The 230686-nt window shown below is 58.2% G+C and carries 150 protein-coding genes, 2 tRNA genes, 1 other RNA gene and 1 pseudogene (2 of these 154 running past the window's edge); 90 read left to right on the top strand and 64 right to left on the bottom strand.

Going from position 1 to position 230686, the window contains the following annotated elements:
* Together Mal15_RS13740 and Mal15_RS13735 are read left to right on the top strand one after the other, a co-directional pair.
* A protein-coding gene (locus Mal15_RS13740; RefSeq protein ID WP_147868293.1) for an efflux RND transporter permease subunit crosses the window boundary here: on the top strand, window positions 1-1969 show its 3' portion. It extends 1349 nt beyond the left edge of the window; only the last 1969 of its 3318 coding nucleotides appear in the window; its start codon lies beyond the left edge, outside the window; the stop codon is at window positions 1967-1969.
* A gap of 494 nt (window positions 1970-2463) precedes the next feature.
* Window positions 2464-2535, top strand: a tRNA-Gln gene (locus Mal15_RS13735).
* On the opposite strand, the gene Mal15_RS13730 is transcribed toward Mal15_RS13735, so the two are convergent.
* The 9 genes from Mal15_RS13730 to Mal15_RS13690 all read right to left on the bottom strand — a co-directional run bounded on the left by Mal15_RS13730 (window position 2517) and on the right by Mal15_RS13690 (window position 13000).
* The gene (locus Mal15_RS13730) at window positions 2517-3848 is read right to left on the bottom strand and encodes a tyrosine-type recombinase/integrase (RefSeq protein ID WP_147871992.1); all 1332 of its coding nucleotides are present in this window, start codon (window positions 3846-3848) and stop codon (window positions 2517-2519) included. The genes Mal15_RS13735 and Mal15_RS13730 overlap by 19 nt on opposite strands.
* A gap of 209 nt (window positions 3849-4057) precedes the next feature.
* Complete coding sequence (locus Mal15_RS13725; RefSeq protein WP_147868292.1) at window positions 4058-4699, bottom strand: hypothetical protein; 642 nt, start codon at window positions 4697-4699, stop codon at window positions 4058-4060.
* Window positions 4700-4710: 11 nt separating this feature from the next.
* Window positions 4711-6963, bottom strand: a complete 2253-nt coding sequence (locus Mal15_RS13720) for a DNA polymerase (RefSeq protein WP_147868291.1) — start codon at window positions 6961-6963, stop codon at window positions 4711-4713.
* A 150-nt stretch (window positions 6964-7113) separates the two neighbouring features.
* Entirely contained in the window at window positions 7114-9483 is a 2370-nt protein-coding gene (locus Mal15_RS13715) for a DUF3987 domain-containing protein (protein ID WP_147868290.1), read from the bottom strand.
* A 74-nt stretch (window positions 9484-9557) separates the two neighbouring features.
* A complete protein-coding gene (locus Mal15_RS13710; protein WP_147868289.1) occupies window positions 9558-10175 on the bottom strand; it encodes a hypothetical protein in 618 nt (205 codons plus the stop codon).
* A 6-nt stretch (window positions 10176-10181) separates the two neighbouring features.
* A complete protein-coding gene (locus Mal15_RS13705) occupies window positions 10182-10427 on the bottom strand; it encodes a hypothetical protein (RefSeq protein WP_147868288.1) in 246 nt (81 codons plus the stop codon).
* Entirely contained in the window at window positions 10417-10638 is a 222-nt protein-coding gene (locus tag Mal15_RS13700; protein WP_147868287.1) for a helix-turn-helix transcriptional regulator, read from the bottom strand. The genes Mal15_RS13705 and Mal15_RS13700 overlap by 11 nt, the downstream gene beginning before the upstream one ends.
* 215 nt (window positions 10639-10853) lie before the next feature.
* A complete protein-coding gene (locus Mal15_RS13695) occupies window positions 10854-12260 on the bottom strand; it encodes a hypothetical protein (protein WP_147868286.1) in 1407 nt (468 codons plus the stop codon).
* Between the two features lie 290 nt (window positions 12261-12550).
* Window positions 12551-13000 (bottom strand): GIY-YIG nuclease family protein, encoded by a 450-nt coding sequence (locus tag Mal15_RS13690; RefSeq protein WP_167546801.1) that lies wholly within the window; start codon window positions 12998-13000, stop codon window positions 12551-12553.
* A 437-nt stretch (window positions 13001-13437) separates the two neighbouring features.
* On the opposite strand from Mal15_RS13690, the gene Mal15_RS13685 reads away from it, so the two are divergent.
* The 9 genes from Mal15_RS13685 to Mal15_RS13645 all read left to right on the top strand — a co-directional run bounded on the left by Mal15_RS13685 (window position 13438) and on the right by Mal15_RS13645 (window position 27771).
* Window positions 13438-15078, top strand: a complete 1641-nt coding sequence (locus tag Mal15_RS13685) for a class I SAM-dependent DNA methyltransferase (protein ID WP_147871990.1) — start codon at window positions 13438-13440, stop codon at window positions 15076-15078.
* Complete coding sequence (locus Mal15_RS13680; RefSeq protein ID WP_147868284.1) at window positions 15068-16450, top strand: restriction endonuclease subunit S; 1383 nt, start codon at window positions 15068-15070, stop codon at window positions 16448-16450. The genes Mal15_RS13685 and Mal15_RS13680 overlap by 11 nt, the downstream gene beginning before the upstream one ends.
* Window positions 16451-16474: 24 nt before the next feature.
* Window positions 16475-17296 (top strand): hypothetical protein, encoded by an 822-nt coding sequence (locus Mal15_RS13675; RefSeq protein WP_147868283.1) that lies wholly within the window; start codon window positions 16475-16477, stop codon window positions 17294-17296.
* Window positions 17277-18038, top strand: coding sequence for a hypothetical protein (locus Mal15_RS13670; protein ID WP_147868282.1), 762 nt, complete (start codon window positions 17277-17279; stop codon window positions 18036-18038). The genes Mal15_RS13675 and Mal15_RS13670 overlap by 20 nt, the downstream gene beginning before the upstream one ends.
* 11 nt (window positions 18039-18049) lie before the next feature.
* Window positions 18050-19030 carry a DUF4268 domain-containing protein gene (locus Mal15_RS13665; RefSeq protein ID WP_147868281.1) on the top strand — a complete coding sequence of 327 codons (981 nt, stop codon included), beginning with the start codon at window positions 18050-18052 and terminating at the stop codon, window positions 19028-19030.
* 5 nt (window positions 19031-19035) lie between these two features.
* Window positions 19036-22260: a type I restriction endonuclease subunit R gene (locus Mal15_RS13660; RefSeq protein WP_147868280.1), complete on the top strand. Its 3225-nt coding sequence runs from the start codon at window positions 19036-19038 to the stop codon at window positions 22258-22260.
* Window positions 22261-22320: 60 nt separating this feature from the next.
* Window positions 22321-22563 (top strand): SMP domain-containing protein, encoded by a 243-nt coding sequence (locus Mal15_RS13655; RefSeq protein WP_147868279.1) that lies wholly within the window; start codon window positions 22321-22323, stop codon window positions 22561-22563.
* A gap of 288 nt (window positions 22564-22851) precedes the next feature.
* The gene (locus tag Mal15_RS13650) at window positions 22852-24669 is read left to right on the top strand and encodes an autotransporter family protein (RefSeq protein WP_167546800.1); all 1818 of its coding nucleotides are present in this window, start codon (window positions 22852-22854) and stop codon (window positions 24667-24669) included.
* A gap of 2205 nt (window positions 24670-26874) precedes the next feature.
* Window positions 26875-27771 (top strand): hypothetical protein, encoded by an 897-nt coding sequence (locus tag Mal15_RS13645; protein WP_147868277.1) that lies wholly within the window; start codon window positions 26875-26877, stop codon window positions 27769-27771.
* A 704-nt stretch (window positions 27772-28475) separates the two neighbouring features.
* Here Mal15_RS13645 and Mal15_RS13640 read toward each other — a convergent pair.
* Complete coding sequence (locus Mal15_RS13640; protein WP_147868276.1) at window positions 28476-28880, bottom strand: hypothetical protein; 405 nt, start codon at window positions 28878-28880, stop codon at window positions 28476-28478.
* Between the two features lie 40 nt (window positions 28881-28920).
* Here Mal15_RS13640 and Mal15_RS13635 point away from each other — a divergent pair, with 40 nt between their 5' ends.
* Complete coding sequence (locus Mal15_RS13635; protein ID WP_147868275.1) at window positions 28921-29307, top strand: group II truncated hemoglobin; 387 nt, start codon at window positions 28921-28923, stop codon at window positions 29305-29307.
* Between the two features lie 13 nt (window positions 29308-29320).
* Here the strand turns inward: Mal15_RS13635 and Mal15_RS13630 are convergent, their stop codons facing one another.
* Entirely contained in the window at window positions 29321-29800 is a 480-nt protein-coding gene (locus tag Mal15_RS13630) for an SRPBCC domain-containing protein (protein WP_167546799.1), read from the bottom strand.
* Between the two features lie 469 nt (window positions 29801-30269).
* On the opposite strand from Mal15_RS13630, the gene katG reads away from it, so the two are divergent.
* Entirely contained in the window at window positions 30270-32654 is a 2385-nt protein-coding gene (katG, locus tag Mal15_RS13625) for a catalase/peroxidase HPI (protein WP_199773865.1), read from the top strand.
* A 13-nt stretch (window positions 32655-32667) separates the two neighbouring features.
* Here the strand turns inward: katG and Mal15_RS13620 are convergent, their stop codons facing one another.
* The 4 genes from Mal15_RS13620 to Mal15_RS13605 all read right to left on the bottom strand — a co-directional run bounded on the left by Mal15_RS13620 (window position 32668) and on the right by Mal15_RS13605 (window position 38108).
* Window positions 32668-33534, bottom strand: a complete 867-nt coding sequence (locus tag Mal15_RS13620) for an alpha/beta hydrolase (protein ID WP_147868273.1) — start codon at window positions 33532-33534, stop codon at window positions 32668-32670.
* A gap of 520 nt (window positions 33535-34054) precedes the next feature.
* Complete coding sequence (locus Mal15_RS13615) at window positions 34055-34933, bottom strand: MFS transporter (protein ID WP_147868272.1); 879 nt, start codon at window positions 34931-34933, stop codon at window positions 34055-34057.
* A gap of 361 nt (window positions 34934-35294) precedes the next feature.
* Entirely contained in the window at window positions 35295-36200 is a 906-nt protein-coding gene (locus tag Mal15_RS13610) for a hypothetical protein (RefSeq protein WP_147868271.1), read from the bottom strand.
* A 489-nt stretch (window positions 36201-36689) separates the two neighbouring features.
* Window positions 36690-38108, bottom strand: a complete 1419-nt coding sequence (locus Mal15_RS13605) for an L-serine ammonia-lyase (protein ID WP_199773864.1) — start codon at window positions 38106-38108, stop codon at window positions 36690-36692.
* A 245-nt stretch (window positions 38109-38353) separates the two neighbouring features.
* On the opposite strand from Mal15_RS13605, the gene Mal15_RS13600 reads away from it, so the two are divergent.
* The 4 genes from Mal15_RS13600 (at window position 38354) to Mal15_RS13585 (ending at window position 43775) form a co-directional block, all read left to right on the top strand.
* A complete protein-coding gene (locus Mal15_RS13600; protein WP_147868270.1) occupies window positions 38354-39082 on the top strand; it encodes a hypothetical protein in 729 nt (242 codons plus the stop codon).
* Between the two features lie 475 nt (window positions 39083-39557).
* Window positions 39558-40937 (top strand): sugar-transfer associated ATP-grasp domain-containing protein, encoded by a 1380-nt coding sequence (locus Mal15_RS13595; RefSeq protein ID WP_147868269.1) that lies wholly within the window; start codon window positions 39558-39560, stop codon window positions 40935-40937.
* Between the two features lie 4 nt (window positions 40938-40941).
* On the top strand, window positions 40942-42462 hold the full coding sequence (locus tag Mal15_RS13590; RefSeq protein WP_147868268.1) for a PLP-dependent aminotransferase family protein: 1521 nt from the start codon (window positions 40942-40944) through the stop codon (window positions 42460-42462).
* A 2-nt stretch (window positions 42463-42464) separates the two neighbouring features.
* A complete protein-coding gene (locus tag Mal15_RS13585; RefSeq protein WP_147868267.1) occupies window positions 42465-43775 on the top strand; it encodes a type III PLP-dependent enzyme domain-containing protein in 1311 nt (436 codons plus the stop codon).
* Window positions 43776-43899: 124 nt separating this feature from the next.
* Here the strand turns inward: Mal15_RS13585 and Mal15_RS13580 are convergent, their stop codons facing one another.
* Window positions 43900-45825 (bottom strand): redoxin domain-containing protein, encoded by a 1926-nt coding sequence (locus tag Mal15_RS13580; RefSeq protein ID WP_147868266.1) that lies wholly within the window; start codon window positions 45823-45825, stop codon window positions 43900-43902.
* A gap of 1222 nt (window positions 45826-47047) precedes the next feature.
* Between Mal15_RS13580 and Mal15_RS13575 the strand changes: the two genes are divergently transcribed.
* The 9 genes from Mal15_RS13575 (at window position 47048) to Mal15_RS13535 (ending at window position 58929) form a co-directional block, all read left to right on the top strand.
* Window positions 47048-47632 (top strand): hypothetical protein, encoded by a 585-nt coding sequence (locus Mal15_RS13575; protein WP_147868265.1) that lies wholly within the window; start codon window positions 47048-47050, stop codon window positions 47630-47632.
* A gap of 273 nt (window positions 47633-47905) precedes the next feature.
* Window positions 47906-48361, top strand: a complete 456-nt coding sequence (locus Mal15_RS13570; protein WP_167546798.1) for a FixH family protein — start codon at window positions 47906-47908, stop codon at window positions 48359-48361.
* 8 nt (window positions 48362-48369) lie between these two features.
* Entirely contained in the window at window positions 48370-49929 is a 1560-nt protein-coding gene (locus tag Mal15_RS13565) for a 4Fe-4S binding protein (RefSeq protein ID WP_199773863.1), read from the top strand.
* A gap of 1 nt (window position 49930) precedes the next feature.
* Window positions 49931-50563: a hypothetical protein gene (locus Mal15_RS13560; protein ID WP_147868263.1), complete on the top strand. Its 633-nt coding sequence runs from the start codon at window positions 49931-49933 to the stop codon at window positions 50561-50563.
* Window positions 50560-54231: a CRTAC1 family protein gene (locus tag Mal15_RS13555; RefSeq protein ID WP_147868262.1), complete on the top strand. Its 3672-nt coding sequence runs from the start codon at window positions 50560-50562 to the stop codon at window positions 54229-54231. Before Mal15_RS13560 ends, Mal15_RS13555 begins: the two co-directional genes overlap by 4 nt.
* Before the next feature lie 6 nt (window positions 54232-54237).
* Complete coding sequence (locus Mal15_RS13550; RefSeq protein ID WP_147868261.1) at window positions 54238-56019, top strand: CRTAC1 family protein; 1782 nt, start codon at window positions 54238-54240, stop codon at window positions 56017-56019.
* The gene (locus Mal15_RS13545; RefSeq protein WP_147868260.1) at window positions 56016-56996 is read left to right on the top strand and encodes an RnfABCDGE type electron transport complex subunit D; all 981 of its coding nucleotides are present in this window, start codon (window positions 56016-56018) and stop codon (window positions 56994-56996) included. Before Mal15_RS13550 ends, Mal15_RS13545 begins: the two co-directional genes overlap by 4 nt.
* 132 nt (window positions 56997-57128) lie before the next feature.
* Window positions 57129-58784, top strand: coding sequence for an alginate export family protein (locus tag Mal15_RS13540; RefSeq protein ID WP_167546797.1), 1656 nt, complete (start codon window positions 57129-57131; stop codon window positions 58782-58784).
* Between the two features lie 72 nt (window positions 58785-58856).
* A tRNA-Gly gene (locus Mal15_RS13535) sits at window positions 58857-58929 on the top strand.
* A gap of 80 nt (window positions 58930-59009) precedes the next feature.
* Here the strand turns inward: Mal15_RS13535 and Mal15_RS13530 are convergent.
* The 5 genes from Mal15_RS13530 to Mal15_RS13510 all read right to left on the bottom strand — a co-directional run bounded on the left by Mal15_RS13530 (window position 59010) and on the right by Mal15_RS13510 (window position 65989).
* Window positions 59010-59354 carry a hypothetical protein gene (locus Mal15_RS13530; protein WP_147868258.1) on the bottom strand — a complete coding sequence of 115 codons (345 nt, stop codon included), beginning with the start codon at window positions 59352-59354 and terminating at the stop codon, window positions 59010-59012.
* A gap of 257 nt (window positions 59355-59611) precedes the next feature.
* Complete coding sequence (locus Mal15_RS13525) at window positions 59612-61294, bottom strand: FAD-dependent oxidoreductase (protein ID WP_147868257.1); 1683 nt, start codon at window positions 61292-61294, stop codon at window positions 59612-59614.
* Complete coding sequence (locus Mal15_RS13520; protein WP_147868256.1) at window positions 61291-62502, bottom strand: acetate/propionate family kinase; 1212 nt, start codon at window positions 62500-62502, stop codon at window positions 61291-61293. The genes Mal15_RS13525 and Mal15_RS13520 overlap by 4 nt, the downstream gene beginning before the upstream one ends.
* Entirely contained in the window at window positions 62499-64604 is a 2106-nt protein-coding gene (gene pta / locus Mal15_RS13515) for a phosphate acetyltransferase (protein WP_147868255.1), read from the bottom strand. Before pta ends, Mal15_RS13520 begins: the two co-directional genes overlap by 4 nt.
* Window positions 64605-64813: 209 nt before the next feature.
* Window positions 64814-65989 (bottom strand): Gfo/Idh/MocA family protein, encoded by a 1176-nt coding sequence (locus Mal15_RS13510; protein ID WP_147868254.1) that lies wholly within the window; start codon window positions 65987-65989, stop codon window positions 64814-64816.
* Window positions 65990-66293: 304 nt separating this feature from the next.
* Here Mal15_RS13510 and Mal15_RS13505 point away from each other — a divergent pair, with 304 nt between their 5' ends.
* A complete protein-coding gene (locus Mal15_RS13505; protein WP_147868253.1) occupies window positions 66294-66689 on the top strand; it encodes a DUF5684 domain-containing protein in 396 nt (131 codons plus the stop codon).
* Between the two features lie 3 nt (window positions 66690-66692).
* Here the strand turns inward: Mal15_RS13505 and Mal15_RS13500 are convergent, their stop codons facing one another.
* Window positions 66693-68777 (bottom strand): Na/Pi cotransporter family protein, encoded by a 2085-nt coding sequence (locus tag Mal15_RS13500; protein WP_167546796.1) that lies wholly within the window; start codon window positions 68775-68777, stop codon window positions 66693-66695.
* Between the two features lie 373 nt (window positions 68778-69150).
* Between Mal15_RS13500 and Mal15_RS13490 the strand changes: the two genes are divergently transcribed.
* Window positions 69151-70893, top strand: coding sequence for a Na/Pi cotransporter family protein (locus tag Mal15_RS13490; protein ID WP_199773862.1), 1743 nt, complete (start codon window positions 69151-69153; stop codon window positions 70891-70893).
* Between the two features lie 539 nt (window positions 70894-71432).
* Here the strand turns inward: Mal15_RS13490 and Mal15_RS13485 are convergent.
* The 12 genes from Mal15_RS13485 to Mal15_RS34065 form a co-directional block, all read right to left on the bottom strand.
* Window positions 71433-73328, bottom strand: a complete 1896-nt coding sequence (locus Mal15_RS13485) for a type II secretion system protein GspD (RefSeq protein ID WP_147868250.1) — start codon at window positions 73326-73328, stop codon at window positions 71433-71435.
* Between the two features lie 78 nt (window positions 73329-73406).
* Window positions 73407-74018, bottom strand: a complete 612-nt coding sequence (locus tag Mal15_RS13480) for a hypothetical protein (RefSeq protein WP_147868249.1) — start codon at window positions 74016-74018, stop codon at window positions 73407-73409.
* On the bottom strand, window positions 74011-75633 hold the full coding sequence (locus tag Mal15_RS13475) for a PilN domain-containing protein (RefSeq protein WP_147868248.1): 1623 nt from the start codon (window positions 75631-75633) through the stop codon (window positions 74011-74013). Before Mal15_RS13475 ends, Mal15_RS13480 begins: the two co-directional genes overlap by 8 nt.
* A gap of 10 nt (window positions 75634-75643) precedes the next feature.
* Window positions 75644-76048 (bottom strand): hypothetical protein, encoded by a 405-nt coding sequence (locus Mal15_RS13470; protein ID WP_147868247.1) that lies wholly within the window; start codon window positions 76046-76048, stop codon window positions 75644-75646.
* Window positions 76049-76067: 19 nt separating this feature from the next.
* Complete coding sequence (locus Mal15_RS13465; protein WP_147868246.1) at window positions 76068-76700, bottom strand: hypothetical protein; 633 nt, start codon at window positions 76698-76700, stop codon at window positions 76068-76070.
* Window positions 76690-77133 carry a hypothetical protein gene (locus tag Mal15_RS13460; protein WP_147868245.1) on the bottom strand — a complete coding sequence of 148 codons (444 nt, stop codon included), beginning with the start codon at window positions 77131-77133 and terminating at the stop codon, window positions 76690-76692. The genes Mal15_RS13465 and Mal15_RS13460 overlap by 11 nt, the downstream gene beginning before the upstream one ends.
* The gene (locus Mal15_RS13455; RefSeq protein ID WP_147868244.1) at window positions 77130-77603 is read right to left on the bottom strand and encodes a prepilin-type N-terminal cleavage/methylation domain-containing protein; all 474 of its coding nucleotides are present in this window, start codon (window positions 77601-77603) and stop codon (window positions 77130-77132) included. Before Mal15_RS13455 ends, Mal15_RS13460 begins: the two co-directional genes overlap by 4 nt.
* A 24-nt stretch (window positions 77604-77627) precedes the next feature.
* Window positions 77628-77954 carry a type II secretion system protein gene (locus Mal15_RS13450; protein WP_147868243.1) on the bottom strand — a complete coding sequence of 109 codons (327 nt, stop codon included), beginning with the start codon at window positions 77952-77954 and terminating at the stop codon, window positions 77628-77630.
* A gap of 149 nt (window positions 77955-78103) precedes the next feature.
* Window positions 78104-78448 carry a prepilin-type N-terminal cleavage/methylation domain-containing protein gene (locus Mal15_RS13445; RefSeq protein ID WP_167546794.1) on the bottom strand — a complete coding sequence of 115 codons (345 nt, stop codon included), beginning with the start codon at window positions 78446-78448 and terminating at the stop codon, window positions 78104-78106.
* Window positions 78445-79602, bottom strand: coding sequence for a type II secretion system F family protein (locus Mal15_RS13440; protein ID WP_147868241.1), 1158 nt, complete (start codon window positions 79600-79602; stop codon window positions 78445-78447). Before Mal15_RS13440 ends, Mal15_RS13445 begins: the two co-directional genes overlap by 4 nt.
* A 5-nt stretch (window positions 79603-79607) precedes the next feature.
* The gene (locus Mal15_RS13435) at window positions 79608-81314 is read right to left on the bottom strand and encodes a GspE/PulE family protein (RefSeq protein WP_167546793.1); all 1707 of its coding nucleotides are present in this window, start codon (window positions 81312-81314) and stop codon (window positions 79608-79610) included.
* A gap of 10 nt (window positions 81315-81324) precedes the next feature.
* Complete coding sequence (locus Mal15_RS34065) at window positions 81325-81735, bottom strand: response regulator (protein WP_167546792.1); 411 nt, start codon at window positions 81733-81735, stop codon at window positions 81325-81327.
* Window positions 81736-82120: 385 nt separating this feature from the next.
* On the opposite strand from Mal15_RS34065, the gene Mal15_RS13425 reads away from it, so the two are divergent.
* Together Mal15_RS13425 and Mal15_RS13420 are read left to right on the top strand one after the other, a co-directional pair.
* Complete coding sequence (locus tag Mal15_RS13425; RefSeq protein ID WP_167546791.1) at window positions 82121-82864, top strand: hypothetical protein; 744 nt, start codon at window positions 82121-82123, stop codon at window positions 82862-82864.
* A 129-nt stretch (window positions 82865-82993) separates the two neighbouring features.
* Window positions 82994-86056, top strand: coding sequence for a right-handed parallel beta-helix repeat-containing protein (locus tag Mal15_RS13420; protein WP_167546790.1), 3063 nt, complete (start codon window positions 82994-82996; stop codon window positions 86054-86056).
* Between the two features lie 285 nt (window positions 86057-86341).
* Here the strand turns inward: Mal15_RS13420 and Mal15_RS13415 are convergent, their stop codons facing one another.
* Together Mal15_RS13415 and Mal15_RS13410 are read right to left on the bottom strand one after the other, a co-directional pair.
* Window positions 86342-87781 carry a polysaccharide biosynthesis/export family protein gene (locus Mal15_RS13415; RefSeq protein ID WP_147868236.1) on the bottom strand — a complete coding sequence of 480 codons (1440 nt, stop codon included), beginning with the start codon at window positions 87779-87781 and terminating at the stop codon, window positions 86342-86344.
* A gap of 56 nt (window positions 87782-87837) precedes the next feature.
* A complete protein-coding gene (locus tag Mal15_RS13410; RefSeq protein ID WP_147868235.1) occupies window positions 87838-88971 on the bottom strand; it encodes a hypothetical protein in 1134 nt (377 codons plus the stop codon).
* Window positions 88972-89396: 425 nt separating this feature from the next.
* On the opposite strand from Mal15_RS13410, the gene Mal15_RS13405 reads away from it, so the two are divergent.
* The 17 genes from Mal15_RS13405 (at window position 89397) to Mal15_RS13325 (ending at window position 111188) form a co-directional block, all read left to right on the top strand.
* The gene (locus Mal15_RS13405; RefSeq protein WP_167546789.1) at window positions 89397-90983 is read left to right on the top strand and encodes an MraY family glycosyltransferase; all 1587 of its coding nucleotides are present in this window, start codon (window positions 89397-89399) and stop codon (window positions 90981-90983) included.
* 495 nt (window positions 90984-91478) lie between these two features.
* On the top strand, window positions 91479-92063 hold the full coding sequence (gene nusG / locus Mal15_RS13400; protein WP_147868233.1) for a transcription termination/antitermination protein NusG: 585 nt from the start codon (window positions 91479-91481) through the stop codon (window positions 92061-92063).
* Window positions 92064-92115: 52 nt separating this feature from the next.
* A complete protein-coding gene (locus Mal15_RS13395) occupies window positions 92116-93525 on the top strand; it encodes a UDP-glucose 6-dehydrogenase (RefSeq protein ID WP_147868232.1) in 1410 nt (469 codons plus the stop codon).
* Window positions 93525-94493: a GDP-L-fucose synthase family protein gene (locus Mal15_RS13390; protein WP_147868231.1), complete on the top strand. Its 969-nt coding sequence runs from the start codon at window positions 93525-93527 to the stop codon at window positions 94491-94493. The genes Mal15_RS13395 and Mal15_RS13390 overlap by 1 nt, the downstream gene beginning before the upstream one ends.
* 84 nt (window positions 94494-94577) lie before the next feature.
* The gene (gene gmd, locus Mal15_RS13385; protein WP_147868230.1) at window positions 94578-95621 is read left to right on the top strand and encodes a GDP-mannose 4,6-dehydratase; all 1044 of its coding nucleotides are present in this window, start codon (window positions 94578-94580) and stop codon (window positions 95619-95621) included.
* 136 nt (window positions 95622-95757) lie between these two features.
* Window positions 95758-98364 carry an O-antigen ligase family protein gene (locus tag Mal15_RS13380; protein ID WP_147868229.1) on the top strand — a complete coding sequence of 869 codons (2607 nt, stop codon included), beginning with the start codon at window positions 95758-95760 and terminating at the stop codon, window positions 98362-98364.
* A gap of 79 nt (window positions 98365-98443) precedes the next feature.
* Complete coding sequence (locus tag Mal15_RS13375) at window positions 98444-99160, top strand: class I SAM-dependent methyltransferase (RefSeq protein WP_147868228.1); 717 nt, start codon at window positions 98444-98446, stop codon at window positions 99158-99160.
* 17 nt (window positions 99161-99177) lie between these two features.
* A complete protein-coding gene (locus tag Mal15_RS13370; RefSeq protein WP_167546788.1) occupies window positions 99178-100482 on the top strand; it encodes a lipopolysaccharide biosynthesis protein in 1305 nt (434 codons plus the stop codon).
* A 68-nt stretch (window positions 100483-100550) separates the two neighbouring features.
* The gene (locus Mal15_RS13365; protein ID WP_147868226.1) at window positions 100551-101273 is read left to right on the top strand and encodes a class I SAM-dependent methyltransferase; all 723 of its coding nucleotides are present in this window, start codon (window positions 100551-100553) and stop codon (window positions 101271-101273) included.
* A complete protein-coding gene (locus Mal15_RS13360; RefSeq protein WP_167546787.1) occupies window positions 101270-102415 on the top strand; it encodes a glycosyltransferase family 4 protein in 1146 nt (381 codons plus the stop codon). The genes Mal15_RS13365 and Mal15_RS13360 overlap by 4 nt, the downstream gene beginning before the upstream one ends.
* 41 nt (window positions 102416-102456) lie before the next feature.
* Window positions 102457-103932: an oligosaccharide repeat unit polymerase gene (locus tag Mal15_RS13355; protein WP_147868224.1), complete on the top strand. Its 1476-nt coding sequence runs from the start codon at window positions 102457-102459 to the stop codon at window positions 103930-103932.
* Window positions 103933-104079: 147 nt separating this feature from the next.
* Window positions 104080-105162 carry a glycosyltransferase gene (locus Mal15_RS13350; RefSeq protein WP_167546786.1) on the top strand — a complete coding sequence of 361 codons (1083 nt, stop codon included), beginning with the start codon at window positions 104080-104082 and terminating at the stop codon, window positions 105160-105162.
* 280 nt (window positions 105163-105442) lie between these two features.
* Window positions 105443-106606 carry a glycosyltransferase gene (locus Mal15_RS13345; protein WP_147868222.1) on the top strand — a complete coding sequence of 388 codons (1164 nt, stop codon included), beginning with the start codon at window positions 105443-105445 and terminating at the stop codon, window positions 106604-106606.
* An 8-nt stretch (window positions 106607-106614) separates the two neighbouring features.
* The gene (locus tag Mal15_RS13340; protein WP_147868221.1) at window positions 106615-107799 is read left to right on the top strand and encodes a glycosyltransferase; all 1185 of its coding nucleotides are present in this window, start codon (window positions 106615-106617) and stop codon (window positions 107797-107799) included.
* Window positions 107796-108974 (top strand): glycosyltransferase family 4 protein, encoded by a 1179-nt coding sequence (locus Mal15_RS13335; RefSeq protein ID WP_147868220.1) that lies wholly within the window; start codon window positions 107796-107798, stop codon window positions 108972-108974. Before Mal15_RS13340 ends, Mal15_RS13335 begins: the two co-directional genes overlap by 4 nt.
* 206 nt (window positions 108975-109180) lie before the next feature.
* Complete coding sequence (locus Mal15_RS13330; RefSeq protein WP_167546784.1) at window positions 109181-110254, top strand: glycosyltransferase family 4 protein; 1074 nt, start codon at window positions 109181-109183, stop codon at window positions 110252-110254.
* 112 nt (window positions 110255-110366) lie between these two features.
* On the top strand, window positions 110367-111188 hold the full coding sequence (locus tag Mal15_RS13325) for a class I SAM-dependent methyltransferase (protein ID WP_147868218.1): 822 nt from the start codon (window positions 110367-110369) through the stop codon (window positions 111186-111188).
* Between the two features lie 41 nt (window positions 111189-111229).
* On the opposite strand, the gene mog is transcribed toward Mal15_RS13325, so the two are convergent.
* Window positions 111230-111787 (bottom strand): molybdopterin adenylyltransferase, encoded by a 558-nt coding sequence (mog, locus tag Mal15_RS13320; protein ID WP_147868217.1) that lies wholly within the window; start codon window positions 111785-111787, stop codon window positions 111230-111232.
* Complete coding sequence (locus Mal15_RS13315; RefSeq protein WP_147868216.1) at window positions 111784-112926, bottom strand: M24 family metallopeptidase; 1143 nt, start codon at window positions 112924-112926, stop codon at window positions 111784-111786. The genes mog and Mal15_RS13315 overlap by 4 nt, the downstream gene beginning before the upstream one ends.
* Before the next feature lie 489 nt (window positions 112927-113415).
* Here Mal15_RS13315 and Mal15_RS13310 point away from each other — a divergent pair, with 489 nt between their 5' ends.
* Window positions 113416-114543: an SGNH/GDSL hydrolase family protein gene (locus Mal15_RS13310; RefSeq protein ID WP_147868215.1), complete on the top strand. Its 1128-nt coding sequence runs from the start codon at window positions 113416-113418 to the stop codon at window positions 114541-114543.
* Between the two features lie 210 nt (window positions 114544-114753).
* Window positions 114754-116025 (top strand): PQQ-like beta-propeller repeat protein, encoded by a 1272-nt coding sequence (locus Mal15_RS13305; protein ID WP_147868214.1) that lies wholly within the window; start codon window positions 114754-114756, stop codon window positions 116023-116025.
* A gap of 309 nt (window positions 116026-116334) precedes the next feature.
* On the opposite strand, the gene rsmA is transcribed toward Mal15_RS13305, so the two are convergent.
* Together rsmA and Mal15_RS13295 are read right to left on the bottom strand one after the other, a co-directional pair.
* Window positions 116335-117246, bottom strand: a complete 912-nt coding sequence (gene rsmA / locus Mal15_RS13300) for a 16S rRNA (adenine(1518)-N(6)/adenine(1519)-N(6))-dimethyltransferase RsmA (RefSeq protein ID WP_147868213.1) — start codon at window positions 117244-117246, stop codon at window positions 116335-116337.
* On the bottom strand, window positions 117243-117875 hold the full coding sequence (locus tag Mal15_RS13295; protein ID WP_147868212.1) for a riboflavin synthase: 633 nt from the start codon (window positions 117873-117875) through the stop codon (window positions 117243-117245). The genes rsmA and Mal15_RS13295 overlap by 4 nt, the downstream gene beginning before the upstream one ends.
* 162 nt (window positions 117876-118037) lie before the next feature.
* Between Mal15_RS13295 and eno the strand changes: the two genes are divergently transcribed.
* Entirely contained in the window at window positions 118038-119321 is a 1284-nt protein-coding gene (eno, locus tag Mal15_RS13290; protein WP_147868211.1) for a phosphopyruvate hydratase, read from the top strand.
* A 228-nt stretch (window positions 119322-119549) separates the two neighbouring features.
* Here the strand turns inward: eno and Mal15_RS13285 are convergent, their stop codons facing one another.
* The 5 genes from Mal15_RS13285 to uvrB all read right to left on the bottom strand — a co-directional run bounded on the left by Mal15_RS13285 (window position 119550) and on the right by uvrB (window position 129205).
* On the bottom strand, window positions 119550-122351 hold the full coding sequence (locus Mal15_RS13285; protein ID WP_167546783.1) for a DUF11 domain-containing protein: 2802 nt from the start codon (window positions 122349-122351) through the stop codon (window positions 119550-119552).
* Window positions 122352-122748: 397 nt separating this feature from the next.
* Entirely contained in the window at window positions 122749-123630 is an 882-nt protein-coding gene (locus Mal15_RS34400) for a hypothetical protein (protein WP_199773861.1), read from the bottom strand.
* Between the two features lie 143 nt (window positions 123631-123773).
* Window positions 123774-123917, bottom strand: coding sequence for a hypothetical protein (locus Mal15_RS34055; protein WP_167546782.1), 144 nt, complete (start codon window positions 123915-123917; stop codon window positions 123774-123776).
* Window positions 123918-123968: 51 nt separating this feature from the next.
* Window positions 123969-126608, bottom strand: coding sequence for a DNA mismatch repair protein MutS (gene mutS, locus Mal15_RS13275; RefSeq protein WP_147868209.1), 2640 nt, complete (start codon window positions 126606-126608; stop codon window positions 123969-123971).
* Between the two features lie 455 nt (window positions 126609-127063).
* Window positions 127064-129205, bottom strand: coding sequence for an excinuclease ABC subunit UvrB (uvrB, locus tag Mal15_RS13270; protein ID WP_199773860.1), 2142 nt, complete (start codon window positions 129203-129205; stop codon window positions 127064-127066).
* 710 nt (window positions 129206-129915) lie between these two features.
* On the opposite strand from uvrB, the gene Mal15_RS13265 reads away from it, so the two are divergent.
* Window positions 129916-132252 carry a GMC family oxidoreductase N-terminal domain-containing protein gene (locus Mal15_RS13265; protein WP_147868208.1) on the top strand — a complete coding sequence of 779 codons (2337 nt, stop codon included), beginning with the start codon at window positions 129916-129918 and terminating at the stop codon, window positions 132250-132252.
* Window positions 132253-132530: 278 nt separating this feature from the next.
* Entirely contained in the window at window positions 132531-133853 is a 1323-nt protein-coding gene (locus Mal15_RS13260; RefSeq protein WP_147868207.1) for an MFS transporter, read from the top strand.
* Between the two features lie 114 nt (window positions 133854-133967).
* Here Mal15_RS13260 and Mal15_RS13255 read toward each other — a convergent pair whose 3' ends face one another.
* A complete protein-coding gene (locus Mal15_RS13255) occupies window positions 133968-135227 on the bottom strand; it encodes a HEAT repeat domain-containing protein (RefSeq protein ID WP_147868206.1) in 1260 nt (419 codons plus the stop codon).
* Window positions 135228-135794: 567 nt separating this feature from the next.
* Here Mal15_RS13255 and Mal15_RS13250 point away from each other — a divergent pair.
* The 3 genes from Mal15_RS13250 (at window position 135795) to Mal15_RS13240 (ending at window position 137943) form a co-directional block, all read left to right on the top strand.
* The gene (locus Mal15_RS13250) at window positions 135795-136541 is read left to right on the top strand and encodes a phosphoadenylyl-sulfate reductase (RefSeq protein ID WP_147871979.1); all 747 of its coding nucleotides are present in this window, start codon (window positions 135795-135797) and stop codon (window positions 136539-136541) included.
* Window positions 136542-136560: 19 nt separating this feature from the next.
* The gene (locus Mal15_RS13245; RefSeq protein WP_147868205.1) at window positions 136561-136986 is read left to right on the top strand and encodes an Rrf2 family transcriptional regulator; all 426 of its coding nucleotides are present in this window, start codon (window positions 136561-136563) and stop codon (window positions 136984-136986) included.
* A 522-nt stretch (window positions 136987-137508) separates the two neighbouring features.
* The gene (locus Mal15_RS13240; protein ID WP_147868204.1) at window positions 137509-137943 is read left to right on the top strand and encodes a hypothetical protein; all 435 of its coding nucleotides are present in this window, start codon (window positions 137509-137511) and stop codon (window positions 137941-137943) included.
* Window positions 137944-138069: 126 nt separating this feature from the next.
* On the opposite strand, the gene ffs is transcribed toward Mal15_RS13240, so the two are convergent.
* An RNA gene (ffs, locus tag Mal15_RS13235) (signal recognition particle sRNA small type) lies at window positions 138070-138164 on the bottom strand.
* A 381-nt stretch (window positions 138165-138545) separates the two neighbouring features.
* On the opposite strand from ffs, the gene Mal15_RS13230 reads away from it, so the two are divergent.
* From Mal15_RS13230 to Mal15_RS13210, 5 genes are all read left to right on the top strand, one after another.
* Window positions 138546-139412, top strand: a complete 867-nt coding sequence (locus Mal15_RS13230) for a DoxX family protein (protein ID WP_233903435.1) — start codon at window positions 138546-138548, stop codon at window positions 139410-139412.
* Between the two features lie 124 nt (window positions 139413-139536).
* Entirely contained in the window at window positions 139537-141360 is a 1824-nt protein-coding gene (locus Mal15_RS13225) for a Gfo/Idh/MocA family protein (protein ID WP_147868202.1), read from the top strand.
* Window positions 141361-141518: 158 nt separating this feature from the next.
* Window positions 141519-142379, top strand: a complete 861-nt coding sequence (ygfZ, locus tag Mal15_RS13220) for a CAF17-like 4Fe-4S cluster assembly/insertion protein YgfZ (protein WP_147868201.1) — start codon at window positions 141519-141521, stop codon at window positions 142377-142379.
* 267 nt (window positions 142380-142646) lie between these two features.
* Complete coding sequence (locus Mal15_RS13215; RefSeq protein WP_147868200.1) at window positions 142647-143540, top strand: DUF58 domain-containing protein; 894 nt, start codon at window positions 142647-142649, stop codon at window positions 143538-143540.
* Window positions 143537-145540, top strand: coding sequence for a vWA domain-containing protein (locus Mal15_RS13210; RefSeq protein WP_147868199.1), 2004 nt, complete (start codon window positions 143537-143539; stop codon window positions 145538-145540). Before Mal15_RS13215 ends, Mal15_RS13210 begins: the two co-directional genes overlap by 4 nt.
* Window positions 145541-145681: 141 nt before the next feature.
* On the opposite strand, the gene Mal15_RS13205 is transcribed toward Mal15_RS13210, so the two are convergent.
* Window positions 145682-147445, bottom strand: coding sequence for a SulP family inorganic anion transporter (locus Mal15_RS13205; RefSeq protein WP_147868198.1), 1764 nt, complete (start codon window positions 147443-147445; stop codon window positions 145682-145684).
* A 477-nt stretch (window positions 147446-147922) separates the two neighbouring features.
* Between Mal15_RS13205 and Mal15_RS13200 the strand changes: the two genes are divergently transcribed.
* Complete coding sequence (locus tag Mal15_RS13200; RefSeq protein WP_147868197.1) at window positions 147923-150283, top strand: hypothetical protein; 2361 nt, start codon at window positions 147923-147925, stop codon at window positions 150281-150283.
* Between the two features lie 376 nt (window positions 150284-150659).
* Here Mal15_RS13200 and Mal15_RS13195 read toward each other — a convergent pair whose 3' ends face one another.
* Complete coding sequence (locus tag Mal15_RS13195) at window positions 150660-151241, bottom strand: sigma-70 family RNA polymerase sigma factor (RefSeq protein ID WP_147868196.1); 582 nt, start codon at window positions 151239-151241, stop codon at window positions 150660-150662.
* Between the two features lie 166 nt (window positions 151242-151407).
* Here Mal15_RS13195 and ruvB point away from each other — a divergent pair, with 166 nt between their 5' ends.
* The 3 genes from ruvB to Mal15_RS13180 all read left to right on the top strand — a co-directional run bounded on the left by ruvB (window position 151408) and on the right by Mal15_RS13180 (window position 154691).
* Entirely contained in the window at window positions 151408-152466 is a 1059-nt protein-coding gene (gene ruvB / locus Mal15_RS13190) for a Holliday junction branch migration DNA helicase RuvB (protein WP_147868195.1), read from the top strand.
* Between the two features lie 97 nt (window positions 152467-152563).
* The gene (gene nth, locus Mal15_RS13185) at window positions 152564-153217 is read left to right on the top strand and encodes an endonuclease III (RefSeq protein WP_147868194.1); all 654 of its coding nucleotides are present in this window, start codon (window positions 152564-152566) and stop codon (window positions 153215-153217) included.
* A 100-nt stretch (window positions 153218-153317) separates the two neighbouring features.
* A complete protein-coding gene (locus tag Mal15_RS13180; RefSeq protein ID WP_147868193.1) occupies window positions 153318-154691 on the top strand; it encodes a UTP--glucose-1-phosphate uridylyltransferase in 1374 nt (457 codons plus the stop codon).
* A 521-nt stretch (window positions 154692-155212) separates the two neighbouring features.
* On the opposite strand, the gene Mal15_RS34050 is transcribed toward Mal15_RS13180, so the two are convergent.
* Window positions 155213-156013, bottom strand: coding sequence for a GNAT family acetyltransferase (locus Mal15_RS34050; RefSeq protein ID WP_167546781.1), 801 nt, complete (start codon window positions 156011-156013; stop codon window positions 155213-155215).
* 134 nt (window positions 156014-156147) lie between these two features.
* On the opposite strand from Mal15_RS34050, the gene Mal15_RS13170 reads away from it, so the two are divergent.
* The 8 genes from Mal15_RS13170 (at window position 156148) to Mal15_RS13135 (ending at window position 165643) form a co-directional block, all read left to right on the top strand.
* Window positions 156148-156351, top strand: coding sequence for a hypothetical protein (locus Mal15_RS13170; protein ID WP_147868192.1), 204 nt, complete (start codon window positions 156148-156150; stop codon window positions 156349-156351).
* A gap of 1497 nt (window positions 156352-157848) precedes the next feature.
* A complete protein-coding gene (locus Mal15_RS13165) occupies window positions 157849-158577 on the top strand; it encodes a WbqC family protein (protein ID WP_147868191.1) in 729 nt (242 codons plus the stop codon).
* Window positions 158574-159548: a glycoside hydrolase family protein gene (locus tag Mal15_RS13160; protein ID WP_147868190.1), complete on the top strand. Its 975-nt coding sequence runs from the start codon at window positions 158574-158576 to the stop codon at window positions 159546-159548. Before Mal15_RS13165 ends, Mal15_RS13160 begins: the two co-directional genes overlap by 4 nt.
* On the top strand, window positions 159545-160525 hold the full coding sequence (locus Mal15_RS13155) for a glycoside hydrolase family protein (protein ID WP_233903434.1): 981 nt from the start codon (window positions 159545-159547) through the stop codon (window positions 160523-160525). Before Mal15_RS13160 ends, Mal15_RS13155 begins: the two co-directional genes overlap by 4 nt.
* On the top strand, window positions 160526-161017 hold the full coding sequence (locus Mal15_RS13150) for a GNAT family N-acetyltransferase (protein WP_147868188.1): 492 nt from the start codon (window positions 160526-160528) through the stop codon (window positions 161015-161017).
* A gap of 98 nt (window positions 161018-161115) precedes the next feature.
* Window positions 161116-161883: a class I SAM-dependent methyltransferase gene (locus Mal15_RS13145; RefSeq protein WP_147868187.1), complete on the top strand. Its 768-nt coding sequence runs from the start codon at window positions 161116-161118 to the stop codon at window positions 161881-161883.
* A 252-nt stretch (window positions 161884-162135) separates the two neighbouring features.
* Window positions 162136-163290 (top strand): DegT/DnrJ/EryC1/StrS family aminotransferase, encoded by a 1155-nt coding sequence (locus tag Mal15_RS13140; RefSeq protein WP_147868186.1) that lies wholly within the window; start codon window positions 162136-162138, stop codon window positions 163288-163290.
* 133 nt (window positions 163291-163423) lie between these two features.
* Window positions 163424-165643 carry an O-linked N-acetylglucosamine transferase, SPINDLY family protein gene (locus Mal15_RS13135; protein ID WP_167546780.1) on the top strand — a complete coding sequence of 740 codons (2220 nt, stop codon included), beginning with the start codon at window positions 163424-163426 and terminating at the stop codon, window positions 165641-165643.
* 547 nt (window positions 165644-166190) lie between these two features.
* Here the strand turns inward: Mal15_RS13135 and Mal15_RS13130 are convergent.
* On the bottom strand, window positions 166191-167249 hold the full coding sequence (locus tag Mal15_RS13130) for a hypothetical protein (RefSeq protein ID WP_233903433.1): 1059 nt from the start codon (window positions 167247-167249) through the stop codon (window positions 166191-166193).
* A gap of 351 nt (window positions 167250-167600) precedes the next feature.
* A complete protein-coding gene (locus tag Mal15_RS13125; RefSeq protein WP_147868183.1) occupies window positions 167601-169004 on the bottom strand; it encodes a hypothetical protein in 1404 nt (467 codons plus the stop codon).
* A 205-nt stretch (window positions 169005-169209) separates the two neighbouring features.
* On the opposite strand from Mal15_RS13125, the gene Mal15_RS13120 reads away from it, so the two are divergent.
* Entirely contained in the window at window positions 169210-169755 is a 546-nt protein-coding gene (locus tag Mal15_RS13120; protein WP_147868182.1) for an RNA polymerase sigma factor, read from the top strand.
* Window positions 169752-171038 carry a zf-HC2 domain-containing protein gene (locus Mal15_RS13115; RefSeq protein WP_147868181.1) on the top strand — a complete coding sequence of 429 codons (1287 nt, stop codon included), beginning with the start codon at window positions 169752-169754 and terminating at the stop codon, window positions 171036-171038. The genes Mal15_RS13120 and Mal15_RS13115 overlap by 4 nt, the downstream gene beginning before the upstream one ends.
* A 37-nt stretch (window positions 171039-171075) precedes the next feature.
* Here Mal15_RS13115 and Mal15_RS13110 read toward each other — a convergent pair whose 3' ends face one another.
* On the bottom strand, window positions 171076-171690 hold the full coding sequence (locus tag Mal15_RS13110) for a response regulator transcription factor (RefSeq protein ID WP_199773858.1): 615 nt from the start codon (window positions 171688-171690) through the stop codon (window positions 171076-171078).
* Between the two features lie 529 nt (window positions 171691-172219).
* Here Mal15_RS13110 and Mal15_RS34045 point away from each other — a divergent pair.
* Window positions 172220-172471 (top strand): DUF2513 domain-containing protein, encoded by a 252-nt coding sequence (locus Mal15_RS34045; RefSeq protein ID WP_167546779.1) that lies wholly within the window; start codon window positions 172220-172222, stop codon window positions 172469-172471.
* A gap of 45 nt (window positions 172472-172516) precedes the next feature.
* On the opposite strand, the gene Mal15_RS13100 is transcribed toward Mal15_RS34045, so the two are convergent.
* Entirely contained in the window at window positions 172517-176722 is a 4206-nt protein-coding gene (locus tag Mal15_RS13100) for a neutral/alkaline non-lysosomal ceramidase N-terminal domain-containing protein (protein WP_167546778.1), read from the bottom strand.
* 146 nt (window positions 176723-176868) lie between these two features.
* Here Mal15_RS13100 and Mal15_RS13095 point away from each other — a divergent pair, with 146 nt between their 5' ends.
* The 10 genes from Mal15_RS13095 to Mal15_RS13050 all read left to right on the top strand — a co-directional run bounded on the left by Mal15_RS13095 (window position 176869) and on the right by Mal15_RS13050 (window position 189665).
* The gene (locus Mal15_RS13095) at window positions 176869-177438 is read left to right on the top strand and encodes an RDD family protein (protein WP_167546777.1); all 570 of its coding nucleotides are present in this window, start codon (window positions 176869-176871) and stop codon (window positions 177436-177438) included.
* Between the two features lie 75 nt (window positions 177439-177513).
* The gene (locus Mal15_RS13090; protein ID WP_233903432.1) at window positions 177514-178575 is read left to right on the top strand and encodes an ABC transporter ATP-binding protein; all 1062 of its coding nucleotides are present in this window, start codon (window positions 177514-177516) and stop codon (window positions 178573-178575) included.
* Window positions 178562-179557, top strand: a complete 996-nt coding sequence (locus tag Mal15_RS13085; RefSeq protein ID WP_233903431.1) for an ABC transporter permease subunit — start codon at window positions 178562-178564, stop codon at window positions 179555-179557. The genes Mal15_RS13090 and Mal15_RS13085 overlap by 14 nt, the downstream gene beginning before the upstream one ends.
* A gap of 3 nt (window positions 179558-179560) precedes the next feature.
* Window positions 179561-180496 carry an ABC transporter ATP-binding protein gene (locus tag Mal15_RS13080; RefSeq protein ID WP_147868177.1) on the top strand — a complete coding sequence of 312 codons (936 nt, stop codon included), beginning with the start codon at window positions 179561-179563 and terminating at the stop codon, window positions 180494-180496.
* Window positions 180493-181287 carry a hypothetical protein gene (locus Mal15_RS13075; protein WP_147868176.1) on the top strand — a complete coding sequence of 265 codons (795 nt, stop codon included), beginning with the start codon at window positions 180493-180495 and terminating at the stop codon, window positions 181285-181287. The genes Mal15_RS13080 and Mal15_RS13075 overlap by 4 nt, the downstream gene beginning before the upstream one ends.
* Before the next feature lie 95 nt (window positions 181288-181382).
* A complete protein-coding gene (locus Mal15_RS13070) occupies window positions 181383-183281 on the top strand; it encodes a hypothetical protein (protein WP_147868175.1) in 1899 nt (632 codons plus the stop codon).
* A gap of 252 nt (window positions 183282-183533) precedes the next feature.
* Window positions 183534-185336, top strand: coding sequence for a serine/threonine protein kinase (locus Mal15_RS13065; RefSeq protein WP_233903430.1), 1803 nt, complete (start codon window positions 183534-183536; stop codon window positions 185334-185336).
* 154 nt (window positions 185337-185490) lie between these two features.
* Window positions 185491-187122, top strand: coding sequence for an acyltransferase family protein (locus Mal15_RS13060; RefSeq protein WP_147868174.1), 1632 nt, complete (start codon window positions 185491-185493; stop codon window positions 187120-187122).
* Between the two features lie 265 nt (window positions 187123-187387).
* Window positions 187388-188170, top strand: coding sequence for an enoyl-CoA hydratase-related protein (locus Mal15_RS13055; protein ID WP_147868173.1), 783 nt, complete (start codon window positions 187388-187390; stop codon window positions 188168-188170).
* A 226-nt stretch (window positions 188171-188396) separates the two neighbouring features.
* On the top strand, window positions 188397-189665 hold the full coding sequence (locus tag Mal15_RS13050) for a SpoIIE family protein phosphatase (RefSeq protein WP_167546775.1): 1269 nt from the start codon (window positions 188397-188399) through the stop codon (window positions 189663-189665).
* Window positions 189666-192929: 3264 nt separating this feature from the next.
* On the opposite strand, the pseudogene Mal15_RS35135 reads toward Mal15_RS13050, so the two are convergent.
* The 3 genes and pseudogenes from Mal15_RS35135 to Mal15_RS13035 all read right to left on the bottom strand — a co-directional run.
* Window positions 192930-196082: pseudogene (locus tag Mal15_RS35135) on the bottom strand (lipase family protein); the annotation flags it as partial.
* 931 nt (window positions 196083-197013) lie between these two features.
* Window positions 197014-198240 (bottom strand): pyrophosphate--fructose-6-phosphate 1-phosphotransferase, encoded by a 1227-nt coding sequence (locus tag Mal15_RS13040; RefSeq protein WP_147868170.1) that lies wholly within the window; start codon window positions 198238-198240, stop codon window positions 197014-197016.
* A 288-nt stretch (window positions 198241-198528) separates the two neighbouring features.
* On the bottom strand, window positions 198529-200019 hold the full coding sequence (locus Mal15_RS13035; RefSeq protein ID WP_233903429.1) for an NTP/NDP exchange transporter: 1491 nt from the start codon (window positions 200017-200019) through the stop codon (window positions 198529-198531).
* A gap of 150 nt (window positions 200020-200169) precedes the next feature.
* Between Mal15_RS13035 and Mal15_RS13030 the strand changes: the two genes are divergently transcribed.
* Window positions 200170-200667, top strand: coding sequence for a methyltransferase domain-containing protein (locus tag Mal15_RS13030; protein WP_147868169.1), 498 nt, complete (start codon window positions 200170-200172; stop codon window positions 200665-200667).
* Between the two features lie 83 nt (window positions 200668-200750).
* Entirely contained in the window at window positions 200751-205799 is a 5049-nt protein-coding gene (locus Mal15_RS13025) for a caspase family protein (RefSeq protein ID WP_147868168.1), read from the top strand.
* Here Mal15_RS13025 and Mal15_RS13020 read toward each other — a convergent pair.
* Together Mal15_RS13020 and Mal15_RS13015 are read right to left on the bottom strand one after the other, a co-directional pair.
* Window positions 205796-208414, bottom strand: a complete 2619-nt coding sequence (locus Mal15_RS13020) for a TonB-dependent receptor plug domain-containing protein (RefSeq protein ID WP_167546773.1) — start codon at window positions 208412-208414, stop codon at window positions 205796-205798. The genes Mal15_RS13025 and Mal15_RS13020 overlap by 4 nt on opposite strands.
* A gap of 190 nt (window positions 208415-208604) precedes the next feature.
* Window positions 208605-213914 (bottom strand): protein kinase domain-containing protein, encoded by a 5310-nt coding sequence (locus tag Mal15_RS13015; protein ID WP_147868166.1) that lies wholly within the window; start codon window positions 213912-213914, stop codon window positions 208605-208607.
* Window positions 213915-214276: 362 nt separating this feature from the next.
* Between Mal15_RS13015 and Mal15_RS13010 the strand changes: the two genes are divergently transcribed.
* Window positions 214277-220192 (top strand): dockerin type I domain-containing protein, encoded by a 5916-nt coding sequence (locus tag Mal15_RS13010; RefSeq protein WP_147868165.1) that lies wholly within the window; start codon window positions 214277-214279, stop codon window positions 220190-220192.
* A 156-nt stretch (window positions 220193-220348) separates the two neighbouring features.
* Window positions 220349-221188, top strand: coding sequence for a hypothetical protein (locus tag Mal15_RS13005; RefSeq protein ID WP_167546772.1), 840 nt, complete (start codon window positions 220349-220351; stop codon window positions 221186-221188).
* Window positions 221189-221356: 168 nt separating this feature from the next.
* Here Mal15_RS13005 and Mal15_RS13000 read toward each other — a convergent pair whose 3' ends face one another.
* The 4 genes from Mal15_RS13000 to Mal15_RS12985 form a co-directional block, all read right to left on the bottom strand.
* Entirely contained in the window at window positions 221357-222955 is a 1599-nt protein-coding gene (locus Mal15_RS13000; protein ID WP_147868163.1) for a Ppx/GppA phosphatase family protein, read from the bottom strand.
* Complete coding sequence (locus Mal15_RS12995) at window positions 222948-223961, bottom strand: AAA family ATPase (protein WP_147868162.1); 1014 nt, start codon at window positions 223959-223961, stop codon at window positions 222948-222950. Before Mal15_RS12995 ends, Mal15_RS13000 begins: the two co-directional genes overlap by 8 nt.
* Window positions 223962-224046: 85 nt before the next feature.
* The gene (locus Mal15_RS12990; RefSeq protein WP_147868161.1) at window positions 224047-225021 is read right to left on the bottom strand and encodes a lipase family protein; all 975 of its coding nucleotides are present in this window, start codon (window positions 225019-225021) and stop codon (window positions 224047-224049) included.
* A 290-nt stretch (window positions 225022-225311) separates the two neighbouring features.
* Window positions 225312-226322: an AAA family ATPase gene (locus tag Mal15_RS12985; RefSeq protein ID WP_147868160.1), complete on the bottom strand. Its 1011-nt coding sequence runs from the start codon at window positions 226320-226322 to the stop codon at window positions 225312-225314.
* Window positions 226323-226612: 290 nt separating this feature from the next.
* Here Mal15_RS12985 and Mal15_RS12980 point away from each other — a divergent pair, with 290 nt between their 5' ends.
* Window positions 226613-228466: an ABC1 kinase family protein gene (locus Mal15_RS12980; RefSeq protein ID WP_147868159.1), complete on the top strand. Its 1854-nt coding sequence runs from the start codon at window positions 226613-226615 to the stop codon at window positions 228464-228466.
* Between the two features lie 93 nt (window positions 228467-228559).
* Here the strand turns inward: Mal15_RS12980 and Mal15_RS12975 are convergent, their stop codons facing one another.
* On the bottom strand, window positions 228560-230686 hold the 3' portion of the coding sequence (locus Mal15_RS12975) for a sialate O-acetylesterase (protein WP_147868158.1). Its footprint extends 63 nt past the window's final position; only the last 2127 of its 2190 coding nucleotides appear in the window; its start codon lies beyond the right edge, outside the window; it ends in the stop codon at window positions 228560-228562.

The raw sequence follows: 230686 nt of genomic DNA, 5'->3' as shown, positions 1-230686 counted from the left end.
TTTTGTTTCGGGTGTGATGGGCAAATTCATGGCCGTGATCCCGTTCGCCGTGATCGCGATGCTGGTGATCTCCCTGTGGGAAAGCATCTTCGTCTTGCCGAGTCACCTGGCACATTCGCACACCGGGTTCTTTCGTGTGCTGGAGATCCTCTCCTATCCACTGCGGCCGCTCGGATTGCTGCTGGCGTGGTTGGGAGAACGATTCGCCAGCGGATTGAACTTCGTGTGCAACCGACTTTATACGCCGGCACTGAAGTTCAGCCTGCATTACCCGATGATCCCGATCGCCGTCTCGATCATGATGGCGCTGGGCACTTGGGGGATGATCCGCGGCGGCATCGTGCCTTCGATCTTGTTCCCCAAATCGGACAACAACTTCTTGCAAGCGGTGATCGTGTTTCCCGATGGCACGCCGGCGATCGAAACCGATCGGGCGACACGGGAGATGGAACGTGCACTCCGTCGGGTCAGCCGGCGCATCGCCCAGGCCCGGGCCGAGGAAGAAAACACCGACATCAAATCGATCTATCCCGGCAGCAACGATGTCATCTCCGGCCCCGTGCGGTTGACCTATCGCGAAGTCGGCAACACGACCAACACGCAAAACCCGGCCGGCGGCGGCGGTTCGGGAAGCAGCGTCGGACAGATTTTTGCCGAGCTGCATGACACCAACATTCGCAACATCCACAGCAAGGATCTGCTGGCGATGTGGCGTGCCGAATCCGGAGAGTTCGCCGGGGTGGAAAGCGTCACGTACGGCAGCGTCGGAGTCGGCCCGGGCGGCAAACCGATCGAGTTTAAATTGCTGGCCGACAGTGACGACGAAGAACAGTTGCTGCAGGCCACCGATGCGGTCAAAGCTCAACTGGCCACCTATGATGGCGTGTTCGACATCGCCGATGACAACACGCCGGGAAAATGGGAATTCCAGTTTCGCGTCAAAGATAGCGCGCTGGCCACAGGGATCACGCCCATGGATCTCGGCAATACCGTTCGCAACACCTATTTCGGTGCCGAAGCGATGCGGTTGCAACGCGGGCGACACGAAGTCAAGTTGATGGTCCGCTACCCGCAGGAAGAACGGCGCTCGCTGGTGAATTTTCGCGAAATCCGCGTCCGCGATCCCGCCGGCAACGAACACCCGATCGAAGAGCTCGCCGAAGTCACGCTGAAACGCGGCTTTTCGGAAATCAACCGTGTCGACCAACAACGATCGATCACGATCAGCGCGGATCTGGATTGGAAAACCGCCAACTCGTCGCTGATCATCGCGGACTTGCAAGCCAACTACCTGCCGCAGATGGCGAAAAAGTACCCCGGCGTGCAGGTGCGTTGGGAAGGCCAAGCCGAACAGAGTCGCGAGTCGGTGGGCAGCTTGATGACGGGATTCGGGATCGCGATCATTGCGATGTACGTGTTGCTGGTGATCCAGTTCCGTTCCTACGTCCAGCCGCTCTTGATCCTGATGATCGTGCCGTTCGGGATGATCGGTGCGGTCTGGGGGCACGCGATTCTGGGGTTGCCGTTGACGCTGTTCAGCATGTTCGGACTGGTCGCGCTTTCGGGAGTGGTGATCAACGATTCGATCGTGCTGATCGACTTCATCAACGTGCGTGTCCGCGAAGGCTATCCGCCGACCGAAGCGCTCGCCGATGCCGGCCAGCGACGTTTCCGGCCGATCCTGCTGACCAGTCTGACGACGATCGCCGGACTGATCCCCTTGATGCTGGAGCGTTCTTTCCAGGCCCAGTTGCTGATCCCGATGGCGGCCTCGCTGGCGTTCGGATTGTGCTTGGCGACCGGTTTGGTCCTGTTCCTTGTTCCGGTGTTCTACACGCTGTACTTGCGAGCATACAACTCGGCCGCAGCACTCCTGCACGATCTGCACATCACCCGCGAAAAAATGCCCGACCCCCTCGATTTCGCCGCCGAGTCCAATGGCGAAACCGAGCAAGGCCTGGCGTCGTGACGAACGGAATCCCTCGATTTCCAAGAAGGCCGAGTGCGTCGAGATGCATCGGTAGAACGTGAAAAAAACCCTCCCTGGAAGAGGTGATGCGTTCGGAGTAGAAGTCTTGGGAAAACTAAGAATCCCACGGATAGCAGCGCGAACCCACGGATCCCCGACCACACACCATCCGTGAGCAAAGACCTCCTTGTGGTTCAGGCGGCTGGGGAGAGTAGTGAAACCCGGTGACGTTCAACGTCTTAATCACCGCCTAACCTCGGAAGGGAGGGTCGACCGCGGATGCTCCCGCGCCCACCCACGTATTCTGCCGCAAAACCAGTCTCGGCGTCGTCCGCCAGCCCAATTCGCCGATGCCGAGAAAAAATTCCATGCCATTTGCGGCCGCCGATCCCCCCCTGCGACAAATTTTCCCTCGCGAACCTGAAAAGTTCTTGCCGACTCCTATTCAGCAGATGGAAATCAGTTGCTAAACTTCCGCCTCAGACGCAAGTCACTACCCCGTGGTGTAATTGGCAACACTACTGATTTTGGTTCAGTCATTCTAGGTTCAAGTCCTAGCGGGGTAGCTTAAGGGCAAGTCAGCCAAAGCCGATACGAGACATTCCCAGTTATTTACGGGATTTTTCGCATCGGCTTTTTTTGTGTCTTCATTTAACGGCGGCTTGTCCTGCAATGTCTGGGGTACTTTCGGGGGTACTTTTTCAGGTACCCCACACGTTACCCCCGCGATGCTGGCACCTTCGGCCACAGCGCGGTCAAACGACGCCTGCATCGTCATGGCGTAGTGCTTGTTCGCGACTTCGGGAGAGTTCCCCAACCAGCTGGTCACGTCCTTGGCTGGATAGCGGGCCAGCAATTCGGTTTCGCGAGTTGCGCGCAGGTTCTGCATCAGCTTCGGCCACGGCACCAGCCCGGCCTTCGTGATGATTCGTCCCAGGGCGGTCAGGATGTTGTCATCTTGTCCGTAGCGGTTCTGCACGTACTCGGCACCCTCGGGGGCCATTTCCTTTGCCCGCAGCAGGTGCGGCCGCAACTCGGGGAAAATGGGGCAGCTCCGAATCGGAGGGGTTTTGTTGCTGCGAACAATCATCCGGTTGTTGGGTAGGTCGATGTCCTCCCATCGCTGGATCCGAGTTTCGTGGCTGCGCAGACCGCCGTAGCGGGCCAGGGCCAGCATGACTCGCCAATCCTCACAGCCAGCTTTTCGGATGCAGGTTTCAATCCAGTCGGCAGGAACAAGGAACAGGCGGTCAGCATTTCCGGTGACGGCTGACGCTTCGTCTGCGAACGGGTTGCGATCGATAATCTGATGCTTGATGGCAGCATTGAAAAACTGCTTCGTCCGGCCAATCCGGCGGCGCACGGTTCCCTCTGCTAACCCAGTCTTGTACTTCTTCCGTTCGTTGCCTTTCGTCTGCAGCCATTTCCGATAATCCTCGGCATCCCCCGCGTTGATGTCGTCAATGCGGCGGTCATCGCCAAACCGTTTGCACAGACTGCGTGCAGTGATTTCCAGCTGCTCGATAGTTCCGGGCTTGCCGGGGTGGTTCTCGATGTAGTTGTCGGTCCACTGCTTCAACGTCGGTGCCAGGTCCGGTTCGGGCTTCGGCTCCGGTTCGGGTTGCACCCTCGGAGCGGCCAGTCCTGCTTTCACCAGCTTGTTGTGCAGTTTCTCGGGAAGGTCAGCTAGCCACTGGGCCACGTTCGGTTCTGGATCACTGCCGGCAATTTGTCGGCTGACGATGTGTTCCACTTTGCCGCAGATGGTTTCTGCGTCTCGTTTGGAAACCTTGCCGGGGTACAGGCTGCGGCGTTCGCCGTCTGCATCCACGTAGCGAATTTCTAGAATGCCGTTGGGGCGTTTGCGTACGGTCGCCACGTGAATCACCTTTTCACTTTCACCAAGAAAGAATCACAACGGCGGGCCGGTGGTGATGCCGGTTTTCGTCCCGTCGGACTAGCCGTTGCACTTTACAACGTACTGGAAGCTGTGCTTGTACACACCGATTCAGTCGCAAGAACTCCCATTCCGCGCGCGTGCGCCCGCGAGGGACGCGTTCAAATGATTTTCTTGTGGATCCCGGGCCGCTATGAAATAGCAAAGTCACTCCGAACAACATCGAATACGTTCTGCGTGGTCATGCGTTCTAGCGATCGAAGGATTGAATGGACCCATTTGGCGTCGATGTCGCTAAGATCTCTGTCGACTCCATCGGATAGCCGACCGGCCACGGCACGTAGCTTCACGAGCGCTGGCCCGACCAGAAAACCTGCAGGGTTCGCAAGTGCAAGTGCAATCAATTGACGCAGCTCATTTTCTGCTTTACTTGCAATCAGGTGTCCCGTCGCGATTTCGGTGGTCTGAATCCGTGCAGACATTGAGCGATTCGAATCGGCGTGTAGCATCGCAATCGCAATCTTGATCCCAAAGTCAATGTGGGCGAGCTTGGGCTCACCATCTGCATCGAGTTGTGGCAATTGGATTGGAAACAGCCCCAGCGTCGCCCAGACGACAGATGGGTAGGCGGCAATTTGAGCGTCTGTTAGCGGCGGGAATTCGTGAGCCATTTCTTTCCAAGCCCGATCATTGGCTGCTTTCCGGGTAAATCCTTCGGCTTTCGCCTTTTTGCGAACGGCGCCACGAAATTCGCAGGCTTCATGCCACCTCGCCGGACTCTCGCGCCGGAGACGATGCGTAAGTTCAATTCGACTTTCAAACACGTCGCTCATGTTTTTCACTCTCAATTGGGCTGCCACACTTGAAGGCGGTCAGCGGTGTCAAAAACAGCTTCGGCACTCTTGTGCCATCGTTCGGTCAGTGCGTATTCGCAGGGAACGGGGATGCCCGGTACAAACGGTTGCATCGATTCGCTGCAGATTCGGGCGATGTCTTTTGCGGCTCGGTCGATGTCGTCGTGTTTCGACAGTTCGATGATGAATTCGTCGTGAATGAAAGCCACGACACGGTAGCCCGTCTTGGTCAGATCCCACATCGCCTGCTTGCACCCGTCGGCAGCCAATCCTTGAAACGGAGTGTTTTTCGCCGCGGTGAATGGCACGCCACCTCGCATGCGACCGGTGGTTGTGGTGACGCTGCTGTGCAGTAGTTTTCGCAACGGTGAGTCGGGGGCCGTGTTCCGCTGCTCGATGTGCGGCGTTATCGCTAAATTCCCGCACAATCCTGCCAGTTGCCGCCAAACCCGTTCGATGGTTCGCTGCTGATACGGAGTGCCATCTGATTTGCGTGGGTTATCGGCAAGGATCTTCCGCAACATCCCTAGGTGGAATGGCTGCGGCCAAGTGGCGCGCACCTGCACTACATCTGCCTGCAACGCTTTCGCGATGATTGCAGCAGTATCCTCGGCGAGATACAGGCCTAACTCGGGGTAGACTTTTCGGGTCAGTAGCTTGATGAACCGTTCAGCATCAGACGGCGTCAGATCCACCCCGTAGCTGAATTTCGCGTGCTCGACCAAAGCGGCGGCGCCGAACCCAGCCGGCAGTCCAAAATTGAAAACCTTTGCACGTTGCCGCAATTGCTTTTTGTCGGGTAACGCGTTGAATTCCTCCAGCGTCACCCCGGCAAACATTGCCGCGGCGTAGCTATGCGGGTCGATGCCCTCAATCAACACGTCCCTCAGTCTGCTAAATCCGATCTGTTGGTGGCAAACCGTAGCCAGCGTCCGCAGTTCCAGGCTGTTGTAGTCGATGATGAACAACAAATGTCCGGGGCGAGCGGCGATCGCTTCGCGTACGGGGCTGTTGCTAGGCAGTTGCTGAATGTTGGGGCCGCTACAGCTTGTTCTTCCACTTCGAACCATCACTCGGTACTTGGGGTGAATCTGTGGCTGCTGCAGGCCGTCGAAAAACGCCCTTAATTTGGTCAGTTCGGTGTAGCGGCAGTACGCATCGATCAAAGGGTGCCGGTCACGGAACTGGCACCAGCAATGGTTCACCGAAGTCGATAGCTTTCCCGTTCGCGTCGTCGGAATGCTCAGCTGACATTCAGCTGCGATCGTCGCGAAATGTTCCAAGAGTTTCGTCTGGTTCAGTCGCGGTAGCCCGGAATTGCGGTTGATTTTCAGTTCTCTCGTTTTCTTGTAGCGGTGCCACAGTTCCGCATCGATCCTGTCCATCGTTTCAATAGCTTGCTGAATGTCGGCATCGATTCGCTGTTTCAGCTCGGTTGCTCGGTCCAGGTCAACGTGCAGCCCATTGCGATGGATGCAGTCCAAACTGACAGCGGCTTTCACCTGCACAGCCTCGGTTAGAAAACCAAACTGCCGGGGCAGGTTGAATTGTCTGCAGATGCGGTTTGCCGCGTGCGTCAGCTTCGCAAACAGCTGAAACGTCGCGATGGCATCGGCCGCCGCGTACCGCAAGAACCCCGAGTTAATGGAATGCCAGTCCTCGCCGATGGTTTCTTCGAATCGCAGGCGGAAGGCGTCTTTTTCCAATTCGTAGCCGCACCAATCCTTGACCGCATCGTGTAGACTCGGCATACGGTCGTCGTCGTGCTGGGCGAGCGTCACCAGGGCAGCTAGTAGCATTGTGTCGTGCATTCGGTGTTGATCCACTGCCGCCCACATCCAGTTGCGTGCGATGGACGCGTCCGTCTCGGTTAGGTGTCGGTCGATAACTGCAAAATCGAATGCCACATGATGGAAAACCAGATGATGATCGTTCGGCAGGTGTTGCAGCAGCAATTCGGGCAGCTGTTCCGGTTTCAGCAGGTAATGCTGTGAACCGTCGCTGACACTGACCATTGCCAATTGCGGTACTTCATGCTTGTCGGCTAGCGTCGTTTCGGTGTCCATCGCGATGTATTTTCCCAACGGCTGTCCATCCCAAACTGACCAGCGATATTCGTTGGTGCCCAGCATCAGCGTGCCCTCGATGCCATACCGGGCTGGGTCGAACGATTGCGACGGCAGGTTGGGTTCCACCTGAATCGCCTCGCGTTCAGTCATCATTTCTAAAGCTGCGTTTTCCATCGCTCGGTTTCTCTGGGAACTTGTTTTCAAAGACGCATGCGGTGTCAGCACGTCAGCACGTCAGTAGGATTTGCGACAATCGCGGACATTCTTGCCCGGTATCCCGGCAGGTCCGAATAATTGCTGACCTGCTGACACACAGATGGCGTTTTAAGTGGTCATTGGCAACGCGATGAATTGGCTGCCCTCGATGCGCCCGTATCCAGATTCAGCGAGTTTCTGCATCACGATTCGGGCATCATCGGCCTTCTTGATGGATCGGCGACCGGCGACCAACATGCGGGCATCCAGTCCTCGCGGATGCTTGTTCCGGATCCACTGCAGGTGCTCTTTCAATTCTGCCTGCTCATCACCCTCGTAGTTGCGTTCGAATTCGCGGCCAAACCACCATGCCAGCTCAATGCCAGACCGCATGCTTTCCTGATCAATCGCCTGCATCGCCTGCCCGTCGGGGCGGTGTAGCAACTGTTTGACGATGGACAGAATCAGTGCGAAACGTCCCGCCAGCGGGCGCAGTTTCAGCCAATTGTCCCGCAGCGATTTTGACAGCGGTTCGGCGTGGTCGGCTGCGTCGTCGGTCCACCGGATAAATGCCCGTTTTGCCGCATCGCTGCAGGGCAGCAAAAGTGGCCGCAGCGTTTCACCGCAGGATTCCATCGGCAGGGCGTAAAGCTGCTCGGCAAGGCGGTGCATCGCGTCGTCGGTTTCCTGTGGCACTTCCCGGTCGGACCATCGAACGATCTCGCTGGGCGGGCTGGCCGATAGCACACGGGCTGCAAACCCGTTCTCGATGAATCGATCAGTGAACAGTGTTTCTGCGGCTACACCGGGCTGGATGGTGCCGCAGACGCTGATGCTGGTTCGCCTCAGGTAGGCTCGGTACCCGTCGGTCTTTCGGTTCACCTGAATGCCGCCCCCGTTGTAGATGCTCAGCCAGTTTTCAACGTCTCGTCCTTTCCCCTGTCGGTACTGGTCCATGCTTCGAAGCCAAGCGGCCAGTTCATCGCAGGCCAAAAGCAACTTCGGGTTGTTGCTGTGGATGTCGATCAAGGTTTCCATCGTCGCATCGTTGATGGTCAGCTGCTCGGTATCTTTTTCTCTGGTTGGCTTCGTTGCTGAAGTGTCCCCGCCTGCTTTGGCCGTTTCGTAGGCGTCCAACTGTTCTTGGTAGTCTGCGTCTCGCTGCTGCATCATGGCATGCAGGGCAGATTCAATTCGCTCGGCTGGCGCCGTTGCGGCTTCCCATCCCGGCGTCTTTCCGCAGGCCACATCGCCGATCGTGACAGCCCAAACAATGCTGGGCTGCTCGAAACCCCGCTTCACCTGCAGGCGGCGAGACTGTCCGATCAGGCCGGCCAACACAGAAAGCATCGGCAGCCCGACATAGGCGGGGTCAATGTTGATCGCCGCGGCATGTTCGGTGACGTAGGACTGCACGACATCGGGAAACAGCTTCGTGGGGAACGGCTGGTAGGCTCCCGGTTCTGGGAGTTGTTTCGCGACGGTCGCGTGGTACTGCTGCTGTGCATTCTGCACCTGCTCGGCATAGCGAACGCGAACTGAAGCGGCAGCCGCACCAAAATCTGCTCGATGGTGGAGCAGGGCATAGCATGCGAATGCGTCATAGCAGGTTTGTGGCTGGAACGGCGTGGCATTGCTGCTGAAAACGTACAGTAGCGGTTTGTTGTCATCGCTTCGGATGCGGCCCAGACTTGCTGAAAACCCGTCTCTGATCTCCTTGCCCGGTCGGGTCAAGTACTCCGTCCCTTCGTCATCCCGGTGATGTGGCTTCCATCCCGCGTCAAGCAGCAGTTGCCGCAGTTCGGTCTGCTGATTGTAAACGTCCCCCGGTCGAGGCTCCCCTTGGTATTTCGATCCCGGTTTGGCCTGTACCTGTTGGGGTGTAAATCGGGAATAGCTGCGGCAGATGGCGAGGATGGTTTCAGCTTCGTCGTCACTCAATGTCGGTAGATTGTCGACGCAGCCGTGTACCAACTGATAAGGCCGCCCGGACTTGTGTGTTGCAGATGGGGTTCCCGGAGCACAAGCGTAGCCTCCAGTGCCGCGTGTTTCGATCGTCACCTGCGGTTGGAGAATCGGCTGTCGTTCCGAGTCGGTGTCCCCGGCCGGCAACGGCTCGCTGTAAGCCAGAATCTGAGAGGCAGGCGGCGGGGATGACTGGCGAAACCAAACCTGCCTTCCTGGTCGCGGCGTAGCGATGGCGAGTAACTTTTCGGTGATTCCAGGTAGTTGGTTCTGAACGTCAGCCCAGAATTGTGCAAAGTGCTTTTCTGCGTCGTGGTCGAAATCAATCACGTGGAGATTCCCACTGATCGCGCCCGCGACGACGCCAATTCCGCACTGTTCTGTTCCGAACCAATGGTCGATTTCATGTTCGGATGCGAACCGGGCTTGGTACGGTTTCCAGGCTCCGATGGGTGCTTTGGACCCGTCGAGCTGTAACGGCAGAACGTTGAATCCGGCGTCAATGAATTGTTTTGCAGTCGTGATAGAATCCATCGCAGTGTTTCCAATCAAAAGCAGCCCCGGTTCGGATCGCCGTCCAGCCGGGGCTGCTTGGGTTTCGGGGCGAATCAGGCGTCGACGGGATAGTCAGCAGCAGGGGCCTGAATCGGCGGCTGCTGCATCGGCTGCGGTTGGACTGCGGTCGGCGTCGGTTGCGGCACTGGCAAGGGTGCCCCCTGGGGCGCTGCGGGCGACGGCGGCGGAACAACCGAAGACGCGGCAGCAGCTTGCTGGGGTGCCCTCACGCGAATGCACGGCACCATTCGTCCGGAAAAGTTGGTGGTGGTGGCGTACAGTTCGATCGGTTGGCCGTGCCATGCCGTCGTCTCATCGCCGAACAGCTCGACGCAGGTAAATGCGTTGGTTTTGTTCAAAACCAGCTGCTGCTGTTCACCAACAAACCGCATCACTGGTTTGTTGTCGCCCTCCGGCATGGTGGTCTGCGTGACGGATTGAATCGTCAGCACTCGCGGATGGGGTAGATCGGCGGCTTTAAGGTAGGCGCCGGCAAACTGCTCTGACATTTTCATCGTTATGGTTTCCAATTTCACAAGGACAGGCATCGTTTCCGGCCAGGATGTAACCGCACATCCATTAGCATCCCGGTCGATGCTGGTTTCGGGTCTGATAAACAGCAAGCGTTTTGCGTTGCTGTTTTGCTTTTCTCGTGGCAAACGTTTCGCCAATCCGCATCAGCTGGTGGATGCTGTGAGCATCTCAAGGACGGCGTGGACGGTGGCCACGGGGATCTGAACAGCGGCGGCAATACGCTGAACGGCTGCCTCGGTAGCGTCATCTGCTCGGCAATCGCCGCAGCTGCAATCGTGGCCAAATTCCATCCAGTGGCCGCATCCGGGGCAGCAGACTTCCTGTTCGCAGATGAAGCCGAATTCGATACCGCATTCGTCGCAGCGGATGTAATTCGTCTCAGCTGGCATCGGATGCACATCCCTGTGCGTTGATGTGGTCCATCAGCACAGCAGTGCGGTACCGGGTGCTACCGCCCACGCTGATGCGAGCATCAGCGGGCAGCGTGCCGTCGGCCATCCAACGGTCGATGGTGCGGCGGGTCACTGCGTACAGCTCCGCGGCTTGGTCAGGGGTCAGCAGCGGGGGGTATTCACGCTGCTTCGGAGTAGATGCGGCCATCTTGATTGGCCCTCCCATCTGTCAAGTGAAGAACTTGTCAGCAGTGGCACAATGCCAGCCGCTGTATGCAGATGGGAAACTGTCCCATGAAATTTTGTGGGACAGCGGTGCAGTACGCTCACGGGACGGGAAAAGACGGGACGGGAAAAGTTGGGAAATCTGCCTACTGTCCCAATGAAGCCATGGGACAGTGGGACAGTGGGACAGTGAGCCGATTACTCGCTTTGAGGCTTCGCTTCTATTAGGTCCACGAACAATTCGTTTAGCTGTTCACTTGAAATGTCGCCCATTTTTAGCTTGAGTTGGACTTCAATGGTGTTGAGATCGCAGAGTTTCTTGTATGGCTTGTACCCGCCAAAAACACTCTTGAAGAATCGTCCTATCGTGCTTTTGCTATGAGACGTTTCTCCAATCTGTTGCTCGGGTTCCTCCAGCCATTGGTGGAACTCACGTAGTCCGACGGGGCCTGGCCGGAATTCATTGGTGTTATACCGGTGCCACGTGCAAAGGTAGGAAAGTAGAATCGCCTCATTTCCTTTTACCTGCTCTTTCCGAGCCTGCTTTTTTTTTCCGGTGCCGCCTCCACTTGTATTAATCGGTGTTACCGAGTCGTCTTGAACAGCGTCTGGATTCCACGAATTCAATTGTTCGGCAGGGAGACCCTTTCGCATTTCACGAATTACTTTTATTGAATCAAGTACCGGCTTGTAAACCGTCACGTCCTTGTGAAAGTGGCGTTTGCCGTCACGTTCGTAACAGATTGGATCGGCAAATCGGCAAAACAGACCGGCAAGCCATAGAAAAGCTGGCCGGTTCTCAAACTCACCAACGATTGAATTTAGCCCTTCCCAAGTAACATCAGGAAGCGAATGGACGGCTTGTCCAGCGAGTTCGAGAAACCGATCCACCCCCTGGCATCCCGCAGGAACGGTGACGAAATCAAAGCCCAGTGAGTATCCAAATTCCGGAAACTCAAAATTCAACGGAAGTCGAAGCCTTCCAATCACGCGTCTCTGGCTTGTGGAAAACGGTTGTTCATCTGACAGCCATTCAACTAAGCCGTCAGGCCGGACGCGATGGGGAACGCCGTTTAAAGAGTGCCAAGTCAGATTGATTGAACCTTGTTGGTTCAAGCTAAGCTCTTCGAAACCACTTAGGACTGATTCAAGTGTCGCGTGGCTTACCGTTGGCACTTGTTCGTTTTTCTGAGGGACATTGAGAGTTGTTTTTGTTTCAATCAAGTTCGCGGAGTCAGCATCGAGATCTCGTTGTACGGATACTGATGACGCTATGTCCCATCGGTCCAACCATTTGACGATCCTAGCTCGATTCGCTTCGGTAAGAACTGAATCGCGGTGGCTTAATTCGACAGAGGCGGCCAATTGCTTGATCCGGCCCAGGTGTAGGGGATCTTCCGCCAATTCAAAGCACTGGCCAATTTCCCCCACCAACACGCACGCCCAGACCGCCGCGTCTCCTTCGGTGCGGACAATTGCGTCGGCTCGAAAATCACCTCTTAATCGTTCTCTTGCCTTTAAAAGAAGCTGTTTCCGTTGCTCCTGCCGCAGAAACAAACGAACGCACCGGTCATGGAGCGTTTTTGTTTGCAGTTCACTGATCACGTCACTCCACCCATAGTTTCAAGAAGGGCGGGCCAGCTCCGCTGCAGCTATGGGACTGCGTCGAAGTCTGGCCGCGACGGTGTACGGCCGTCTCGCCGAGCGGATTATCGCGGTCTGCACGTTCTGTCCTACCCTGGCATAGAGCACAAAACGAAAAAACGGCGGATTCGAAGCCGCGATGCCCCTTCGGACGCAATCACGGCCCCAGCACGCGATTCGCTCGGCCCGTTTCACCTCCGATCCGGCTAGACCCGGAAGATTCGCGGGGGGCGTACTCATTCGGCGACGGCTTACCGTTGATGCGTGCCCATCAGCGGCGCCAGAAGTAGAAGTATCAGCACGAACAATATCAGCGACATCACGACGACTCTTCTCCCGACGGCATCCAGTGAACCCGTGAACCACGTCAGGCACCCGATGGGCGCGTTGTGCATTCCCAACTTGGATTTCAGTGCTTCGAATTGGTGGCTCACCAAGTAAACACGAACGATGTCGCCCTGAAACCACTCGCCCTCCAGTCGATGACGCCGAAACTTCTGGTGGAAATAGGATTCGTGGTCACCAGGTAGCACCGCCAAAATCACCAATCGCTCCGAATTGCCGGTTTGGAGTTGGCGGCGCCGCCCTTCCGGATCGTTGCTGATTCCGATCTTGATGTCTCCACAGAGCCCTGCCTGTATGAAGTAGGTGTACGTCGCCGAAAGTCTGGCGGACTCCGCCACGTCTAGGGTGACTGACAACGTTTCATGAACGGTTGCGTCCTTGAGATTCGACGCGTCGACTTCCGTCCGAGGAATTGGTGGAGGCTCCGCAAGCTTAGACGCTGGGGCCTTACTTTGGGTGGCAGTCCGCCGCTGAAGTGGCTGTCCGGGGAGCCGCAACGTCGCCCCACACTGCGGGCACTTCGCCCGGAGCCCCATCCTTTCGATCGGCGAAAGCAGTCGGCGCCCGCACTGCGGACACGGGATCTGAAACGTTGTCGGTGGCTGCTGGGGCAATGGACTTTTTGACGTGGAAAAACGGGCGATGTGATCGGATCGGGATGACACCGCGTCACTGCGCAACTCATCCGTTCGGCATCATACTTGATTCGGCCCCTGCTACCGGACGCATTTGCCGTCCCTTACACTGGGGCGTTTGCGAGATTTGCGAACTTGGTGACGTGGTGTCAGTGGGCATGGGTAAGAAGAAGGCGAAGGACGCCAAGCAGGCGGCGAATTTGGGGTTTGAAGCCAAGTTGTGGCTGGCGGCGGATAAGCTGCGGAACAACATGGACGCCGCCGAATACAAGCACGTCGTGCTGGGGCTGATCTTCCTGAAGTACATCAGCGACGCGTTCGAGGAACTGCACCAAAAGCTGATCGCCGGCGAGAGGGAGTACGAAGGCGCCGATCCGGAGGACGCGGACGAGTATCGGGCCGAGAACGTGTTTTGGGTGCCCCCGGAAGCTCGCTGGCAACACGTCCAGGACAACGCCAAACAGCCCACGATCGGCAAGCTGATCGACGAGGCGATGGATGCGATCGAGCGGGACAATCCCAAGCTGAAGGGGATGCTGACGAAGAACTACGCCCGGCCGGCGCTCGACAAACAGCGTCTGGGCGAGTTGATCGACCTGATCGGCACGATCGGTCTGGGCGACGCCGAAAACCGCTCCAAGGACATCCTGGGCCGCGTCTACGAGTATTTTTTGAGCCAGTTCGCATCGGCCGAGGGCAAGAAGGGCGGCCAGTTTTACACGCCCAGCTGCGTGGTGCGAACGTTGGTCGAGATGCTGGCTCCCTTCCAAGGCCGCGTGTACGACCCGGCTTGTGGGTCCGGTGGGATGTTCGTCCAGAGCGAGAAGTTCGTGGAGCACCACGGCGGCCGGATCGGTGACATCGCGATCTACGGCCAGGAGTCGAATCCGACGACGCGACGGCTGGCGATGATGAATCTGGCGATCCGCGGGATCGACGGCGACATCGGCAAGGAGCACGCCGACACGTTCCGCCGGGACTTGCACCCAGACTTGAAGGCCGATTTCGTGATCGCCAATCCGCCGTTTAACGATTCGGACTGGTACCGCAAAGACGATGACGTGCGTTGGAAGTTCGGCACACCGCCCAAGGGCAACGCCAACTTCGCGTGGGTCCAGCACTTCATCCACCACTTGGCGCCCGGTGCGGACGCTGGGAAGCAGAACGGACGAAAGCGAGGTGACACCGCGTCACCTCCGCCGGGCGGTTTTGCCGGGTTCGTGCTGGCCAACGGCAGCATGTCATCGAATCAATCGGGCGAAGGTGACATCCGCAAGGCGATCGTGGAAGCGGATTTGGTGGACTGCATGGTCGCATTGCCGGGGCAGTTGTTCTACAGCACTCAGATACCCGTATGCCTGTGGTTCCTGTCGCGGAACAAGAACGACGGCCGCCGCCGGGACCGCCGCGGTGAGACGTTGTTCATCGACGCCCGGAAGCTCGGCAAGATGATCGACCGGGTCCACCGGGAGCTGACCGACGAAGAAGTCCAGCGGCTCGCCGACACCTATCACGCTTGGCGGGGCGACCTGGAGTTTTGCAATCTGGAATCGAAGCTCGAAGGGTACGAGGACATCCCTGGCTTCTGCAAATCAGCGACGAAGGACGAGATCGCCGAGCACGGGTACGTGCTGACACCGGGTCGCTACGTCGACGCCGAAGCGGTTGAAGAAGACGACGAGCCGTTCGATGACAAGATGTCACGACTGGTCGGCGAACTAAACGAGCAGTTTGCAGAGTCGGCAAAGCTGGAAGCCGCGATCCGGTCCAATTTGGAGGGACTGGGCTATGGCGGCTGAGATCATTGAGAAATCACTCCATCTCCCAGTCGGCAACGAACTCATTCCGCCACACTGGAAGTGGTATCGGCTAGACGATACCTGCGAGAACGTATTTGATTGCCCTCACTCGACACCGAAGAAGGCGAACGTCGGCCCACTGATGGCACGCACACAAGACATCATGACTGGCGTATTTCGAGTGGAACAGGCACAAACTGTTTCCGAAGCAACATATGCGGAACGAATCAAACGAGCTGAGCCAAGTCGGGGCGATTTAATGTACAGTCGAGAGGGCACTTACTTCGGAATCGCTGCCGAGGTCCCACCGGCCACGCGAGTCTGCCTCGGACAGCGGATGGTCCTGATCCGTCCAAATCCGGAACTGGTTGATTTTCGCTTTTTGCGTCACTGGCTAAATTCGCCAGTGATGGCAGCACACATTCACGGCTATCGAGATGGTTCCGTTGCTGAGCGTCTCAATCTTCCGACGATCCGCGCTTTGCCAACGCTTATTCCTCCGCTGCAAGAGCAACGCGCCATCGCGTCAATCCTCGGCACTCTCGACGACAAGATCGAGTTGAACCGTCGGATGAACGAAACGTTGGAGTCGATGGCTCGGGCGATCTTCAAGAGTTGGTTCGTCGATTTCGACCCGGTCCGGGCGAAGATGGACGGTCGCCAGCCCACCGGCATGGACGCTGACACCGCGTCACTCTTCCCCGATTCGTTGGAGCATGTGGATGGGATTGCGTTTCCTGCCAAATGGAAACTGTGCCCGGTTTCGGAAGCGATCGAGGTAAACCCGAAACGTCGGCTTGCGAAGGGGCAGATGGCACCTTACTTGGACATGAAAAGTATGCCCACTGGCGGCCATCACCCGACTGAATGGATTAGCCGAGAATTTAACTCTGGAACTCGGTTCATCAATGGGGACACCCTCCTCGCAAGAATTACACCTTGTTTGGAAAACGGAAAAACCGCGTTCGTCGATTTCCTGGCAGAAGACGAAATCGGCTGGGGGTCGACGGAATACATTGTGCTTCGATCTCGTCCGCCGCTGCCACTGGGGTTTTCCTACTACCTGGCGCGATCGGACGAATTTCGTACACACGCGATTAACAACATGACTGGGAGCAGTGGACGTCAACGAGTTCCAACTGATTGCTTCCATCAATTTTTGTTGTCGGTGCCTGATCAAGCAGTCTCGGATGCATTTGGAAAAACCATTGCTCCGTCGATGGAGCGAATCAAAGCTAATTGCGAAGAATCTCGAACACTTGCCGCCCTCCGCGACACACTGCTTCCCAAACTGCTGTCAGGCGAGATCCGGGTTGGTGAAGCAGAGCAGAGCTTCGCTGACAGCCTGTCAGTTGCATCTGCACCAAGTTGAATGGCTTGAAAAGGGTGAGCGACGGTGAATTTTGAAATTTGCGTGATCCCGGGACGTAGCTTCCAACATAAGGAGACTATCCAGACGCGATCGATCGGGCGGAGTTCATTCGGCCCAAGCGCGACTTCATTCGCGGGCTCCTACCAGATCCGGGATATGGGCAGGCATTTTGAGGACTACATCGTTCGACCACAGCAGGTAGGTCTCATAGGGGGACAGTTCCACGGTTCGTTTCCACCTAACTTCGCGTATCAGCCGTTACTGGATAAGCAACGATCTCCGGGTGTGATAGGAAATATCGGTGAGACTGTTTGCGGGATCGTTGGACTGCGAGCACTAGGCCTTCGAGCAATCGACATCGTTCACATACGAGCGACCACACCGAAACGCGCACCCGACTTCGTCTTCAACATCGCAAGTCTACCAACTGCGTTCCATCAAATAGCCGATCGAATGGAGATTCCGGCGTCTGCAATGGAGTTTTCACCAAACTGGTGGCCAGCCGAGGCAAAAACCACCAAGAGAGCCAACCACGTCACTCCGTTTGATGACGCATTTATCCAGCTAGTCTGCTATTGGAGGGAGTGTTCGCGTAGTGACGTTTTTCAGCATTCCATGGGATATGGACTGATTATCATTACGGGCTATGAATCAGGGCATCGAAACATCAACGTGTTCATGCTGATACCGCGCAATCAATGTGTGCTTGCTCGTTATCTCCAAATGACAGGCGTTTCAAAGAAGACTGCCGCCGATTCCAAGCTGGCATCGCACCTATTGGCTGATTCGAAAGTTCGGTTGCGAAAACTCCAAGAAACTATGTTCTATGGAATTCCAAAGGTTTGATATTCCGCAATTGGCAACTCTGTTCTCGTATGCTCGTTGGGCAGGTGATGTCATCATGTCATCGCGCCTCGAAATGAGGATGAGAGAACTCATCCGATTGCAGAACGAAAAGAATTTGGAGATTCGGAAAGCAATGAACGGGCAGGGTGAATCCGCCGACGTGAGTCTCAAGTCGATGCCCCGAAATCGAAACCTTTTCCCGGTATTTGTTGCTGAGCAAATCCTGAGCGTCAAAGATGACCGCGCGATTAAACTCGAAGGCAAAGACTCAGAAGCCGCGGAAAATCTTTTTGCCGGCAGCAGAGCGAGCCCGAGAAGCGTGCCAGGGACGCCTATCCTTCGCACGAAGAAACTTCGTGGTGTCGTTAGCGAAACCGGACCGTATGAATACGCGATGAAGGCGTATTTGACCAGCTTGGAATGGGAGGGCGGCTTAAGGAGGCAAGCGACGATCGCAGCTGAAAGGTTTGGATCTGTTTCCTACGGGGTTAAAGATACCGAACAAGGCCAGCAGCCAATTGATAACAAGAAACGCCCAGACAAGGATGACGGTGCCGTTTCTTGGATCATTGACGCGAGTCTTAGGCAGACAATTACAGTTGACGAGTTTGGGCTGATTCACTCAATCGGGACTTGGGCTCGTTCTGTCGATGAGTTTGAACTAGCGATGGTGTTCGTGCAGTTTCAGAAAGTACTGGACTTTCTTGCTGGTGAGAAAAAACTACGGTCATTGGAACAGTAAATGGTGACGACATGACAGCGAAGAACCTCAGCCGCCTTGAAAGCGTTGATCTGCGGACCATTTGGGCATCCGAACCGGGGGATTTCACACCATGGCTAGCGGGGACAGAGAATATCAAGCTCTTGGGCGAAACAATTGGAATGGATTTAGAAGTGGAGGCCCAAGAAAGAAATGTCGGGCCATTTCGAGCCGACATCTTGTGTCAGGACACAGCGAGCCAAGCGTGGGTGCTAATCGAAAACCAGCTTGAGCGAACGGATCACATTCACCTTGGGCAATTAATCACTTATGCAGCTGGGCTAGATGCGGCGACAATTGTCTGGGTCGCTGCGAAGTTCACCGAGGAGCACCGCGCTGCACTCGATTGGTTGAATGATATTACTTCGGATAAGTTCAGCTTCTTCGGGTTAGAAGTGGAATTGTGGAGAATTGGAAGTTCCCCCGCCGCGCCTAAGTTCAACTTGGTCAGCAAACCGAACGATTGGACTAGATCGGTAACATCCGCTGCAAGAAACACAGGGTCGCTGTCAGACAATCAGCAATTGCAATTGGACTACTGGTCTGATTTCCGCGAATTGATGCTTGAGAAGGGCGGAGCTGTTAAGCCCACGAAAGCACATCCTTGGGGCTTTATGGATCTCTCACTCGGAAAGTCGGGAATCTTTCTCAATGCACACATTCGGCTGAACCCGCCTGTCGCTTCTGTGCGGGTTGTGGTGGGAACCGATGAGTCGCTCGCATACTTCAAGTTGCTCGAAAGAGACAAGGAGCAGTACGAGGCACAATTTGGGGAAACACTTGAATGGCTGGAGAACCCAGGTGCGAAACAGAAACTCATCAAGATCGAGTTGTCGGATGCTGATCCAGCCAATCGCGATGACTGGCCTCGCCAACACTCGTGGATGCACGAGAAACTCAATGCTCTGCACTCAACGTTTTCATCGGTGGTGAAGACACTCGATCCTAATGACTACGTGCCTGAGGAGAAATAAACCCAATGGGCACGATCAACGAAGACACTGTCGAACAGGCCGCGTTGGACTGGCTTTCCGAGATCGGTTTCGACACCGCGCACGGTTCGACGATCGCTCCGGATGGTGACGCCCCCGAGCGTGAATCGTTTCAAGACGTGATCCTCATTGACCGGCTGCGGGCGGCGATTGCGAGACTGAACCCCAAACTTCCCGAAGAAGCCCGTGAGGACGCCCTGCGCAAGGTCCTGCGGCCCGATCTGCCGACGGTCATCCAGAACAACCGGGCGTTCCACCAGCGGCTCAGGGACGGCGTGGAGGTCGAGTATCGGCGTGATGACGGTTCGATCGCCGGCGACCACGCCAAGCTGCTGGGTGACATCACGTCATCAAACGATTTTCTGGCCGTCAACCAGTTCATCGTCACCGAGCACGGTCACAACCGCCGGCTGGACATCGTCCTGTTCGTCAACGGATTGCCGCTGGTCGTCATCGAACTGAAAAACATCGCCGACGAACAGACGACCGTCGACAAAGCCTACAGCCAACTGCAGACGTACAAGGCCGAGTTCCCGACTCTGTTCGGCTACAACGAACTGCTGGTCGCCAGCGACGGCGTGGGGGCTCGTATGGGCTCGCTGACGGCCGGACGCGAGTGGTTCAAGCCGTGGAGGGCGATCGACTCTGAGAAGCCCGTGAAGGGACTGAGTGAGCTGGAAGCGCTGATCCGCGGTGCATTCGACCCGGAGAGGCTGATTCGGCTGGTCCAAAACTTCATTGTGTTCGAAGAAGACCAGGATAGCGGCAAGGTCCACAAGATCCTGGCCGGGTACCACCAGTTCCACGCCGCCGCCACCGCGATCGAGGCAACGATCAAAGCGACTCGGTCCAATGGAAGCCGGCAGTGCGGTGTCGTTTGGCACACCCAGGGCAGCGGCAAGAGCCTGACGATGCTGTTCTATTCGGGGCTGGTGATCTCGCGTCCCGAAATGAACAACCCGACGCTGATCGTGCTGACCGACCGCAACGACTTGGACGACCAACTGTTCGGCCAATTCCAGCGATGTCACGATGTCTTGCGTCAAACGCCGGTCCAGGCCGAGAGCGTCGAGCACCTGCGTGAGTTGCTACAGGTGGGGTCCGGGGGCGTGATCTTCACCACGGTCCACAAGTTTGCGGAGAAAGTGGGCCAGTTCCCGCAGCTGTCGGATCGGTCCAACGTGGTGGTCATGGCCGACGAGGCCCACCGGAGCCAGTACGGCTTCAAAGCGAAGGTCAACAAGGAATCCGGCGACGTGTCCTACGGATTCGCCCGGAACATCCGTGACGCGCTGCCCAACGCATCCTTCATCGGGTTCACCGGGACACCGGTCGAACTGGACGACAAGAACACCCGGGCGGTCTTCGGCGATTACATCAGCGTCTACGACATCCAGCGAGCGGTCGAGGACAAGGCGACCGTCCCGATTTTCTATGAAAGCCGGGTGATCAAGCTGTCGCTGGCCGATTCGTCGATGCAAACGATCGACGAGGACTTTGACGAGGTCACCGAGTCAGAGGAAACCACGACGCGGGAGAAGCTGAAGACCAAGTGGGCGGCGCTCGAGTCGATGGTGGGCGACGCGGACCGTTTGCGCGTGCTGGCCGAGGACTTGGTCAAACACTTCGACACCCGCTGCGACGCGATGCCGGGCAAGGGGATGGTGGTCTGCATGAGCCGGCGGATTTGTGTGGACCTGTACAACGAGATCATCAAGCTGCGACCGGAGTGGGCGGGATCGTCCCAAAAGGCCAAGCCGAACAATGCCAAGGCGTGGAATGCGTCGCCGGGCAGCGAATCGCCGCAATTTGTAGCCGAGCCCGAGCGCGGGCCGCTGTCGAAAACGAAGGATGACATCACGTCAGACGACGACGTCACCGGCGCGGTGAAAACCATCATGACGGGATCCGCGTCGGATCCACCGGAGTGGCAGCCGCACGTCCGAACGAAGCAACGGCGAAGGGAACTGGCCAACCGATTCAAGGATCCGTGCAGCGATTTCAAACTGGTGATCGTCCGCGACATGTGGCTGACCGGGTTCGACGCCCCGTGCTTGCACACGATGTACCTGGACAAACCGATGCAGGGTCACGGGCTGATGCAGGCGATCGCGCGGGTCAACCGCGTCTTCCGCGACAAACCCGGCGGTCTGGTGGTCGATTACCTGGGGATCGGTGATTCGCTGCGTGCGGCCTTGCGGACGTACACGGAGTCTGGAGGGCAGGGGGAAACCACGATCGACACGGCCCAAGCGGTCGCCGCGTTGCAAAAACAGTACGACATCTGCTGCGACATGCTTCACGGGTTCGATTGGTCGGCGTGGCACGGCGGAAAGCCCACTGACATGGTGTCAGTTCCCGTTGCCGCCCAAGACTACGTTCTCGATCAGGAGGACGGCAAACAGCGTTGGCTGGCCAGCGTGGGCTCACTTTCGAAGGCGTTCGCACTTTGCCCCACCGAGTCCTACGCCCACGAGATTCGCGACGACGTCGCCTTCTTCCAGACAGTTGCCGCGATGATGCGGAAGTACCAGGAGAACGGCAAGTCGCAAAGCGAACTTGACTACGCCGTGCGTCAACTGGTCGGCAAGGCGGTCGTCACGACGGGTGACCGGCCGATCGACGTGTTCAGCGCCGCCAGCATGGAGAAGCCGGACATCTCGATCCTGTCGGACGACTTTTTGGAGGAAGTCCGCCGCTTGCCGCACAAGAACGTGGCCGTCGAATTGCTCAAGAAGCTGCTGAGCGACGAGATCAAAACTCGGTCGCCACGCAACGTCGTCCAGGCGCGAGCGTTTTCGGACATGCTCAAGCGGACGCTGAACGCCTACCACAACCGGGCGATCACGACGCAAGAGATCATCGAGGAAATGATCAAGCTGGGCAAGGAACTCCGCGCCGCGGCGGCCCGTGGAGCGGATCTGGGGCTCAATGACGACGAACTGGCCTTCTACGACGCCCTGGCCGAGAACGAGTCCGCATTCGAACTCTTGGGGAACGACAAGCTGAAAGTGATTGCGACGGAGCTGATCGTGGCGGTTCGGAAGAATGTCACCATCGACTGGGCACTACGAGAATCGGCCCGGGCCCGAATCCGCGTCATCATCCGCCGGATTTTGCGGAAGCACGGCTACCCGCCGGATCTGCAGGCAGCGGCGACGAAACTGGTGCTGGAACAGGCGGAAGCAATCTGCAACGACTCTTTGAGGTGACGTCGCGTCACCTGTCAGACGCGATCCTACGGAGCACAGGCACCAAGCCACAATGAGTCGATGACCAATCCCTATCGCCCGCCCGAATCGCGTAGTTCGCATTCCGATGAGCGAAAACCAATTCAATGGCGAGGCTACCTCATTTCAGGGGGAGCGATTGTCGCCGGAATCGTGATCGTATTGGTGATCGAACTGTTGGGCATCAAGGGCGAATTGCGAAACTACGTGTTGATTGGGTTGCTGCTGATCGGTTCCCTCGTCGGTTCCCACTTGGTTGAAAAAACCAAGCGGAACAATAAGTAGATGGTGTTTCCGAAACCGGAGATGATTAAGAACGCGGTGGGCAGGTCTGGCAAGCCTTGACGGTACTGCCGGATGCCTCGCTTGTATTCGAAACGTCTGTTGTGTCAGTGTCATTTCTTGGCAGTGTTCTGACGGTGGGAGGACGATACCCCATTCGTTACTTCCGCGTCAGGGCTCAAAATCATGCTGAAAGAACCTCATTCGTTGGTGTTGAGGAACCTCCGTCGATGTGCATTACTCGCAATTCTTGGGTCAGCGGTTTCAGTGCAATCGGCGTCGTCAGCTGATTTGATTGTCGATAGTGCCGCGGATTCGGGCACCGGGTCATTGCGAGAGGCGCTGACAAATGCAGCGGCGGGCGATCGGATCGTTTTCGACTTTCCGGTCGATACAACGATCACGCTTTCGAGTGACTTGCCGTCGATCACAGGTAATCTGTCTTTTACAACAAGGGACCCGATCAACGTTACCATCGACCGCGCCGGCGTCGCCGGTGCATTGAACCTGGCTGGTGGCACGATTGATCCCACAAACTTGAATGTGGCCAACCCAGTTGACGACCCGGATTTTGTCGTCGCTTCCGGCGTGACGGTCGTTGGAAATGGTACCGTCACGGGCGACATCGGGCCGAGCGGCACGGCATTTGGAACCTTGTCGCCCGGTGCGAATGCGAACGCTGGTACGATCGGCATCTTCGATGTGGACGGTGATCTAGATCTGACCGGGGGCACCGTCCAGTTGGATCTCAGCACTTCCGGTGGCACGACGACATCCGACCGTGTGACCGTCTCTGGAACTGCGACCGTTGATTCGGCTGATCTGTCGATTCGATTCAACGGTGATCAGTTCGCCGCCGGCCAAACTTTCCTTGTGTTGGATGCAGGGACGATCTCAGGAACACTTTCAAGCCCGACACCACCAATTGACGTGCCGGACCGCCCCTTTCTGGAATTGGTCTTTGATTCTTCGTTGCCTGCCAATCAGATCGGGTTCGCCATTCAAGACAACGGGGCGCCGTTTTCAACCGTTGTGACCGGGTGCAACCAACTGTCCGCTGTCGAGGTGTTTGAGGACTTGCGAGGCAGCTCCCACACAGGAGTGGACGCGCTCGTGAACTCCGCCGGCGAGACAATGGTCGCCGCGGCGAACGCGATTTCGGGATCAATCTACCCGTCACTGATCGGTGCCGAAATCGTCCACATTCAGAACAACATAGAATCGATTCGCGATCGCGTGCTGCTGCAACGCTACGACGGAGTCCGCCCGCCGGCGATCATGTCATGGGCGAGGGCCTACGGTGTGTCCGCCAGCACGGAAGAAGATCATTGCGAGACACCCGGCTACTACCAAGAGTTTGGGGGAATGGAGTTGGGGTTGGGGCTCAGCAACAAGAACGGGCTGTCGTCACACCTTTTCGCTCACTTGGGTGGTGGGAAGCTCGAAATGTCTGGCGTCGAACAACATGCTGACATCGAGTCATACCGCGGCGGCGGATCCATCGAGTACGTGGGCGATTCTCTGTACTTACTTGCCGCTGGTGGCGGGGGCGTACAAACCTACGACGTGAATCGGTCGTTCTCGGTGATCGAAGGTTCAACGGCCGCCCAAAGCTCGTTCGATGGTACAGCAGGATTTGCCTACTTTGAGACTGGAACGGTTTTTGTGTGGCAAGCCATCAGTTGGGTTCCCTACCTCGGGCTTCACGGTTCGCGGGTGGAATTGGACGCAATCAATGAAACGGGAGATGTTGATTTCGCACTGACCAACCCAGGCGGCAGCGGTGACTCAATGCGAGGCGTGTTGGGGCTTGGAATGGAGCAATCCGGAGGGTTGGGGAACGTTGTGGCGACCACCCGCGTTCGTTTCGGGTGGATGCACGAGTATCTCGATCCCAATGAGATTTTCGTTTCGAGTGTCGCAAACACATCGGTGATGTCCCAACTGACCGACCGCGGCGTCGACGCCGGGCGTGACTGGGGATTCGTGAGGGCACAACTCGATCTGTTCCGATTCTTGGGCGGTCAGGCTTCGATCGCCTACCAAGGGCAAGCCAACTCCAGGTCGTCCTTCAACTCGCTTGCGGGCGGCGTTCAATGGGTTCGGTAAGGGCGTACATTGCCCAAGGTTGATTTCCGTTTCATCAAGGGGCTGCCATATTGGCAGTTCTTGCGAGTTTTCACGCTCAATCAACGCGAAAGTATGGCCTGGACTGGCCCCCTTATGCACCGAAAGCCCCGCCTTCCACTGAGAGTGCGGTCGTTTACTGCAATTTTGCCGTCGTTTTGCTGCACCACGCCGGATGAGCACTGTGGTGTACGTGCTGCTGTCTTCTCCCCACGCCCTGGCCAACCGTTCGGGGGGCGGGAGCAAGAAAACCTTTTCTTTTGGTCCCCCAGGTACCTGACCGTGTCGATGGGGGGATCCGGGTAAAGAAACCCGGCAGGTGTAGGATTCCTAGACGTTGACGCAATGCACTGTTGCAAACTTTGGAACAGCATTGCAGAGATCGAATGTCTGTTGGGGCCAGCCGCTGATCCAACTGAAAGACATTTCATTTGTTGACGGAATACCGATCAATCAGCGCGTCGGCCCCAATGCCCGTTCTAGCCCTCACCTTCGAACGCCCCATTTCTGCTGACGAGCAGACGTGCTGACCGTGGAAAGGGGAGACTGGAGACCTGAGCACGTCATGAGGTCATGCACCAATCAGACGCCCGACACACCACCTTCGCATTGCGTCCGATGGCTCTCGCCGTATCGTCTGCGGCGACCAACGCAAATGATCTGACTGGCTTGCCGCAAAGCGACGCTGTGTCCAATCAGATTTTGATTCTCCACGGTGCAGTTTCGACGGAGGCGGGAGGTAACCAAGTACCGGGAAATCGCCAGCTTCGATTAGCGGGTCAAATTCCTTCGCGATCGGGGCCCCCTTTCGCACTTCAAAGCGGTTCCAGAGTGTTTGGCGGCCGGCTGCCCGATGTCTCACCGAACTGCTATTTGTGGCGGTTCACTACGCCGCGATGATGAACCAATCCCCGAGTCGCTTACGTGGTTCCCCAGGAGAATAAATCGACACCGTCACCGCTGTGACGCATCGCGCCCATTTGCCCTCGGCAATCTTCCGCTCACTTCGATTAATGCGTTTGAACCCGCTGGACGATCCCTCGTTGTCTACCGCAGCTTCGTTTTCGATTGGGCTGGACAGCCGCCGTACTCTACGAGGTCGGCGCGGGGCAAAGCTTCGCTTTCTCGATCCGCCGAGTTCGGAGAACACGGCGACACTCCCATCGCATCGTCAAGTACGCAAATTGCGTTGCGGGAGACTCCTAGGTTCTACGTCCATCACTGGTGAAGTGATTCGTACGAGGGGTTTCGTTTCAGTGCCGTCTGCTGCGACGTTCATCACCCGTGAGCGTCGCTTTCCGAGCCTACAATCGCAGAGCCGCTGGCCGACCCTAACGATGTCAGCAAGTCAGCCATCTCGGCATCGGAAAGATGGTCGCGGATGCACTCAGCAAACAACTCCGCAGGCTGTGGGGTACTTTCGGGGGTACTTTTGCCGGACGATTTGTTTCGCCCCGTGTTTTCCGCGGTGGGGGAAACCCTAGCGGGGTAGCTCTCAGAAAGAGGCCTCCTGCAGTCAGCAGGGGGCCTCTTTTCGTTGGGTCTGGAGTGCACGGGATGATTCGTCCGCAGGGGCTGAAAAAAGGGCATGGCGTTGAGCCCGGACGTCGGGACGCACCGGCAGCATGCCCTCATCATTCTGCCCCGGATCATTCTGCCTTCTCTGCTGCAATAGCGTCCGTCCAGGAGCCGGTGGGATCGGGAGGTAGGAAGATTTTGGGGGTAAGAAGATTCTGCGGATTGCCGCCCGTGCGTTTGTGGCCATCCGACTTCTTGTGCCAAGCTCGCGGTTGGTATCAGAGAAGGGTCAAAAAATGGGTTGGTCAAAAAATGTGGACGGCGAAGGAACTGCTGTTGCACCGTGCCTTCATTTTTTGACCACTCCATTTTTTGACCACCCTTCCGCATGGCATGTTGAGCGGACAGCTGACAGGTGCCGCCACAGAGACAACACCCACCTGTCGAGTTAAGAGAGGACATGCTCCTTCCATTGACGGAGCGATCACGGGTGGCACCAAATGATGCCCTCCCTGAAGACCGTCCAACCGATGAGAGCGTGCAAGGTGGGTGGCGCCTTTAAGCCGACCAGACGTTGATTCGCTTCTCCTTTTCGGTATGCTAGTCCAAACCAGACAAACTGTCTGAAAGGTACGGACGGCATCTCAACTTGATTGAAGGGGAAATACCATGGTTCGGGCGATGGTCATGATCTGCTTGTGTCACCTGACCATCGTGTCCACGACGTGGGCTCAGGAGCCGACGCAAGAGTATGAAACCCTAAAGCAATTTTATCGCCACCAGGCGAAGCAGATTCGTTTCCGACTGGATGACGACGGCTTGCAACGGCTGAAACTCGAAGATCCCGTCTTCACGTGGACGGGACTGGACTATCAGAAGTATCGCGATACCGTCGCGCCGAATTCCGGAGACGTTTACGTTTGGACCTACCAAGGCCGAGCGGTGGTCGCCGGTGGCGTCTTATCGCTTCCGATCCAATCGGGACGGGAAGTCTACCAGGAGTTTCAAGCACTGATCGAGACGCCACCGAAGCCCATCCGAAGCCCGATGAAGTGGGGGCAAATGTGGTCTCCTGTTGGTGTCAAGTTGCGATCATTGCCAACAGCGCCAACGCCTCCGCCCGGCGATGACGACCTGTCACGACGCCGAAGGGATCTACAAATGCGGGGGATCGCGAAGCAGTTCTCCGCGGAAACACGATCGGTCCAGACGGGTGAAGTTGATGCACTACGACTCATTCCCAAGGCCGTTTTTCGCCTCAACGCAGTGGAGTTGCAAAAGGCGGATTCGCCTGTCGTCGACGGATCACTCTTCATCTTTACGAATCAGCTTGGCACCGATCCCGAACTTACCTTGTTGATTGAATGCCACGAGACCGACGAGGGTCTCGTCTGGAAGTACGCGCCCGGTTCATTGGCGTTCCAGGAGATTTGGCTCAAGCACAACGGGAGGGAGGTTTGGCATCTTCCCAACTACTTGGATCATCCAGGAGAAGGGAATTTTAATTCGTCGCGACTGTACGACAGCGTCAGCATCGACGACATCAAATCGATGATTCAGCAATGACGAACACTTGCGTCTCCCGGACATCGCACTGATCCGCGTCGGTGTTTCAATACGAGGTAGGTAGGTCAACCTGACGTTTCGATCGGAAGGAGCTCCCCCACATCACAGGAGAAGTCGGTTTGACAGGAGTTGGCCAAGTCAACCGAGATCAGGAAATTGCCTCGGTTCTCCGTGATAGGTACATTCATCAAATGGATGGGTGCGTTGGTTCATGAAGATTCTGCCCGACCACCAACCCAGATTCGGCATCTGAAGCGGCAATGAATAGTCAGGAGAGGGGCATGTGCCAAGAGTTGAGATTTTCGCTTGTCGTTTGCTTTTCGCTATTCATGACTGGCCAGGCAGATCTGAGCGCCCAAACGGATCCCTCTCAGAATGATCGACTCGTTTTTCACCGCGCAGGGCGTATTACGTCCGTTAAGCCCGACGGAACGGATCTGACCTGGCATACCGATGAATTCATACCTTCCGAGACTATGGATTTGGTCTACCCGTATCCGTCTTCTTGTGCCGAGTCCGCGGTTGGTTTCGGAGAAGGGTCAAAAAATGGGTTGGTCAAAAAATGCGGACAACGAAGGAACCGCTGCTGCACGGTGCCTGCATTTTTTGACCACTTCATTTTTTGACCAGTTTTCCTTTGGGCACGGTGCCGCCCACAGATCGAGAGCCGATCTTGCGGTTGGCGTTCGAACTGAAAATCGGCGCTAGCCCTGCGGGGAACGCGCGACCTTCGGGAATCCCCAGGAATCGGCCAGAGCGTCGGCCGCTTGCTCGGGATCGGTGTGTTCGCCCCAGCCGCCGTTGTGGAGATGCGCGTGCGCAAATTCATGTGCGATGATGTACAGGGCGAAGTCTTCGTTGCAGTCGTTGAGCCGCTGACGAAGTACGACGACGCGGCTGCCGCTACGATTCGCCCCCGGCATCGCCATCCACAGTGACCAGCCTTGGCCGGGAACGAAATTCTCGAGCGTGACGCGAAAGCGTTCGTCCTGCAAGAAATCCTCCACAACCGATGTCGGCAACCGCTCTAACACGGCCCGCACGCGCTCGCGCAGCACACTGTGTCGCTTAAATGGATCGAGGAACTCGGAAAAAACATCAGCAGTCATCAGGTAGCCCGTCGTAGAACATTCGAGTATTTTTGTTCCGATGAATCCCCCAACATTGTACGAGCAGCTCGGTGGCGAAGAGAAATTGCGCCGCATCGTCGATCGGTTTTACGATCTGATGTCGGAACTGCCCGAGACGAAGACCATTCGCGCACTCCATCCCAGCGACTTAACCGAATCGAGAAACAAGCTGTTCAAGTTTTTGTCGGGGTTTTTCGGCGGGCCGTCGCTGTATATCGAAGAATATGGTCATCCGAGGTTGCGAGCGCGGCACTTGCCGTTTCCGATCGGTGAAGACGAACGAGACCAATGGTTATTGTGCATGAATAGAGCACTCGACGAACTGGTCGACAACCCGCTGCTCGTTTCACAACTGAAGATGACATTCTTTCGGACGGCGGACCACATGCGCAACCGCGCCAATTGATGGCGTGAAGAAATCAGGATGACTCAGTGAGCAAGTCATCGATGCGGCAATAGCCCATTTCCATCGACGCGGCCATGCCGGCCGCCAGAGCGGCATCGCGCGCCCCTTTGGAGGCATATTCAATCCGGGTGGCGACGGTGGTCACCCCGCCCGTCTCTTCAAACGTGATGGTGATGACGGCTGCCTCGTCCGTGTCTCCGAGTTCAAAGCTTTCTTCTTGAACGATTTTTGTCGGCGGTTCGATTTCACGAAACTCACCGGTCCAGCCGAATTCGGTGCCCTCGGCTTCGTTGCGGAATCGGTTTTCGTACTTTCCTCCGATTCGAAAGTCCATCTCACAGACGGGCATCGACCAGCCCGGCGGTCCCAGCATCCAACGTGCGCCCCGTTCGGGCACGGTGAAGGATTTCCAAACCGATTCGACGGGCGCGTGGAAGCTTCTGACGACCTGGACCTGTGTGTCCGAGGGGGTTTTGAAGGCGGCTGGCTTCATTTTTTTCTCATCTCTCATGAAGGAGGTCTGACTTGTACGACCGGGTGGCCGTCCAGCTCTTTCGGAGCGTGGATCGGCGTCGACTACGTGCTCAGCCGGGACGATCTGGTCAAACCGCTCATGTTTGACGTCGAGGAATTGGATGCCTTGTCGCTCGGGGCCCAGATGGTCGAAAGTTGGGGTGACGCAGCCCTCGCCCGTTCGGCTCAAATAGCCGGAAAGGTGCCATCGAATCGTTGCCGGTCGTTCTGTTTGCGCGGTCGGGGGCACGCTCCCAACCATCAATCGCATCCGGCAGAGGCAGGCTAGCCACCACGCTACCCTTCTGCGAGCCGTCGGGACGATTCCCGTGTTGTTCCCCCAGCGACCGTCGACCACTGCGAGCCGCGCCCACCCGTCAGCTCTTGCTGGGGTGCAATGCCTTACAATGGCAGCTCCCCGATTCCAAACTTAAAACAGCGACAAACCCATGTCCTCCGAATCTGGATCGCAATGCCCCTTTCCACACGCTCACTCCTCAAAACCCGTCGACATGGACAACGGCGGTCATGATACGACGACCAAGGTGACAACGCGTGCCGCCACGATGGGAGCGTGTCCGTTTCGCGGAACACGCGTCGGCGGGGCGATCGGTTCGGAACCGCAATTGGATCACTGGTGGCCGAACCGGCTGAAGGTGGAACTGTTGCACCAAGATCCGGTGCAAGCCAATCCGCTGAGCGATCTGGATTACTGCCAGGCTTTTGCCGAAATCAACTACGATGAACTGAAGTCCGACATTCGGGAACTGCTCCATGATTCGGTTGACTGGTGGCCTTGCGACTACGGCAACTACGGACCTCAAATGATTCGCATGGCCTGGCACTCCGCGGGGACCTACCGCATCGCCGATGGGCGTGGAGGAGCAGGAGGAGGCATGCAACGTTTCGCGCCCATCAACTCGTGGTGGGACAACGGCAATACCGACAAGTCGCGACGTCTGCTGTGGCCGATCAAACGAAAGTACGGCGCCAAACTCAGTTGGGCCGACCTGATGATTCTGGCCGGCAATGTCGCCCTGGAAGACATGGGGTTTCAGACGTTTGGATTTGCCGGCGGTCGCATCGACCAGTGGGAGGCTGATTCGGCGACGTATTGGGGACCGGAAGGATGGACCGGCGACGAGCATGTCGGTCACCCCAATGAAATGGTCACGTTGGACGAACGTTGGGAAGGTGATCCCAAACAGGAGCACTGGGATCTGGAAAACCCGGTCGCGGCCACGCACCAGGCGCTGATCTACGTCAACCCGGAAGGCCCCGGCGGAAACGGCGATCCGATGGACAGTGCGCGAGAGATTCGTGAGAGTTTCGCGCGGATGGCGATGAACGACGAAGAAACCGTCGCGTTGATCGCCGGTGGTCACGCGTTTGGGAAGTCTCACGGCATGGTCGACCCCGAAAAAATCGGTCCGGCACCGGAAGCGGCGTCCATGCAAGAAATGGGGCTCGGTTGGCACAATCCGGTCGGTACCGGCAACGCAGAGTACACGATGACCAACGGGATCGAAGGCTCGTGGACCTCCCATCCAACTCGATGGGACAACGAGTACCTGCAGAACCTGTTCACCTACGAATGGAAAAAGACAAAGAGTCCGACCGGTGCCCTCCAGTGGACTCCGGTCGACGCCGACGCGCGTAAGACTCCTGATGCACACATCGAAGGCAAAGAAAACGCTTTGATGATGATGACGTCCGATATCGCGTTAAAAGAAGATCCCATCTATCGCAAGATTTGCGAACGTTTTCTGGAAGACTTCGACTACTTTGCCGATGCATTTTCGCGAGCCTGGTACAAGTTGACGCATCGCGATATGGGACCGATCGAGCGCTACGTCGGCCCGGAAGTTCCCGACCAGTTGTTGCCGTGGCAAGATCCCGTGCCGCCGCTGGATCATGAACTTGTCAACGATTCCGATATCGATGGATTGAAGCAAAAGATTCTCAGCAGCGGGCTGACGGTATCACAATTGGTCGCCGCGGCCTGGGCTTCCGCGTCGACCTACCGCGACAGCGACAAACGTGGCGGCGCGAACGGCGCCCGCGTTCGGCTGGAACCTCAACGGAGCTGGGATATGAACAATCCGGCTGAGCTGCAGAACACGCTGTCGACGCTTGAAGCAATCCAGGGTGCTTTCAATGATGCCCAATCAGGCGACAAAAGAATTTCGATGGCGGACTTAATCGTTTTGGCCGGATGCGCCGGCGTGGAAAAGGCTGCTCGGGATTCGGGGGTTGATGTCAACGTTCCATTCGTGGCCGGTCGGCGGGACACGACGCAAGAATTGACGGACGAACCGAGCTTTGAGTGGCTGCAACCCGTTGTCGATGGCTTTCGGAATTACCGCAACGACGAAGTCACGTACAAGATTCCGCCTGAGCACCTGTTCTTGGACAAAGCTCATTTGCTGAAATTAACAGCTCCCCAGTGGACGGCGTTGGCAGGGGGACTGAAGGTATTGGCCATCAACTATGACGGGTCGCATCATGGTGTCTTCACCGGACGTCCAGGTCAATTGACGAACGACTTTTTTTGCGTCGTGACGTCCATGGATTTCCAGTGGCAGCCGCAGAGTGACGACGAGCTGTTATTCAACATCAACGATCGACAGACGGGCGAAACCAAATACACCGCAACACGTTGCGACTTGGTATTCGGGGCGAACGCTCAACTCCGTCAAATCGCAGAAGTCTACGCTGCGGATGACGGCCATGCGCGTTTGGTAAACGATTTTGTCAAAGCGTGGCACAAGGTGATGATGCTCGACCGCTTTGATGTGCCCCAGGAGCGTGCCGACGCGATGTCGAATTGTTAATCAGCCGATATGTTCAGCCGGCATTTTGCGCCTGATGCGTCCCTGAAAGCCACGCGGTGATCGTGTCCAAGACTTCATCGCGGCGGGTTTCCAGAAGCAATGAATGGCGGAGACCGTGGAATCTCTTTGTCGTGCAACACTCGCCCGACCGCGTGCAAAACTCTTTGCTCGTTTCAGCGTCACAAATCTCGTCGTCCTCACCAATTAAGAACAACAATGGGGTGCGGAGCTGGTCAGCCTGCTCCAGTATTTCGTGCCCGCTGGACATCAATTCGCCACCGATGCCGATCGACAACTTTTCGTGCAGAAGTGGGTCGGCGGCAAGTCTCGCCAGCATCTCGGTGTCCTGCGTCAGCTGACTCGGATCGATGTCCGCCGACAAACGAACCCGCGGGATGACCTTAGCCGTCAACCAGGCCGCAAATGACTGTGCCTTCGTCGGTGGGTTTTTGGGAAGAATCATCGGATTGGTCACGATCGCCCGGTCGACAGGCGGACGGTCACTGTCCAGCAAATACCGCAAGGCAATGTGACCGCCCATGCTGTGGCCCAAGAGGATGATCTCTGCATTTGGCTGCCGCTCGGCGACGGATTCACAAACGCACTGCAAGTCGTCGATAAACCGGTCCAGCGACGGCGCGTGGCCGCGTACGCCTGGGCTTTTGCCGTGTCCGTGCTGATCGTAGGCGTAGGTTGTCACGGCGGACGATGCCATCGCATCACCCAATTCGCCGTACCAGCCACTGTGCTCCCCCAAACCATGAACGACCACAAGCGCCTTTTCATTTGTCGTGTCGCCCCAGCGCCGGAGGTGCAATCCGCGGCCATCGGGGGTGCTGAGCGTGCTCTGTTGCGGAGCAGATGGAATCGTTGCGGACATCAATTTTGCGTCGCTGGTATGGGGAGGCGTCTGAACCGCAGCACGGAAAAGCAAACGACGTACCGGTCGACGAAAAGATGACTCAGAAGGTCGTCATCGCGCAAGTCAGCATGCCGAGTCCGCTGGCGCGACGACGATCGAGAACCGACGCCAACGGCAACCGGTCAAGAATCGTTCGAGCTGCGCGATCCGCGACCAGCGATCCACGTTACTGCCTTTGTACCTCTTCATCACCGTCCGATCAGACGTTTGCTCTCGCTTGGTCCAGCACGTGCTGGTAAAGCAGGTACAAAGTCCCACGGACGAGCAACGAACACTCTAACGTTGAAAATGCCTTCCGACAACGATCACAGGAACCCCATCGATACGTTTGCAAGCATCGGCCATTGTTTGCGTATTTCCGCTTCGTGCAGGAGACCGGTCAAAAAATGAGTTGGTCAAAAGATGTGAATCCCGAGAGGGACGCTACATGGAGCGAGCATTTTTTGACCACTCGATTTTTTGACCATCCGCCGGCCGGTCACGCAATGACGCCTACCGGAAATCGGAACCGACCGTACGACATTGGGCCGACTTTGTCGCGGGATAATCCACGATTGACCTGCAGGTCGTGCTTTGCGCGGTTGCAGTATCGCAGCACGTCCACCACGTCCGTCTCGGCCAGTTCCGTGATCGGCGAGTCTGTTGCTTCAGTCGTTTCGATTGACTTTTGACGATGAAAGGCAACCATGTCGTCGAAGGGTCTTTCGGGAACGGTTGTCATGACGATCGACGGTGTGCTTTCCGTGGCGTTATCGGCTTCGTTATCGGCTTCACTGTCAGCCTGCGAACTTGTCACGATGACGCGTCCGCTGTCGGTCATTGACACCAATTCGGTCCACTTGGTTCCCATCCGCAGATGGAAAACGGCAACCACTCTCTGCCGGGAACTGAGATAGACCTCTATAAACGTGGGGGAAGTTTCGCCATCGACACGAAAAGTCCCGATTCGAATAAAGCCAAATTCATCGAGGATTTTTTCAGCCTTCTCACGATAAAGAAATAGAAACCACGGAGTCTCGGGGACCGCTTCGAATCGCTTTTCGCGAAATCGCGTAGAGAGGATACGGGTCAGAAGCGGGGATAACAGCGCCAGGGCAAATCCTGCACAGAAGATGTAGGACACCAAGGGTTTGGTTACCCATGTGACACTCAAACCGGTCAGGTTTTCGAGTATGTCGAACGACTCGGAAAAAAACAGGAGGCCGAAAAACGCAATGGCCGCGGTATCCCGAAGCACCGCCAGAATGCGTAGCATCGGCCAGCGTTTGGCACGCCGGCGATCGTCCGGCTGCGAGGCGATTTCGAATCGATTCAATAATCGCTGTTGTATCGATGATTCCTGCGCAGCGGTCGGCATCGTGTTCGGTCTAGCATGAGTGATTCGTTGAAACGGTACGCTGGAAGTCTAGTGCGCCCTTGGAACGGTCCCGTCGTTCCACCTACGGTTTGGCCTACATAGAAGCAACTGAAATCGGGACGTAGGCAGATTCTGGGGCAGGAAGATTGGACTGTCCCCGATTATGTGTTCGCGTGATTCACGCTTTCGTGTGGCGAGTCTGGATCTGCATCGGAGAAGGGGCAAGAGATTGAATGCTCAAAAATGTAGGTGAAAAGAGGCGAGTTGCCGCGGAATGACTGGATCTTTTGACCAGCAAATATTTTGACCCTCCTCTCGTTATCCCGGTTCCCCGTGAGCAAGTGAACTCGTGCGATCCCCCTCAGACGCCATCGAAGATCGCGTTGTGGGCGGCGCTGCTGCTGTAGGATGGATGCAAACTGATGGCGGTATCGAGCAGGTTCCAATCACTTGCGGGAACCGATTTCCGGTCGACGATCATCAGGGCAATTTTCCAGGCCTGCTGGAACACCGCGTCGCGCCGAATCGCGTTGCGAATCTCTTGCGGTGTGGCTCCGCCGGGACCGCCGCTGGGAATGTCCACGTGCAACCGATCCTCGGGATCGTCGGTGTGCTGGACCATAAAGATCGATTGGGCGACGTAGGCCAACCCTTCGGAAACGCCGACGGTCATCGTGTCTTGACGCAAGTCGAACAACGCGTGTACGCACTCATGGACAATCAGTGCCTTGCTCTTGTTCGTGCGACCTGCACTGCGGCCGAGTTCAATCACGTTGCGATCGGAATCGTAAACCGCCCGACCACTGCGGATCGAACTCGACTGCAGAACGCGGATCTTGCCATCAATGATCGCGTTGCCCACCACCATCAACTCGCGAGTGGAGACCCGATGACTTCCACGCTGAAAATTGATCGCTTTGGTCGCCCGGTTTGACAGGGCGCCGAGCACGATCAGTCGCAGCGAGCGCTCGATCGAAGGATCCCAATCGGCCGGCGGCAAATAGATCTCGCCGGCCCCGGTGGAAAAGCTGTAGTTCTTTCCATCGGTCGATTCGGTGCAATTGAGATAGCTCTCCAGATACCAATTGACCTCGCGAGGATCGCGCGTGGCAAAATTAAACTCGATCAAGTCCCAGGGATCGGACCGTCCGGCCTCGCGGGACGCCACATTGAACCAGTCGTCACCGTCCTTGACCGAGTAAGATCCGACGTGACCGGGCGGAGGAAAGATGACGGGGACCGACGGAGCCGACTTGAGGATACCCATGAAAACACCAAACGGGACGGAAGAGGTGATCGCGAAAAGACACATTCCCCGTCCTCGTAGCTCGGACGTTTTTGTTACGTCAATTCTGTAACGTTTCCCCAAAAAGATGCCTCGATACGAATAGCTCCAGACGCTCGCCGGGAGTTGACGCAAGCAATGCCCGCCGATCCACGCTCAACCCCCATCAGTCTGCCCCCATCAGTCTGCCTCCCATCATTCTGCCTCCCATCATTCTGCCTCCCATCATTCTGCCTCCCATCGTCTTGCCCCCATCATTCTGCCTCCCATCGTCTTGCCCCCATCATTCTGCCTCCCATCGTTTTGCCCCCATCGTCTTGCCCCCAGCGTCTTGCCCCCATCGTTTTGCCCCCATCGTTTTGCCTCCCATCGTTTTGCCTCCCATCGTTTTGCCTCCCATCGTTTTGCCCCCAGCGTTTTGCCCCCAGCGTTTTGCCCCGCCAGCGCGACGCACACAGGCCACGATTCGGTTCAGCACTCGCTAAGATTGACTGAAATTTGGCCGGCCAAGCCGCCTTCGGAGGTTTCTTTGTACTTGGAGTTCATGTCCTGTGCGGTTTCCCACATGGTACGGACGACGGCGTCCAGGGAGACGCGGGCGTCGTCGGGGTCGCGACCGAGCGCGATCTGTGACGCGGTGATGGCCTTGATCGCGCCGAAGGCATTTCGCTCGATGCAGGGAATCTGAACCAGCCCTCCGATCGGATCGCAGGTCATCCCGAGGTGATGTTCCATGGCGATCTCGGCGGCCATCGTTGCCTGACGCGGAGAACCGCCCAGGCCTTCGGTGAGCGCGGCGGCGGCCATCGCCGAGGAGACTCCGATCTCCGCTTGGCAGCCCCCCATAGCCGCCGAAATCGTGGCCCCCTTTTTGAAGATGCACCCGATCTCCGCTGCGGTGAGCAGAAAGTTGATGAACGCATCCTCTTCGGCGTCACAGAAGCATTCGAAATACAACAAGACCGCCGGAATGACGCCGGCCGCCCCATTGGTCGGCGCCGTCACGACGCGTCCGAACGCCGCATTTTCCTCGTTCACCGCCAGTGCAAAGCAACTGACCCAATCCAGGACGCGTTGAAAGTCTCGCTGTTGTCGGCGAATCGCGGCGATCCACGATTGCCGATCCGTCGGGCATTCCATTCCCAATAAGCGGCGGGCGGTCATTGAGGCCCGACGACGAACGTGGATGCCGCCCGGAAGGACACCCTCGGTCAAACATCCGCGGTGAATGCAATCGAGCATCGTCGCGTGAATCGCGACAACGCCGTCTCGGATCTGAGCGTCGTTTCGCCACATCCGCTCGTTCTGCATCACCACCTCGCTGATGCGAAGCGATTGACGATCACAATGCGCAATCAGATCACTCGCCGAATCGATCGGAAACGGGAGCTCGACCGAGTGGTTGGCCGACGTTTCGTCGCCCTGCTTGATAATGAAACCACCACCGATGGAGTAGAAAACGGACTGCTTCCGTTCGCCGCTGGTCAACTCGGCCGTGAAACGCATGCCGTTGGGGTGTTCGGGAAGTTGTTCGTCAAAGTGAAAACGAATGTCGGTTGCTGGGTCGAATTCGATTTCATCGGCACCGATGCGAATCGTGTGAGTCGATGCGATCCGACGGAGATAGTCATCGATGCGATCCACCTTGATCGTCGTCGGGTCATTACCGCTCAACCCCAATTGCACGGCAACATCCGTGCCATGGCCTTTACCGGTCTTCGCCAATGAGCCGTAGAGGTCGACGATGATCCGCTCAACCGTCCCCCTCTGCTGCCCCAGGTCATCGACGAACTGTGCCGCAGCGCGCCACGGCCCCATCGTGTGCGAACTGGAGGGTCCGACGCCGATCTTGAACATCTCGAAGGCGCTCAGTGGTTGACGTTGCATCATGGCTTGTACGCTCGTGGGCCATCGGGAGCCCTGTGGGTGGAGAGTCTGGCGGATTCAGATCGATACTTTTGTCCAGGTGCCTAATAGGCATGATTTAACTTTGCTGCCGAAATTCCAATGGGGCCGCCAAGATTCATGCGCAACGTTCAGCCGGAACTGTTTATACTCCATCCTAAAGAGGGGATTGGCTGCGGCAAAAGGGAGAAGCTGCTTTCTGAGTGTGTTCAAATCTAAGGGGTGAGTCCATGGCTACGAAAACCAGTGCCATAAACGGTCAAGTCAAAACCGACGTCGACGACATCGACACGAGTGAAATGGACACCTACCAGCAGACGTTTGACGGGGCGTCGGGGGCAGCGGATGTTGATCACCGGCCAGCCATTCGAATCGCGATCGGTGAGTTGATCTTAGGGTTGCTCGGGCTGACCTGTTGGTTTTGCCTTTTTACGGGCGGGATTCTTGTCGGCACGCAGCCCTTTCGCGAAACCCTACAGACCCCGACGGCCTTGACGCCGGTTCTCGCCAGTTGGTTTGTCGTCTGTGCATTTTGGACGGTCACCAACGTCGGGTTACTGGCGTGTGTGGCCTCGTTTCTCGGTGCATTGGGCCGGCGCACCCGATTTACGCTGATGTCCGACCAGCCCCGTGCAGCCATCGACGGCGGTCACCCACCGTTGCTGAGCATTTCGACCTACTACGTCTCGGCGATCATGCGAGGATTTGGGATTTACGCCCTCGTCCTAGCCGGCATCCTTGTCTTGGCGACCGAGTCGTTGGTCTCTCCGACGCAAGCGGCCTACATGCGTTTAGCGCCGCTGGTTTCGATCATCAGCTTCTATGCGGGTTTCGATCCCAACATGTTCGCGTCGCTGCTCGATCGAGTGAAGTCATTTCTGGAGACGCCCGAATCTGCCGGCGGTCGTGCTGAAGTCGTCGAAGCGTCAGCAGCGCAGACCAAGCCGCGACCTCGTTAACGGTCTGAATCAAAACAGGTCGCATCTGAAGGGCGCGGGCTTAAGCCAATACGTTGAGCCGTAGGCGCTCGCCTCGGGCCAAACCGCCGTGTTAAAGGTATCAAGGCCCGCGGCTAGCGCCGTCGGCTCACTAGGCCCGTGCCATTCGGGTCAGGCCTCTTTGACGGCTCGACACCGATTCTGAGTGGGCCACCGAGGTGACGCTCTGCGCGAGCGCGTCGACCGGTGACGGTGTTGGCTGACGTGTTTCGAATGCGTCCTGCGGGAGAGTTCCGGATTTGGGGGAAGTCCTCCAGAACCTGCATCCGACGACCCACGCAACCGCCAGAAATCAGCTGTTTGGAAAACTTTTGCATCGGTCTTGGAGCGATTGCCGATCGATCCAAACGACGGCGACCTCCGCCTATGCTCAAGGCACAACGAGCTCGCACCTCCCTCCCTTCCGCCGATCACTCCTCCCACCCCGAAGCGTTCCGTGTCTACCGATCAATTTGAACTCGACCTCGAACGGTCCAATCCGACATTCGATTTTTTGCGTGGCATTCGTAAAGCTCAGGCGTCAGGAAAAAGCCTGTCGAGCATGATGATGGAGATCTTCCGTCTGCGGCGTGGACGGGGAAGACTAAAGCCCGACGAGTACTTCATGTACGAGCTGTACGATGACGCTCGTTACACCCCTGAAGCCAAGCAGACGTTTCTGGGCCAGAGCAACATGATGTTCGATTCGCCCTGGACCGAGATCGCTCGAGACAAGCAAATCATGTCGGCTCTGTTGCAAGGGCTGGGATTGCCGACACCTGAAACGCAGGCGATCGTTCACTCCACGCGTACCTACCCGGGTGCCGCCGCACTGCGTGGCCGAGACGACGTTTGTCGGTTCTTGCGAAGCGAAGCCAACTATCCGATTTTCGGCAAGCCCTTTGACTGCGCTTGCAGCGTGGGGACCGCCAAGATCACCGGGTACGACAAAGCCGAAGACGCAGTCATTGTCGGCGACGGCCATCGGATTCCGGTTGAGAAAATTGCCGACCTGGTGGAAAACCTCGGCCGCGCCTATCTGTTCCAAACTCTGATGCTGCCGCACGATTCGATCGAAAACCTGATCGGGCCCTGTGTCAGTTCGGTTCGGATGTTCGTGATGTCGGACGAAAACGGATGTGACTTGTTTCGGGCTTCCTGGAAAATCCCCGCCTCCGCGAACGATGCGGACAATTTTTGGCGTGCGGGCAACATGTTGGCTGGGGTCGACGTGGAGACCGGCAAGATCGGTCGCACATTGATCAGAACCGGCGGCGCCACCGAACCGATCGAAACGCATCCCATCACCAACGTCAAGTTTTCCGAGATGACGTTTCCGCACTGGGATCAGATGCGTGACGTGGTGTTGAGTGCCGCGAAACACTTGCCGTCCTGCCACTTCCAAGGCTGGGACGTCGCGATGACCGACCGCGGCCCGGTGCTGGTCGAACTGGAGGGCGACGGCGGAAACCCGATCATGGAACAGCTGTGTTTCGACAGCGGTCTGCTGAACGAGCGTTACCTGGCGATCATCGACCGGATCGCAGAGCGAGAGAAGGAAGGTCAGGCAGACCGGCGAAAGCGAGGCCGGCAAGAATTCAAGCAAAGTATCGTATCGCTGGCATCCGCGAAACCGAGCGCCGACGCCTCGCCGGCCGCGGACGAACAAGAGACGGTGGAGCTGCACGATGTTGCGGAGCTACAGGAGACTGCGCAGCTGCAAGAGGTTGCGGAACCGAAGGCTGCAGAGGTGGAATCCGAGACCAAACCGGCTCCCATCGTCGTTCCGGGTTCACCCGGCGGTCTGCAAAGTGGAGCCAACACCTCGGTTCATTAGTTCCATGTGGCAACGTGATCTCAACCAAAGTTACGCCGACTTGATCACGGCCGGGTGCGACAGTCGCCTGGTCCCGGGGTCCGACGGGCTGAATCGTTACGGATGCAGTGTTTCACCGCGACGGCAATTTGCCTTGGGTTCGTGCAGTTGTTCCAGCCCGTCGCCTCGTGGCGTCGCGGCCGCGGAGCAATTGCTCGCCCAACTTCAATCTTCGAATGCCCGATCGTCCATGGTCGATCAGACGCTCGGCGAGGTTCGATCGTGTCTCCGCACGCACTTGCAATTGCCCGACGATGCCGACATCGCGTTGACTCCATCGGGAACCGATGCGGAATTGTTGGCCGTGACACTTGCCGATCGTGACCCCAGCCGAAGCATCGTGAACATCGTTGTGGGTCCCGGCGAAGTGGGCAGTGGCACGTTGCGTGCGGCTTCGGGACAACACTACGACGACCGCGTTCCCCACGGCGATCGCGTCGTGCCGGGCAGTCCGGTCGACGCGGGATTATCGAGGAGGATCCGACCGGAAACGGTCCAGATCCGCCATTCGGATGGCAAAATCCGCACCGCCACCGAGATCGACGCGGAAATCCACCAACGGGTGACCGCCGCGGTTGCCGATGGACATCAAGTCTTGCTGCACGCCGTCGCGCATTCAAAAACCGGTGTGTTCGCGCCACGTTTGCGTGTCTTGGATCTCATTCGATCGCATCTCCATCGCGACGTGGTCGTCTTGATTGATGCGGCACAAGCGCGTCTTGGACGCGGATTTGCGACGGTCGGCTATCGGGCGTTGCTCGAGCGTGGATTCATGATCAACGTGACGGGATCAAAGTTTTTTGGCGGGCCACCGTTTTCTGCCGCCCTGTTGGTCCCCAAGTCGATGCAGATCGAACGACGGTCGCGAGGAATCCCGTCGGCGTTGGGCAGCTATTTTAGCCGCGCCGAAATGCCGGCGTCCTGGACCGCAATCCGCAACTCCTTGGATCCGTGGATCAATCTTCCGGCACTGTTGCGATGGAAAGCGGCGGCGGCGGAGATCACTTCGTTTGCTTCGATCGGGACACGACCGCTGAATGAAATCGTGGCGCGGTTTGCCGATTCGACGGTTCGGCACCATTCCAGTCGACCGGAGATCGAACTTTGCGATCCCTTCGACCATCGCGACTCCGACTGGGCGGACGGGGACAGCGAACCCTACCCGACCGTGTTTTCATTTTTCGTCAATGATGGCACGAATCGATTGGACAAGCAGGCGTTGAGTCGGCTGCACCGCAGTGTCAACGACGCCCAGAACTCGATGCCGATCCATCTTGGACAGCCGGTGACCCTTGCGCCGGGCCACCATGTGCTGAGAATCGCGTTAGGCGCTCCGCTGGTCACCCAGATCGCTCATGACAGCCAATGGGGCAACGATCTGGAGGCACGTCTCGATCGGTTGGATGATCGAATCAGTCGCGTTGCCGACTGTCTTGCCACAGAATCACGAAAACTTCACCCGACGCAGGACCAGGTGCGGGGATAACGATGTCGCTCGATGCAATCACAGCCGATTCGGTTTCAGAAAGAATCGATCAAGCCCGCGCCGAGTGGATTCTCCGCACGGTGCTCGAATCCAACCTGTTGCCCGACCATGCGTCGTCGTTTCTGGTCCACGATCTGGAGCGGATGAAACAACGTCTGGGCGAATTTAAACACGCGTTTCCTCCCAGCACCCGACACTCCCTGGCGATCAAGGCGAATCCGCTTGTCGAAGTCTTGAAGGTTGCGGTTGGCGAGGGTTTTGGGCTTGAGGCGGCAAGCATCGAAGAAGTCGAGTTGGCGATCGCTGCCGGGTGTCCACACGATCGCATCGTGTTTGATTCTCCCGCCAAAACGGTTCGGGAGATCGAACGTGGATTGCGATGTGGCGTGATCATCAACGTCGACAATTTCATCGAATTGTCTCGGGTCGACGAGGCGATCCGAATGACCGGTTCGAATTCTGCGATCGGGTTGAGAATCAATCCCGAGGTCGGGTCGGGCAGCATCGCACACACCAGCGTCGGCAGCGTCGGATCCAAATTTGGCCTGTCCATTTCGGAGCAGCGGGATCAGATCATCCAGGCGTACGCGACGCACCCGTGGCTGATTGGCATTCACACGCATGTCGGATCGCAAGGTTGCGGTCTCACGTTGCTGTGCGAAGCGGTTTCCAAGGTGGATCGTTTGCGGCGTGACATCGAATCAGAAGTGGGCCGGCCGATTTCGATCTTCAACATCGGCGGTGGATTGCCGGCAGCCTATCTTGCCAGAGACAACCCGCCGACTCCGGCAGAGTATGTCGATCAATTGCGTCAGTCGGCACCGGGACTTTTCCAGGGTGACACGACGTTGATGACGGAATTCGGCCGTTCGATTCAAGCGAACTGCGGGTTGGCGTTCAGCCGTGTCGAAACAGTACGCCAGTTACCGAATTCCCACAAGCTGGCCGTGATTCACTTCGGTGCGGACTTCTTATTGCGTCCCGTCTACCGCGGGGAAGATTGGAAACATGAATTCTTTGTGTTTGACCGGCAGGGGAGATCATCCAGCGGACACGAGGAACCGGTTACGATCGCGGGCCCGTTGTGCTTCTCCGGCGACATCGTGGCCAATCAAATCTCGATTCCAAGCGTGAAGGAAAATGATTGGATTGCGATCCGAGATTGTGGTGCGTACACATTGAGCATGTGGTCGCGTCACTGCAACCGAGCGATCCCAGCGGTGCTTGGTTTTGATCAGGGGCGTCTGTCGATGCTCCGCCACAGCGAAACGGCGGCAGACATCGTGCAATTGTGGAGCAGCGGTTCCGATTGATTTAGGGGGCGACGAGACTTTCGCTGCGATCCGAATGGATTCGTCGCCGTGTTCTCCGAACTCGGCACGCAAATAAGCGCAGCTTTGCCCCGCGCCGACCTCGGAGAGGACGGCGACTGTTCCGCTAGGCAATTCGCCGCCCGATGAACGCGAAGGAAAGCAGGCCCAGGATCGAGGCCGCCATCACCACCCCATTGTTTCCCAGCCAAGCTAATGATCGCGACTTGAGGGACGTCATGTCTTGATCGGCCGACACGATGTCGGCAAACGCGTTGAACATTTCGTCCGTGGAGTCGGGACCGTAGTAGACATCCGCATTTGGATCGGGATTGAAGGGGTTGTTGGACGAATTGTCGTAGTGCGCGATTGCCGTCAGCGTTGTACCGGCGGGAAGCCGAACCGGTTCACGGAGTTGGTAGCGGTGCTGCCAATTGAAGTCCCAGCGGGGCACGTCCAGCAAAATCTGTTGCCTGCCATCGGGGTAGGTCGCGACGTAACGAAAGTCGCGTCCGCGGTAGTGCATGTGCGGGTACATCGAGATCAACAGCAGGTCTTCACGAACCCTCGTGCTCATCTCGACGCGGTGCTGTTCCACACCGGCCGGAATCATCAACGTGAAATCGAGCATCGCGATCGTTTCGACTTCCTTCTTGACGTCCCTCCGATCGATGAATTTCAACCCGATGCTGGTGCGGTCGGTTTGTTCGGATCCGATCGCCTGGTAGTGGCGGATCAGCTCAAGTTTCCATCCGGGAGGAAGTCGTTTGGCCGTATCGAGCGGGTAAACACTCGGCGGCGTTCCGACCGCCTGGCCCGATAACCGAATGCTGCTGTTACCCGATGGCGAAACCAGGTTGACGGCGCCGTGATGAAGCACTGCCGGGTTGGATGCTTTGATCTCGACGGCGGCGATCCATTTCTCATCCTTAAACCCAGGATCAAAGACCTCGTACTGATACTCGACGATGCCTTCGGCGGGCACGGCGAACTCAGCGGAAGTAAACACCGCATCGGGCTCGCCGATTTCCCATCGATCAGATTCCCATCGATCAGATTCCCATCGATCAGATTCCATTCGGACAAGGGGCTGTCGCGACGTCGATTGGCTGACCTGCGTTCCTCGGACACAGCCTCCCGCGACCCAATCCTTCAGTATCTTCTTTTGTTGACTGGAGAGCACATTCGCATTTGAAAAATCTCCATACTTCGGATTCGCGTGCCACGGCGGCATCAGTCCCTGGTCAACGACTTCGCAGATCATTTCGGACCAATCGACCACTTCTTCGTAGCTCGTTAGTGCGAAGGGACCGGACATCCCTGGTTGATGGCACGATTGACAGTGCCGACCAATGATGGGTGCAACATCACGAAAGTAGGTCAACCGATTCGCTTCGCCGCTGCGGGGACGTCGGAGGCGACAACCGATGGGTTCGGTTTGTTCAATCGCAATCGTTTGCCCCTCGATCAGGGATTCGACCGCATCGACCAAGTAGCGGTGCTTCGCCTCAGGCTGTTGGACTCCCAATTGGTATCGATCGTTGACGGCCCCGCGGTACCTGAGTCGACCTTGACGATCAAAAACGAGCACCTCGGGCACAACATGGCAATCAAAACGTTCGGCGAACTGGAATTCGACGTCGTGTTCGATGGCGTCCGTCCATTCGTGCCCAACGCGGAACGATTCGACCGCTTTGCCGTCCGGCCGTGGAGGGATCACGGCCACGACCGAGACGCCGCGGCTTCGCCACTGTTGGGCCAATTGCTTTACGCGGGGCGTCTGCAGGGCAGAGATTCGACAATTGGGGCGGGCATAAAAGACGACGACGATCGGGGCGCCGCTGGGATCCGACGTGACAGAAGCGATCCGATCGGCCAATGCGCCCGGGAGAACTTGGTGGTCCGCGGCACGGGAGTCGAAACTGTTGCCCAAGCAAACCAGGACCAACACGCCGATGGCGCTCCGGACAGACGTGCGGTTGCGATCGCGGCGGAACATCGCGTCGATTCCAATGGCGGATGGGCGGTTGGAGAGAATCAGAATGCGTAACACGCATCTAACTCATCTGTAGGCCCCTGAATCAACGAGTCGAGCGATCGGCTGATGAGTTGCCTCAATTTGCTGCGGAGAGCCTGAGATTTATCGGTGTGTGGTGATTTTATCGCCTGGCCATGACCGCAGCGGTCAGCGGATGTCAGGGCATCAGGCGAAGCGGTGGCATCGAGTTCAGGAACTGAGTCACATGGGGATGAACGGGAGCAGTCCGACGGCAAAACTATTTCATCTTTTGCAAATTCTGTTGACATGGCCTTCCCCCCCGCATAACTTAACTTCGCAATGATTCCGTCCATCAGCCAACGACAGGGGCAATCTCGCGACCACCGCAGCTGCGTTGTGGCGGCTGTGTTGTTGTTTCTTGCCATCTTCAGCTGGACGGGGTCTACCGCCTACGGAAGTTGCGGCGACTGGCTGGCTCATCCGTCCGGAACGGAACATTCGTCCGACATGGATCCGCCGAACCAGGTGGACTCACCGTCACCGGTCCCGACAACGCCCTGCAACGGCCCGAATTGCCGGAGCATTCCCAATCCGTCGGTGCCTCACCCGTCCGCTGCGACGACCTCCTATGAAACGTTCAAGGTTTCTGCGTGTCGCCAGCAGTCTGACGAATCTCTAATTCGTGACGAGGCAACGGATTTCTCTTTCGATCAAGACGCCGGTGGTCATCCAGGCCATCCCGGTCGCATCGAGCGACCGCCCCAGAACGTCTGATTGCGTGGATCAATCCATCGCAGGAGCTGAGCGGTTGGCACTCGTGCTGCGCGTCGCTTTACACCAACACACGTCGTATCGTGCGCGGTGTCGCAGCGTCTGACCGATCATCAGTCTCCTTGCATTGCGTTTGATGCAACTCCGGCCGTTGTTTTGCGCTGCATGGGACATCTGTCCAAGCCGCGCGAAGTACGTGTCAGCGTCTTCCACGCCGATCCCAGTCGACCCTGAAACGATCGGGAGATCTTGTCGACGCGCATAACGCGTCGTGCCCAACGATCTCGCCATCATGGGCTGTGCATGCCGTCGTACCCTCGGCCGTTGTGGCGGAAGGTTCGGTCGGGGGCAGCAGACGGTCGACCGTTGATTCCCCTTGATTGAATTGCCTCGCGCGATCAATCGGGTCGTTCACTGCGCGCACGGCGTCACCGCGTCTCCGCGCCTGGTTCCGTTTTCCGTTCCCTCTCCGTCAATGAATTGAGATTATTAAAGGAGGCCGTCGATGTCTGCTTCAACCTGCACCCTGCCGTCGTCCACCAGCCAGATGAGCTGGATGGACAAAATCAATGGGCCGTATCACAAACAATCCCTCTGGCTTTACACGGCGATCGTACTTGCCCATTGGTGTGAACATCTGGCACAGGCCATTCAGATCTATGTGCTCGATTGGCCGATCGCGGAATCACGCGGCGTTCTCGGCTTGTGGTACCCGTGGATGGTCAAGTCAGAGCTTCTGCATTACGCCTATGCACTGATCATGCTGATCGCCTTCTGGATCCTCCGCAAAGGATTTGGCGGCCAATCGTACACGTGGTGGATGATCGCGTTCTGGATCCAATTTTGGCACCACATCGAGCATGCGTTGTTGCAAGGGCAGGCGATTTTCCAACACAACCTGTTCGGATCCCCGGTTCCGGTCAGCATCGTGCAGCTGGTGATCCCACGGGTGGAACTGCACCTGTTTTACAACACGGTGGTGTTCGTCCCGATGGTGATCGCGATGTTCTATCACATGTTTCCGTTACCGGGTGAATCCGGCCATCAAGGCTGTTCATGTGCATGGCAACCTCGTGCACCGAAGGCCTGATCCTCCGTCATCTTTCACGTTCACTTAGGGAACCAACGATGAATCTTGTCAGATCCGTGATTTCATTTTTTCTCATTGCCCTGGTCGGGGTTTCGATCGCCGGTTGGATTTGGGCAGGCGGACAACCCGCCGCTCAATCGATCGGATCGCGCGTCGTACTCTCGCTATGCGGGCTCATCTCCGTGGGCTGTTTTGCGTTGCTATGGAGTGCAAGACCGATCCACGGCGACGACACGGTCAATGATGTCTCACAACACGTTTAGGAACAATTTGATGCAGATGAACTACGATCGCATTCCAGGCAACATTGGTCTCCTCCGCCGCCCAGGCGTGGTGGTGATGATGCTGTCGGTCTTGCTTTTGCCGGTGGGGGCCGGGATCGTCGGATGCGACGGTGCGGGCACGGATTCCGCTGTGACGCCGGGTCGAGCCGTCGTCGAACTGGACCCAAAACAGCCGTCGATGGGAAAGTGCAACCTAACGGTCAAGCTGTTCGACGCGGAGGATAACCCGCTCGAAAATGCGGAATTGACGGTCGAAGGGAACATGAACCATGCCGGTATGAAACCGTCCTTCGCAACGATCGAGGAAACCGATCAACCCGGAGTGTATGCGGGAACGATCGACTTCACGATGGGCGGCGATTGGTTCTTGCTTCTCACCGCAACGAGCGACGACGGAACATTGGTCGAGCAAACCGTTGACGTCCCAGGAGTGAGTGTCGAGTGAACGCACGGATGAGTGATCCTCGATCATCAAGCTCGTCGGCTCCGGCCTTGCCGGTGGCAAATGTGGATTCGGGTCGCCGCAACCAGGCGTTCGATCTGCTTTCGCTACCGTTGCTGGGCCGTTTTCTGCGCTGGAATCGCGCGCGATTGGTGCTGCAGATTCCCGTCTTGTTGATCAGTTTGCTCATGATTGCCCACGCGTTTTGGGGACCGCAATTGGCCCCCAAAAACCTCGCCGCCTTGCTGACGTGGGTGCACTTTCGTGGACTTGTGGTCTTGGTGATTCTGTTCGCCGGCAATTTCTTTTGCCTCGCCTGTCCCTTTATGTTGCCTCGCGAATTAGCCCGCAAACTTCAAACCCCGCGTTTCCGCTGGCCGAAAGCATTGAGCAACAAGTGGCCGGCGATCGCGCTGTTCGTTTTCGTGTTGTTTTTATACGAGTGGTGCGACCTGTTTTCAAATCCCTGGTGGACCGGCGTCTTGATCGTGTCGTACATGATCAGCGCGATCGTCATCGATGCATTGTTTCAACGCGCGTCGTTTTGCAAGTTTGTTTGTCCCATCGGGCAATTTAATTTCCTGAGTTCAACGCTTTCGCCGTTCGAAGTTTCAGTCCGCGATCGGAGCGTTTGCGATCGATGCGAAACCAAGGACTGCATCCGAGGTCGGCGCGGTGACGCATCGTCGAGCATCGATTCAAAGACAGCTGAACCGAACACGCTGTCCCGCTCGCTGCCGGTCGTTCAGCGCGGCTGTGAATTGGCATTGTTTCAGCCGCGAAAGACTGGCAACCTGGACTGTACGTTCTGCCTGGATTGTGTTTACGCCTGTCCGGAAGACAACGTGGGCATTTTCGCCCGGATCCCTGGTGAAGAGTTGTGCGTCTCGGGTCCTCGATCGGGGCTGGGAGTCCTGGAGCGCCGCGGAGATTTTTCGGCGTTGGCGATCGTGTTCACCTTTGGCGCCCTGCTGAATGCGTTTGCGATGATCAGCCCGGTTTATGCGTTGGAAGCATCCATCGCAAAGGCAACCGGCCTGACGGTGGAGTGGCCGATTCTGGGGGCAATCTTTGTGTTGTTTTTGATTATCGAGCCCGCAATCTTGCTGCTCGGTGCGGCGGCGGTCACGCGTCGAATCACGAACACGGTCGAATCGCTACCGACGATTGTCAAACGTTACGCACCCTCGTTGCTGCCGATCGGATTCGGCGTATGGCTGGCGCACTATGCATTTCATTTTCTGACGGGCGTACTGACAGTGATCCCCGTGACACAAAATGCAGTGCGGCGAGCGACGGGAGCCGATTGGCTGGGACAGCCCCAATGGCAACTCGGTGGGCTTCCCGAATCGGTCGTCTACGCGATCGAAATCGGATTCCTTTCGTTGGGCTTGCTCGGGTCGTTGATCGTGGCGTCGGCGATCGGACGTCGCACGCCGATCGATGCGGCTGAACCGTCATCGCGTTGGGTCACGGCCCCGTGGGGTGTCTTGCATCTTGCATTGTTCTTTTCGGCGGTCTGGATCATGAATCAACCCATGGACATGCGAGGCACCTTTTTGGGAGGCTGAAATGATCAACCACAACCTACGATTCGCCCTACTCGCCACGATACTCTGGAGCATGCCCTCTGCTTGCATGGTTGGTTCGGCGTGGGCACACGAAGGACCGCCGTTCCCGATCTTGATCGACCATTCGGTCGCAAATCACACGGTCTCGGTTTGGGCCGATCCCGATATCGGCGAGGCACGGTTCTTTATCGTTGTCGAAACCCGCGACGGCAATCGCCCCTCCGAGGCGCCCAAAGTTTCGTTGTGGACTGAACCGACCAGCGGACGCCTGGACCGAGCATCGTACGCAGCTGAACAGCAACCGTTGCGTCACAGCATGCAATTCTTTGCCGAGCCGTATTTTGATCAACGCGATTTCTGGAATATCGGGATCCGAGTCAGCAGCACGGGTGGCGAAACCGAAGAAATCATGGTGAAGGTGGAATCCACTCCGCCGGGCTACGGTGCTTGGGATTTGGCGATCTATCTGTTTCCGTTCGTGCTGATCGGAGGTGCCTGGTCCTATGCGATGGCCAAACGGATTCGCCACTACCGTGAGTCGCAGCAGCAACAATCCGATGGAATGGTCGAATCCGACGAGGGGCCGGACCACGAGCGTCATCAAGAACACGCACTGATGGAAGCAACACGATGACAGACATTGATCCACGACAGAAACACATCTGGATTGGCTGCCTGGTGGCGTTGGCAATCGCGGTGGCAGCGTTATTGATTCTCAAACAGCCAGTTCCGACCCCCGAACAGACCGATCGGTCGGCCGTCGCCGATGTGCAAACAGTGACCGGATTCTATGTCAGTCTTGCGGCACTGGATGTGGAGGAGAATGAACGCGCCGCGAGCGTGCTTGACCAACTGGTGAAAGAACAACCCGGCGAACCCGCGTTGTGGGCCAATCTTGCGGTTGCAAAGCTTCGCCTGAACGATCTCGCAGCCGCCGAACAGGCACTAAATAATGCTCTATCCCAATTGCCACGATCACGCGAATTGTTGATTCTGAAAGCGCAGCTCCTCAAATCAGCGGGACAGATTCCCGAAGCGATTAAAACTCTGCGCACGGTGCACTCCGAGTGGCCGGAGAACATCCAAGTTGCGTTCGAGCTGAGCACCTTACTGGATCAACCCAACACCGACGCTGCGGATCAGGAGCGTCTGGGATTGCTTGCGAACATCCTCGCTCGGACTCCCGGCAACCTGCGTGTCCGATGTGAATATGCCCGTTTGGCGGCCACGCTCTCGGATCAAGAACGCTTGGATCAAGTGATCGGATCCTTTGAAACTTTGGGGCAAGACTGGACTGCACTGCAGCGGTCGCAACTGGATCAAGCGTCGAAAGCGGCAAAGGATCGCGACTATCGTCAAGCCGCGGTTGCGTTGACCTTTTTCGAGAACGTGGTCAAACCCTTGCCGCTCTACCGGGACAGCTTGGACGAGTTGGGCGTCCTGTCGGTCACTGCCGTGGGAACTCCGGTCCGTTCGCTACTTGCATTGTCGATGCCGTCGTCGGAATTCTCGCCGGCGGACAAAGCCCTGCGTTTCACGCCAACAGACAGTCTTGGAAAAGCGGCGCGGCACGATTTCACATGGGCTGTGAAGCAGCCGGTTGAGCGATGCTCAACCCTTTTGTCGCTCGCCGGCGATACGCTTCACATCCAGGAGTCGGCCGCGCTGCCCTTTCCAGGATACCCCGCCGACAATGCCGGGCCGAATCTCGCCTGGGCCGATCTGAATTATGACTTCCAAAACGATCTGATCTTTGCCGGTCTGCGGGGCTGTCAAATTTTTCTGTCACAACCGTCGGGAGAGTACACCGCACTGGAAAGCGACTTGGAGCTTTTTGACCGTCCTTGGGCGAGGGTGTGGTGCACCGATTTCGAGGCCGATGGGGATTTAGATTTACTGCTCAGTGACGGCGTCGGCGATCTTCAGTGTGTGCTCAACAACGGCGACAATCAGTTCCTACCGTTTCCCCAGATCCCGACCGTGCCAGGGGTGATCGCGGTCAACGAAATCGATTTTGATCTCGACGGCGACGTCGATCTGGTCAGTCTTGATCGTCACGGTGACCTATCGGTCTGGACGAATGCCCGGGGAGGTCATTTTGATCTTCAAACGATTGACGCGATCGGCGAGTGCGTTGCGATCGCGGTGGCCGATCTTGACGGCAACGGGCGATACGAGGTGCTGTGTTTCACCGGGCAGGGAGAGCTGTTTTCCGCTGAGTTTGGCGGGCAACAATGGTCCGTCGCACGGATCCTGAGGTCCGACTTCGACATCGGCCGGGAGGCGACCGAATCGCTTGTCCCAGGATTCCTCACAACCGCTGACCTGGACAACAACGGCGCAATCGATGTCGTCGCAAGCGTCGCCGGTCAAACCCAGGTCTGGCTAAAAGATCGCGGTGAGCTCTGGTTGCCGCTGCCCAGTGTCTTGGAAACCCAAGTCACCTCGGTCATCGACATGGATTGCGATGGGTTACTGGATATCGTTGGAAAAACTAACGATGGTATGCAGCTGTGGAAAAACGAAAGTCGCGCGGGTTATCGATGGCACACAATTGGACCGAAAGCGACTCGGGCCGACGGAGACAAACGAATCAATCCGTTCGGCATCGGCGGAAGGATCGAAATTCGTGCCGGAAACACGGTCCAATCGCGGACGATTGATTCGCCCCGAATTCACTTCGGGCTGGGCAATCATTCTCAAATTGATGTCGCCCGAATTGTTTGGCCCAATGGCACCAGCCAAGCGGAATTTGAACTGGCCGAAAACACGTCCTCGCTCGCGGTGCAGCGGTTGAAAGGATCGTGCCCCTGGGTATTCACTTTCGATGGCACCCAGTATCGCTTCATCAAAGACTTTCTCTGGCGTTCACCATTGGGACTGAGAATCAATGCGCAAGACACCGCCGGAATCACCCAGACCGAAGACCGCATCAAAATCCCGAGCGACGCCCTCGCCCAGCGCGACGGCGAGTACGAGATTCGCATCACCGCGGAGTTGTGGGAGACACACTTCTTTGATCATGTGTCGTTGCTGGCCATCGACCATCGACGCGACACGGAAATTTTTGTCGATGAGAGCTTCGTCCCTCAAAAGGCCCCACGGGGAGAGATTTTGGTCGGATCGGCGACACAGCAGTTGTTGAACTTGACCGACTCCAATGGGGCTGCTGTCGATGAAGTGCTTAGTGAGAATGACGGGGAGTACGCCGACCACTTTCCACTCGGCCCCTATCAAGGTCTGACGCAGGAACATTGGATCGAATTCAGTTTTCCCCGTGACGCAATCGCCGACGGCGAAATCCTGTTAATCGGACACGGTTGGATATATCCGACCGACAGTTCACTGAACGTCGCCATTTCGCAAAATGATTCGATCAGACCGCACGGTTTGGTTTTGGAACAGTTGATGGCCGACGGAAACTGGAAAGCGCTTCGCGATGATCTCGGTTTTCCGGCCGGAAAACACAAGGACATGATCATCGTGCTTGACAGTCAGGAATTGTCATCGGAGACCCGCTATCGTTTACGAACAAATATGGAGGTTTACTGGGACTCCTTGCGTTGGTCGTTTCGGCTGGCCGATCAAGCGTTCACGCAAACGCAACTCGCCATGACAAGTTCGCAATTGCACGGTCGTGGCTTCTCGAAACTGCAACCGATCGATCGACGTCGTCCGGACACTCCGATCTATGAAGTCACCTCACGCACACCGCAGTGGATGGATCTGGAAGGCTATTACACACGATACGGCGACGTGGGCGTGCTGCTTCAGGCTGTTGATGACCGCTACGTCATCATGAATGCGGGTGATGAGCTGAGGCTACGATTTTCGGCTAAGCCTAACTGGACAGGGCTACTTTCTGCAAAAAGCCTCGTGAATCTCCGTGCCAACGTAGCAACCTTCGCCAGAAGGTGGATTCCCGGCGCTTTCCACGCTCTGACGAGCGTAGCTACGTCAACGCAGCACAGTCCGGCTAATCTGCCAGGAATCGGGACCGATGGGGCAGATAAAAAACGCACGTTTGTGTTGGTCGGCGACGGCTGGGTCAAGGATGGAGATTTCAACACAACCTTTTCCCGGACCGTGCGTCCCCTGCCGAGTCACTCGTCGATTCACGGATCGAGCCCGTACGATGCCCCGGGCAACAATCAGCCCCTACCGCCGCTGGCGGATGATCCGGTCTATCTGCAACATCAAGCTGACTGGCAGGTGTTTCATACCCGATACATCACGCCCCAAGCGTTTCAACAAAAACTGATCCGACACGATCGCTCGTCATTCCCCTCCGTTGAAAAGTAACCGCCCATGATTCGCTCATTAATCGCAATTTGCTTTGCCGGTTTGCTGTTTGGTCCGGCCGCATATTTTCGTTGGTCGTCCGATAGCGCGGAAACCGAAGGCCGAGAATTGATTTCGACCAGCACTCGGCTGCAACGCTATGGATTCTCTCTCCAAGAAGTCAGCAAAGAGGTCGGGGTCGATTTCGTGCATCAACCTCCGCAAGTCGACGAGCGACTCAGCCACATCGAACCTCAGGTCTCCGCAATGGGGGCAAGCGTCTCGATCGTCGATGTGGATCAAGATGGCTGGCAAGACTTCTTTCTCACCTCCAGTGCCCCTGGAGCAAAGAATCACTTTTACCGCAACCTGGGCGACGGCACGTTTGAAGAGATTGCGGAACAGCTCGGTTTGGCAGATCTAAATTCAGACGGCGTGGGCGCATGCATGGGGTCGGCCTGGGCCGACTTTGACAATGACGGATTTGACGACGTGTTGGTCTATCGCTGGGGACGTCAAGAATTGCTGAAAAACCACCAGGGGAAACGGTTTGAAAAAGTCGGCGATTCGTCCGGGCTGCCCGCTTGGGCCAACATCGGCACGGCGACCTGGCTGGACTACGACCGCGACGGACGGGTCGACCTGTTCCTGGCCGGCTACTGGCCGGACGATGTACGTCTGAATCAATTGGTTGACACGCGAATCATGCCCGAGAGCTTTGAGTACGCCGACAATGGGGGGCACAACTGGATGCTACGTAATGTCGGCGGCGGCCAATTCGTGGACGTCACGGACGAAATCGGCGTCGACAGCACCCGCTGGACGCTGGCGGTGGTGGCGGCCGACTTCGACGACGACTCCTTTGTTGATCTTTTCCTGGCCAACGACTACGGCGTTTCCGAACTCTTTCGAAATGAAGGCGGAAAACGTTTTCGAGAGATCGGTAAGGACTCGGGAGTCGGGTTCGCGCCCAAGAGCGGGATGAACGCGTCGGTCGGCGACGTTTTGAACCAAGGCCGACTTTCGATCTATGAATCGAATATTTCAGAAGAAGGTGTGCTGCTTCAAGGCAATAACTTGTGGTTCCCATCGGACGACGAATCCATTCGCTTCCAGAACATGGCTTCGGTGATGGGAGTGGAACTCGGGGGCTGGAGTTTTGGAGCCCAGTTCGGCGACCTAAACAACGACGGGTTCACCGACCTTTGTGTGACCAACGGTTACGTTTCGGGCGACCAAGGGACGAGCTACTGGTACGACTTTTCTCAAATCACCGGTGGGCATGAACAAATCATCTCCGACGCGTCCAATTGGCCAGACATGCGCAGGCGCAGCCTGGCCGGCTATCAATCGACGCGTCTGTGGGTCAACGACGGTGCCGGCAGCTTCCGAGACGTCGCGCAGTGGGTGGGCGTGACCGACCGGTACGATGGCCGCGCGATCGCGCTGGCTGATTTCCGAAATCGCGGCGTTCTCGATGTCGTAGTTGCAAACCAGCGTGGCCCGGCACTGGTGTATCAAAACACCGTCGATCCGTCACGACATTGGATTGCGTTCGACCTGGAAGGAACCGACAGCAATCGCAGTGCGATCGGTGCTCGGGTGCGCGTGTTTTGGAACGGTCAGCAGCAATTGCAGGAAAAAGTTGCTGCGAGTGGCTATTCCTCGCAAAACCAAAGCCGTCTGCATTTCGGCCTCGGGGAGGCGTCCAACATTGACCGCGTCGTCATCCGATGGCCGAGTGGAAAGGAACAAGAGATCAGTGCGCCTGCGATTGATCAGGTCCACAAGATTCGAGAGGTACGATGAACGATTCTCAAACATTCCAAACGACACCCAGCGTTGCCTCAGCCTCGGATGCCGGCAGCGCCGACTCCATCGCCGACCAGGCCAAGGCAACACCGGGCGGAACATGGCGTCGCTGGCTGACACTGGAAAATCGGTTCCTGGCACCGTTGTTGATCACCAGTATCTTGCTGGTGGGGCAACTCAGCTTCGGCATCCTTGAAAGCTGGTCGAGAACCTTGATCGCCATCGGGATTGCGATCGCGTTTGAGCTTGTGTTGGGCAAGTTGGTGGTCGGCAGGTTTCCCCACTTGGCGAGTGCCTACATCTCCGGGATCAGCGTCGGTATTCTGATTCGATCGCCGTTCATTTGGCCCTACGCCATGTGCGCGGGACTCTCGATCATGTCGAAATACGTCCTGCGGATTCACGACCGACACCTATGGAACCCGTCCAATTTTGGTGTCAGCGCGATGCTGTTTCTTTATCCGGCGGCGGTGGCCAGCCTGAGCATCCAATGGGGAAACAGCTTGTGGCCGATGCTGGTGGTTTGGTGCCTTGGGGCGATGATCATCAGCCGATTGAAACGGTTTCACATTTGTCTGACGTATGTGATTTCATTCATCGCGTTTGCCGGGGCACGCAGCTGGCTGACCGGCAGCCCGTTCTTGGCAAACGTGTCACCGCTGACCGGACCGATGTATCAGTTGTTCGTTTTCTTTATGATCACCGATCCGAAAACGACGGTCCGGTCCAAATGGGGGCAGTGTTTGGTCGCGTTTCTTGTCGCGGCCGTGGAAATGATCCTGCGATTGGCCGAATTCATTCACGCCCCGTATTACGCCCTGTTTCTGGTCGGGCCTGTTGCGTTGGCCATCGAGATGCGATGGACGCGAGGTCGCTCCGGCCGGCCCGGTGATGCCGAGCGAGTGTTAAACCGTGACAAAAATGCCGACGATTCCGCCCCGCCGAGGGAACTCGGGCCTCCGCCAACGAGTTGAGGTCTTTTTGGCCGGTCGACTGTGACGAAATGCAGTGCCAAGGGTTGAGCAAAACGTTGTCCAAAAACAAGTTTTGCGCAGAGAGGCGTACCGATGCATTTCGCTCGAGCCAGAGGGCAGGGATTGGCCCTCATGGTGGCACTTGCCGCCATTTCCAACACGGCGGCCGATGATGGCAGTGTCATTCCCATCCTTCACGAGACGGTCGTTGTCGACGCGACGGAGCAGTCCTCGACCGTCTTGTCGTCCACCGATCGGATACCGACCCCGGATGCCCAGACGTCGTGTCGGTGCCGATGCAATGCCGCGACAACCTGCCTGGATTGGTCCAAGTTCCCCGAAACCATTCATCCGATGCCTCGGCCGGGGATCTTTTCGATTCCGCCAAGTGGTTGCGGAAACTACTCGGCAATTGATGCGCTGACCGGCCAATGCCGCCCCGCCAATCCGCCATCGGGATACGCGCCGTTCGCCATCAATGCTTGGCCATTCTTTGATGCCGATTGGAGGTATGTCGAGAAAGTTCCTGATCACCAGCGTTCCATTGTCGAGCGGATGAAACGCATCCACCTCACCGATCGGTTGTTGCTAAGCACCGGGGGTGAGTTTTGGCTCCGCTACTCCAACGAGACCAACAGCCGACTGACAGGAAACGAAAACGACTATTTGCTAAGCCACGTCCGCCAACACCTGGATCTCTGGTACGGCGACAGCCTTCGTGTGTATGGCGAGTACGTCTGGGCGGACAGTTTTGGGGAAGAACTGGCCCCCGTTCCGCCCGACGTTGACCGCGGAGACATTTTGGACCTGTTCGTTGACGTTCGCCTGGCTGATCTGGCTGGAAAACCCGTCTACTTGCGCGGCGGTCGCCAAGAATTGTTGTTCGGTTCACAGCGACTGGTCACGCCTCTTCCATGGGCGAACAAGCGTCACTCCTTCGACGGATTTCGTTTGTTCCGCCAAGGCGAAACGTTTGACTTCGACGCGTTTTGGACCCACTACGTCCCGCCGCAGGCCAGCGAGTTTGACTCGGCCGATGACAACCAGACATTTGCCGGCTTATGGCTGACTCACCGGCCACAGAAAGGTGAGTCACGCGACCTGTATTATCTGTTCTACGACAATGAAAACGCGGCGATGCCGTTGGGCATCCGCAGAGCCCCGTTCCAAACCCACACGTTTGGAACGCGGTGGGCCGGCAGCCGAGATGGCTTTTTGTGGGATGCGGAAGCAGCGTTGCAGACCGGCCAACAAAGCGATCGTGACCAGTTCGCCGCCATGGGAACGATCGGGATGGGGAAACACTGGGCCAAGGCGTTTTGGTCGCCCTCGTTCTGGCTGTACTACGACTACGCCAGCGGTGACGATGACCCGACATCGGGGACATCCAATACGTTCAACCAACAGTTTCCGTTCGGGCACTACTACCTGGGCTGGATGGATCTTGTCGGCCGTCAAAACATTCATGATCTCAACGCACACTTGTACCTTTATCCCACGAAATGGACGACGGTCTGGCTCCAGTACCATCACTTTTATTTGGCCGAAGAACGCGACGCCCTGTACAACGCCGGCGGTGTCCCGTATCGACACGACCCGACGGGTTCGGCAGGCAACAACGTGGGTGATGAAATTGACTTGGTCATCAATTTCCACCTCACCAGGTATTCCGATCTTCTGGTCAGCTACAACAAGTTGTTCGGCGGAAGCTTTCTTGAGTCCACAGCGGGTCCCAATCAAGCTTCCGACGCCGAAAGTTTGTATCTGATTTTCCAGCAGCGTTGGTGAGCCAGTGCGGCGACAACCGCCGGTCCGGCTTTGACGGCCGCGACCGCGGTGCTTAAAATGTGCCTTGCGAGTGCGGGTGTAACTCAGTTGGTAGAGTGACAGCTTCCCAAGCTGTTTGTCGCCGGTTCGAATCCGGTCACCCGCTTTGGCAGCGAAATGGGGTCCGTCAATGTTGATTCGATCCACGACCTCGCGGCAGGAAATGATGCGGTAGAATCCCGCCGCCTACCACGCACGAATCTCCGGCACGTCCGGCGGTTCGTCAGGTGGGGACGGATCCGTGATCTTGCCATCGACGACACCATCTTCGGCGTCCATCTCTGTCATGATCTCCTGAAGCCGCTGCGGATCCACGCCGCCGTTCTCACGCAAGATGGTCAACAGAGATCGGCACAACAGAGCCAATTCGCCGACTTGGTCTTCGAGTTTTTCGATCCGCTTTTCCTGGCTGTCGATTTGGTCGGCGGTATGCCGACGAGCCATTCGGCGGGCGTGCACCGTTCGCTTCAACTTCTCGATGTCGGCTCGCCGTTTGTATTCGTTGTCAAACAGCTGATCCCAAAAGTCCATGTCTTTCCTCCGATCTCGGTCGCGTCAGGGCGCGGAAGTCACGTCACACCAGTGTCGGCTTGATTCGGAAACTCGGCAAGACGATGGGCAAAACAATGGGGGCAAGACGATGGGAGGCAGAATGATGGGAGAGAGGAGGATGTTGGGGGGAACGGGTATCGAGGGCTGGGATTGTTTTGCCCCCATTGTTTTGCCGCTCCTTCCTTTCGTGCCCCCAAGTCGATGATGGGGCGCTGCCAAGCAATCGTCCGCGTGGATCAGAGTTTCCAATGAGTTTCGATGCCCTGCCGCCGAATCAACTTTTGAAAGTCGGACAACAGGCTCGGCGTCTGGGCAATCGCGTGTGGCGTCTGCTGGCGTTGGAGGGCAAAGTCGACCAGACAGCCGACCGCTTCACCGATGCCCCATTCGACCGGGTGCAAACGGTAACAACCGTTGGTGATGTGCGTCGTGCCGATGTTCTTGCTGGCCGGCAGCAGGTTTTTCATACGCACGGGCAACAGCGCACCGAGCGGGACTTGAAACGGCAACGACGCAAAATCGATGTAGTTGTCTCCTCCGCTGCTGGGATGAAGGTCGATGTGATAGCTGCCCACACCGACCGAGTCCTCGAACTCAGCCGCTTTGACTTCGCCGACCGGCTGCCCGGTCACCATGCTCCGATTCTCTCGACCGACGTGTTCCTCCAACACCGTGAACCGGGCCCGAATCCGTCGCGACTCGCGGACATACGGCATCTTGGCCAGCCCATCGGCGCTGTCCATCAGGTCGCCGCGAAGGCGCAAGCCAGCGAATCCCGTTCCTCCATCGGAGCGAGGGGCTTCGGTCTGTAACCAGTACAACAAACACAGGCTCAATTGCCGTGCGCGTTCCAGATGCATCTCCGCTTGTTCCGGTCCATCGCCGAACAGGTTGCCGAGCAGGTAGTCGTTCTGCGGCCAATTGATCAGGCTGACATCACTGTCGAATCGCCCTGCATTGAACAATGTCGCATCGATGATTCGACGATAGGTCCACAAGTTCAACACGCCACCAACGGACCGACCACCTTGCGGATCGAACGCCAACGTTTTCGGATTGCCGGATGAAGGATGGGTGTAGGTAAAATCGAGCAACTTGCCCGGCCACGACGGTGTCAGCTGAGGGACAAAGTCACGCCAAAACTGCCACTCGGCCGGTTGTTCGATCACATGGTTTTGGCCGGCCAGGTAGTCCACGGCAAAGCAAATCGTGAATGCCTGGTGGTTGTTCGGGTCGGCCGTCGGTGCCGCGTGCAGTTCGCCGGTATCCGACTGCGCTTCCGAACCGCTGACGAATTCGGTGCCGGTCAATGGCAGCAGGTCGCCGGTTTCGCTGGCATCGACAAAGTACTTGCCGCGTAACACCATTGAATCGCCCGTCAGGCTTGATCGAACCGTGACTGCTTCGACGCGATCGCCCACCACATCGGCTGAGACAGGGACGGTGTGCAGCAGCAACCGCAATTGGCCGGAACTTTGATACGGCGCAAATTGCTGCTGAAGGACTGCCAGCGAAACCTTGGGTTCGGCGCACAACCGCGACACATTTCCGTTGCCGGGATTCAAAAGTGGATTGTTCTCAGCCGCATCGGTCAGCGGGTAGTTTTTGCGATAGTAGCTGCGGATCTGTGCCCGAAACGCTCGATAGGACTCGTTGGCACCATGGGTTTCGATCCATCGGTGCTCATCAGGCGGCACGCCCTGGCTGGTCAATTGGCCCCCGATCCAGTCTGACGGTTCGGTCATCACCACGCGTCTGCCATTGCGGAGCGCGGCGATCGCCGCGGCACAGCCTCCCAGCCCGCCGCCGATGATCACGACATCCGCCTCCGACTCCGCGGCGGCAGGGGCAACATTCAGGGTTGCGGCGACCGAAGCGAGCGCAAGAGAAGAACAAAACTGGCGTCGTTTCAAGTTCATTGATCGTCTCGAACGCAGGCGAGGGTTTGTTGGGCGATCTCGAGTTCCTCGTCGGTGCTGACGACCAGGACTTTCACGCGGCTGTCGGCGGTTTGGATTTCGCAGATCGGAGGCTCCGCCGCGGTGTTGAGCGCGGGGTCGATGGCGATGCCCATCGATTCCAGGTCGCTGCAGCTGCGGGCTCGGATCTCGGGCGAATGTTGGCCGATTCCCGCGGTGAAGGCGATCGCATCCAGGCGTCCCAGCACCGCATGATAAGCACCGATGTACTTCTTGATTCGATAAACGAAAATCTCGACCGCCAGATTTGCCGCTCCGTCTCCGTCGGCCTCCATTGCCAGCACCTCGCGCATGTCGTTGACGCCGCAGAGACCTTTTAAACCGCTTTGTTTGTTGAGCGCCGCGTCCAATGCGGCCAGACTCATCCCGGCCTCTTTGCCCATGTGAATCAGGATCGCCGGATCAAGATCGCCGCAGCGCGTCCCCATCATCAGCCCTTCCAGCGGCGTCAGCCCCATCGAGGTATCCACGCTGACACCGCCGCGAATCGCGCTCGCGCTGCAACCATTGCCCAGATGAAGCACGATCGTGTTCAGTTCGCCCGCGGGACGCCCGAGGTGACGCGCGAGCTGTTTGGCGACATATTGATGCGAGGTGCCGTGAAAACCGTAGCGGCGAACGTGGTAGGAATCGTACCAGTCTTGTGGCACGGCATAGTGATAGGCGTATCGCGGCAGGGTTTGATGATAGGCGGTGTCGAAGACGGCGACTTGCGGCACGTCCGGGAATGCCGCGCGGGCGACTTCCATGCCGACCAAATTGGCCGGGTTGTGTAGCGGTGCGAGCGGGATCAAGCCCTTGATTGCCGCCAGGACATGATCGTCAATCAACGTCGGACGAGAAAACGTTTCGCCGCCGTGGACGACACGATGTCCGATGCCGACCAGATGACGGCCCCCGTCAAAGCTTGCGTTTTCCGAAAGCACGCGGCGGATCATGTCGATACCTTGGCGATGATGGGGCACCGCAACCTCGGCCACGTGCGAGGGTGGGTTCGACGTGCATTCGGCCGAGGTTTGTTTCAGACAGCTCTTTGCTTCACCGATTCGTTCGACCAGCCCGGATGCGAGCGCACGGCCTTCATCCATCTCGAACAACTCGTACTTGATCGACGAGCTGCCGCAGTTGAGCACGAGGACTTGTGTCATGCCGTGTCTCCGTTCTCGTGACGCTGCGATTGGATCGCCGTGATGGCGACTGTATTGACGATGTCGATCACGGTGCAGCCGCGACTGAGGTCATTGACGGGTTTCTTCAGCCCCTGCAAAACGGGACCGATCGCCACGGCGTTGGCGGCACGCTGTACCGCTTTGTAGGTGTTGTTGCCGGTGTTCAGGTCGGGAAAAATGAAGACGCTCGCGCGGCCGGCGATCTGGCTGTCGGGCAATTTGGTTTTGGCGACGCCGGGGTCGATCGCCGCGTCGTATTGAATCGGCCCCTCGATCAACAGATCGGGGCGGGCCTGGCGGACCAGCGCGGTCGCTTGCTTGACCCGTTCCACTTCCTCTCCGCTGCCCGATTGGCCGGTGGAATAGGACAGCATGGCGATGACCGGTTCGATCCCGAACGCCTTGGCCGTCCCCGCCGAGCTGATCGCGATATCGGCCAACTCCGCCGGGTTCGGCCTGGGGTTGATCGCGCAATCACCATACACCAGCACGCGATCTTTTAAGCACATCAGAAACACGCTGGAAACGATCGAGCAGCCCGGCTTGGTCCGGATGATTTGCAGCGCGGGGCGGATGGTGTGTGCCGTCGTGTGGGCGGATCCGGAAACCATCCCGTCGGCGATCCCCGCGTAAACCATCATGGTCCCGAAATAGCTGACGTCCTGAACCGTATCATGGGCCTGGTCTTCGGTCACTCCCTTGTGCTGTCGCAGCTGGTAGAACGTGCGCGCGAACGAATCCAGATACGGATTGTCGCTGGGGTCGATGATCTCGACGTCGGTCAGGTCGATTGCGAGTTCGTCGGCCAGCGTTCGGATTTTAGCCGGGTTTCCCAGCAGAACAATTTCGGCCACATCGCGTCGTCGCAAGATTTCGGTTGCCCGCAGAATGCGCTCCTCTTCCCCTTCGGGCAACACGATCCGTTGGCGTTTTCGTTTCGCCTGTTCGATCAACTCGTATTCGAACATTGCCGGGGTGACGACTCTGGAACGGGCGACATCGATCCGCTGGAACAAAACTTCCGGATCAATCGATGACTCGAAGACCCCCAGTGCGGCTTGGATTTTGCGTTCATTGTCGGCGCTAATCACCCCTTCGACCGCCATCACATTTCGGACCGTTTCATACGTGTCGGTGTCGACAGCAAAGGTCGGAATCAAGGGACGACGAATCCCTTCGATTAACCGGGTCACGCTCTCGGGAGGTCGCATTCCACCGGTCAGTACGATGCCGGAAATTTGGGGGTAATTGTCCGAGGCGACGGTGGCCAGACAGCCGAGCAGAATGTCGGATCGATCCCCCGGAGTGATCACCAACTTGTTTTCCTGCACGCGCTGCAAGAAATGGGGCAACTGCATCGCGGCGACTGCGATCGTCCGAATCTCGCGATTGAGATCCATTTCGCAGTCACGAATGGGGACCGCACCGAGCGCCTCGGCCACCGCGCCGACCGTGGGGGATTCCAAGGTCGGTTCGTCGGCAACGAACAGAATCGGGTCTTCGTAGTCCCAGCTTTTCCGGACTTCATCGCGGACGGCATCCATCTGCTCGGCCGCGACGCGATTGACGATGTTGGCGGTCACCGTGCAGCCTTCATCGATCATCGCGATTCGCGTGGCATGAGCGGCGCTGCGGATACTCTCGGGGGATTTATTGCGACCGGAAAGGACGTTCAGCACGGGCGTGCCGAGGTGGGTCGCGATCTGTGCACTGAGATCAAAATCGAATGCGGACGTGACGCCGTCAAAATCGGTGCCTTCACAGAGCACGAAATCGCACTGTGCTTCGATCGCCTTGTACTTTTCCAAGATGATCCTCAACAGGACCGATAGCCCTTTTTCCGTCGCGATCTCTTCGGCTTCATCCGATGGGAACGCATAGCTTTGTTCGTAGCTTTGCGACAACGAGTAGCGTTTTAACAGCAATTCGGTGTCGTTGTCACGTTTACCGTCGCTACGAATGATCGGACGAAAGAAGCCCAGACGCTCGACGCGTCGGGACAACATCTCCATGATGCCTAGCACGACGAGCGATTTGCCGCTGTCCGGTTCGGACGCGGCGATGTAAAGACTTTGAGCCATTGAATGCGATCCAGCTGCAACCATGACGGGCAGGATTTTCACCGGACCCGTTTATACCAGGGCGTTTTCGGCTGCGAAATCCAACGCAGCGATTGCTCTTTCCAGTCGGCACTCAAAGGCACGAGCGTTGCCTGTGTCGCAGGCACTCGCAGGAGCGTGGCGGTGGCCACGGGGCAACCACCTTCCGGCGAAGATCGTTGCGACTGTCCTTAGAGCTCGACCCAGGTCGAACCGTTGGCCGAACTGTCCACGGCGGCTTGAATGAATTGCATGCCGTTCAGACCATCTTGCACGTTGGCGTACTTGCTGCCATCACAGCTGAAGGGTTTGCCGTCGTTGTACGCGCGAACGTCTTGTTCGAAACAACGGTGAAGCCGGGCGTAAGCGTCGTGGAATGCTTCGGGGTGTCCGGCGGGGATATTCGGTTCGGCCATCAGTTCTTCGGGCAAATCGCCGAGGAATCCGTCGTTGGCGGCGATCGCACCTCGGAAATACGTCCTGTCGGGTTGGTTGGGCAACAAAATCTTGACTTGTTCCGGGAATTCTTGGTCCCAGATCAAAGTGCCCTTGGTGCCGTTGATTTCGATGCCCAGGTCGTTCTTGTGTCCGATGGCGATTTGCGACGCGCGAACCAAGGCCTTGCCGCCGTTGGACAGTTCACAGTAGGTCGTGAAGTGATCATCCAACAGACGTCCCTCGACGAACGTGACCAGGTTGGCTTGGACCTTGGTGACATCCAGTCCGGTGATGTACCGCAACTGCATCAACGCGTGGGTTCCGATGTCACCGCCGCAGCAGCTGATACCAGATTTCTTGGGATCGACACGCCACTCCGCTTGGGCGACGCCTGCGTCTTCGGTTCGTCCGGCCAGCCAACCTTGCAGGTAGCGCGAATCCGCCCAACGCACATCCCCCAACAATCCACTGGTGACGATGAACCGCGCGAAGCGGCTGGTCCAGTGACCGAGGTAGGTGTGTGCAACGCCGAAGGGGATCTTGGCTTCTTCGACCGCCTCGACCAGCTGTTTCGCTTCGTCCAGGTTCAGCGTCAAGGGTTTTTCGCAGAACACGGGGATGCCGGCTCGGACACACTTGATCGAGGGATCGAAGTGAACGTGGTTGGGCGTCACGACCACCACATAATCGACCCGCTCGCCGACCGGTTTTTTGGACTCGACGTCGATCATTTCGTCGTAGTTGGTGTATCCGGTGATCGGATAATCCCAATTGGCAGCCTCTTCCAATGCCACTTTCGGATCCGGGTGCAGCGCCGCGGCGACCACGCGTCGGGTTCCGTCGAAATGGATGGCGCGTTGATGCGGTTGGACGATGAAAGCACCACCGCCACCGCCGATCAATCCAACATTGAGAGGTCGTTGACTCATGAAATTCGTTGCCGTTTTGCGATTAGTTGGGAGTCTGATTCTTGCCCGCCGATGATGGGGGATCCGCCAGTATAGGCCTTGTCGCGGACGGTCAACAAGCCATCGACGAGGGTGAGATTCGGCATCGATTCGCCATGCCGTGATTTTGCTGTAATTGCGGGCGACCGATCCGCTACAATGACGGGAAGCGATCGCCACGCATGCTGGTGGGGCTTGTCACGCACATCAGCGGCGGTTTGGCGATTGACGGCAACGCACTTTGGGATCAATCGCACTCACACAACCGAGAGGCGTCACGATGGGCATGCATGAACTCACTCTTCCGCTGGCTCAGGACGATGGTGGCGGAATCATCGGCTTGTTGATACTGGTGATCCAGCTGGCGATCTTGGTCGTGGTGATCGCCGGGCTGTGGAAGACATTCGAAAAGGCCGGCAAGCCGGGTTGGGGAGCGATCATCCCGATCTACAACATCATCCTGCTGCTGCAGATCGCGGGCAGACCGATCTGGTGGATCGTGTTGTTCTTCATCCCGTTGGTGAACTTGATCCTGGCGATCATCGTTTCGATCGACGTTGCCAAAAATTTTGGCAAGGGCGTCGGGTATGGCATCGGGTTAGCCTTTTTGGGTTTCATCTTCTACCCGATGCTGGGTTTCGGTGACGCCAAGTACCAGGGCGTGGCGGCGGTGGCGGCGTGATCGCTATTTTTCACCGGCGAGCGCTTCGGCGATGTTGACCAGGTGGTCGCGGACACGGCGATAGGCGGCCACCATGCGGTTGTACGAAACCAGGGACCGGACCTCCAATTGATCCTCGGGCGCCTTTTCAAGCACGCGTTTGTACAACGTTTTGGCATGCTTGGTGATCGACTCGCCGTGCGGAAGCACCTCGACCGCTCCGCCGGCATGTCCCAATTGCTCGTAGTAGCCGCTGACGCGGTTCAGATAGTCCGACACCATCGCATGCAGTTCGCGCAATTCTTGCTGTTGATCGGGCGGCAACTGCGTGTCGTGTCGTACCAAGTGGCGGTGCGCTTTGACCACCGTGGCCAAACAATCGCTGATCGATTCGTATTCGTCGACCAAGCGCAATTGCCGACGGGCTTCGTCGACGACGTCGTGAGGCACGTTCCCGACCAACAAGTTGGACATGAACGTGACGATTTCACCTTGCATGACGTCCAATTCTTCTTCCATGTCCAGGATTTTCTTTCGCAGCTCCTTGCCGGGGCCATCGCTTTGAAGCAATTCATGCAGCCACGCCATCATCTGTTTGCAGGCGTTGACCATCCGCAACACTTCGACGCGCGATTGTTCGACCGCAACGACGGGTGATTCGAGCATGCGAACGTCCAAATTGGTCAGGTGCTCTTCTTCGTCGACCAAACTTTTTCGATCCGGGATCATCCGCATCAATGCGGACGCCATGTATCCGGCCAGCGGGAGGAACACGATCGTGTTGGTGACGTTGAAACCGGTGTGCGCCATCGCGATCGCGGCGGTGATTTCCGCGCTCGACACCGCTCCCAAGGTCATGTCGGCGGCGGTGTCACCGGCCACGATGTAACGAACCAGCATCACGTAGAACGGAAAGACGGCCGTGATCCAGGCGACGCCCAGAAGATTGAAGCAGATATGAAAGTAGGCGGCTCGTTTCGCATTGGTATTGGATCCGAACGAAGCCAGCCAGGCCGTGATGGTCGTGCCGATGTTTTCCCCCAAGACCAACGCCGCCGCGGTCGGAAAGTCGATCACCCCGATCTGTGCCAAGCCGATGGTGATCCCCAGCGTTGCCGACGAAGACTGGACGATGAAGGTCAACACGCAGCCGACCAAAGCACATTTCAGCACCCCCAAGTACGTCCCTGCATCAAACGCTTTGAACCAGGCTTCGAATTCGGGCAGCTCTTTGACGATGGCGAAACCATCCTTCATGATCTCCAAGCCTAGAAAGACGAGGCCCAACCCCAACACCGCCAGTGCGCCGTAGCGGATCCGATCACGTTTGGAGAACAGGTAAAAAAACGCCGCCGCGCCGGCCAACGGCAGACCGTATTTGCCGATCTTTAGCACCAAGATCCAGCCCGTGATGGTGGTCCCGATGTTGGCCCCCATGATCACGCCGACGGCCTGGGTGAGTGTCATGAAACCGCTGTTGACGAATCCGACGACCATCACCGTCGTGATCGAACTGGATTGCACGAGCATCGTCACCAAAACACCAACGCCGGTCGCCATCAGCCGATTGTCCGTCACGATGCTGATCATCCGACGCAGCCCGTTTCCGGCAATCGCCTGCAAGCCTTCCGAAAGGTTCTTCATCCCCAACAAGAAAAGGCCCAGACCACCCAAGACGGTCAAGACCAGTTTCCAATAGTCCGGTTCCCAAAGCTCGACATAAAATTTTGTGTCGACGGTTTTTCCCGAGGCGCTGGTCGCCCGCAACAGGATCTCGCGTTTCTTGGCCGTTTGCCGCTGCCAATTCAGCCGCAACTGCGATCCCTCCACGACAGCCTCGGCGACGTCCTGCTTGCCACGCAGAACCTCGACCTGGAACGGTTCCTCCCCGATCTCGGTTTCTGAAAACACCTCCGAAAGATCGATCAGGGTGGCCGGTGAGCCCAGGAACGCTTTTTGGTCGGGAATCAATTTTGCCGTCAAGTCTTCGCTGGCCCCCGCATCCCCGCCGGCGACACGTTCGGCCTGGGGGGCCGCCGCGGCGACCGACTGCGGTGCCGCCCTGAACCCGCCGCCGAAGAGACTCGGCAGGATTCCGACCAAAAGCATCGCGGTGACGAGGCGGATCGGGCGGGCAAAAACGAACGGGGTCTGGGCCGTGCCCGACCGGGGGGCTGAAATAAGGCCGGTGGTACCGACGCGACGGGTTCTCTGAGGACGTGTCACTGGTTTGCTTTGATGTAAACGAATACCGGCAGCGATCGACATCGGGCGTTTCAATTCGGCAAGGCAATCACGAACTTGCCTGTGCGTATTCGCCCGCACGACAACCGGGCAGTGGATCGGGTTGTGGACCGGGTTGTGGACCGGGCAGTGGACCGGGCAGTGGAAACGAACAGACCGATAGACCAAGCGGGGGCGAATAGTGTGTTAATCTCTGGAGAAGTTTCTGCGAATCTTACCCTCTTATCGGACCGTCGTGTTGCTGGCTGAACTTCCATCGGACGCATTGCAGTTTTGGCCCTTGCTGACCGGATTGGTCGGCGGTTTGGCCCTGTTCCTGTTCGGCCTGGAGCAGATGTCCGAGTCGTTGAAGATGATCGCCGGCGACGGACTGAAAAAAGTGCTGGCGACGCTGACGACCAACCGATTCACCGGTGCGGTTGCCGGAGCGATCGTCACCGCGGTCGTCCAGTCCTCTTCGGTCACCACCGTGCTGGTAGTCGGATTCATTTCGGCCGGGCTGATGACGTTGACGCAATCGATCGGTGTCATCATGGGCGCCAACATCGGAACCACGATCACGGCCCAACTGATCGCGTTCAAGGTCACGCACTATTCGTTGTTGCTGGTGTCCGTCGGCTTCTTCATGCTGTTCGGATCCAGGCGTGAAACGGTCCGCCATTACGGCCACCTGATCATGGGATTGGGGTTGATCTTCTTCGGCATGCAGCTGATGAGTGAGGGAACTGAGCCGTTGCGTTCGTACCCTCCCTTTGTCCAGATGATGCATCAAATGGATCGTCCGTTCTGGGGAATTCTGGTAGCGGCCCTGTTCACGGCGCTGGTGCAAAGTTCATCGGCGACAACCGGTTTGGTGATCACGCTGGCCGGTCAAGGTTTCATTTCGCTCGATGCAGGGATCGCATTGATTTTTGGTGCCAACATTGGCACGTGCATCACGGCAGGACTCGCGTCGATCGGAAAGCCTCGTGAAGCGGTCCGCGCCGCGTTGGTCCATGTCGTGTTCAACCTCGCGGGCGTGGCGATCTGGTTCGCCTTCATCCCCCAGCTGTCCGCGGTGGTGGAGTGGGTCTCGCCCCGAAGCCCGGAATTGAGTGGTTTGGCTCGTGTCGCGGCGGAAACGCCACGGCAGATCGCCAACGCCCATACAATGTTCAACGTTGCCAACACGATCTTGCTGATTTGGTTCACGACACCACTGGTCTGGCTGGTCACGCGACTGGTTCCCGAAAAACCCGCATCCATAGACGAGCCTGATACTCCCAAGTACCTCGATCCGATCTTATTGCAAACCCCCGCCCTGGCCATGGACGTCGTCCGGTTGGAATTGGGGCATTTGGGTGCGGCGGCGCTCGACATGATGCGCGGTGCCTTGCACACGATCATCCATGGATCCCGACAACAGGTCAGCTCACTGCACGAGCTTGATAACCACGTCGATGCGTTGCACGGCGCGATCGTGACGTATTTGGGCCGCCTGTCGCAAGAAAACCTGTCGGATCATCAGTCCCAGCAGTTACACGAGTGCTTGTCGGTGGCAAACTATTTGGAAAGCATCGGCGACATGATCGAATCCAATCTGGTCGACGCCGGGCGGGACCGCATCGCCAATCGACTGGTGATCAGCAAGGAAACCGAAGCCGTGCTGGAGGCATTGAACACCGAGGTGATTCGAGCGACCGAGTGCGCGATCGAATCCATCGTCTCGGGCGATGTCGAATTAGCACGCAACGTCTTGGAAGCGAAATCGACGATCAACGCGCTCGCGGACAAGGCGGAAGTCCACCTGTCCGGCCGGTTGGCGGCCGATGCCCCGAATCGCTTGGCCATGTATCGGCTGGAATCCGAGATCATGGAGTATCTCAAACGCATGTATTACTTTGCCAAACGCATCGCGAAATTGACCGCCAACGGCCGCGGGCTGGATCCCGAGGTGCCGGCGCATGAAGTCGCCGAAAACCTTGACGAGCTTCGCGTTTGAGTTCTTTCGTAACCGCGCGGCATTGGGGGGACAGTGACGCACGCTTTCTCAAGAGAGTATGGATTCACCGTTCGACCTCCCCTTTTCAGGGCATTGTTGTCTACACAAGTCGGCTCGCAATCGAGGACATGGCTCCCCTCCCCCTAAAACAGATCGCGTAAAAAAAACTTTGATCGCCCAGTGAAGATGACCGCGATTTGTTTTGGGGAGAGGGGTTGGGGGTGGCCTGATGAACAGTGCGTGGCGTCGAAAACTGGTGAACCGGCAACGATTGAAAATTGCTAAATGAACAGTGCAAATTGCGAAATGATTTGAGCGACGATTCCCGGCAAATTTGAATTTTGCAATGAACAATTTGCAATCGAGGGATCCAGCAGAATCGCTGAACGTCCCCGAACCAACCCAACGTTCCAAGTTCCATTGATTTTCCCCAGCCCTTCTCCCCCACAAAGCCGGGGGAATAGGGAGCCATTGAAACTTGTGTAGACGCCCTCCCTTCCAGGCAGGGATTCGTTTCAACTTGATACCGACGCTCCTCGCTACAGTTCCCGATCCGACAGGCCGATGTCGATCAATTCCGATTCCGGTTCGAACGTCCCGTTCAAGGGGATTTGACAACGCTCGCAATCGTTCAACGAAGCACGTGGTGGATGGACCTGGACGTGGGTCGGTTTGGGGTGGCCGAAACAGTCAATCTTGTGTGCCTGGGCATCTTGTTCGGCCCTCAGGACTTCGATGCCAAAGGGCAGCGGATCGGTCGGCGTCTGGTTGATTTGTTGCTGCAGGAATTGATTGGCGCAGTGTTCCCGTGCGGTTCCGATACAGGGATCCACGACGATTTGTGGTGTGATGAAAACCAGCAATTCGCTTTCACGCGTTGCGGCCGAACGGTGTCGAAACAGTTTTCCGAGATAGGGGATGTTGCCGAGTCCCGGGATCGCACTCCGCTCGGCGATTCGCGTGCGTTGCCGCAGGCCGCCGAGAACAATGGTTTGATTGTTCTGCACCCGAACCGTCGTCGTCGTTTCGCGGCGATCGATGATCGGCGCATTGTCCGGTTCGCTGAACCCGGTCAGCAGGCTGAAACGTGGGTTGACGACCATCGCGATCGTACCGTCGTCGGCGATGTGTGGAACGACGTTCAACGTCACACCGGCCTCGCGGAACTCGGTTGTGCCGATCGTGCCGCCCTCCAGCCCCTGCGTCAGCTGTTGATAGGGGACTTCGGTGACGATTTCGACGACGGCTTGTTCATGATTCATCACGACGACGTTCGGGTCTGCCAACAGACGCGAATCGTCGGCCGTATCGAGCGCTTGGATGATCGAATCGATGTTCATGTGGCGATTCAAACTGGTCAGGGTGACGACGCCGTTGGTCCCGCTTTCGACCGGTGCGGTCACGCTGCGAACGACGATCGATTGTGCCGCCTCGCCGGTCGCTGCGGCAATCGACCTGCTGTTGAGACCGCCGCCCCAATTGACGCCCAGTCGTTCCAGGTCATCCGTGCTGCAGTCATAGATCAATGCCCAGATTCGCACCTGCCGACGGGGCTGGTCCAATTCCGCCAGCGCCATCGCGATGCGTTGAATCTTGTCGGCGCTGTCGGCGACCACCATTTTGTTTTCCTGGACCACGGGGGTTGCCTGCCCGGTTTGACTTAACAGCGGTTTGATCGCTTCGGTCAGGATCTCGGGAGACACGTACTGCGTTTGGAACACACGCACCATGTCGCCCTCGGGGGCGTTTGCGTTGCTGCGGCCGGAATGCATGCGGGCGTCGGCCGACGCTTGTTCCTGACGAAAGCGAGCCGCTGCGGTTTCCAGGGTTTCGAGGTGTCGCCGAACGGTATCAATGCGGTCGGCATAGTCGATCACGACGATCGAGTTACTCGATTCGACCCCGTGGGCCCGACCTTCCGGTGAAAGCATCGATTCGATCGACGTCAGCACGTCACCGGGTTTGCAGAGCACCAGCCCGATGACTTTTGTTTGAAACAGCGGCAATTGATCGCCCAGGCTTGCCAGCGGCACGATCGCCAGACTGTTGCCCACGATGCGATAGCCATAGCCTCGCGTGATCAGCAGAGAATCCAGGATGTCGTAGACGGCCGTGTCGGCAAAGGACGCGTTGACGGTGCCGGTCACTTCGTTGCCGACGACGATATTCAATCCGCTGACGTCGCGAATAGCGAACAGAGCTTCCAACAACGTCGCGTCACGCAAATCCAAACTGTAACGATTGGACAGTTTTTGCCGGATCTCTGCGGAGACGTCGTTTTTGACCGACAAACTGGTCTGTGCCTCGGATACCCCGCCCTGCAGCAGGCACGCGGCCACCATCACGCAGGTTGCAACCATCGCGTGGACCGACCGCCGGCGCGCTGATTTGATCCGCCGTCGTTGGGTTGGACCGCGATTCTGGTCGGAATCCAAGATACCTCTCCTTGATAAGAGCCGCCGGGTCGTGACCAATCTGCCGGTCGGCGCGCGTGAGCATCCGTGCCCACCTGCTCAATCGTACGTCTCGGCAAGGTTGAACAACGAAATCTCGACGTCCAAGATCAAATGTCCGTCATTGCCCTCCCGCTGCAAGTTCATGTTTGACGGTACGGCAAACCGGTGCAGTCGGGTTAGCGCGATTGTGAGTTTTGTGAGTTCTGCAAAACTTCCGCCGACCGACAAGGTCAACGTGCGGGTTTCCAGCCTGAAATTCGTTTCCTCGGCGTTCCGCGCCCGATTTTCGTCGAAGGGGTGGTCGTTGACATGCCAAGGCCGAACCACCGGATGACTCATCGTCAACCGGCGGACGCGGCACCCGATCCGCTGGGCAAGCTTGGTGACCGTTTCACGGATCTGGGCTGCGGCATCAGCATCGATCATGTCGTTGCTGGCATGTGGCTGCGATTCGATTTCTTTCAACTTGGACCGCAGCAGATCCAGATTGGACAGCGAATAGGAGATCTCGCGAAGTTCCGTCTTGTACTCCGCGACCTCGCTCCGTGCCCCGCTGTAGTGATCCCATGCAGGCACGATGAACAGCAATGCAAAGACGACGGTGGAGCCCCACACGATCGTGCCGCGACGGGGATGTTCGAGAAACGTTTGGAAGAGCTGATTATCCACGATCAAATCCTCCGCGGGGGCACGCCGCGACTCGTTTGGAATCCGCCGACGGAGTTTGGTTTTCAACCATCGCCGAAACATGGAACCGGTATTGGGGACCGACACTGTTGCGGGTCGCGCTGGTCGATTCCAACGCGACTTGCGAAAACATTCCGGTCCGTTTGAGCCGATCGATGTAGGCATAGACGGATTCGCCAGAGTGGCTTGCACCGGCGATCCTAACGGTGGAATCGTTTTCGATCCGCACGGATTCCAGCCACGCGCCGTCGGGCAGGCATTGCCCGGCGGTCATCAACACATCGGTCCAATCACGTCGGGGAAGTCCCGCGGCCAGTGCGTCGATCTGCTCGGTTCGTTGCATCCGGCGTTGCAACATCAACCGAATCCGATTCCCTTGCGCGTTTTGCTCGGTCAGCGTTTCAATTTTTGCCTCGGTGCGTTCCGCTTGGCGGCTGGCATGTTGTCCCGTCAGAAAAAGTGCCAGGGCAATCGATGCGGCCAAGGTGAAGGGCCAGGTGTAGCGAAGCAGCGGAATCCACTGGACGCGACGTCCGGTGCGAAGCGTGGACACCAAATCATTGGTCTCCTCGGCAAACCGTGCGTCGTTGTTCAGACGCGCCAATCCGATCGCCGCGATCATGCCCGAGTCTTCGGTCAGCTCTCCGTGAACCTGCAAACCTTCGCAAAGCTGGTGCATGGGAAACCGCTGCCGACGCAGGACGGACGATTCGTCCAGACCTTGCCCGTGCGACTTGTGATCAGACGGTTTCTGGGTCACGAACAGAGTCGACAAGTCGGCCGACGCGTTGGGAAGTTGGGCGTGAATGTAACGCCGCAGGCATTTCAGGTGCCGCTGGACGATGGAGCCATGCGTCGCAGAAGCCTCGGGGATTGCCGGACGATAGTCCAGTAGCAATCGACCTTGGTAGGAGATTCCCAGGTCGACACGTCCGAGTTCTTCCACCATGAACAGAACCGGTTCTTGACTGTCTTTTTCGTACGCGTGCAGAATCCGGCACAGCACCAGCATGCTGTGTTCCAAGTGCGCCAGTCGCATGCCGGCCGACTGAATCGCCGCAGCGATCGCGTCGACCATTTGACGGATCGCGATCGTGACGCACACGCGTTTGCGTTTCGCATCGATCCGGTTGGTGGTTTGGCAGCTGACTTTGTTGCCCAGCCCCATGCCGATGTAGCGTTGGGTGCGGTGGGTCAGCTCGCGGATTTCGTGGTCGACCTCTTCGTTGTCGCCGGCGACGACACGCGTCACGCAGGGGTTCCCGCCCAGACCGACGGTCACGGCTTGCCCACCCAGGTTGTAGCGGGAGGCCAGTTCGTTGAGCGCGTCGGCCAGTGTGTTGTCGCTCCAGTCGCCATGTCGCGGTCCGCTGTCATCGGGAAAGCGGATTTGCTGGACGATCAGGTTCGATTGGTCGCCGCTTTGTTCGACGACCGCGATCGCGATTCCTGAGGGCGAGACGTGCATCCCGACGGTTCGGCTGACGCCCTTTCGACGATCGCGACGCACGCGTCGCCGCGGAGCCTGGCGACGTTCCACGGTTGCCGGCTGGCGATCAATCGCCTTGATCAAATCACTTTGCATTTCGCCTGCCATTGCTGCGTCTTCAACCTCCCTGTTTGACGGTCACGTGAAGAGTTCTGGTAAAATTTCCGACCGTGCCGGTGGAAGTCAGTTCCACCGTTGCGTCGCTTCCATCGGCGACACTGACGCGATACGTCCAGCCGCTGCCTTGGGGGTACTCGGTGGCAGGGATTCCGTCGCGCCAGGAGATGTCGTCTTCCAAGTGCGCGAAGGCATCGTTCAACCCTGCTTCGGCCAAGTAACGTGCTTCGTCCCACTCGCGGGTGTTTCGAAGTGCCATGTAACGCATCATCTCCGCATCAAGTGTCGCCACGGCCAAGGTGCTGACCAGCGTCATGACAAAGATCGCCAGCAACAGCGCCGCCCCGCGTCGAGACGATCGACGCTGCCGAGACGGTAAACGCATCGGAAAACGGATTACAGTCATCGTTTGCACCTCCATCGATTCACCATGACCGGATCCAGACCTTGGACTGGGTGGTCCGTTGGGGCACGGCCGATCGCGGCAGCGTCACGGTTGCTTTGACTTCAATCACGTGGGTCTGATCCGGGTCGTTCGTCGGCGTGACCCCATCTGCCGCAAAGCCGGAGAAGTTCAAGGCGTCAATGTCGTGGGCAAGCTGTGACTGCGACGGAAGCGACGAGTCATGGTAGGTCACCACACCTCGCTGGCCGGATCGGTTGGGATACCATTGCCACGTTGCAGATTGATCGTCTGGCATCGTCAACGTGATCGCATTTCCGTCACTGGAAATCGTGGCGACGCCGTTGGCTTCACGAGCCGTGCGAACAAAATGTCTGGCGGTGGCGTGCATCTGCTGCAACACCGCGTATTCGGTATCGATCGTTTCCCAAGACTGTCGCGCGGTCCGCAACACGAGCGACAACCCGGTCATCACTCCGGCCAACATGCTGCCGGCGATGACCAGTTCCAGCATGCTGACGCCGCGACGGCGCCTGGCAATCGCGCCGTAGCGGAAGCCGCCAAGGCTTTCGGCGCGTCGTGCGGCGCGCCGGCCGAAACTCTTGGCGAGTTCCGCTACTGGAGTTGCGAGCTGGGGAGGAATGCTACGGCCCATCGAACTCCCTCGCGTAAGACTCCAGTTTGGCAATTTTGGTTGCCAGATGGACGCGTTGCTCGTCGGAGTCCAGACTGTCGTTTCCGTCGTCGTCGTGCCAGACCAGGACATCGATGGCCACGAGTGATCCGGGGCGTCCGCCGGCGGCGAGCGCATCGGACTTGGACACCTGGAAGCAGACGTCGGGTTGCCCGAGGCTGCTGAAATTGCCCCGATGGGAATTCAATTCCCACTTGGCGGTCGTGTACGCCAGTTCCTGTTCCAGTTTGCCGGTGCACAACGCCAGCCGGGTTTCGGCGCGTTCCAACGCCTCCGTATTGGCGATCCGCGTGCGCGTCAGTTTGAGCGCCGGGACGAGCGCAATCGAGATCACGATGGTTGCCGCAATCAGCTCCAACATCGTCTGTCCGGCTCGCGGAATTGGTTTGTTCATGGCGACGATTCTTGCGTCCTGATCATCCGCGTCCAAGGTTCGACATGGACGGTGTAGGATCGATTGGGGCCTCGCAGTTGTGCCGCAAAGGGCTGCGATCCGATCCCTTCAAAATCGAACCACATCTCGCTCGCATTGGCAGACACACGCACGCGCTCGGCGACTGCATGGGGTCCTTCGACGGTCACTTTCGATCCGTCCTGCCGGCGCCGGACGACGGTCCAACTGGTGGCCGCCGCGGCGGGGCCTTGCATCACAACGCCATGAGAATCCCCGGTGCGAATGGCGGCTCGCTGGGCGTGTAGCATAGCCAGTGACAACAACCGTGCTTGCGAGCGTGCCCCCGTGTCTCCAAACGTATCGCGACCGAATCGCATCAGCGCCGCGGTTGCGAACACCCCCAGCAGTGTGACCACGACCAGCAGTTCGATCAGGCTGAGACCGCAACGATGGTGACGACGATGGAACACGGGATCATTTGGGGGCTCGAAGCGCTATTTGATCACGCGGTGCGTGGTTGCATCGAGTTGGTAGGCCGAGTTGTCGACCGGGTTCAGCGGGATTCCTTCCGGAAAATACTGAACGTCGGCCGCGATGTCGGACAGGTTCAGTTGCGGGTAACTTCCTTTTTCGAAGTACCAGCGTTCGACCGCGGCGTTGATTTCGGCGATGTTCTGTTTGTTGACTTCTTGTTGTGCGGCCAGTTTCGAACTGGAGATTCGCGGAACGACGACAGCGGCGATCACGGCGAGGATGGTGACGACGGCCAGCAGCTCCAGCAGTGAAAAACCGGCTCGTTTGGCGTTTGTGGTGCGTTGCATGGTATGCCCAAATGGAAAGTCGATTGGAGTGCCCAAACGTCGAATCGATCCGCCAGGATCAATTACGGGGGCGAAACATTCCGGCCGATGGGCGGAACGATCGGTGCTGAAAAATAGGTCAAGGCGATCGAGAAAGTCCCTCCTTTGGCCTAGTGATGATGCCCGTTTACCCTCCCGGTGGACTGATCGATCTCGTATCGAGTTCCGTCAACGGGGCAACGGGGAAGACCGTCGGGGAAGTAGCGGACGTTGGCCCCGATGTCCGAAAGATCGCGTGCCGGCCAACGTCCCACTTCCCGACGCCACAAAGACACTTGAACTTCGATAACGGCTTTTCGCAATTGGCAACTGCTGTCACTGGCCTCGCGTGCGCCGCCACTGATGCGCGGCACGATCGCCACCGCGATCACGCCCATGATGGCTAGTGCGGCCAGCAGTTCCAGCAACGAAAGGCCCCTGCGTCGCGGGCTGTTCCGGTGGGGCGTTGTGTTCAATGATTCACCTTTCCGATCAAATCGAACATGGGCAGATAGACGGCCAGCAGGATCCCGCCGACGGCGACGGCCAATACAATGGTCAGGATCGGTTCGATCGCTCCGACCAATGCATCGGTGCTGTCTTCGACGTCACGACGGAGGTGCTTTCGGATCTGGTGTGTAACCGGGACCAAACGCCCTGTCCGTTCACCGACAATCACCAATTGGTTCACCACGGCAGGGAACAAGTCGCCTTCGCGCTGCAGTGACTGGCTGAACCGTTCGCCGCGGCGGATCGCCGTGTACAACCCGAGGATCTTTTCCCGGACGTAGCGGTTGCCGATCGCGCGGCCGGCCGGTGGCAAGGCTTCGGCCAACGTGAATCCGCTTTCCATCAGATTTCCCAAGACGTCGGCAAACTGCAAAATCGCAAGATTGCGAAACCAGTCGCCGATGACGGGGATGCGGATCAGATTGCGGTCGATCCATCGTCTTGATTGAACATTTCGGAACAGCGCGATCACCGCCACGGCAAGCACGATGATCAAACCCAGCAAATGAAAGCCGTAGTTCTGAATCATCACACTGGAATCGATCAGCAGTTGGGTGATCGCGGGCAGCGTCGCGCCGGCGTCTTCGTACATTTGTTGAAAGGTCGGGATCACGTACAACAGCATGAACGTGACACTTCCCGTTCCAGCGACGACCAGGATCGCCGGGTAGGCCAGCTTTTTGAGGATCATCTTGCGATGGCCCGAGGAACGTTCGAGCTGTTCGGTCACTCGCACCAGCGCTTGATCGAGTGCCCCGGAACGTTCACCGACTTCGACCTGACTGATCAAGGTGGTGTTGAAGGCACTGGGGAATGTTTTCATCGCCGTCGAGAGCGATTCCCCGCCTTTGAGTGCCCGAGAGATCGAGGACAAAATGTGGTGGTACTTCTTCAGCGACCGGTCTCGTGCGACGGTTTCCAACGCATGCGTCAACGACACTCCGTTTTGCACAAGCGTCGTCAAGTTCCTGAGGAACAGGATCAAGTCCTTTCGCTTGAATCGCCGCTGAGGATCATTGCCGAACTTGATCTCGTGCAATGTCTTGAACAGGTTCGGCGGTTCGGCGTGTTCGTTTCCCGTGACGGCACGTGCACCGCCCTGGCTCGATGCGGTACTCATGGTCGTTAGCCCGAGAGTTTAAAGTAGACTTCTTCGATGGACGTGACGCCTTGCCTGGCTTGATCCAATCCCATCGTGGCCAGGTCCACCATGCCTTCGCTGCAGGCGATGTTGCGCAGCGTGCTGCCGGGCATTCCGGATTCGATGGCGTGTTCCAATTGCGGCGTCACGACCATGATTTCGAAAATCGGGACCCGGCCGGCATACCCGGTGCCGCCGCATTGTTCGCAGCCGACCGCTTCATAGAATGCCCCGCTAAGGTCGAGATCGGCGGGGATCTCGCGACCCTGATAGATCAGTTCCACCAAACGCCGGTTCAGTTCGCACTTGCGTTTGCAGTGCTGGCAAAGCCGACGCAAGAGACGTTGTGCGATGGAGGCGACCAGCGCACCGGCGATTTTGAAATTGTCCAGTCCCAGATCGCCCAATCTGGCAACGGTCCCGACGGCGTCGTTGGTGTGCAGTGTGCTGATCAGCAGGTGTCCGGTGAGGGCGGCTTGAACCGCCGTCGCGGCCGTCTCGTGATCGCGGATTTCGCCGACCAGGATCACGTCGGGGTCTTGGCGCATCAGGTACTTCAGTCCGTTGGCGAATCCCATTCCGAATTCGTTGTTGGCGTGGACCTGGTTAATTCCCGGCAAGCGAAATTCGACGGGGTCTTCGATCGTTGAGATGTTTTTTGATGCCGAGTCCATGCTGCACAACATCGAGTACATCGTCGTTGTTTTCCCGGATCCCGTCGGGCCGGTCATCACGATCATGCCGTGGGGGCGATCGAGCAGTTGTTTGACGGATTCCAGTTGGCGCTCCTGCATTCCCAGCAATGAAAAATCAAAGGTCTTGCTGGATTCATCGAGCACCCGCATGACGACTTTTTCGCCGCGAACACAGGGGATGCAGCTGACGCGAAAACTGGCTCGTGTCTCCCCGTCCTGGATCGTCAGGTTTCCGTCTTGGGGGCGTCGCTTTTCAGCGGTGTCCAAATCGGCCAACACCTTCACGCGGCCGACCAATGCGTCCTCCGAATCTCCCGGCACGGTCATGATCTGGTGCAATTGTCCATCGATCCGATAGCGAACCCGCATCTGCGGCGCGTCGGGTTCGAGATGGATGTCACTGGCCTCGGCACGGACGGCCCCCATCAGAATCGCGTCGAGCAATCGTACGACCGGGGCGTCACTGTCTTCCAGGTTTTCATCGCCATCGACGATTTCCGAGACCCGCTCGTTGAGTTCTTGGATGCGGATATCGACGGCGGTTTGCTTGGCTTTGATTCGGTCATCGAAGGCCGATTCGAGCATGCGGTCGATGTCCTCTTCCAAACAGATTGCCGGTTCGACCTGATAGCCGGTCATCAGTTCGATTTCGCTGATCGCCTCCATGTCGCTGGGATTGATCATCCCCAATCGCAACACCTTGTTTTGAAGCTGGACCGGAGCCACCTTGCGTCGTCGCGCGAATGATTCTGGAAGCAGCCGGACCAGTTGCCCGTGCGTGTCGTGTTCTTCGAAATCGCAAAATGGCAATTCGTATTGTTCGGCGAGTGCTTTGCCCAGTTGCTCTCGCGTCACCAAGCCACGCCGCAACAAAAAGACGCCCAGTTGCAGCCGTGTTTGACGCTGGTCGACCAGTGCGGTTTGCAGCTGTTGCTCGGTGATGACACCGTGTTCCAAGAGAATGTCACCGATGCGGCGGATCTTTACGCTGCTCATCGTCGCTACCCTAAGGTTCTCGGTGAGAGCCGACGGGCTCGGAGTCATGATTCAATAATGCAACGAGTTTGGTTTCCAGGACGACCGGGTCGTAGGGCGAAATCACAAAGCTTTTTGCGCCGGCTTTGTATGCGTTTTCGACTTCGACCAAATCTCCGCGGCTGGAGATACACATGATCGGAATATGACTGGTGCACTCGTCCGAGGCGATCTTTTCGACCCAACGAATCCCTTCGCCCATTTCAAGGTCCAGGTCGACCAGCACGGCATCCGGCAAACCGGCGGTCAGAGCCTCGGACATCTCGTCGCTGCTGCTTACGCCCGTGGTCCGCATCCCGAGCAACTCGAGACGAAACACCGTCACTTCCAACACGGTCGGATGAGCGATGTAGACCAGGATCTTCTTGGCTTCGGAATTCATTGAACGCGGTTGCGGGCGCCGGGATTGGCAACACTGGAATGGACAAAACTGGGGTCTGTTGCCGTGTCCAAACGCTAGGTTGCCGAAACCTACCGTCAACCAAAGACGTGACAGTTGGCAAAGATCGCATAGAACCCACCGCAGATCGCCCTCAACCCGAGGGAAAACCGCCAATTCGCCGCCCGAGACATCCGCGCGTTCAGCGCATGTCACAGAGTGCGACAGAGAGGATTTCCAGAATCGATCCACAGCGCGACCAATCGTGACCAAAACCAACTGCTCCGTACCATTCAACACATTTCGACGCGTCATTTCCGTGGCGCTGGTCGCTTCAATTTGTTGCGCCGGTTGCACGGGGTCTGGAGAGTCGAATGACCAGCCGCACGTGGAACTGAATCGTGATGCGGATTTGGCATCGAATGACTCCGAATCCGGCGCAGCGCCGGCATTGTCGGTGACGCAGGTCAGCAACAATTCGCTTCCGAGCGATCCGAATGCGGTGCTACCGCGTGCGGAGCCGTCGGCCGAAACCGATCCGACGGCGGAGGGTGCGATCGAGGAACTTGCGCTGCCACCGATCCTGGAAAACGTCGACTTCTTTTCGCCCCCGAAAGCCAAGGCGGTCAAAATCGAGGTGGAAACGCCGGACGAGGAAACCGAGCAGGCCATCATTCGGCTGATCGGATTTGTGACGACCGATCCGGACAATACTTCATCAACGTTGGCGCTGTTGCGTGTCGGCGGAAAACTGGTGCCGCTTCAAGCCGGAGAGGAATTCGATGGCATCTCGATGGTTTCAATCAACTGTCGTGACAGGACTGCGGAGATCGGGTATCTGGGCGAACGATTGACGTTGGCGATGATGAACCAGCCGATCGAAAATCCGGCGGTCGAGGGGCCGACGCCGAGACGGATCCGACGCCGAACCCCGAGTCCGGGTCCGATCTCACGTCCACGGGAAATTCGCGACGACTTCGCATGGCAGGATCCAGGATTCGAAACGCCTCCCGATCCCGATCTGGGGCTGAATTCCATCTCCGAGGAATTGGAAATTGCGCTTCCGGAGGACCTGCCGTTGCCCGAGATGCCAGAGTTGCCCGAACTGGAGGGTTTGCCGGACCTGCCTTAGGGCATCGCCCGGGCCCGGCGATCCTCATTGACACCATCCCACCGGTCTGCTGCCGTGACGCACCGCCTGAAGAATTGCCGCCGCATCGTTGTAATGGTGCTCGTTGCATTTGTCTGGACCACAACTGTCTTGACCACAACGGCTTGCGCGACCAACTACTACGTGCGCAAAACCGGCAACGATAGCAACCCCGGAACGGATCGCAACCAAGCCTTTCGCACTCTCGCCAAGGCAACCTCAATTGCGGGACAGGGGGACGTCCTGTTCGTCGGCGCGGGAACCTATGACGAAAACGTCGTGATCAAGGGCAGCGGTTCAAACGCAGCGGGTTGGATGGTGTTGTACGCGGATCGAACCGGGGTCTACACGGGAGATAAAGGCGACGTCGTCGTCCGGCCTGCGGCGAAGACCTGGACGATCCGCGTGTTCAACACCGGGAACATCTTGTTCTTCGGTTTCGCATTCGAAGGCAACCCCGCGATCGATGACCGTAATTATGGCTGTCTGGTCACCAACACCGCGGGCAACGCCTACTACTTGAATTGCAACTTTCATCGATTGACATATGCCCTCCGCGATTTGGGGACGCACCGGCTGTTCGCCAGCGGATGCAGCTTTCGGCGAGTGAGATACGGCATTTACACTTCGGGGATCCAATCGACCAATGTGATCAATTGTCAGTTCGCCGCGACGCAATACGGATGCATCGGGTATGACGGAAATGGTGTTTCGGTCACGCGTTGTCGTTTCACCGACCGCGTCGATCCGAACGACCCGGCCACAAGCACACGAGGGGTCTACGCGGCCCGCGCGGCGTTGTCGGTTTCGCGTTGTGATTTCAGTCGCAGCACGGTCGGTGTCTATGGCACGGCGCTAAAGCAGGCCGCGATCACCCGATGCAATTTCCTGGAAACCACATCGCATGCCGTCCGCTGTGACGGCGAATCGCTCTCGATGAGTCGTTGCACAGTCAAAGACGGGCATTACGGCGTGACACTCGGTGATACGACGGGCAAGTCGGCGACCCTTTCTGATTTGGTCGTCGAATCCATGCGAGTCGGAATCACCGCGCACCAGGGTGATTACGATTTCCGCAAGGTCACGTTGCTTGGGAACAAGTACGCCTTGTACCAGCGTTCGGGGAATAAGCGGCTGACGCTCGCGAAGAAGGACCGCGTGGATTTTATCGACAATGACGTCGCCATCTACACCAATCATGCCAAGGGCGAGGACGCTGATTTGATCGTGTCCGATCGAGATTTGAGCGGCAACGCGCGCGGATTGGTCAGCTATCGAACCCGTGTATCGGTCGACAACTGTGTCTTCGGCGGCGCTTCGATGGGGGCGTACCTGTCGGACAGCAAATCGGTCCGGATTTCTGACAGCACTTTCGACGGAAACCCAGCCGATCCCAAGTCGTGCACGTACGGACTGTACGCCCGCTCCGACCAGATTGATGTCCAGCGATGCAATTTCACCAATTCCAGGTATGGAATCACGATCCACAATACGTCGGACAATCCTCCGTTGTTAAGAGATCTGATTTCGGAGAACCACACGGCGGCGGCGTTGTACTTGCGCAACGGGACTTGGACCTACACGGCTGCCGACAACAACACGTTTCGTGGTGCGCCACGCGGTGTGATGGCAAACGCTGTGACATGGTCGATCCGAGACGTCACCACCAGCGAGACCTGCCAATACCCGATCATCGACTACTACGGCGAATGTTCGATTGTCGACTCGACGGCCAAGGGCAAGACAACGGGTTTTTATGCCTATCGTTCCAAGATGGTCGACATCAGCAATCTGGTCGTCACCGGATGCGCGTCTTATGGAATCAGGATCAACGATTGCACGAACGTGCGGATTGGCAAGAGTTCTTCACGCGGTAACGGTCACGGGGCGTACATTTACAGCAACCAGAACGCGATCCCGGGATTGCGTGATTGCGATTTCTCGGGCAACGCCGGATACGGATTGCTGATGACGGGGACAACGATCACACCTGCGTCGGCCGGCAACCTTCAGCTCAATCACAACCGCTACGGCATTCGCGTCAACAATCGACCATTGACATTGACCCCTGCGATGAACGTCCAGGTGACCGGAAACCAATACGGCGTGCTGTGCCAACGGGACGAATTGACGCTGTCGGGGATCGACTTGGTCGGCAACGACATCGGCGCGTATTGCAGTCGCGGGAGTTTGTCGATCGACCTGTGTAACGTGGCAGCCACCAAATATGGCGTGCTGGGTTACCTGGACGGCGAATGTGAGATCACGAAATCCAAATTCAACGACGCTGCCTACGGGGTCTACCTGCGCAGCGTCGGCACAAACGATTCGCCGATTCGGATCGGCCAGTCAAGCGTGACGGGGGCGACCCGGTGTGGCGTTTACGTCCGCGGCGACCCGGCCAATCGATCCACCGTCCAAATACGTGATTGCAGCATTCGCAACGGTCGGCAAGGACTGGTATTCCGTGATGCGGAAGTGATTTCCGACAACGTGCATTTCGCCGACCTGTCCAGCACGGGCGTTTACCAAGCCAGCGGATCGGGAACGATCCATCGATGCACATTCACTCGGCTGACCGGAAGCTGGGGGATCCTCGCCAGGGGTGACCGCTGTGACATCGCCCAATCGTCGATTCTGGCTGGTCGCTACGGGATAGCGCTTCAATCGATGCAAGGCTCAGTCACCAATTGCGTGATCGCCGGAACCGATTATGGCATTCACCTGCGTGGTACCGACGCAACGTATTCGATCGTGCAGACGACCGTCGCAGCGGCAAAGTTCTTTGGTTTGATCCGCTATTCTGGCGACACGACGGTCAGGAACTCCATTTTTGACGCCGCGTCCTATGGACTTTATAACGCGAACCCAGATGGCGTGTTCGACCATCAGTACAACCTGGTTCATGCGTCGCGTCGGCCGTACACCAATAGCGGCCCTGGCATCGGTGAAGTCAACGACCCGCCGCTGTTTGTCGATCCTGGCGGGGGCGATTTCCACTTGGCGATGGGATCCCCTGCGATCAATTCAGGCGCGGACCTGTCGGGCCTGGTGTCGATCGACCTGGACGGAAACCCCCGCCCCAGTTTTCAAGGTTATGAGATGGGGGCGTATGAGTTCATGGAGCCCAGCGGGTCGATTCGCGTCTTGAAGTGGGACGAAGTCGCTCACTAACGGAGCAGCGTCACGTTTCGACCAATCAGAGCTTCGTTTTCGGGCAGAGGACGAAGCGACGAGTCCATTCGGATTGCGACTAGCCGGGACTCCTCGCGTCGTCCACTACAACCGCCCCGGAGCCAGGACTCCTCGCGTCGTCCACTACTACTGCGCCGGAGATGGACGCGAGACGGGATACGAGAAACCTGATCCCATAGGGAGCGCAAAAAAATCGCCGCGAAAGTTTCCTTTCACGGCGATCGTTGCTTGGCAGGTCGCTGGTTGGCAGGACGTTGCGAAGGGTTAGTTGTTGTTCCGCAACAGTTCCTGGATTCCGTAGGTGAAGAAGGTTCCCAGTCCGAAGTTCAGCAGTTCTTCTTCCGGCTTGTATTGCAGGATCAGCGTGTCACCGGCTTGGATCAGCGGTCGTGATCTCGGATCGTTGATCGCCTTGGTCAAGTCGATTTCGATCGCCACCTGGCCGTTGCAATCTGTTTTGCGGAGGATAAACAGACGTCCGGGCGGAATCGTCGCGATCTGTGAACCGATGCCGCCGATTCCTCCGCCTCCCCGACCGGCGGAGCCATAGACACCTTGTCCGGCCAACGCCATCGCACCGAGCACGTCGAGGTCGTAGTCACGCGGCATTGGGAACTGCCCTCCCGGCAACAATCCACCGGTATAAAAGATCTCCGTTGCTCGTGATTCGATGTAGACGATGTCTCCATCTTTCAACGTGATCTGCTCTTGGGTCAGGTTGGCCGATTCACCTGGCGGAAGCCGCAACGGAATCTTCAAGATGTTCGGATCCTCTGGCAGCTTCGGCAGGCAGGCACAGGGATCAAGCATCGCAGCCTGACGCTGGGCACGAAACTTTTTCAAAAACGCTTCTCGCGCTACTTTGTTTTCTTTACTGGCGCGAAGCACCTTGACTTGATTTTTCGCATCGACGCCGGGCAGACCGCCCGTTTCAACCAATGCGTGCAGGATGTCATTCTGATACGCCCGCAGTTTGACAAGCCCACCGGTCGCGCTGCGGTTGCTGCCGCCCAAGACGAATTGGGCTCCGACACTTTGGTTGGTCAACCCGCCTCCGCTTCCACCGTCTTCGCGAACGACGATCACATCGATCGTTCGCTCCTGGATGATGGTCACGATCGGGCGGGCTTTCTCTGGTCGAAGGATGTCGTTGTCGATGTATGCATCGCGGATCGCGTCGCGGACTTGGTCGAGCGTCAATCCGTCGACGTTCAGCGGTTCGATCAACGGCAGCGCCAAAGTCCCATCTTCCTGCACCGCAATCGGATACCCGATCGATGGCGGCAGCGTACTTTCGGCGTCGGGGAAGTTGACCGGCGGCGGTTCCGGCGGGGCGTTGGGCGGATTGAACGGCAGCACGCCTTCGATGTAAACGCCCAGGATATCGTCGGGGCCGATCAGGTATTCACGCGGCGGTTCGAGGGCCAGTTCGGAGATGTCCACCGGAACCAGGTCATTCTTCGGTTCGGCGAAGTACTGCGGCGGGAGTCGATCCGCGGGCACGCCCTCGATCGGTTGCGTGAGCGCGGAGCATCCCGTCAACGAACCCGCCAGCAGCGTCGCCGCGGCCGCCTTGGCGCCGATGCAGCGAAGGCCAGAGCCGAGGGCTGCGAGCAAGCCGTTGCGGCCGACGTGGCGATCACCGACCTGTTGCCGGGCGCGGCATGGCTGGTCGGGGCCCAAGTTAGCAAAACTGTTATTCATCCCTGCACTCGTCACTGTAGGTTTTCAGCGTGGATTGAAGCGACCACTGGCTGCTGCTATTCGAACTTGAAAGGAATCGGGTCAGATTCGGTACTTGCGGTCTCGGCGACCGCGTCACCTTCGATCACGAACCCCGAGGAGGCATGTGAAGCGTTCGCCTGTGAACCGGCGTCGACTTGGGTGGCCGGCATCTCGATCGAACCGAAGATCCCTTCGACCGCGTCATCGCCGAGCGAACGGGTCGCACTGCTGAGGTCTTCCAGCGAGTAGGTCGCTGCCGACTTGCGCGGCACCAACGTGGCTGACTCGATAGCACCGCTAAACTCGTTCGCGCCGTGCGGAATCGCCGTACCGGGTTGCAACGACGCGTCGTCACCGATTGCCGGAATGCTCAGGGTTTCGCCCTCAATCGCCGCCCCCTCGATCGCCGGTTCGGCGACCGGGGGTGCGAGCGGTTCCAAGTGCATCGAGTCGATGGGCGTGGTCGTCTCGATGATCCGAGTCGACCCGGGCACGATGATCTCCGGCGGGATCGGCTTGCCATCGGGCCCCAGCACCGTCTCTGCCTCGGTCGGCATTGCTGCCGGGTCCGTCGTGCCGGCGGTTTGCGACGCCGGTGCCATGACCGGAGCTCGGCTCCAGAAACCGACACCGTCCTGCTCAGCCGCTTTGACTCCTAGCGGATACCCGGCGAACCAGGCGTCGATTGCCGCCTGGCCACCTGGGGACTGGTATTTCCACCCCCAGTATTGGCTCGGTGCGATCGAAGGGATACACCCGTTCGAGCCGTTCGCGACGTCGATGTAGCCTTCAATGAAGCCGGCTTTAAATTCCGACAGGTGCGGACGATTCTTGTGGCAGTGCTTTTCTCGCAGCCAAGCCTTCGTGGCGAAGACCTTATTGCGATGGGCGAGCATGAAGTCGTCCAAATATTCCGCTTTCCGGATCTGCCGGTAGGCGTTGGAGACCAGCGAACACCCTGAGGTGCTGGCCAGCATCACGGCAGCGGTGCCTGCGATGACAATCGATCTCAGCCGGCCTCGTGTTTTCAAGCGGGCCCGTGCGGCCCGATGACGTTGCGACCGTAGACCGCGGTCGCTCGGCGACGGCGGTGATGTTTCGGTATTGCTTCCCGACGGAATCGGGTGGTGTTCGGGTGCGCTGGCCGCACGTACTGAACGAATCGCCATTTGGCCCCCCTTGGCTGCTGGCGGAATTCGAAGTTGGGTCATGCATTTCGGGCAGCCCACCGGTTTCGGCGTTCCGTCCTAGGGGTGTTTATCGCCGTAACGGTCAAAAGGATTTAGCTAAAACTGACGGAAACGCCAGCTGTAGGGGTTCTATCGCCTGTGTCGGCCGTTCCTTTAGTGACATTCCGGCCTCCCGGAAGGGGATATTCGGGCGGGCTTTCCCTCCGATCGTTGCAAAGAAAACCCAAAATGAAGATTCAACTCATTCTCCTAGACGGGTTGCGTTTTAGACTGAGTGCTTCTGTAATCGTCGGGTAAACTGTGATGACGAAGACGTTTTCCCCAGGGGGGGACGAGGTCAGACAGTCAGCTTTCGATGTTCAGCTTTCGATGTTTCGACTTACATGCCGCGTGATACGACACCGATGATTTGGTTGACTCTGGTTTCTCTGCTCTGCTCCGTCCTCGCAGCAATGGTGCTGGTCCCGGTGGTCCGCTTCCTGGCTCGTCGAGTCGGATTGGTGGATGCCCCTGACGAGGAACGCAAGCTTCATCGCGAGCCGATCGCCCTGTGCGGTGGCGTCGCGGTGTTTGCGTCGCTGCTGGTCGGATTTGTCTGCACCATCTTGTACGACCGCAGCTATGGTGATTTTTCGCTCGGCTATGTGACTTCCCAGTGGTACGGGCTGGTGTTTGCCGCGACCGCCATTCTGGTCGTGGGTCTGATTGACGACGCCTGGGTGATGCGTGGACGCCAGAAGTTGCTGTTGCAAATCCTGATCATTTCCGCACTGGTGGGCAGCGGCACGGTGGTCGAGAAGATCGGGCTGCTGGGGTTCGAGGTGCACCTGGGCTCACTGGCCTTTCCGGTGACCGTGCTGTGGTTGCTGATCGCGGTCAACGCGCTCAATTTGATCGATGGTGCCGACGGCGTGGCGACAACCGCGGGGTGCTTCATCAGCCTCGGCTTGGCGGTGCTCAGTTTAACGCACGGGACGCCGCTGGGGTGTATTTTCGCATTTTGCTTGGCAGGCAGCCTGATCGGATTCCTGTTCTTCAACAAACCGCCCGCGACCATCTTCCTGGGCGACGCGGGCAGCATGGTGATCGGCCTGTTGGTCGGTGTGTTGTCGGTCTGGGGCAGCGTCAAGGGATCCACGCTGCTGGCATCGGCGCCGATTGCGATCCTTGCCGTTCCGCTGTTTGACTCGCTTGCCGCGATCGCGCGCCGGTGGCTGACCGGGCGGAGCATTTACGCGGCCGACCGCGCCCACCTGCACCACCTGCTGCAAAAAAAGTACGGGCAGTTCGGGATGCTGTTTATCGTCGCCGCCCTGTGCTCATTAACCACCGTGTTGGCGATCGCATCGGCGTACTACTCGATGCCCTGGCTGGCACTGCTGGGAATGTTTCTCGCCGGCGCCTTCTTGGTTGTGACACGCTCCTTCGGTCACGCTGAATGTCAGCTTGTGATGATGAAAGCATCCCACATGACGCGATCGTTTTTCATCACTCCGCAACAATCATCGCTGGAAAAGAACCACCGCTGCTTGCCCCTTCAAGGCAACGGGGACTGGAACCTGATCTGGGAACCCCTGGTCGACTTTGCCCAGATCCACAATTTGGCCAAAATCAGTATCGATCTCAACTTGTCCTGGTTGCACGAGGGGTATCACGCCAGCTGGTCCGACGTCCGCATGCCCGAACGCGACAACCAGGTACAGGTCAAATGGCCGATCGTGATCGCGGTTGGGCCCAACAAGAATTCGGTCAATATCGGAATGCTGCATGTCGTCGCCTCGGTGACGTCGCCAAACATCCACGAACGCATAGCGGATCTGAGTATGCGGCTTGCAGACCTGGAACCGCAAATCCAAATGATCATCGCGGAACTGGAACGTCAGCACGCGACTCCCGCGGAGGTCCAGGTCACCGGCGCCGTGTCGGCGCGCCGTTATGCGAGCGCTGATCGTGGAACGGAGCCGGCCGCGCTGATGCCCGGTCGCCATTAAACGCTTGCAATCCTTCGTTCACGACCTCGACCGTCGCCAGCGCTTCGCGGCGTGTGTCCTTCTCCGAGTCGTGTGGGTTTGAGACAATCGCCAGGGCGTTGCCATCGACGATGATGAAGAACTTCACCAGATGCCGTTCCCGCATGATCGGAATAGCAATCAAAAGCGTTTTGCTACACACCAAAGGCGGGCCGGAATGGATTCACGCTCGCGGATGCTGATTGAAAACAGATCCAGACGCCGACACAATCCGTAGCCGATAGGCGAAGCGAGCCGGTTACGTAAGCTTTTCCTTTCGGTTCGGCAAAGATCGCTGGGTCGGCAAAGGTCGGGTTATTGCGCGTTACCCCTTCACAAGGGGCGTGTGTCACCCACGTGGACGAAGTCCGCGCCAATTGAGGCGAACGTTGACTTAACAATCGCCGCCGCCTCGTTCAAACTACAGCACTCGTCCGTTCAATCCACCCGTCCACGACGTCACCGAGCGCGATCCCAATGCCCATCCTTGCAAAAGAACCCGATCGGTTTCCAGACGCACTGCTCTCGTCCGATCAAGCAAAGAAATCCAGCTGGTGGTTGCTGTACACCAAATCGCGTCAGGAAAAGCAATTGATGCGACAGCTGCGTCAATTGCAGATTCCGCACTACGGGCCGCAAATCGAACAGCGGCGTCGATCGCCCTCCGGACGCATCCGCACGAGCTACGTGCCGCTGTTCAATAACTACGTGTTCCTTTGCGGCGGAGATGACGAACGCTACCAATCGGTCTGCACCGGTTGCGTGCAAAAAGCGACCGAGATCACGGATGTCGAGCCGCTGCTGTACGATTTGACGCAAATCAGCGACCTCGTTGACATCGGTGTTCCGCTTTCGGTGGAAGGCCGGTTGCAACCCGGCCAGCCGGTGCGCGTCAAAAATGGATCGTTTGCTGGATTTGAAGGCGTGGTGATCCGCCGCGACCAAGAGACTCGACTGCTGGTTTCGGTTCGATTCATGGATCAAGGAGTCAGCGTCAAGCTGGACGACTGCCAACTTGAACCGCTGGGCAGCGCTCCCGAACCACAAGGCAGCGATGTCTGAATGACACCGACTTCTTAAAACTCATGGACTCTTCCCCTGCGATGAGAGAACGATGACAACAACGATACCGCCCGTTTCGAAGATCTGCTGCATCGGTGCCGGTTATGTCGGCGGTCCGACGATGGCGATGATTGCACACAAGTGCCCCCACATTGACGTCAAAGTCGTGGACATCAACGCGGATCGGATCGCGCAGTGGAATTCCGATCGGCTACCGATCTACGAACCGGGGCTGGACGAAATCGTGCACGGCAGTCGCGGAAAGAACCTGACGTTCACCACCGAGATCGATCAGGCGATCAGTGCGGCGGACATGGTTTTTATCTCGGTCAACACGCCGACCAAAACGTTCGGCGTGGGCGCCGGCCGCGCGGCAAACTTGGAGTTCGTCGAGAAGTGTGCCCGACGGATCGCCCAGGTTTCCCAAGGGCACAAAATCGTTGTCGAAAAATCGACCCTGCCCGTGCGCACGGCTGAAGCCGTTAAGCGGATCCTGTCCAACACCGCCAACGATGCCACCTTCGACGTCTTGAGCAACCCGGAATTCTTGGCCGAAGGGACGGCCATCGAAGATTTGCTGCAGCCCGATCGAGTCCTGATCGGCGGCGAACGCCCCGAATCGATCGAAGCACTGGTCGACGTTTATGCCAACTGGGTCCCGCGTGATCGTTTGCTGACCACGAATCTGTGGAGCAGTGAGCTTTCCAAGCTGACGGCCAATGCGTTTCTCGCCCAACGCGTTTCGTCCATCAATGCCATCAGCGCGCTCTGCGAAGCGACCGGAGCGGATGTGGATGAAGTCGCGACGGCGATCGGAACCGATTCCAGGATCGGGCCAAAGTTCCTCAAAGCATCGGTCGGCTTCGGCGGCAGTTGTTTTCAAAAGGACATCCTGAATCTGGTTTACCTGTGCCAATACTTTGGACTTCCCGAAGTGGCGGATTACTGGGAACAGGTCGTTCGAATGAACGATTACCAGAAGGAGCGCTTTGTCACCCGGATGGTGCGGACGATGTTCAACACCGTGTCGGACAAAAAAATCGCCATTTGGGGATTCGCGTTCAAGAAAGACACCAACGACACCCGCGAGTCGGCAGCGATCTATGTCTGCCGGGACCTGTTGTTGGAAAAGGCTCGTGTTTGCATTTACGACCCGCAGGTGAGCGAACATCAAATCCTGAACGATCTGGAGCGCGTGTTCACCGACGGCGACAACAAAATTAGCGAAGCCAAACGCGAACTGATCGACAAACACGTGACCTTTGCCTCAAGTGCCCAGGAGGCATCCAGCGATGCCCACGCGATCGCGGTGCTGACCGAATGGGACGAATTTGCGGATGTCGATTTCACCGCCGTTCACGACACGATGAAAAAGCCCGCCTTCATCTTCGACGGGCGCAATCGACTGAAAGACCTTGAGTTGAAGGCCAAGGGATTCGACTACCACGGGATCGGCTTCTGATGACTTCGCAGCGACTTCCAAACGGACGCGTCTACGTCGCCGGACATCGCGGGATGGTCGGCGCCGCGGTCGTTCGACATCTGCAAGAACTGGGAATCGATGACGGCGATCTGATCACGCGTGATCGAAGCGAATTGGATTTGATTCGGCAATCCGAAGTCGAGTCGTTCTTCGAATCCGAACGCCCTGATGTGGTTGTGTTTGCCGCTGCCAAAGTCGGAGGCATCCACGCCAATGACACGTATCCGGCCGAATTCATCTATGACAATTTGATGATGGCCGCCAACGCGATTCAATCGGCACACCGTTTCGGCACCGCAAGGTTTTTGTTTCTCGGCAGCACGTGCATTTATCCGCGGATGGCTCCCCAGCCGATGCCCGAAGACTGCTTGCTGACCGGCCCTCTGGAATCGACTAACGAAGCCTACGCGTTGGCGAAAATTAGTGGCCTGAAGCTCTGCCAACACTTTCGCTCCCAGTATGGCGTCACCTTTCATTCCGCCATGCCGACCAATCTGTATGGCCCGGGTGACAATTACCACCCCCAAAACTCACATGTGATGCCGGCGATGATCCGTCGCTTTCACGAAGCGGTCCGAGACGGTTTGGATGAAGTCGTGATCTGGGGCACCGGAACACCCCGGCGTGAATTTTTGCACGTCGATGATTTGGCCCGCGGGTTGATCCATCTGGTTAACCTCGAGGACCCGCCCAACTTGGTCAATGTCGGCACGGGAACAGATATTTCGATTCGAGACCTGGCCAGTTTGATCGCGGAAATCACCGGGTTTCGCGGCAAAATTCTGCAGGACCTTTCCAAGCCCGACGGAACCCCGGTCAAACGCACCAATATCGATCTGATAAAATCAACCGGTTGGCAACCGCGAATTGATCTGGAAACCGGCGTCAGAAAGACCTACGAAGACTTTTTGCGAGCGAGCGACTCCGGCGCGCTGAGGGCGGTTTAAGTCGCCCGGCATCCAGGCGGCGATGCGCGACGACGCATCCGACACCCTCATATCATTGCTATCAAGAAGGCGGCTAGGCGAATCATGAGCAACGCAGCAGGCAGTCCGGCGAAGGCTTCCAAGACAGCCCTGATCACCGGGATCACCGGTCAAGACGGATCGTATTTGGCCGAGCTGCTACTGGATCAGGGTTACTACGTTCATGGCATCGTCCGCCGCAGCAGCACGTTCAACACGGACCGCATCGAACACATCTACATCGATCCGCACAACGAAGATGCGCGTTTGTTCTTGCACTACGGCGACCTGACCGACGGGCAGAACCTGACGAACCTGGTTTTGAACATCGAGCCCGACGAAATCTATAACCTGGGTGCTCAATCCCACGTCCGCGTGTCGTTTGATGCTCCGGTCTACACCGTCCAAACGACCGCCGTCGGTGCCCTGAATGTGCTGGAAGCGGCCCGCCAGCTGAACAAGAAAAAGCCGGTCCGCGTTTACCAGGCGTCCAGCAGCGAGATGTACGGCGACGTGCTGGAAACACCACAGACCGAGAAGACACCGTTTCAACCGCAAAGCCCTTACGCCTGTGCCAAGGTTTACGCGTTCCACCAGACCGTCAACTACCGCAACGCGTATGACCTGTTCGCCTGCAACGGGATCCTGTTCAACCACGAATCGCCGCGACGCGGTGAAACGTTTGTGACCCGAAAGATCACCCGAGCCGCGACGCGGATCAAATTGGGGCTGCAAGACAAACTGTACCTTGGCAACTTGGACGCCAAGCGGGACTGGGGCTACGCCAAGGACTATGTGCGTGGCATGTGGCTGATGCTCCAGCACGACACGCCCGACGATTACGTTTTGGCAACCGGCGAGACGTACACGATCCGACAGTTCCTCGATTACACGTTCGAGCACCTGGAGCTGGACTGGAACGATTACGTGGAAACCGACCCACGCTATTTCCGCCCGACCGAAGTCGACTTGCTGTTGGGCGACTACAGCAAAGCGAAGAACACCCTCGGCTGGGAACCGGAAACCAGCTGCAAAGAACTCGCCAAACTGATGGTCGACCACGATATGGAACTGGCGCAAAAAGAAGTTGTCAGCGCCGCGCGTGGTTGATGCCGGATCGGAGCAGCGATTGATTCGGCAGTGCTTTTCTGGGTCAGGGCTGCTTGAGTCATCCTTTTCGAAGCGTCTGTGATGCATTTCATGTCGGTGCGATGGTAGACACCGGCGTGACTCTCACTATCCGAACTTGAAAGCCTTAAAGCAGCTCTGTCTTTGGACCGTTCTGGTGACGATCGGAGTCGCCGGGCCTGCGGTAGCGATGGATTATGGCGGCGTGTTGCATTGGACGCACTTTGTCGCGGCGCTGGCCATTTTCTGCTTGGGTGTGCCCGTGACACTGCTGGCATCCAGCCGGGAAAACCTGACCGGTATTCGTCAGCTTGTTCCGTTCGTGCCGGTCCTTCTATGGGTCGGCTATAGCTGGTTGCAATGCGTGCCACTGGATGCGTCGATCGTGCACCGTCTCAGTCCGGGCTCCTATTCAGCCTACACGGATTGGCTGGCACCGATATTGCCCGAGGAAGGAGTGTCGCGGTCGTTTCCGATTTCAATTGCGCCGGATCACTCGCGCCATGCTTCAGCGGTATTCACGCTCATCTTAGCGTTTTTGTGCTATCTACCGGTCGTGTGCCGCGAGCGAGTTCACGTCACTTGGTTGTTGATTCTGCTCGGGGCTGGTATCGGACTTCATGCCGCTTACGGGATAACGGGGGCGTTGGCAAACAATCTTAACGTTCCCGGCGGTGCTCCGTACCAGGCTGGATTTGGTACCTATATCAATCGGAACAATGTTGCATTCCTATTGAACATCGGATTCGCATGTGGTCTTGCGTTGGTGGTCTCGCGGCTGAAAGCAATTACAGCTGGGGACGGGCCAATGCGTTCGACGCTCGATTATTCTTCGCTCGGGCTTTTGGCATCCGATCGGATCGCATGGTTTGGGGCCGCCACTCTGGTGATCTGCGTCGCAGGCGTCCTTTTATGCGGTTCCCGATCAGGGGTGATCGCCGTATTGGTCGGTGGCATGTCCACGTACCTGTGGTTCCACCGTCGCGATGGTTGGCTGACGATTCCGGTCGCGATTGTCGTCACATGCTGGGTTGCGTTACTCGCTGCATTGATCCTCACGCCATTCGCCGGAAGCTTGGCCAGTATCGACGAGTTTGCGGAGTTCGATCGTGGAAATCAGCATCGCCTTCTCGACGACCCGCGTTTTCAGCACTGGCCTGAAGGAATCCGGGCCGCGCTTCACTACCTTCCCGCTGGGGCGGGCATCGCAACGTATTCCTACGCGTATTTGCCGTATCAGTCCGGTGTTGCGGAGGACTGGTTTCACCATGCGGACAACTTGTGGTTAGAACTGCTGGTTGAGCAAGGCATTGCAGGCGTGATTTTCTTGGCTGCCGTGGTCGGCATATTGATTCGAGCACTCCTGCGTTTATCGCACTCAACCGATCCAGTTGACTCCGGACTTTTGGCCGCCTGCGCATACATGCTTGGTAGCATTGCCTGGTCAGAAACATTTGACTTCGGATTGGTCATACCGGGCAATTTGGTTTCCGTTGCCACGCTGTTGGGCATCGTGGTTGTGCGCAGCCAATCCGCAGCCCTAACGAGCGCCGTTCAAGCGGGGTCAGCGAAGGCGCCGGTTTCGGTGGAATTTGTTGGAGTGAAACGACGTGTGTTGTCATGTCTGACGTTAGGCGTTTTGACCACTTCGGTAGGACTTTGCCTGCCGGGCCTGCGACGCGATGCGGTCGACGAATACTTGCTTCAGTCGATCGCTTCACAGCTTTCGGCCGAGCCCAGTAGCGCAGAATCATTGAATGCGCAACTGTCAACCATTGCGTCGGCTCGTATCGACCAGCCCACACCGGAATTACTGGATCTCGTCACAAGGTTGAATCGAACGCTTGCTCGCCTCAAGCTGGTTGCAGCAATCAATCCGACCAGTGCGGATGAGCTCAATGAAGCACTACAGTCAACGAAAGTTGATCAGCTCCGGAAGCGTTGGTATGGCGTCTCAGGCGAAATGGAAACGTTGCCGGACGAATACAGGTCCGCCGTCGCGTCGGCGCGTCGCTCGTTGCAGCGGTTGCCGCTCGGAATCGTTGCGCGCGAGAATTTAGTCAGCCTGGACTTTGCACATCAAAATCGATCACACAGCGCACACGCGCTGGTGCAGCTTGCCGAACTGCAGAAAAACTCTGCAGATCGTTCGGCGCGGCTCGCCGAGTTGGCCAGTGCGGGAGGCGATGAGCCTTTGGCTGCACAGCTTTGGCGTCATTGCACCAGTATTGATCCCGGAAAGACCAGGCAGGCCCTCGGACATGCGATGGCCGACCCGAATCGAGACATATCCCGGTACATCGCCGATCTGGCCATCTGCCAACGATTCGTAGCAGGCTACCTGTTGGACAATCCCAACTCTGATCGTTCGTCTCGCGATCAGGCACTGGCGTTCCTGAACCGTGCAATCGAACATCTGGACTGTGAAGCTTGCACCAGGATCGACGAGCGATCTCGCTGTGAGGAAGTTGCCGGGGGCATTCTGTTGGTTCAGGGCAAGGCCGCGGCGGCGCTTCCGCATTTTGACCACGCAGTCCGACTGACCCCGACCGACATCCCGAAACGGCGTCGGATCATCCAGCGATTGATAGAAGCCGGCTTGGATCGGGACGCCTTCGAACTGGCGACCAGTTCGTACGCCGAACTGCCGGAGCACTACCCCTTCAAAGTGATCGCCGACAGTCTGGCAACTGACGCGGGCACCGGACAAGAACATCCGAAGTAGACAAGCGTCAGTCCACAAATCCACACATCGAGTTTCAGCCGAACGGCCTTCGGCGACCACACCACGGACCCACGAGTTCATGAACCAGTTCAGCATCCCGCGCGACGCTTACAGGTATATCCTTTTTCAACGAACGCAGTACCTAAAGAGCCCGCAATACGAGAGGTTCTATCGACTCGCTAAGAAACTGACATCGTTCGAATCGATCGTCCAATTCGAATCGCGGCTTTTCAAGAATCACATCGCGATCAGCTATTTCGCCGACATGTGCCGTGAATTGGAGTCGATGAAGCCCCACCTACCACAACAGCCGTCCGCAATTCTAGACATCGGCTGCGGGATCGCGGGGATCGATGCATTGCTGTTTGATCACTACAACGGCCGTTGCGACCTGTTCCTGCTCGACAAGACGGGCATGGAAGAGAAAGTGTTTTATCATTTCGAGTCACGTGGGGCCGTCTATAATTCGCTCGATTTGGCACAGAAGTTCCTGACGCTCAATGGTGTCGATCGGAGCCGAATCACGACACAAGAGGCGACGCCGGAGAATGAGATTCTGTTCGGCGACCAGGTGTTCGATCTGATCTTTTCGCTGATTTCGTGGGGGTACCACTATCCGGTTTCGACCTACCTCCAACCCGCATTTGAACGACTTCGGCCGGAGGGACGCCTGATCATCGACGTGCGTAAGGGGAATGATCAAGCCAAGCAGATTCGAGACCTCTTCGGAAATGCGACCGTGATCGGTGAAGATTCCAAGTCGGAACGCATTCTCGCAATCAAGTCTTCAGATTGATTCACAGACGAAAATTCGTGAAGGATCTGGGGGTCTTGTTTTCGGAGAAGACCCTTTCGATCGCGCTCGGTTTTTGCACGACGTTTGTCGCCTACCGCCTGCTTTCTCCGGCAGGGTACGGAGCGGTCGGCGTCCTCGAAGCTCTGTTTGCGGTCTCGACATCGCTGGTCGCATTTCGAACGACCGAATCGTTGACACGGTGCTTGATCGAATTTCGAAAGCACGAGTTGGCCGTTTCGTCATTGGTCAAAGTCAGCCTTTCCATCGATTTGGCAACACGCTGCGTGTCGGTTGCGATGGTTGCGATCGCGGCATCCCTCGCCGAGGACTACTTCGCCCGATTGAACGTCACCTACGATCTGGTCCTATTGCTGGGCGTGGGCAATCTGATGGCGTTTCCACAAGACACCTACACGTCGCTGATCCGGGAGCAACGTGCCTTTCGGTACATGGCCACGGCGTCGTTATCCAGCAAGGTCGTGTTGTTGTTCGGGTTGTGCGTGTTGTTTGGTCTCAACATCTCAACCCTCTGGAGCTACATCGCCGTCGTATTGGTCAGTCGACTTTTTCAACTCGGCTTCATCGTTCACTTTATACGTCGATACCAATCGAGACCGTCCGAAATAACGACTTTGATTCGCGACGGGTTGCGCGCGTTTGCAAATCCATTCCGCTTTTGGCATGACGCGCGTTACGCCGATTATTGGTATTTCTTGAAGATGGGTTTTTTCACATCGACGTTGTCGGGGCTTGTCAAAAACGGGTCGGACATGCTGTTGATCGGCCACTTCGGAACCGCCACCGATGTGGGACATTACAAACTTGCGAAATCACTTGCTGAAAAGATCCAGATCGCGCCCTCGTTGTTGGCGCCCTACTTTTTTCAAGACTTCAGCGAGTGGGTGGTGGAGGGGAGGTATGACAGGTTGCGGAGCTTCCTGAAACGCGTCGTGAGCCTGTGGTCTCCGACGGTCGCGGCAGCCTGCTTGCTGGCGTTTCTCGTCTGTCAGCCGGTGATCGTGACGTTTTTCGGCAATGATTCGTTGGCTGCGGTTTACCACTTCCGGATTCTGCTGGCGGGGATGTTTGTCCAAATCGCCTTGTTTTGGGTCCAGCCGTTGGTGCTAAGCCTGAAATTGCTCAAAGCGCAGCTGCTGGGCGTCCTGTTTGTCGCCACCGGTTATTTTCTGATCGTGCTACTGTTCCAGCCCATTGTCGGTGTTTATTCCATTTCCTCCGCCCTGGCATTTGCATGGGGCGGCGGATACCTGTACTTGCTGGTTGCCCTTCAGCGTCAACGAAGTCTCTTGCACTGTGCCTAGCGGGCCTTCCCGGCGTCTGCTCGGGGCCAATACTGCCCGGGGCGAATACAACTTAGTTCACTAAATCGATGCTCAACAAACTGCGTAATGCGTTCAAGTCGGCCTATTTCCTGTTCAGCGCCATGCCCGACTTGCGGTTGGACGAACAGTACGAGGAATACTGGAAGGAAAAGCGTCCCGAGGGATTGGGGGCGATCACGCCGTTCCAGAAAGAGCGTGCGTCATGGATCTTAAACTATATCGAGCCCGATTCGAGTCTGCTCGATATCGGCTGCGGAGACGGTGGCGTGCTGCTTTACCTGCGCAGCGAGGTTGAGAATCTGGACTGCACCGCGGTGGACTACTCCGCGGACGCGCTCAAGTTCCTCGAAAAACAAGGCTTGCAGACACGGACCGTGGACTTGAATGATTTGGAAAGCGTCGAGGCATTGCCGGATGCCGACTACATCGTCCTGTTCGAGATCCTCGAGCACCTCCAGTATTCTGAGAAGGTCCTGCTTGGTCTGACGCGAAAGGCGAAAAAGGGAGTCTTCTTTAGCATTCCCAATTCAGGCTATTTCCCGTACCGGCTGCGGCTCTTGAGTGGCCGTTTTCTGATGCAGTGGCGGATGCAACCCAATGAGCACCTTCGATTTTGGACTTACAAAGATCTCAAGTGGTGGTTGGGGCAATTGGGCTTGCGGCGCGATGCAACAATCCATCTGTACGAGGGGATCCCGCTACTGAATTCGTTATGGAAATCCATGTTCGCGATGGGAATGGTCGTCTTCGTCAGGACTTCAGGCGAATGAACGTGCTGTTCATCACATCACACCTTTCGCCGACCAACGGTTGGGGGAAAGTGGCGGTCGAAACGATCCGTCGATTCACGCGCGACGGGCACCAGGTGACGGTGTTGACCGATGACCCGGCCGATGTCGACTGCGGAACGGTTTCCGTTGTCCGCGTTGCCACACTGCATTCGAAAGAGGGGGGGCGAACGCGGGGCGTGAGGATCCTGTGTGATTTGGTGCAATGTCGCAAACTGGGGTTGCCTGATGACGTTTTGATCTTTTGCCTGACCGAGGATCTGCTGCCGCTTGCCGCGAAATTGGCCAAGCGCGGAAGGAGTTTGGTGTGCTTTGCTCACGGCACGTATGCGATCAAGTCCTTGCGTGGTGCGAATCGCGAGTTGTATTTGAAATCGTTTGACCGATGCGACCTGATTCTCTGCAACAGCAAGTACACGCAACAGCAATTATCGCTCGTGGCAAACCATGAATTCGCCAAGCGATCGAGAGTGGCGCCGCTGGGTTGTGATCAAATGATTTCGGAGGAAGAATACCTGCGATCCATCGGTCAGAGACAAAACCTCGTGATCGCAGTCGGCCAATTGAAACCCCGTAAGGCCATTGTCGAGTCCATCCAGGCGTTTCATCGGGTCCGCGAGCGTTTCCCGCAATACGAGTTTCATGTCATCGGTGACACACGATTGACCGACTACGTTTCTCAAATCGAAGCGATTGTCACCCAGTTGGACTTGGTCGACGCAGTCCGGCTGGTAGGCAAAGTGGATGCCAATGCGCTTCGGGGATACTACATGCGGGCAAAACTGTTGCTCATGCCATCGATTAATGAAAACGACCATTTCGAAGGTTTTGGTCTGGTTCACCTTGAGGCCAACAGTTGGGGAACGCCGTCGATCGGTTCGACCGGTTGCGGGCATGAGCAAGCGATCAACAATGGTGTCAGTGGGCTACTTACGCCTCAACGAGACATTGATGCGATCGGCAAAGCGATGCTGGAGATCCTTGGGACTGAACGGTCTTGGATGCAGTACTCGAGGCAGGCGTATGATTTCTCCCATACCATGTCATGGGACAATTATCATCGCAGTTGTCTCCAATGGATCAGCGAAGCGGTCGGTCGGCCGGCGAGGCATCTCGAGATATAAAACGCAATCGGCGTTGATCTTTCCCAAGAAATGATCCCTCAATGACTGTTCATCAAGCGATCGCTACGAACCCCGACGAAGACGATGAAAATCCGTTCGTCGAGATCTCCGAGTCGGTTCAGTTGCTGGCTCGGTTGTCAATCGTCATGGCGATTGCGTTTGCCTGGTGGGTGGGGCTCAATGACCGCGACTCGGCCCCGTACCCGATCTCCCGTTTGCTTCTGTTCACGTTGTACACGGCCATACAAACGCTTCCGCTCTGGTACCGGTTGCCGGGCGTGGGACTATTGCACCCGCTGTACGTCATCGCTGCCTATTTGTTTTTGAAGGGGACGATCCCCAGCCTCAGCCAGAGCGCGATCGGATATCGCCACATCCCCGGGTTGCCGGCGATGAGTGCCCAGGGGGTGGCGATCATGTACATGAAGGTGACGGGACTGTACATCCTTGCCCAAATCTTTACCTACTTCGGTTTCTTCACCGGTAGGGGAATACGTTGGAACTTTATCGAGTTTCGAAATCGGCCGAACATCGTCACCTACTTCGTCATCGCGTCCCTGGTCATCGGTTTGGTGGCATTCTGGCTGCTGATCGATCTATCGGGTGGCCTTTATCCGCACTTAAAAAACATCACCCGAGGGAATGCGGCCAAGGTTTGGGTGAAAGATGCTTCGAATGCGTCAATTTACGCGACGTTATGTGGATTGATTGTCTTGCCGCCGGCGTTTTTGATGTTGGTCGGCAAGAACCCCGGTTTCAATCCGGTTTTCTGGGCGCTCACCGCGATCTCGATTGCCGTCAACTACCTGACCGCGGGGCGCCGATCGGCAATCGTCTCGGCGGTCATTATCATTGTCGCTTGTTGGGTACTTCGCACGCGCACCGTTTCATTGGCCAGGCTGAGCATCATTTGGTTCTTACTGTTCCTGTCGATCGGAATCTTTGGGGAGTACCGAAGATCGAACTGGGACGGGAGGCGACGGGTAAACTTCAGCGCGTTTCAGGACAACGACATCGGTGAAGCGATGGAAAAAACCTGGAGCGACCTGCAGCAACGACGGGGTGGCTCGCCCGTTCCATTGATCGTTTATCGAGTGCCCAAGTACGTCCCGTTCAAATATGGGATGAATTATGTCGGCTACATCAATCGATTCATCCCCAGACGAATCTGGAAGAACAAGCCCAAGGGGCTTGCTACGCAGTGTGCGGAGGTGTTTTACGGACGATACGGAAGCGGTGCGATTCCCATGGGCGCACTCGGCGAGGCATATTGGAGTGGCGGAATCGTCGCGATTCCGATCGTCTTCTTCGTTTGGGGACGCATCCTTTGTTCGATCGGAACGTTCTACATTCGTTTTCGATATTCCGCGATCGCGTGCATGCTCTATCTACTGACCGTGACCAGACTCGAACCCTCCGAACTTTCGTTCGGTCGCTGGGTCTACGTGGTCGTACCAACTCTGATCATCCTTTTCGCGTTCGGAGAACTCGTGCGTGCCAGGCACCCGGACTCATGACAAACGTGCATTGGATGCAAATCTGGATGGGGTGGCGTCAATTGGATCGGGCCGGGAACCGCAATCTCAACGAGGGGGGCAACGATTAAAATTTGCTACATCGCGACGTCAATGATTCCTTCGCGAACAGCCAATAGCGTTCACGTCATGAAGATGTGTCATGCCTACGCAACGCTCGGTCACGACGTGCAATTGGTCGTCCCTGATCATCAAGAAGGGATTGAAGCAGACGTCGAAGACGTCCATGCGTTTTATGGAGTTCCTCGCACATTCGAAATCGTGAAGGTTCGGTCGTTTCGTCCACTTAAGTTTTGGTACGCGATCATTCTGTCTCTGTTCGCGATTCGGAACACGCGGGCGGACCTGTATCACACTCGAATTTCTTGGACCGCATGGGGATTGAGCACCCTGTTCCGCAGGCCGACCATTCTGGAATTGCACGAGGTTCCCATCGACGGGTCGCTGGAATCTCGATGCATTTTTCATGCGACACGGCAGAAACAGTTGCGGTATCTGATTGCGATCACCAAGGCACTGAAAGAGCGTTTGGCCGACGTGACACATTCGAGTTGCGAGGTCGTCGTCGCTGCGGACGGGGTGGACGCGCGATTGGCGACGTCCTCGTTGTCGCAGCTTGACGCAAAGAATGAGGTCGGCGTGGGCGAGGGACAGGGCCTGACGGCCGTTTACGCCGGACACCTGTATCCGGGGCGAGGCATCGAGGTCGTTGTTGAAATGGCATCTCGGAATCCGGCCATTGCATTCCACGTCATCGGAGGACGAGAAGAGGACATTCGGCAGTGGCGTTCAAAAGTACAGCACCTGAAAAACGTGCGGTTTGAAGGTTTCGTTCCGCCGAAAAAGGTTTATGGCTATCTACGAGCGGCAGACATTTTGTTGATGCCGTACGCGAACAAAGTTGGCACGTCGGGGCGTGGAGACACCGCTGCGGTGTGTTCGCCGATGAAGATGTTTGAGTACATGGCGGCCGGACGTCCGATCCTCTCCTCCGATCTCCCGGTCTTGCAAGAGGTTTTACGTCCGGACGTCAATTGCCTGATCGCTCCGTATGGCGATATCGACCGCTGGGTCAGCCAGTTGAAGCGACTGGAACAAGATGCTCAACTGCGGATGCGATTGGGTGATCAGGCACGCCGCGACGTCATGGCATATACGTGGGAGGCACGGGCGGAAAAGTTGTTGGCCGCTTGCGCGTTTCAGCCCTCTTGATCCGACTCGCTCGATCCCTGTCGGACAGTCATGCCGCCGTTTGCACCAATCCAATGATGAACGCACCTTCCTTGTCAAACGAAGATCCACGTTGTTCGACAGAAAGGCGTCCGGGCCGCGGGCTTGGAGAGACCGCGGGTTTACGAGGCAGGTGTTTCCCAGTAGGTTCACGGGCACCGGCCGGCGTTCCTTGGGACCACGCGGCTTGTGCTACCAATAGCTTACCGAATACGTCTGTTTATCGATCGTCAAGGTTCGGGCGGTCGCCGCCAGAGAAGCAATGTCCTCTCCGAAGAAACGTCTATTACTGTTATCGGTCACGTTGGGTCGGGGGGGGGCCGAAAAGCATCTTGTGCGGGTGGCGAACGCGCTTGTTGACCGATACGAGATCCATGTCGCAGTGGTCCGCGCCGGCGGAAGCTACGAGCAGAGTCTGGCCGGCGGCGTTCATCTCCATCACATCGGTTCAGTATTTGTTCGCTTGTCCACGGTTGCCGGTTGTCACGTAGCGACGTCTCCGCTCGCCAAGCTGATCGATCAGATTGCACCGGCTTGCGTCATCTCATTTCTGCCACCGGTCACGTATACCTGTTATCGGGCTCGCATGAGGTGTTCACATCGGTTCAAGCACGTGGTCGCGATCCAGAACAACTTGGACGAAAGCCTCGATTCACGCAGCCGAATGATGCAAGGAAAATTCCGACAGGGCGTGTGTGATGCGATCTTGGACGCGGACGGTGTGATCGCGATTTCCAACGGCGTCGCAGAGAACCTTCATCAACGGTTTCCGTCGCTGAACGCGACGACACAAACCATTTACAACGCCGCGATCGATCCGCTTGAACAGGCGATCGTATCGGACGACGCCGCGGCCAATGGGGCAGCCGAACAAGGCTCGTCGGACACCTTCAAGATCATCGCGTGTGGGAGGCTGACCGAACAGAAGGGGTTTTGCGATCTGTTGGACGCGTTTCGGATCGTGCGTGATCGCGAAAAGGCGAGTTTGCAGATCCTGGGAACGGGGCCGCTTCACGATACCCTGGTCGCCCAGGCGAATCGATTGGGGATTGCTGAAGACGTCGAGTTTTTGGGCTTTCAAACGCAGCCGTTAAACCACTTTGCGGCGGCAGACTTGTTTGTATTGTCCTCTTGGTGGGAAGGCTTTGGAAACGTCCTCGTCGAAGCGATGGGTGTGGGCACCCCGGTGGTGTCAACGGACTGCCCTTATGGTCCTTCGGAAATCATCACGCATGGTTGCAGTGGGCTTCTCGTCCCTCCCCGCAGCCCCAAGCAATTGGCCGATCAAATCATCGAGGTGATCCGCGCCCCACAGCTGCGACGTGAACTGTCTCTGAACGGCATCAAAAGGGCTCAGTCGTTTCACACAAGTGTGATCGCAGATCAATACGCCGAATTCATCGATGCGACCACTGCACAAGGTTAGAGCAACGAATGAAGGTCACGGTCGTTCTGGATCACAAGTTTGTTTGCGACGACAGAGGGCGTGTCTGCGCCCACACCATGTTCGGCGATACGTTTTGGCAACGGTACCTGACCGTCTTTGATTCCGTGGATGCGGTCTGCCGCGTTCGTCCGGCGGCCACTGCCGACAAACTGACTCCGATTGAGAGCGACCGGGTACGATTCCGGCCCGTGCCGTACTACGAAGGTCCGCGAGGATTTGTAGTCAATTACCGTGCAATCCGCCGAAGTCTGATGACATCTCTTGAGGAAGCGGAGGCGGTGATCCTGCGAGTCCCACAAATCCTCCCCACCGCGGCGGCCGGCGTACTTTGCAAGCGAAATCGTCCTTATGGGGTGGAGGTGGTAGGCGACCCGTGGGACGTTTATGCACCCGGCGCCGAGGCGAATCTGTTTCGCCCGTTCTTTCGCCGCTACTTCTATGGTCAACTCCGCAAGATATGTTCACGCGCCGCGGCGTCGTGTTACGTCACGGAGTTCGCCTTGCAAAAACGCTATCCGCCGCAGCCTGGAACGCTGTCAACTCATGCATCAAGCGTGCAATTGGAACAAGTTGTCTCGGTGCCTCGTTCGGCGGAATCGTTTTCGGTTGCCCCCTGCCGTTTGCTCTTTGTCGGCGCGCTGAACCGTCTGTACAAGGGGCAAGATGTTCTGATCAAGGCCGTCGGGGAATTGGTCAACGAAGGCCTGGACCTGACGCTGAAGATCGTTGGTGACGGGCAATACCGTGGCGATCTTGAATCACTTGCGGCCAAGATGAATTTGGGAGACCGCGTCAAATTTGTCGGTGCCCTGCCGTTCGGAGACCCTGTGTTTTCGGAGATGGATTCCGCAGATCTGTTTGTGCTCCCGTCGCGACAGGAAGGGTTGGCGCGAACGGTCCCCGAGGCGATGTCGCGCGGTCTTCCGTGTATCTCATCTGACGTGGGGGGCATGTCCGAAGCCGTGCCCCCAGAGTGTCTGGTGCGTCCCGGTGATCTTCCGTCGTTGAAAGCGCGACTGCGAGAGATTTCCGGCAGTCGAGAGACACTCGCGCGACTTTCCACGCAAGCCATCACGACAGCATCTCGATTTTTGAGATCGGAGATCGAACCTCGACGTCAACGCTTTATGAGAGAAGTGTATCAGGAGACGAAGCAGGCCCGGAAGAAATGAATCGACGAGTCAAGGTTCTTCATATTCATGTGATGTCCGTGATCAGCGGATCCGGGATCAACACTTATCTCTCAATGGAGGGCATGGATCCGACGGAGTTCGAAATCGAATTCGCCTGTGCGCCCGGTGGAAAACTTGGGGAACTGGCTGAACGCGCCGGAATCCCGTTTCACCCGGTCGATCACTTTGTTCAACCGATCAGCCCCTACCACGATCTGCGGGCTCTGATCGAATTGATCAAGATTATCCGACGAGGCAAGTATGATCTCGTTCACACGCACAACTCCAAGGGTGGAATACTCGGCAGGCTGGCCGCCTGGATCTGCCGTACCCCAATCATCATTCATACGATTCATGGGTTCGCCTTCCACTCTTCCGAAACGCCTTGGCGCAGAAAACTTTTTATCCATCTTGAACGCTGGGCGGCCAAAGTCACCGATCGACTGATCGTGATCTCACAACCGCTGCAGGACTGGGGGCTTCGTGTCGGAATCGGGCATGAAGACCAGTACACGAAGATCTATAGCGGGATTGAAATCGACAAGTTCAAATGTGACTGTGATCAAACGGATTTGCGGAAGAGTCTCGGTCTGCGACAGGATGACTTGGTGATCGGACTGGTGGCGAAGCTATGGGATGGGAAAGGACATGCAGTTGCCATCAACGCGTTGAGCAAACTCGTCCGTTCCTATCCGAGTGCAAAGCTTGTGATCGTCGGGGAAGGCTATTTGCGCGACGAACTCGAAACGCAAACTTCCGATTTAAAGTTGCAAGACCATGTCGTCTTTACGGGTTTTCGGTCCGACATTCCAAATCTCAATGCGATGTTCGATATCGCGATCTTGGCAAGCGACTTCGAAGGCATGGGGCGTGTGTTGCTCGAGGCGATGGTGATGGGACGTCCGGTCGTCGCGAGCGACGTCGGTGGAATTCCTGATGTGGTCGACGATGGCACCACTGGAATCCTCGTTCCCCCGGGCAACATCGACGAACTCGCCGGCGCCCTTGCGACTCTCTTGGCCGACCCGACGCTGCGAGAAAAAATGGGCCGCGCCGCATATGCGAGAATCACCCAGAAGTTCAGCTCCGAGACGATGGTCCGACAGATTCGAGATGTCTATCTTGAGACCGCCAATTCGAAACGCGCGGGGCACCGTCCGGGCGAGGCTTGGTGAGTGACGGGATGGAAGTGAATCGGGAGACATCCTTAAGAAATGACTTGAGCGGGCAACCGTCTCAGCAACAGGAACATTCAGTGCCGAGTGTCTTGTTCGCCATTTTCCAAACTTCCAATGCCGCAAATGGTGGCGTGGAGAGCATCTCGCAGATCATTGACCGGCTGCCCGAAAACAGCTGTGTCGTGACGCAACGATCAACTGAGGTGAACGAACGCTGGAGACGATCAGGGAAGCATGTCGACGTGTTTGAGCTTCCCTACCGAGTCGGGGATGGATTTTGGAAGTCCAGTTGGATTGCCAAGGCGAGACGGCTGTTCAGCTACTTGAGAACGAATTGGCAGACGTTCCGTCTGATTCGAAAACGAAAAATCCAGGTTTTGCATTGCAATGATCCCGCGCCGTTTTGGCATTTCGTGCCCGCGGCGTACCTTTGCCGTGTTCCGGTGGTTCTCAACTTGCGTGACACACGATCGACAACGGGGAAAGCGATCGTGTGGAAGTATCGGTTAAAGCTCCTGTTGGTAAATCGATTGCTCGTGTTGTCCAATGAGATGGCTGACGCGTACCGAGATCTGGTTGGAGAAGGATTTCTCCGGTTCACTGGAATCCGAATCGATGTGATCTACAGCATCGTGGATGGCCAAGTGATGCATCCGGTATGTGATGAGGATCGCCAAGACTTACGTTCTGAACTTGGGATCGCGAGCGGTGAAATCGCGATTGGATACGTCGCAACGTTTTCGGAGAAGAAGAATCAACTCGATTTCATCGACCAGGCTGCAGGCCCACTTTTGGAGCACCTGCCCAACGCCAAGGTGCATTTCGTCGGTGATTTCGTTCCAGAACAGAATGAATACGCCCGAGCGTGTCGTGAATTGTCAGAGGCGAAGGGGCTCCGAGACCGACTGAGTTTTGTGGGGTATTCGTCAGAGATCTCCAAGTGGTATCAAGCACTTGACTTGGTCGTCGTACCGACGCGTCAAGAAGGGCTTGCAAGATGCATGATCGAAGCAATCGCCTGCGCAACCCCTGTTGTTTCATTCGATGTCTGTTCTGCTCATGAAATCCTGTCACGTCACGAGTGTGGCATCGTTGTTTCCCAGAGTGATTACCCATCACTTGTCACATCGATCCTTGAACTATTGAACGATCCCGAACGGCGTGATTCCTTCGGCAGCAACGGACGGCGGCTCGCTGAATCAATTTTTTCCCACGGCGCAATCTACGGACGCTATGCTTCGCTGTACCGAGGCCTCGTCGAAAACAAAAAAACGTAGGTCAATGTCAAATTGATTGCGTGCCGGTCAAAGGCGCGCCGGATCGTGCCACGCCCTTCTGGCGAACCTAGATTTACGTGACTGGTGATGCACACCGATTGGTTTCCGAAGCGTGTTTCCAGTCATCATTCATCGCTCCAGACGGCTGTATCACTATTTTTCAAACGCAATAAATGTCCTAGCGAGGGTTGCGATCGAAATGCCATACCAGGAACACGTTGAACAATTGCTGTCTGCGAGAAACGCGGTTGGCGAGGAACGTTTTGTTGCACAACAGCTGTTGGAGCTCCATCAAGCCGCCGCGCAGAGAGAGCGCGTTACGATACTTGAGTTGGGCGTTGATCAAGGCCAAAGCACAAGGGTGTTTCTGAATGCGATTGCCGACAAGGAGCACTCGGCTCTAGTGTCAGTGGACGTCCGCGATTGTTCCAATGCGGCGCGGTCGGGGCAGTGGACCTTTGTGCAATCTGATTCCTCGGATACCGAACGAGTTTTTGAAGCAGCTGGGATTCTGAAGGAAGGAATCGACATCTTATACGTGGATTCGCTGCATACTGCCGATCATGTCTACAAAGAAGTTTACGGCTATTACCCTTACTTGAACAAAGGTGCTGTGATCTTCTTTGACGACATTGACAGCGCTCCCTACATGATGGGGCAAAGGAAAGACAGCGTATCCACGGAAATTGCAAACCGTGACATCTTGTCCTTGGTCGAGTCCATCTTCATGGCCAACTTAAAGGACTTGGATTTGACTATTTTTCGCGGTTCGACCGGGCTCGCCCGTCTGGCCAAACGCAGTGAAAAAGGAGCGACATTGGCACAGCCGAAGTATTGCAAAAAACGCAACAATCGGCGGGCGTGGCAAGTGATTTACAGGCTAATCGGCAAAACGTCGTACCGCCACGGCGTGAGCACGCCGAATCCAGCTTAAGATCCGACCGATACAAGTAATCGCGGCGCGATTCCGGAGCGTCATTTTGATTTCGGGCGAAAGGCCGCCAAGCGTTCGGGATCGGTTTCTAATCGCGGGCCGTGCATCAGGTCGATGCAGTAGGGGACGGCGGGGAAGACGGCGTCCAGGCATTCGGCGATGGCTTTGGGCTTACCCGGCAGGTTGATGATCAAGCTGTCACCGAGCAGGCCGGCGGTTTGCCGGGAAAGAATGGCCGTCGGTACCTTCTCCAGCGAAACCTTACGCATCAGTTCGCCGAATCCGGGCATCATGCGGTCGCAAACCGCTTCGGTCGCCTCCGGCGTCACGTCGCGCGCCGACGGCCCCGTCCCTCCGGTCGTCACCACCAGACAGCAACGCTCGACTTCGCAGAGCTGCCGCAGCGTCGCCTCGATCGCCTCTCGCTCATCCGGGATCACGCGCGTGATCGGCGTCCACGGACTGGTCAAAATTTCTTTCAGGTAGGCATCGATCGCCGGCCCGCCCAAGTCTTCGTACTCGCCACGGCTGGCGCGATCGGACACCGTGACGATTCCGATTCGGGCGACCGCGGATTGATTTTGATTCGGTTGTGTCATGTCCAATCGAGTCCTTCGTGCAGTTGGTTCAGGTTCTGGGCGTCGCCGTCGCGAACGACCAGCATGTCTTCGACGCGGACACCGCCGACGCTGCGTCCATAAAGCCCGGGTTCGACGGTGAACACCTCACGCTCCAACACCGGGCCGCCGCCGAGATCCAACAGGATCGGCTCGTGGACGTCCAAGCCGATCCCGTGACCGGTGCCGTGTTGAATCGTCGGTTGGTCCGAGACGGTTCCTCGTGAAGAGTCGAACCCGGCGCCCAGCAACGCCTGATCGGCGGCCAAGTGCACCGACTCTGCCGTCTGTCCGACGCGCAATTGCTTGACGGCGGCGGCTTTCGCAGCGACGACGGCGGCGTGCATCTTTCGCACCATTTCTGTCGGCTGGCCGTGAACGACCGTCCGCGTGCAATCGCCCCAATAGCGCGTTTGGTTGTTCATCGGAAACAGGTCGACGATCACCGGAACGCCCGTCCGAAGCGCTCCGGTACCGGCATGATGGCAGTCGGCCACGTCGGGGGCGGTCGCCACAATGGCACCGTGCGACATCGAATAGTCGCGGCGCAGAAACTCGGCGGCCGCCATCGCCCGCGTTCGCTCGCTGGTCAACGTCTCCCCGTCGTGCACCAGCGTCCCATCGGCAGCCACGGTTGACCGCGCGATGGTTTCACAGATGAATCGCATCACCGTTTCGGTCACCGACTGGGCTTCGGCCAGCCAGGAGATTTCCTGCTCGGTCTTCTGACGTCGGTCGATGACACCCAGATCCGAATCGTAGGACAATTCGATTCCGGCCTGCTGCAGGTGCCACGCAAAGACGAACGGCAACGTGCGGTCGACGCGAACGGAAGCAAGGTTTTCACGCCGACAGTATTCCGCGACCGCTTGCGCCGTTGCGGTTTCGCGGTCGGCGTCCAGTTTGCCGGCCGGTTCATAATCCGCCGGACAAACGACGCGGTCGGCGTTGCTGCTGCCACGGACGCGGTCCATTTCGATGTCACGAACGATCGCGACGCGATGATCCGGTGTTTCGATCCAGGCCGCCGGATCACCGATCGGGACGCAGATGCGACGAAACAGGGACGGATTCTTGAGGGGGATTCCGGCAAAAATCGCCGGCAGTGAAACATCGGGCATCCTGGAACTCACTGGGATAGCGGTCGAGTCATCGGCGCGACGAATCGCACGGGCCCCTGACTAGGGCTCGGCAAACGTTGGTGTCTAGCCTTTAGGCGATTCTTTGTAGCTGAGCATCGGCTAACGCCTGGATGCCACCTACTCAATGAGCCGACGGCGCTAGCCGCGGGCCTTGGATTGCCCTTCGAGACTTGTAAGGCCCGAGGCTAGCGCCTACGGCTCAGTTTGGGATCGAAGGTAAGGCCCGAGGCTAGCGCCTACGGCTCAGTTTGTGATCAAAAGTAGGTGGCATTGGGCTAACGCCTGGATGCGGGCGGCATCGCCGCCCTGGGGAGATCGCCTGAAGGCTAGACACCAACGGGAGAGTACGTCGCGCTGACGTTATAGCCGATCAGTTGGCGGTTTCGCGAGGCGACACGGCGACGCAGAGGGTGGCTATGATAGGCATCCCCCCAGAAAACCACTCCCCCACCGAAAAAGTTCCTCCCGATGAATCAGACGTTCTCTCGACGCAACTTTCTCTCTGTCGCCGCTGCGGGGATTGCCACTTCGGCCGCCCCACGGCTGACGTTGGCCGCCGATTCCTCCGCAGCAGCCGAATCGTCCCAAGTCCATTGGCACGATGTCCGTGACTGGGGGATCGAAGGCCGCGGATTTGATGACACCGAAAAATACTTTGATCGCTTGCCTGCCCGAGCCAAAGGCGTCGTCCGCAACGCCGTCTGGAATCTCAGTCGACATTCGGCCGGAATGATGGTCCGATTTCGAACCGATGCGACGGAAATCCAAGTCGACCATGCGGTGACATCATCCAATCTTGCCATGCCCCATATGCCGGCAACCGGTGTCAGCGGGCTGGATCTATACGCCCAGGACGAACAAGGCAATTGGAAGTGGGTGGCCGTCTGTAAACCCAACAAGCAACACATGAAGACGACGCTGGTCCAGGGGCTTCGTCCGGGGATGCGGAATTACTCGATCTATTTGCCGCTGTACAACGGGACGGAATCGTTGCAGATCGGTGTCGATTCAAGCTCTCAATTTGAACCGATCGCACCACGCACGGAAAAGCCGATCGTGTTCTATGGCACTTCGATCACGCACGGAGCCTGCGCATCGCGGCCCGGCATGCCCCACCCGGCTATCCTGGGTCGTCGCCTTGATCGACCGGTGATCAACCTGGGATTCTCCGGCAATGGCAAACTTGAAAAAGAGGTTGGTCAGTTCTTGGTCGAACTCGATCCGTCGGTTTATGTGCTGGATTGTTTGCCCAACATGGTCGCCGCTGAAATCACCGAACGGACCGAGCCGATGGTTCGACAACTTCGCGACGCCCATCCGGACGTTCCGATCGTGTTGGTCGAAGATCGGTCTTATTCGGGTTCGTGGTTATTGCAGTCTCAGGAAACACGCAACCAGACCAGTCGTGAGGCATTCAAGGCGGCCTATCGCAGACTGCTGGACGCCGGAACGGAACGTCTGTTCTACGTCGACGGCGAGAGTCTGCTGGCGGACAATCGTGATGACACGACGGACGGTTCACACCCATCGGATCTCGGTTTTTTCAACCAGGCCAATGCGATGGAACCGGCGCTGCGACAGGCGTTGGGAGCTTAGCCGGCGTCGCCAGAAGGTAGATCCCTGTTGATGCCAGCCCGACGCGTGAGCGAGGGGCCGCGCGGTGCCCCTCGCTCACGCGTCGGGCTGGCATTATCAAATCGACCTCGGACCATTGACTCAATCAAAAAGCCGCAGGCGGAGTCCGCTGCGCGCTAAACGCTTCATAAGCAACGCACAAGTTCACACCTTGAAACGAATGAAACGAAAATGAGAACGCCCTTGATCCTCCTCGCCGTCCTGTTCACGCTCGCGATGAACACGGCGTCCGCCCAAACGCCTTCGTTTCCGGCGTCGGATTGGCCGTGGTGGCGAGGCCAGCAACGCGACGGTCGTGCGTCGGCCGACCAGCACCCGCCGACGCGATGGAGTGAAAACGAAAACGTGGTTTGGAAAACCGCGATCCCCGGCCGCGGTCACGGGTCACCGATGCTGTTGGGCCGACATGTCTATTTGGCGACCGCCGATGACACACGAAAGGTGCAAGTCGTGCTCTGCCTTGACCGCCGAACGGGATCGGTCGTGTGGGAAGCGATCGTGCACCAAGGCGAGTACGAGTCCAAGGGGAAACGAAAGGCGAACGAGAAGGCGTCGTCGGCTTCATCGACGATTGCCACCGACGGCGAGCGACTGTTCATCAACTTTTTCAATGACGAAGCGATCTACACGACCGCGCTGGACTTAAGCGGCACCATCGTGTGGACACAACGCCTGTGCGATTACGTCGTTCACCAGGGTTATGGATCATCGCCTGCCATCTACAAAGAATTGGTGATTTGCTCGGCGGACAACAAGGGCGGTGGAGCGATTGTCGCGATGGACCGTGTTTCGGGCGAAATTGTTTGGCGGCGCGATCGTCCTGCGAAACCGAACTATGCGTCACCTTCCATCCTGACCGTCGACGGAAAAGACCAACTGGTGTTTACCGGTTGCGATCTGATCACCAGCCTGGATCCCGCCACCGGCGCCACGCTCTGGGAGATCGAAGGGGCGACGACGGAATGCGTGACGACAACCCTGACCGACGGCAAGCATGTGTTTTCCAGCGGAGGCTATCCCGACAATCACATCTCGGCCATCGTGGCCGATGGTTCGGGCAAAGTCGCCTGGCGGACCAACACTCGCGTCTATGTTCCGTCGATGTTGCACAAGGACGGCTACCTGTACATGACACTCGATGCCGGGATCGCGGAGTGTGTAGACAGCGCGAGCGGCGAAACCCAATGGAAAAAACGACTGGGCGGAGACTTCAGCAGTTCACCGGTGCTCGTGGGCGACCGAATCTACGCGACCAACGAACAAGGCGAAACGTTCATTTTCAAAGCCGCCCCGGAACGATTCGAGAAGATCGGCGAGAACAAGTTGGGCGAGAGCGTGTTCGCCACACCGACGATCTGTGACAGTCGCATCTACACGCGCGTGGCGCATTACGACGGCGAAAGGCGCCAGGAGTACTTGTATTGCTTAGGGGAGGAGGATTGAAGTTGGGCGACGAGCGGCCCGTCTAATTGCAGACAGCATCGTTGGCCACTCGCTCACGCGTCGTGCTGGCAATGGCATGTGTCCCATGCCAGCGGGAAGCGTAACGGCCTGTTGATTTAATTCGATCACACGTGGGATCAGCCGTTTCGCGCAAGCGTACGGGCCTCCAATACCAAGAAAATGCACTGTCGCCCGTAGGCTCGCGCCAAACGGCTGATTAAATCAACAGGCCGGTAAGCGAGCGGCCCACCTAATGGCAGACACCATCGCTGGCCACTCGCTCACGCGTCGTGCTGGCATTGGCTGGGCCTAACCCGCGTTAGCCTCGGCGATGCGGAGGGCTTCGACGAGTTGTTGGATTTGCTGGACGGAAAGTTCTTCGGCCCGCACGGTTTCGCCGTGACCGAGCGACTGTAATACCTCGTCGACTTGCGGTTTGCTGAGACGGTTTTTCATCGCGCTGATGACGTTGCTGCGCAAGAATTTTCGGCGGTGGAAAAACAACGCTCGCACGGTCTGATGAAAATAATCCAGGTCGGCGATGGCATCGCGACGCTGCGGCTCCAAGTCCAAACGGATCACCGCGGAGTCGACTTTTGGTCGCGGCCAAAAGACTTTGGGACCGAGGATCCGCACGATTTCCGCACGACACAACGACTGGATCCAAATGCTGAGCGCCCCGTAGTCTTTCGTCCCCGGCTCGGCGACGATCCTTTCGGCCAGCTCCTTCTGAATGGTCACGACCATCACATCGGGCGCGGGCGATTGGTGCAGCAGATTGGAAATGATCGGGGTGGCCACGTTGTATGGCAAATTGGCGACCAACAAGAACCGTGCCTCGCTGCCGATCCGCTGCATCGCCTCGGTGATCAACTCGATCAAATCAGCTCGCAGCGAATTCTTGTTCCGCAGCGCGTCACCTTGCAACAACTTGACGTTCGGGCGACCGGCCAACTCTTCACTGGCTAGCTGGTGCAGATTCTTGTCGATTTCGACCGACAGGACCGCCCCGGCGGCATCGGACAGCCGCGAGGTCAACGATCCGACGCCGGTGCCGATTTCCAAGACGACGTCGGTTTTTCGCAGTTCGGCCGAATTGGCGATCAAGTCGACCAGGTTCAGATCGATCAGAAAGTTCTGGCCGTACTTCGACACCGGCCGCAAGCCGGCTTCGGTGAGTCGTTTGGAGAGATAGCTGGCTGTTTGACGTGGTTGATTCATGCGTCCGAATTGAGCTTGGGGTCGTCAATCTGGTCGTCCGAGAGTAACCCCAGCGAGCGTTGAACGTACTTGGCCAGAAGATCGGTTTCCAGATTCACGGCGTCCCCGACGTTGCGAAATCCCAGCGTTGTCATCGCCAGGGTGTGCGGGATCAACGCGACGGAAAAGGAATCGTCGTCGGCGTCGACCACCGTCAAACTGATCCCGTCTATCGCGATGCTGCCCTTGCTGGCGACTTGGCTGGCGTACTGTGTCGGGATGCGGAACCGCAGGTTCGCCCAGGGCGGGTCTTCGGTTCTTTCGATCAATTCGCCCAGCGTGTCGACATGGCCGCTGACGTAATGGCCGCCCATCCGGCTGCCGACAGCCAGCGAGCGTTCCAGATTGACGCGATCACCGGCGACCAAATTGCCCAGATTGGTCCGCGACAGCGTTTCTAGGCCGGCTTCGAAATCGGCCACGTCGCCATCGAGCGTGACGACCGTCAAGCAGCACCCGTTGATGCAGATGCTGTCGCCGATCGCCGCGTCGCTGAAAACCAGTGGGGATCGGACTCGGAGGCGTTTTCCGGGCGGATCGTCGACGATTTCGACAATCTCGCCCATTGTTTCGACCAGACCAGTGAACATTGCAGTTAGCAGAACGGCGGAAAATGCGTCAAAAACGGTTGGCGGGTAGCCACTTTGACCTGCATTGGACAGAATGCCGCCCAAATGGACAAGCGATGGCACGCGCTCGTCGACAACAAAACACTTCCCCGCCACACCCCCAACACCCTTGAGAGGTCCCCGATGACCCTGATCGAAGCGATTCACGCACGCCAAATCCTGGACAGCCGCGGCAATCCGACCGTCGAATGCGAAGTTCTGCTGGAAGACGGCGCCCACGGCCGAGCGGCCGTCCCGAGTGGTGCCAGCACCGGTGCCCACGAAGCTTGGGAACTGCGTGACGGCGACAAGTCGGTTTTCATGGGCAAAGGTGTCCAAACTGCCGTCAACAACGTCAACGAGAAAATCGGCCAAGCCCTGCAAGGCATGGACGCGCTGGACCAAGCGGAAATCGACGCCACGATGTTGGCTCTGGACGGCACCGAGAACAAGAGCAACCTGGGTGCCAACGCCATCCTGGGCGTCTCGCTGGCCACCGCACACGCCGCCGCCGCTTCGACCGGGCAACCCCTGTTCCGCTACCTCGGTGGCGTCGGTGCTCGCTTGTTGCCCGCCCCGATGATGAACATCATCAATGGTGGTGAGCACGCTGACAACTCCGTCGACATCCAAGAATTCATGGTCATGCCGCTGGGATTCGAACGATTCAGCGACGCCCTGCGTTGCGGAACCGAGATTTTCCACAACCTGAAAAAGGTGCTCAGCAGCAAGGGCTACAACACCGCCGTGGGTGACGAAGGCGGCTTCGCGCCGGACTTGAAGAGCAACCAGGAAGCCCTAGACGTCATCATGCAAGCGATCGACCAAGCGGGCTACAAAGCCGGCGAGCAGGTTTGGATCGCGTTGGATGCCGCATCGACCGAATTCTACGATCGTGAATCAAAGAAGTACTCGATCGACGGCAAGCAGTTGTCGGGCGACGAAATGGTCGACTTCCTGGCCGACTGGTGCGAAAAGTATCCGATCTGCAGCATCGAAGACGGTTGCGACGAAGACGATTGGGACACTTGGAAGAAACTGACCGAGCGCGTCGGTGATCGCGTCCAACTGGTCGGTGATGACTTGTTCGTCACCAACGTCACGCGTCTGCAAAAAGGGATCGACGAAGGAATCGCCAACAGCATCTTGATCAAGGTCAACCAAATCGGCTCGCTGACCGAAACGATCGATGCGATCCAATTGGCCGGACGCCACGGTTACACCGCCGTGACCAGCCACCGAAGTGGTGAAACCGAAGACAGCACGATCGCCGACCTGGCCGTCGCACTGTGCACCGGTCAAATCAAAACCGGTTCGGCAAGCCGAAGCGATCGGATGGCGAAGTACAACCAATTGCTACGCATCGAAGAAATGCTCGGCGACGCCGCTCTGTACGGCGGACCGCACTTCGCCGCAAAGTTGAAGTAGAACCGGATGCCAGCGGGCAGTGTGACGGCCTGTTGAATGAATCAGCCGTATGGCGCGAGCCTACGGGCGCCGGTGCAAACTATTGCTGTTTCAATGCCCGTACGCTCGCGCGAAACGGCTAATCCCACGTAGGATCGGACTAAATCAACAGGCCGGTCAGCGAGCGGCCCGGGTGCATGAAGCTTCCATCGTCAGCCACTCGCTGACGCGTCGTGCTGGCAGGGGGCCTCACTGATCGCTAAACACCTGTGTCGTCACTTCGGACCGTGCCCCCAGCGGTTTGCCTCGGCTGACCGCTTCGGCAGTGATCGTGAACGTTTTCGGTTGATTGCAAGTCAACAGGATCAGGTAGTCGATCGATTCAAACGGTCTGAGCGTTCCGATGTCTTTCAAGTAGATGTAGCCGCCGTTGGGACTGAACTCGCCCAATTCAGGACTCAGGGGTTGCGTGACCCGAATCACATCGACCCCTTCGGGCAGATTAAACCGGATGCTGACATTGCCGTCAGGTTGTGACGACGGGTTGGTGACCTTCAAGTCGTAGCGGATCGGTTGATTGACGAACACTGCCGCATTAGGGCCGGTGATCGTCAATCCTAATGCTTGCGGCTCGGCCGGCTGGCGAGGCGTCGGACTCGGTGCCGGCCCCTGATCAGGTGCTGGCACAGGTTGCCGATCGGGAATCATCGGTGGCGCCGTGGCCGGCGGCAGGTTGTTCGGGGGCGCCGGTGCTGGGGCGGGTTGTCGGACCGCGGCGGGCAAGATTTCGAACTGCAACTGTTCGCTCGCTCGGGCGCCTTGTTGTGATTCAACGGCCAACACGACGGTGCTTCGCGGGTTGGTTCCGATGACCTGGAAATTGGCTTCCAAGGTTTCGCTGGTTTCGGGTTCCATACGCGGGATCACCCACTCGATCATGTACTGGCCGGATCGCGAATCGGACAAGTATTGATCGGTCGCCCCGAGTGGGCTCAATTGCGGATCATAGGCCATCGTGACCTTCACGTTGTCCAGCGGAACGCTGCCGGTGTTGACGATAACGCCGCGGAACAGTGTTTCGTTACCGACCGAGGTCCTGCTGCGTCCGGAGAGCGTCGCGCTGACCGCAGGTGTCGGCGGTGGCTGGTTGACCACCGTCACGCAGGACTCGGTCGTCGCACGTTGGCCGGCATCAGCGGTCGCTTCCAGCTGGATGCAACGTCGCCCGGGATCGGTGGCAATGAAGGTGACGGCAACGGGCCAGGTTTCACCGGGCTGTAGCGGAATGTCTTCTTGCGTGTTGGGATCCTGTTTGGGTTTAACCACACGTCGTAAGTTGCTGGGCGTGTGCAGCATCGAATCGTCGCCATTGGCGATCAATTGCAGATTCGTGAGCGGTCGATCACCGGTGTTTCGGACGTCAATATTAAACGTCACCTCTTCGCCGACCTCGTAACGGTCTTTTTCGGGTGCAACACTCAACACCAACGACGGTCGGAACACGTCCACCGTGACCGAGGTGGTCGCCACCAATGGTCCATCCGCGCGGGCTTCGAAGTTCAATACCATCGAAGATTCGGTGGTGACATTGAGCAACAGATCCAATTCCTGCTGGGCCGGCAATTCACCGATCTCCCAGACAATTGCGTTCGGCAGGTTCTGTGCGAATGAATCGGTGCTGGATGCTTGAACGCCCGGCGGAATCTGCATGACCACACGCACGTTGGTGGCCGCTTGGTCGCCGGGGTTGGACACCGCCGCGGCGGCTTCGAAGGGGATACCGAAGGACGCGATCGAGGGTGCACCGGCACGGATCGCCAATTGAGGGGCACTCCACGTGACAAACGTCTCGCCGGTGAACAACGTCAGCGGCGGCATGTTGTCGGTTTCACCGCCGGGCCGAATCACGCGCATGGCAATCGCTGCAGTGCCCGAGGTGCCCGGCGTTGGGATCAACTGAACGGTCGCGTTGCCTTCGCCATCGACGGTGGCTTCGACGAAGGACGCCCCGGTCGAAGCGAACGAACCGAGTTCGGGCTGCATGATTTCGTAGTAGACCTTCCATCCCCGAGCCGGCAACATGCCTTCGGATCGCGTGACCCGCGTCGTCAACGTGACTGGGGTTCCCGCCGGTACGATCTGGGTTCCCGGGAACTGGCGTGCCGCATCGACCCAGTAGATCGTCGCGGTCGCTTTTCGTTGATCCCAACACTCACTCTCGGGTGCCAGCACGGTAACCTTGCTGGTCCCTTCACTGGGGCTGCTGACGCTGATCCATGTTTGCCCTTTTTCCAGTTGCACGTCGTCGTTGGGGTTCAGGTTTCCGCGCGTGATCTTGACGCGTTTGGTGCTGGTCACGCCGAACGCGTAGGAGGGATCTTGTTTGGACGCTTTTTTGATCCGCGCCAAACGATGCATCACGCCCGGGTCATCGTCACCGACTTGGATAAACGTGCCGACGCTTTCCGGCGTCAACATCCACTCCAACGGCTCGCCGACTTGCAGGTAGCCCTGGTCGCCGCAGATTCCCGACAACAAAAGAACCTCGCCACCGACCGGTGCGACGATCTTTTGCGGCGAGAGCAGGATGCAGCCTCGTTTGCCGCGTTTGGGCAACCGGCAGAGCTCTTTCATTTGGCACTCGTTGCCGTACAGAATCGCCGGCGGACCATGCTTGCAGTCCTCCGTGCAGGGGGCGCTCGGCACACAAGGTCCGCTGGGCGCACCGCCGACGGACGTCAGTGGTGCCGCGGGTGTGTTTGGCACCGGTGTCAGGCAAGCGGGCGGGTCGGCCGGCTCAGGAAACGCGGGCTCGGGCAGCGAAAACGGACGGACATTCAGCGGGTCACCGAGCTTTCGAAAACAATTCCCCAGCCGACCTTCACCAGCCGACCCGGGCAACGCGATCGATGTCGTCGCCGGTAGAGGATTGAAAATCCGTTGCCCCGTCGGGTCAATTGCGGGAAGTCGAAGTCGCGAGCAGCCGGCCAATTGAACAAGAACCAAGATCACCACCAACACCCAGCGACTCGCACGAGTTGACGCCGTCACCGCGGTCCGTGCGCAAGCATCGACGGCCATCGCGCGGGGGCTTGAGTGTGGGTAGACAGCGAACATCGGCTTGAATCAGACGCATGCGGGGAGTCGATCGGGGAAGGAGGCCATCCAGACCTCGTCCGAGGAACCCTAGCACGCAACTGACGCCGATGATGCGAAAATGCAACCTCGGATGATGCGGAAACGCAACGAAGGTGTGACGATTGAAACGGTTGTTCCAATAGTTTCAGGTTTCAAGTTCCAACTTCCAAGTTGTCGCTGTTGAAACTTGAAACAAAAACGGGACAGGGTCTCACATGGAGAACCTGTCCCTGGTCGATACAGCGGAGCGCTTCGCTGCAGTCGACGTTTCGATTCGAGCAGCGAAGAGGATTAACTTCGTTCGGTCAAATTATTCTTCCGACTCAGGGCGTCCACCTCCACCTCGGCGTCCACCGCGATCTCCACCCGGGCCGCCGCGTCCACCGCGATCACCTCCCGGTCCGCCGAATCCGCCGCGACCACCAAAGCCTCCACGGCCTTGTCGCTCCGGCATTTCGAAGGGTTCGCCCTTGAGTTCTTCGAAGTTCTTCTTTTGATCGCTGGTCAGCACCGAAACGAGCTTTTCTTCCGTTTCCTTTTGTGCTTCCTCCATTTTTTCGCGGATGTTTTCTCGGTCTCCGCTTTGGAACATCTCCCGCATCTTGCCCATCATTTCTTCGCGTGACGCTTCCATCGTCTTTTGAAGTTCATCCTTTTGTGTAGCAGTCAACTTTAGCTTGCCAGCGACGCGGTCGTTCATCAGTGCACCGGCCCCCATCTGTTGCACTTCGATCTGTTCCAGACGAGTCATCTGTTCGGGCAACAGGACCTCTTCCAATTGCTCGCGAACTTTGTTTTCGAACTCCTCGCGTTGTTCCCGCATTTTGGCCATGAACTCTTCCAGCTTGGCTCGGTTTTCTTCGCTGCGGTCGCGGAAGTCGATGCCCTCGGGACGCTCCATCTGCGGGCGATCATCCGCGATTTTCTTGAGTGCTTCCTCCTGGTCGGGCATCAATTCGATTTCTTCCCGGACTTCTTCGATTTGCAACAGCCCCAGAATCGAGCCGCCACCGGGACCTCGCCCACCGCCGAAGCCACCGAATCCTCCACCGGGGCCACCACGGAACCCGCCACCGGGGCGTCCTTCGCCCCCCGGCCGGCCGCCGCCACCGCGTTGAGCCATTACATCCGAGGCGACCATCGCCAAGATTGCCGCGAACAACAGGGCCATCGGGCCGCTTGTGATCTTCATAGAATTCGATTCCCAGAAAGTACTGAAAGAGGAGTGTCGTACGGAGAAGTTCCGTCGTGCCTGGACCCCCGACGGCCGCCCGTTTTTCAGCAGGCCCCGTGCCGGGATGTACCCTGTTCAAACCACGCCGAGCCGGCAGGGTTTCACGAAAGATCGAGTTTTTTGCCAAAAAGAAAGGCAAAATCGGGTCGCAGCTCAGGTTTTGATTGGGTCCGACAGTCGCCGTCCTCTCCGAGGTCGGCGCGGGGCAAAGCTTCGCTTTTGCGGGTGCCGAGTTCGGAGAACACGGCGACTTTCCGAACGCATCGGCTACCCGAAAATCAAACTGCGGCGGAAGACTAGCTTTTCACCACCGGATTGCTCTGCAATTCGCGTTGGGCCCGTTGCAGGAACTGCATCGCGTCGATCGGGGTCATTGAATTCAGGTCCAATCGCTGCACCTGACTGAGCACCGGATGGTCGGCGAACCCGAACAGCGTCAACTGGTACGAGCCGCCTTCACGAGCGTTGTGTCCCTGCGGCGGAGCGATCGTGGGCCGATCCAGTGCATCGCGATGATCGATTTCCAGCTGTGCCAACACGTCCTTGGCACGCTCGTTGACTTCACTCGGCACGCCGGCCAGTCGGGCGACGTGGATTCCGTAACTCTTGTCCGCCCCGCCTGGAATGATGCGGTGCAAAAAGACTACTTCGTCGTTCCATTCTTTGACCGCCACATTCAGATTTGCAACTCGCGGCAGTGACTCTTCCAACTGAGTCAATTCGTGGTAGTGGGTGGCGAACAGCGTGCGGCAACCGATTTGTTCGTGCAAGTGCTCGGTGATCGCCCAAGCCAGCGACAGACCGTCGTAGGTGCTGGTGCCGCGGCCGATTTCATCCAAAATCACCAGCGATCGTGACGAGGCGGTGTTCAAGATCCGCGCCGTTTCAACCATTTCGACCATGAACGTACTTTGGCCGCGGCTGAGTTCATCGCTGGCTCCCACGCGGGCAAAGATCCGATCGGCGATCCCGATCAACGCGGTGCGAGCGGGTACGAACGATCCGGCTTGAGCCAACAGGGTGATAAGAGCGACCTGTCGAATGTACGTGCTCTTTCCCGACATGTTGGGGCCGGTGATCAGTAAGATCATTCCGGTTTCCGGCGAATGAACGCAGTCGTTGGGCACGAACTCGCCTTGCGGCAACGACACATCCAACACCGGATGCCGGCCTTCTTCGATCCGCAGCACCGAGTCATCGGTCATCTGCGGACGCACCCAGTTCCTCTGTGCGGACAACTCGGCAAGCGCCGCCAACACATCCAACTCCGCCATCGCCGCCGCGACTTCCTGCAGCGTGGCCAAATGCTGATGCGTCCGAGTTCGCAGGTTGTGGAAGATCAATTGCTCGCGGGCCGATGCCTTTTCATCCGCCGCAAGCACTTTCTCCTCGTACTCTTTCAACTCCGGCGTGATGTAGCGTTCACAATTCTTCAGCGTTTGTTTGCGAATGAAATCCGCGGGCACCTTGTCTTTGTGCGCGTTGGTCACCTCCAAGTAATACCCGAAGACCTTGTTGTAGCCGACCTTCAGGTTTGGGATGCCGGTCGCGTCCATCTGACCTTGTTGGTATTCCAAGATCCACTGCTTTCCGCCGGCAGCCAATTCGCGCAGCGAGTCCAGTTCGGGATCGAAGCCTTCCCGAACGAAGTTTCCGTCGGCGGCGTTGAGCGGACATTCGTCGGCCAACGCCGATTCCAATTCGCTGCGCAGTTCGGGGCACAGATGCAGATGGGACTCCAAATGTGCGATGCGCTTTGGTTTTCGCCCGGCCAGTTTGGCTTTCAGCGTCGGCAACCCGGAAAGTGTCCGCGCAACCTGTTGCAGATCGCGCGGCCCGGTTCGACCGGTTGCGATTCGAGCCAACAACCGTGTGATGTCGTAGGTCTGCTTCAGCGTCGATCGGACATCGCCGCGCAGCGACGCGCCCGAGTGAAATTCTGCGACGGCATCATGCCGATGGCAGATTGCGTCCAAGTCGACCAGCGGTGCGGCGATCCAATCGGCCAACAACCGCGATCCCGCCGACGTGCAAGTCATGTCGATCGCATCGACGAGTGATCCGTCGCGCGAGGAGGTTCGTAGCGTTCTCGTAATCTCCAGACTGCGCCGCGTCGAGGCGTCGATCTCCAGAACGCCGCTGCGGTGGTGTGCCGAGATGGATCGAAAGTGGTCCAGGCCGCCGGGTTGTGTTTCTTGCAGATAGGTCAGGGCAGCGCCGGCGGCGCGAATCGCGGCGGTATCATCGTCGCGAAATCCGAACCCTTCGAGCGAACCGACCGAGAACTGTTTGCACAGCAACTCGATCGACGCGTCTTCGGCAAAGCTCCACGCCGGCCGCGCCGTCCACGACCAGGGTGCGGTCGAATCCGGTGAAAAATTGGCGTCGTCTTCGCGGTAGATGACTTCGGCCGGTCCGATCCGCGCCAGTTCATCTTCGACCCGCGACACCGGGAACACGCCGGCACAGAAACGTCCGCTGGACAGTTCCGCCCACGCGATTCCCGCGACGGGCTCGTCGGACTGTTTCTTGCCTTTCCGCGGCGAGTGCAACACGACCGCGGCCAGATAATTCGCTTCGCGCGGATTCAGCAAATCGTCGTCGGTCAACGTCCCCGCGCTGACCAGACGGGTGATTTCGCGTTTGACCAACCCCTTGGCCTGTTTCGGATCCTCCACCTGTTCACACACCGCGGCGCGGAACCCGGCTTGGATCAACTTGCTCAGGTAGGAATCGAGCTGATGATGGGGGAATCCCGCCATCGCCGTCGGATTGGCGCTGTCCTTGTCGCGACTGGTCAGGGTCAGCCCGAGAATGCGGGCGGCCGTTTTGGCGTCGTCCAAAAACAGTTCATAAAAATCGCCCATGCGAAACAGCAGCAGTGCGTCACCGCACGCCGCCTTCGCCTCGTGGTACTGTTTCATCATCGGAGTCATGGCGAGAATCGTACCCGCGGCGAGCGCCGATTAACAGCCAGGCGCCGCCGTTCCGAGGGGCGATTCGCCCACTTCGGGGCAGCCGGATTCCGATCAGGAAAACCCTGCGGGGACGAGATTAGCCGGCTGGAGTTATCGCACCACCATTCTGTGCGCGAATCATTCTGTCATCCCCCTCCTCTTCGTTACCGGCTCGACAGGACGACGTGGCACGATGGAGAGGTAAGAAGATTTTGGAGGTAGGAAAATTAGCTGAATCGAATGGGTGGTGCATTTCATCATTTTCTTACCCCCGAAATCTTCTTACCCGATTTCTGTCGACGGCTAAGAAACAGGGGCACTTGCGTGAACCGCCTGACGTCCGTTGATTTTCTCCCCGCTGCAGTGCGTTACAAACCCGGAGCCTGGGAACGAGGCAAGGTGGGTGTCGTCGCGAACTGACCGCCGATCGCCGCTCACCCGCGTTTGGGGCGCGGGATCTTGCTCCGTCCCCCGGTCCCCTTGGTGCCTTTGCGGCGTCCGCGTTGGTTTTGACGGCCGGTCGCACTGGCAGGTTTGTCCACCTCGACCTCCGCCAGCGGTTTACCGATGTTTTCTTTCAGCTGCAGGACCCGGTCGCGCAGCTGGGCCGCGCGCTCAAATTCCAGGTCCTCGGCGGCCGACAACATCTCGCGTTCCAACGCTTCGACGAATTCGAGCGTGATGTACGTGGTTTCGGATTCTTCCTGCGCCTTGGCGGCCGTTTTGCGGCGTTTGGCGGCGTCGGTTTCGATCCCCGCCTTGATCTTTTTGCGCACCGTTTCGGGGGTGATGCCATGCTCGTCGTTGTACGCTTGTTGGATCGCGCGGCGGCGTTCGGTTTCATCGATCGCCATTCGCATCGAATCGGTCACCTTGTCGGCGTACAAGATCACTTTGCTGTTGGCGTTTCGGGCCGCGCGGCCGATGGTTTGAATCAAACTGGTTTCGCTGCGCAAAAATCCTTCCTTGTCGGCGTCCAGGATCGCGACCAGTGACACTTCCGGCAGGTCCAAGCCTTCGCGGAGCAGGTTGACGCCGACGAGACAATCGAAGTGCCCGGCGCGCAACTCTTGCAACAGATCCACGCGTTCAAACGCATTGAGTTCGCTGTGCAGCCAGCGACAGCGGACGTTTTGTTCTTGGAAGAAATTCGCCAGGTCTTCGGCCAACCGTTTCGTCAGGGCAGTGACGAGTACCCGTTCGTCCCGCTCGGCTCGGACACGAATCTCGTTGATCAAATGATTGACTTGACCGCGTGCCGAAACCACCTCGACCTCCGGATCCAACAACCCGGTTGGGCGAATGATCTGTTCGATGACTTCGCCGCCGGTCCGCTCCAATTCGTAATCGCTGGGGGTTGCGCTGACGAAGCAGATTTGGCCGGTTCGCTCCTCCCACTCTTCGAATTTCAGCGGTCGGTTGTCGAGCGCGCTGGGCAATCGAAAACCGTGGTCGACCAGCGTCAGCTTTCGGCTGCGGTCACCGGCGTACATCGCGCGGACTTGGGGCACGGTGACGTGTGATTCGTCGACGAAGGTGATGAAATCGTCGGGAAAGAATTCGTACAGTGTATCCGGCGAAGCGCCCGGTTCTTTGCCCGACAAGGGACGCGAGTAGTTTTCGATGCCCGGGCAATGCCCCACCTCGGCCAACATCTCCAAGTCAAAGCGTGTCCGCGCGGACAGACGTTGGGCTTCGAGCAACTTGCCCTGTTTTTGGAACAACTCCAGCTGATGGTTTAGTTCTGCGCGGATCACGCTGATCGCACGTTTGATGCGATCGTCCGGCATGACGAAGTGTTTGGCGGGGTAGATGAAGACTTGGGAGAGTGTTTTGACGGTTTCGCCGGAGACGGGTTTGATGATCGAGATCTGGTCGATCTGGTCGCCCCACATCTCGATGCGGTAGGCGAATTCTTCATAGCTGGGCCACAGTTCGATGCTGTCGCCGCGGACGCGAAACTTGCCGCGTTCGAATGCCATGTCGTTGCGCTCATACAACACGTCGACCAGCTTTAACAGCAAATGATCGCGGCGAATCGATTCGCCACGCGTCAGGCCGACGACCAACTGCTTGTAATCCTCCGGCGAACCGAGGCCGTAGATGCTGCTGACCGAGGCGACGATCACGACATCGCGGCGGCTGACCAGGCTGCTGGTGGTGGCCAAACGCAAGCGATCGATTTCTTCATTGATCGAAGCGTCTTTTTCGATGTAGACGTCGCGCTGGGGGATGTAGGCTTCGGGTTGGTAGTAGTCGTAGTAGCTGACGAAATAGTGAACGGCGTTCTCAGGAAAAAACTCCTTGAATTCACTGTACAGCTGTGCCGCGAGTGTTTTGTTGTGACTCAACACCAGCGCCGGCCGGCCGACGTTAGCGATCACGTTGGCCATGGTGAAGGTTTTTCCAGTGCCGGTCGCCCCGAGCAGCACCTGAGCCGAGGATCCGGCATTGAATCCCTTGGTCAGTTGCTCGATCGCTTGAGGCTGATCGCCGGCCGGTGGGAAGGGTTGGTTGAGGTGAAACTCCGCCCGAGGCAGCTTTTCGGTGGTCACTAGATCTGTTCGTTTGTCCATCCTGATCATCACCGGGTTAGGCCCAAGGATTCGTTTCGCGTCCGATTATCACCCAGACCGGCGCCCGGCCCAAGTGGGACAGGCTTCCAGCCTCTCACCGCCACGCTCGGGCGATTCTCCACCGTCCAACTGCCCCCTCATTCGGGGACAGACCCCAGAAGCCCGGGGACAGACCCCAGAAGCTCGGGGACAGACCCCAGAAGCTCGGGGACAGACCCCGGGGAGTTCGGGGACAGACCCCGGAGGACGCTTGACCTGAACTGACGAATACGCTCGCGGATGACAGCGCGAACCAACGGATGTCCAGCAGGCGGATATCCGTGGGCACGCTTTGCCATCCGTGGGTTATTCTCAGTCGCGGTGACACGGGGACTAACGTCCGGGGACAGCCCCCGGGCGACCAGCCCCCCGAAAAAAACATGCAAGCCACCCACAAGGGACGTCCTGTCATGAAACGGGGACAGACCCCGGGGAGTGCGGGACAGCCCGATTGATCTGGTGCAATCGGTACGATCGTTGTCGTCGGGCCGCCGGTGCAGAATGCCGCAGGCGCGCCGTGGTTTGGCTCCAAATTGATTCCTGCGACGACGAAGTTGAGCGAAACGACGGTTGGTTTCTGCCGAAACAGAGCGATCGAGAAACGCGACAGAGGCATCAAGAAGCATGCCGCAGAGAAATAGGACGCAGACCATGGACCAAGGAAGGGCCTGATGGACGATTTGTCTTCGCTGGACAATCTGTCAAAACTTGGCACACACCTGTTTGCCCACGAAATCAACCGACGACAATTCGGCAAGGGCGCCGTGGCTGCGGGACTGTTGCCGTTGAGCCTGTTCGGTTGGGGAGACAAACCGACACATGAATGCCCGATGCAGACGATTCGCGAAAAGCGTTTCGACACGCTGGTGGCGATCATGGCGGCCCAGATTGATTCGCTGTGGTGTGGACGCTGCGGCGACAATGCATGCCAGGTGGCCAACGACGTCCTGCGCTACGCCGACCATCTGCCGTACCGCATGCAACTGGGCATGAGCGTCGCCTTGCTGTGGCTGGACGTCTACAGCGTCAAACACACGGCCAAACGCCTGAAACATCACGCCCCCGAGGGCGTACGCCGGTTGCTCAATCAAGGCGAAACCCAGCGCTGTGCAGGTGCACCTCCGCTGATCCTGTGGGACGACGACCACCTGTTGCACATGGCCGTCAGCGGGTTGTCGATGCTGGGGCGATTGGTGATCCACTCGCGTTCGCCCGCCCGAGAGCTGATCGGATTGGGCTGGAGCAAGAAATGCGAACAGGTTTCCAGTCTGGTTTCCTTGCCCGCACCGCCGCTGGCGGATCTGAATCAGCACTACGACGTGGTCATCATCGGCAGCGGCGCCGGAGGCGCGACCGCGGCGACACGCTTGACCGCCCAAGGCCGCAAGGTCCTGATTCTTGATTACGGCGATTTCGTCAGTCCCGACGCGTTGGTCCAACGCATCGAAGACTCCGATGGCAACGTTCGCCTGGCGCCGCCACGCAGCGATGAAGTCCTGATGCGGCTTTACAAAGACGCCGGCGGGCAAATCAGCGGCGGACTCGGCAACGTCGATTCGAAACTCGATCTGGTGCTTCCCCACCGGCGAAAAAAGATCCCACCGCGACAAACCATCAATGTCTGCCAGGCCAAGGTGTTCGGCGGCGGACCCTATGTCAACAACGCCATCCATCTGCCCATCTCGCGCGAGGTTTATGAATCGAAATGGGCCGGCCGCCAGCCCACAGGGCTCGGCTACGATCAACTGGCCCTGCTGATGGATGGCATCAATGCCGAACTCGGCGTCAACACTACGGTGACCGAGACACAAGTCAGCGACCGCAGCATGCGATTCGCAGAAGGCTGCAAGGAACTCGGCGAGGACGTGCAACCACTACCGGTCGCCATGCGGTTGCATTGTTCGGGATGCGGCAGCGACAACTCGGTCGACAGTTTCGGCGACCACATCGGCGGACTACATCCGTACGCGCCGACCGGTGCCAACAGCTTTCTAGTCCAGGCGATGCACAATCCCGAACCGGCCCGCGTTTCGTACCGGACCGAAGCGAAACATCTTCGTGTCGAATCCGATTCCGTGGGGCAACCGATCGTCACCGGTGTCGACGTCACACGCGTTGAAGACGATGGTTGCCGCACCCGCACGACCGTGACCGCGGACCAATACGTCGTCGCCGCCGGCATCGGCCCCACGACCAGGTTGATCGCCCAGGGGCTAAAGTCCGGAGGTTATCGAAACCGCCATCTCGGCAAACGCTTCACCGCCAACGTGGGAACGGCGGTGTATGCGATGTTCGACAAACCGATTTGGCCGTCGGATTCTGATCGCCCCGAACCGGGCGTGACGCAGTGTTTCTTGGTTGACCGCCGGATGGTCGAAAAAGACGGCCGGGTTGTCGAAGAACCCGCATTGGAGAATTGGTTTCACTTCCCCGGCACCGTCGCCTTGGCGTTGACAGGATGGTTCAAAGAGTTTGCCTGCACCATGCGACGGTTCAATCACCTGTCGATGGCCGGCATCGTCGTGCCCACGCAGGTGCGAAAGTGCAATTCGATCGACGATTGTGGCAAGGTGAACATTTCGTTGGATTGTGATGAATTCGAAATCTTGCTGTTGGGCATGCAACGGATCGCAAGAATCTATTTCGCCGCCGCGAAGCCCGATGACGGTGTGACGCTGCATCTGCCGACCAAAGCGATGTTGCTGCGCGGCGGCCGTCCGCTGCGGATTCGTGACATGGACGATCTGGAGTGGGCGATTCGCCAAATCCGCCGCCGCGGTCCGGCATTCGTTAACTTGCTGACCACGCACGGCCAAGGCGGCGCGTCGATCGGTGACGTGGTCGACCCGACGACGTTCCAGGTGAAAACGGATGGCGGCCAACACGTTTCCAACCTGACCGTTGCCGATGCTTCCTTGTTTCCCGCCGGTTGCGAAATCAATCCCCAACTGACGCTCAAAGCGTTGGCCACCATTGCGGCCGAACAGGTGATCCAACGCACGGCGTGATGTCTGGCGACTGGCGTCGAATGACGTCGAGGGTATGATCCGGGGCTGAGTATTTTGGGAACGACGCGTGAGAGAGCAATCTCACCCAAGTGGTCAAAGCCACAGCGAGCGGTAAACGCTCCTCACGAACAACCCAGAACGATATTTGACGTCATTCGGCCCGGTGTTTTCAACATGCGAGCGGGCGATAGATGGCCCCTCGCTCACGCGTCGGGCTAGCATGATTGCGAAGACTTCGGCGCGTCAATTGAAACCACAAGCCGCCTCTAAGCCTGGCCATGAATTTTCTTTCCGACCGACTGGCGCGACGGCTGCCATTTTTTTATGGCTACTTGATGCTGCCGATCGCGATGCTGATGCAGGTGGGGACCAGTCCGGGGCAGACGTTTGCCGTCAGCGCGTTCACGCCGGCGTTGCTTGACAGTTTGCATCTGACGCAAAGCCGACTCGGTTTGGCGTACATGCTGGGGACGTTGTTTGCAGCCGTTCCGCTGAGCTTTGTCGGGCCGGCGGCAGATCGACATGGGTTAAAGCGTGTCGCATCGATTGTGATCGTCGCGCTTGCGTTAGCCTGTCTGTTCGCTTCCAGCGTGAACGGGTTCTATGGACTGCTAGCCGCGTTTTTCATGCTGCGTTTTCTCGGCCAAGGCTCGCTGACATTGTTGTCCGGTAACACCACGGCGATGTGGTTTCGTAATCGCATCGGGCGAGTTTCGGCCGTGCTCAGCATCGGCTCGGCGATCGCGTTTGCCTGGGTCCCCGAGTGGCTGGCCGAATCGATCGCTGCCATCGGCTGGCGTTCGACGTATCAGTCGCTGGCGGCAATCCTGGTTCTGACGCTGTTGCCGCTGGTGTTGTTGCTGTACCGCAATCGGCCCGAAGACCTGGGCCAGTACGTGGATGGTCATGCCGGACGTTTGTCCCCCGGCCATGCCACGGACGAGTCCGGTTCCGATGCGTTTGATTCCGAAGAGCCCGATTCCGACGAGCCCGTGCCGGATCGGAATCTGGACCCGGACGCATTGACGTTGGCTCAGGCGGCACGGACGGGTTCGTATTACATCCTGGGACTTGCGAACATTATCTGGGCGATGGCCGGCACCGGTGTGTTGTTCTATCTATTCACACTGTGCGAACAACGAGCGCTGCCGCCGGAAACGGCCGCCGGGTTATTCAAGATCCTGGGCATGACGATGCTGGCGATGCAGTTGGGCGGAGGCGTGTTGGCGGACTTCTTGAAGTTGAATCGCCTGTTGGGCATCGGCACCGCTTTGGTCGCCGGTTCGCTCGCTTGGCTGTACTTGGACCCTTCGGTTCGCGGCGCGCAAGCGTTTGCCGGTCTGTTCGGCGGCGGGCAGGGAATGCTGATCTCCGTCAGCGGCGTTGCCTGGGTACGCTACTACGGTCGACAACATCTGGGCAGTATTCGCGGGGCGGTTTGGTGTGGAACCGTCGCCGGCAGCGGTTGCGGACCGTTGATCATGGGCTGGGTCAACGACGCCACGGGCAGCTACGACCCCGCGATTCTCTGCTTCGCCGCTGCGATGATGCCGTTGGCGATCGCGTCCTGGTTTATTCGGCCGCCGGCATTGTCGAAGTAACTACGCTCGCCAGAGCGTGGAGATGCGCGGAGATCCACCTTCTGGCGAAGGTAGCCACCTTGGGTCGGGCGGTTCACCGGAGTGGAAGCCGATCCCACGTGTTCTGTCTGCCGACTACGGATCGCGACGCAGGTCGTCGGGGGCTTGCATCAGTTGTTCGGCAAAGTGGTTGCGCCAGGCTGTCTGGTCGTAGCGATGGTCGACACCGGGAGCGATCTGGCGGAGCAATTCAAGCGCGCCAGGGTTCTGCTGCGTTTTCGTCAACACCTCTTGCTTGCTACCGGTGGAAAGTCCCGAACCGCCCAAGCTGTTGCTGCCGACCGACATTCCGGGGCCTTTCGGTGTCAATGACTTGTGCGTCGTGACTAACGCATCCACGTACGCTTCCCACAGTTCCGGTTCGGGGAAATAGTTGAGTGCCCGGAGCGCCGCAGTCACTTCGGCCGGTTTTCGGCTATCGCCTTTCAGCAGCGGCAGGTAGGACGCGACCGCGGACGACGCACCATACTCTTGAAGCTGCATCAACGCTTCGGTGCGAATCCCCGGATCGGGTTCAAAGATCCCCGTCCTGACCAGGGCCTGGACCGCGACAGATGTCCGCAGTGCCCCCAGGCGTTTGACATAGATCATCCGCAGCGATTTCGGGTCGGGCTTGTTTCCACGCGACTTCTCCAATGCTTCGGCCAACGCGGTCGACGCGAGCGGATCGTCGATGGCTTTGATCGTTTCGAGAGCTTCGGCCGATCGCTTTCCCGGCCGCAACACGAATCCGCGCAGCTTGCCGAGTTCCTTGATCCAGACCTTGGAGGCTTGATCGATTTCGTCTCTTCGCTGCTCGCGCAGGTAGACCTCCGGGACTTCCCAGCCGCTGGAGGTCGGGATCAATCCTCGACGTCGTTGTTGGTCGGCAAAAAGAACCCATTCATTGCCATCGCGAACATACTTCAGCGCCGACCGGGCTTGGCGGTGATCGGGATCGATTTCGATCGCACGCTGAAAATGGTAGTCGCGCTGAGCCAATAAACCGTTCGCCTTGCACTCGCGCGCCAATTGATAATGCGCTTCGGCATCCTCGCCAATTTGTTCCAGCTGTTGGCGGTACCAAACCAGTTTTTCGTCCTGATCGCTGACCGTTTTGACGACGCGACTCTGCGGGATCGCCACGCGCAGCTCCGGATCCACCTCGACGATCAAATGCGGTTTCGATCCGGTGTCCGTCTTCCGCACGATCTTGCCGTCGAGCTGGACTCCACCACGCATTTCGACGGTGTCGCCGCGTGCGGGCGCGGGGGCGATGATCATGCAAGCTGCTGCGAAGGTGAGCAGCGACAATCGTTTCGTCGGATTGTGCCGATGGTGGTCGGGGTGAATCATGGCGCCAGAGCAGGAGGAGAAGAGTCGCAGGGGGGCTCCGTTGGTGTTCCGTTCGTGTGCAGCCTTTCGCCCAATACAGCTAAGCCACGGCCGCCCGGAAGCTGGCGCGAGCCGGCTGATGGCAAACGATTATCAGCCGTTTGGCGCGAGCCAGCGGGCCCTCCCCAAAGGTACGGGCCCTCCCCAAGGAAACGACGCTTGGATGAGCGGTATTGGCCTATCGGCGCAACATCAACCGATTGTAGCACCCTGCCGGTCTGGTCCCGAATCGTTTTTCGTTGGATTTCGCTCACTCGACACGTCAGGCCGCACCGCGCGAACCCAAATCCGCTCAATCTGATCCTTGAACCTGCCGATACCATACTTGACTATCTGGATCAACTTTCTATTGTTACTCGGTCTAGCGATCGCAGGGGCGGTCGCTGGTTCGAAAAACCTCGCCTTTCTCTTTGCCTTCGTGAAAGTCTGACGATGAAACCCGTCTCGACCGCCGAACCGTCTGTCGCCCCCGAGCCCCACACCGGTGCCAAACCGCTTCCGGTGGTCACGGACACCGCGCCCGACCGCATGCCGGAGGAGGACGAATTGCAGGGAGCGCTGGCTGCCGATCCCCCGCTGGCGCCGACGGAGGAGTTTTTGGCGGAACTGGCCGATCACAGTCAGCGATTGGAATCGGCCAGCCCGCAGGAGATTCTGGCCTGGGCGGTGGAGCGGTTCGCCCCCAAGTTCTCGATGGCCACCGCATTCGGCCCCGAAGGGATGACGATCATCCACATGCTGAGCGAGATCGCCCCGGAGACGCCGATTTTCAATTTGGAAACAGGGTACCAGTTCAAGGAAACCCTGGCGCTACGCGAGTCGGTGAAAGAGCGGTACGGGATCGAAGTCGAATTCAAATACCCAGCGCAGACCGTCCAGGAATACGAAGCGGCCAACGGCGGCCCGGTCTACAAGACGGAACCGAATCGCTGCTGCTTCGATCGCAAATTGCGCGTGTTAAAGGAAGCCGCGCGGGGGCTGCATGCCTGGGCCAGCGCGATCCGGCGTGACCAGAGCCCTGATCGCGCGAAGGCGCCGATCGTGGGTTGGGACAAAAAATTCCAGCTCGTGAAGATCAGCCCGCTGGCCAATTGGACCAAGAAAGAGGTTTGGAGTCTGATCAGCAAGCACGACATCCCCTACAACCCGCTTCACGACCAGGGTTATCCCAGCGTGGGTTGCTGGCCGTGCACGCGTGCCAATCTGCTCGGTGAAGACGAGCGTGCGGGGCGTTGGAGCGGATTTCAGAAAACCGAATGTGGGCTTCACGACTGAAACCGGGGAGTGTGGTTCGGTGACAATCTCGGCACGAGTTCATTACGCGACGTTGGCGTTGATCGAATTGGCGCAGCGGCAGAGCGAAAAAGCCCCGGTGGCGGTGCGTGAGATCAGTCAGCGGCACGGCATCCCGGCTCCGTTTTTGGTCCAGATCCTGCGAACACTGCGCAGTGCGGGGTGGGTGCAGAGCATCCGCGGCAGTCAGGGAGGCTATCGGCTGGCGGTCGCCCCGACGGAGCTGAATTTGCTGGAGATTGCCGAAGCGGTCGGGTGTTCGGATTCCAATTGCCAGACCGATGCGACCGACACGAAGGCCAATCGGATGTTGCACGAGGTCTGGGACGCGGCCAGCGAAGCCTCGCGCGCGGTGCTGGCCCGGACCACGCTGGCCGAGATCGCCGCCCGCTCGGCCCAGGGCGACGAAGTGATGTTTTACATCTGAGCGGGGAACGCTTTCTCCTCGGTCCGCTCCCGCGTTTCGGTAGGCTTTGTCAAACCCGCTGTGGAGGCCGCCAAGGCTTTCGACTCGCAACAGTCCACAACGGAAAAGCCGAAATTCTTGGCGAATTCCGCTACCACATACGCCCCCTGCCGGGTTAAGGGACAAAGCCTAGAGCTTCCTACCTCTTTCCCCGGCTACGTGTCGTGTGGCGACACGAATGGAGACGCGATTCGCCGCCGCCCACGCTCTGGCGAGCGTAGCTACGGAGGCAGACACGTCGGCGGCAGACCTCGAGATGGCGCGGCAAAATATCTCACGTTTTGCCCGCGGGTGAGACCACTGCCGGATTCTTCGTGTCTTTTCTAGGCCGGCGTGACGCCTGCACAATCCGCACCCCCTTTAGGGCTTTCGTGTGTTTCGACGCTGGTAGCGGTTGCAAGGATCGTTGCTGCGACTAGCGTGGAGTTTCCCGCTCGGGAATCTCTCACCCGAATCAGTCGACACCAAACGAGTCTGTACACCATGAAACGAATTGCCCTTGCCGTTGCCGCGATGGCCGCGATTGCATTTGGCGGAACCGACGCGGCTTCCGCTGCTCATCCAGCCGGATACCCCTTCTTCCCCTTCGGCTTTTACCAGCCTTACGGCGCGACCTATGGATCGTCGCTGCGGACGCCACCCCACTTTGCCCTCAACCCGCCGGTCTACTATGGCGCCCGCCACGCGCGTCCCTACGGGATGAGCCCGTTTGCGTCGCCGCCGCTGGTCACGGCCGGGGAGAACTATCGCAATCGGCTGCGAACGGATTTCTATCTTCCGCCGGGTGAATACCAACCGGTCGAACCGCCCGCCTGCACGGCCAATCCCTGTGTCAGCCAAGGCGTAAAGGCACCGGTCAAAGTCGGCGTCGTCCGAACCAATCCGTTCGTCACCGACACCCAGCTGGTGAAAAACTAACGCTGCCAGCGGAGCATTCTGGCCGATGTCCGACGGTAGAATCCGATCGGCTGCAAACAAAAAAATGGCGAGGTCCTGCCGCTGGCAAGACCTCGCCATTTTTCATTGCCCGGGAATTCATTGCCGGGCGGAGGTGGCCCTCACACAAAGCTACACCGCTTATGGCTGCTACACTTAAGTCCTGACCAGGTTCACGATTCACAGTCGTAAGGGCCACCACCGTCAGGCAATGCCGGGCCGGGGAGTGTAGACGACAATCGGTTTTCTGAAAAGTCAGTTGTGGTGTCGAATACCGTCGAAAACCACAAACACGCGCGGACACCGGGGCCCGCGCGGGCCCCGACCGAAAAGAAGCGGTCGAATCGTCGCCGTTTCACCCTCCGTTTATCCTTGGCGAGAGGCGGTTTCTCGTCCATAATGAATGGCTTCTGGTTTCGTCTTTCGAAACGCCCTCTTTCGCCGGCCCCCCGCCGCACCACTTCCCACCCGCCTATCATGCCCTGGAGTTTCCTGTCACCGTGCGAAACATCTTGCTCACGCCTCTTCGATTAGCTGTCGGTTGGGGGATTTCGCCCCGAATCTTGGGCATCATCGCGATCACGATGCTCGTCCTTCTGCGACTTTCCATCGGCTGGCATTTTCACAGCGAAGGGAGTGAAAAGTATCGTCAAGGCGATTGGGACGCGGCACCATTTTTCGCCAACGCCAAGGGGCCGTTGGCGGATGAATTTCGCAAAACGGTCTGGGATTACGACGGTACGGTTCGACGTGATCCCGAATTCACGCGTTGGTGGTTGGAGATGTACCGTGATCGCGCCGCGGATTACTACACCTTTGGTGATAAAGAACGGGCGATCGCCAACGAAGCGCTTGAAGCGCTGCTGAAAAACCACCAGGCGGTGTTGGACGAATACGCCGACGATCTGGAGGAGTACGATCTGGGGCGGGCGCGGATTGAAGCGTTAAAAACGCAGGACGATCGCGTCGGTGTGGAGAGTCTGGCCGGCCAAATCGAAACCGTCCAGAAGGAGAACGACGCGAAACTGAAGCCCGCCCTCGCGGCGCTGGACGAGTTATGGGCGGGGTATGAGGGCACGATCAATTCACTGGCCGCCCCCAACCAACGCCAACTCTCTCCGCCGCTGGAACTGGTCAAGCCGCGGACCGCGATGGTCGATACCAGTGTGATCAATCGATTCGTGCCGTACTTCGACTTGGCCGTCGGTTGGTGTTTGTTGTTGGGGCTGTTCACCCCCGTTGCGGCGTTAGCTGCGGCCGGTTTTCTCGGTTCAGTATTTTTGAGCCAGTACCCGCCAGGAACCGGACCGACGAGTAGCAATTACCAACTGATCGAATGCATGGCCTGTTTGGTTCTGGCGGGAACGGGAGCAGGACGCTTCGCAGGGTTGGACTTTTTCATCCACCTGTTGATTCGGCGGAACGTCGCAAAGCGGCCCGCCGACACCTAGCAAGCGCGGGAAGCGTCGCGGCCCAGTGGTTCACCCGCAGCCAGGCCGCCCGCACGCTTCCGATTGACTGACGAATCCCATCACATCCCAAATCAAGCACGAACCCCAATCTGAGGTGAATCCCATGGTCGACAAGCTCTCCAATGACGAGCGTGAAGTAGGGAAACAAAACTATTACAACGCCGTGACCAGTTACTACGACGTCAATCGCCGCGACTTTTTGCGAGGCATTGTCGCCACCGGAGCCGTCAGCGGTGCCGGCCTGGGCGCCGCGTACTTCGGCTACGGCCAAGTCAAAGATCCCGTCCGCATCGCGGTGATCGGAACCGGCGACGAAGGCAACGTCCTGATCGGCGGTTGCAACCCGAACTACGTCGACGTCAAAGCGATCTGCGACATTCGGCCGTTCAGCCAACACCGTGCGTTCCATGGTGACTGCAGCAGCCCCTCGGCATTGATCCGGCGTCCCGGGTTGATCTCCGTCGCCGGATACAGCAACGAGGCCGAAGCGCGAAAGAACGTCAAGGTTTACGACGGCTCCAACGGCGGCATCATGGCATGCCTGGACGACCCGGACATCGAAGCGGTCATCATCGCGCTGCCGCTGTGGTTGCACGCCCCGGTCGCCGCGCTGGCGATGGAACGCAACCTGCACGTGTTGACCGAAAAGCTGATGGCTCACAACGTCGCCCAGTGCAAGGTCATGGGCCGAATGGCTGCGGCCGGGAAAGACAAAAACGGCAATCCGCTGCATTTGGCCACCGGCCACCAACGGCACTACAACGTCAAATACGAAAACGCGGTCAACCTGATCCGGTGGGGTTTGTTGGGCCAGCTGCACCACATCCGCGCCCAATGGCACCGCGGTAACCTGCCCGGTCGTGACAGCTGGTCGATGCCGATTCCCGGCGGCGAAAAAATGGCCAACGGCAAGATGTTCGACAGGATCGCCAAAGACTTAGCGCACCGGCGAGCCAAACTTAAAACGGCGACCGGAGCGGATGTGAAACGCTTGCAGGCCGAAATCGCCCAGTGGGAAGCCTGGGACGCCGACAAAGCGGTCGACCCCAGAAAGCACGGCTACGAAGATTTCGCCAGCGGGGACCAGATGTTTACCGCTGAAGAAGAACTGCACCGCTGGAGACTGTTCCACCGCACCGGTGCCGGATTGATGGCCGAACTCGGCAGCCACCAATTGGACGCCGTCAGCATCTTCCTGTCCTCGCTTCGCAGCGACGGAAAGAAAGTCCATCCGCTGTCGGTGCACGCCGTCGGTGGCCGACACATCATGCCGCACGACCGTGATGCCGGCGACCATATCTACTGCACCTTCGAATTCCCCGGACCGGAATACGCCGAAACGTTTGACGTCGGCTACTACGATCCGGTCGAAAACTATCCCAACGGGGCGGTGCCCGGATACGAGCAGGATCCCAACAAGAAGGTCGTCGTCACCTACAGCACCATCAACGGAAACGGTTTCGGCGGCTGGGGAGAAGTCGTCATGGGATCCAAAGGCACGTTGGTGTTGGACAAGGAAACCGATGTGTTGCTTTATCGCAACAGCGACACCAGCAGCAAGGTGGGCGTCAAGAAAGAAGAGGGCGGCTATGCGTTGGACACCAGCGCCAGCGGCGATTTCGCCGCGCCCGTCGCCCAAACCGCCGCGACCGGACCGGTCAGTCGCGGATATCGCGAAGAGATCGAGCACTGGGCGTATTGCATCCGCAACCCCGACAAGGAGAACCAGCCCCGCTGCTATCCCGAAGTCGCAATGGGCGACGCCGTCATCGCACTCGGCGCCAACGTCGCGCTGAAGAACTCGCAAGCCGGCAAGGGCGGCTACCTGCAGTACAAGGAAGAGTGGTTCGACATCGACAACGATGCCACCCCCGACGGCAGCGACATCAAACGCGAGCAAGAGTACATGCTTAAGGATGTGACCTAGCGATTGCTCGTCCCCGCTGCAGCCAAAGCCTAGACACCAGCGCACGTTGGTGTCTAGCCTTTAGGCGATCTCCCGCTCGCTGCGTAGCAGCGAGAACGTGCGGCTAAAGCCTGGACACCAGCGTTTCGCAACTCTTTTTCCCACGCCCCGTTCCATCCATGTCCACCGTTTTCCGCCTCTCCGCTGCAACCGTCTTGGACCTGGCCGGAACGGACGCCGCGGCGATCTTGAACAACTTGACCACCAACGACGTCAAGTCGTTGCAAGTCGGTTGCGGCTGCGAAACGTTTCTGACCGACGTGCGTGGGAAAACGCTCGCACACGTCGTGGCGTTTCGCACCGTCGACGGATTCCGCTTGATCGGAGCCCCCGGTCAAGCCGACGCGATCGCCGCACACGCCGACCGCTACACGATCCGCGAAGACGCCACGCCGATCGATCGCTCCGCCGACAACACCGCCTTCGTGCTCGCACCCGACGCCCCGGTGACGCTGCGCGACGAAACCGATTGGGGCGAGTCCAACGCGATGTGCTATGACGTGGATTGGCTGGGCGACCAGACGATCGTGCTGGTCACCGAAACGCCAGGAGGAATCGAACAAGTTTTAAGCTCGACGGGCGAAATGCCTGGCGATGATACGGAATTTCATCATGCCCGCACACTGGCCGGATTCCCCTGGTTCGGCGTCGACCTGTCGGACAAGAATCTGCCCCAGGAAGCCAGTCGCATCAAGCAGTCGATCTGCTTCACGAAGGGGTGCTACTTGGGGCAGGAAACGGTTGCTCGATTGGACGCGTTAGGCCAGGTTCAAAAACAACTGGTCCGCTGGGAAACCTCCGGAGCGATCCCGACTGCCGGCAGCGAAGTCAGGTCAGATGATAAAGTCGTCGGGCGTCTGACCAGTGTCGCCACGACGGGCGAGGACGCGGCCGTCGCCATCGGAATCGCACGACGTTCCCATTTCGATCCCGGCACGACCGCCCAAGGCGACGGCTTTACCGCAACGGTGATTGAGTGAAGAGTGGGATCGGCGTTGGTGTTGCGTCGCGGAACTCGCCGACGGCTTGTCGATTTGATCAAGATGGAGAGTCCAACGGTCAGGCGGTAGGCGATCCTCTGGGTTGTGTGGCGGCAAAAGCCGGACCTATCGCCGTTCGGCTGATTCTTTCGGCAAGCCGCTTTGAAGTTCAGTGCGATTGACGACGCCGAAAGTCTTGGCGACTTCCGCTACCGCTCGTGCCGACTTCCGCTACGGCTCCGACGGACTTCCGCTACACTAGCGGCCATGAGTGCCACCACCGAATCGATCCCGCTGCTCTCGCCCGATCTGCTGGCCAAACTGGAACGTTTGGAACTCGTCTCACGCAAAGTGTTTCGTGGGCGGATGAAAGGGGAACGCCGCAGCAAGCGGAAAGGACAAAGCGTCGAATTCGCCGATTTTCGCAACTACGTTCCCGGCGACGACCTGAGGTTGATCGACTGGAATCTGTATGCCCGTCTGGACCACTTGTTCCTGAAGTTGTTTCAGGAGGAAGAGGACCTGCACGTCTATGCGTTGATCGATTGCAGCGAGTCGATGAACTTTGGAACGCCGACCAAATTCCACGTGGCCAAACAGATGGCCGCCGCACTGGGCTACATCGGTCTTTGTCGCGCCGACCGGGTCAGCGTTCAAGCACTCGGAAACCAGGGCCGACGTGCCCCCGTGCTGCGCGGCCGCAGCGGATTGTGGAAGATGCTGCAGTACCTGGAAAGTCTTGATAGCGGCGACAATGTTTCGTTGCACGACGGCGTCAAAGATTTTTCGTTGCGCAATACGGGTACCGGGGTGATCGTCTTGATCACCGATCTGATGGACAAATCTGGCTACGAAGCGGCCCTTCGCATGTTGGTCGGCCGCCGGATGGACGTCTATGTGATGCACATCCTGTCGCCCGAAGAGATCGACCCGCCGATTCGTGGTGATCGACGATTGATCGACAGCGAAGACGGCGATGAAACCGAGATCACGATCAACAATTATGTCCTGGATCGGTACAAGTTGACGCTGCAATCGTTCCTCAGCAGCGTCAAGACGTTCTGTTCGCGACGCAGTATCGCTTACCTGCCCGTGCGAACCGATCAGCCGGTCGATGACGTCATGACTCGCTACTTGCGCAAACGAGGCGTTGTGCGATGAATTGGATTTCAACGCTTCTGCCGTGGCAATGGGCACTGTTCGCCGCGGTGCCGACCGGAATCATTCTGCTGTATTTCTTGAAACTGCGACGTGAACCGGTTGAGATTCCGAGCACGTATCTGTGGTCCCGAACGGTCGAAGATCTGCACGTGAACAGTTTGTTCCAGCGGATCCGGCAAAACCTGTTGCTGTTCTTGCAACTGTTGGCCGTTGCTCTCGCTGCGGTCGCGTTGTTGCGTCCCGGCGTCCAGGGCGAATCGACCAGCCAGGGCCGGAAGGTGTTCCTGTTGGACGCGTCGGCGAGCATGATGGCGACCGATGCCGGGGAAGAACGCAATCGATTCGAACTGGCTCGCAAGATGATCCGCGAGCAGATCGACGACATGGAAGAACGTGAAACCGCGATGTTGGTTACGTTCAGCGACCGCGCAGAAGTGCTGCAGTCTTTCACCAGCGACCGCGGGCGTTTGCGAGCCGCGTTGGAACGCGCCCAAGTGACCAATCGCCCCACCGACATCATCGGCGCGCTCGAAGCGGCCGACGGGTTGGCCAATCCCCGCCGCAGCAGCACGACCGGGGACGAAAACGACGTGCAAGTCGCCGACCCGATGCCGGCGGACTTGTTGATCTACAGCGACGGCGGATTCCGCGACGTCAGCGATTTCAATGTCGGAAACCTCGTCCCCACCTACCTGCAGGTCGGCTCCGATCAATCGCGGAACGTGGCCATCACCGCTTTCAGTGCCGATCGCAACGTCGAAAAACCGGGCGACGCTCAAGCGTTTGCAACGATCGTCAACTTTGGGACGGTCGAAGAAACGTTCAACCTGTCGCTGTACGTCGATGGCGTTTGGCGCGAATCCGAATCATTGACGCTGGCCCCCGCCGAAGAAACTGGCGTGACGTTCTCCCTGGCCGGACAAGAGACCGCGGCGTCGTTGGAACTGCGGTTGGAATCACCTGGTTCTGGCGCGTCGCGCGACCAACCGCTGGATGACGATTTGACGATCGATAACTTTGCTTATGCGGGCCTGCGACCGCTGAGAACCGTTTCGGTGCTGGTCGTGACCGAGGGAAACAAGCCCTTGGAGATCGGGCTGACGACCGACAGCGCCGCAAAGGTTTGCATCGCGGATTTCCAGTCTCCGGGGTATCTGGATTCGCCGGAGTATTTGGCGCGGTCCGAAGCCGGGCTGGATGATCTGATCATCTTTGATCGATGCCAGCCAAAAGAACTGCCGCAAACCAACACATTTTTCATCGGCGCCTTGCCGAGCGACCAGTGGGCATGGGCCAGTGACCCCGGCCAAACCATCTTGGTCGACATCGATCGCACGCACCCGATGATGCAGTATCTGGAATTGTTCTCGTTGCTGATCTTTGAGGGGCGATCGGTCAGCGGCCCCACCGGAACACGAGAACTGGTCGGCGGTGACAACGGGACGGTGCTCGCCCTGGCACCTCGCGACGGCTACCAGGATCTGGTGCTGGGTTTCGAAATCATCACCTCGGCCGCCGATGGCACGCCGCAGACGAATACCAATTGGTACGCCGAGCGATCATGGCCGGTGTTTCTGTTGAATGTCCTTCGACACCTCGCCGGTGCAGCCGACGCAACCGCCGCGCCCTCCTTCTTGCCCGGCGATACGATCCGGTTGCGTGTCGAAAGCCAAATCGAATCGGTCGGCATTGCCCGCGGCAGCGGAACGCCGGAATCCATCCGAACCGGCAGTTCGGGCAGCGTGGAATTCGTCGATTCTGATCAGCCCGGATCCTATCGGGTGACCGCGGGCGAAAAACTGGTGGACCTTTTCAGCATCAACCTGTTCAGCCGACAGGAGAGCCAGATCCAACCCCGCGAGACGTTTGAGCTCGGGTATGAAACGATTGAAACCGCCGGAATGATCGAGACCCGTCAGGAGTACTGGCGTTGGATCTTGGCGGCGGTTCTAGCGGTATTGGCGATCGAGTGGTGGCTGTACAACCGACGGATCGCCTAGGGCGACAAAGTGAGAGTAGAGCCATTGTCTCAATTGCTCACCAAACGATTGGAACAATCGTTCCCCGGCGGGAATTCACGCCCGAAGCGAAGGTAGCCTGAGCATGCCGGATGCGATGCACAGCATCACCCACAAGACGTTCTATCCCAGCCGATCGGTTGCGACGTGGTACTGCGGGTCTTCGGAGAGATTGACTTCCACCAAGTCACCGGCTTTGTCGAGCAACCCGCGACACTCGTCGCTCAGGTGGGTCAGGTGCAATCGTTTGCCGGCCGATTCATACTTTTCGGCCAGAACGTTGATCGCCTCCAATCCCGACTGATCGTAGACGCGGGTGTAGTAGAAATCGATCACCACGTCTTCGGGGTCTTTCTGGACGTCGAACAACTCTTTGAATGAGGTCGCCGACGCGAAGAACAACGGGCCGTGCAACTGGTAGATCTTGCTGCCGTGTTCGTTGATTTTGGTTTCCGCCCCGAGGTGCGTGGCGTGCGTCCAGGCGAACACACAGGCCGAAACGATCACACCCAGAATCACGGCGGTGGCCAAGTCATGCATGATGACCGTGTACCCGGCGACCAGAACCATGACGGCAAAGTCGGCCTTGGGAACTCGCCGGACCATCTTCAACGAGGCCCACTCAAACGTCCCGATGACGACCATGAACATCACGCCCACCAGCGCGGCCATCGGAATCTGTTCGATCCATGGGGCTAGGAACAGGATGAACGCCAGCAAGCAGACCGCCGCGGTGATCCCGCTTAATCGGCCACGTCCACCAGAATTAACGTTGATCAGCGACTGGCCGATCATCGCACATCCGCCCATGCCGCCGAACAGTCCGCAGATAATATTCGCGGCACCTTGTCCGACACATTCGCGGTTACCACGCCCTCGCGTTTCGGTGATCTCATCGATCAAGGTCAGTGTCATCAGTGATTCGATCAACCCGACGCCCGCCAGGGTCAACGAGAACGGCAGGATGATCCACAGCGTTTCCATCGTCATCGGTGGAACGGTGTACTGCAGAAAAAACGGCATCGGCAAACCACCGCTGATCGACGATGCCTCTTCCGTCGGGGCCACTTCGGCAGGCTTGGTCGCCGAATCGCGCAGCACAGGGCCGACAACGGTATCGTTTCGAAAGCTGACGTTGCGGAGGTCGGCCAGCAGCTGCTCGGAGGCGACGTTGGTCGGATCGTCTTGTCGCGCTTCGGCGATTTGACTGGCCTTCAGGTTTGTCTTCAGCATGTCGCCGACGGTTGCAACGGCGTTGGGAGTCAGTTCGTCGCCCGAGATAACGCCGCTGCGATTGATCGCCACCGAGATCAGCGTCACCGACAGAATCGCCACCAGCGACGCAGGCAAGGCCCGGGTCAACTTCGGCAGCAAATAGATGATCAGCATCGTGACCGCGACCAGTGCCAGCATGACGTACAGCCGAGGCCCGGTCAGGTAAACCAAGTTGCCGGTCGACAGGTCCAGGGTTTTAAAACTGCCCAGTTGTGCCATCCCGATCACGATCGCCAATCCGTTGACGAAACCGAGCATCACGGAGTGGGGCACCATCCGAATCAATTTCCCCAGACGGGCGATCCCCACGGTGATTTGAAACAGGCCGCAAAGGATCACGGCCGGAAACAGATACTCCACGCCATGCATCGCGACCAACGCCACGACCACGACGGCCATCGCACCGGTGGCACCGGAAATCATCCCGGGGCGACCGCCGAAGGCAGCGGTGATCAATCCGATGAAGAATGCCGAATACAATCCGATCAGGGGGGAGACGCCGGCGACGAACGCAAACGCAATCGCCTCGGGGACAAGCGCGAGCGCGACCGTCAATCCGGACAGTAAGTCGTCTTTTGCGTTCGCAGTTCTAGCACGGAAGAAATTCAGCATTCAAGCAATCTAGGGCAGAGATAGAGCGATCAAAAAAAGAAACAACCGCGAATCCTAGTGTGCATCGCAACGCGGTCAAGAAAGGTTTCAACACGGCTCGAGAGCCCAAATCAAGGCCGAATCATCACATTCGCTGGTGAGGTGAAAATCTGCCACCTACTCGCTACGCTAGGTCGGTGCCTGGCGTCGCAAAAGGTCCACGATGGAACCCGCACGGCAACAAAAAATTAAAAAAATATTTCGGCTCCCCCGACCTGCCCCGCAAATATGATCGCTTTCCGGCGACGACCCACGAAGCGTCTCTCTGGCAATGCCGCTCTGCAGCGCATTAACTTGACGACCACCTCGCCGCAAATCAGAGGTGGTCACGAGCGGTGTCAAGTCACTGGTGGTAATGCCACATGCTCGATGAATGCGTCTCGGTGTTTCCACCGCAATCTCATTCGGGGGGCCATCCTCTTTCTGATCAGTATTGCGTTGGCTGATACGGTGATTGCTGGACGGATGACGGATGACGCCGAGAGCGATGTCGTGGAATCGTTGCTGGCCGCCGGCCGGCTGGAGGAGGCCGAGTGGTATTGCCGAAACGAGCTGCGCCACCATCCCGAAGGGCAGCTGAAGCACGCAAAGTGGACGGCGCGGCTTGCGATGGTTCTGGCCGAGAACAACGCGACGGCGATCTTTAACGGGAAACCATCGGACCTAATCGCGCGACTTGAGCCCTTGATCGCCTCGGCCTGCCAGCCCATCGAGCGGCTCAGGCCCAGCTACCCCGATTCCCCTTGGGATGTATTCCTGGAGGCCACCCAACTGGCGGTTCAGCAACGGGTTTTGCGGGCGGCCATCATTGTCGCTTCGGTCTCGCCCCCCAATCCAGACACGACCACCGCCCTGCTTTCCAAACTCTCGCGGTTGCAATTCGAGGCGAGTGAGTTGCATGAAGCGGCAAGTCGCCATTGGAGTTCGAGCTCCAGTGAATTCAACAGAGGGGGAACGAAGTCCGATGGACTTGCTGCCGATCAATACCTTCGACTGATGCAGGAATTGTTGCTTCAGCGTGTTTCGGTCGCCTTGATGCAGTGCGAATTGTTCCCCAAGGATTCCACAGACTACCGAGCCGCCGGCGCGGATGCCGCTCTGGTTGCGGAGGAAGCGATTTTGGCGTTGGCCGACGGCTCCGATGCCAAACGTGTCGCCAGGGGGCTCCGCGCCGAAGCATTGCTTCGAAGCGGAGAGATCGCGACCGCCAGAGACATTATTGACGATGTTCAAGACCGACCCGGCTATCAAACCTCACCTCGATGGACCGCGTTAAGGGTTCGGTTACAACTTGCCCAGGGTGACATGGCGTCCGCACGCGCAACCTGCGATGCGTTCTATCGGTCGACCGATTCAGAGCTCCCCGCGGCGGAACGGTTGGAGATGGACTTTGCCAAACTGGATGTGTTGCTGGCGGATGCGAAGGACGATGGGACCGTCGCCAACTGGATCGACTGGATCGAGCAGAGTGGCGGCGCCTTTGCCCGCCGGCGTGCTGAATCAATCGCGATCGCGCTGTTGCGGAGCGACAAGTCACCCTCCGATACGGCAGCCCCACGCCGGATGAGCCCCTCGTTGATTGCCGCACAAGGTGAGGACTGGCTGCGACGTGGTGACGCTCGACAAGCGACGGTGCTGTTGCGAGAAGCCGCGTTGGCCGAACCGCGTCCCGAAGCGGCGCTGCAGTACGCGGCCAAGAGCGCCGCAGCATCGATCGCGGCAAAGGACTCCCGCGAGGCGATCGAGGTGCTCCGGCGTGTCGCTCAAAAACATGCCGCACACGAAATCGCACACACCCTGACGATGCAAGCCGCATTGCTGGCGTCGAAACCGTTCGCCGGCGTCGATCAGCCCAAGGTTCGGCTCGCACTGCTCGAAGATGTTCTTAAAGAAGTCTCGCAAACCTGGCCGACCCGAGATGCGGCGGTCAAAGCGAACGCCTGGTTGTGCCGAATCCTGGTGCAATCGGGACGTCTGGAACAGGCGGCGCGTGATGCGTTGGAGTTGCTGACGCTTGGCAAGCGTGTCGATCAAGTCGGCCCTACCATGGCGTTGTGGTTTGACTACTTGTCGGATCTTGAACTTGATCAAGCCACCGACGAAATCCGTTCGCTCGCAGCCACGCTCGGTGAATTGGCTGACGAAGACGATGCGCTCGCCGAGCCGATCCATCGAGTTGCCATTTTGCTTTTTGATCGACCGCAGATGGCGTTTGATTCTTCAGCGCTCGCCGGATCAGATCGCTCGACCGAGTTTTTGACGCACCTTCAGCGGTTCCGCGGAAGCGGCGGGGCCGGCGGAGGAGCGATCCCGACCGACGGCGTCGACGACACACTCTTGTCGCGGGCGCGGTGGCGACTGGAACGTGACGCCATGCTCGATACGACGGCCCAACGAGCGATCGGAGCCGAGCTGTTGACCTGGCCAAATGCGAACGAGTGGCAATCGGCTGCCGCACAGCTTTGGAGCGTTCAAGATGAAGCATCCGTCGAAGCGATCAAACGACTGGCGCTTTCCGGGAATCCCAAGCCTCCGTCACTGCGTCGCGGAATGCAGTTGCTGGCCGGTAGCGATTCCGAGGCGGCCAGGTGGTCCGCGATTGAGCTTGCTGATCGATTGGCCGCGACGATGAAACTCGGAAGCGAAGACTGGTACGGTGCAAAACTTCAAGCGATCCAGTGGCTGGTCGAAATCGGTGAACAAGAGCAAGCGACCAAGCGAGCTCGGTACGTGTTGCTGTTGCACGGCCCCGACGACGGGGAACTTCGCCGGCGTTTCGAAGCGTTCGCGGGAGACTGACCCGCGCCGGTGTGCACGCGTTGTCCCAATACCGCAAAGCTAAGGCCGCTCGCGCTGGCGCGAACCGGCTGATATCAAACGATTATCAGCCGTTTGGCGCCAGCCTACGGGCCCCTCATCGACACTGGGCCCCTCATCGACGCTGGGCCCCTCATCGACGCTGGGCCCCTCATCGACGCTGGGCCCCTCATCGACGCTGGGCCCGAACGCTTGCGCGAATCGGCTGATCGCACTCGTATTTCGTCGCCCGATGGCTGCTGTGAGTCGACCGTCCATCGCGGAGTGATTTCGCTGGAATTCCGAACCACCGCAAAATCCAGATTCTGCGCAGTCCACGCGGACCCTTTAAATGAATCACCAACGTGCGTGAAACCTTTCACTCGCCCAACTCTTTTCGCAGGGCCTTCATGCCGCGATGCAAGAGCCCCGCGACGGCGCCGGTTGACTTGCCCAGTTCCTCAGCGACCTCACTCAATTTCATGCCTTCCAAATAGTGCAGGCGAACGGCATCGGCTTGAGCGTCGGGAAGCCGGGCGATCGCCTGGCTGATCTGAATCACACTTTCGCCGAACGCAACATTTTGGCTGGGCGTCGGTCCGTCTCCGGCCAACAGACCCTCCAGCCGCATGGACGACGCGGCGAGCTTTTGTTCCATCGACTGCTCGCGGCGGATATCGCGTTTGTCCCGGTGCAGATCGCGGTCCAAGTGGCACAGGTGGTGGGCCAAAATCTTCCTCAGCCACGCCAGCAATTCGCCTTCGGTGGAGCCGCGAAAACCGTCAAACCCCTGGACCGCCTGCATCATCGCCTGCTGCACCATGTCCGAGGCACCGAGTTTGGCCTGATAGGCACGACGCATTCTCGTCCGGGCCAGCATCCGCAGGTACGGTTCGTATTGGGCGACGATGGCCGGGTCGGAAACGTCGATCGGACGCGACGAAGTGACGGGATCAGACATGATGAATTCCTTGCGTAGGCGGGCACCGATGGGGACTCCTGACCATCCCCCCTGCAGATTCGCCGGGCACCGATGTAATCTCGCGCCGACTTGAAAGGCAATTTCGGTTAAAACAACCCCTGCAAAGAATCCTTCGCAAGTGCGTTTCCACACGGATGAGTACCCCATGGCGCGAGAAGCAGTCTACCAACAATCCGATCCCGACGTCCCCGGTGATTTGCCCCCGGGCGAACCGATCGTCGCGTCGGCGGGCGACAGCAACCCGGACGACCGGGAGCGTAAGCTGCGGCCCCGTCGGCTAGACGAAATGGTCGGCCAGCGCGACGTGATCGAACGGCTGAAGATCGCCATCGACGCCGCCTCGGGACGCGGCGAACCGCTCGGACACATCCTGTTTGACGGCCCCCCCGGGCTGGGAAAAACGACCTTCGCCACCGTCATCCCGGCCGAAATGGGCACGACCGTCCAAATGGCCAACGGCGCCGGGCTGAGCGCCCCGAAAGACCTGCTGCCCTACCTGACCAACGTCTCCGAACGGTCGGTGCTGTTTATCGATGAAATCCACCGCGTCCCCAAGGCCGTCGAGGAGTACCTGTACACGGCGATGGAGGACTTTCGGATCGACATCGTACTCGGCGAAGGCGTCAACGCCCGCACGTTGAATTTCGAACTGCAACCCTTCACCTTGATCGGCGCCACCACGCGAGCCGGCATGCTCAGCGCGCCGCTCCGCGACCGATTCCAAATCCGCGAACACCTCGGATGGTACAGCGACGACCAGCTTTGCGAACTCGTGATTCGAAACGCCAGAAAACTCGCCATCGAAATCGACCAACCGGCCGCCGGTGAGATCGCACGACGCAGCCGCCGCACGCCGCGGCTGGCCAACAATCGATTGCATTGGGTTCGCGACTATGCCCAGATCAAAGCCAAAGGCACCGTCACGATCGGTGTCGCCCGAGATTCGCTGGACATGATCGGAATCGACAAACTGGGACTGGATAAACAGGATCGCAACTATCTGGAAACCCTGATCCGCGTGTTCGGCGGCGGCCCCAGCGGGCTCGAAGCGATCGCCCACACGATGAATGTCAGCAGCGATACGTTGGAGGACGAAGTCGAACCGTTCTTGTTGCGCAGCGAATTGATCGTCCGAACGCGTCGCGGACGCATGGCGACCAGCAAGGCGTTCGAACACATGAAGATGCCGCCACCGACCGTCTAAGCATCCGGTGAGAGACGCTTCCAGGTTCGTCATACCCTGGATGGCGAATCGCCAAGTCCATTCGGCTCTTTTTTCTTGACCTCCTCGATTCGCTGACATGTTGAAAAAAGAACGCGCCGCGCTCGTCCAGCAGCGCCTGGAAGAACACTACCCCGAAACGCCGATTCCGCTGGATCACACCGATGCGTTTACCCTGCTCGTTGCCGTCTTGTTGAGTGCCCAATGCACGGACAAAAAAGTCAACGAGGTCACGCCCGAGCTGTTTCGCGCGGCCGGAACGCCTGGAAAGATGGCCGCGCTCGGGCAAGAAAAGATCTTGGAGATCATTCGTCCTTTAGGACTGTCCAAGCAAAAGGCGAAAAGCCTGGATGGACTCTCAAAGATCCTGATCGAGAAACACGAGGGGCAAGTTCCGCAAACGTTTGAGGAGCTGGAGGCCTTGCCGGGCGTCGGCCACAAGACCGCCAGCGTGGTTATGTCCCAAGCGTTCGGGATTCCTGCGTTCCCCGTCGACACCCACATTCACCGACTCGCACAACGCTGGGGACTCTCCAGCGGCAAGAGTGTGGTCCAGACCGAACAAGATTTAAAGAAATTGTTTCCGCGCGAATCTTGGAACAAGCTGCATCTGCAAATCATCTTCTACGGGCGAGAATTCTGTACCGCGCGCGGCTGTGACGGAACCAGATGCGACCTTTGCCGCGAGCTGTACCCGAATCGAAAAAAGCCGGTCGCGGCGAAAAAGGCGTGATGGCGAACTCCTCCCCCAAACGTACTTGATCTGATCCGCCACTCGCCTTACACCTATAAACCTATCGGTTCAGCTCTTTCCTCCGTCGACGCAGTTCAAAATGTCTTCCAACTGGCCCGCCGTTCAAGCCGTTCTCGACAACGCCGACGTTCCCGACATTGTGAAGGGATTGTTCAGACAACATTACGAAAAACTAGGCTCGGGCGCGGAAAGCTACATCCGTGAGGCAGAGATCTCTCCGGTTTCCGACGTCGTCGATGCAGAAACGCTGCCGACGACGCTGCGAGACGCCGGACGGGCGAAACTCGATTCGGTCGCGGTGTTGAAACTCAACGGAGGGCTGGGCACGTCGATGGGATTGGAAGGCCCCAAGTCGTTGCTGCCCGTGCGTGGCGAAGATTCCTTCCTCAGTTTTATCCTCCGCCAAGCCGAGCTTTTGTCGGTTCCACTGGTGCTGATGAATAGTTTCTCGACGTCCGATCAAACAGACACGGCGATCGGCGCACTCGGCGATCTGGATGTGGAAGTCATCTCGTTCCTGCAACACCAGGTTCCCAAGATCGACGCCAAGACGCTCCAGCCCGCCGTCTGGCCGGCCGACCCGTCGATGCAATGGTGCCCTCCCGGTCACGGGGATATTTACGCGGCTCTTGTGACCAGCGGGACGCTCGGGCGATTGCTCCAAAAGGGACGGCGTTACCTGTTCGTTTCCAACGCGGACAACCTTGGGGCAACCTTGGACCTCAGCATTTTGGGACACTTCATCGAAAGCGGCAAATCGTTCTTGATGGAAGTCGCCGATCGCACCGCCGCGGACCGTAAAGGTGGCCACCTGGCGCGTCGCGCGGACGGACAATTGCTGCTGCGTGAAAAGGCACAGTGTCACAGTGACGAAGAGGAACAGTTTCAAGACATCACCACGCACCGTTACTTCAACACGAACAACCTGTGGATCGACTTGGTCGCACTGTCGGATTTCCTGAAATCAAATGACGGTGTGGTCTCGCTGCCGACGATCACCAACCGCAAATCGGTCGACCCGAAAGACCCTTCATCCACTCCGGTCTTCCAATTGGAAACCGCGATGGGCGCCGCGATCGAAGTGCTGCCGAACACCGACGCCATTCGCGTTCCCCGCTCGCGATTCGCTCCGGTCAAAACGACCGGGGACCTGATCGCCGTACGCTCCGATGCCTATGAAGTCCGCCAGGATTTTTCAGTGGGACTGATCGCCCAGCGAAACGGCGTCCCGCCACACGTCGCTTTGGACGATCGTTACTTCAAAAAAATCAGCGACCTCGATCAGCGGTTCGCCGACACGCCGTCGCTGAAGAGTTGCGAGACGCTGAAAGTTACCGGCAACCTGAACCTCGCCTCGGGCATCACCATCCAAGGCACCGCAAATCTGGTCGGTAGCGATTCTCCCGCCACCGTCCCCGCCGGAACCTACGAAGGCGACTACACGTTCGCGTGACAAATTTCATGCACCTCGTTTTCGGGCTCCGCCTGGGAACGGACATTTCTCCAGGCTCCGCCTGGGCTGTGCAAAATCGTTCGATTCGTTCGCGTTTTCGTTCGTAGGATTTTGGCGTTTTCGATTCCGCGAAACCCGCTTGGGAATCAGCCGTTTGGCGCCAGCCTACGGGCCTCCATCGAATCTGGGCCTCCATCGAATCTGGGCCTCCATCGACGCTGGGCCTCCATCGACGCTGGGCCTCCATCGACGCTGGGGCCCGAACGCTTGCGCGAATCGGCTGATGTCACCCGTGTTTCGTCGCCCGATGGCGGTTGTGAGTCGACCATCCATTGCGGAAAGATCTCGCTTTGATTCTGAACCACCATAATCTCCAAATATTGCAGAGCCCGGGCTCCGCCTGGGCTGCAAGCGGTGTGTGTACCGCAAGCCTCACCTGCAATGCGTTTCAAGGCGGAACCGTCGGAACGACACACAGGGAAGATCAGGAGTGGAAACAACCGACGTCCTGGATGTTCCCCTCACTCCCTCTCCTGCTCCGGCAGTCCGAACGAGTCTGGAAACCGATGACTGCCGTCGTGTTCTCGCGGCAGCGGATCAACCGAAATCACCGCCTCCAGCGGGATGTCTCCGTAGACATGTGGAAACAGGGCTCCGTCACGCGACGTCTCCCAGCGTAGTGTTTCACCCAGCTTGCCCGCATCGACGGCGACCAATCGTAAATCCCCTCGCCCGGCAAAGTACAGCTTTGCCGTCGTCTGGACCTGATCGCGACCGGACAAGTGGATAAAACCGTCAGTCAAATCGATACCGCAACCGGAGAAGACACCGGCGGCCCGCGCGTCGTCCCACTCGGTTTTCGTGAGAATCTTGTACAGGACTTGAGTGTTCAAAGGCTTGTTTCCTTGATCGTCAATCAACCGTTTTCCAAAACTGACCACATCATCTTCGCGAAACCCGATTGTTTCATAAAACGAGATGGCTTCGGCATTGTCCTTACGGATTTGCAGATTGATCTTCGGGCACCCGGCTTCAAGCAGTAACTGCTCGGCATGTTGCATGATGGCCCGCCCACGGCCACCTTGTCGATGATCGGGATCGACCGCCAGGTAATTGATCCAACCGCGGTGTCCATCGTATCCAGCCATCACCGTCGCGATGACCCGTTTGTCCAACACGCCGACCAAAAACCACTGCGATTGGACGCTCATCTTCCGCGCGATGTCCTTGTGCGGATCGTTCCACGGTCGCGTCAACCCGGCCCGCCGCCACAGCGACACGACATCGGGCTGATCGGCGGGCTGGTATGCTCGAATCTGCATCTGTAATCACGGTGCTGATGATTGGGGAACCACGGTGGAATCGGCTTCCTGAATGTCAATTGGACACTCGGGAATCTGGAATTGATTATACTATTCGCCTGGCTCACCACAGTCTTCCGACACACTCGCATCCCATGAACCCCTACCGCGCTCCGATCGCCACGCACGACAACCACCAGCCGGGATTGCTGTGGGGCGTGTTATCGGTGTTTTGTTTCGGATGGGCGTTCGGGACAGCGATTCGCGCCGAACTGGATACGTTCGGCTGGTTCGGCATCGCGGTCTTCATCCTCGGCATGCTGTTATGGAATAACTCGCGACCACAATTCGACGGTTAGTCTCACCCATTTATCCTGTTCCAACTTCGGCGGACACTCGTCCCGCGCCACAACTCGACAAGTACACGTTCACGCCCACCAGCAGGGAATCGGTCGCGCAGGGTGGCTGATGTGTTGTAGGAACGGGTCAAAAAATGGGGTGGTCAAAAAAGTTGAGACAACAGGGATGGATCCTGTCTGCGCAAATGGCCGCATTTTTTGACCAGCAAATTTTTCGACCATCTTTTCTCCTGGGTCTGACGCAGCGTGAAGGCGGACCCCGAAACGACGCCACGTGACCGCAAGTTGCTATCAATCCCTTAGCGAGATCGCACAGGGGACAGACCCCGCGAGCGAGATCGCACAGGGGACAGACCCCGCGTGTTGCACAGGGGACAGGAGATCGCACAGGGGACAGACCCCGCGTGTTGCAAGCAATCGATTTCAAGTTCCGTCCACAGCAGACGGGGACAGACCCCGCGTCCACAGCAGACGGGGACAGACCCCGTAGTGAACAGACCCCGTAGTGAACAAATAGGTTCCGCGGATGTTCCTGTACGTGCGATCCGTGGGTGCGCGCTGCCATCCGTGGGTTCCCCCTCCTGGGTCGCACAGGGGACAGACCCCGTAGTGAACAAATAGGTTCCACGGATGTTCCCGTACCTGCGATCCGTGGGTTAGCGCTGCCATCCGTGGGTTCCCCCTCCTGTACACGGTAGAGCAGGACCGGGTTCCTGGGGGACAGACCCCGAGTCTTGGGAGGACAGAAACGGGTCAAAAGATTGGCTGGTCAAAAAATGAAAGCAACAGCGGTGGACCGGTCTGCGCGGATGGCCCCATTTTTTGACCAACAAATTTTTTGACCTCCTCCTCTCCTGGATCTCATGCAGAGTCCGGGCGGAACTGGGGCTCTGCCGGGCGACCACCAGTTGCTAGCAATCGATTGAGGTCGCACAGGGGACAGATCCCGCGTGTTGCAAGCAATCGATTTCAAGTTCCGTCCACAGCAGACGCGGACAGACCCCGTAGTGAACCAATAGTTCACGGGTGTTCCCCTACCTTTGATCCGTGGATTCGCGCTGCCATCCGCGGGTTTCCTCGTCGCGGAAGAGCAGGACCGATTTCTTTGGGGACAGACCCCGCATACCGTGGGGATAGACCCCGAGTGTTGAAAGCAAATGACTGGAAGTTCCGTGTCCCTGATCGTGGATGGAAACGGGTCAAAAGATTGGCTGGTCAAAAAATGAGAGCAACAGCGGTGGGCCGGTCTGCGCGGATGGCCCCATTTTTTGACCAACAAATTTTTTGACCTTCTCCTCTCCTCGATCTCACGCAGAGTGTGAACGGAACTGGATACCTGCCGGGTGACCACCAGTTGCTAGCAATCGAATGAGCGTCGCCCGCCGCTGATTCAAGCTTTTCCCGATCGATGACGATATCCAGTTGACGTGGGTGATGCCGCATCCGGCTCATCAATCGACGCTCGGATTCCGACCACTTCCATCACGGGGCAATGCAATGGGGGAGAAGCGGATCGCCATTATGCAGCCGTATTTCTTTCCCTACATCGGCTACTTTCACCTGCTTCACGCAGCGGACTCCTTGGTGCTGTACGACAATTTGCAGTACACCAAGAAAGGCTGGATCAACCGCAATCGGATGCTGCACAACGGCGGCGACGTGTTGTTTTCGATTCCGCTGCGAAAGGCGTCCGATTACGCGAGCATCGACCAGCGAGAGGTTTCCACGGACTTTGATCGCCGCAAACTTCTCAACCGAGTCCGTGCGGCCTATCGAAAGGCCCCGAACTTCGCCGCCACGATGAACCTGTTCACGACCGCGATCGACCACCCGGAATCCAACCTGTTCCGATTCGTCAAACACTCGATCCAACTGCTTTGCGATCATCTGGGGATCCGGACTTCCATCATCGACTCTTCCAACGTTCCGATCGACCACTCCATGCGTGGTCAAGACAAGGTCTTGGCAATCTGTCGCGCCTTGGAAGCGACGACCTACGTCAACGCGATTGGCGGTGTGTCGCTGTATGATCAAGCAGATTTCGCTGGGAAGGGCATTGAATTGCGGTTCATCCAATCGGAAAACCGTCGTTATCAACAGTTCCACTATCCTTTCGTTGCTTGGTTGTCCATCCTGGACGTGCTGATGTTCAATTCGACTGAAACGGTCCGCGACTGGGTGGAAAACGGATACACGCTGGTTGCCAATCCCACGCCGGTGTCATGACGCAGCCCTATCGCTGGAGAAAGCTCGGCAAGGTCTTTGACCCGACAGATTCATCCGTTCCCGGAGCAGGCTGGATTGATCAGTTCGCTCAGGCGCCTTGCGTCGTGCCGCACGACGACTTCCTGCGCGTCTACTTTTCATGTCGTCCAGCACCCGATTCGCGCGGGCAGTACACCAGTTACTCGACCTATCTGGACCTCGATCGTTCCGACCCGCAAAACGTCCTCCGTGTCAGCGATCGGCCCGTGCTTCCGCTGGGCGCGATTGGAATGTTTGACCAATTTGGCATCTATCCCATTTCCGTGATCCGCGACAGAGAGTTGTATCGCGCGTACTACGCGGGTTGGACGCGATGCGAGTCGGTCCCCTTCAACACAGCGATCGGTGTCGCGGAGAGTCACGACGGTGGTCGAACCTTCACAAAGCTCGGCCCTGGTCCGGTGATCCCATACACACCCGATGAACCCTTCGTGATCAGCGGCCCCAAGATCCGCCGATTCAATGATCGATGGTATTTGTTTTACATCGCGGGCAGAAAGTGGATCGTCGACGACGCTCGCGCCGAACCGGTTTACAAGATTCGAATGGCGACATCTGACGACGGCCTGCATTGGCACAAGCACGGCAAAGACCTGCTACAAAGCCGCATCGAACCCGACGAAGCGCAGGCCAGCCCCGACGTGATCTTCTCCGGCGGCAAGTACCACATGTTCTTCTGTTATCGCCGCAGCCGCAACTATCGCGGCAAGAGCGGTGGCTACCGGATCGGTTACGCCTTCTCCGAGGACCTGTGTCATTGGACGCGCGACGACGACCGCGCCGGTATCACGGTTTCCGAAAGCGACTGGGACAGTGAAATGGTCAGCTATCCCCATGTGTTTCAGCTCGATGGGTGCACTTACCTTTTCTATCTGGGAAACCAGGTCGGCAAACACGGATTCGGCGTCGCGGTTTTGGAGGGGCAACTGTGACGACGCAAGCATTGCGATGGCAAAAACAGGGTCGCATGTTTGATCCGACCGACCACGAGTTGCCGGCCGACTGCACCGAGTTCGCTCAGTCCCCGCAGGCCTTGGTTTGCGATGGTTTCGTGCGGATCTATTTCTGCTCGCGCCAGCGTGACGGCGACACCGGCAAATTCCTCAGCCATGTCTTGTTCGTAGACTTCGACTGGGAACTGCAACAAGTCCTTCGCATTGCCGAAAAGCCCGTGATCACGCTCGGCGAACGAGGCTGCTTCGACGAGCACGGCATCTTTCCGTTGAGTCCGGTTCGCGTCGGCGACCAGGTGTTTGGGTACACCTGTGGTTGGAGCCGACGCGTGGGCGTGTCGGTCGAGACGGGAATCGGGCTGGCGATCAGCGACGACGGCGGAACGACGTTTGAGCGTTATGACAACGGCCCGATTCTTTCGGCGACCCTGCACGAACCCTGTTTGGTCGGCGACGGATTTGTGCGGCTGATCGGAGATGTCTTTCACATGTGGTACATCTTTGGCCGACCGTGGCGTCAATATCACGGTCAATCCGAACCCGATCGGATCTACAAAATCGCACACGCGACCTCGCACGACGGAGTTCATTGGCGAAAAACCGACGGCGAACAACTGATCGCCGACGCGATCGGCGAAGACGAATGTCAGGCGCTGCCGACGGTGATCGAATCGGGGGGGCGCTATCACATGTATTTTTGTTTCCGGTACGCGAACGATTTCCGAACCAATCCCGAGCGAGGCTACCGGATCGGCTACGCGTCTTCGGACGATCTCCGACATTGGGTGCGCGATGACCGACACGTTGGAATCGAACGCTCGAAGAATGTGGACGCGTGGGACAGCCGCATGATGTGCTACCCCAACGTTTTTCGTCACAACAAAAACACGTATCTGCTGTACAACGGAAACCAGTTCGGACGGCGTGGTTTTGGGATCGCGGTTGCGGAGGCTTGAATGATGGAGTCGATTTCGGCACGACAATCGTTTCAGTACCAAATCGGCCACGCAACGAGTGCCGAGATTCTGAAGCACCTCCAAGCCTGTTCGGCGCAGTTTCGCCCACCGCTCACCGATCGGGTTGATTTACCGCAGTATGCAAAAAAGTTGTTCAGCCGTTCCGTCACGTTCGAGGCGTGGCGCGGCAAAAAGCTGATCGGATTAGTCGCATGCTACGTCGACCAACAGGCTCAGCCGGCCAGCGCATTCGTTTCCAACGTCAGTGTGCTCTGGGAATACCGATCGAAGGGGATTGCCCGCCGCTTGATGCTTCGCTGCCACGATGAAGTCGAGCAGCGTGGGGTCCAGGTGATTTCGTTGGAAGTTTCCGACAACAATGTGCCGGCGATCGGACTGTACACCAAACTCGGATACATCAAAACCGCCACCAATAGCTCTGACCTCTTGATGCAGCTTTCATTCGAACAGAAATCAAAGCCCGGAACATGACCGTGGGATAGCCTTCCAGGCTGTCGACACAGAGTGGTCACGCCTGAATACCGATCCTACTTGGTTTCCTCTCACTGCTCCGTATGGAGAATCGATCCATGACTCACTCCAACCAACCGCGCGACTACGACGCGGAGTTGCAAGACACGCCGGAACACAAATACGCCTACGATTTTGACCTGGACGTGATGCACGGCTTCATGATCCGGTCTTTCGAGGCATTTTTTCGACCGGGAAACTGCCTGGAATTGGGAAGTTTTCAGGGCAGCTTTACCAAGCGACTGTTGAAGTATTTTGACGACCTGACGTGTGTCGAAGCCTCTGATGCGGCCATCAAGGCAATGAACGAGACGTTAGCCGGCAACGTGCAGTGCATTCACGGAACGTTTGAAGAGGTGACTCTACCGACGAAGTATGACAACGTCGTATTGACCCATGTGCTCGAACATCTCGACGATCCTGTTGGAGTATTGCGACGGATCAACGATGAATGGCTAACGGACGACGGGCGGTTACTCCTAGTGTGCCCCAACGCGAATGCTCCATCGCGGCAGATCGCCGTCAAAATGGGCCTGATTTCGCATCAGAGTGCCGTCACCGATGCCGAACGCGAGCACGGACACCGGATCACCTATTCGCTGGACACTCTGGAACGCGACGCACGTGCCGGCGGGCTTGATGTGGTTTATCGAACCGGGATCTTCTTCAAGGCGCTGGCGAATTTCCAGTGGGACCGGTTGCTGCAAACCGACATCATTTCCGATGAGTACCTGGAAGGCTGCTACCAACTCGGACAAGTCTATCCCGATCTGTGCTCGAGCATCTTTCTTGTCTGTCGGCGAAGCGGCGTTCCATTTGAGGTCTAGCGCAAGCGGCAAGTGCCCGAGGGAAAACCCTCGTCGCACGGATCCAGTCTGTTTCCTACCGCTAGTTCGCCATCTCGTTGCGTATTTTGCCGCCTGATTTGTACCAGAGCATCCGTTGTCGCCAACCGCGTGGCAAGGGCATTCCGCCCAATCGCAGCTTCACCTGTAGGACATGGAATCATTCTTCCGACAGAACGATATCGGTAGAGGAGTTTTTTTCAGCGATTGATTCATCGGCCCTGCGCAGCGCGAATGTCAGCCACCAAGACCCTGCATCGGATTGATCGAGAGGTCGGCCAAGATGACGTGTTGCATGTCGGGGCTCCGAACGTCGGCGACCGCGCTTACTTCAATCAACTCGTCGACCAGATATTTCAGCGCAGGTGGTTCACCAACGACGGCGACGTCGTCAAAGAGCTGGAATCGCAGTTGTGTTCCTATCTGGGAGTCAAACACTGCGTGGCGGTCTGCAACGCGACACTCGGCCTGCAGTTGGCGTATCGCGCTCTGGGTCTGACCGGTGAAGTGATCGTCCCATCGTTCACGTTTGTTGCGACTGCTCACGCGGCGCAGTGGAACGGATTGACGCCGGTATTTGCCGATATCAAACGCGATGACCATACGATTTGTCTCCAAAGCATTGAGTCGCTGATCAACGAAAACACCAGCGCGATCGTCGGTGTCCACCTTTGGGGAACTCCCTGTCAGACGAGTGCGATCGAAACGTTGGCCCGCAAGCACGATCTGGCCGTAATTTATGACGCCGCTCATGCGTTTGGCTGTGCGGACCAAGGTCGCATGATCGGAAACTTCGGCGACTGTGAGGTGTTCAGTTTCCACGCCACCAAGTTTTTCAACACCTTTGAAGGCGGCGCGATCGCGACGAACAATGACGAACTGGCCGAGCGTCTGACGCGGATGAAAAGCTTTGGGTTTGCCGGCATGGACAAAGTCGTCGGATTGGGCACGAACGCGAAGATGCCCGAAGTTTGTGCGGCCATGGGATTGTCCCTGATGCCCTGCCTGGAACAACTGATAGACAGAAATCGGCACAATCACCAGCTCTACCGGGCGCACCTGGAAGGGCTCGATGGGCTGCGATTGTTAACGCACGACCATCTGCAGCAGACGAACTGGCAATACGTTGTCATTGAGATTGACGAGCAGCGCTTTGGCGTCGGTCGGGACGCCTTGGTTGACCGGCTGCACGCCCGGAAGGTCCGTGCACGGCGATACTTTTATCCCGGATGTCACCGGATGGAGCCCTATCGCTCGATGACTCGGAATCAAGGTCTCGCCTTGCCCAACACCGAGACGATTGGCGATCGCGTGATCTGTCTGCCCACCGGTTCTGCGGTTGATGAAGCCGACATTGAACGTGTCTGTCGCGTTATCCGCGGCGATTGAGTGTTGCCGTTTCGCTGCCCTATTCCTTAGATCCCAAAGCACGATGTCACGTAGCAGAACGAAACCGCCGAAACGACGCAGACGCCGACCGCAGCCAGCGCCCGCTCCCCTGGATGTGCAGCATGCGATTGCATTGAAGATCGAAAATGCGCTGGCGATGCAGCGCGCTGGTAACCTCGAACAAGCCAAACAGTTGTACTGCGAAGTCCTGAGTGTGGTTCCCGATCACGCCGACGCCTGGCACCTGTTGGGAATGACACTCTACTCCGCAGGGGCATACCCGAGTGCACTGGAGTGTTTAGAAAAGGCTCGGGGCTTTATGGGCGATCAGCCCGAATTGATCAGCAATTTGGCGATCGTCTATCATTCAGCCGGCGATGCCCGACGTGCCCACCAAATGCTTCACCAGGTAATCGAGGCGGACCCAGAAAATTCCGAGACGCGCAACAATCTGGGAGTCTTCCTGCTCGAAAGCGGGCATTTAGAACAAGCCGAACAGCAGTTTCAGCGGGCGATTCGAATCGACCCGCAATCCGAACAGGCCGCGATGAACTTGGCCAATTGCTGGGTCCGGCAGAATCGCTTGCACGACGCGGAACAGGTCTATCACGACCTGGTTCAGCGAAATCCAGGCAACCTGGACGTGCTGGGAAACCTCGGCGAATGTTACCGGCGGCAGTGCAAATGGGAAGAGTCGCTGGAACTGCTTCAGCGGGTGGTGCATTGTCGCCCCGGCGATGTGGTCTCAAAGTTGACGTTGGCGCGAACCCTGGTTAATCTCGGTCGACTTCCCGAAGCGGCTGAACGCTTTGAGCAATTGGTGATCGAGTTTCCGGATAATGCCAAAGCGCATCACTACTTGGGAACGGTTCTCCTGTCGTTAAGGGACGTCGCGCGCGCCAAGACGGAGATTCGACGTGCCTTGGAACTCGATCCCACCGATGCACATGCGCTCTGTTCGCTCGGGTTCGTGTACATCGAATCCGACCGACGTCGCGAGGCAGCGGAGTGTTTTGCGGAAGCCGTCAAACGAGACCCTCGAATGAGCAGCGCGCATGGGTGTTTGCTCTATCTGATGAGTGGCGATCCGGAAATCAGTCCGGAACAGTTGTTCGAAGAACACATCCGCTGGGGTGAGCGACACGGAAATGTCCAGCCAATTCGACGTCACACCAACCGTCCCGATCGCGAGCGAAAGTTGCGGATCGGTTATGCTTCTGCGGACTTTCGCGAACATGCGGTGACGGCGTTCTTCGAGCCGCTGTTGCGACTTCGCGACCGATCGATGTTTGAAGTCTATTGTTACTATGAATCTGGAGTCGGAGACAATGTGACGGAGCGGTTGAAATCCCTTGCCGATCATTGGCGCGTCACGCTCGGCTATTCCGACCAGCAGGTGGCACAACAAATCGCGGATGATCAGATCGATATCCTGGTCGATTTGGCCGGACACACTTCGGGAAACCGGTTGCCGGCGTTTGCGACCAAACCGGCACCGATCCAGATTTCATGGTTGGGTTACCCGAACACTACGGGTCTGCAGGCGATCGATTATTGCTTGACCTGTGACGTGCAAAACCCGATCGGTGAGCCGACGTTGCACACTGAAGAGTTGATTCGAATTCCGGGCGGATCCTTCTGTTTCGCCCCGCCGAAAAACGCTCCCGATGTTTCTTCCTTACCCGCGGCCGGCAAGGGCTACGTCACGCTGGGATCGCTGCACCGACCGTTCAAAATTTCATCAACAACCCACGATTTGTGGGCGGCTGCCTTGAAGGCATGCCCGAATTCAAAACTGCTCGCGTTCAACACCCGATTCAATGAACCGCTGAAGGCGGAGTTGATCAGCGCGTTGGCTCAGCGTGGAATCAGCGAGAGCCGAATTGAGGTCCGCAGCACCTACCGTGGTGATTCGTACTTGGAAACCTATCACGAGATCGACATCGGGCTGGACGCAACCCCGTGGGCGGGCGGGACAACGACGATGGAGGCCCTGTGGATGGGGATTCCAGTCATCGGTTTCTACGGGAACAACCGGCCGTCGCGGGGCACGGCGGGAATCGTCCATCATCTCGGCAAACCCGAGTGGATTGCCAGGACGACGGACCAATACGCCTCGCTGGTCGGCTCGCTTGCCGGCGATCTCGAGTCACTGGCCGAGATTCGCCGATCACTACGAGAACTCACGCGGCAGACGATCGCCGATCAGCAGCGATTTGTGACCGAACTGCAGAATGCGTATCGACAAGTCTGGCAACGCTGGTGCGTCGAACAATCGGTAAGCGGCGTCACGTTACTCCCCAAGACCATGTCCGCCTCGCCACCCCTCCCCGCAACCGATGACTGTACATAACCACGTACAGCCATGTCCCCCTCAGTCCTACCCCAATCAATCGGGGACAGACCCCGCGCTAATCGATTTTGCGGATCAACCGGGGACAGACCCCGCGCTAATCGACTTTGTGGAACTATTGTCCTGAATTGTTCTCCCTACAGCCGACCCGGCAGATCCGGGCCCCCTCTGCCCGCTGCGCGGTCAACGGAGAACAGTTGGGGACAACGGTTCTACACTGTGGCCCAGTAGCTACTGCAACGACCTAGTCGCCCGACAAGAATTCAATTGGGGACAGACCCCGCACAGTTGGCTGGGGACAGACCCTGGGCGAAGGAGGGACGCGATTCACGGTGTTTCGAATGCTCGGATCGAAAGCGTCAGGCGGCAAGTAGACGTTGGGCTCGGACATCGGCGGCAATGTTTGTTCGAAAGGCCCGGAAAATGCCTTTCCCGGGTATCGCACGGCCTACACGAACTCCGCAGGATCGAAATGTTTCTTTCAATGCACTGGCCGTGATCAATCACTGCGTCGAGGCGGCGTTGAATGTCGGCTGCAGGTCGACGGTTACGCTGCGTGCCCGAATAGCGAGCGAGTGTGCCGGGAAACATAGAAGCGTTGCCCGGTCTGTTTTGTCCGCTCGTGATCGATGTGCTCGGGACGACCGGCGATCGTTGAAAAGACTTCACTGAAATTCGCGACGATTGTCAACCAAAGTGTAGGCGACAGATCGAGGCGTTTCAGTATCGGAGGCAGGTCGGCCGGCGTCTTCCCGGGCTTTCCAGCGGACATCTGCCGAGCGGTCCAGTCCAATAGTTCCAGGTAGGCTTCTTCACTAATCGCCAAGAATCCCTTGTCGCTACATCGTTCTCCCGACTCACTCGGATGCGGCCCTGGTGTGGCGATGGCTTCGTTCAGGTTCACCGGTGAAAGAAAAGCATCCGCGCGGCGAGCTTGCGGTGAACTTGATGACGTCGAGGTATCGGTCGTTTTCCGATCATCTGAAGTGTTCGGCTGCTCCTCCTGCGGCTGCTTTGATGTACGGAGCGATTCGATTCGCCGCTGCGCCGACGTGTGGTCGCTCATTTCCAGTGTTTCCGCGACACACGCGCGGATCAGATTTAGATCGACGTAAACTGAACCGGCCAGGATGGCTTCTTCATCGACCAAAGGCACTGCTTTAAAACGTCCCTGGAAAAAATGGCCTTCGACGTCATCTTCCTTATTGGCTCGCTGCGCGATTCGCTGATTTAAAAGTCGCATCCACCACGAAATGTTGCTGAGCCGTAGCCGTATCTCCGCAATCGTACTGGCAGCACTCCGAATGCGATCCAACTCTGACTGCGTCGGCGTCATCGGATCACCATTGGCGTCCGTTCGTTCCGGGCAGATCATTAGCCAGCGACGCGCCACTTCGCTATCGTCCCATGTTTCGACGACGTCGGGACGAGCCCGTAACACAAGGTGGAAGTGATTCGAAAGAATCGCAAAGGATGTCAAGTCGATGCCGAACGAAGCCGCAAATCGCTTGAGTTGGTTCTCAATCCAGTCCTTTCGGTAATCGAAATTCTTGCCTGAAACCGGGTCGTCGCCGAAAAGCCAGCAACCTCGCGCGGTTCGGCTCATCACGTGAAATGCTTGGATTTCGCGTGGGTCCAAGATTTCGGAACGATTTGTCCTTGCCATCGCAGAGTCTCCCAACTCGTTTCTGGAAACTGCTGCGGGTATCAGGATCTTCCTCCACCATTCGCAGCGAAAAAACGAGTCGCCGTGCGACTCCACTTGACTGTCTTCATTCCACCCGAACAGGAAGAAGCGGTCAAGCCAAAATCGACCGGAACTGCGATCGATCCAACAAACAGCGTCAGGCCATTCTTATGCATGCATTAAAGGGAACTCGCGGGGACAGACCCCGAACTCGGACCCGCGGGGACAGACCCCGGTTGACGCGGGGACAGACCCCGGGTGGCGCGGGGGTTAGTTGGTTGGGTTGGCTTGCAATTGCTTGAGGAGTAGCGTTGCTTCCGTGCGGATCGCTTGGTCGCGGGTGATCTTGTTAACTCTCACCAGGGCCGGTTCAGCCATGCGGCCGAAGTCGCGGATCGCGGTGGGGATCGGGTAACGTGGCTTGGACTTGTTTCCTTTTTGTTCGGCGTGATGCTGCGCACGACCGCGGATGCTTTTCGCGACCGCGTCGATCATGCGTTGTTCGGCGCGTGGTGACATCAGTTCCATCCGCGCGACGAGAACTCGGAGGGTTTCATCCGGAACCGGCGTGACGTGCAGCGGCAGCAATTCATCCGTGATCGGCGGTGGTACCATGAAAAGGATCCGTGTGCCGTTTTCGGTGAACCAAGAGTGTTGCCACGTTTTGACCATCGAGGCAGCTTCCTTTTCATACAACCCCTCGTCGACCAAACTGCGGCGCACCATCTCCGACAACGCTTCTTCGGTCACTGGTCGGACCTGATCAAATCGCAGGGACTGGCCGGAATCGATCCGAGCCAGCTTTTCCGCTTTGACCACATTGCCGTCGACGGAGACAAGGATTGCGGATCGAATCGGTAGGGGTGCATCGTTGACCATCACGACCGACGCGTCTTGAAAGCGTGCAGAAATCGGCAATTGAAACTTCCCGACTCCGCGATAGAAAAGGAATTTCTCGAAATGCCCCGTCTCCGGAAAGTTCAGGCCCGTCTTTCCGCGAACATGCACCAGCGCCGAATCGGTCGCACGTGCCTCGGCATAGTGTTGCTCGTTCGCGCCGTGCGGTAGCAAAACCTGCACGATGTCCTGAGCGATATGTCGTCCGCTGTCGGCACCGGCGAGGTCGGGCAACAACTGTTTGATAGGGATCAAATCAACGCGCCCCCAGTCCAGACTTGATTTGCCGATCAACTCCCCTTTGCCAAAGATGTTCGCTTGGTCGATCGCGGGCTGCATGGATTGAACCGGCGGATAGAACTCGGTGAGCAGTCCCTCGGGGAAATCGACACGCACATTCACCGTCCGGACACGATCGGTATAGAAGTAGGTGACGGGTGTCTCCATGCGGACTCGGCCCCACAGTCGACTCTTGCTCGGGAATCTGAACGGGGCATAGGAACCTCGATCGAGGACGTAGCCGGGCAGGTCGCTGTGTTCGGCAGCCAATGGTCGAAAGTCCAAGAAAACACCGTCGCTGCCGGAAAACGTGGTGAAGGTCCCCCATTCGTGGACGATCAGTTTTCCGCCCTCGTTCGGCTCGGCAGTAGGATCGGGGATCGCCGGTGCGGTAATCGAACTGCGACTCGAATCCGGTTCGGCCGATAGCCGATGCGTCTGAGACGCAACCGCGGCGAGGAGTGTGGCGACGACTGAGAAAACAAGAATCTGACGCATGGGTCCGCTCCGCTGGAAAACTTAATTGACCGGTCTGAAGGTAAACTGAGATAACAACCAGTCGCACGGGTAGGGCTGCCGGACCGGAGAAAACCGAGCGTTGGACGTCATAAACAATCTTTTGACATTTTCGCGAAACGCGCCGGTCTGACGGGATGCCTGATCCGTCTGGTAGACAACTGCCCTTCGAACCGATCCCGACGCTTTGACAAAAGACGCCGCCTCGGCGACGCCGTTGCCGAATCATACCGACGAGACCGCACCCGACCGGTTGGATGTCCAACAATGGTACCGACGAATTTATGCGTTCTGTCAGGCGCGACTGATTTGCGACAGTGACAGCGAAGATGCGGCACAGGAGACGTTTGTTCGCGCGATCATCCATCTCCATCGACTTCGAACGCGTGACGCGATCGGCGGATGGCTGCGGCAAATTGCACACAATGTCTGCGTCGACATGATTCGCCGCCAACAGGTCCGTCGCAGTGCCGGAATTGATGTCCAATCAATCCCGACGGAAAACGAAGCGGACGCCCCGGCCGACCGCGACCAGAAGGAACATCTGATGCGACTGATCGCGGCACTCCCTGAACCCCAACGCGAGGTGCTGTTGTTGCACTACTACGACAATCTGACATACGACGAGATTGCAGCGTGGCTGGGCGTCGCCCGATCGACCGTGCACGATCGGCTACACCGCGCAAGGATGAAGCTAAAGGCGGAGTTGACGACAACGGGGGACGCCCCATGAACGACTGTAACGAACTTCAATCCACCTTCAGCGCTTGCTTGGATGGCGAACTCTCGGACCATCAATCGAAACGCATCCAACATCATCTCACCGAATGCGAAGCGTGCCGCCGCCGGTGGGAGTCACTGTCCGGATTGGACCTGCAACTGCAATCATCGCTCCGCCTGGGGCAGATTGATGATGCCGTCGCGGCGATCAACCGTGCCGCAGACCAACGGGCTGCCGAGCAACAGGCTGCCGAGCAATCTGGCGGCGAGAATTCGATCATGGCGGCAACGGACCGACGCCGAAATCCGTGGACATGGACGGTCATCTGGGCCGCGACCGCGGCCAGTGTGCTGATCGGTGTGGTTATCATCGGCAAGCAAACCACTCGGGCTCGGAAAGAGAGGATCCGCGTTCCGGTCAGCGGCGAAGCTCCGATCGTCGCAACCTTGATGCGTGCGACCGGGTCGGTGCAGATCCTAAAGCCGGGCAGCACACAATGGGACACCGTCAAACAAACCGTCGGCGAGCCGATCACGAAAGGATCGCGAGTGCGAACCGATGCGTCCGTTCTGTGTGAATTGCAAACCCCCGACGAGTGTAAGATCCGTTTGAATAAGGCAGGCGAAGTCATCTTGCATGACGCCGCCAAAATCGAATTGGTCGAGGGGCAGGCATGGTTTCGAGCAGCCGAGCAATGCGAAATCAATGTCAACTTCGCGATTCACGATGAAGCATCCTCGATCGCGGCAACGATGGCGTGCCCGAGCGGATCGGAGTTTCAATGTCGCATCGAGTTCGCAAGCGCCTCCTGTGCCTCCCCTTCGCTAACGAACGCGCCGACACAGATGACCGTCGGTGCCAACGGATACGACGTCAGCCCGGGAGAATCGATTTCCATAGACACGAAGCAAAATGTTAAACGAGAGCCGGCGTCGCATTCGGTTGCCAAAGTTTGGCAGCTGCCGCTACTCGCGATCGGTCCTCCGATCGATCGTGAACTGACGGCTGTCATCAATGAGTTGCTGGCGCCGATCGGACGCACCAAAGCCAGACACTTGAACGAAACTCAGATTCGTCGCTTAGGGCCGGAAGGTGCCATTCCGTTGTTGGTCTACGCAGCGACCGAAACGGCACCGGATCAGTTGGTCTTGCGCCAAACCGCCGTCTCGCTGGCGGGTGATCTGGCCGACCATCGATCCACCCAATGGCTGGAGCAGTTGCTGGTCGATCCTGATCCGTATTTATCCGCCCAGGCGGAGAAGACGCTTGAAAGGATTGCCGGCGAGGGTCGCTGAATCGCATCTCGTTTGGCGATTCGTGTCGTCGCTTGCCTCATCCAGAAGGCTTTTCGCAACCTAGACACAGTCGAACGAGTTCAACGTCATTGCCAACCTGCAACTTTTCCAAAACACGCGCGCGATGTTTGGAAACGGTTTGGAATGAGATCCCGAATTCAATCGAAATCTGCTTCAGTGATCGCCCCTGGACCAACAGATCCATGACCTCGCGTTCGCGACTGGTCAACCGCGACACGGCCTCGGACAACGGGTCGCCATGAGACAAAGATTCGCGGGCACGCTTGTCGATCTGAATCGCTTCATTGATCCGGTCCAACAACACCTGATCCTTGACCGGCTTCTGCAAAAAATCGATGGCACCGGCCCGAATGGCGCGCACGCTCATCGGAATATCGCCATGGCCCGATACAAAGATGATCGGCGGAACATAGTCCCACTTCGACAATTCCGTCTGCAATTCCAATCCACTCATGCCGGGCATGCGGACGTCAAAAACCAGACATCCAGGAACCGACGGATCAAACTGATTTAAAAACTCCGACGGCCGATCAAAGGTCTGCACCCGCAGGTTCATGGATTCCACTAAGAATGCCAACGAATGTAGTGATCCCTGATCGTCATCGACAATCACCACGGTCGGTTCGGTCACGACGTCGCTCCTTGATGGATCGGCAATTCCCCGAATCCTTACACGCCCCAATATCCTCAGCAAACATTCGCCTTGGACCAACCTCCGCGAGGTTCAGACTGAAGATAAAATCCTGGAAAAGGGGCGGCAGATAAACACAGGGCGGTTCGTCCCCCGTATTTACTCCGCAGCCTTTAGCACCAACTATACCTTAGCGGCCAACCCCTCCTTTGTGGACACCCTGGCCGCCCGAAGGTCACGGTTTTCACCCAATTGTGTTCAAAATTCGCATGGATTTATGTGCATAGTGTGACTGATAATGCTTGCATCATTCAGTACGAAACTGTTCCTGTGGGTTTTTATTTCCCACAGGCGCACTGGCCTCTGCGGCTTGCCCCTCCGCAGAGGTTTTTTATTGCGCACTGATCGAACGCGGAGGCGACAAAGGCGGCCGATTGATCGCTGGCAGATCGCGGGCTACAACGTTGCGCCGGTGCGTTCGGAGCACCATTTTGCAGAATGTTTTCTCTTCCCCACGGAATCGTTCACGATGAAACGTGACATGGTGCTTGTTCGCAAACTTTTGGATTTTGTCGAAGCCAAAGGGGCGCGTCTGTTCAAAGGGTCCATTCAAATCGAAGGCTACGAGCGGGAACAAATCACGCTGCACCTGTTCTTGCTTGCCGACGCCGGCTTTATCGAACTCGGCCAAGACACGCTTGCCGACAAAGGGCCGCTCGTACTGACCTGGAAGGGCTGTGACTATCTGGATGAGCTGAAGGCAAAAGATCGCGCCGGTTGAGGCCGATGTGGTGGTTGGATCGGCTCAAACCTGGTTCCCTTGCCATCAACGCTGCAAGTAACGAACGATTGCTTGCAGCTGCTGGACGTTGAGCGTCGTTTCAAATCCTTCCGGCATCAGGGACGTTCCGGTGCTTCTGATCCGCTCGATCTGATCACGGCGAATGGTGGTTCGTTTTCCGTCGGCGTGTGCGATCGTCAAACTGCCACCGACTTCAGATTCGATCACGCCGGCCAATGTGCGGCCTTCGTCGGTTTGTATCACGTAGCTTTGGTACTTGGGTTCGACGGCGCGATTCGGATCCAGAATCGCTTCCACAAGAGCCGCGTCGCTGCGATTGGTCAGGTTGTCCAGACTGGCACCGATCGCCACACCGCCGGGGGCCGGCGAATGACACACGCCGCAATGTTTCTCAAACAGCGCGCGTCCGAGCTCAAGTTCCTGTGTCGCCGCAACGTCAGCCGCTGTTTTGCGTGAGGAGAACTTGGCCAGGTAGTCGCGAACGATTTCGCCACGTTCTTTTGAACCACCACTCTGAAAAAGCCGTTGGGCCATCACCCGCATCGAGCGACTTCCGGATTGGAGTAGCTGTTCGCGTGCAGCCAACGAGATCTCATTCGTGCCGATCCGATTGTCTTGCAACGCTTCAAGCAGCCGTTCGGTCGCTTGCCGACTCGCAAGCAATTCAGACACCAGATGGTCGCGAACGGAGATCGAAAAGGACGGCCAGCGATCCATCACTGATTTCAATGTGTCAGGATCGTTTTGCCGCACCAGTCCCGTGACGGCTTCGCATTGGACCGCAGCCGGGGTCGCCGGATCGAGCAAGGACAGCAAGACCGCGGTCCCCGAATTGTCGGCATCGAGATTCAGACCGATCAAGCTGACGGCACGACAACGCATCGACTCGGCTTGATCAACGTCGGCGGCCACACGCTCGGCTTGTTGCTGAAGCGGACGAACCACACTCGCCAGACCGGCACGGCTCTCTTCGGAACGCCCCATCGCGGTCAGAAAACACTCAGCCAGACGAAGCTGTGTTTCAAAACCCAAATGGGGCGAATCCAATCGCGACGCCGCCAAGGATTCGATCGGTTTGCCCTGCTGCTTGGCGGTTGATAAGGCGCTGCCCAACAGTCCGATGCGTTGCTCGGTCAACTGCTCGGGTTGCAGCGACGCTTGGCGAACAATCGCATCGGCGATCGCGGTCGCGTGGGCGCTCGCGGAACTTGCAACGGCATCGGCCAGCCATCGATCAAGATCCGGCCGCGTCGCAATTTTGGCCAGCAGTTCGCCGGCCACTGCTGAATTCGACTCCCCGAGCGCAATCGCTGCCTGGAGTGTTACCGAAGCGTCATCGTGCGTGGTGAGCGCGGCGAGCCGGTCGAGCACGGTGGTCGATCCCGCAAGACGCCGGCCGCTCAACCGCGCCGCGATGATCAGAACCCCGGGGTGGGAATCTGTCAACGCGTCGCCCAACGTCCGATCGTCCAAAGCCCCCACGGTGTCCAGGATGGATAACGCGTGCAACCGGGCAAACGGACTCGTATCGCCCGTCGCCATCGACGTCAATGTGGACAGAATCGCGGTGGTGTCACGATGCAACAAAGTCCGCTGCGCTTGATCGCGCAATGGTCCCACCGGTGATCGCAGCATTTCCACCAAGGCTTCGTCGGGCTGGTTTCGCAACACGGGAATCGATGCGGGATTGATGCCCTTCGGCCGCACTCGATAGATGCGACCGAGCTGCTCCCCGGAGCGCAGGTCCAATCGTTCCTGCCAAGCATCGGGGATCCACTCGGGATGTTCGATGACCTCACGATACATGTCGACGATGTACAACATGCCGTCGGGACCGATCGCAGCACGGACGGGACGAAACCACGGATCGGTCGACGCCAAGAATTCTCGATCGGATTCCGATTCCAAGCGGCGAGCTTGGAACGTTGCGCCGGTGGGCACCAGCGCCGCACGGTGCACCAGGTTGTGAACCGGCTCGCACACAAACGCGACCGCGAGTTCGTTGTCGCCAAAATGTGGCGAGCGTGCAACGATACTGCTGCAGGCCGACGTAAACCGATTGGCGGCGAACAAATCATTGAACCGTTCGGAGGCCGACGTCAGCGGAAAGACGGGCGGGGCGAGCGCAGGCGTGAACAACTGTTGTTTGTTGCTCGCGTAGGAAACGGCAGCGTTGCGTTTGAGGTCTCGTTCCTCGATAGGAAAGTGATACATCGGCAATGAATTGTTGTTGCCGAACCAGCGGCCGAAACTGTCACGGCTGCGGACGAATTGAGTTCGCCCGCTGGTCACGCCGATTCGCCCACTGTCCGGCCAGATTTGGACATCATGGCCGGACGCATCGATCGTCTGACCAGTCCTGACGCTTTGGATCTCCCCCAAGTTATCTCCGGCCGCCAAATGGAGCGAGTGATCCAGTCCGTATGTGAACCCGTTGATGCGGTGTTGTGGGTTGGCCAAGCGGAATCCGCTGTAGATGGTCTGCACATCGTCGGCGTGACCGTCACCGGTGGTATCCCGCGCGAACAAGATGTCCGGTGCCGCGGAGATCAGCACGCCGTCTTTCCAGGGCTGGACGCCGGTTGGAAACGGCAGCCCGTCAAGGAACGTGGTCGCCTGGTCAAACGTCCCATCGCCATCGATGTCGATCAACGACTTGACGCGTCCCCCGTTGCTGCCCTCGGGATAGTCTCCCATTTCGACGACCCACAGGTTTCCATCGTCACCGAAGGCGATGTTGACCGGATCCTGGACCAACGGTTCTGCCGCAACCAGTTCGACATGAAACGCGTCGGCGACGTGAATCGATTGCAGCGCATTGGCGGGGCCGAGCGGTTTCGGTCGTCCGCTGTTGTTGACGACCTCTTCGACGCGTCGAATCAGCAGGTCTTCCGAGCCGGACGCCCAAGGTCCCGGCAGGCCGTAATAGATTCCCGATCGATCGTACTCGTACCCTCCTTCGCCGCGCATCCGCTCGCTGGCGATGTAGCCCAGCACATCGTTGCTGTAGGCAGAAACCCACAGGTCGGAATCATTTAACGTTCGTTTCAGCCTGAGCGCGTAGTCGACCACGACCTCGCCACCTAGGAAGATCATGGTCAGCTGGTCACCGAATTTCCAGGATTGGATCGGCACGGGGTACGTCGCCGGCAACCGCCCTTTCTCTTTCAAAACCTGGAGCATGCGTTCGGCGTGCCGGCGGGTTTGGGGATTTGATTCACCCAACCGCGATTCGAGTTCTTCTTTGGTGGGCAGATCAAACGACAACGCGGCATAGTCGAATCGTGCCTGGACTGTTGCGTCGACCGGTGACAAATCCGATCGCGCGATCCGCCCGACTTCCGCAGCCAGGGTCTGCCCATGCATTTCCGCCATCTGCACGGTGCCTCGAGGATTCGGATTGGCGTCGGCACCACACCCGATCGTGCACAGCGCGACCGCCTCGGGAAACGAAGCTTCGAGTTGCGTGGCGGCATAGCCGGCCCAGTCGGCGTTGATCTTGTAGTAATCGCCTCCGACAGTCGTACAGTGACAGGCGTAGTTGAAGATCAATCCCCGAACCATTCCCTCGGGTGAGGTGATCCTCAACACGGGCACGGAGTGATCGAACGGCCCATCCGACTGCACTCCGAAGCCGCTCCATTTGCCATCGGTCAGGACCCGACGGTTGGCCGCAAACCCAGCCCGCCCGACACCATAGGCCAGTTGTGCCGGTTGCAAATGGTCCCTCGCTGCGGCGACCGACGCGATGATTGCGGCATCCAGCCGTTCAACATACCGGCGTGCTGCGTCAGCTTCCGGTTGTGAAAGCGGCGTGGAAAAGATGTTTGACAGCTGCCCGCCCAAATCGGGGCCGCTGTGGGTGTGCGTGCTGCAAAAGACGAGGCGCTGGCGAGGGATTGCGTGTTTGGATTCGATTTCAGAAGCCAACCGTCGGGTATGGGCGCCAGAGAGTCCGATGTTGTCGATGCTGAGCAAGACCAACGGGGCGTCCTGCGAATCCGCGGTTGACGATTGCAGGCACACCGCGCGGACGAACAAGGGCGTGTCGATCCCTTCGCTGGGATGATCACGATTGCCGTAGCCGGACATCCGCAACGGCTCGGTCGGCGTCACGTCCAGTTTGGCAAACCCGGCCTGCCACGTCGTCGCCGCCGGGCAGTCCGTCGCGTAATGCAACGCCAATTCGGCGATAAAAATGCCCCACAGTAGACATCGCAATGATTTCATTGGTTTTGCTTTTTTCGTCCAAGAATCATGAAAGAGAGCCTGCCATCTTAGCCGACGTCGCAGGTTTGATTGGCATCGGGCGGGCAGACTCGCTAGACTTTTCGTTTGCATTCCCGCCACCCGGGCCGCCGACGCAGTCACCGCACATGAATGATCCATCAGCAGGCAACGATCCGGTCAATCCTTACGCGCCGACCGCGCATCCGTCGCAGACCGACGCGTTTGTCGATCACAACGCGCCGCCCGAATTGGCCAGTCGCCTCTCCCGTCTGGGTGCCGTGATCGTCGACGGGTTTCTGATGATGTTCATCATTTTCCCGCTGCAGATCGTGACGGACTTCATCGGCCGGGCCGCGACGGGGGAGGTCAGCGTATTGGAGCAACTGGCGATGTCGTTGGCCGGCATGCTGGTGTATCTGTTGCTGAACGGGTACCTGCTGGCAACGCGGGGACAATCGATCGGCAAACTGGCTGCGGGCATTCGGATCGTGGATGCCAAGACAAATGAATTGATCTCGTTCATGCGGATCTACGTCTATCGCTACCTCTGGACCGTCCCCTTCACCATCGCCGTCCTGTTGATCCCCGGCTACACCGACGACCAATTGGTCAATTTGGTTTTCCTGTTTGACGCGATCCTGATTTTTCGATCCGACAAACGTTGCCTGCACGATTTGATCGCGGGGTCAAAAGTGGTCAAGGTGGTCCGGGCATGAGCGCTCTGCCTGGTTATTTCTTGCCTTCACTTGCCAAGCATTGAACAGCACGGTCGAATGGATCCGGCGCGAGCGTTGTCAGTTGTTCAAGGCACCCCGCACCGCGTCCATGTTCCCCTGCAGCGAGACGGCACACTGGAACCGATCATCGAAATCGACAACGTCTCCAAACGATACGGGGACATCGAAGCGTTGCGGGATGTGTCGCTGCGCATTCCCCCGGGCGTGACAGGGCTGCTGGGCCCGAACGGATCGGGCAAAAGCACGCTGATCAAAGCGCTGTTGGGGTTGCTGCACACCCAAGCCGGCAACGGACGCGTGCTGGATTACAAATGGCCGCGCGAGACCAAAGCGATTCGCGATTCGATCGGCTACTTGCCCGAAGACGATTGCTACATCGCGGGGCTGGAAGGCATCGAATCGGTTTCCTTGATGGCACAGCTGTCGGGATTGCCTGGTCGAGAGGGTCTGCGGCGCAGTCACGAGATGATGGATTTTTGCGGATTCGGCGAAGAACGCTACCGGGAGGTCGAATCGTATTCCACCGGGATGCGTCAGAAGCTGAAATTCGCTCAGGCGTTGGTCCACGATCCGCCGCTGTTGATTCTGGATGAACCGACGACGGGTTTGGATCCCGATCAACGCGTCGCCATGTTGCGGCGGATTCGCAACCTGTCGACGCGTCACGGCAAGTCGATCATCTTGTCGACGCACATTCTGCCGGACGTCCGATCGGTTTGCGACCATGTGGTGATCTTGGTGCAGGGGACCGTCCGCGTGATCGACACGTTGGAGAACTTGAGCCGTCCGATCGAACCGACGATGCACGTCTCGGTCATCGGTGATCACGCCGCGTTTGCCCGTCGCGTCGTGTCGGAAGGGCATCGTGTGGAGTGGCAAGCGAAATCGGGAACACTTCGCATCAGCGGGATCCAACCCGAGCAAACGCCATTGTTGTGGCATTGGGCGGCGGAATGTGACACGGCGATCGGACGGTTGGAACCGGCCGTCAACTCACTGGAGCAGATCTTCATCGACGTTGCCTCGGGAACGATGACGGCGGGCATTTCGGCGACAGCAGGAGCTTCAGCAGACCGAACCGTTCAGACTGCGGAGGCCCGTCGTGCCAGTCCATGATTTGGGGTACCGCAATTGGTCCGGGGCCCGTGCCGACCAACTGCTCCGTCCACTGGTGATCGCCCGTGGCGGGGTGGCGTTGATCTTGAAGCGGCGTTGGCTGCGGATCCTGCTGGTGTTGGCCTGGCTTCCGGTGATGTTGCCGGCAGTGGGGATTTTTGCGTTCGAGTTTTCGTCGACCGAACCGGACATGCAAGAATTGATCGTCAACGTGGTGCGTCGCCCGCTTGCGCGCCCCGATTTGGCGGCAATGATCCTGGACGACATGGACGCGGCCCGGCATGAAGTCTGGTCGACGATGATCCTGGCCTATTTCCGGTATCCCCAGCTGTTCACGATGGTCGGATTGGTCGGTCTGATCGCTCCCCTGTTGGTCTCCTATGACCTCCGCACCAAAGCCTACTTGATGTACTTTTCGCGGCCGCTGTCGCCGACGCAATATATCGTCGGCAAATCGGCGGTGATCTGGTTTTTCCTGGCGGCGGTGACCACGGTACCGGCGTTGTTGTTGTACGTCTTGGGCGTGTTGCTCTCGCCGGACCTGTCGGTGATTTCGCAAACCTGGGACATCCCGCTGCGAATCTTGGCCGCCTCGGTCGTCTTGGTGCTGCCGACGACGACGTTGGCCGTCGTGTATTCGTCGCTGACGGCGGAGAGTCGTTATGCGACGTTTGCCTGGTTCGCCACCTGGGCGATGGGGTTTGTGGCCTATCAATTCTTGACGTTCACGACCGCGGCGATGTCCGGCCGGCGCCCCCCTCGCCGCCGCCGCGGGCCGATCAACTGGGAAGAGTACGGCGTGGATCTGGATCGCTGGCGACTCCTGTCTCCCTACCATACGCTGGGCAAAGTTGAATCCTGGGTGTTCGGACTGGACACCACATCGGCAAGCGTGTTGCCAGCCATCGGCGTCCTGGTGGGAATCACGGTGATCGGATTTTGGATCGTGCACCGACGGATCGTCGCGAGGCTGAGTATTTGAGCGATGATCGAATTGAATCAAGTCACCAAGATGTACGGGAACGTCGTTGGCGTCAACGATTTGAAAGTCAATTTGGAATCGGGAGCCTACGGTCTGATCGGTCCCAATGGTTCGGGGAAGACGACACTGATCAATCTGTTGATCGGCCACTTTCGTCCCACCTTGGGAACCGTGCGCGTCTTTGGAAAGAACCCGATTCGACACCGAACCATTCTGCGCGACATCGGCCTCTGTCCGGCCTCGGACGTCTTGTACCCCAACGTGTCCGCCTATGAATGGGTCAAGTACCTTGTTCGCTTGCACGGCATCAGCCGCCGCGAAAGCCGCGTGCTGGCTGAACAGGCGTTGGAGATCGTGGGCATGAGCGACGCGATGCACCGCCCGATGGGAACCTATTCGCTGGGGATGCGACAGCGCACCAAGATCGCCCAAGCGATCGCGCACCAACCGAGTCTGTTGATCCTGGACGAACCCTACAACGGACTGGATCCGGTCGGCCGAGCCGACATGACCGCGGTCCTGAAGGCGTGGACCGGCCAGGGACGCGGATTATTGTTCGCCAGCCACGTGCTGCAAGAGATCGAAGCGGTCACCTCCTCATTCCTGTTGATCTACGGCGGACGTTTGTTGGCAAACGGGACAGCCGATGAAATCGAATCGATCCTGGCCGATACGCCGCAACAGGTCCGCGTGATCGGCCCGGACGCCGCTCGGCTGGTGCGTCACCTGGCAGACGTTCCATGGGTCGATTCGCTTTCGTTGTCGGCCGGTCGGACGGAATTGAAGGTCTCGCTGCGGGATCCCGGCGCGTTCTATCGACAGTTGCCACATTGGATCCGCAGCGAAAGCCTGTCGATCGAGCGTTTGCAGGCTTCCAATGGCAATCTGGAGGCGTTGTTCGAATCGCTGTTAAAGCACCACCGGGGAGAAACGCCTTGAACAAGCTGACTCTGCCGATCGAAGTGATGCTGTTCGAGCTTCGCCGCTCGCGAACGCTCGGGCGAATCGCGATTTGGTTTCTGCTGGTCGCATTTCCGGTGGCGATCGTCACGGCGGTTCATTTGATCACACAGTACGAACGGGGTGATGAATACGTCGCGGATGAGTTCATCGAGCCGTTGGGGATGGCGATGTACTTTTTGATCCCCGAAGTCAGTTGCTTACTGGGCTTGCTGTTGTGGGCGACACCGGCGATCAGCACGGAGATTGAAGGGCAAACCTGGGTCTATTTGACGCTGCGGTCGTCGGGCCGCAGGATGGTGCTGGTGGGCAAGTACATGACGTCGGTCGTCTGGACGCTTTCGGCTTCACTTGCCGCGGTGGCGTTGTGCACGTTGGTGGTGGGGCCGACGATCGGATCCGAATTGTGGTGGGTGCTCACGAAACTGGTGGTGTTGTCGTGTTTCGTCCACGCCGCGTTGTATCTGCTGATCGGCACACTGTTTTACCGCCGTACGATGGTCGCCGCGGTGGCGTACACTGTGGTTGTGGAGTACGTCGTCGCGTTCATCCCGGCATTGGTGAACAAGTTCACGATCAACTATCGTCTGCGCGGCCTGTTGGCCGATTGGATGCAATGGGAGGACGCCCGCAGCCAAGCGGAGAACGTCTTTGGTAACGAACCGGCAGCAACCCACCTGCAGCTGCTCGGTGTGATGGTCGTCCTGTTCCTCGGACTCGCTCTCTATCGAGTCGAACACACCGAATACCCGACTCAGCAAGAGGCCTGATTGCGGCGAAGACCGTCAGGAGTTTTTTAACCGTACGTTCCAGCTACACTGACCGGACTATCCATTCGAACTCATTCCCGTTGGACCTGAAGCTCATGCGACGTCTCCTTGGATTGATCTTCGCCTGCACCTTCATCGGGCAGGCGTTCGCGGAAACCGGTGATCCTCAAATCCGAACGGATCACCCCTGGTACCCCGGCGAGCTGGCGATATCAACCTTCGATCGGTTGTTCCAGACCCAGGCCGAGGTCTACCGGCGTGTCACAGGACGCCCCGTTGAGACGGACGAGGACCAGGCACTGGCGTCTTGGCTGTGGCGAAACACGCACTATTGGCACGCCGAGGCAGGCCGCCGCGACCTTTGGGGGGATGGATTTGAATCGCAACACGATCTTCGGCTGCGCGAGTACTGGAATGGGCTGTTCGGATTCGGCTTTGGACTTTGCGGAACCACTCATTCTCAGTGGACGGCCGAGTTTGAACATCGTCTGGGGCACGGACGAGCCCGCGGAGTCGGGGCGTCGGCACACAACGCATTCGAAGTTTTTCTTACCGGTGGAGCATATCGCGATGGGCGCTGGGCGCTGGTGGATCACGACTTATCGACGGTTATCTTTGATCCCAGCGGCACGCGGTTGATGGGGCTGGGTGAAATCCAAGCAGAAGTGGACCGGTTGATTGATCGGAATTATTTGCCCCAGCGGCAGCGAGGCTGGCTGGTTTGCGGGCTGCATCCGGACGACGGAAATTCGTATCGACGGTACGCCGTCGCGGAGTACTTGGCCGGTTACGCGGGGCCTCCACCGATGATTGCTCTGCGGCGAGGCGAATCGTTTCGGCGGTACTTTCAGCCCGGCCTGGAAGACGGCAAAACCTTCGTCTTCTGGGGACGCAACTACAACGCCGACGGAATTCCCGGTCCGCATCGCTCGCGTACCTGGGTCAACCAACCCGACCTGATGCACGGTTCAACCAGCGGGACAGCGCACCGTGACGGACAGGTCCGCTACGCCAACGTGGTGTCGATTTACCGTCCCGATTTTTCCACCGTCGACTACCGCGAGGGGATCGTTCAGGAAAGTGCGGACGAGCTCGTATTCGAATTCCAGACCCCGTATGTGATCGGCGCATCGCCACCCAGTGACGATGCCTGGGGGATTTACCAGCCGGGCTGTACGGGCGGACTCGTGCTCCGCGGCAACCTCGATTGCCCGGTCGCAGTCTCTTGCGACGCCGGTCGGACCTGGTCAACCGAGCATACCTTTGTCGACGGATTGGATCTGACCGATCTGGTCAAAGGCCGCTCGAACTATTGGGTACGCTTCGCAGCGGACCGCAGCGACTTGCTCGACTCCGGTTTGGAGATCCGCACCGTCTGTCAGGCGAACGTTGCCGTGTTGCCTCGATTGAAGGACAACGGAACAACCGTGAGCTTCGCATCGAGCGGTCGCAGGGTGCGCTCACTCGGTCCGGAAATCGACTTGGCAAAATCCTTCGTCGCCGAAGGAGGTTTTGGTGAAACCACAGTCTCACTCGAAGTCCGCAGCGATCGCCCTGTCGTCCAGGTCTATGCGGCAGCCCACGTCGCATCGGGCAGCCCCCCAGACCCAACCGTTCGCTATCAGATCGATTTTAGCGTCGACGGCGGCAAACAGTTTCAACCGATCGTCAAGGACTGGACCGTTCCGCGACGCGGCAACGAGCCGAGTGATTTTTGGTCCCAGAGTTTTTGTTATGGATCGGCCGATGTGTCGGATCCGGCACGCAACCTACAAATTCGATTCCATAACAGCGGAGGCAAACGGTACCTTCGCGCCGAAGCTCATCTGATCGAAAAGACGAATTCCGACGATCCGGTGCGGGTGACGTACGACTGGGTCGATTCGTCGGGTGGTCACCAACAGTCACACGTGTTTGAAGGCGTGGGGACGTGGAAACTGGACACGGCACAGGAGGTTCGTACACGCTGGGTCGAATTCGCGACCGTCCCGTGAACGCTGACCGTTTGTCGCATCGCCGGAGAAGACGTCCGAAGAGCTGAACGGGTTTTTGAACCGTCAAAGTTTTTTCTCATTTTGCTGTCGGGCAGTCGCGAGAAACAGCGGTTGCTAGATTAGCGGGACAGCGCCGCGATGAGGTAGCGACGCTCGATGCGAGCGTGGAAAACGCCGGAAACCCGCCCTCTGGCGCACTTAGCTACCCAAATTTAAATCGAGAAAAACGTCATCAGGAATTGCTCGAAGCCGATGAATGTTCGCCAGAAAAAACTGCCTCTTTCTGCCCTGGAACGGATCGACGATCGCTGCGCCGATTTCGAACGCCGATGGCAATCCGACCAGCCACCGACGATCGAATCGGTGCTCGCGGACAACGTTCCCGACGAAGAACAAGAGTTGCTGCTGGCAGAACTGGTCGTGCTGGAAATCGACTATCGGCGACGTCGTGGCGACAGTCCGACGAAACAGGAATACCTAGATCGATTCCCTGCTCATGCCGGTGCCATCCACGACGCACTGGATGACGACGACAAACCAAACGCTCCGTTCGCACCGCCGACCGTGGCGCGTTTGTCTGAGCTCTTTCCGACACTGGAGATCATCGAGCTGCTTGGTGCCGGGGGAATGGGGGCTGTCTACAAGGCACGCCAGGAAGGTCTGGATCGCTTGGTCGCCCTGAAGATTTTGCCGGAAGAATTCGCCCATGACGTGAAGTTCGCGCTCCGGTTCACTCGCGAAGCCCGCACGCTGGCAAAGCTGAACCATCCCAACATCGTCTCGGTATTCGAATTCGGAAAGGTCCAAGACACGTTTTACTTTTTGATGGAGTTTGTGGACGGACCGACGCTTCGCGACGTCGTCCGCGCCGGGCAGTTGTCTCCCGAGCACGCGCTTTCGATCGTGCCGCATCTATGCGACGCGTTGCAGTTTGCCCACGACAAGGGCGTGATCCACCGCGACATCAAGCCGGAAAACATCCTGATGGCGAAAGATGGTTCGGTGAAGATCGCCGACTTCGGTCTGTCGCGGATCCTGGGCAGTGAAAACCAGCCGACGGAGCTGACCGGGACGCATCAGGTCATGGGGACGCCGCGGTACATGGCCCCGGAACAATTCGAAGGGGCTCGCGGTGTGGACCACCGGGCCGACATCTATTCATTGGGCGTCGTCTTTTATGAGATGCTGACCGGTGAGTTACCGATCGGACGGTTCGCGGTACCGTCACGCAAGGTCGCGATCGATGTGCGGCTGGACGACGTGGTCCTGCGGACGCTTGAAAAGGAACCGCAGCGTCGGTACCAACGTGCGAGCCAGATTAAGTCGGATATCCAAAGCATTGCGTCGACGGACAACCCGGCATTCGCCCCCACCATGGTCCACGGTGACGTCGGCGATGTCAGCGGGCCGGCCGAAAACACGCCGACGATGGCGCCGACGATCACGCCGTCGACGGCTAGCTTGGAACAGCAGGAACTGGCCGGCCGGCTGTTGTTGACGCGGCGTGACTTGATGGACCGCATCCGAACGTCTCTGCGGCCGCTGTTTCGCGGGCAGGTGATTCAGATTTTGGTCGGGGTAGGCATCATCGTCTTGGGAGCTCAATGCTGGGCCCGCAACACCAGCCTGATGCCTCAAGTGGTTTGCGGAGCGATTCTGCACGTTTATGGGATTTTGGTGATCGCCGCCGCGGCTGCGGTCTGCACCCGAATCAACCGAATCGACTATTCAAAGCCCATTGACCAGGTCCGCAGCAAGATTGACGCGGTTAAAGGCATCTATTTGAAAGTCGCCCCACTGATCGGTTTCCCATGGTGGCTGATGTGGATTCCGGCGACGGTTGCGATCGGATTCGATGTCGTCCTGCATCCCAATTCATTGATTCCATCGATCGTGCTCGGGGTGGTCGGCTTGGCCATCTCGTGTTGGTTGTATGTGCGAGTCCAGCGTCGCGACCGGCCATCGGCCCAGGCATGGCGAGAACGTTTTGCCGGGAACAGCATTGCCAATGCGTATTTAGTTCTTCACGAGATCGAACAGGCTCAGATTCGCTGACGCGAGTCGCCAGCCGAGCCGAAAACGTCGCAACCTTCGCCAGAAGGTCGGTCCCTAACGTTTCCCACTCACTAACCAGGAGTCAGTCATCAGCACTTCATTGGAAACCATCGTCAGTGAAAGACCACTGGAGGGCGGGTCAGAAACGGCGACATTGAACGCGACAGAGTCGGTTCAGCCGACCATCGACCGGCGTCACGACTTAGACGCGTTGCGGGCGATCGCAATGTTGTTGGGGATCGTCCTGCACGCCGCGCTTTCGTTCGCGCCGATCCCGTGGACGGTCAACGACTCCCAGCAAAGTGAAGTCTATTCGGTGTTGTTCGCGGCGATCCATGGCTTTCGCATGCCGCTGTTCTTCATGTTGAGTGGTTTTTTCACGGCGATGCTGTGGCGAAAACGCGGACTTGGGGGGCTGATCAAACAACGACTGAAACGCATCGCCCTGCCGCTGGGGATTGGGTGCCTGACCATCGTGCCGGCGATGTGGGCGGTCAGCTATTTCGTCAGTCGTCCGTCGGCGGCGGGCGCGGAAAACGCCGTCGTCTGGGAAGCCGTCGTCGCGGGCGATACCCAGCGCGTTCGCACGGCGATCGGGGCGGATGAGATTGATGCGCAGGCGGTCAGCCCGGACGGCGCGTCGCTGTTGACCGTCGCCGTCTTCCTGGGACACACGGAAATGGTCGAGATGCTGTTAGACGAGGGAGCGGACGTCCAGCAGCGAAACGGCGATCAGGGGACGGCGCTGCACAGTGCGGCGTTCATCGGCCGCGCCGAGGAGGCCGCGATGCTGCTGCGTGCCGGAGCGGATGCCGATGCGATGGACGCCCGCGGCCAAACCCCAAAAGATCTGTTGAAGATTGATTTTGGCACGACAAACTTCATCGCGACGTCATTCGGACTCTCGCTTGACGAAGCGGCACTCAAAGCCGGCCGCGCGAAGATCGCGAAACAGCTTGGCACCGAGGACTACCTAGGGTCGGATTCCGGAGGTTCGGAAAACTCCGCCTGGCAAATGCTTGAAGGGCTACTGTTTCAGATGCCCGTGTTCATGCACCTGTGGTTCCTCTGGTTCCTCTGTTGGCTGGTCGCGGCGTTTGTGGTTTACGCATCCCTGGCCGACGTGTTGAAAGTGCGCAAGGTGCCTGCGTTTCTGGTGAGTTCGCCGGCCAGTTTGCTGTGGCTGATTCCGCTGACCATGGTGCCTTTCGCGTTCATGAATCCAGCGATCTTCGGCCCGGATCCGTCGATCGGACTGCTGCCCATTCCGAGTGTGTTGGTGTTCTATGCCGTGTTCTTTTTCTTCGGCGCACTTTACTTTGACATGGACGACCACGAGGGGCGACTGGGACGCGGCTGGTTGATCATTTTGCCGATCGCGCTGCTGGTTGTTTTTCCGATCGGGCTGGATTTGGTCTCGGGCAGCTTCGGGATCGTGCCCCAACTGAACGACCCGGCGTTGAATTCACTTGCAGCCAACTTCCTGCAGGCCCTGTTTGCATGGCTGATGACGTTCGGATCGATCGGCGTGTGCCGGCGACTCCTATCACGTGAAAGCAAGACGATGCGTTACATCTCGGACTCGTCGTACTGGTTGTATTTGATTCACCTGCCACTGGTCCTACTGGCTCAGTGGTACGTTCGCGATCTTTCCGCGCCCGCCATCGTCAAGCTCGTGGCGATCTGCATCGTTGTCTCCGCAGTGTTGTTGGTGACCTACCAGTACGCAGTTCGTTACACCGTGATCGGCCGAACTCTGAACGGCCCGCGGGCGAGGACGACTTAGGCGGCCTGTTGGCATCAGGCGGATTTGCGTGGGGCAAAACGATGGGGGCAAAACGATCATAGCCAAGTATTGTGTTGCCCCATCGTACTGCTGTTCCTGCGAGGATAACGCAGTTCTGGTGCAGTGGGACCAATATAGGACACAGGGGACTTATGGGTCGCCGATGTCCTGTTGGTCCCATCGATTGTGGCCCGCTTCTCCGTAGCTGCTAAAATTGATCAAGTCTTCGAAAAACATCTCGGCCGACCGATCAGGGGAACCGACCATGAGTTATCAGGACATCCTGTTGAAGGTAGAAGCTGGCGTGGCAACGATCACGATCAATCGGCCACAGGTATACAACGCGTTTCGAGGCGAAACCTGTGAGGAGCTGATCGACGCGCTCAGGCGTGTCGCGTGGGATGATTCGATCGGCGTGATTGTTTTGACCGGCGCCGGTGAAAAGGCGTTCTGCACCGGCGGTGACCAATCCGCGCATGAAGGCCAGTTCAAGGGCCGCGGAACGATCGGATTGCCGCTGGAGGAATTGCAGGCGGCCATCCGTGATGCCCCCAAGCCCGTGATCGCCAGGGTTCAAGGTTATGCGATCGGTGGCGGCAACGTCCTGGCACTGCTGTGCGACCTGACGATTGCGGGGGAATCCGCGGTCTTTGGACAGGTCGGTCCGAAGGTTGGCTCGGTCGACCCTGGGTTTGGGACCGCCTACATGGCACGCGTGATCGGCGAAAAGCGTGCCCGGGAGGTGTGGTTTTTGTGCCGTCAGTATTCGGGTGCCGAAGCGGTCCGCATGGGACTGGCAAATGTCGTTGTGCCCGACGCCGAATTGGACGACGAAGTGCAACGTTGGTGTTTGGAAATCTTGGAAAAAAGTCCCACGGCACTGGCCATTGCCAAAGGCTCCTTCAATGCCGACACCGCACACATCGGCGGCCTTTCAGCGATGGGCATGCGGGCGGTCAAACTGTTTTATGAAACCGACGAATCACAAGAAGGCGTGCGGGCGTTCAAAGACAAACGCAAGCCGGACTTCGGCAAGTATCGAAGCTAGATCGGATGCGTCGGATTGACGCGCGGAGTTCCGAAAGACCACCACAGAGGGTATAATTGTACACCATGCGACTGATTCGGAAAATCACCACTTGGAATTGGGTGAGTTTCCGCAAGTCCTACGATCGAGGTCGAATGCGATGCTGGCCATCCAATCCCGGTCCGGAGCTGCAAGGCATGGCGCCGATGCGATACGGTTCCGTACGCATTTCTGGGGTTTGGTGGGGATGTGGACCACGGCGGCGGCCTGTTCGCTGGCATGGAATCTTCGCGAACAGCGACAGAACATCTATGAAATCGGCCGCAACAATGCGGAAACGGCCTACGAGAAAGATCTCCTGTACCGTCGCTGGCTGGCCGAACACGGTGGTGTCTACGTTTGGGTGACCGACAAGACTCAGCCCAATGTTTACCTTTCCACCCGACCGCGCCGCGAGGTCGCCACGCCACAGGGAACGTTGACGCTGATCAATCCGGCCACCGCGACGCGTCAAGTCTTTGAAATGCAATCGGAAGTGTTGGGCGTGCGAAGCCACCTGACCAGCCTGCGCCCGATCAACCCTCTGAACGCGCCGGATCCTTGGGAGTCGGACGCGCTACAATTGTTGGAATCGGGCGACACCGAAGTGTGCAGTGTGGAACCGATGGGCGGCAAGAGCTACCTGCGATTGATGCGTCCGCTCGTGACCGAACGGCAGTGCTTGGAGTGTCACGTCGAACAGGGCTACAAGGTGGGCGATCTTCGCGGTGGCATCAGTGTCTCGGTGCCCATGCAACCGCTCTGGAATGCAGCCTGGATGGAGACCATCGCGGTGTGTACGGGGCACAGTTTACTGTGGCTGATCGGATTGTTGGGAATCGCACTGGGCACGCGGCGTCATCGCAAGGAGGTGGAAAGCCGTTTGGTTGCGGAACAGGAGCTGAGGGAGAAAGAGCTCCGCTTGACCACCTTCGCCGAACGGCATGCTCGCTTGAAAGCGGAGCGGGAAAACTTGGAAACGCAGGCCCAACTGCGAGTGGCAGGGACGATTCAGCAAAGGCTGCTGCCCGGTTCGGCGCCGGTGATTGCAGGGGTGGACCTTGCCGGGCTGTCGAAACCGGCCGAAGTCACCAGCGGCGACTTCTATGACTTCATCGCGATGCCCGACGGATGCCTGGGGATCGTCATCGCGGACGTCAGCGGCCATGGGACCGGCCCGGCACTCTTGGCAACCGAAACCTGTGCCTATCTCCGCGCACTAATGGAAACGCACACCGATGTCGGTGAAATCTTGACGCGTTTGAACAAGTTGTTGGCGTTGGACTTCGAAGACGGCTATTTTGCAACGCTGTTTCTGGGACGTTTCGATCCGACCGATCGGTGCTTCGTTTATGCCGGCGCCGGACATCAAAGCCATTTGTTGGACACCGACGGCACGTTTGTGACGCTGGAGTCCACGGGGTTGCCGCTGGGACTGTTCGACGACATGACCGCCGTGGTCTTGAAAATTGAATAGCCCTCGCCCGGTAGCCAATGCCGCTGCCGTTCGAATCACCCGAAACTGTGCAACCACGTAATTTGGCGAAGTAAGGAGTACTTAATAGGTTTGACAAACCATATACGGTTCATCGGTCCCTCAGTCCAATCAACGATCGTCGACGACACGTCGTCCGATACTTCGATTTGGAGCCACGTCCAAACTAAAGTTGAGCGATCGCGCACTGAGTCGGATACCGGCACGAGCATCACCGAGATCGTTGACGCAATCAGCCGCGACATCGATCCAATTGCACAATCCTTCGTTGACACTTGATCCATTCTTCGCCTGGATTCCTTCGGACAAATTCCCTGCAATCGCATGTCGCGAGTCGCAAATTTGCCCTCCGATTCTATTGGAAACAGCTAAGTCGCATGATGGATTCGACGAAAGTGATTGCTACAGCGTTCGCAAGAAACGCAATCCGAATTGGCCATAGTCTTGTCCGTCGACATCGCCATCTCCGTCGAAGTCAAAGATCGGGTCAAACCGTGGATCACCACTGGTTCGCAGGAAGGTGAGGCCGAACCGGCCGTAGTCCTGGCCATCGACGTCCCCATCTCCGTCGCTGTCACCAAAGAAGCGAAAGAAATGATCCACATAATCGGTACCGGCCCCCGACCCGCCGTCGAGCGGCAGACCTTCTGAAGAGACTTTGTCCGCATCGATGACCAGTTGGTAATGACCATCGAGCAGGCTACCAGCTATCGTCTGTTCCCCCCAAAACTCCAACTCCACCCTGGTGTTCCCATTGATGTCGCAATAGTGCTTGACGCGTGCGTCGACGCGACCACCAGCGGTTCCCAATTTCGTCACCGCGATCGCGTCTGAATCAATGTTGACCAATTTGTCAAATGTAACCGTGATTGTTCGGACGGACGAGCGTTGCCCGTTCGCATTGTCGATCTCAACAGACAGAACTTTAGCGGCACGGGGCAGGGCCCGCATCGTCGCTGACAACGTCAGTGGCCGCGGTTGAAAGTTGCCGTTGACTTGAAGGTCAATGAATCTCGCTCCGCCACCTTCCGGAAACGCTTGCAACTCGATACGAACCGAATCACCGGGGTAGATGACTTGCTTTTGTAACGGTCCGCCCGACAGCGAAACACCGTTGAAGGTCACATCAAATTCATCGATGTTTGAACCGGTCAGATGCAGCTCCTCAATGTCGGCAGGACCGGTACCGGTATTCTCAAGTGTGAACCAATGGAGTTCGCTGTTCTTGGAATCCGCCGTACGATTGTCAAAACGGACGTATCGGTCATCGCTGACACCACTTGAATCGGTGACAATCAACTCGGCAAACGTTTCAATCGTCACCTGCTGATCAACGTACGCAGCGATCGGCGGATTCACGCCATCGCGAATCACCGAGTAAACGTGATAGGTTCCCGATCGCAGGCCGTACGGTTGCCAATGATAGGACCGGTCCGTCTCGCCAAGATTGCGGGCAATTTCATATCCATCAAACCCATCACGATCAGCATCGAGATAAAAACTGACCAGAGCGTTTGAGTCTGGGTCCGTCAGCTGAAAACTCAGATTAATGGATCCGTCAGGCATCGTCGTCGGAGGATCGATTTGCAAGCTGGGGGGCGTATCGTCAACAAAGTAGGATGTCTGAAGGTTCAGGTCACCTCCGATAAAATCAATCTCCCACGTCCGCACGGAACTGGAATCCTGTTGGATCTCCAAGACGCGCACCGTTTCCCCGACAATTTTTGTGCTTAACGCGATGTCCGGATGATTGTCAAATTGGTTTTGAAGAATGACGGTTCCGTCGGGTTTGCGAATCCGCAGTTGGCGTGTACCGACAGGTGACTCGGATTGAATGACGACGGCTGTCCGGCCGGATAGGTTGGGCGCGGAATGCTTTGTTGCGAGATCAGCCGTGGATGCCACCGTTTCCTCCCGCATGCCAAGCCAATAGTCGAATGTGCCATCGAATCGAGCTTCGAATCCAAGATCGAACCATCCCACATCCGACGCCTCGACTCTCAAATATTCATTGCTCCGATTGTTCGTATCGTCGGTGACGTATAGCGTTGTGGTATAGACCGAAGGATCAAAGTCGACGAACGGGATGATCTGGGCGATGTCGACGACCAACTGATCTCTCAAACGCAGTTCGTCTCTATCGGAGGCACTATTCATCACGATTTGTGCCTCGCCGTGAATCACACCGCCAAGCAACTCGACAGTCCCCTCGATGACCGAACGCTGCTGCTCCGGATCGATGTTGACCGAACCAGCACCGTGTGCAAGTCGGAAAACCGGCGCATCATTGAATTCAGCAAGAACGAGACTAAATTCTGCCTCGGCATCGGAAAAGTCAATGAACCAGCGATCGTCGGCTTTGTAGATCTCAACCGTCAGTTCACCGCTAAGTTTCGCCAGTGCGACGCTCAAACTAAGGCTTCCCGTCCATCGTTCGAGTTGCTCGGGGAATTCGAGTTCAACCTCAGGAAGAAAAGTCAGTTCACCGATACCGGTAAGCCTAAGCTTTTCAGGGAGCTGACCTGGTTGGGGTTCAACGGAAAAGAAACGTGTCAAGTTTCCGACCTCAAGCCCAGCCTTGGAAAGGAACAGGCCGGACGTAAAGATCGGCCACGGTTTTTCGGGGGTGATCTCGACTCGTGCGGAATAGATTTGACTGGCTCGGAATTCAACCTCGCCGCGCAGATCGGCGAACGGAAAGTCGAATGTAACGCCGGCCTTCACACCATGTTGGGGCGTACGTTCGAGTTGCAACTTCTTTAGCGAAAACGGCAGGAAAGGCGCTTTGATCTCATCTATCACTAGTTTATCGAGCGTCGGATCGACGGGTTCGATGCCCAAGATTTGAGGAAGCGTCTGCCCAAAATTCGTTCGTGCAAACTCGGCGGTCCCTCGAAAAACCAGCATCGCGGGCTGGAATCGGCGTCCTGAAATGGACACTCCGGCCTCGTCAGCGGCTCCGAAGGCGATCTGTGCCGCCAGCAGAACTCCGTAGTATTCGTAACTGGTGTAGTGAAACCAGAAACTATTGAGCGACTCGATACTGAGATCGCCCGGGGTGACACCTGGATTACAGCGAACACTCCCCGAATTACACGCTTTCGAGTCCCCTTCGCGACTTCCGGCAACTGGCACTCGATCCAATTGGACCGGCAGGAGGTGTTTGTCGATCGGTGACAGGGTATTCATGAAATAGGACTCGACCCGTCCATCAATGAACCGATCTCCCGCCATCGAAACGAAATCGCCGTCGACAATATGGTGCACGACGGCCCCGACACGACGGCCGTCAAAGAGCTCCGCAAACTCCTTGTCGATCCCGGGAGAGTTGTAGGTTATGACCGACGCCAAACGGTTTGCCGGATCCAGTTGCAACCAATCGACAGCGAACCATTGGGCAAGTGCTCCTCCGAGTGAGTGCCCGATCAACTGCACCACGTTACCATGACCTTGCTGCTCAGTAAGCCAAGAGCGGATCGAACTTCGGTTATGGATATATTGGGAGTACCCGACGCCGTTCGGGTTGGTATCAACCGTCAACAATTCGACGTTGGAATCCGTGCCACGAAAGGCCAAGATCGGCTCGCTTTCCACACCCTGGGCCGTTCGCAAAACCAAACCGATCGCAAAGAACTCGCCGCTGCGGAACACCTTGTCAACCACATAGTCTCCGTAGCCGACTTGCGTTCCACACTCCAGGTCTTCGTAAGCGAGGTAACGAGCGACGATCTCCGGATGAATCGCTGGCTGTTCAATCCCTTGATCATCCGTGGAGAATACCGTGATGCGGGCGACGGCGGCGTCGACAATCGTGCTCCCTTGGTCATCGACGCTTGAGACTTGCAATCCGATGTAATGGACGCCGACAGAGAAGCCCAGCGAATCGAGCTCCGCCCATGTCTTGGTCAGCGTTTGTCCCGAACCGTCATCGTATTCCCCATCGTGATCCAAATCCCAATGGTACTGAGTGGCTTCGATTGAATCAGAGCCATCAAAAGTCGCCGATTGTCCGTATGCGATCGCTTGAGTGCTGATCACTGCCGTCACACCAACAACCCGGACGGGACTGTAAAAGTGGTAAAGCTCACCAATGGTGCTATTGGATGTTTGCAGACCTCGATACGTGGAGTAGATGTCTTCGCCAGGCTGGTAGACGATGCGTTCGTAGTCCGTGATTGCCCCCTGCCCATCGCGAGGATAATCATGATACTCCCGAACAGGTTCATTGGTTTCGGGGTCCAACCGGTCTGGTGGCGAGAGAAGACCGTTTCCGGTGACGGAGGTTCCAGCCAATTCGGCGACACCGCCGTAGATCCCACCACCTAATGTCCTCGCCGTATTTCCGCTCACACGACTTTCGACAAGCGTCCCGCCGCCATAGATTCCGCCGCCGAAATCACCGTCCGCCTCATTCCTCGACACGGTCGAATTGGTCGCATCGATTCCTCCATTGACGCCACCCCCGTTGCCTCCTGCCCTATTCCGAAGAATTTCCGAATACGAAGCCTCGACGCCGCTGGTCGAGTAGATCCCTCCGCCGTCGCCGCCAGCGACGTTGCCGACGACCTTCGATTCGGACAATTGGATCAGGGAACCGTAGACGCCTCCACCGCGAGCTCCCGATCGATTGTTCAACAACTCCGAACCATTCAGAACAACAACGTAACCCTCAATCCCCCCGCCATCGTTGACTGCTTCGTTGTACGCAACCAGGCTTTGGAACAACGTCACGTCTCCCCCGTTGATCGCACCTCCCGTTTTTCCACTTCGGTTATAGGAAAACTCACTCGTCTCAATTGTTGCGCTCCCATCGAACGCTCCGCCATCGCCGCCAGCGACGTTGCCGGTGAAGGTCGACTCAACAATGGTTGCAAAACCGAACACCGCACCGCCGCGTCCCTCGGCATGATTGTCGAAAAAAAGGCTTCGTTGAATCGCGAGGTCGCCAGCCATGGTCGCCCCGCCATGACCGGCTGCCAGGTTGTCGGCGAAATGCGAATCAATTGTCGTGACGGAGCGTGCCTCCACAGCTCCTCCGTTACCGCCGGACTCGTTACCGTCAAACCTCGACCGCTCGATATGGACTTCGTTTGCATTCACCGCGCCACCATCGGACGCAGACGTGTTGTTCGACAGGACCGACTCTTGGATCGTCAGATCGGTCGCGGAAATCGCGCCGCCCGCACCAAAATTCTTTGCTCGGTTTGACGTCACCACGGTTCCCGTCACCGTCATTCGTTCTCCATGAATCGCACCTCCGTCACCATTCGCGACGTTTCCAGACACATGAGAATCAATCAGATCGATGTCACGTCCCCAAATCGCACCTCCGGTCCCACCTGCTGTATTGTCTGAGATCGATGATCCAGATATCACAAAGGTCGCCGGTGCGGAGCCCGAAAATCGAGCAATTCCTCCTCCGTCTTCGGTGCTCTGATTCGAGTAAATCGTCGAGTCCCTAATGAGGATCGAATTTGAGATCACTCCGCCACCGTCGCCCGTCTTCGAATTGTTGCGCACGGTGCTGTCGGCCATGGTCAATGATGTTTTTGCGACGATCCCACCACCCTCTGTGTTGTCAGCGATGGTCGAGCCGGTGATCGTGACGACGTCTCCAAAAACTCCTCCCCCGATGTTTCCACTGATCCGCGAATCTGAAGCATCAACGCGACCGCTGGCATCTAAACCGACCCCGTGGTTGTCACGGATCGTCGTAGCGAAAAGGACGACGTCGCCATACGCATCGATCCCGCCCGTACCGCGGTCGGCAGTGTTGGATTGAATCACCGATCCTTGGACCGTCGCGCTGCCAGTCAAGATGGCGCCGACACGGGAAGTGGCGGTATTCTGATTGACCGTTGAGTTGCTGACGATCGTCTGCCCGGTCAATTCGGTTGCGATCGCGCCACCGATCGATCCCCGGTTTCCGATAAAAGTCGCTCCTTTGGCGAGAACAGATTGCGTTGCGTAAATTGCGCCACCTTCGCGTAGGGACGTGTTCCCAGAGAACGTCGTGCCGTCGATCTCAACACGCTCGGCCCAAATCGCACCTCCGAGCCCTTGCGTTGTTTCGTTGCCCGAGAAAGTGCCGCCCAATACTTCAACAGCCCCTGAACCGTGGATCGCTCCTCCGCCGCCAAAAATTCCCGCAATCGATTCGTTGTCGATAAAATCGGTTGCCGAAACGGTCAGGCTTGTTTGTGCAAAGATTGCTCCGCCGACACCACCAAAATTGGACCGATTCCGCTCGAATCTCGAACCCTGGACCGCGGATTCGCCGACACTGTAGATCGCTCCGCCCTCCTCAGCCTCGTTATTGACAAGCACACTCGATGAAATCGAGAGCGATCCGCCTACGTAGATTGCGCCGCCTTTGGACGCCGCAATCGGATTCGCCATGTTTTCAACGAAGCGCGCACCTGATACGGACAAGGAAGCGGTTTCCGAACGGACCGCGCCGCCAAAGCTGGTGTAGTTGCGTGAAACGATACTATCAATCAATTCGACCGTGGCAGATTCAGTCACCAAGATCGCGGCGCCGCCGAGAAGATGCTTGACAAATAATTCAATGTCCGTGGGGAGGCCGAAACCGATCTCTGTCGAGTCCGCCCAGCCGCCGGTGATTGTCAATCCATCGAGTTTGGTCGGTTGATCGCCGCGAACCCAAACCACGGTCAAGGCATTTTCATCAATAAGACTCCCTTGGACGCTCGTAAACGGAAGCGCCGGATCGTCGTTCGCGTCGAGATCGCCCGACAAGATCGTCGACAATGCCAGTGTCCCATCGCCGTTCCGAAGCCGCTGATCCGCTGCCGTCTCGGTTCCGGCGAATCCGCCGACCAGAGAGACACCATCGGGAATCTCGAAGGTGGAGAGTCGCCGACTGGTGGAATCCCAGATTCGATCGGGCCGGTAAGTCCCCTCGGCGATCCAAACCTCGTCGACATCGTTGTTTGGATTGCCGTCGCTATTTCGGATCCGTGCCTCGCCCAACGCCGATTCCAAACTGACAAAAGCCGACGTCCAGTCGGCTCCATCACCGCCCGACGCAGACGTGGCATCAACAAACAATGTTGTGAGAACGCGCCGGGTTTCAAGTCGCTCGATCACATTGCGGCGGACGAGGCGATTGCGATTAAAAACGGCTCGGCGACGAGGTGAAACCGGTGGCATGATCGGATCCGTTGACTCTCGTGGGTGCAGCATCCGACACGAAGTTTAGCAGGGTCCACCAACCCCTCGCAAGAGCCCGCCCGTGTCGTCAGAATGCGGCAAGAATCTGGATCCGCCTATGGTTTCACTTGGCGTCAATGATCCGGCGCGTTGACGATCAGCTTGTCTGCAACTGTTGGCTGTCGTGGGGCTGGCCGATGGCCGAGAGCAGTTCAACGAACCACGGTGTGTTCTTGTTGAAGGGTTTGCCGCCGCGGATCCGTTCGAATTCGATCGCCCGCAGTTCATCGCCGCGTTCCTCGTCCTCGCCGACCACCCCGCCTTGTCCGGCTAAAGCACACTCGACTGCTTTGTCTGCACAGCGTTTGATCAATGCCAAATCCTTTTCATTGGCGCGGGCGGCTCGGCTGAAGTAACCGCTTTTCTGGACCAACGTCTTTTCGGCGCCGATCATCGCCGCGAACTGTTGGCCGAACCACTTGCCGGGGTTCACCGCATCCAGCTTGTAGTGCCCGAAGGCATCTTGTGGCACTTCTTCCCCCCGCGATTGCATTTCTTTGACGATCGTTTCAACGCCGGCACCTTCAGAGATGAAGATGTTGACGCAATCGAGGTCGTCCATCACATCTCGCAGTCGTGCCGCTTCCTTTTCCAGATCGAACTCCATTTCCGGAATGTAGACCCCATGGACTTCGTCGCGCTGGCGGCTGAGCCCCGCTTCGGGCAAGAAATCCAATTGATCGAGCAACTTTCGATAACAGTCCGCCGTCGCCGCGGTCAGCCAACCGCAGTTCCGTCCCATCACCTCGTGCACGATCAACATCCGCGGGTTGGCATTTTGTTCGGCGACCACGTTTTCAAAGAACCGCGCGCCCTGCTCGGCAGCCGTCCATGCACCCAGACTCTGTTTGATCGGTATGACATCGTTGTCGACGGTTTTGGGAAGTCCGACCACGGTCAGTTCATAATCGTTTTGTCGCAGGAACGCGGCCAGATCGGCAGCCGTCGTGTTCGTGTCATCCCCGCCGATCGTGTGCAACACATCCACACCGTCCTTGCGAAGCCGTTCGGCGGCCACGGCCAATGGATCTTGCCCCTCTTGGATCAGGCCGCGTTTGACGCAGTCAGCGACGTTCGTCAACTTGACACGGCTATTGCCGATCGGGCTTCCGCCGCGTTTGTGCAGCCGAGCGGCGTTCTCCCGTACCGTCCGGTTGACCTCAAAACTGTCGCCCAGTAGCAAGCCTTTGTATCCGGAGCGGTAACAGATGATTTCGACCTCGGGCGCGACCTCGGTGTATCGCTCGATCAGTGCTCCGATTCCCGAAGAAAGGCAGGGTGCAAGTCCGCCCGCCGTCAGGATGCCTACCTTCTTTACTGCCATGGCTGTTGTCTCGTTTAACCGTAAACTGGATTGTTGAATGGAATGCTGCCGAGTCGTATTTTACGACGCTTCGCCCGACCGGTCACCCTGGGATGCCACGCACAAACCCATCGACACTTAACCTTGCAGTGATGTCCCTTAACCGGGGATCAGGGGCGATGAGAAGGTCCTTGAGAGTCGCGGCACTCGCTGTGTGCCCGCAGGTCACACCCCCCGGGTCAATCGTCGCGACCATCGCCTTGAGTTGAACCTCCGGATCGTCCCCCGCGGTGGCGAGCGAAGAAAGTTTTACGTCTTCCGCTCGGCGAGCTGTTGCTGACGGCGGCCGAGCCGCAACGCGGCGAAGGCCCAAAGAGCGATCAGCGGCAGACTGCAAAGGTTGAGAGTCGCGAAACCGAAACCGGCCAAATTCCGTAGCGACCCCAGGACTTGACTCGATAGGGCATCCCCGCCACGCAACACCACCGTGTCGATGAAGTTTTTCGATTTGTATTTGTCACGGCGGCTGACGACCGTGAACAACACCTCTCGGGCGGGCACCGTGATCCCATACGCAGCCGCACGGGTCGCCACCATCGCCGTGGCGACGACGGCCAGACTGCCATAGGTTGACAGGACAGAAAACGAGATCAGGTACACCAGCGGTAAGATCACCAGCGAAATGGCGACGCCTAGCCGCCGCAGGATCCAACCGGACAGGAGCAACTGTGCCGTGAGGGTCAACGTCTGTGTGCCGAAGTCGATGTAGGCGAACAGTTGCGTCTTGGATTGATCATCGGGAACGTTTGCCCCCACGATCTCCGCCTGCTGGAAATACAGCTGCGTGCCGGCCGCTTGGACAAAGAACAAGTAGACGCAAATCGAGGCGAGGTAGCTTGATTGCACGACGTGCGTCACGCCTTCCCAAAGTCCGCCGACCGCAGGCGGGCGATCGCCATCGTGTGGAATTCCCTTCGGCGCAAACGACGGCTCTTTTGCGACGCGTCGCTCCAACCGCCAGGCAAACCACAACCCCGCCTGGAGTGTCGCCATCGGGATCAGCAGCAGCCCGGCGGTCGACAATTCGGTCGCAACTTGGCTGGTCAAAAGCGATCCCGTCACGGCCCCCACCGTTCCCCCCGCTGCGATGCGTCCGAACAAACGTTTGCCCTGCTCGCTGCTGAACAGGTCGGCCAAGACCGACCAAAACACGCTGGTCACAAACAATCCGAAAACGTTGACCCAGATGAAAAAGATGCGGGCCGCCCAGACCCGCACCAGTTCGTCGCCGAAGCTGAGGGAGGCACAAAAAGCCAGCAGCGACAGACTGAAAAAGTGAAACACCACGCGGACCAACCAACGCCGCGGCAGCCGATTGACCAGCACCGCATAGATGGGAACGGCGACGAGCATGGCGACAAACGTGACCAACATCAGCCCTTGAAGCTGTTTGGTCCCCCCGATCGCGCCCATCGTCTCGCGCACCGGCCGCACGACGCTATAGCTGAGCAAGACAAAAAAGAACCAGACCGCCGCAAGAATCGCCACGCCGCGTTCGGCATGTGAATCGGAAGGGTCGGGCGAATCGGAAGGGTCGCGTGAATCGGAAGGATCGGGTGAATCGCCATCACCCGAGCCATCGGCCCGGTTTGATGATTCGCAATTGTCGTCCGGTTTGTGAATCGATTCGCCCGCGGTTGGCGTGGTGCTTGTCTGCCGCGCCGGCCTCGGTGACGATGCCGGACGCGCGCCGGAGAGTGTGGAGCGATAAAAAGTAGCGAAACTGGTCTTGCCGGGCAAGGAAGCACGAAACTTTCACGCCGACGGGACGAAGACCCGAGGCAGATTGCCGTGCCGAACGGTCTGTCGACGCCACGATCCGCCGGTCGCGGAGTTCGCCGCCAAACACACTGTTTTCCCTGATCAATTTCCTCCGATCATCGTCACCCCATGTGTCTGCAGCCGATCACACTTGATCCCGCTCCCGGTCCGATTCCCCGACGTGTCGCCGAGTGGATCCAGGCGGGACGGCTGGCGGGGAAGTCCGTCGACTGTTTCGATTACATTCCCAGCAGCGCGGAACTACTGCACGCGTATTTGCGTGTCATTCCGGGAAAGCGTTATTGCGAATGGGGCAGCGGACCGGGCATCGGAACCGGTATCGCTGCGCTGTTGGGTTTTCGGGCGACCGGTATCGAGATCAATGCGGAATTGGCGCGGTGTTCTCGTGAGTTATTCGAGCAATTTGACTTGAACGCTGATGTGGTCCATGCAAGTTACCACGACGTGGTCGTTGCGGCCGATGTCGTGTTCGTCTATTGCTGGCCCGGCCAAGCGAACGCGGTTCGCGAGCGGTTTGAATCGGTGATGCCGCCGGGGACTTGGTTATTGATGGCCGACGGTGCAGAGCGCTTTTCGGCATTCTTTCGCGGTTACGGTGACGGGTAATCGATTCGATCTTAGCAGTGCCTTAGAATGCCAGTAGCACGAGTCACCAACGGCCTTCATCATCAATCCCCGACGACAGTACGATGGCAAAAGCCAACCAACGAGCCGGATGGCGGAAATCGAACAAACGTGTGGTCGCGGCAACGACGACGGAATTCGGCCACCGCGGACGTGAAAGCCGGAAACTGTTGTTTCGCGTCAGCATGCTGACGACGTTGGGAATCTTGTTGTTGGGACTGTTGGTGTACATGTTGCGTCGCGCGCCCGACCGCGACGTCCCCCTGATCGTTTCGGTCGTCTCACAATCCGGCGCGCGGGCGAACAATTCCGCCTTGTTTACCGCACCGAACCCGTTCGCGCTCGAAGACGTCGAATCGCTTTGGGCGTGGTTCGGTGGTGGCACCAACGATCCTTCAGAAAACGTCGTCGTGGTCGGTGATCCCAACGATGCGTCGGGCGTGATGGGCTATGAAACCGATCGCCTGATCTCGGCGATCACCAAACCGCTGGCCACCGTCCAGCCGGGCGGTCCCGATGGAAACATGATCGCGATCTACTTGAGCGCACACGGTTTCGTTGACAAGGAAACGCCCTACTTGGCCGTCGGTGACAGTCGCGCCGATAGCGAAGCGACTTGGATCCAGTTCCAAGATCTGTTTGACGCCATCGTCCACACGTTGGATGAACGCGGGGATTCAAACGATGTCAGAACAGTGCTGTTTATCGATGCGGCGCGGGTCGGACCACAGTGGGATTGGGGCCAGTTTTCCGAATCGTTTTCCGAAGCGTGTCAACGAGTCACCGGCGGCGTGTCCGATCGGATCGCCGTGGTCTTGTCGGCCAGCCCGGGACAACGCAGCTGGTGGGATCCGCGCAAGGGACGCGGCTTGTTCACCCAAGCACTGATCGAAGCGTTGACCGGGCAAGGCGATTTGGATCGCAACAACATGGTCACGGTAGGGGAGATCGCCGAGTATCTAAAACGCCAGGTCAACGAATACGCCAAAGCGACTTGGGATGCCACGCAGACGCCGATGATCGTCAGCCAGCAGGCGGCCGATTGGAATTTCATCAGCCAGCCCGGGCCGCAACCGCCGCCGCCGGAATCGAAGGTCGACGTCGCCCGACTTCGCAGCGACTTTGACGAGCTTGACAAGCTCTGGCAGCGACACAACCGCCTGACACGCATGACCCACCCGCCGCTGGCGTTCAACCCGCTGGGCTGGGCGACGCTGGAAAAGAAGCTGGCACGCTTGGACGCCCTGTTGCTGGCCGGAAAAGGCTACCGGGACCGATTTGTCACGATTCGCTCCGGCTGCGAAAGTGATCTGACGCAATTCGAAATCGGGCCGGACACCATGCCCGAGCCGAGTTCGCTGCCGGAGCTCGCGCTGCGTGATTATTTCCGTGGAACCGATCATGAACGTGATGGTTGGAGCGACGATGAACGGGCGGCATTTGACGAGATGGTCGCCAATTGGCGGAAGAAACCCGACATCGCCGCGGCGGTTCAAGTGCCGATGAACGAGGCACAGGCGATCCGGTTCCTGCTACCGTGGATCGAACAGAGGAACTACGACGCCGAATCGTTGTTGCTATCGTCGCAGCTGTTGGAGCGAGCGAATTTGGTCACCGGGACGCAGCCAGCCTCGTTGCTCGAGTCCCAATTGATTCGGCTGTGCGCCGCGCCGGACCTGCAACACTTGGAACCGAAGACCATCGCGAGCCTGTTCGAATGCCAAGCCTTGAGCCGTCAGACGCTCTGCAGCGACGATTTGCGGGCATCGTTTTGGATCCGAAAACGCCTGGCCGATCTACAGCAAGAACGATTGGCATGCGTCGATCGCATGTTGTCGCGAAACGCCAGCGAACAGGGCCTCGGCCGCAGCCGGTGGCCCGAGGTCCGCGGCGGATTCGATTCGCTCCGCCAATCCGCATCAGAAATTTCACAGGCGTATCAATTGCGCGACCAGATGCTGCACTCGATTCCACGCATCGCCGAAACGTTGATGGTTGACATGGAAGCGTTCGACTACCAGGAACAGTTTCCCGACAGCCAAACCCGTGCAATCGTCGGTCGTGCGATCGATGCGTTGGCGGCGCTCGTTTCCGGTCTGCAATTGCCCCAGGATGACGACAACCAACCCATCGAATCACGGGAACCACAGATCGCAACCGCCCGGCTGAACGCACAGAAAGCGTTTGACGCGCTGACCGGGCGGATTATCGACCGATTGAATCTGGCGACCAAGGAGAAAGCGGGCGATGCCAAGGGTTTGCGTCAGAACTTTGCCTTGTTGGCCGGATCGGGGACCGACAGCGCCGAGCTGCGCCAACGCGTACACACGCGGCTGTGCGATCTGATTGCCGACGAAAGTGCCGGTGCGGGCATCGTCCAAAACAACCAGCCGGATCAAGAGAACGCCGATCGGACCACGGCCTGGTTGGAACTCATGTCGATCGGGCGTAAGCACGTCTGGGACCATTGGCTGAGCGTCACGCAGGATCCGGCGCTGTTGGGAACGGCTGTCTCGGCGACCGATGCGACCAATGATGCGCCTGCGAATTTGGTCGAACTGTTTCAAGACACCGGCGCCGCATTTCGCAAGCAGGTCGCCGAACTTGCCGGGGGACGCCTGGCCGAACGAACCCTGGCCGACGACGTGATCGAGGATCCGGTCCGACGATCCGAGCAAAAGGCATCACTGGAAACGACGCGGCGGCAAATCGAGCAATGGGACACGTACCTGCGCGGCCGCACGATCCTGTTCTCCTACGCGCCCGCGGAAGTCGAAAAGATCGGCAGGGGACGTTTCGCAATCGACCAACAGCTGTTCCTGTTCGATCACGCATCGCGAACAGTCGATGAATTCTGGTGCGGTGCGAAGGAAGGCGACGAGCCGTTCTTCTTCGCGGCGGGAAATCGGTTGCTGCAGTCGCGCAATCAAAATCCGCTGTTCCCGACGATCAAGATGAATCTGGACGGTGTGGACTTGAGCGAGCGACTCGCCGCGGCCGGGGCAGCGGCGACCGCCAAGACAGCGCTTCAGCCACGGCCCGCCGACGAGTTTCGCGTCGGGACGTTGCTAAAGTTTGTGGTCGGAAAAGAGGTTCAATTCGTTCTTGATCGCCCCATGTCGGTTCCACTCGGTTTGGCATCGGTGTGGTCCCCGTTGGGCGATCAATCCAAAACGGTGTCGTTGGATCCGTCGGCGGACGGTTCGGTCATGGTCCCGATGTCGGTCCCCTCGGACACGCCTGCCGATGAAGCCGCTTTGACGACCGACGTGTTCTTTCGTGGCATGCGGCGATCAGGCCGAATCGCGTTCAAGACGCTGACCGGTGGGACGCGAACGGTGTTTCGATTGCCCAACTATTCCGAACCGGCCGCCCGAGTCATTCGCCAACAGAAGGAACCGGAACGGTTATTGTTGGTGATGGATTGCTCGCGATCGATGGGAATCGCGACCAACGTCGGCTTGTCGCGGCTGGACGTGGCCAAAAATGCCGTGACGGGGTTTTTGAACGGACTGGCGCCGGACGTGGAAGTCGGGCTGATCCTGTTCGGCGATCAATTCGGTTTTAAGGAGACGGTGGTCAATCCGATGACCGGAAAACGAAGTCCCGATGGTTTGCCCAAAATCTGGCCGGTCGACGTCAATGGACAATTCAAGTTTCGCATCGAACAACTGGTTCAGGGGCAGATCGTCGACGCCGGCCACGTTGCCGGCAACGAAGACGCAGCCAACAATCCCAACCTGGACGTCCGCGTCGCGGCTCCGATCAAACCACTGGACCAACGGCATCTGCGTGATCTGAGGGGTAAAATCGCCGGCCTGGGCGCGATCGGCACCACGCCCACGTACCGGGCGATTGTTGAAGCCTACAAACAGCTTGAACGACGCGGCGGCCACATCATCGTGTTGACCGATGGATTACCGGCGGTCGTCCACACCGAAGGCATCAACGTCGACGACTTAAGCGATCAGGCCCAAGCGTTGTACGCGAAAAACAAAAACAACATCAAACTGACGTTCGTACGCTACCTGGTCGGCGCCAAGAAACTCGAAAGCGAATTCCGCGGCGCAAAGTTCCTCGACGCCGCCGATGGAAAAGCCCTGCTGCGACACCTGCAAAACATCCGTTCCAAACCCGAAGTTCTGTGGGAACACCATCGCGAAGAAGCAAGTGTCAGAGGGGACTTCGATTCGATCGTTTCGATCTCCCAGTGGCCACCGACCGGAGTGGCCACGCCGAACGGGCATCCGGTGCTGCCGGCATCCCCGTTTTCCATCCGAGCGATCGTGCCCGATTCCAGCGATCCGATTGACGAAAGGGCCGACGTTCGCGTCGAAGGCGGCGAACAATTCGAATTGATCCTGGCCGACAAACAGCTGTCCCATCAACCGTTCAATTTTCAATTCACACCGCTGAACAAGATCTCGACTCAAGGGACCGATTCAAGTCGTTTTCAAGTCCGGGCCGGTCCGATGGGCAAACGCGTCGATCGCCAGTTGACCATGCAGGTGGCGATCGAAAGTGCCAACGGAGATCAGGGCAACGGGAAATTCACGCCGCGTCCATCGGACATCTGGGTCGAGCTGACGGGAATCGACAGCCGGGCGGCGAGCCGCGGACGAAACGAAACCTATGCGTTCAGTTTGCCGGAGTTCCTGGAGCGTCAACCGATTCCGATTCTGCTGTGCCGGATCGATGATTTTGACGCGAGATTCGACCGGATCGCCGTGAAAACTTGGATGCGTTTCGCAGACCAACGCTTGGCAGGAACGCCGATTCCGCTGGACCAGCCGGGTCTGATCACCTTGGACGACTTGCCAGGCGTCTCGTTTCGCACCCAACGCGGAACCAACCCCGCCGGCGGGATTCGCATCACCGTGACCGAGCAATACGGTCAGGAACGCAAACCCAACAGCATCCGCGTTTTGCCGAAGCCGCTTTGTAATGAGGCATCCACGGTCGTGTACCACGACAAACGTGTCGTCACACGGACGTTTGATTTCGCCGACGCCGACACGTCGGTTTCGCTAAGCGTGATCGCCGCCGGCGAACTTCAGAAACAGAGCACGCTGGCGGCCACGGGGTCGGTCCCGATCGACTTTGACAGCCGTTAGTAGTCGACTTCGACGCCGAAGTACGGTGTCAGACCGGGCGACAACACGGCGGTTTGACCGAACCGGCCCTCCGGCGGAAGCCGCAAGTTCAGGTGTTCGAAGTAATTGTTGTTGAACAGGTTCTCCGCCCCCATCGTGATGTTGACGTTGTTTGCCGGCCGGATGTAACCGCGAATGTAGCTGGTGGTGAATCCGGGCGTCGCCGTCTCCAGCTCGACCACACCGGTGGCCGGCGCGACCGCACGCAGGGTCGCCAGACGGTCTTGGTTGTCGACCATCCGCAATCCCCACTCGAATCCCCATGCGTTGCGAGGTCCGGTGTCGATCAGCCGCAGCCCGGCGCGTCCTTCCAACGGGTTGATCCCCGCCAACGGTTGATCAATTTCACGGTCCCGTCCGTCCAGGTATGCCAGGCTACCGAACACCTGCCAGCCGTCGACCAGATCGGCTTCACAATAGTATTCGAATCCGGTCAGTGTGGCATACTCGGTGTTCATCGCACGCAGCAACCGGGCACCTTGCGGGTCGTCGATCACATTGGCTTCGTAGGTGATGTAGTCGACGATCCAGCTGTGAAATCCGCTCAGTCGGGCGCGCAGGTAGTCGTGCTCCATGTTGATCCGACCATCAACCTGCCAGTTGCGTTCTTTGCTGAGCGTCGGGTCGCCGATCACGCGGCTGAAACCACTTTGGATGATCGCCAAGAATAGACCGTCGCTATAACGCTGTTCCAAATTCGGCAATCGTTCGGCGTATCCGAATCCGACACGTGCTTTCCAGGCCGGTGCGAGGTCGATGTCGTTGGTGATGAAGAATGCGCTCAAGACATCCGACACATCCAAATCCTGATTGATCTCGTTGGTGAATGGGTCGCGGAAATTCGAGCGGTTCAGGTCGACGTCTCGCTCGTCCGCTTCGGTGTACGCCAACGAGACGCGGGCCCCGACGGCTGTGCTTAGGTACTGTCGCGGCTTGAAGGAATACTCGGTGTACAGGCCGGGTTCGAAGACCTCTGCGGCCGGCAATCCGGTGTTGAAGTTATCCAGGGGGTTTCCGATGTTGTCGGTGAAGTCCGAAAGATCAAACGACTCGTCGATTTCTTGTCGGACATATCGAAAATCGACGCCGGCACCGACGGTGCGGTCGCGATCGAGTTCTTGCGTGAATCCCGCTCGCATCCCGGCACTGATCAGATCGCCATCGACAATCCCAAAGAATTCTTGACCGGGCGCTGCGATCACGGGCGTCGGGGATGGCCCGGTGTTGATCGGTCTGCCGGCTTCGGCCAAGGCGTCGTCGACTCGCTGCAAGACCGGGAAATCCACGCGTCGCTTGCTGCCGTTGGCCGTGTCGCCATTGAACGTCGTGTAATTCGCCCAGCTGTCAACGCGATAACCGAAACCGGCCCGGTCATCACGGTGGACCAGACTGTGGGTCAATCCATCGCTTTTCAGATCGTCGACGTCGAAGAACTGGCCTGCGTATTCGGTGTTGTCCTGGTCGATGTGTGTGTATCGCAGTTCGCTCCGGGTCTGTCGGTCTATGTCGTAACCGATCCCGGTGAACAGATTGAACGCGTCATAGCTGGACGGTACCAACAAGCCGTCGCCCGCCTCGTAGTCGCTACCTTTGCGATAGCCAACGTTGGCGAAGTAGCCGAGACTCTCACCGCCACCGAACAATGTCATCGTGTTGTAGGTCTGGCCGCCGTTGGTGCGAACGTTGGTTCCCAGACGGATATGATTCTCCCATCCGCACTTGTAACGCGGTGCGGGGATCGTATCGACGTTCAAGAACGAAAAACCGCTGCCGTAGCGAACCGTGTAGGGTCCGCTGTAAACCTGCATGTTGCCGATCAACGACTGGTCGATCTTGGAGAACACGCCGTCCAGGTCGCTACGGACTGGGAACTGGTACGATCCGTCATGCCCGGTGTAGACCTGGCCGGTGTAAAAACCACGAATCCTGGGATCGAAGCCCACTTGGCTGCGCTGGCGGGCGCGAACGGTCTGGGTCGTCGGGTTGGCGACCAGCGTTTCGGCGATGTCCGGCGTCGCGGTCAAATTGAACTGCTGGGCGGTGACGATGTCGACCGCGGGCGACTCGGACAAACCGACTTCGCTGGTCCCTTGGACCTGTTCCAAATCCTCGATGAAACTCGCCGAATCGACCAACGAAGAAGTATCGGTGCTGAGCGCCGGACGACTGATCAAACTCCAATCGCCGAAACCAAATTCTTCGGAGATGTCACCGGCGTCGAACGATTCCAGGCCGCCCGAGGGGCCGGCGTCGATCGGTTGCAGACCCTGTTGGCCGACCGCCTCGCTGGGTGCACCGAACAGATCTTCTTCTTCGAACTGGGCCGGGATCACCCCGGTCGCCACCATTTGCTCCAGATTCTCGGCGATCCGAAGCAGCCGAAAATCGGGCTCCGTCACCTCCCCGGCACCAGTGGTGGCGGCACTGGTTGCTGCAACACTGGTTTCTGCAACATCGGCCGCGGGCTGACTGGCCGCTGGCAGTGTCAGCTTCGGCTCGTCGGCCATCACGGCGGGCATGGAGATCAACGTCACGACCGCCAACGGTAGCAGGCGTCCTTGCCTTTTTCGAAACATTGTTTTCCCTGTCAACAAGCAGTTTGTATGGGAGATCGATCGATTCTGACGTCTCGTCCTTGATTCGTCCGCGCAACCAGCCTTTATGGGGTAGATCGACGGGTACCCCCGAATGCCTAAAGCAAATGTTGGGCAAATATTCGAAAGTGCCCAACGCACCCAAATTACCACAGAAGGGACAGCGCGTTGTTCACGCCCCCGGAAGCTCCGGTTCACGTTCCACCAGATCGTCGACCATTCCGATCGCATCGTCGACGACCCTGGCGAGCCGGGTATTTTGGGCTTTCAAGAATTTCTGCTTCAGAGAGTCCAGGCATTGGACGACATCGGCATGCTTTTCGGCAGTCAACTCGTCCCTGGCACGTTCTTGCATCTGCTTTTTGTCCAGCGCGTCTTTTTGAGCCAATTCGTCGACCCAGTAATTCAAACAATACAGCACCATCAAACACAGGTTATCGGTAATGTAGTCGCTGTCTTCGACATAGAACGGGGGATCGGGAATCGAATCGGCGACGGAGGCGAGGTCGCAGGTAAAACGAAAAATCGCATCGGCGTCACCGCTTCGCGCCGCGGCATCGCCCTGTAGGAAAACGCGTGAAAGTTCCAGGTAGCGGCCATCCGTTTGGTGATCGAGTTGGGCATCCAATTCTTGGGGACCGATCGACAGGTCCTCGGGCGTGCTGGACGTTTTGGGTTGCACGCCGCGAATCCGATTTGCCAGCTGTTCGCGAACGCTGCGTGTCGCGATTTTGGCCAGTTCGTAGGTCGCGTCGTCGTCATCGGCCAGCGTCCGGAGCTTTTCGACTCGCTCCAAAATCCGCAGTGGGACGGTGAACAACGCTTTGTCGGGGTTGCTGCCAAAAAAGGCGATGTCGGACAACAATCCCATCCGCAGGATCACGTCGCTGACTTCACCTTCGCCGTCAAGAACCCGCAGACAGGTGACCGCTTCATTCAGCCGTCCGCTTTTTGCCATCACCCAGGCGCATTTTCGTGCCAGATCGCTGCGAATATTAATGTGGACCAGACGATCGCGGACCAGTTGGACGGCATCGATCGCCAACTGCAGGGCGTCGTTCTGATTGTCGCGTTCCCATTGGACATTGATCTTCCACACATACCACTCGGCAGCCTTGTTCGCTTCGACTTCGCCGAGGTTGTCCAGACTTTGGGGTGGATCACCGAGCGACCTGGACGCATCGGCCAGTACGGCATCTTTAGCACTGCCTTCCAAAGTGATCGCCCAACGGTACTCACAGCGTCCGAGAGAGAATCGCGTTTTTAGGTCCTGGTCGTTCTTGTTTTTGGCTTGTTTGAAGGCTGCGATCGCCAAGCGAAAGTGTTCCTCACGTTGTTGGATGGACACTTCGTCATCACCGATGGAACAATAGTGTGCGATGTCTTCACAGACATTTCCTTTGGTGATGTAAGCGGACACGATGGGGCAATGGACTTCTTCGGCCCACTGATCGAGATAAAGTTCAAGCGCCCGATCGGCGCGCGATAGGGAAGGTTTCAGGTAGGAAAGTTTGTCGCTGATCGGCTGTTGCAAAAACGCAAGTCGGACACCCAAATCGGCGCTCTTGGTTGAGATTTCATACAGAAGCTGTGCCTGGTCGGTTTGATCGGTGTCGCCCGGAGTCGCCGCCAACGCGGCTTCGGTAGCCTCGAACGCCTGTTTCAGAAAGACTCCCCGTTGGGCACGTGTCTCGCTGACATTGGCCAATCGTTCCAGGCCTTCGCTGCGGACAAATTGAATGACATCGGTGGCCCTTCCCGATCGGGCAAGTTTGTCGGCAAGCGTCAAGAGTTGTTGGCCATCGCAACTGCGAATGGAAACCGCCGCCATCGCAACATCGGTCAGAAACGCCCGCGTTTCGGCCTGTGATAAAGACGCATCCTGTGCGGCGATGGCAGAAATCGCGACACGTTGGCGACGAAAAAAGTCCTGATCTTGAAATTCCGTCCGCGTCATCGGATCTCGGTACGCCACGGCGGAAACCTGACAAAGCTTGTTGACTTCGTCGACCGGCCAGGGGAAATCCTTTTGAAAACCGATCGGCAGCAGTTGCCCATCAATGAACCGCATCGCTTCGTAAACGACGTCACGGACCGTCGGCAACAACACCATGCGAATCAGGACACCCTTGGCGTTGGAATCACCGGTCCGGGGGCCGAATCGATCGCGTCCGAACCGCTCCAACAAGGCGCGCGCCGGTCGCAGCAGGAAACGCAGTGCGATGTCGTGTCGTTCCCGGGGATCTCCGGCGGCTTTCTGCATTTCGATGCCGATCAGATGCAGCGCCTTGAGGGTTTGTGTGGAGAGGTCCGCGGTCGTCTCGGGAGTCTCCAACCGCTCTCGAATCAATCGCGGGACGACGATCTGACCGGCCTGGCTGCCACCGCTGGCCACCGTCAGGAGAAAAAGTTCACCTTCCAGTGCCGTGGGAAATCCTTGACCGGTCGATCGAGCCAGCGTCTCGGCGAGCTTCAAGTACGAACGTGAACGGCTTAAATCAGAGGCGTTCACCGACCCTTGGGAATATCGCAGCGACACGACTTCATCATCCGCGATACCGGACGACGCGATCGCGTGCCGGACCAGCATGTCCGTCCCTAAATACAATCGCGTCTGACCCAACGCCTGAATCGATTCACGTGATGTTGTGGCAAGCTTGTCAGCCACGGGCCCGATGTCCTGGTTCTGAAGGCAAGCTCCGCAAGCCAACAGGTAGTCCGCATAGTCCTTGGAAATGACGCCCAGGTAGGTGTGGTCGGACGATCGCAACACCTCTGTCGCGGCAGAGACGGCCGATGGGTTTGCCGATCCGGCGGCGATTTCCCGTTCGATGCGGATCGCGGCTGACAACTCGGCAGACTCCGCCGATTCATCAAGTCGCTTCAGCCATGCGTCCAGGTCCAACCCCCATTCGGCTTGTCCGGCTGAATCGGAAATCAGTTCCGGGCTCTCACGAAGTAGCGAAATCGCGGCCGCCGCCACGAACTCCTCCGGCACCGGCATCTGGAGTTCGTCTTGCACCCAACGGGCGCTGCTGAGCTGGGTGAACAAACGCGTCGACCGGCCGTCGGGATCAGCGATGATGCGTCGTCCGATCTCGCGCAAGTAACTTGCCAGCAACGGTTGCATTCGCAAGTGCCGCAATTGAGTCGGTGCGATGCCCGCCTGTTTGATCGACGTCAGCGTCAATTCCAAGGCGTTGTCAGCCGCGCGATGTTTGGCCATGGCATCGACAACGGCCAGGACGGTCGTCTGCTCGGGGTTGATCGACGACGCCCCGCGCAATTGTCCGAGCAATCGTTCGACCTCACCCCACAGGGACTGCTGTACGGCGGTCCGCAGCTCGGCGATTTGCTTTTCCGTTCTCAGGTCCGGAAAGCCGTCCAGAACACGCTGCCTGGTCGCCGGGAGGATTACACCCGCGGTGGTCGCAGTCCCGGTGACCGCCGGCTCGACAGCCAAGGTGAATGTTTCGCGGATTTCGGCCCAGCGTCTGGCATACAACGCGTGAGGACCGAATTGGCGAACGACCAATTCGGCCCGAATCAGATCGCCCAGACGCGTTTCATCCAGCCATTGCTCGGCCGTCCACGTCTTGATCTCCTCGGCCGGCATGGTCGCCAACACCGGTAACAGGGACGCCAGTGTCAAATCGATCGAGCCCTGCGAAAAATCTCCCGGTCGATCATCAAGCGATCGGCGCAGGGCGTCCAAGTGTTCGGGCAGTGCCCCATGAAACGGTTCACGGGGTTCGACCGTCGGATTTGAATCGAGCAGCAGATCGAAACGAACGACCGCAGCATGATAGAGCGACAAGTATTCGTGACAGGCATTTTGAAGCTGATCGTCGTTGGTTCCCATCCAACTTTCCAGCCCGCCAAGGATCGCGTTGTCCGGTCCCGCCGGTTCAAGGGCCAATCGAGACAGGCAGCCCGCCAACGACTTGCTTTCCTTTTGCGCGACAACCGCCCCCGGCCTGCTTTCGTACTGTTTCAGCGCGGTGTGAATCTTGCCGATCAATCGAGTCGCCGCGTCGGCAAACAGGGCATCGGCCTTGTCTTTTAATTCCCCCTCGGATTGTTGGGCGATTTCCGCCGAGTGGCTCATCACTTGAGTCAGCGTGACGTGTGATTCATCAAACAGCAGCGGTTCGGTGCGTTCGTAGTTCGTCCGCTCGTCATCAAGGTCTTTCGCGACCTCGATTTCGCTGCGAAAGAAAAACTCTTTGAAGCTCTCCGGATGAGCCACGCTCCACACGCCGATCCCCAGCCCCACCGTCACAAGCAAGACGGCCACCGCCGTGATGATCCGGCCGATCGTGATGCCGCCACTTTTTTCGACCCCCGATGCGACGGCGATCGCGTTGACGAATTCCGTGCACGAACCGTATCGCTCACTGGGCACCCGGCGAAGCGCCTTTTGCAAAACCTTGCGTTCCGGCGGCGTGAGCGCGTCCAGGTTCAGTTTTCCCGTCGACTTGGCCACCAGCATGCTGGCGTGCGTGGTGATGTCGAAGGGAAGCAGGCCGGTGCGCAGTTCGTAATACGTGACCGCCAGGGAGTATTGATCGACTTGGCGGCTGTAGCCCTCGTTGTGCAGCACTTCCGGCGGCGCATAGGCCGGCGTTGCAAAGGCCTGCTGGGTCTGACGCATGTCGCCTTCCATCTGCTTGGCGAGCCCAAAGTCACACACTTGCGCTTCGCCGCCGACCAGCAGGATATTCTGGGGCTTGATATCGCAGTGATAGATCTGGTGCTCTTGGTTAAGCAGGTCGATCGCACTGGCCGCGGCGCGAAGGTAACGCACCGCTTCGGCCGCGTCCAATCCGTACGGGGTGTCGTAGGCATCGGGTCCCAAACCCGCATCCTGACGCACGAATTTCAAACGATCATAAAGCGTGCAGTCGCCCAGCCCCATCACAACGATCAGCTGTTCGGCGGTGACCTTGGGCTTGGCGGGCTCCGCTTGAACCGGTGTTTCTGCGGGCGACTCCGCGGCGGGAGGCGAATAGGGCATCCCGCTCCCAATAGCCATCGTGCCGCCCATTTCCACCGCATGGTCGCTCGGGGCGTCCGGCGACGGCGGTTCCGGGGGACCGTGTCCGGATTGACTGGACGGCTTTTGCCCGGAAGGTTTTTGTCCAGGTCCAACACCGAGCCCCACGCCGCTGATCGAATCGAGCGTCAAATCCTCGGTTTCGCCGTCGGCCAACACCCTCCCATCGGCGTCTTTGGTCCAAAATCCGAACAGCGGGCACAGATTGGGGTGGTGCACGTCGCGGATCGTCTTGAGCGCCTTGAGCTCCTTGCGGCCGCCCAAGTCCTTCAAATTCCGCACCACTTTCAGGGCGACCTTGATCCCGCCGGCGGCCTGGGCCTGCCAAACGTCCCCCGCCATCCCGCTGCCGAGGGGTGAAATCAGGGTGTAGCCCGGGACAACTTCCATCCCTGGATGGAATTCGACGGGAGGCGCGTTACTCATAAGAGGGGGTCAAGTCAGGCGGGTATTTCGAATCGGGGGCCAACCCAGTGATACCAGCTTAACGTGTGCTTTCAAGCGTTGTTGAGTGCCACCAATCTGCACCCATGATTTTACGCGACGCTGCGAGAGGGCAGCTGACAATTGGCGGAAAACAGGCAAGTTGGTCCTTTTGTGAGTGTTGGCTTGTTTTTCGCGGCGGGGTGATTTTACTCGGGGGTGAGAGAAGCGGATCGAATAGGGGATCGAATTCGTTTTTTCGCCGCGGAGTCTCCACAAAAATCGGTCGACGTTAGTGGAATCACCACACTTCCGAGTGATCGACATTAATTCACCACACGCCATCAGGTCCTCCAGGTTCCGTCATGTCGCGACACTGGCCCCAACGTCTGCTCGGCTCGATTTCCAAATGCCGGCGCCGAACCGATGCCCGCAAACGCAGCCAACGTCGCCGCGGCTTGGTCGAGTCGCTTGAAAACCGCCGTCTTTTGGCCGTCATCACTTCGTCCGACACGGTCACCGTGGATGAGAATCAGCCGCTGGCGATTGACGTTCAATCGACCGACGACGTGGACTCCGAAGGCAGCGGATTGACGTATTCCTTCGCCGGCGGTGCGGACCAAAATCGGTTCAGCATTGATCCCAATTCGGGCGTTGTGCAATTCCTCGCATCGCCGGACTTCGAACAGCCCATCGACGACGATCAAGACAACGTGTATGAAGTCGACGTGACGGTCACCGACAGCGATTCGAATTCCGACACACAATCGCTTCAAATCACGGTGGCCGATGTCAACGAAGCGCCGGTCGCCGATGCGGGCGGACCGTACGCGATCGACGCCGGGCTGACGATCAACGTCGACGCCAGCGGAACCATCGATCCCGACGCCGGGGAGACGTTGACGTACGCCTGGGACCTGAACCAAGACGGCACGGCGGATTTCACCACCAACACCCCGGTCGCGACGATTCCCTGGATGACCGTGATCGACCATATCGGTGTCGGCTCGCACACGATCGATCTGACGGTGACCGATGCCGATGGCCTGACGTCGAGCGACTCGGCGTCCATCGACATCAGCGATCTGTTCATTTTCCCGGCCGTCTCGGACGGGACCGCGGATGAATACACGTTGGTGATTAACGGCACCGATCTGCGCGTCAACGACACCGTCAGCGGCAACATGCTCAGCCGCGTCCCGATCGCAACCATCGCCAACATCGCCGTCCAGGGCAGCACCGACCGGGACACGCTGACGATCGATTACGGCGGCGGGATGATCTCAACCCCGATTTTCGTCGACGGCGCCGATCCGTTGAACGACCCCAATAACCCCGGTCTGCCCGGCGACGCGATTCGGCTGGTCAACGGATCCGCACTGAATGTCAATCACAGCTTTGCCCCGCCGGTCAACGATCAGATGAGCGGATCGATTTCGATCGACTTTGACGCGGTGACTTCGGGAACGATTACCTACACCGGGCTGGAACCGATCGTCGACAACCTGAGCGCCGTCGACCGCGTCTTTACCTTCACCGGCGGCGCCGAGACGATCACGCTTTCCGATGACCTCGTCGCCGCCGACAACGTCAATCGAATCGATTCGACGTTGGGAGAATTGGTCGACTTCTTGAATCCCACCAACTCGTTGACCATCAACGCGGGAACCGGTGACGACGTCATCGATATTTTGGATCGCGACAGTTTGTCTGCATTTCCGATTTTGACCGTCAATGGAGACGACGCCAGCGACACCATCAGCATCGCCAATGTTCGAGCGACGCTGACGGTCAATCTAAACGGTGGCGTCGGCAATGACATCATCAACGTCGGCCTGACCTCGCTGGACGCGATCGACGGCGTGCTGGTCATCGATGGAGGAGCAAGCGAAGCCCTGCCGACGACCCCCGCTGGCGTGACCGCCAAAACCATCACGGTCGACGCGATGCTGGCACAGGGCGACGAACTGAATCTTTCCGACAGCGCGAGCGCCGCCGCGGAAACGTACGCATTGACTGATTCCACGCTCGCATCGTCCGGTTTTGCCGGCAGCCTGTCATACAGCGACATCGAAACGCTAGTAGTTGAAACCGGCAGCGACAGCGATGACGTCAGCATCACCACCACCGGCGACCGAACGCGGACGACCATCAACACTTACGCCGGCGCGGACAGCATCACCGTCACCACCACCGGTCTGGAAAGCGTACTGGTCCTCGATTCGGGCGCCGACAACGACACGATCGATGTGCTCAGCACCGGCACCACGGGGACTCCCGGCACAGTCCACGGCAGCGTGACGCTGGTGACCACCGGAGACGGCGACGACGATGTCACGGTCGCCACGACCGGCGCCGAAAGCGGACTGGCGATCGACACCGAAGGCGGAGACGATGTGGTCACGTTGGCCGGCACCGGTGGACTTTCGGCGACCGACGTCGACACCGGCGACGGCTCCGACGTCATCAACGTGCGAGCCACGGGAACCGACAGTGCGACCGATATCTTTGCCGGCGCAGGTCTGGACACGATCAACCTCTCGTCCGACGCCGCCGGCACGCGCAGCGCCGATCGCGCCGTCATGCGTGGCAACCCCGCCGGCGTGCTCGATGACATCCGGGGCGACGTCTGCGTTTACGGCCACGATCCCGGCATCGCCGCGCCGGGGATCAGCGAAAGTGTGACCGCCAAAACCATCACCGTCACGCAAAGCTATGAACTCGGCGACGAATTGAACATCAGTGACGAAGGCAACGCGTTCGCACAGACCTACACGCTCGACACAACCACGTTGACTCGCAGCGGACCGGTCGGCGTGCTGACCTACGACACGATCGAGACGTTGAACCTGGAAACCGGCTCCGGCGGCGACATCGTCACCGTCACCAGCACCGTCGATCGAACGCGGGCAACCCTCAACACCGGTGCCGGCGGTGACACCATCACCGTCACCACCACGGGAATCGAAAGCGTGTTGGTCATCGATTCGGGCGCCGACAACGACACCGTCGATGTGCTCGGCACCGGCACGACCGCGACGCCCGGCGTGGTCGACGCCAGCGTGACGCGGGTGACCACTGGTGACGGCGATGACGATGTCACGGTCACCACGACCGGTGCCGAAAGCGGGCTGGCGATCGACACCGGGGGCGGTGACGATGTGGTCACGTTGTCTGGCACCGGCGGACTGTCGGCGACCAACATCGACACCGGCGACGACTCCGACGTCATCAACGTGCGGGCCACCGCAACCGGAAGCGCGACCGATATTTTTGCCGGCGCCGGATTGGACACGATCAACATCTCCTCCGACGCCGCCGGCTCGCGCAGCACCGATCGCGCCGTCATGCGTGGCAACCCCGCCGGCGTGCTCGACGACATCCTGGGTGCCATCTGCGTTTACGGCCAAGATCCGATTGCCGCCACGCCGGGCGTCACCGAAACCGTCACGGCCAAGTCGATCACGGTCACACAAGACTATGATCTGGGTGACGAGCTGAACATCAGCAATGAAGGCAATGCCGGGGCGGATACCTACACGCTTGACGCCACGACGTTGACGACGACGGCGCTGGTCGTCCCGCTGATCTATGACACGATCGAAACGCTGAATCTGGAAACGGGCACGGCGGACGATACGATCACGATCACCACAACCGGCGACCGTACACGCACGACGGTCAGCAGCAACGCCGGCGAAGACACCATCACGGTCACCACAACGGGGATCGAAAGCGTTCTGCTCGTCGACTCGGGTGACAACAACGACACGATCGACGTTCTGAACACCGGCACCACGGGGACTCCCGGTGTCGTTGATGCCAGCGTGACGCGGTTGTCGGCCGGTGCGGGCGAAGACACCGTCACGGTCACCACCACCGGCGCCGAAAGCGGACTGGCAATCGACACGGGGGCCGACAATGACACGGTGACCCTGCTCGGCACCGGGACCACCTCGGCGACCGCGATTTCCTTGGGCGATGGCAACGACGTCACCAATATCCAGGCAACCGCGACGGATAGCGCGGTGGACGTCACCGGAGGCGACGGAAACGATACATTCAACATCACGTCCACGGCCGATGGCACTCCGGCCGATCCCGACGGGAATCTTTTTGGTCACCTGGACGCAATCCTCGGGGACATCTGTGTCTTCGGTGAAGCCCACGATGCCACGCCGACGCCTGAATCGGTAAGCGGTCGACAGACGATCGGATCGGATGTCACGGTCACGACCACCGTCAACAGCGGCGATACGCTCAATGTTTCAGACGAATTCTCCCTGACAGCCCACAGCTACTCGGTCTCAGCCACCACGGTTCGACGAGACACCGGGGGAACGGTGACTTATGAAACGACCGAGACGCTGAATCTGAGAACCAGTCGCGGTGACAGCACCGTCACCGTGGCATCGACTGCGGACGCCACGACGTTCAATCTGGACACCTTTGCCGGTATCGACGCGGTGACGGTCACCAACACGGGTGACGGTGCGATCAGCCGGATCTCGACCGGTGATGGCGTCGATGACGTGACCATCGATTCGACCGGAGACATCACCCCGACCGGCCAATCAAGTGTCACGTTGGTTTCGACGGGCACCGCCGGTGATGCGGTTTCGGTCAACTCGCTGGGCGACCAGGCGGGGCTGCAAATTGACACCGAAACGGGCGGCGACACCGTGACCTTGGGCGTTGAAACCGCTGCACCGACCCGCACCGGATCGGCCGTTGTGGTGGTGTCCGCCGGTGACGGCGATGACATGCTGAACGTCAACGAAGTGTTTCTGAACACCGTCGTTGACCTCAGTGGCGACGCGGGCGAGGACACCTTCACTTTAACAGCGGCGGGATCCGATGCCGCCGGTTACCTGGGCCGAATCAACAACGATCCCCTGGGCAGCGACGCCGTTGCCGCGACCCGCCAACTGTTCCTTGACGGCGGTGACAACGCCCCCGGAGGGCTGACCGTGGATCAGGGGGTGGTCAACAACGCAGAATTCCCGGACGAAGGGACCGAGTCGGGAGTCGCGGTAGGAGACCGCGTCTTTCTGAGCGCCGCTGCGGCCACCGACGCGTTGGATTTGCGCTACGTCATCACGGCCGCGGCGCAGGGTGTGCTCGCGACCACGACGCCGGCCTCCCCCAGGGCGACCACCGGAAACGAAGTGTTCGAAACGCTGGGGATCGAGTCGCTGGACATCACGTCGGGATCGGCAAACGACCTGCTGACGGTGACCAGCGACGTGACGATCGACGTGACGTTGACGGAGCAGTTGATCGATTTTGATGGCGGCGGCGGCGACGACAAATTCGAAATCGTCGGCACCAGCGGTGACGACCGGATCACCGTCGGCACCGATGACACGCCCAATGACCAGCCCTTTGAGATCGCCAATGTGGAATTTGTTCGCATCGACGGCAACGACGGCGACGATCAAATCTCCACCCAAACACCCGCCCTGGGAACGCTCACCGGCGGACTGGGAAGTGACACACTGTACGGCGGATTCAACCAGGATCTGCTGACCGGCGGGCCGGGCACCGATTTCTTGTTCGGCGGAAACGGCAATGACGTGCTGTTGAGCGACCAGGCCTTCGGCACTGATTCAATCGTGTCTGCCGATGGCGAGGTGCTCAACGGCGGCGGACAATCCTCACTGACCCCGGGCGACGTCTGCATCCAGGTCGGCCTGGACGCTTTCCGTGATTGCGAGGTCATCGGCGATGGCGGAGCCAAAAAGGACGTGCTGACATGGTTGCGTGCGATCATCATCCCGGCCGAAGCCGTTTCGTTTTCCGCGATGAACTCCCCCATACTCGTCCCCTTTGCACCGGTCCGTGACACACCGGTTTCATTGCTCGCGGTGACCGAACCGAGTCAGATTGCGTCGGTGGTCGCCACCACCAGCAATCCCCCACCCGTCGTCACGCAATCTTCGTTTGCCGCGACCGACGTCAATCAAGACGGCATCCTGTCGGCTCGGGACGCCCTGGTCGTGATCAACCACGTCGCGCGATCGCAAAACAGTTCTGCCTCCGGCGAGCAAACGCTCAGTGAAGCCGACCGGGCCAAAGACGTCAACGGAAACGGTGCCATCGAACCGTCCGATGCACTGATGGTGATCAACGCGATCGCCAGGCAAACGTCATCCGGCCCCGAGGCAGAAAGCGACCGGGCGAGCGACTGGATTCCGGCGGTGGACAGCGTCTTCGGTCAGGATGACGATGACGATCGCTTCCTTGACGATCTGTGGTTGGAAATCGACGGTGGGGCATGACCGAGCCCTTTTGCAACGATTGTTGCCAAAAGTCAACATTGTTGATTTGACTCCCCCCACGATCGACCTAGGGTTTACCTGAAACCGCACGAACCGGCGTTTCCGGGTGCGGCAATGAAACCACAAGATTCGAAGACTCGGGGGAGTTCAACCGAAATGTTAGCCGCAAAATCCTGGGGCGGACTGGCCGCCGCAACCGCCTTGCTGGTCGGAACCGCCAACGCCTGTGACGATTGTGCCAAATGCAAAGGGGCGGGCGTCTGCACGAAAACGGTCCAAGTGCCGTGCACCGTCATGAAGACCGTCACGCAAACGTGCTATCGCGAAGAACAACGCACCGAAACGGTGCTGGTCCCCAAAACGATCACGGTCGAAAAACAGGTCCCCTACGAATACAACGCACTGGTGTGCGTGGAAAAGGTTGACGAACAAGTCATCGAAGTCAAAACGCCGAAGTTCCGTTGGGTCGACCAAGAATACACCATCATGGTCCCCGGAAAGGACACCGTCACTAAGATCCGCAAGCGGACCGAGTGTGTGCCGGTCACCGAAACCAAAACCTGTATCGAGGACCAGGGCCACTGGGAAATCCAAATGGTCGCCAGCGACAGCTGTGGCGGATGCAAGTGCACCGAAAAGAAGGTCTGGTGCCCCAATCCGGTCGAAGTCACCAAAGAAGTCACGGTGATGAAAGAGGTCTGCGTCGAGGAACCCTACACCTGCGAAGTCTGCATCTCCGTGCCGATCAAGAAGACTCGCAAGGTCAAAGAGTACTTCACGAAAACGGAAACCAAGACCATCAAGCATCCTTACAAGACGATGGAATACCGCAAAAAGACCAAGATGGTCACCGCCTGCGTTCCGGAAACCGTGCAGGTCGAACAGACCCGCACCTGCACCGTCAAGGTCCCCTACACGGTTGAAAAACAGGTTCCCTGCACCGTGATGAAAACGGTGCAACAGACCTGCCCCTGCAGCTGCGGCTGCGGAGCGTAGACACACGCCGTCTACCGCAACTCGATTGGCGTGCATGACGACGTGTTCCGAGGGTCGCCGTGTTCTCCGAACTCGGCGGGCCGCGAAAAAGCGAAGCTTTACCCCGCGCCGCCCTCGGAGAGGACGGCGACAGTCCAACCCGATCGAAAACGAAGCTGCGGTAGACGACTAGGTTTCGCCGGCCCGCAACGCAACCGACATCCCGAAAACGTCGCGGAACAGGCCGGATTGTTGCTTCATCGCGATTTGTTCGAGTGACACGTCCCGGACCCCCGGGACGTGAATCATCAACCGCTTGCCGTCGTTGTGACATTCGATTTCGCGAATGCGACTGGTCCGGGTGTCGTCCAGGGCGGTCGCCAACCTCAAGATCGCCGCCAGTTTGCCGACGATCACGCGGGTTTCCAAATCCAACGACATGTAGTCGGTATGACTCGGTTGGGGCGGTGCACGGCGATAGTACCGCGCGATCAGTCCGACTTGCAGCAGCTCGGACCGCGACAGCCCGAACAGTTCGCTGTGCTTGATGATGTACAGGGCGTGTTTATGGTGGCTGCGGACGTTGATCTGCATGCCGATTTCATGCAGCAGTGCCGCGACGTGAAGGATCACTTCGTGACGGTTATCCAGTCGGTGTTCGGTCCGCAGCTGGTCAAACAGTTTCCGCGCCAGCTCGGCGACGCTGCGGGCATGCATCTCGTCAAAGTGAAACCGCCGCCCGAGCGATAACGCCGATCGCACGATCTGGTTGCGAAACTCCGCCGTCCAACTGCCGCCGGCCGCGATGTCTTTCAGTAACCCCTCGCGGAGATTGGTGTCACTGACGTACAGGTGTTCCAGCCGAAACTGTTTGGCGACCATCGTGTAGGACAGCAGCGCCGGCCCCAACGTTTCGGCTTCGACAAACGAGGCGCCGAACCGTTTGACGATTTCATCATCGCCCATTTTGAGCACCGCGTCGGTCAGTTCCGCCAAAGCTTCGGTCGGCAGGACCGCCAATTCGTGAGGCTGCCAGTCATCGAGGATCAGCCGGGTCGCCAAGCGAATATCGCCGCCGATCGCCACCAAATCCATCTGTGCGTCGCTGCGGACAAAATCATGCAGCTGCGTCAACGTCCGATTGATGTGGTTTTCCAGCAAGGCGCGGCGGCGATCGACGCCGGCACGGGCCAAGTCGATCGCTTGCAACATCCGCAGCGACCCGAGCCGGAACGAATTGCTGGCCAGCACGTTCCCGCTTCTGACGATCAAGACCTCCGTGCTGCCGCCGCCGATTTCGAACACCAGCGCTTTGCCGTTGGCAAGCTCCGCATGGGCCAGCAACTCGGGCGTGATCCCCATGTAGGTGATTCGATTGACTTCGGCCTCGTCGATCGGTTCGACATGCAATCCGGTCGCGGTGAAGACGCGATCGGTGAACGCGAGTCGGTTGGACGCTTCACGAACGGCGCTGGTCGCGACCACGCGGATGTCCGAGGTCCCCTCGATTCCGTACTCTCGCAAGACACGTTGATACTGTGACAGGACGGACACGACGCGTTCGATGCTCTTTCGGGACAAGCGACGTGTGTCGAACGCTTCTTTTCCCAGCTGGACCGGTTGAACCAACTGGTCCAGCATTCGCACCTTGCCACCGGCGTGGATCTCGGCGACCGCCATCCGAATCGCCGTGGCACCGATGTCGATGACCGCGACGATTCGCTGGATCGTTGTCGGCGCCGGATCGACGGACGCGGCCGCGGGGTCCCGCGCAAGCGAATTAGACATGGAAATCCTCGTCATCATCGTCGTCATCGCGATCGGGGTGCATCGGATCGTCCGGATCGAAAAACAAATCGGCCAGCCCCAGCGGGACGGCGTCGCCGCCGAGTGTTCGACTTTTCCGCTGTGACAATTGCTCCAAATCCAACGCTTCGTCGCCGAGACAACTTTGCAGGGCTTCCTGCCAAGCGATGTCACGGCTGACCGGATGATCGGGGTTTTGCGAGATACGTTTCAGGGCATAGCGAAGCAAGTTGATCCCGTCGCGCGGCGAGAATTCCAACTTCAATTGGTGCGAACGCTGCAAAAACTCCACCGTCATCGCCAGCATCTCCGGCTCGGCAAAGGGCAGGTGGTACTGCAGGATCGCCATTTCGTCCTGCTTGTTGGGAAACCCGACCGGCAACGTCGGCTGCAACCGGCTCATGATGTAGTCGGGAATTTCAAACGTCGATTCGTCCTGGTTCATCGTCACCGCGGCGCGAAACTCGCTGTGCGCATCAATCGTGATGCCCGCGACGATGGATTCGACATAACGCCGGTTGTCCAGCAGCGGCGCGAGCGACGCCCAGGACTTTTCATTCATCCGATTGCCTTCATCCAAGACACAAACCCCGCCGCAAATCATCGCCGTGACCAACGGCGAGGCATGGTAGGCGATGTTGCCGTTTTGGCTCAGCACCGGCGTCACCAGCAAGTCCTCGGGCCGCGTGTCGGCGGTGCACTGATAGATGAACAAGGGACGGCGTTGGGCCTTGGCCGCCGCGATCGCCAGTTGCGTCTTGCCGACGCCCGGTGCCCCGATCAATCGCGGGGTCAGCGGCAAATCGGCTTCATCCAACGAGATCCAGCAGGCCAAAAGCTGTTGGAAAATCTCGGCTTGGCCGATCCAGCGACCGGGGGCGACGTAGGGTTTGGCCAGCTTCAATCGAACGCCGTCGATTTCGACATGCGTTGAACGCAACGCCTCATTTTCATCGGGATTCGTCATCGGGTCGTTCGTGGAGCTCATCTTAACTGTTCGTGCCGTCCTGTTTGACCGAAACCGCCAGCGGGGTCCCCGTCTCGATCTCGTCGCTGTTCACAATGAATCGTTCTCATTCGTCCCTGCCGGCGTAGGCCGACGCCGGTTTCGCCCGACCGCCCGCTCGCAATCCTGCCTCTTCGTCCCGAACTGCCACCACGATCGCTTGGATGTATTGATGGATCGAATGATCGGTGAAATGATCGATTCTCCATTGCCGAAGCCCGCGGAGAAACCCGCGCCACTTGTCGCGCCGTTTGGAAACCCGCCCGAGTCGTCGGATGCGTCCGTTGCGATCAAAGTAGACTTCACTTCCGCTGTGTCGGTAACCCAGGATCGACGGCGGCACCCGCGTGACGATGTCGTTGTTGTGGACGAAGCGATAATGGTCCAGTTTAACGTAGTTGATGTACCTCCTGTTACCCACCCGCGGGCTCCCGAACGTAAACAACTCCACCGGGTCACTGGGGATGTGCGACAGGTGGCATCGACCGGCACAGATGGTCGCCATCGCGCCGCCGAGCGAATGTCCACAGAAATACAGCGAATGCCGGTTGTCCAACAGGGCCGTTTCGATCATCGGCCACAGATCGTCCACCTCGCGTTTGAAGCCACGGTGCACGCGCCCCACCGTTTCGGCGATCACACTGGCGACATTGGCGTCGGCCCGAATATCGTTCCACTCGTTCGGCTCGGTCCCCCGGCATCCGATCACACAATCATGATCGTTGCGGAAACGATACGCTTGTGAACCGTCGCGGTCGAAAAAGGTCACGTCGTCAAATCCGATCATCGCCGCGGCAGCCTTCACCTCCGCTTCATCGTTGTAGGCAATCATCGACAGCTCGGCAAACAACAGCGAACGACGCAGAAAACTCATCTCTGCGATCGGCCCCGAGACGACCGAATGGATGACCAACGGGACTTCTGCCGGATCCTGCACCCTGCCGGTCGCGTGGACGGACTGGGCGACGGACTGGGCGACGGACTGGGCGACGGATTGGGCGACGGATTGGGCGACGTCTTCAAACACCCCGTCTTCAGACATCTCTGCACTCCGCTTCCAGAGTTGTGATACGGACGAACTGGTCACAGCGTACAGCCTACGTCCGCCGGCCCCCTCCTGACCAGCCCACCGCGCCGATCTCCGTTTCGAACGCAAACTGAGCCGTAGGCGCTAGCCTCGGGCCTTGCAAGTCTCGAAGGGCAATCCAAGGCCCGCGGCTAGTGCCGTCGGCTCATAAAGTAGGTGCCCGTCGGCTCGCGCCAAACGGCTGATTCAATCGCCCAACCGTTGGCGCGTTCGGCGACCGGAAACGCTGGCAGCGGGTCGATTCGCTACGCCGAGACGGTCGGGACCGCGATTTCGCTGACGATGTCCTGCAACACGCTTTCCGTGGTGACTTTGCGGAGCCGAGATTCCCCGCGGAGGATCAAGCGGTGATTCATCACCGGGGGCAGCACGCGTTTGATGTCATCCGGGGTGACAAATCCGCGCCCGCGAATCGCCGCCATCGCCTGCCCACAGCGGAACAATGCGATCGTCGCACGCGGGCTGCCCCCCAGCGCGAGATCACTGTGACGACGCGTCTGTTCGATGATCTGCAAGAAATACTGACGCACGCGGGGATCGACGTGAACCTTGCGGATTTCCGCCTGCGCCGCAAGCACTTCTTTGGCCGTCGCAACCGCTTTCAAACCGTCGATCGGGTGCGTGTGCTGAAGCAAGTCCAGCATCCGCATCTCCTCTTCCATCGTGGGGTACCCCAAACTGAATCGCATCAGAAACCGATCCAATTGGGCCTCGGGCAAAGGGAACGTGCCCTCGTGATCGACGGGGTTTTGGGTCGCGATCACCAAGAACGGCTTTTCCAGCACATGCGTCGTCCCGTCGACCGTCACACACCCCTCGGCCATCGCCTCCAACAACGAGGCCTGGGTCCGCGGTGTCGCCCGATTGATTTCGTCGGCCAACAGAACCTGCGTGAACACCGGCCCGGCACGAAACTCGAACTCGGCTTCCTTTTGGTTGAAGATCGATGTCCCGGTCACATCGGTCGGCAACAAGTCCGGGGTGCATTGGACCCGTTTAAACTGGCAGCCGATGCTCTTGGCCAGCGCCCGGGCCAGCATGGTCTTGGCCACCCCCGGGACGTCTTCGAGCAACAGGTGCCCGCCGCTCAGCCACGCGACCAACGACAACACCAATTGCTTTCGCTTACCGACAATCGCATGTTCGACGTTTGCGATCACCCGCTTGGCGAAATCGGAAACCGCGGCGACATTGGCGACATCGCCGGCCCCCGGGGCTACGGCGGTCGGGTCAACAACAGGGGGGGCTTCGGTCATCAGGGGCAAATCGACGAAAAGACGAGTGGATGCGGGGCACCGGCGGTGGGGGCTGAGTACCAGTTTAACTGATCCATTCGATTCGTTTATTTGTCTAAAACTTTTTGCGGCGCCCCGCCACGGCTGGAGTTTCGCCCCTCGGGTTAGAATGACGCGGCCGTGCTAGCCCGAAGCGTAAGCGAGGGGTTTCGCCGCGTCCCTCGCTTACGCGTCGGGCTGGCATCCACAGGCTTTTGGCAATTTCCGCTACCGGAAACACACCGTCTGCGACGTATCTCTCCTCTCCCCGCATGAAAATCACCGCGATCCCCCAGCTGTACCGGAATCTGCGCCGCTGGCGCGAGATTCTGGCCGTGCTGCGCCGCTACGGGCTCGCGGATTGGCTGAGCCAGCATCGTCGGTTGCCCTTTCGGGGTTGGTTCAAAGATCATCGCGGCACGCCGTTGACGGAGTACACGCGCGAACAGCGGGTGCGGATGGCGCTGACCGATCTGGGCCCAACCTTCATCAAGCTCGGCCAGATCCTGGCCGCCCGCCCCGACCTGGTCGGCGTCGCCCTGAGCGAGGAACTCAAGGGGCTGCGGGCCAATGTGCGTCCGGACAATATCGACACCGTGCGACAAACCCTCGCCAAAGAACTGGGCGAGAACTACGAGGCCTATTTCGCCAGCATCGATGCCCAGCCGCTGGCGAGTGCCTCGATCGGCCAGGTCCACCGAGCGGTGCTGCACGACGGCCGCCGGGTGGTCCTGAAGGTTCAGCGCTCGGGCATCGAAAGAACGGTCAAACAGGACATTGAAGTGCTGAGCGGATTGGCGGTGTTGGCCGAGCGGGTCGAAACCGTGGCGGCATGGCGACCGGGCGATGTCGTCCGGCAACTGGCACCGATCATCACCCGCGAACTGGATTTCAGCCGCGAACGGCAATCGCTGGAACACTTCTCCACCTGGGTCGCCAGTCATAGCGTTGATGTCGTCGTCCCCAATCCGATCGCCGAGTTGTGCACCCGCCGCGTGTTGGTGATGGACGAATTGATGGGCCGCTCGCTGGCCGACTGCTTGCGAGACGCCGAGCGAAGCGGATTCCGGCCCTCTGCGGTCCCCTCACCCGCCTCGACGCTGATCCCCCGCCCCGACGGGAAATCCGCCGACAACGGTGCCCCGCGGCGACCCAACGACGCGGGGCACGACGCTGCGCACGACGCTGAATCATCGCCCCCGATCACGCTGGATGCGGAACGCTGCGAAGCGATCGGTCACGCGATCGCCGACATCTATTTGGCGATGATTTTTGAAGAAGGCCAATTTCACGCCGACCCCCACACCGACAACCTGTTCCTGTTGGAAGACGGCCGACTGGGAATCCTGGATTTCGGGATGACGGGCCGAATCGATGAAAAGCTCCGCGAGAATATCGAAGACATGCTGGTCGCGATCTCCTCGGGTGATCAAAACCGCTTGACGCGTCTGATCCGACGCGTCGGTGAAGCACCTCCGACCCTGGACGAATCCGCGCTGTCGATCGACGTCGCCGACTTTATCGGCACCTACGGCCAGCAATCGATGGACGAGTTTGATCTGGCCGGGGCGTTGACCGCCCTGACCGAATTGCTACACAAACATTCGATCAAACTGCCCAACCAGTCCGCACTGTTGCTGAAAATGCTGATCTCGCTCGAAGGCACGTTGTCCGAGCTAGGCGCCAGTTTCGACTCGCTCAAAGTGATCCGATCCCTGGCTCACAAAACGATGCTCCGCCGGTTGAGCCCCCAGCGGCGATTCCGCCAAGCGCGGCGAATCTATTTGGAGGCGGAAAGCTTTCTCGAATCGGCCCCCGACGAATTGGTCTCACTGCTGCAAATGGTTCGCCGCGGGGAAACCCGGATCACACTGGAACACCAGCGGTTGGGCCCCTCGGTCAACCGACTGGTGCTGGGGGTGATGGCCAGCGCGGTGTTCTTGGGATCGTCCCTGTTGCTCGCCCAGCAGGTCTCTCCGCTGATATCCATCCCGTTGTATGTCACCACGTTGGAGCCGATCAGCTTGTTCGGGCTGATCGGCATGTTGGGAAGCATCGCGGTGATGCTGTGGTTGTTGTTGGCGATCGCCCGCAGCGGCCACCTGACACGCAACAACGACGACTGAATGCCCCCAGGCTACGGATGAGCATGCCCGTGGGGCGAACGAAAACGGTGATCAGGCGAGCGTGGGATGCAATTCGGATGCGCCGTCGGGTGGCTACTTGGTCGGTCGGACGTAGACGCGCAACCGTTTCTTGGCGTAGGAACCGGCGTTTGCAGAAAATGTCCAGTCGCGGTTGTCGCCGGGGCTGTTGCCGATCCCGATGTCGGCTCGATCAGCGGCGCTCCAGTGGTTGATGGCGAACACGGTTTGCCGCTTGCCGAAGTTGTGAACCTGCATCGAACCGTAGCCCGCCGTCGGCGGTGCCGGTTCGTCGCCGAAGTCGAATCGCGATCCCGACGCGTTCTTGACGCCGGCTTTGTTGGCCGGCCCGTAATTGCTGGGCCAGAATTCAATGTTGCCGGTCGCGATCGCGCGGCCTTGGTCCACGCTGTCGGTCGACGAAAACACGTCCATCGCTTCGACCGACTGTTGAAAATGCGCGCCCGAGGACGCGGTCGGGAGGCCGATTTTTTTCGCGTCATCGGTAAACGCGTTCATCGAAACAAAGACGGCTTGATCTTGCCCCGCCCCGGTCCCGAGTTCTAACAGGTAGCCGATGCGATCGAACGCGGAGACGTCATCGCTGTGGTCGAGATCGTATTGAACGCGTTGATTCAGCTTGCCTAAATCGATGTCATAGACCAGCTGGTATTCGCGATCGATCGCCAGCGTGCTCAAAAAGTCCGGTTCCTCGCCGCCGCGAAACGCCCCGACCGGCAAACCGGTCCCGCCGGTCAAGTTGGGTTCGGCCAACTTGTCCCAGGCGAATCGGAACGCAACGGGATTGTCGACGGCGTCGGACGACAGGATCACGGCGTCGCCGTCGATGGTGGCGTCGGCCGGTTGGTAGCCGCCCGAGCCCGCGCCGATGACTTCGAAGTGACGGGGCGGATTGCCGTCGCGCGTTTTCAGCCCGCCGCCGGTATTTCGAAACGTGATCTTCAACCGGCCGTCCAAGATTTCCATCGACTCCATCTCGGGACTGTGGGCGACCAAGTCTTCCTTCCCGTAGTCATTTTTCAAGGCCAGCAGTGCCAGCCGATTGCCGACGTCTTGCTTGTTCGGCGGATGGATATTGTCAAGCGTGGCGATGTCGTTGATGACGACCATGCCGGTGTTGGGAAGTTGCTCAGTCGCCGCTTGGGCTTCCCAGAATCGGGGCAGGATCGTGGGGTCTTCGTCGCCGTATTGGAAGGGTGCGATTTGGACGTAGTAGAAGGGAAAGTCGCCCTGTTTCCACAACGTTCGCCAACCGCCGATCAGTGCCTTTTTCTTTTCAAAATACAGCATGCCTTCGGCGTGATTGGATTCGCCCTGGTACCAGATCGCACCGCGGATCGGGAATCCGACCAACGCGTGGATCATGCCGTTGTACAGCATGGTCGGGTCTTGATGGCTTTTGAACGGCAGCAACCCTTCCGGGAACGCGGGGCTGGGCTGAACCGCGGTTCCTGATCGCAACGCATCGGAGGCACCGTCGATCCATTGTCGGGTCGCGTCGATGTGTTTTTCGAGCGTCGCTTGATAGGATTCCGATCCAGGCGTCCGCTGAACGACCGACTTGTAAATGCCCTCCAACGCGTCGACGGTGCGAAACCCGACCGGCGGCGTCCAGGGTTCGACACGCGTGCCGCCCCAGGAAGAATTGATCAATCCGATCGGCACGCCGAGATCCTGATGCAACCGCCGCGCCATGTAGTATCCGCACGCGGTGAAACTGCCCGCGGTATCGGGCGAGCAGACGTTCCACGGGGCGCTGACGTCGTCAAGCGGCGTGGTGGACGGATTGCGTGGGATCTTGATGTGTCGAATCAGCGGGTAGTCTGCCGCGGCGATTTCGGCCTTGGCGTTGGCACTGGCCGCAACCGACCACTCCATGTTGGACTGCCCCGAGCACAGCCACACTTCGCCGACCAGGACATCGTTCACCTGAATCGTGTTGTTTCCCTTGACGGTCAAGGTCTGGGGGGAATTGCTGGCGTCCATCGCGGGCAGTTCGACTTGCCAACGTCCCGTTTCATCGGGCGTCGCGGTGGCCTTGTTTTCGGCCAAGGAGACTTCGACGGTTTCCCCTGCATCGGCCCAGCCCCAAAGCCGCACGGGCTGCTGTTGTTGCAGCACCATGTGGTCGCCGATGAAGCCCGGCAGACGCACGTCGGCCCTTGCCTGTGTGTACGCCAG

The organism is Stieleria maiorica, assembly GCF_008035925.1.
GTDB lineage: Bacteria > Planctomycetota > Planctomycetia > Pirellulales > Pirellulaceae > Stieleria > Stieleria maiorica.
This window is presented reverse-complemented; position numbering and strand designations above follow the sequence as displayed.

What these genes read in the sequence shown, in the direction of transcription:
- Mal15_RS13100 (WP_167546778.1), bottom strand. Translation starts at nt 176,722, where the DNA reads ATGAAATCATTGCGATGTCTACTGTGGGGCATTTTTATCGCCGAATTG.
- Mal15_RS13140 (WP_147868186.1), top strand. Translation starts at nt 162,136, where the DNA reads ATGTCAGCCACCAAGACCCTGCATCGGATTGATCGAGAGGTCGGCCAA.
- Mal15_RS13015 (WP_147868166.1), bottom strand. Translation starts at nt 213,914, where the DNA reads ATGAGTAACGCGCCTCCCGTCGAATTCCATCCAGGGATGGAAGTTGTC.
- Mal15_RS13375 (WP_147868228.1), top strand. Translation starts at nt 98,444, where the DNA reads ATGAACCAGTTCAGCATCCCGCGCGACGCTTACAGGTATATCCTTTTT.
- Mal15_RS13305 (WP_147868214.1), top strand. Translation starts at nt 114,754, where the DNA reads ATGAGAACGCCCTTGATCCTCCTCGCCGTCCTGTTCACGCTCGCGATG.
- Mal15_RS13025 (WP_147868168.1), top strand. Translation starts at nt 200,751, where the DNA reads ATGGCAAAAGCCAACCAACGAGCCGGATGGCGGAAATCGAACAAACGT.
- Mal15_RS13240 (WP_147868204.1), top strand. Translation starts at nt 137,509, where the DNA reads ATGAAACGAATTGCCCTTGCCGTTGCCGCGATGGCCGCGATTGCATTT.
- Mal15_RS13405 (WP_167546789.1), top strand. Translation starts at nt 89,397, where the DNA reads ATGATTTGGTTGACTCTGGTTTCTCTGCTCTGCTCCGTCCTCGCAGCA.
- Mal15_RS13145 (WP_147868187.1), top strand. Translation starts at nt 161,116, where the DNA reads ATGACTCACTCCAACCAACCGCGCGACTACGACGCGGAGTTGCAAGAC.
- Mal15_RS13590 (WP_147868268.1), top strand. Translation starts at nt 40,942, where the DNA reads ATGTGGCAACGTGATCTCAACCAAAGTTACGCCGACTTGATCACGGCC.
- pta (WP_147868255.1), bottom strand. Translation starts at nt 64,604, where the DNA reads ATGGCTCAAAGTCTTTACATCGCCGCGTCCGAACCGGACAGCGGCAAA.
- Mal15_RS13040 (WP_147868170.1), bottom strand. Translation starts at nt 198,240, where the DNA reads ATGGCAGTAAAGAAGGTAGGCATCCTGACGGCGGGCGGACTTGCACCC.
- Mal15_RS13530 (WP_147868258.1), bottom strand. Translation starts at nt 59,354, where the DNA reads ATGGACTTTTGGGATCAGCTGTTTGACAACGAATACAAACGGCGAGCC.
- Mal15_RS13685 (WP_147871990.1), top strand. Translation starts at nt 13,438, where the DNA reads ATGGGTAAGAAGAAGGCGAAGGACGCCAAGCAGGCGGCGAATTTGGGG.
- Mal15_RS12985 (WP_147868160.1), bottom strand. Translation starts at nt 226,322, where the DNA reads ATGACCGAAGCCCCCCCTGTTGTTGACCCGACCGCCGTAGCCCCGGGG.
- Mal15_RS13230 (WP_233903435.1), top strand. Translation starts at nt 138,546, where the DNA reads ATGCTCGTCCTTCTGCGACTTTCCATCGGCTGGCATTTTCACAGCGAA.
- Mal15_RS13465 (WP_147868246.1), bottom strand. Translation starts at nt 76,700, where the DNA reads ATGGGCCGTAGCATTCCTCCCCAGCTCGCAACTCCAGTAGCGGAACTC.
- Mal15_RS13700 (WP_147868287.1), bottom strand. Translation starts at nt 10,638, where the DNA reads ATGGCCGCATCTACTCCGAAGCAGCGTGAATACCCCCCGCTGCTGACC.
- Mal15_RS13080 (WP_147868177.1), top strand. Translation starts at nt 179,561, where the DNA reads ATGATCGAATTGAATCAAGTCACCAAGATGTACGGGAACGTCGTTGGC.
- Mal15_RS13415 (WP_147868236.1), bottom strand. Translation starts at nt 87,781, where the DNA reads ATGAATAACAGTTTTGCTAACTTGGGCCCCGACCAGCCATGCCGCGCC.
- Mal15_RS13505 (WP_147868253.1), top strand. Translation starts at nt 66,294, where the DNA reads ATGCATGAACTCACTCTTCCGCTGGCTCAGGACGATGGTGGCGGAATC.
- Mal15_RS34050 (WP_167546781.1), bottom strand. Translation starts at nt 156,013, where the DNA reads ATGCAGATTCGAGCATACCAGCCCGCCGATCAGCCCGATGTCGTGTCG.
- gmd (WP_147868230.1), top strand. Translation starts at nt 94,578, where the DNA reads ATGAGCAACGCAGCAGGCAGTCCGGCGAAGGCTTCCAAGACAGCCCTG.
- Mal15_RS13600 (WP_147868270.1), top strand. Translation starts at nt 38,354, where the DNA reads ATGGCTACGAAAACCAGTGCCATAAACGGTCAAGTCAAAACCGACGTC.
- nth (WP_147868194.1), top strand. Translation starts at nt 152,564, where the DNA reads ATGTTGAAAAAAGAACGCGCCGCGCTCGTCCAGCAGCGCCTGGAAGAA.
- Mal15_RS13615 (WP_147868272.1), bottom strand. Translation starts at nt 34,933, where the DNA reads ATGCCGACCGCTGCGCAGGAATCATCGATACAACAGCGATTATTGAAT.
- Mal15_RS13335 (WP_147868220.1), top strand. Translation starts at nt 107,796, where the DNA reads ATGAATCGACGAGTCAAGGTTCTTCATATTCATGTGATGTCCGTGATC.
- Mal15_RS13050 (WP_167546775.1), top strand. Translation starts at nt 188,397, where the DNA reads ATGTGGACCACGGCGGCGGCCTGTTCGCTGGCATGGAATCTTCGCGAA.
- Mal15_RS13315 (WP_147868216.1), bottom strand. Translation starts at nt 112,926, where the DNA reads ATGCCCGATGTTTCACTGCCGGCGATTTTTGCCGGAATCCCCCTCAAG.
- Mal15_RS13265 (WP_147868208.1), top strand. Translation starts at nt 129,916, where the DNA reads ATGGACGATTTGTCTTCGCTGGACAATCTGTCAAAACTTGGCACACAC.
- Mal15_RS13450 (WP_147868243.1), bottom strand. Translation starts at nt 77,954, where the DNA reads ATGCAACGCACCACAAACGCCAAACGAGCCGGTTTTTCACTGCTGGAG.
- Mal15_RS13585 (WP_147868267.1), top strand. Translation starts at nt 42,465, where the DNA reads ATGTCGCTCGATGCAATCACAGCCGATTCGGTTTCAGAAAGAATCGAT.
- Mal15_RS13195 (WP_147868196.1), bottom strand. Translation starts at nt 151,241, where the DNA reads ATGTCTGATCCCGTCACTTCGTCGCGTCCGATCGACGTTTCCGACCCG.
- Mal15_RS12990 (WP_147868161.1), bottom strand. Translation starts at nt 225,021, where the DNA reads ATGTCTGAAGACGGGGTGTTTGAAGACGTCGCCCAATCCGTCGCCCAA.
- Mal15_RS13125 (WP_147868183.1), bottom strand. Translation starts at nt 169,004, where the DNA reads ATGCGTCAGATTCTTGTTTTCTCAGTCGTCGCCACACTCCTCGCCGCG.
- Mal15_RS13065 (WP_233903430.1), top strand. Translation starts at nt 183,534, where the DNA reads ATGAATGTTCGCCAGAAAAAACTGCCTCTTTCTGCCCTGGAACGGATC.
- Mal15_RS13665 (WP_147868281.1), top strand. Translation starts at nt 18,050, where the DNA reads ATGACAGCGAAGAACCTCAGCCGCCTTGAAAGCGTTGATCTGCGGACC.
- Mal15_RS13655 (WP_147868279.1), top strand. Translation starts at nt 22,321, where the DNA reads ATGACCAATCCCTATCGCCCGCCCGAATCGCGTAGTTCGCATTCCGAT.
- eno (WP_147868211.1), top strand. Translation starts at nt 118,038, where the DNA reads ATGACCCTGATCGAAGCGATTCACGCACGCCAAATCCTGGACAGCCGC.
- Mal15_RS13555 (WP_147868262.1), top strand. Translation starts at nt 50,560, where the DNA reads ATGACAGACATTGATCCACGACAGAAACACATCTGGATTGGCTGCCTG.
- katG (WP_199773865.1), top strand. Translation starts at nt 30,270, where the DNA reads ATGTCCTCCGAATCTGGATCGCAATGCCCCTTTCCACACGCTCACTCC.
- Mal15_RS13470 (WP_147868247.1), bottom strand. Translation starts at nt 76,048, where the DNA reads ATGACTGTAATCCGTTTTCCGATGCGTTTACCGTCTCGGCAGCGTCGA.
- Mal15_RS13620 (WP_147868273.1), bottom strand. Translation starts at nt 33,534, where the DNA reads ATGTCCGCAACGATTCCATCTGCTCCGCAACAGAGCACGCTCAGCACC.
- Mal15_RS13520 (WP_147868256.1), bottom strand. Translation starts at nt 62,502, where the DNA reads ATGACACAAGTCCTCGTGCTCAACTGCGGCAGCTCGTCGATCAAGTAC.
- Mal15_RS13205 (WP_147868198.1), bottom strand. Translation starts at nt 147,445, where the DNA reads ATGCTGAATTTCTTCCGTGCTAGAACTGCGAACGCAAAAGACGACTTA.
- Mal15_RS13570 (WP_167546798.1), top strand. Translation starts at nt 47,906, where the DNA reads ATGCAGATGAACTACGATCGCATTCCAGGCAACATTGGTCTCCTCCGC.
- Mal15_RS13510 (WP_147868254.1), bottom strand. Translation starts at nt 65,989, where the DNA reads ATGAGTCAACGACCTCTCAATGTTGGATTGATCGGCGGTGGCGGTGGT.
- Mal15_RS13410 (WP_147868235.1), bottom strand. Translation starts at nt 88,971, where the DNA reads ATGGCGATTCGTTCAGTACGTGCGGCCAGCGCACCCGAACACCACCCG.
- Mal15_RS13020 (WP_167546773.1), bottom strand. Translation starts at nt 208,414, where the DNA reads ATGTTTCGAAAAAGGCAAGGACGCCTGCTACCGTTGGCGGTCGTGACG.
- Mal15_RS13095 (WP_167546777.1), top strand. Translation starts at nt 176,869, where the DNA reads ATGAATGATCCATCAGCAGGCAACGATCCGGTCAATCCTTACGCGCCG.
- Mal15_RS13715 (WP_147868290.1), bottom strand. Translation starts at nt 9,483, where the DNA reads ATGGATTCTATCACGACTGCAAAACAATTCATTGACGCCGGATTCAAC.
- Mal15_RS13055 (WP_147868173.1), top strand. Translation starts at nt 187,388, where the DNA reads ATGAGTTATCAGGACATCCTGTTGAAGGTAGAAGCTGGCGTGGCAACG.
- Mal15_RS13170 (WP_147868192.1), top strand. Translation starts at nt 156,148, where the DNA reads ATGAACCCCTACCGCGCTCCGATCGCCACGCACGACAACCACCAGCCG.
- Mal15_RS13165 (WP_147868191.1), top strand. Translation starts at nt 157,849, where the DNA reads ATGGGGGAGAAGCGGATCGCCATTATGCAGCCGTATTTCTTTCCCTAC.
- Mal15_RS13540 (WP_167546797.1), top strand. Translation starts at nt 57,129, where the DNA reads ATGGTGGCACTTGCCGCCATTTCCAACACGGCGGCCGATGATGGCAGT.
- Mal15_RS13635 (WP_147868275.1), top strand. Translation starts at nt 28,921, where the DNA reads ATGAATCCCCCAACATTGTACGAGCAGCTCGGTGGCGAAGAGAAATTG.
- Mal15_RS13350 (WP_167546786.1), top strand. Translation starts at nt 104,080, where the DNA reads ATGAAGATGTGTCATGCCTACGCAACGCTCGGTCACGACGTGCAATTG.
- Mal15_RS13255 (WP_147868206.1), bottom strand. Translation starts at nt 135,227, where the DNA reads ATGATTCACCCCGACCACCATCGGCACAATCCGACGAAACGATTGTCG.
- Mal15_RS13605 (WP_199773864.1), bottom strand. Translation starts at nt 38,108, where the DNA reads ATGATGCAACGTCAACCACTGAGCGCCTTCGAGATGTTCAAGATCGGC.
- rsmA (WP_147868213.1), bottom strand. Translation starts at nt 117,246, where the DNA reads ATGAATCAACCACGTCAAACAGCCAGCTATCTCTCCAAACGACTCACC.
- Mal15_RS13630 (WP_167546799.1), bottom strand. Translation starts at nt 29,800, where the DNA reads ATGAAGCCAGCCGCCTTCAAAACCCCCTCGGACACACAGGTCCAGGTC.
- Mal15_RS13435 (WP_167546793.1), bottom strand. Translation starts at nt 81,314, where the DNA reads ATGAGCAGCGTAAAGATCCGCCGCATCGGTGACATTCTCTTGGAACAC.
- Mal15_RS13340 (WP_147868221.1), top strand. Translation starts at nt 106,615, where the DNA reads ATGAAGGTCACGGTCGTTCTGGATCACAAGTTTGTTTGCGACGACAGA.
- Mal15_RS13115 (WP_147868181.1), top strand. Translation starts at nt 169,752, where the DNA reads ATGAACGACTGTAACGAACTTCAATCCACCTTCAGCGCTTGCTTGGAT.
- Mal15_RS13355 (WP_147868224.1), top strand. Translation starts at nt 102,457, where the DNA reads ATGACTGTTCATCAAGCGATCGCTACGAACCCCGACGAAGACGATGAA.
- Mal15_RS13295 (WP_147868212.1), bottom strand. Translation starts at nt 117,875, where the DNA reads ATGTTCACTGGTCTGGTCGAAACAATGGGCGAGATTGTCGAAATCGTC.
- Mal15_RS13545 (WP_147868260.1), top strand. Translation starts at nt 56,016, where the DNA reads ATGAACGATTCTCAAACATTCCAAACGACACCCAGCGTTGCCTCAGCC.
- Mal15_RS13565 (WP_199773863.1), top strand. Translation starts at nt 48,370, where the DNA reads ATGAGTGATCCTCGATCATCAAGCTCGTCGGCTCCGGCCTTGCCGGTG.
- Mal15_RS13460 (WP_147868245.1), bottom strand. Translation starts at nt 77,133, where the DNA reads ATGAACAAACCAATTCCGCGAGCCGGACAGACGATGTTGGAGCTGATT.
- Mal15_RS13610 (WP_147868271.1), bottom strand. Translation starts at nt 36,200, where the DNA reads ATGGGTATCCTCAAGTCGGCTCCGTCGGTCCCCGTCATCTTTCCTCCG.
- Mal15_RS12980 (WP_147868159.1), top strand. Translation starts at nt 226,613, where the DNA reads ATGAAAATCACCGCGATCCCCCAGCTGTACCGGAATCTGCGCCGCTGG.
- Mal15_RS13660 (WP_147868280.1), top strand. Translation starts at nt 19,036, where the DNA reads ATGGGCACGATCAACGAAGACACTGTCGAACAGGCCGCGTTGGACTGG.
- Mal15_RS13360 (WP_167546787.1), top strand. Translation starts at nt 101,270, where the DNA reads ATGAACGTGCTGTTCATCACATCACACCTTTCGCCGACCAACGGTTGG.
- Mal15_RS13150 (WP_147868188.1), top strand. Translation starts at nt 160,526, where the DNA reads ATGATGGAGTCGATTTCGGCACGACAATCGTTTCAGTACCAAATCGGC.
- Mal15_RS34400 (WP_199773861.1), bottom strand. Translation starts at nt 123,630, where the DNA reads ATGAAGATCACAAGCGGCCCGATGGCCCTGTTGTTCGCGGCAATCTTG.
- Mal15_RS13560 (WP_147868263.1), top strand. Translation starts at nt 49,931, where the DNA reads ATGATCAACCACAACCTACGATTCGCCCTACTCGCCACGATACTCTGG.
- Mal15_RS13130 (WP_233903433.1), bottom strand. Translation starts at nt 167,249, where the DNA reads ATGAGCCGAACCGCGCGAGGTTGCTGGCTTTTCGGCGACGACCCGGTT.
- Mal15_RS13070 (WP_147868175.1), top strand. Translation starts at nt 181,383, where the DNA reads ATGCGACGTCTCCTTGGATTGATCTTCGCCTGCACCTTCATCGGGCAG.
- Mal15_RS34045 (WP_167546779.1), top strand. Translation starts at nt 172,220, where the DNA reads ATGAAACGTGACATGGTGCTTGTTCGCAAACTTTTGGATTTTGTCGAA.
- Mal15_RS13500 (WP_167546796.1), bottom strand. Translation starts at nt 68,777, where the DNA reads ATGCTTTTGGTCGGAATCCTGCCGAGTCTCTTCGGCGGCGGGTTCAGG.
- Mal15_RS13640 (WP_147868276.1), bottom strand. Translation starts at nt 28,880, where the DNA reads ATGACTGCTGATGTTTTTTCCGAGTTCCTCGATCCATTTAAGCGACAC.
- Mal15_RS13310 (WP_147868215.1), top strand. Translation starts at nt 113,416, where the DNA reads ATGAATCAGACGTTCTCTCGACGCAACTTTCTCTCTGTCGCCGCTGCG.
- Mal15_RS13645 (WP_147868277.1), top strand. Translation starts at nt 26,875, where the DNA reads ATGGTTCGGGCGATGGTCATGATCTGCTTGTGTCACCTGACCATCGTG.
- Mal15_RS13250 (WP_147871979.1), top strand. Translation starts at nt 135,795, where the DNA reads ATGCCGGAGGAGGACGAATTGCAGGGAGCGCTGGCTGCCGATCCCCCG.
- Mal15_RS13005 (WP_167546772.1), top strand. Translation starts at nt 220,349, where the DNA reads ATGTTAGCCGCAAAATCCTGGGGCGGACTGGCCGCCGCAACCGCCTTG.
- Mal15_RS13575 (WP_147868265.1), top strand. Translation starts at nt 47,048, where the DNA reads ATGTCTGCTTCAACCTGCACCCTGCCGTCGTCCACCAGCCAGATGAGC.
- Mal15_RS13670 (WP_147868282.1), top strand. Translation starts at nt 17,277, where the DNA reads ATGGAATTCCAAAGGTTTGATATTCCGCAATTGGCAACTCTGTTCTCG.
- Mal15_RS34065 (WP_167546792.1), bottom strand. Translation starts at nt 81,735, where the DNA reads ATGAATTCCGAAGCCAAGAAGATCCTGGTCTACATCGCTCATCCGACC.
- mutS (WP_147868209.1), bottom strand. Translation starts at nt 126,608, where the DNA reads ATGACTCCGATGATGAAACAGTACCACGAGGCGAAGGCGGCGTGCGGT.
- ruvB (WP_147868195.1), top strand. Translation starts at nt 151,408, where the DNA reads ATGGCGCGAGAAGCAGTCTACCAACAATCCGATCCCGACGTCCCCGGT.
- Mal15_RS13260 (WP_147868207.1), top strand. Translation starts at nt 132,531, where the DNA reads ATGAATTTTCTTTCCGACCGACTGGCGCGACGGCTGCCATTTTTTTAT.
- Mal15_RS13525 (WP_147868257.1), bottom strand. Translation starts at nt 61,294, where the DNA reads ATGAACTTGAAACGACGCCAGTTTTGTTCTTCTCTTGCGCTCGCTTCG.
- Mal15_RS12995 (WP_147868162.1), bottom strand. Translation starts at nt 223,961, where the DNA reads ATGAGCTCCACGAACGACCCGATGACGAATCCCGATGAAAATGAGGCG.
- Mal15_RS13475 (WP_147868248.1), bottom strand. Translation starts at nt 75,633, where the DNA reads ATGGCAGGCGAAATGCAAAGTGATTTGATCAAGGCGATTGATCGCCAG.
- mog (WP_147868217.1), bottom strand. Translation starts at nt 111,787, where the DNA reads ATGACACAACCGAATCAAAATCAATCCGCGGTCGCCCGAATCGGAATC.
- ygfZ (WP_147868201.1), top strand. Translation starts at nt 141,519, where the DNA reads ATGTCCACCGTTTTCCGCCTCTCCGCTGCAACCGTCTTGGACCTGGCC.
- Mal15_RS13010 (WP_147868165.1), top strand. Translation starts at nt 214,277, where the DNA reads ATGTCGCGACACTGGCCCCAACGTCTGCTCGGCTCGATTTCCAAATGC.
- Mal15_RS13180 (WP_147868193.1), top strand. Translation starts at nt 153,318, where the DNA reads ATGTCTTCCAACTGGCCCGCCGTTCAAGCCGTTCTCGACAACGCCGAC.
- Mal15_RS13215 (WP_147868200.1), top strand. Translation starts at nt 142,647, where the DNA reads ATGAGTGCCACCACCGAATCGATCCCGCTGCTCTCGCCCGATCTGCTG.
- Mal15_RS13225 (WP_147868202.1), top strand. Translation starts at nt 139,537, where the DNA reads ATGGTCGACAAGCTCTCCAATGACGAGCGTGAAGTAGGGAAACAAAAC.
- Mal15_RS13720 (WP_147868291.1), bottom strand. Translation starts at nt 6,963, where the DNA reads ATGGAAAACGCAGCTTTAGAAATGATGACTGAACGCGAGGCGATTCAG.
- Mal15_RS13030 (WP_147868169.1), top strand. Translation starts at nt 200,170, where the DNA reads ATGTGTCTGCAGCCGATCACACTTGATCCCGCTCCCGGTCCGATTCCC.
- Mal15_RS13365 (WP_147868226.1), top strand. Translation starts at nt 100,551, where the DNA reads ATGCTCAACAAACTGCGTAATGCGTTCAAGTCGGCCTATTTCCTGTTC.
- Mal15_RS13680 (WP_147868284.1), top strand. Translation starts at nt 15,068, where the DNA reads ATGGCGGCTGAGATCATTGAGAAATCACTCCATCTCCCAGTCGGCAAC.
- Mal15_RS13210 (WP_147868199.1), top strand. Translation starts at nt 143,537, where the DNA reads ATGAATTGGATTTCAACGCTTCTGCCGTGGCAATGGGCACTGTTCGCC.
- Mal15_RS13390 (WP_147868231.1), top strand. Translation starts at nt 93,525, where the DNA reads ATGACTTCGCAGCGACTTCCAAACGGACGCGTCTACGTCGCCGGACAT.
- Mal15_RS13440 (WP_147868241.1), bottom strand. Translation starts at nt 79,602, where the DNA reads ATGAGTACCGCATCGAGCCAGGGCGGTGCACGTGCCGTCACGGGAAAC.
- Mal15_RS13160 (WP_147868190.1), top strand. Translation starts at nt 158,574, where the DNA reads ATGACGCAGCCCTATCGCTGGAGAAAGCTCGGCAAGGTCTTTGACCCG.
- Mal15_RS13395 (WP_147868232.1), top strand. Translation starts at nt 92,116, where the DNA reads ATGACAACAACGATACCGCCCGTTTCGAAGATCTGCTGCATCGGTGCC.
- Mal15_RS13000 (WP_147868163.1), bottom strand. Translation starts at nt 222,955, where the DNA reads ATGTCTAATTCGCTTGCGCGGGACCCCGCGGCCGCGTCCGTCGATCCG.
- nusG (WP_147868233.1), top strand. Translation starts at nt 91,479, where the DNA reads ATGCCCATCCTTGCAAAAGAACCCGATCGGTTTCCAGACGCACTGCTC.
- Mal15_RS13725 (WP_147868292.1), bottom strand. Translation starts at nt 4,699, where the DNA reads ATGAGCGACGTGTTTGAAAGTCGAATTGAACTTACGCATCGTCTCCGG.
- Mal15_RS13550 (WP_147868261.1), top strand. Translation starts at nt 54,238, where the DNA reads ATGATTCGCTCATTAATCGCAATTTGCTTTGCCGGTTTGCTGTTTGGT.
- Mal15_RS13705 (WP_147868288.1), bottom strand. Translation starts at nt 10,427, where the DNA reads ATGCCAGCTGAGACGAATTACATCCGCTGCGACGAATGCGGTATCGAA.
- Mal15_RS13345 (WP_147868222.1), top strand. Translation starts at nt 105,443, where the DNA reads ATGTCCTCTCCGAAGAAACGTCTATTACTGTTATCGGTCACGTTGGGT.
- uvrB (WP_199773860.1), bottom strand. Translation starts at nt 129,205, where the DNA reads ATGGACAAACGAACAGATCTAGTGACCACCGAAAAGCTGCCTCGGGCG.